At 44.6% G+C, this 230,686-nt stretch carries 215 protein-coding genes, 1 pseudogene and 1 other annotated feature (1 of these 217 cut by a window edge); of the genes and pseudogenes, 47 read left to right on the forward strand and 169 right to left on the reverse strand.

What is annotated here, in order from left to right; all coding sequences use genetic code 11:
* Window positions 1-195: 195 nt before the first annotated feature.
* Window positions 196-810: a replication initiator protein A gene (locus tag IAE45_RS06950; protein ID WP_200125577.1), complete on the reverse strand. Its 615-nt coding sequence runs from the start codon at window positions 808-810 to the stop codon at window positions 196-198.
* A gap of 538 nt (window positions 811-1,348) precedes the next feature.
* Between IAE45_RS06950 and IAE45_RS06955 the strand changes: the two genes are divergently transcribed.
* Both IAE45_RS06955 and IAE45_RS06960 read left to right on the forward strand, forming a co-directional pair.
* Complete coding sequence (locus IAE45_RS06955; RefSeq protein ID WP_200125579.1) at window positions 1,349-2,224, forward strand: glycosyltransferase family 8 protein; 876 nt, start codon at window positions 1,349-1,351, stop codon at window positions 2,222-2,224.
* 129 nt (window positions 2,225-2,353) lie between these two features.
* Window positions 2,354-3,196 carry a matrixin family metalloprotease gene (locus IAE45_RS06960; protein WP_233618978.1) on the forward strand — a complete coding sequence of 281 codons (843 nt, stop codon included), beginning with the start codon at window positions 2,354-2,356 and terminating at the stop codon, window positions 3,194-3,196.
* A 326-nt stretch (window positions 3,197-3,522) separates the two neighbouring features.
* Here the strand turns inward: IAE45_RS06960 and IAE45_RS06965 are convergent, their stop codons facing one another.
* The 4 genes from IAE45_RS06965 to IAE45_RS06980 form a co-directional block, all read right to left on the reverse strand.
* The gene (locus tag IAE45_RS06965; protein ID WP_200125581.1) at window positions 3,523-6,540 is read right to left on the reverse strand and encodes a polysaccharide lyase 8 family protein; all 3,018 of its coding nucleotides are present in this window, start codon (window positions 6,538-6,540) and stop codon (window positions 3,523-3,525) included.
* 204 nt (window positions 6,541-6,744) lie between these two features.
* The gene (locus IAE45_RS06970; RefSeq protein ID WP_005226799.1) at window positions 6,745-7,554 is read right to left on the reverse strand and encodes a PTS system mannose/fructose/sorbose family transporter subunit IID; all 810 of its coding nucleotides are present in this window, start codon (window positions 7,552-7,554) and stop codon (window positions 6,745-6,747) included.
* Entirely contained in the window at window positions 7,538-8,326 is a 789-nt protein-coding gene (locus IAE45_RS06975) for a PTS mannose/fructose/sorbose/N-acetylgalactosamine transporter subunit IIC (RefSeq protein WP_200125583.1), read from the reverse strand. The genes IAE45_RS06970 and IAE45_RS06975 overlap by 17 nt, the downstream gene beginning before the upstream one ends.
* 140 nt (window positions 8,327-8,466) lie before the next feature.
* Entirely contained in the window at window positions 8,467-9,429 is a 963-nt protein-coding gene (locus IAE45_RS06980) for a PTS mannose/fructose/sorbose transporter subunit IIAB (RefSeq protein WP_200125585.1), read from the reverse strand.
* A 190-nt stretch (window positions 9,430-9,619) separates the two neighbouring features.
* On the opposite strand from IAE45_RS06980, the gene IAE45_RS06985 reads away from it, so the two are divergent.
* Window positions 9,620-10,327 (forward strand): GntR family transcriptional regulator, encoded by a 708-nt coding sequence (locus tag IAE45_RS06985; protein ID WP_195265499.1) that lies wholly within the window; start codon window positions 9,620-9,622, stop codon window positions 10,325-10,327.
* Between the two features lie 24 nt (window positions 10,328-10,351).
* Here IAE45_RS06985 and IAE45_RS06990 read toward each other — a convergent pair whose 3' ends face one another.
* The 4 genes from IAE45_RS06990 to IAE45_RS07005 all read right to left on the reverse strand — a co-directional run bounded on the left by IAE45_RS06990 (window position 10,352) and on the right by IAE45_RS07005 (window position 16,024).
* Window positions 10,352-12,127, reverse strand: coding sequence for a glycoside hydrolase family 35 protein (locus IAE45_RS06990; RefSeq protein ID WP_200125587.1), 1,776 nt, complete (start codon window positions 12,125-12,127; stop codon window positions 10,352-10,354).
* 13 nt (window positions 12,128-12,140) lie between these two features.
* Window positions 12,141-13,304, reverse strand: coding sequence for a glycoside hydrolase family 88 protein (locus IAE45_RS06995; RefSeq protein ID WP_200125589.1), 1,164 nt, complete (start codon window positions 13,302-13,304; stop codon window positions 12,141-12,143).
* Window positions 13,305-13,455: 151 nt separating this feature from the next.
* A complete protein-coding gene (locus IAE45_RS07000; RefSeq protein WP_200125591.1) occupies window positions 13,456-14,283 on the reverse strand; it encodes a DUF7402 domain-containing protein in 828 nt (275 codons plus the stop codon).
* Window positions 14,258-16,024 carry a DUF2264 domain-containing protein gene (locus IAE45_RS07005; protein ID WP_200125593.1) on the reverse strand — a complete coding sequence of 589 codons (1,767 nt, stop codon included), beginning with the start codon at window positions 16,022-16,024 and terminating at the stop codon, window positions 14,258-14,260. Before IAE45_RS07005 ends, IAE45_RS07000 begins: the two co-directional genes overlap by 26 nt.
* A gap of 455 nt (window positions 16,025-16,479) precedes the next feature.
* Between IAE45_RS07005 and IAE45_RS07010 the strand changes: the two genes are divergently transcribed.
* Window positions 16,480-17,427, forward strand: coding sequence for an HNH endonuclease (locus tag IAE45_RS07010; RefSeq protein ID WP_200125595.1), 948 nt, complete (start codon window positions 16,480-16,482; stop codon window positions 17,425-17,427).
* Between the two features lie 170 nt (window positions 17,428-17,597).
* Here IAE45_RS07010 and IAE45_RS07015 read toward each other — a convergent pair whose 3' ends face one another.
* The 18 genes from IAE45_RS07015 to IAE45_RS07100 all read right to left on the reverse strand — a co-directional run bounded on the left by IAE45_RS07015 (window position 17,598) and on the right by IAE45_RS07100 (window position 34,184).
* Entirely contained in the window at window positions 17,598-18,086 is a 489-nt protein-coding gene (locus IAE45_RS07015; RefSeq protein ID WP_200125597.1) for a GNAT family N-acetyltransferase, read from the reverse strand.
* 276 nt (window positions 18,087-18,362) lie between these two features.
* Entirely contained in the window at window positions 18,363-19,358 is a 996-nt protein-coding gene (gene lacD, locus IAE45_RS07020; protein WP_325123415.1) for a tagatose-bisphosphate aldolase, read from the reverse strand.
* Window positions 19,359-19,537: 179 nt separating this feature from the next.
* On the reverse strand, window positions 19,538-20,713 hold the full coding sequence (locus tag IAE45_RS07025; protein ID WP_200125601.1) for an SIS domain-containing protein: 1,176 nt from the start codon (window positions 20,711-20,713) through the stop codon (window positions 19,538-19,540).
* Window positions 20,714-20,892: 179 nt separating this feature from the next.
* Window positions 20,893-21,627: a GntR family transcriptional regulator gene (locus IAE45_RS07030; protein WP_200125603.1), complete on the reverse strand. Its 735-nt coding sequence runs from the start codon at window positions 21,625-21,627 to the stop codon at window positions 20,893-20,895.
* A gap of 214 nt (window positions 21,628-21,841) precedes the next feature.
* Window positions 21,842-22,870 carry a PTS system mannose/fructose/sorbose family transporter subunit IID gene (locus IAE45_RS07035; protein ID WP_077453025.1) on the reverse strand — a complete coding sequence of 343 codons (1,029 nt, stop codon included), beginning with the start codon at window positions 22,868-22,870 and terminating at the stop codon, window positions 21,842-21,844.
* Window positions 22,860-23,666 carry a PTS mannose/fructose/sorbose/N-acetylgalactosamine transporter subunit IIC gene (locus tag IAE45_RS07040; protein ID WP_005226770.1) on the reverse strand — a complete coding sequence of 269 codons (807 nt, stop codon included), beginning with the start codon at window positions 23,664-23,666 and terminating at the stop codon, window positions 22,860-22,862. The genes IAE45_RS07035 and IAE45_RS07040 overlap by 11 nt, the downstream gene beginning before the upstream one ends.
* 26 nt (window positions 23,667-23,692) lie before the next feature.
* Complete coding sequence (gene agaV / locus IAE45_RS07045; protein ID WP_077453027.1) at window positions 23,693-24,175, reverse strand: PTS N-acetylgalactosamine transporter subunit IIB; 483 nt, start codon at window positions 24,173-24,175, stop codon at window positions 23,693-23,695.
* Between the two features lie 19 nt (window positions 24,176-24,194).
* Window positions 24,195-24,470: a preprotein translocase subunit YajC gene (gene yajC, locus IAE45_RS07050; RefSeq protein ID WP_200125606.1), complete on the reverse strand. Its 276-nt coding sequence runs from the start codon at window positions 24,468-24,470 to the stop codon at window positions 24,195-24,197.
* A 2-nt stretch (window positions 24,471-24,472) separates the two neighbouring features.
* Window positions 24,473-24,904 carry a PTS sugar transporter subunit IIA gene (locus tag IAE45_RS07055; protein WP_200125608.1) on the reverse strand — a complete coding sequence of 144 codons (432 nt, stop codon included), beginning with the start codon at window positions 24,902-24,904 and terminating at the stop codon, window positions 24,473-24,475.
* 644 nt (window positions 24,905-25,548) lie between these two features.
* A complete protein-coding gene (locus IAE45_RS07060) occupies window positions 25,549-26,145 on the reverse strand; it encodes an alpha/beta hydrolase (protein WP_140965180.1) in 597 nt (198 codons plus the stop codon).
* Between the two features lie 13 nt (window positions 26,146-26,158).
* On the reverse strand, window positions 26,159-26,767 hold the full coding sequence (locus IAE45_RS07065; RefSeq protein ID WP_200125610.1) for a flavin reductase family protein: 609 nt from the start codon (window positions 26,765-26,767) through the stop codon (window positions 26,159-26,161).
* A 17-nt stretch (window positions 26,768-26,784) separates the two neighbouring features.
* Window positions 26,785-27,678 carry a VOC family protein gene (locus tag IAE45_RS07070; protein WP_200125612.1) on the reverse strand — a complete coding sequence of 298 codons (894 nt, stop codon included), beginning with the start codon at window positions 27,676-27,678 and terminating at the stop codon, window positions 26,785-26,787.
* Between the two features lie 13 nt (window positions 27,679-27,691).
* Window positions 27,692-28,654, reverse strand: a complete 963-nt coding sequence (locus IAE45_RS07075; protein WP_074536639.1) for a ring-cleaving dioxygenase — start codon at window positions 28,652-28,654, stop codon at window positions 27,692-27,694.
* A 10-nt stretch (window positions 28,655-28,664) separates the two neighbouring features.
* Window positions 28,665-29,093: a MarR family winged helix-turn-helix transcriptional regulator gene (locus IAE45_RS07080; RefSeq protein WP_200125614.1), complete on the reverse strand. Its 429-nt coding sequence runs from the start codon at window positions 29,091-29,093 to the stop codon at window positions 28,665-28,667.
* A gap of 226 nt (window positions 29,094-29,319) precedes the next feature.
* A complete protein-coding gene (locus IAE45_RS07085; RefSeq protein WP_200125616.1) occupies window positions 29,320-30,573 on the reverse strand; it encodes a hypothetical protein in 1,254 nt (417 codons plus the stop codon).
* Window positions 30,566-31,807, reverse strand: a complete 1,242-nt coding sequence (locus IAE45_RS07090; RefSeq protein ID WP_140965185.1) for a neutral/alkaline non-lysosomal ceramidase N-terminal domain-containing protein — start codon at window positions 31,805-31,807, stop codon at window positions 30,566-30,568. Before IAE45_RS07090 ends, IAE45_RS07085 begins: the two co-directional genes overlap by 8 nt.
* A 57-nt stretch (window positions 31,808-31,864) precedes the next feature.
* A complete protein-coding gene (locus IAE45_RS07095; protein ID WP_123833531.1) occupies window positions 31,865-33,145 on the reverse strand; it encodes a PTS sugar transporter subunit IIC in 1,281 nt (426 codons plus the stop codon).
* A gap of 1 nt (window position 33,146) precedes the next feature.
* Window positions 33,147-34,184: an amidohydrolase family protein gene (locus tag IAE45_RS07100; protein WP_194193588.1), complete on the reverse strand. Its 1,038-nt coding sequence runs from the start codon at window positions 34,182-34,184 to the stop codon at window positions 33,147-33,149.
* A gap of 131 nt (window positions 34,185-34,315) precedes the next feature.
* Between IAE45_RS07100 and IAE45_RS07105 the strand changes: the two genes are divergently transcribed.
* On the forward strand, window positions 34,316-35,206 hold the full coding sequence (locus IAE45_RS07105) for a LysR family transcriptional regulator (RefSeq protein ID WP_200125617.1): 891 nt from the start codon (window positions 34,316-34,318) through the stop codon (window positions 35,204-35,206).
* Window positions 35,207-35,430: 224 nt separating this feature from the next.
* Here IAE45_RS07105 and IAE45_RS07110 read toward each other — a convergent pair whose 3' ends face one another.
* The 4 genes from IAE45_RS07110 to IAE45_RS07125 all read right to left on the reverse strand — a co-directional run bounded on the left by IAE45_RS07110 (window position 35,431) and on the right by IAE45_RS07125 (window position 39,921).
* The gene (locus IAE45_RS07110; protein ID WP_005226733.1) at window positions 35,431-36,495 is read right to left on the reverse strand and encodes a bifunctional transcriptional activator/DNA repair enzyme AdaA; all 1,065 of its coding nucleotides are present in this window, start codon (window positions 36,493-36,495) and stop codon (window positions 35,431-35,433) included.
* A gap of 295 nt (window positions 36,496-36,790) precedes the next feature.
* Window positions 36,791-37,303, reverse strand: coding sequence for a glycosyl-4,4'-diaponeurosporenoate acyltransferase (locus IAE45_RS07115; RefSeq protein ID WP_233618979.1), 513 nt, complete (start codon window positions 37,301-37,303; stop codon window positions 36,791-36,793).
* Window positions 37,304-37,315: 12 nt separating this feature from the next.
* Window positions 37,316-38,422, reverse strand: a complete 1,107-nt coding sequence (locus tag IAE45_RS07120; protein WP_200125621.1) for a glycosyltransferase — start codon at window positions 38,420-38,422, stop codon at window positions 37,316-37,318.
* Between the two features lie 11 nt (window positions 38,423-38,433).
* Window positions 38,434-39,921 (reverse strand): phytoene desaturase family protein, encoded by a 1,488-nt coding sequence (locus tag IAE45_RS07125; protein ID WP_081117704.1) that lies wholly within the window; start codon window positions 39,919-39,921, stop codon window positions 38,434-38,436.
* A gap of 310 nt (window positions 39,922-40,231) precedes the next feature.
* On the opposite strand from IAE45_RS07125, the gene IAE45_RS07130 reads away from it, so the two are divergent.
* The 5 genes from IAE45_RS07130 to IAE45_RS07150 all read left to right on the forward strand — a co-directional run bounded on the left by IAE45_RS07130 (window position 40,232) and on the right by IAE45_RS07150 (window position 45,019).
* Complete coding sequence (locus IAE45_RS07130) at window positions 40,232-41,638, forward strand: ABC transporter permease (protein WP_200125623.1); 1,407 nt, start codon at window positions 40,232-40,234, stop codon at window positions 41,636-41,638.
* An 83-nt stretch (window positions 41,639-41,721) separates the two neighbouring features.
* Entirely contained in the window at window positions 41,722-42,351 is a 630-nt protein-coding gene (locus IAE45_RS07135; RefSeq protein WP_185932300.1) for an ABC transporter ATP-binding protein, read from the forward strand.
* Between the two features lie 19 nt (window positions 42,352-42,370).
* Window positions 42,371-43,039 carry a response regulator transcription factor gene (locus IAE45_RS07140; RefSeq protein WP_081117700.1) on the forward strand — a complete coding sequence of 223 codons (669 nt, stop codon included), beginning with the start codon at window positions 42,371-42,373 and terminating at the stop codon, window positions 43,037-43,039.
* Window positions 43,020-44,345 (forward strand): sensor histidine kinase, encoded by a 1,326-nt coding sequence (locus tag IAE45_RS07145; RefSeq protein ID WP_200125625.1) that lies wholly within the window; start codon window positions 43,020-43,022, stop codon window positions 44,343-44,345. Before IAE45_RS07140 ends, IAE45_RS07145 begins: the two co-directional genes overlap by 20 nt.
* A gap of 296 nt (window positions 44,346-44,641) precedes the next feature.
* Complete coding sequence (locus IAE45_RS07150; protein WP_081117698.1) at window positions 44,642-45,019, forward strand: DUF7006 family protein; 378 nt, start codon at window positions 44,642-44,644, stop codon at window positions 45,017-45,019.
* A 234-nt stretch (window positions 45,020-45,253) separates the two neighbouring features.
* Here the strand turns inward: IAE45_RS07150 and IAE45_RS07155 are convergent, their stop codons facing one another.
* Complete coding sequence (locus tag IAE45_RS07155) at window positions 45,254-46,747, reverse strand: helix-turn-helix domain-containing protein (protein WP_142962308.1); 1,494 nt, start codon at window positions 46,745-46,747, stop codon at window positions 45,254-45,256.
* Between the two features lie 452 nt (window positions 46,748-47,199).
* Between IAE45_RS07155 and IAE45_RS07160 the strand changes: the two genes are divergently transcribed.
* A complete protein-coding gene (locus tag IAE45_RS07160) occupies window positions 47,200-48,687 on the forward strand; it encodes a helix-turn-helix domain-containing protein (protein ID WP_195265536.1) in 1,488 nt (495 codons plus the stop codon).
* Between the two features lie 143 nt (window positions 48,688-48,830).
* Here the strand turns inward: IAE45_RS07160 and budA are convergent, their stop codons facing one another.
* The 3 genes from budA to IAE45_RS07175 form a co-directional block, all read right to left on the reverse strand.
* On the reverse strand, window positions 48,831-49,547 hold the full coding sequence (budA, locus tag IAE45_RS07165; protein WP_200125627.1) for an acetolactate decarboxylase: 717 nt from the start codon (window positions 49,545-49,547) through the stop codon (window positions 48,831-48,833).
* Window positions 49,548-49,565: 18 nt separating this feature from the next.
* A complete protein-coding gene (gene alsS / locus IAE45_RS07170; protein ID WP_086293660.1) occupies window positions 49,566-51,218 on the reverse strand; it encodes an acetolactate synthase AlsS in 1,653 nt (550 codons plus the stop codon).
* 253 nt (window positions 51,219-51,471) lie between these two features.
* Window positions 51,472-52,431, reverse strand: coding sequence for an alpha/beta hydrolase (locus IAE45_RS07175; protein ID WP_086293658.1), 960 nt, complete (start codon window positions 52,429-52,431; stop codon window positions 51,472-51,474).
* A 218-nt stretch (window positions 52,432-52,649) separates the two neighbouring features.
* On the opposite strand from IAE45_RS07175, the gene IAE45_RS07180 reads away from it, so the two are divergent.
* A complete protein-coding gene (locus tag IAE45_RS07180) occupies window positions 52,650-53,579 on the forward strand; it encodes a methyl-accepting chemotaxis protein (RefSeq protein ID WP_200125629.1) in 930 nt (309 codons plus the stop codon).
* Window positions 53,580-53,661: 82 nt separating this feature from the next.
* On the opposite strand, the gene IAE45_RS07185 is transcribed toward IAE45_RS07180, so the two are convergent.
* Entirely contained in the window at window positions 53,662-54,414 is a 753-nt protein-coding gene (locus IAE45_RS07185; protein ID WP_185932298.1) for a hypothetical protein, read from the reverse strand.
* Window positions 54,415-54,439: 25 nt separating this feature from the next.
* Window positions 54,440-55,804, reverse strand: a complete 1,365-nt coding sequence (locus IAE45_RS07190; protein WP_142426425.1) for a hypothetical protein — start codon at window positions 55,802-55,804, stop codon at window positions 54,440-54,442.
* 422 nt (window positions 55,805-56,226) lie between these two features.
* Between IAE45_RS07190 and IAE45_RS07195 the strand changes: the two genes are divergently transcribed.
* Entirely contained in the window at window positions 56,227-57,363 is a 1,137-nt protein-coding gene (locus IAE45_RS07195; RefSeq protein WP_081117690.1) for a serine protease, read from the forward strand.
* Window positions 57,364-57,472: 109 nt separating this feature from the next.
* Here IAE45_RS07195 and IAE45_RS07200 read toward each other — a convergent pair whose 3' ends face one another.
* The 9 genes and pseudogenes from IAE45_RS07200 to IAE45_RS07240 form a co-directional block, all read right to left on the reverse strand.
* Window positions 57,473-57,973 carry a hypothetical protein gene (locus IAE45_RS07200; RefSeq protein ID WP_142426424.1) on the reverse strand — a complete coding sequence of 167 codons (501 nt, stop codon included), beginning with the start codon at window positions 57,971-57,973 and terminating at the stop codon, window positions 57,473-57,475.
* 243 nt (window positions 57,974-58,216) lie between these two features.
* Entirely contained in the window at window positions 58,217-58,645 is a 429-nt protein-coding gene (locus IAE45_RS07205; protein ID WP_142426423.1) for a DUF1761 domain-containing protein, read from the reverse strand.
* 107 nt (window positions 58,646-58,752) lie between these two features.
* On the reverse strand, window positions 58,753-60,099 hold the full coding sequence (locus tag IAE45_RS07210) for an amino acid permease (RefSeq protein WP_142426422.1): 1,347 nt from the start codon (window positions 60,097-60,099) through the stop codon (window positions 58,753-58,755).
* A 297-nt stretch (window positions 60,100-60,396) separates the two neighbouring features.
* Window positions 60,397-60,765 (reverse strand): YxeA family protein, encoded by a 369-nt coding sequence (locus IAE45_RS07215; protein WP_200125759.1) that lies wholly within the window; start codon window positions 60,763-60,765, stop codon window positions 60,397-60,399.
* A gap of 188 nt (window positions 60,766-60,953) precedes the next feature.
* A complete protein-coding gene (locus IAE45_RS07220) occupies window positions 60,954-61,670 on the reverse strand; it encodes a tyrosine-protein phosphatase (RefSeq protein ID WP_200125630.1) in 717 nt (238 codons plus the stop codon).
* 14 nt (window positions 61,671-61,684) lie between these two features.
* Window positions 61,685-62,470 carry a PhnE/PtxC family ABC transporter permease gene (locus IAE45_RS07225; protein WP_200125632.1) on the reverse strand — a complete coding sequence of 262 codons (786 nt, stop codon included), beginning with the start codon at window positions 62,468-62,470 and terminating at the stop codon, window positions 61,685-61,687.
* 15 nt (window positions 62,471-62,485) lie between these two features.
* Entirely contained in the window at window positions 62,486-63,280 is a 795-nt protein-coding gene (phnE, locus tag IAE45_RS07230; protein ID WP_086294369.1) for a phosphonate ABC transporter, permease protein PhnE, read from the reverse strand.
* Window positions 63,267-64,084, reverse strand: a pseudogene (phnC, locus tag IAE45_RS07235) (phosphonate ABC transporter ATP-binding protein). The gene phnE and the pseudogene phnC overlap by 14 nt, the downstream one beginning before the upstream one ends.
* Before the next feature lie 2 nt (window positions 64,085-64,086).
* Window positions 64,087-65,007 carry a phosphate/phosphite/phosphonate ABC transporter substrate-binding protein gene (locus IAE45_RS07240; RefSeq protein WP_200125634.1) on the reverse strand — a complete coding sequence of 307 codons (921 nt, stop codon included), beginning with the start codon at window positions 65,005-65,007 and terminating at the stop codon, window positions 64,087-64,089.
* Between the two features lie 142 nt (window positions 65,008-65,149).
* Here IAE45_RS07240 and IAE45_RS07245 point away from each other — a divergent pair, with 142 nt between their 5' ends.
* From IAE45_RS07245 to IAE45_RS07275, 7 genes are all read left to right on the forward strand, one after another.
* The gene (locus tag IAE45_RS07245) at window positions 65,150-65,803 is read left to right on the forward strand and encodes a GntR family transcriptional regulator (protein WP_200125636.1); all 654 of its coding nucleotides are present in this window, start codon (window positions 65,150-65,152) and stop codon (window positions 65,801-65,803) included.
* Between the two features lie 161 nt (window positions 65,804-65,964).
* On the forward strand, window positions 65,965-66,516 hold the full coding sequence (locus IAE45_RS07250; protein ID WP_195265556.1) for a GNAT family N-acetyltransferase: 552 nt from the start codon (window positions 65,965-65,967) through the stop codon (window positions 66,514-66,516).
* Between the two features lie 75 nt (window positions 66,517-66,591).
* Window positions 66,592-67,518, forward strand: a complete 927-nt coding sequence (locus IAE45_RS07255; protein ID WP_015508756.1) for an ROK family protein — start codon at window positions 66,592-66,594, stop codon at window positions 67,516-67,518.
* 57 nt (window positions 67,519-67,575) lie between these two features.
* On the forward strand, window positions 67,576-68,334 hold the full coding sequence (locus IAE45_RS07260; RefSeq protein WP_081117684.1) for a MurR/RpiR family transcriptional regulator: 759 nt from the start codon (window positions 67,576-67,578) through the stop codon (window positions 68,332-68,334).
* Between the two features lie 159 nt (window positions 68,335-68,493).
* Complete coding sequence (locus tag IAE45_RS07265; RefSeq protein WP_008376519.1) at window positions 68,494-69,804, forward strand: PTS sugar transporter subunit IIC; 1,311 nt, start codon at window positions 68,494-68,496, stop codon at window positions 69,802-69,804.
* A 32-nt stretch (window positions 69,805-69,836) separates the two neighbouring features.
* On the forward strand, window positions 69,837-71,276 hold the full coding sequence (locus IAE45_RS07270) for a 6-phospho-beta-glucosidase (protein ID WP_034878166.1): 1,440 nt from the start codon (window positions 69,837-69,839) through the stop codon (window positions 71,274-71,276).
* 214 nt (window positions 71,277-71,490) lie between these two features.
* A complete protein-coding gene (locus IAE45_RS07275; RefSeq protein ID WP_200125761.1) occupies window positions 71,491-72,039 on the forward strand; it encodes a GNAT family N-acetyltransferase in 549 nt (182 codons plus the stop codon).
* Here IAE45_RS07275 and IAE45_RS07280 read toward each other — a convergent pair.
* Window positions 71,965-72,987 (reverse strand): YeiH family protein, encoded by a 1,023-nt coding sequence (locus tag IAE45_RS07280; protein WP_060791641.1) that lies wholly within the window; start codon window positions 72,985-72,987, stop codon window positions 71,965-71,967. The two genes, IAE45_RS07275 and IAE45_RS07280, sit on opposite strands and share 75 nt — an antisense overlap.
* A gap of 65 nt (window positions 72,988-73,052) precedes the next feature.
* Here IAE45_RS07280 and IAE45_RS07285 point away from each other — a divergent pair, with 65 nt between their 5' ends.
* Window positions 73,053-73,904 carry a LysR family transcriptional regulator gene (locus IAE45_RS07285; protein ID WP_200125638.1) on the forward strand — a complete coding sequence of 284 codons (852 nt, stop codon included), beginning with the start codon at window positions 73,053-73,055 and terminating at the stop codon, window positions 73,902-73,904.
* Window positions 73,905-74,136: 232 nt separating this feature from the next.
* Window positions 74,137-75,927 (forward strand): excinuclease ABC subunit UvrC, encoded by a 1,791-nt coding sequence (uvrC, locus tag IAE45_RS07290; protein WP_005226686.1) that lies wholly within the window; start codon window positions 74,137-74,139, stop codon window positions 75,925-75,927.
* Between the two features lie 74 nt (window positions 75,928-76,001).
* Here uvrC and IAE45_RS07295 read toward each other — a convergent pair whose 3' ends face one another.
* The 3 genes from IAE45_RS07295 to IAE45_RS07305 form a co-directional block, all read right to left on the reverse strand.
* Entirely contained in the window at window positions 76,002-76,742 is a 741-nt protein-coding gene (locus tag IAE45_RS07295; RefSeq protein ID WP_008376546.1) for a GntR family transcriptional regulator, read from the reverse strand.
* Between the two features lie 191 nt (window positions 76,743-76,933).
* Window positions 76,934-78,214 (reverse strand): PTS sugar transporter subunit IIC, encoded by a 1,281-nt coding sequence (locus IAE45_RS07300; protein WP_061053571.1) that lies wholly within the window; start codon window positions 78,212-78,214, stop codon window positions 76,934-76,936.
* Between the two features lie 246 nt (window positions 78,215-78,460).
* Window positions 78,461-79,849: a glycoside hydrolase family 1 protein gene (locus IAE45_RS07305; RefSeq protein WP_411268833.1), complete on the reverse strand. Its 1,389-nt coding sequence runs from the start codon at window positions 79,847-79,849 to the stop codon at window positions 78,461-78,463.
* Window positions 79,850-80,008: 159 nt separating this feature from the next.
* Between IAE45_RS07305 and celB the strand changes: the two genes are divergently transcribed.
* Both celB and IAE45_RS07315 read left to right on the forward strand, forming a co-directional pair.
* The gene (gene celB, locus IAE45_RS07310; RefSeq protein ID WP_005226670.1) at window positions 80,009-81,280 is read left to right on the forward strand and encodes a PTS cellobiose transporter subunit IIC; all 1,272 of its coding nucleotides are present in this window, start codon (window positions 80,009-80,011) and stop codon (window positions 81,278-81,280) included.
* Between the two features lie 108 nt (window positions 81,281-81,388).
* A complete protein-coding gene (locus IAE45_RS07315) occupies window positions 81,389-82,105 on the forward strand; it encodes a GntR family transcriptional regulator (RefSeq protein WP_200125640.1) in 717 nt (238 codons plus the stop codon).
* 73 nt (window positions 82,106-82,178) lie between these two features.
* Here the strand turns inward: IAE45_RS07315 and IAE45_RS07320 are convergent, their stop codons facing one another.
* The 50 genes from IAE45_RS07320 to flgB form a co-directional block, all read right to left on the reverse strand.
* Window positions 82,179-84,641: a heavy metal translocating P-type ATPase gene (locus IAE45_RS07320; RefSeq protein WP_200125641.1), complete on the reverse strand. Its 2,463-nt coding sequence runs from the start codon at window positions 84,639-84,641 to the stop codon at window positions 82,179-82,181.
* A 262-nt stretch (window positions 84,642-84,903) separates the two neighbouring features.
* Window positions 84,904-86,340, reverse strand: coding sequence for a glycoside hydrolase family 1 protein (locus IAE45_RS07325; RefSeq protein ID WP_005226667.1), 1,437 nt, complete (start codon window positions 86,338-86,340; stop codon window positions 84,904-84,906).
* A gap of 167 nt (window positions 86,341-86,507) precedes the next feature.
* Complete coding sequence (locus IAE45_RS07330) at window positions 86,508-88,274, reverse strand: ABC transporter ATP-binding protein (RefSeq protein ID WP_200125643.1); 1,767 nt, start codon at window positions 88,272-88,274, stop codon at window positions 86,508-86,510.
* On the reverse strand, window positions 88,240-89,982 hold the full coding sequence (locus tag IAE45_RS07335; protein ID WP_200125645.1) for an ABC transporter ATP-binding protein: 1,743 nt from the start codon (window positions 89,980-89,982) through the stop codon (window positions 88,240-88,242). Before IAE45_RS07335 ends, IAE45_RS07330 begins: the two co-directional genes overlap by 35 nt.
* Entirely contained in the window at window positions 89,979-90,419 is a 441-nt protein-coding gene (locus IAE45_RS07340) for a MarR family winged helix-turn-helix transcriptional regulator (RefSeq protein WP_195265572.1), read from the reverse strand. The genes IAE45_RS07335 and IAE45_RS07340 overlap by 4 nt, the downstream gene beginning before the upstream one ends.
* Window positions 90,420-90,585: 166 nt before the next feature.
* Window positions 90,586-92,337 (reverse strand): hypothetical protein, encoded by a 1,752-nt coding sequence (locus tag IAE45_RS07345; protein WP_200125647.1) that lies wholly within the window; start codon window positions 92,335-92,337, stop codon window positions 90,586-90,588.
* A gap of 165 nt (window positions 92,338-92,502) precedes the next feature.
* Window positions 92,503-92,871, reverse strand: coding sequence for a flagellar export chaperone FliS (gene fliS / locus IAE45_RS07350; protein ID WP_200125649.1), 369 nt, complete (start codon window positions 92,869-92,871; stop codon window positions 92,503-92,505).
* 13 nt (window positions 92,872-92,884) lie between these two features.
* Window positions 92,885-93,214 carry a hypothetical protein gene (locus IAE45_RS07355; RefSeq protein WP_200125651.1) on the reverse strand — a complete coding sequence of 110 codons (330 nt, stop codon included), beginning with the start codon at window positions 93,212-93,214 and terminating at the stop codon, window positions 92,885-92,887.
* A gap of 75 nt (window positions 93,215-93,289) precedes the next feature.
* A complete protein-coding gene (gene fliD / locus IAE45_RS07360; RefSeq protein ID WP_005226644.1) occupies window positions 93,290-94,711 on the reverse strand; it encodes a flagellar filament capping protein FliD in 1,422 nt (473 codons plus the stop codon).
* Between the two features lie 4 nt (window positions 94,712-94,715).
* Window positions 94,716-95,129 (reverse strand): flagellar protein FlaG, encoded by a 414-nt coding sequence (locus tag IAE45_RS07365; protein WP_200125653.1) that lies wholly within the window; start codon window positions 95,127-95,129, stop codon window positions 94,716-94,718.
* 102 nt (window positions 95,130-95,231) lie between these two features.
* Window positions 95,232-96,314 carry a flagellin N-terminal helical domain-containing protein gene (locus tag IAE45_RS07370; protein ID WP_005226642.1) on the reverse strand — a complete coding sequence of 361 codons (1,083 nt, stop codon included), beginning with the start codon at window positions 96,312-96,314 and terminating at the stop codon, window positions 95,232-95,234.
* 136 nt (window positions 96,315-96,450) lie between these two features.
* Window positions 96,451-97,371 carry a flagellar hook-associated protein FlgL gene (gene flgL, locus IAE45_RS07375; RefSeq protein WP_005226641.1) on the reverse strand — a complete coding sequence of 307 codons (921 nt, stop codon included), beginning with the start codon at window positions 97,369-97,371 and terminating at the stop codon, window positions 96,451-96,453.
* Between the two features lie 3 nt (window positions 97,372-97,374).
* Window positions 97,375-98,898, reverse strand: coding sequence for a flagellar hook-associated protein FlgK (flgK, locus tag IAE45_RS07380; RefSeq protein ID WP_200125655.1), 1,524 nt, complete (start codon window positions 98,896-98,898; stop codon window positions 97,375-97,377).
* 11 nt (window positions 98,899-98,909) lie between these two features.
* Window positions 98,910-99,266, reverse strand: coding sequence for a hypothetical protein (locus IAE45_RS07385; RefSeq protein ID WP_005232752.1), 357 nt, complete (start codon window positions 99,264-99,266; stop codon window positions 98,910-98,912).
* A complete protein-coding gene (gene flgM / locus IAE45_RS07390; RefSeq protein ID WP_005232754.1) occupies window positions 99,267-99,542 on the reverse strand; it encodes a flagellar biosynthesis anti-sigma factor FlgM in 276 nt (91 codons plus the stop codon).
* Window positions 99,543-99,637: 95 nt separating this feature from the next.
* On the reverse strand, window positions 99,638-100,696 hold the full coding sequence (fliY, locus tag IAE45_RS07395; protein ID WP_081116145.1) for a flagellar motor switch phosphatase FliY: 1,059 nt from the start codon (window positions 100,694-100,696) through the stop codon (window positions 99,638-99,640).
* Window positions 100,693-101,703, reverse strand: a complete 1,011-nt coding sequence (gene fliM, locus IAE45_RS07400; RefSeq protein WP_008376586.1) for a flagellar motor switch protein FliM — start codon at window positions 101,701-101,703, stop codon at window positions 100,693-100,695. Before fliM ends, fliY begins: the two co-directional genes overlap by 4 nt.
* Before the next feature lie 17 nt (window positions 101,704-101,720).
* Window positions 101,721-102,110 carry a chemotaxis protein CheW gene (locus tag IAE45_RS07405; protein ID WP_005232757.1) on the reverse strand — a complete coding sequence of 130 codons (390 nt, stop codon included), beginning with the start codon at window positions 102,108-102,110 and terminating at the stop codon, window positions 101,721-101,723.
* 19 nt (window positions 102,111-102,129) lie between these two features.
* Entirely contained in the window at window positions 102,130-102,492 is a 363-nt protein-coding gene (locus IAE45_RS07410) for a response regulator (RefSeq protein WP_003129084.1), read from the reverse strand.
* Window positions 102,493-102,506: 14 nt separating this feature from the next.
* Window positions 102,507-103,094 (reverse strand): chemotaxis protein CheC, encoded by a 588-nt coding sequence (locus tag IAE45_RS07415; protein ID WP_200125657.1) that lies wholly within the window; start codon window positions 103,092-103,094, stop codon window positions 102,507-102,509.
* Window positions 103,091-105,142, reverse strand: coding sequence for a chemotaxis protein CheA (locus tag IAE45_RS07420; protein WP_200125659.1), 2,052 nt, complete (start codon window positions 105,140-105,142; stop codon window positions 103,091-103,093). Before IAE45_RS07420 ends, IAE45_RS07415 begins: the two co-directional genes overlap by 4 nt.
* Before the next feature lie 21 nt (window positions 105,143-105,163).
* Window positions 105,164-105,937 carry a CheR family methyltransferase gene (locus IAE45_RS07425; RefSeq protein WP_200125660.1) on the reverse strand — a complete coding sequence of 258 codons (774 nt, stop codon included), beginning with the start codon at window positions 105,935-105,937 and terminating at the stop codon, window positions 105,164-105,166.
* A gap of 5 nt (window positions 105,938-105,942) precedes the next feature.
* Window positions 105,943-106,953 (reverse strand): protein-glutamate methylesterase/protein-glutamine glutaminase, encoded by a 1,011-nt coding sequence (locus IAE45_RS07430; RefSeq protein ID WP_200125661.1) that lies wholly within the window; start codon window positions 106,951-106,953, stop codon window positions 105,943-105,945.
* 15 nt (window positions 106,954-106,968) lie between these two features.
* Window positions 106,969-107,478, reverse strand: coding sequence for a chemotaxis protein CheD (locus IAE45_RS07435; protein WP_200125663.1), 510 nt, complete (start codon window positions 107,476-107,478; stop codon window positions 106,969-106,971).
* Window positions 107,450-107,953 carry a chemotaxis protein CheW gene (locus tag IAE45_RS07440; RefSeq protein WP_200125665.1) on the reverse strand — a complete coding sequence of 168 codons (504 nt, stop codon included), beginning with the start codon at window positions 107,951-107,953 and terminating at the stop codon, window positions 107,450-107,452. Before IAE45_RS07440 ends, IAE45_RS07435 begins: the two co-directional genes overlap by 29 nt.
* Window positions 107,954-107,971: 18 nt before the next feature.
* The gene (locus tag IAE45_RS07445) at window positions 107,972-109,267 is read right to left on the reverse strand and encodes a methyl-accepting chemotaxis protein (protein WP_005226627.1); all 1,296 of its coding nucleotides are present in this window, start codon (window positions 109,265-109,267) and stop codon (window positions 107,972-107,974) included.
* Window positions 109,268-109,421: 154 nt separating this feature from the next.
* Window positions 109,422-110,132 carry a cell division ATP-binding protein FtsE gene (locus tag IAE45_RS07450; protein ID WP_005226626.1) on the reverse strand — a complete coding sequence of 237 codons (711 nt, stop codon included), beginning with the start codon at window positions 110,130-110,132 and terminating at the stop codon, window positions 109,422-109,424.
* A gap of 12 nt (window positions 110,133-110,144) precedes the next feature.
* Window positions 110,145-110,927: a flagellar hook-basal body protein gene (locus IAE45_RS19185; RefSeq protein ID WP_140965231.1), complete on the reverse strand. Its 783-nt coding sequence runs from the start codon at window positions 110,925-110,927 to the stop codon at window positions 110,145-110,147.
* A gap of 10 nt (window positions 110,928-110,937) precedes the next feature.
* Complete coding sequence (locus tag IAE45_RS07460; protein ID WP_200125667.1) at window positions 110,938-111,639, reverse strand: flagellar hook-basal body protein; 702 nt, start codon at window positions 111,637-111,639, stop codon at window positions 110,938-110,940.
* On the reverse strand, window positions 111,636-112,343 hold the full coding sequence (locus tag IAE45_RS07465; protein WP_200125669.1) for a sigma-70 family RNA polymerase sigma factor: 708 nt from the start codon (window positions 112,341-112,343) through the stop codon (window positions 111,636-111,638). Before IAE45_RS07465 ends, IAE45_RS07460 begins: the two co-directional genes overlap by 4 nt.
* A gap of 30 nt (window positions 112,344-112,373) precedes the next feature.
* Window positions 112,374-114,449, reverse strand: coding sequence for a flagellar biosynthesis protein FlhA (flhA, locus tag IAE45_RS07470; protein WP_200125671.1), 2,076 nt, complete (start codon window positions 114,447-114,449; stop codon window positions 112,374-112,376).
* Between the two features lie 19 nt (window positions 114,450-114,468).
* Entirely contained in the window at window positions 114,469-115,536 is a 1,068-nt protein-coding gene (locus tag IAE45_RS07475; RefSeq protein ID WP_200125673.1) for an EscU/YscU/HrcU family type III secretion system export apparatus switch protein, read from the reverse strand.
* A gap of 30 nt (window positions 115,537-115,566) precedes the next feature.
* On the reverse strand, window positions 115,567-116,316 hold the full coding sequence (gene fliR / locus IAE45_RS07480) for a flagellar biosynthetic protein FliR (protein ID WP_200125675.1): 750 nt from the start codon (window positions 116,314-116,316) through the stop codon (window positions 115,567-115,569).
* 12 nt (window positions 116,317-116,328) lie between these two features.
* A complete protein-coding gene (gene fliQ / locus IAE45_RS07485; protein WP_005226613.1) occupies window positions 116,329-116,592 on the reverse strand; it encodes a flagellar biosynthesis protein FliQ in 264 nt (87 codons plus the stop codon).
* 25 nt (window positions 116,593-116,617) lie between these two features.
* Window positions 116,618-117,382 carry a flagellar type III secretion system pore protein FliP gene (fliP, locus tag IAE45_RS07490; RefSeq protein WP_081117652.1) on the reverse strand — a complete coding sequence of 255 codons (765 nt, stop codon included), beginning with the start codon at window positions 117,380-117,382 and terminating at the stop codon, window positions 116,618-116,620.
* Window positions 117,379-117,744, reverse strand: coding sequence for a flagellar biosynthetic protein FliO (locus tag IAE45_RS07495; RefSeq protein WP_005231716.1), 366 nt, complete (start codon window positions 117,742-117,744; stop codon window positions 117,379-117,381). The genes fliP and IAE45_RS07495 overlap by 4 nt, the downstream gene beginning before the upstream one ends.
* A 14-nt stretch (window positions 117,745-117,758) precedes the next feature.
* Window positions 117,759-118,262: a flagellar basal body-associated FliL family protein gene (locus IAE45_RS07500; RefSeq protein ID WP_005472968.1), complete on the reverse strand. Its 504-nt coding sequence runs from the start codon at window positions 118,260-118,262 to the stop codon at window positions 117,759-117,761.
* Window positions 118,263-118,273: 11 nt separating this feature from the next.
* Window positions 118,274-118,471, reverse strand: coding sequence for a flagellar FlbD family protein (locus IAE45_RS07505; RefSeq protein WP_005226609.1), 198 nt, complete (start codon window positions 118,469-118,471; stop codon window positions 118,274-118,276).
* A gap of 35 nt (window positions 118,472-118,506) precedes the next feature.
* Window positions 118,507-119,403 (reverse strand): flagellar hook-basal body complex protein, encoded by an 897-nt coding sequence (locus IAE45_RS07510; RefSeq protein ID WP_194195022.1) that lies wholly within the window; start codon window positions 119,401-119,403, stop codon window positions 118,507-118,509.
* Between the two features lie 78 nt (window positions 119,404-119,481).
* Entirely contained in the window at window positions 119,482-119,844 is a 363-nt protein-coding gene (locus tag IAE45_RS07515; protein WP_015508733.1) for a flagellar protein, read from the reverse strand.
* Window positions 119,841-120,269 carry a flagellar hook capping FlgD N-terminal domain-containing protein gene (locus IAE45_RS07520; RefSeq protein WP_200125677.1) on the reverse strand — a complete coding sequence of 143 codons (429 nt, stop codon included), beginning with the start codon at window positions 120,267-120,269 and terminating at the stop codon, window positions 119,841-119,843. The genes IAE45_RS07515 and IAE45_RS07520 overlap by 4 nt, the downstream gene beginning before the upstream one ends.
* A 12-nt stretch (window positions 120,270-120,281) precedes the next feature.
* The gene (locus IAE45_RS07525; RefSeq protein WP_200125679.1) at window positions 120,282-121,619 is read right to left on the reverse strand and encodes a flagellar hook-length control protein FliK; all 1,338 of its coding nucleotides are present in this window, start codon (window positions 121,617-121,619) and stop codon (window positions 120,282-120,284) included.
* Window positions 121,620-121,683: 64 nt separating this feature from the next.
* Window positions 121,684-122,103 carry a flagellar export protein FliJ gene (fliJ, locus tag IAE45_RS07530; protein WP_005232789.1) on the reverse strand — a complete coding sequence of 140 codons (420 nt, stop codon included), beginning with the start codon at window positions 122,101-122,103 and terminating at the stop codon, window positions 121,684-121,686.
* Between the two features lie 22 nt (window positions 122,104-122,125).
* Window positions 122,126-123,478 carry a flagellar protein export ATPase FliI gene (gene fliI, locus IAE45_RS07535; RefSeq protein ID WP_077453131.1) on the reverse strand — a complete coding sequence of 451 codons (1,353 nt, stop codon included), beginning with the start codon at window positions 123,476-123,478 and terminating at the stop codon, window positions 122,126-122,128.
* Window positions 123,475-124,233 carry a FliH/SctL family protein gene (locus IAE45_RS07540; RefSeq protein WP_200125681.1) on the reverse strand — a complete coding sequence of 253 codons (759 nt, stop codon included), beginning with the start codon at window positions 124,231-124,233 and terminating at the stop codon, window positions 123,475-123,477. Before IAE45_RS07540 ends, fliI begins: the two co-directional genes overlap by 4 nt.
* Complete coding sequence (fliG, locus tag IAE45_RS07545) at window positions 124,217-125,221, reverse strand: flagellar motor switch protein FliG (protein ID WP_005226586.1); 1,005 nt, start codon at window positions 125,219-125,221, stop codon at window positions 124,217-124,219. Before fliG ends, IAE45_RS07540 begins: the two co-directional genes overlap by 17 nt.
* Window positions 125,222-125,231: 10 nt before the next feature.
* Entirely contained in the window at window positions 125,232-126,854 is a 1,623-nt protein-coding gene (gene fliF, locus IAE45_RS07550) for a flagellar basal-body MS-ring/collar protein FliF (protein WP_050790974.1), read from the reverse strand.
* A gap of 27 nt (window positions 126,855-126,881) precedes the next feature.
* Window positions 126,882-127,205, reverse strand: a complete 324-nt coding sequence (gene fliE, locus IAE45_RS07555) for a flagellar hook-basal body complex protein FliE (protein WP_081117647.1) — start codon at window positions 127,203-127,205, stop codon at window positions 126,882-126,884.
* 7 nt (window positions 127,206-127,212) lie between these two features.
* Entirely contained in the window at window positions 127,213-127,629 is a 417-nt protein-coding gene (gene flgC, locus IAE45_RS07560; protein WP_200125683.1) for a flagellar basal body rod protein FlgC, read from the reverse strand.
* Window positions 127,630-127,650: 21 nt separating this feature from the next.
* Window positions 127,651-127,998 (reverse strand): flagellar basal body rod protein FlgB, encoded by a 348-nt coding sequence (gene flgB, locus IAE45_RS07565; RefSeq protein ID WP_442784171.1) that lies wholly within the window; start codon window positions 127,996-127,998, stop codon window positions 127,651-127,653.
* Between the two features lie 620 nt (window positions 127,999-128,618).
* Here flgB and motA point away from each other — a divergent pair.
* Window positions 128,619-129,383: a flagellar motor stator protein MotA gene (gene motA, locus IAE45_RS07570; RefSeq protein ID WP_005232810.1), complete on the forward strand. Its 765-nt coding sequence runs from the start codon at window positions 128,619-128,621 to the stop codon at window positions 129,381-129,383.
* Between the two features lie 13 nt (window positions 129,384-129,396).
* Window positions 129,397-130,167 (forward strand): OmpA/MotB family protein, encoded by a 771-nt coding sequence (locus IAE45_RS07575; RefSeq protein ID WP_077453142.1) that lies wholly within the window; start codon window positions 129,397-129,399, stop codon window positions 130,165-130,167.
* A gap of 202 nt (window positions 130,168-130,369) precedes the next feature.
* Here IAE45_RS07575 and IAE45_RS07580 read toward each other — a convergent pair whose 3' ends face one another.
* From IAE45_RS07580 to IAE45_RS07595, 4 genes are all read right to left on the reverse strand, one after another.
* Window positions 130,370-130,963: a DUF1989 domain-containing protein gene (locus tag IAE45_RS07580; RefSeq protein ID WP_077453144.1), complete on the reverse strand. Its 594-nt coding sequence runs from the start codon at window positions 130,961-130,963 to the stop codon at window positions 130,370-130,372.
* Between the two features lie 78 nt (window positions 130,964-131,041).
* A complete protein-coding gene (locus tag IAE45_RS07585) occupies window positions 131,042-131,236 on the reverse strand; it encodes a hypothetical protein (protein ID WP_077453146.1) in 195 nt (64 codons plus the stop codon).
* 268 nt (window positions 131,237-131,504) lie between these two features.
* Complete coding sequence (locus IAE45_RS07590) at window positions 131,505-133,550, reverse strand: methyl-accepting chemotaxis protein (RefSeq protein ID WP_200125687.1); 2,046 nt, start codon at window positions 133,548-133,550, stop codon at window positions 131,505-131,507.
* A gap of 285 nt (window positions 133,551-133,835) precedes the next feature.
* Window positions 133,836-134,645 (reverse strand): aldo/keto reductase family protein, encoded by an 810-nt coding sequence (locus IAE45_RS07595; protein ID WP_200125689.1) that lies wholly within the window; start codon window positions 134,643-134,645, stop codon window positions 133,836-133,838.
* A 172-nt stretch (window positions 134,646-134,817) separates the two neighbouring features.
* Between IAE45_RS07595 and IAE45_RS07600 the strand changes: the two genes are divergently transcribed.
* Window positions 134,818-135,210: a YbaN family protein gene (locus tag IAE45_RS07600; protein ID WP_200125691.1), complete on the forward strand. Its 393-nt coding sequence runs from the start codon at window positions 134,818-134,820 to the stop codon at window positions 135,208-135,210.
* An 82-nt stretch (window positions 135,211-135,292) separates the two neighbouring features.
* On the opposite strand, the gene ppdK is transcribed toward IAE45_RS07600, so the two are convergent.
* On the reverse strand, window positions 135,293-137,926 hold the full coding sequence (ppdK, locus tag IAE45_RS07605) for a pyruvate, phosphate dikinase (RefSeq protein WP_200125693.1): 2,634 nt from the start codon (window positions 137,924-137,926) through the stop codon (window positions 135,293-135,295).
* A gap of 190 nt (window positions 137,927-138,116) precedes the next feature.
* Here ppdK and IAE45_RS07610 point away from each other — a divergent pair, with 190 nt between their 5' ends.
* The 3 genes from IAE45_RS07610 to IAE45_RS07620 are packed head-to-tail and all read left to right on the forward strand — an operon-like array spanning window position 138,117 to window position 141,444.
* Entirely contained in the window at window positions 138,117-138,752 is a 636-nt protein-coding gene (locus IAE45_RS07610) for a helix-turn-helix transcriptional regulator (RefSeq protein ID WP_077453152.1), read from the forward strand.
* A gap of 12 nt (window positions 138,753-138,764) precedes the next feature.
* Window positions 138,765-139,583, forward strand: coding sequence for a pyruvate, water dikinase regulatory protein (locus tag IAE45_RS07615; RefSeq protein WP_005226564.1), 819 nt, complete (start codon window positions 138,765-138,767; stop codon window positions 139,581-139,583).
* Window positions 139,573-141,444 carry a fructose-1,6-bisphosphatase gene (locus tag IAE45_RS07620; RefSeq protein WP_200125695.1) on the forward strand — a complete coding sequence of 624 codons (1,872 nt, stop codon included), beginning with the start codon at window positions 139,573-139,575 and terminating at the stop codon, window positions 141,442-141,444. The genes IAE45_RS07615 and IAE45_RS07620 overlap by 11 nt, the downstream gene beginning before the upstream one ends.
* 33 nt (window positions 141,445-141,477) lie before the next feature.
* On the opposite strand, the gene IAE45_RS07625 is transcribed toward IAE45_RS07620, so the two are convergent.
* The 7 genes from IAE45_RS07625 to IAE45_RS07655 all read right to left on the reverse strand — a co-directional run bounded on the left by IAE45_RS07625 (window position 141,478) and on the right by IAE45_RS07655 (window position 150,468).
* Window positions 141,478-141,891, reverse strand: a complete 414-nt coding sequence (locus IAE45_RS07625) for a phosphate-starvation-inducible PsiE family protein (RefSeq protein ID WP_005232820.1) — start codon at window positions 141,889-141,891, stop codon at window positions 141,478-141,480.
* Between the two features lie 298 nt (window positions 141,892-142,189).
* Complete coding sequence (locus IAE45_RS07630; RefSeq protein ID WP_086293544.1) at window positions 142,190-142,756, reverse strand: hypothetical protein; 567 nt, start codon at window positions 142,754-142,756, stop codon at window positions 142,190-142,192.
* A 266-nt stretch (window positions 142,757-143,022) separates the two neighbouring features.
* Entirely contained in the window at window positions 143,023-143,526 is a 504-nt protein-coding gene (locus IAE45_RS07635; protein ID WP_008376644.1) for a general stress protein, read from the reverse strand.
* 241 nt (window positions 143,527-143,767) lie between these two features.
* Window positions 143,768-145,876, reverse strand: coding sequence for an SH3 domain-containing protein (locus IAE45_RS07640; RefSeq protein WP_200125697.1), 2,109 nt, complete (start codon window positions 145,874-145,876; stop codon window positions 143,768-143,770).
* A 221-nt stretch (window positions 145,877-146,097) separates the two neighbouring features.
* Window positions 146,098-147,327, reverse strand: a complete 1,230-nt coding sequence (locus IAE45_RS07645; protein WP_200125699.1) for an L-lactate MFS transporter — start codon at window positions 147,325-147,327, stop codon at window positions 146,098-146,100.
* Between the two features lie 90 nt (window positions 147,328-147,417).
* Entirely contained in the window at window positions 147,418-149,844 is a 2,427-nt protein-coding gene (locus tag IAE45_RS07650; protein WP_077453163.1) for a flavocytochrome c, read from the reverse strand.
* An 18-nt stretch (window positions 149,845-149,862) separates the two neighbouring features.
* On the reverse strand, window positions 149,863-150,468 hold the full coding sequence (locus tag IAE45_RS07655; RefSeq protein ID WP_008376652.1) for an NADPH-dependent FMN reductase: 606 nt from the start codon (window positions 150,466-150,468) through the stop codon (window positions 149,863-149,865).
* Between the two features lie 263 nt (window positions 150,469-150,731).
* On the opposite strand from IAE45_RS07655, the gene IAE45_RS07660 reads away from it, so the two are divergent.
* Window positions 150,732-151,646, forward strand: a complete 915-nt coding sequence (locus tag IAE45_RS07660; protein WP_200125701.1) for a LysR family transcriptional regulator — start codon at window positions 150,732-150,734, stop codon at window positions 151,644-151,646.
* Between the two features lie 63 nt (window positions 151,647-151,709).
* On the opposite strand, the gene IAE45_RS07665 is transcribed toward IAE45_RS07660, so the two are convergent.
* The 3 genes from IAE45_RS07665 to IAE45_RS07675 form a co-directional block, all read right to left on the reverse strand.
* Window positions 151,710-152,651: an FAD:protein FMN transferase gene (locus IAE45_RS07665; RefSeq protein WP_200125703.1), complete on the reverse strand. Its 942-nt coding sequence runs from the start codon at window positions 152,649-152,651 to the stop codon at window positions 151,710-151,712.
* 135 nt (window positions 152,652-152,786) lie between these two features.
* A complete protein-coding gene (locus tag IAE45_RS07670; protein ID WP_081117634.1) occupies window positions 152,787-153,995 on the reverse strand; it encodes an NAD(P)/FAD-dependent oxidoreductase in 1,209 nt (402 codons plus the stop codon).
* A 31-nt stretch (window positions 153,996-154,026) separates the two neighbouring features.
* Window positions 154,027-154,929: a prenyltransferase gene (locus IAE45_RS07675; RefSeq protein WP_074535586.1), complete on the reverse strand. Its 903-nt coding sequence runs from the start codon at window positions 154,927-154,929 to the stop codon at window positions 154,027-154,029.
* A gap of 93 nt (window positions 154,930-155,022) precedes the next feature.
* Here IAE45_RS07675 and IAE45_RS07680 point away from each other — a divergent pair, with 93 nt between their 5' ends.
* Window positions 155,023-156,003, forward strand: a complete 981-nt coding sequence (locus IAE45_RS07680; protein WP_005226544.1) for a polyprenyl synthetase family protein — start codon at window positions 155,023-155,025, stop codon at window positions 156,001-156,003.
* A 54-nt stretch (window positions 156,004-156,057) separates the two neighbouring features.
* Here the strand turns inward: IAE45_RS07680 and cydC are convergent, their stop codons facing one another.
* From cydC to IAE45_RS07705, 5 genes are all read right to left on the reverse strand, one after another.
* Window positions 156,058-157,815: a thiol reductant ABC exporter subunit CydC gene (gene cydC / locus IAE45_RS07685; protein ID WP_010748518.1), complete on the reverse strand. Its 1,758-nt coding sequence runs from the start codon at window positions 157,813-157,815 to the stop codon at window positions 156,058-156,060.
* Entirely contained in the window at window positions 157,808-159,529 is a 1,722-nt protein-coding gene (gene cydD, locus IAE45_RS07690; protein WP_015508716.1) for a thiol reductant ABC exporter subunit CydD, read from the reverse strand. Before cydD ends, cydC begins: the two co-directional genes overlap by 8 nt.
* Window positions 159,526-160,545, reverse strand: coding sequence for a cytochrome d ubiquinol oxidase subunit II (gene cydB, locus IAE45_RS07695; RefSeq protein WP_005226530.1), 1,020 nt, complete (start codon window positions 160,543-160,545; stop codon window positions 159,526-159,528). The genes cydD and cydB overlap by 4 nt, the downstream gene beginning before the upstream one ends.
* Complete coding sequence (locus IAE45_RS07700) at window positions 160,542-161,972, reverse strand: cytochrome ubiquinol oxidase subunit I (RefSeq protein WP_005232838.1); 1,431 nt, start codon at window positions 161,970-161,972, stop codon at window positions 160,542-160,544. The genes cydB and IAE45_RS07700 overlap by 4 nt, the downstream gene beginning before the upstream one ends.
* A gap of 182 nt (window positions 161,973-162,154) precedes the next feature.
* Window positions 162,155-163,120 (reverse strand): Rgg/GadR/MutR family transcriptional regulator, encoded by a 966-nt coding sequence (locus tag IAE45_RS07705; RefSeq protein WP_200125705.1) that lies wholly within the window; start codon window positions 163,118-163,120, stop codon window positions 162,155-162,157.
* A 95-nt stretch (window positions 163,121-163,215) separates the two neighbouring features.
* Between IAE45_RS07705 and IAE45_RS07710 the strand changes: the two genes are divergently transcribed.
* The 3 genes from IAE45_RS07710 to IAE45_RS07720 are packed head-to-tail and all read left to right on the forward strand — an operon-like array spanning window position 163,216 to window position 165,323.
* Window positions 163,216-164,157: an ABC transporter ATP-binding protein gene (locus IAE45_RS07710; protein ID WP_200125707.1), complete on the forward strand. Its 942-nt coding sequence runs from the start codon at window positions 163,216-163,218 to the stop codon at window positions 164,155-164,157.
* On the forward strand, window positions 164,154-164,906 hold the full coding sequence (locus IAE45_RS07715; RefSeq protein WP_008376673.1) for an ABC transporter permease: 753 nt from the start codon (window positions 164,154-164,156) through the stop codon (window positions 164,904-164,906). Before IAE45_RS07710 ends, IAE45_RS07715 begins: the two co-directional genes overlap by 4 nt.
* Window positions 164,907-164,966: 60 nt before the next feature.
* Window positions 164,967-165,323 (forward strand): MmcQ/YjbR family DNA-binding protein, encoded by a 357-nt coding sequence (locus IAE45_RS07720; protein WP_140966439.1) that lies wholly within the window; start codon window positions 164,967-164,969, stop codon window positions 165,321-165,323.
* A 107-nt stretch (window positions 165,324-165,430) separates the two neighbouring features.
* Here the strand turns inward: IAE45_RS07720 and IAE45_RS07725 are convergent, their stop codons facing one another.
* The 12 genes from IAE45_RS07725 to IAE45_RS07780 all read right to left on the reverse strand — a co-directional run bounded on the left by IAE45_RS07725 (window position 165,431) and on the right by IAE45_RS07780 (window position 180,226).
* Entirely contained in the window at window positions 165,431-166,873 is a 1,443-nt protein-coding gene (locus IAE45_RS07725; RefSeq protein ID WP_005226517.1) for a glycoside hydrolase family 1 protein, read from the reverse strand.
* 426 nt (window positions 166,874-167,299) lie between these two features.
* The gene (locus IAE45_RS07730) at window positions 167,300-168,205 is read right to left on the reverse strand and encodes an ROK family protein (RefSeq protein ID WP_200125709.1); all 906 of its coding nucleotides are present in this window, start codon (window positions 168,203-168,205) and stop codon (window positions 167,300-167,302) included.
* Between the two features lie 36 nt (window positions 168,206-168,241).
* A complete protein-coding gene (locus IAE45_RS07735; protein ID WP_200125711.1) occupies window positions 168,242-169,432 on the reverse strand; it encodes an MFS transporter in 1,191 nt (396 codons plus the stop codon).
* An 18-nt stretch (window positions 169,433-169,450) separates the two neighbouring features.
* A complete protein-coding gene (locus IAE45_RS07740; protein WP_200125713.1) occupies window positions 169,451-170,911 on the reverse strand; it encodes a DUF1593 domain-containing protein in 1,461 nt (486 codons plus the stop codon).
* A gap of 110 nt (window positions 170,912-171,021) precedes the next feature.
* Window positions 171,022-172,470 carry an FGGY-family carbohydrate kinase gene (locus IAE45_RS07745; RefSeq protein WP_200125715.1) on the reverse strand — a complete coding sequence of 483 codons (1,449 nt, stop codon included), beginning with the start codon at window positions 172,468-172,470 and terminating at the stop codon, window positions 171,022-171,024.
* Between the two features lies 1 nt (window position 172,471).
* Window positions 172,472-173,413, reverse strand: a complete 942-nt coding sequence (locus tag IAE45_RS07750) for a transketolase family protein (RefSeq protein WP_123833481.1) — start codon at window positions 173,411-173,413, stop codon at window positions 172,472-172,474.
* Window positions 173,400-174,236 (reverse strand): transketolase, encoded by an 837-nt coding sequence (locus IAE45_RS07755; protein WP_005231740.1) that lies wholly within the window; start codon window positions 174,234-174,236, stop codon window positions 173,400-173,402. Before IAE45_RS07755 ends, IAE45_RS07750 begins: the two co-directional genes overlap by 14 nt.
* Window positions 174,227-175,645, reverse strand: coding sequence for an L-fucose/L-arabinose isomerase family protein (locus IAE45_RS07760; protein WP_200125717.1), 1,419 nt, complete (start codon window positions 175,643-175,645; stop codon window positions 174,227-174,229). The genes IAE45_RS07755 and IAE45_RS07760 overlap by 10 nt, the downstream gene beginning before the upstream one ends.
* A gap of 31 nt (window positions 175,646-175,676) precedes the next feature.
* The gene (locus tag IAE45_RS07765; RefSeq protein WP_195265630.1) at window positions 175,677-175,964 is read right to left on the reverse strand and encodes a PTS cellbiose transporter subunit IIB; all 288 of its coding nucleotides are present in this window, start codon (window positions 175,962-175,964) and stop codon (window positions 175,677-175,679) included.
* 155 nt (window positions 175,965-176,119) lie between these two features.
* Window positions 176,120-177,127: a LacI family DNA-binding transcriptional regulator gene (locus tag IAE45_RS07770; protein WP_200125719.1), complete on the reverse strand. Its 1,008-nt coding sequence runs from the start codon at window positions 177,125-177,127 to the stop codon at window positions 176,120-176,122.
* Window positions 177,128-177,244: 117 nt separating this feature from the next.
* Window positions 177,245-179,266, reverse strand: coding sequence for a type I pullulanase (pulA, locus tag IAE45_RS07775; protein WP_200125721.1), 2,022 nt, complete (start codon window positions 179,264-179,266; stop codon window positions 177,245-177,247).
* 345 nt (window positions 179,267-179,611) lie between these two features.
* Window positions 179,612-180,226: a TetR/AcrR family transcriptional regulator gene (locus IAE45_RS07780; protein ID WP_200125723.1), complete on the reverse strand. Its 615-nt coding sequence runs from the start codon at window positions 180,224-180,226 to the stop codon at window positions 179,612-179,614.
* 319 nt (window positions 180,227-180,545) lie between these two features.
* On the opposite strand from IAE45_RS07780, the gene IAE45_RS07785 reads away from it, so the two are divergent.
* From IAE45_RS07785 to IAE45_RS07795, 3 genes are read left to right on the forward strand one after another with little or no spacing between them, the layout of a single operon-like run.
* On the forward strand, window positions 180,546-180,872 hold the full coding sequence (locus IAE45_RS07785) for a PadR family transcriptional regulator (protein WP_005232883.1): 327 nt from the start codon (window positions 180,546-180,548) through the stop codon (window positions 180,870-180,872).
* Complete coding sequence (locus IAE45_RS07790) at window positions 180,859-181,449, forward strand: DUF1700 domain-containing protein (RefSeq protein ID WP_200125725.1); 591 nt, start codon at window positions 180,859-180,861, stop codon at window positions 181,447-181,449. Before IAE45_RS07785 ends, IAE45_RS07790 begins: the two co-directional genes overlap by 14 nt.
* Entirely contained in the window at window positions 181,446-181,610 is a 165-nt protein-coding gene (locus IAE45_RS07795; RefSeq protein WP_200125727.1) for a hypothetical protein, read from the forward strand. The genes IAE45_RS07790 and IAE45_RS07795 overlap by 4 nt, the downstream gene beginning before the upstream one ends.
* A gap of 292 nt (window positions 181,611-181,902) precedes the next feature.
* Here IAE45_RS07795 and IAE45_RS07800 read toward each other — a convergent pair whose 3' ends face one another.
* The gene (locus tag IAE45_RS07800) at window positions 181,903-182,388 is read right to left on the reverse strand and encodes a DUF2798 domain-containing protein (protein ID WP_200125729.1); all 486 of its coding nucleotides are present in this window, start codon (window positions 182,386-182,388) and stop codon (window positions 181,903-181,905) included.
* A gap of 258 nt (window positions 182,389-182,646) precedes the next feature.
* Between IAE45_RS07800 and IAE45_RS07805 the strand changes: the two genes are divergently transcribed.
* Window positions 182,647-184,020, forward strand: a complete 1,374-nt coding sequence (locus tag IAE45_RS07805) for an MFS transporter (RefSeq protein WP_200125731.1) — start codon at window positions 182,647-182,649, stop codon at window positions 184,018-184,020.
* 121 nt (window positions 184,021-184,141) lie between these two features.
* Here IAE45_RS07805 and treP read toward each other — a convergent pair whose 3' ends face one another.
* A complete protein-coding gene (gene treP / locus IAE45_RS07810) occupies window positions 184,142-186,142 on the reverse strand; it encodes a PTS system trehalose-specific EIIBC component (RefSeq protein ID WP_200125739.1) in 2,001 nt (666 codons plus the stop codon).
* Window positions 186,143-186,477: 335 nt separating this feature from the next.
* Here treP and IAE45_RS07815 point away from each other — a divergent pair, with 335 nt between their 5' ends.
* Genes IAE45_RS07815 through treR form a run of 3 tightly spaced genes read left to right on the forward strand, consistent with a single transcriptional unit; the run spans window position 186,478 to window position 190,541 of the window.
* The gene (locus IAE45_RS07815) at window positions 186,478-189,105 is read left to right on the forward strand and encodes a glycoside hydrolase family 65 protein (protein ID WP_200125741.1); all 2,628 of its coding nucleotides are present in this window, start codon (window positions 186,478-186,480) and stop codon (window positions 189,103-189,105) included.
* Between the two features lie 14 nt (window positions 189,106-189,119).
* On the forward strand, window positions 189,120-189,770 hold the full coding sequence (pgmB, locus tag IAE45_RS07820) for a beta-phosphoglucomutase (protein ID WP_005232889.1): 651 nt from the start codon (window positions 189,120-189,122) through the stop codon (window positions 189,768-189,770).
* A gap of 54 nt (window positions 189,771-189,824) precedes the next feature.
* Complete coding sequence (gene treR / locus IAE45_RS07825) at window positions 189,825-190,541, forward strand: trehalose operon repressor (protein ID WP_005226457.1); 717 nt, start codon at window positions 189,825-189,827, stop codon at window positions 190,539-190,541.
* Window positions 190,542-190,840: 299 nt separating this feature from the next.
* Here the strand turns inward: treR and rny are convergent, their stop codons facing one another.
* From rny to yfmF, 7 genes are all read right to left on the reverse strand, one after another.
* On the reverse strand, window positions 190,841-192,415 hold the full coding sequence (gene rny / locus IAE45_RS07830) for a ribonuclease Y (protein WP_005232891.1): 1,575 nt from the start codon (window positions 192,413-192,415) through the stop codon (window positions 190,841-190,843).
* 243 nt (window positions 192,416-192,658) lie between these two features.
* Window positions 192,659-193,702 (reverse strand): recombinase RecA, encoded by a 1,044-nt coding sequence (recA, locus tag IAE45_RS07835; protein WP_077453209.1) that lies wholly within the window; start codon window positions 193,700-193,702, stop codon window positions 192,659-192,661.
* A 102-nt stretch (window positions 193,703-193,804) separates the two neighbouring features.
* Window positions 193,805-195,043, reverse strand: a complete 1,239-nt coding sequence (locus tag IAE45_RS07840) for a competence/damage-inducible protein A (protein WP_200125743.1) — start codon at window positions 195,041-195,043, stop codon at window positions 193,805-193,807.
* 127 nt (window positions 195,044-195,170) lie between these two features.
* Window positions 195,171-195,752 carry a CDP-diacylglycerol--glycerol-3-phosphate 3-phosphatidyltransferase gene (pgsA, locus tag IAE45_RS07845; protein ID WP_005232894.1) on the reverse strand — a complete coding sequence of 194 codons (582 nt, stop codon included), beginning with the start codon at window positions 195,750-195,752 and terminating at the stop codon, window positions 195,171-195,173.
* Window positions 195,753-195,884: 132 nt separating this feature from the next.
* Entirely contained in the window at window positions 195,885-196,787 is a 903-nt protein-coding gene (locus tag IAE45_RS19280) for a helix-turn-helix domain-containing protein (protein ID WP_200125744.1), read from the reverse strand.
* Between the two features lie 464 nt (window positions 196,788-197,251).
* Window positions 197,252-198,550 carry an EF-P 5-aminopentanol modification-associated protein YfmH gene (gene yfmH / locus IAE45_RS07855; RefSeq protein ID WP_200125747.1) on the reverse strand — a complete coding sequence of 433 codons (1,299 nt, stop codon included), beginning with the start codon at window positions 198,548-198,550 and terminating at the stop codon, window positions 197,252-197,254.
* Window positions 198,543-199,811 carry an EF-P 5-aminopentanol modification-associated protein YfmF gene (gene yfmF, locus IAE45_RS07860; RefSeq protein ID WP_200125749.1) on the reverse strand — a complete coding sequence of 423 codons (1,269 nt, stop codon included), beginning with the start codon at window positions 199,809-199,811 and terminating at the stop codon, window positions 198,543-198,545. Before yfmF ends, yfmH begins: the two co-directional genes overlap by 8 nt.
* A 161-nt stretch (window positions 199,812-199,972) precedes the next feature.
* Between yfmF and mscL the strand changes: the two genes are divergently transcribed.
* On the forward strand, window positions 199,973-200,419 hold the full coding sequence (gene mscL / locus IAE45_RS07865) for a large conductance mechanosensitive channel protein MscL (protein ID WP_077453215.1): 447 nt from the start codon (window positions 199,973-199,975) through the stop codon (window positions 200,417-200,419).
* A gap of 95 nt (window positions 200,420-200,514) precedes the next feature.
* Here mscL and IAE45_RS07870 read toward each other — a convergent pair whose 3' ends face one another.
* From IAE45_RS07870 to IAE45_RS07925, 13 genes are all read right to left on the reverse strand, one after another.
* Entirely contained in the window at window positions 200,515-200,967 is a 453-nt protein-coding gene (locus IAE45_RS07870) for a GNAT family N-acetyltransferase (RefSeq protein ID WP_200125751.1), read from the reverse strand.
* Between the two features lie 61 nt (window positions 200,968-201,028).
* Window positions 201,029-201,274 carry a Veg family protein gene (locus IAE45_RS07875; protein WP_005226417.1) on the reverse strand — a complete coding sequence of 82 codons (246 nt, stop codon included), beginning with the start codon at window positions 201,272-201,274 and terminating at the stop codon, window positions 201,029-201,031.
* Between the two features lie 87 nt (window positions 201,275-201,361).
* Window positions 201,362-201,925, reverse strand: a complete 564-nt coding sequence (locus IAE45_RS07880; protein ID WP_140966354.1) for a sigma-70 family RNA polymerase sigma factor — start codon at window positions 201,923-201,925, stop codon at window positions 201,362-201,364.
* 94 nt (window positions 201,926-202,019) lie between these two features.
* Complete coding sequence (locus IAE45_RS07885) at window positions 202,020-202,538, reverse strand: NYN domain-containing protein (RefSeq protein ID WP_005226413.1); 519 nt, start codon at window positions 202,536-202,538, stop codon at window positions 202,020-202,022.
* Window positions 202,535-203,374, reverse strand: a complete 840-nt coding sequence (rlmB, locus tag IAE45_RS07890) for a 23S rRNA (guanosine(2251)-2'-O)-methyltransferase RlmB (protein WP_010748485.1) — start codon at window positions 203,372-203,374, stop codon at window positions 202,535-202,537. The genes IAE45_RS07885 and rlmB overlap by 4 nt, the downstream gene beginning before the upstream one ends.
* Window positions 203,340-203,762: a Mini-ribonuclease 3 gene (locus tag IAE45_RS07895; protein WP_015508687.1), complete on the reverse strand. Its 423-nt coding sequence runs from the start codon at window positions 203,760-203,762 to the stop codon at window positions 203,340-203,342. The genes rlmB and IAE45_RS07895 overlap by 35 nt, the downstream gene beginning before the upstream one ends.
* The gene (cysS, locus tag IAE45_RS07900) at window positions 203,759-205,171 is read right to left on the reverse strand and encodes a cysteine--tRNA ligase (RefSeq protein ID WP_016608947.1); all 1,413 of its coding nucleotides are present in this window, start codon (window positions 205,169-205,171) and stop codon (window positions 203,759-203,761) included. Before cysS ends, IAE45_RS07895 begins: the two co-directional genes overlap by 4 nt.
* A complete protein-coding gene (epsC, locus tag IAE45_RS07905; RefSeq protein WP_026008130.1) occupies window positions 205,164-205,700 on the reverse strand; it encodes a serine O-acetyltransferase EpsC in 537 nt (178 codons plus the stop codon). The genes cysS and epsC overlap by 8 nt, the downstream gene beginning before the upstream one ends.
* Window positions 205,701-205,765: 65 nt before the next feature.
* Window positions 205,766-205,964: a binding site (T-box leader), on the reverse strand.
* On the reverse strand, window positions 205,961-207,418 hold the full coding sequence (gene gltX / locus IAE45_RS07910) for a glutamate--tRNA ligase (RefSeq protein WP_195265652.1): 1,458 nt from the start codon (window positions 207,416-207,418) through the stop codon (window positions 205,961-205,963). It overlaps the preceding feature by 4 nt.
* A 169-nt stretch (window positions 207,419-207,587) precedes the next feature.
* Window positions 207,588-208,727, reverse strand: a complete 1,140-nt coding sequence (locus tag IAE45_RS07915) for a PIN/TRAM domain-containing protein (protein WP_005226396.1) — start codon at window positions 208,725-208,727, stop codon at window positions 207,588-207,590.
* A gap of 35 nt (window positions 208,728-208,762) precedes the next feature.
* Window positions 208,763-208,894 (reverse strand): hypothetical protein, encoded by a 132-nt coding sequence (locus IAE45_RS19200; protein WP_267907344.1) that lies wholly within the window; start codon window positions 208,892-208,894, stop codon window positions 208,763-208,765.
* 1 nt (window position 208,895) lies between these two features.
* The gene (gene radA, locus IAE45_RS07920; RefSeq protein WP_005226394.1) at window positions 208,896-210,266 is read right to left on the reverse strand and encodes a DNA repair protein RadA; all 1,371 of its coding nucleotides are present in this window, start codon (window positions 210,264-210,266) and stop codon (window positions 208,896-208,898) included.
* A 44-nt stretch (window positions 210,267-210,310) separates the two neighbouring features.
* Window positions 210,311-210,820, reverse strand: a complete 510-nt coding sequence (locus tag IAE45_RS07925) for a dUTP diphosphatase (RefSeq protein ID WP_005232909.1) — start codon at window positions 210,818-210,820, stop codon at window positions 210,311-210,313.
* Between the two features lie 189 nt (window positions 210,821-211,009).
* Here IAE45_RS07925 and proB point away from each other — a divergent pair, with 189 nt between their 5' ends.
* Together proB and IAE45_RS07935 are read left to right on the forward strand one after the other, a co-directional pair.
* Window positions 211,010-211,825 carry a glutamate 5-kinase gene (gene proB, locus IAE45_RS07930; RefSeq protein WP_060791699.1) on the forward strand — a complete coding sequence of 272 codons (816 nt, stop codon included), beginning with the start codon at window positions 211,010-211,012 and terminating at the stop codon, window positions 211,823-211,825.
* Complete coding sequence (locus IAE45_RS07935) at window positions 211,822-213,066, forward strand: glutamate-5-semialdehyde dehydrogenase (RefSeq protein WP_200125753.1); 1,245 nt, start codon at window positions 211,822-211,824, stop codon at window positions 213,064-213,066. Before proB ends, IAE45_RS07935 begins: the two co-directional genes overlap by 4 nt.
* A 103-nt stretch (window positions 213,067-213,169) precedes the next feature.
* On the opposite strand, the gene IAE45_RS07940 is transcribed toward IAE45_RS07935, so the two are convergent.
* Window positions 213,170-213,571, reverse strand: a complete 402-nt coding sequence (locus IAE45_RS07940) for a DUF4809 family protein (RefSeq protein ID WP_086293479.1) — start codon at window positions 213,569-213,571, stop codon at window positions 213,170-213,172.
* A gap of 151 nt (window positions 213,572-213,722) precedes the next feature.
* Between IAE45_RS07940 and IAE45_RS07945 the strand changes: the two genes are divergently transcribed.
* Entirely contained in the window at window positions 213,723-213,926 is a 204-nt protein-coding gene (locus IAE45_RS07945) for a hypothetical protein (protein WP_008376766.1), read from the forward strand.
* A 55-nt stretch (window positions 213,927-213,981) separates the two neighbouring features.
* Here the strand turns inward: IAE45_RS07945 and IAE45_RS07950 are convergent, their stop codons facing one another.
* Entirely contained in the window at window positions 213,982-214,800 is an 819-nt protein-coding gene (locus IAE45_RS07950; protein ID WP_005232914.1) for a ZIP family metal transporter, read from the reverse strand.
* Window positions 214,801-215,008: 208 nt separating this feature from the next.
* On the opposite strand from IAE45_RS07950, the gene IAE45_RS07955 reads away from it, so the two are divergent.
* The gene (locus tag IAE45_RS07955; protein WP_081117596.1) at window positions 215,009-216,631 is read left to right on the forward strand and encodes an ABC-F family ATP-binding cassette domain-containing protein; all 1,623 of its coding nucleotides are present in this window, start codon (window positions 215,009-215,011) and stop codon (window positions 216,629-216,631) included.
* A gap of 101 nt (window positions 216,632-216,732) precedes the next feature.
* Here the strand turns inward: IAE45_RS07955 and IAE45_RS07960 are convergent, their stop codons facing one another.
* The 13 genes from IAE45_RS07960 to dnaN all read right to left on the reverse strand — a co-directional run.
* On the reverse strand, window positions 216,733-217,608 hold the full coding sequence (locus tag IAE45_RS07960) for a DegV family protein (RefSeq protein ID WP_016611673.1): 876 nt from the start codon (window positions 217,606-217,608) through the stop codon (window positions 216,733-216,735).
* Window positions 217,609-217,748: 140 nt separating this feature from the next.
* On the reverse strand, window positions 217,749-219,041 hold the full coding sequence (locus IAE45_RS07965; RefSeq protein WP_005232916.1) for an adenylosuccinate synthase: 1,293 nt from the start codon (window positions 219,039-219,041) through the stop codon (window positions 217,749-217,751).
* A 247-nt stretch (window positions 219,042-219,288) separates the two neighbouring features.
* A complete protein-coding gene (dnaB, locus tag IAE45_RS07970; protein ID WP_005226374.1) occupies window positions 219,289-220,659 on the reverse strand; it encodes a replicative DNA helicase in 1,371 nt (456 codons plus the stop codon).
* Between the two features lie 108 nt (window positions 220,660-220,767).
* Window positions 220,768-221,220: a 50S ribosomal protein L9 gene (gene rplI, locus IAE45_RS07975; protein WP_005226371.1), complete on the reverse strand. Its 453-nt coding sequence runs from the start codon at window positions 221,218-221,220 to the stop codon at window positions 220,768-220,770.
* A gap of 15 nt (window positions 221,221-221,235) precedes the next feature.
* Window positions 221,236-222,684, reverse strand: a complete 1,449-nt coding sequence (locus IAE45_RS07980) for a DHH family phosphoesterase (RefSeq protein ID WP_005232918.1) — start codon at window positions 222,682-222,684, stop codon at window positions 221,236-221,238.
* Window positions 222,685-222,924: 240 nt separating this feature from the next.
* Complete coding sequence (rpsR, locus tag IAE45_RS07985; protein WP_005226367.1) at window positions 222,925-223,161, reverse strand: 30S ribosomal protein S18; 237 nt, start codon at window positions 223,159-223,161, stop codon at window positions 222,925-222,927.
* Window positions 223,162-223,184: 23 nt separating this feature from the next.
* Window positions 223,185-223,709 (reverse strand): single-stranded DNA-binding protein, encoded by a 525-nt coding sequence (gene ssb, locus IAE45_RS07990; RefSeq protein WP_005226365.1) that lies wholly within the window; start codon window positions 223,707-223,709, stop codon window positions 223,185-223,187.
* A 43-nt stretch (window positions 223,710-223,752) separates the two neighbouring features.
* Window positions 223,753-224,052: a 30S ribosomal protein S6 gene (rpsF, locus tag IAE45_RS07995; protein WP_005226363.1), complete on the reverse strand. Its 300-nt coding sequence runs from the start codon at window positions 224,050-224,052 to the stop codon at window positions 223,753-223,755.
* 263 nt (window positions 224,053-224,315) lie between these two features.
* Window positions 224,316-226,841: a DNA gyrase subunit A gene (gene gyrA, locus IAE45_RS08000; protein WP_081117594.1), complete on the reverse strand. Its 2,526-nt coding sequence runs from the start codon at window positions 226,839-226,841 to the stop codon at window positions 224,316-224,318.
* A 23-nt stretch (window positions 226,842-226,864) separates the two neighbouring features.
* Window positions 226,865-228,814, reverse strand: a complete 1,950-nt coding sequence (gene gyrB / locus IAE45_RS08005) for a DNA topoisomerase (ATP-hydrolyzing) subunit B (protein WP_005226359.1) — start codon at window positions 228,812-228,814, stop codon at window positions 226,865-226,867.
* Window positions 228,815-228,819: 5 nt separating this feature from the next.
* Complete coding sequence (recF, locus tag IAE45_RS08010) at window positions 228,820-229,932, reverse strand: DNA replication/repair protein RecF (protein WP_005226357.1); 1,113 nt, start codon at window positions 229,930-229,932, stop codon at window positions 228,820-228,822.
* Window positions 229,919-230,158 (reverse strand): S4 domain-containing protein YaaA, encoded by a 240-nt coding sequence (gene yaaA, locus IAE45_RS08015; RefSeq protein ID WP_077453248.1) that lies wholly within the window; start codon window positions 230,156-230,158, stop codon window positions 229,919-229,921. Before yaaA ends, recF begins: the two co-directional genes overlap by 14 nt.
* A gap of 222 nt (window positions 230,159-230,380) precedes the next feature.
* Window positions 230,381-230,686, reverse strand: partial view of a DNA polymerase III subunit beta gene (dnaN, locus tag IAE45_RS08020; RefSeq protein ID WP_005226354.1) — the 3' portion only. 825 nt of this gene lie beyond the right edge of the window; 306 of the gene's 1,131 nt are visible here — the last part of the coding sequence; its start codon lies off the right edge, out of view; it ends in the stop codon at window positions 230,381-230,383.

The following is a 230,686-nucleotide window of genomic DNA, read 5'->3' on the forward strand; positions in this document are numbered from 1 at the left end:
TCTAGTCTACACACCTTAATTTTTCTGTCTAGTTAATTGTAGCCTATCCAATATTACTTTTCCCTTTAATACCTTCCTCCTCTTTATTTATATTAGTTTCTCTTTTGTCAGTATCATTAGAGTCTGATATTTCGTCTTCTAGAAGTCGATTTTCTAGTATTCTGGAAGGCGGAATTTTAGAATTCCTTATTTTTTCTACTCTATTTTGGAAGTCATTTTTTCGACTTCCCGATGAACTAATACTTTTTGATGCTCCTTATAAATATCAAAAACTTTCAATTGATAATCTTTTAAAAACTTATCCACATATTGTGGATAAATATTAAAATGAGATACTAAATATTGTAAACAAGAGTTTTCCACTTCTGATTTATCTATCTCAGAAGAACTTAACTTTTGTTCGGCAATCCATAATTGAATTGCTGATAGTATCTTTTTCTTTGAAATAAACTTACGTATATTAGTTGCTGTATCTACCAAATGTAGATAGGTCTTATTCGCTTTATTTCTACCTTGTCGTATTTCGGATAAAAGTTGAAATCGAATTAATTCTCTTTTAACCTTAATAACTTTATCTTTCCCCCATCCCATAAAAAAACAGACCTCCGCAATAGCATAGATAAAATAAATATCACCATTCGTGTCTGTCCAATTATTTTGAATAGAAAGTTCCGCACGATCCTGATAGACTGCATATAACAATTTTGCATCAGAGCTCAAGTTTTTATACTTTTCACCTTGAACCAATACTTTGGGTACTCGATAAAAATTCCCTTGTTGGTAGATAGATATATTTAGTATTTGTGACATTTCTACCTCCTATTTAGGTGAGCTAACTTATTGAACTATAAAATCTAAAGAGGGCTTTCTCTAAATTTTAAGTATAATCACTGCAAATTCATTGCAATTTTCCTATCGAAAAAGAGGTATATCACCACGGTATTTTTATTTATACTCATTGATATTAAAGTATTCTTGATCATATTCCAATTCCAAAATACGGAGTGGGAATAATGTAGACACATCACTTGGTGGTAGAACGTTGATTTAACAGTTTTTAGTTCAATTGGAATGGATAACAATGACCTGTTTTACCTAGGTTCACCACCAAAATCCCGTCAGATTTCTCTGACGGGATTTTTGATTTAGGCTTAATCTGACAACCCTTTTGGGAAAATACGATAAGAAATTGTTGATTCTCGTTAACTATGTTAATCCCAATAGTGGGACTAACGCTCATATTGGAAATCAGATACGATAAAATAAGCTTAAATGCTTTTATTGCCTAAGTTTCTATAGAAGGTTTTTATTAAAAAATAAAAAACACTAAAAAGGGTGGACCTGAACTATGAAGAAGAAAGCTGTCGTTTATTGTGTTACGGGGTCACATATTCAATTAGCTGCAGTATCCATTGCGTCAGTAGTAAATACTTATGAAGGGAATGAACCTTTAGATATATTAGTAGTTGTAAATGAACTAGGTAACGAAGAAATACTGAAATTGAAGAGTATTTCTAGATTATATGGAGAAAAAAATGTAACTATTACTATTTGGTATCCACCTAAAATAATAAACGAAATAAAGAATTATAATAATTCGCGTTTTCCTGAAGTCACTCTGTGGAGATTATTTCTACCTTCATATTTTAGCAATTATGATTACATTCTCTATTTAGATAATGACACTATTGTATACGATGACGTATCCAATTTCTTTGATTTGATCCCTGATCAAAAATCAATTGCTGCAGTTAGAGACTTCTACTTCTCAGTTATAAGTGATACAGAGGACAGCTTTAAATATTTTGGAGTAAAAACTATGAAGAATTACTTCAATTCTGGAGTTATTTTATTTAATGTAGTTGTGTTCAATGAACAGATACGACCAGAAGCCATAGTACGTATGATAAATAAGAATGAATATTTGTATTTAGATCAAACCATTTTAAACATTCTTTGTGAGAGAAGTGTTGAGTTGTTGCCTTATGAATACAATTATCAGAAAGATGATCATTGGTTATTTGATTGGGCAAAAAATGTGAATCCACTCAAATTTTTGAAAATTGAAAAAGCCAGAAAAAATATAAAGATTCGACATTTCGTTGAATTCGAAAAAAATTCGATGCCTTGGGAGCATCTTTCCATACAAGATAGATGGGAAAAAGATTTTTGGAATTATCTGTATGAAATCAAGTCAACAAGTTTAAGAAGTGGAAAACAATGAAAAAAAATTTCAAGAATTCGTTCGTTATTTTTAATTGCATTAATTTACTCTATAGGAACAATTTCTGTAGATGCAAAGTCAGCCGACATAGCGAAGACGCCTATTGTTGATTATTACTATCCTGGAATATTGTATGGTACAGCTACTTGTGTTAACGAATACGGTACCATCATTTACGACTCAAACTCACTAGGAGAAGCCTACCAAGAGGCTGTCAATGAAGCTGCGCAATCATGGAATCAGTCGATTGGGAGATCGGTAATTGTTGAACAATCAAGTGTAAATGCAGCAGATAACCAAGTTGATTTAGTTTTACAATCAACGGATGGCGATTCCTATGCAGATATGGGGTACTCTGGATTTGGTTGGGGAAATAGTACGAACAGAATATTTTTGAATAATGCTGTTTTAAATGACGCATCATCTGGAAAAGGAACCTCCGGCTACGTACAGCTGGTTTCAACTATCAGACATGAAATGGGGCATACTTTAGGTCTCCAACATGACAATGGATCAGTAATGGCTGATTTGTATGATGCCCAGGTTAGCAACAATCAAGAGATGCTGGATGCAGCGCAAAAAACGGCGGACTCAATTTCTAAGGGGATACTTCCTGCTGTCCCATTATTCAACAAATATGCGATACTAAATATCCTTAATAATAGGGATAAAATCTATTATTTGAATAATCATCGTTCTAATCAAATTGCCTCAATCTTTTTAGATTCTCCTGCTGGAAAAATTTCTGGTGTTACTTTCATCGATCAAACAGTTGAAATAACAGGTAACTATAATTTGTATAAACTGTCCCTGTCCCCAAGAGATCCATATGTAGGAACAATTTCGAGTAATAATCTTATGAATAGAACTGTTTCAGTTACTGAAGATATAGTTTCTATTTATGGTCAACACTATTATCTTTTTGAAATTGATGGAGAAGAGTATATTGTTAATCGCCGCGCCTTCGGATAAATTCGCTACCAATTCTTACTTGAAAAGTTGCCACTGCAATCTTGGAAAAGTGTGTTTGCAATCTTAGATACATTCTTTCGTGGCAAACATACGTCTTTTAAGTAATAAGAAAATTAGCAAACATTTCATTCCAATGCGCAAGTTTTCAGCATTTTCTGTGAGGATTTTTTTGACAAAACCTCGGCACTTGAAAAGTAGTTAAAGGAATTAATAGTCAAAGAAAAAATCTATGTTTAGCCTTTCATCGTTTCATTTTCTAGATGACAAAAAACAGCTAGAGATTGATCCCTAGCTGCTGATGATGAGATAGATAGTATTGAACGACCTTACTCCACCACAATCACTTTATTTCCACCGTCTTTCTCCGCAAAGTTCACCGTAAATAGATCCGTCGAAGCATCATAACTGATTCCATCACTTTGAGAGACGATTTTTTGGTAGTCTTTTGGCAATTTTAAGGTCATGGTCGTCGTTGTTTGAGTTGGATCAGAAAAGGCATAGATGGTTTTGCCTTCTCTACTTGTTCTAATCAATGAAAGAGGCTTGTTAGTAGTAATATCGGCGACACTACCTCCATCATTCTGCCAAAAATTGATACCTAAATAGTCAGTTTGATCAAGTTTTACGGCTTGAACTTCCGAGGTATTGGCTAAAATCTCCAGCGGTTTTTCTTGGGCATAAGCAGTCAGTTCTGTTTCATTGATGCCTGGCAACATGACATACGCATAATGATCCTCCACGGGATTTTTGCCATGATTGATCAAGAATTTCCGATATTCTCCGGTATAAACCGCATTACTTGGAAATGCCTCATTGATTTCTGTATAGCTGCCTGTTCGTGTTTCACTTACCACGTTTACTGTCGTTTCTTCTGGAAAATAGTAACCGATATTGGCCTGAGAATGATTGGAGTCTAACAACAACCACTGCTTGCTGCTTGTCTCATTTGACTGATTAATGCTTCCTTGATCAGAAAGGATTTGATAAGTATACTCATCATTTAGTAAGCGATTATCCACGACCGTCTCAATAGAAGCTGTCGTATCACCAGTGATTCCCGCACCTAAAGCGACAATCTGCCCATCAATGATAAACCACGATTTTTTTGCCCGCACGTTCATAGGTAAAACATTCCCGTTATTTTTTGTACCCGTTTTGTTTAATGCCATTCCCACCGCAGCTGCACCATCATAAGCCACACCGCCTACCCACTTTTCTGGAGACGTTACCGTTGTAAAAGCTGAATTTTCATCCGCTAATTGTATGGTATCCACGGTTGTTCCTGGCAAGCGATATGGATCGACGGTCGGCCAATAACTAGAATTGAATTGAACTTGATCATCATTATAGAGGTAGAGCACCCCGTCTGCTGTATGCCACCCACGCTTGTTTTCCTTGTTGCCAGCTTCAAAGGAAGAAATACGACTGGAATATAGCCCTAAACCCACCATATAATCAGTTGTTCGTTGAACAAAGCGATCCATTGAAGCGTAAAGTTTTGTTCCCGTAAAAGGTAATGCATCCCCTGTAATCGATGGGTCTGCCAAGAGATTCATCGTCATTTGTAAATCATTAAAGTCTCTTGCATTCGTCAAATAATAGTCTGGATTTTCTTTGAGCCAATATTTGGCAGCTTCCCGGAATCTTTGCTGGTATTGAGTTGGTGCGAATTGAGATACGATCAACAAATTATAGACTGTTGATGAGCCATAGCCGACTTTGGTTTTGGCTGGAGCTCTTGAGATCGAACGACCATTGACCAACGGCAACATTTCTCCTTGATAGATCAACGGCAAGAATGCTTGATCAACATTTTTAACAAACGTTTGTACGAGATCAGCGTCCATCTCAAAACTTGATCCTTGCGTGATAGCTAGAATTTGTCCCACACCCTTGATCAGTACATTTCCATAAGAACCAGTATAAGGGATCGTATTATGCTGAATAAAGGAGCCATCTTTATAGAAACCATCGCCTTTTGTGACTAACTGAAATACTTCTTCGATACTTGCTGAAGCTTGTGTGATTTTCCCAGCGTCCCTTTGCAAAATGCCCAAGCCTAATACATTAAGCGCGAGATCTGTACGATTAGCACCCGAAGTCACAAAATTTGGAATAAAAGCAAGCTCAGTAAAACTGCCGTGTGTCTTCGTATACAATTGCTTGAAGGGATCTGGTACATAACTGCTGATAATGGCAGTGTATTGCTGTAATTTCTCGGACGGTAACTCAGCGCCTAAAATCATTAAAGTACTGATCAGTTTTTGCGGGACACCGATTTGCCAATCCCACCAGTTTCCATGGTACTTTTTCCCATCGTACCCTTTTCGAGTGACCATGAAATCTATCCCGTCAATAATCGTCGTCGCCACTGCTTTATCTTGATACAAAGAACTACCTTTCGTGCCATAGGCTAAAGCCATTTTCTGTAATTTTGTAAATTGAGTCGTTACATCCGCTGAAGCAGTATTCCCTTGTTCGAGGGGCCATAGGCTCGTTCGATCAGATGCTTTATTTATGGTTTGATATAACGCCTCAGCTTCTAAGGTGACCATCTGCACGTAATCAGCCATAGTCGGATTATTTGGATCATAGTGATCAGAAACCAGTTGATTTTGCCATTTTTCTTGCAGTTGCATAAATTCTGCTGTGTGATCTTCCACGGGCAAGCTGCCGATAGGACCGCTACGCATCGATAATACCTTCAGCTTAGATAAATTACCAAACAAACGGATACCCACATACCCGGACCAGTCCCCATCAATTGCCGTACCATTGGGATAGTTTACCTTTTGATTCTCATAAAATAGCTGATCATTTAAAAAGGCACGAAAACTCGAGCCCTCATACTGAAGCAAGAGTTTATATTTTTGTCCCGCAATCAAAGTAGGTCCAGAAATAGCTGTCAGCCATTTTCCACCTGGTTGACCAAGTTGCCACTGCCCATCACGATTATAAGCAAACGATTGCCACTGATCTGTCTTTTGTTCATCTGCGCGAAAGACCACCCCAATGTTCGCTTGGTCTTCATATAAAAAAGTAGTTTCAAAATCCCCTGAAGACCGCTTGGGAGCATCTTTGTTGAGCGTTACTGATTCCAGATTGGTGCCTTGTTTCGTATTACTGATCATTAAACCAGTAGCATTTTGTGCTACTTCGGCTTTCCCGACTAAATCTTGCCAAGACCCTTTCTGGTTAGAAAAATCCGAGTGATAGATCGATTCTGCTTCCGGCAATTCGGGTATTTGTTCCTCGGCATTTCCAGAAAGACGAGTGGCGCCAACTACCGAATACAGCAACAAGAAACACCCCATGATCAGCAGATATTTTTTCCCTTTTTCCATCCTTTACTCCTCCTATTTCCCCGCGCAAAAGATAGCGCTATCATTTCGTGGAATAGGAAAAGAGTGAAGAAATTCATTTCCGCACTCTTTTCCATTTAGTTCAACTATTCTAAAAAAGAAAACAGGTTGACTACCCTAACTGCTTATATGATTTACAAAACAATCACAGCAGCTGCCCATTTCCTTTTACACCATGATTCTTTCTTAACCCAAAATACCAAACGCACTCAAAACGATCGACAAGATCAAGATGATCCAAATCACTCGAGTGGAATTTAGTTTCTTTTGGCCTAGCATCCAGTAGGTCAGCAAGACGAGCAAGATAGGTACAAGGGAAGGCAAGATGGCATCCAACGTGTCTTGGATCACTAATTCGACACCGTCTTTTTTATAGACAAAGGGAACTGTTGCTTTGACCACAGAGGGAATCAAGGCACCAATCACTGTGACCCCTAAAACGGTTGCGGCATTGGTGAAGGCCGATAATTTGTCTTTCAAGGTCGTCACTAATTTGACCCCTTGTTTGTAACCTAGGGGAAGCAACGCTGCCCGACCAAAAAGTAACGCGATGTTGGCGATGATCCAGATGACACAACCAACGACGGAACCATTTTGCGCCAATGTGCCAGCAACAGAGCCAAAGATCGTTCCCCAAATCACGTGGAACAAGGAGTCACCGACACCGGCCAAGGAACCCATCAAGGCCGTTTTCAAGGCGATGATCGTTTCTTTGGCTTTGTGTCCGTCTTGTTCTTCAATCGCGACATCGATCCCCATGATTAAGTTCCCAAAGATCGCATTGGTATTGAAAAATTGATTATGGGTCCGCAGCATATCTTGCAGCTGGGTTTCATCATGGCCATAGAATTTTTTCAAGACGGGCAGGATGCCGTAAAGGTAGCCTGAACTCATCATTCGCTCATAGTTCCAGTTTAATTGGCTTGCCAAAATATAGCGCCAGCTAATGGTATTCAACTCTTTTTTTGTCAGTTTTTGATCACTCATCGCCATCATATCCTCCTTCAAAATCTCCAGCAGCTGCCGTTGCAACCGTGCCTTTTTCGCTATCACGTTTAAAGGCTAACATTGCTGCTACGAGCCCAATGATGGAAACGCCGAGCATTGGCACTTGCAGATACGCAGCTAAAAAGAAGCCTAATAACAAATAAGGAATGTAGTGCTTTGTTGGCAAGTAGCGCAATAAGATCGCTACCCCGACGACTGGCAAGACGCCACCAGCGGTTTTTAGTCCAGTCATTAGCCATTCTGGTGTGTTATCGGTAATCGTCGTAACGACTGCATCTCCAGCTAAAAGCATCAATAAAATCGGAATCGCCCGTGACAATCCCCACAAGAAAGAACCCGATAAAACTAACCGTGGGATTCGTTTAACTTGCATGTTGTCGATGGCTCTATCGATCCTGTGTAGTAGAAATACGTTACAAAAACGAGCCACGACATCCAGTTGCAGCATCAGCAAGGACACTGGAACTGCTAAGCCGATGCCATATTCCGCGCCGTTTCCTGAGATCACGGCAAACGCTGTTCCCAGTACTGCGCCGGTAAAATAATCCGGGACGGATGCACCACCAAATGCGGCGATCCCCAAACGCATCAACTGTAAGGTCCCACCGACCATCAAACCGGTCTTTAAGTCCCCCATGATCATTCCAGAAATCATTCCGGCGATCGCTGGTTGGGTCAACGTATTGGAAATAAGTGAATCATTAATAGCAATAAAAGCATAAACAGTAATAAGAATGATTTGATACGCTGCTAAATGCATGAATTTTCCTCCTAATTGTATGAACGAGTCTTAACTGGCTAATTATCGATCGTTATGTCGCCTCAGATAAATCGTGAAAAACACTCGTTTTTTGACAAATCTTCCGCTACATATTCTCCTCGATTCAATCCCTGCCTGGTTTATCCTCGTAATTTCTTCATAAAGTCGATCGATGGTTCATTGGGTACAAGCTGTGCCGTGACGGTGATGCCTTTTGCGGCGATCGCTTCAAAGATCGGCTCTTCTTCTGGCAGTACTTGAATGCTTTTGGTCACTTCCCGTGCGCCTTCTTTGTAGCTCATGTTGCCGACGTTGATCGCTTTGATCGGTCCATCTGCTTCAATATAACGCAAAACATCTTGGGGATTTTTGAAAAGCAAAAACAACCGTTGTTTTCCATAACGACCGGCGCGAATATTTTTGGCTGCCGTTGCCACCGGAAGGACCGAAAGTCGCATCGAAGTTGGCGCTGCCATTCGTAAAGAAGATTTTTGTAATGGGTCTACGGCGGCTTCATCATTGGCTACGATGATCCGTTGCGTGTTTAAACTGGTGGACCAGATACCGGCGACTTGTCCATGGATCAAGCGCTCATCGATTCGACTATTGATGATATTTTCTTGCCCAGCATACGCACTGTAATCCCCTAATTCCTCTTGCTTTTCTTCTAAAATCTCTTGTTCTGCTTGGTTCATCCCTGCTTTGACATCAACGATGTTTTCTTTGGCTAAGCAAAGCAGCTCTTTGATCGTCGCTCGTTGATTGACGACTGCCTCGATCACTACGGACAATGTCATTCCAGCTAAGATCGCCACTTCGTCATCCTCTAAATAATTCTTGACTGCAACGTTGCACGGGGTTCCTCCTAATAAATCCGCAATAATCAATGTTGAACCGTTAAGGGCTTTCATTTTCTCGTTCAATTCTTTCTCAAATTGCAGATTGTCACTATCTGGTCGTAATGAAACGGTGTGAACGTTTGCTTGCTGGCCTACGATCATCTCGAGACTACTTTTGACCCCTTCTGCCATGCCGCCATGACTGATCAATACAATGTTTTCCACTAATTTCCCTCCTACTCCGCAGGTCGCCCTACTTAACATGTTATGTTCCTTGTAAGCATACAATACCACATGGCAAGCCATTCGTAAACCTAATATCTTAACATATTGAATTTTATTTTTCAGACCTGTATAGACTGGAAAACAACGAATTTTCTACAATAATTAAGTGGCAGGAAAGGATTTAACATGTTATGCTTGATGTATTCATATGGAATGGAGGGAAACCACTGTGTTGCCAAAGTATGAGCAGATCAAGCAAGATCTTTTACAAGAAATCAAAGACCATAAATTCATACCTGGGGATAAGTTTTATTCAGAGGCGGATATCAAGCGGATGTATTCTGTTAGTTCGATCACGGCAGTCAAAGCGTTGAATGAATTGACGAGTGCTGGCTATCTGTATCGCATCCAAGGCAAAGGGACCTTTGTTTCAAAAGCAAAAGTATCTCAGAGTGTGAAGTTTTCCGACATTGAGCTGCATTCACTGGACCAAGAAAAGGTCAAGGTCCTTGCGGTGGAAGAAGGAAATGACCCAGAGATTTTGAAAGAATTAGGATTGGCTGCCAGTGCTTCCTACTACCGAATCAAACGGGTCCGCTATTTTAGCGATGTTCCTTTCTTGGTTCATATCACTCATCTGCCGAAGAAGCTGATGAAAGAACCGATCGCCAAAAACCTCAACCGATATGCCAGTGTTTATGAGCGGGTCCGAAAAGACTTTGCGATCGATCTTTTCTCATTGGCTTCTGTTGAAACCAACGAAATCGTCTTTCCTGATGACGCTGAATTGTTGAACTTATTGCAACTGAGCTTCCGAGAGCCTGCGGTCAAACAAGTCAAGCACTCCTATTTAGCAGATGGAAGTGTCGCTGAATACATCGTCAGCTACAAGCACTGGAAATATTTCAAAACAAAAATAGAAGTAGAGCCCGCGTAAATTTGGGTCTCTACTTCTATTTTTTTATTCTACGACAGGTTGATCACAGAAAACGAGTTCCTTGATCTCAACGCCATCGGTTTCAAATACCACGACTTCGTTGCTGCCTTTTTTCAAAAATTCTTTCGGACAGTATAAGGAATGCACGGGGCCACGTTGCCAATAGCGACCAAGATTGATGCCATTGACGATAACGACGCCTTTGCCATACCCACGGCAATCGATAAACGTATCTCCTACCTCTGTCAGCGTGAAGGTCGTTTGATAAAAGGAGGGGTGTGTCGGATTTTTTCCTGCTTGATAATCGATGGCTTGTAGCTGCTCTGCGGAAAGCGTCAATGGGTAATGACGATAGCCTTGGTGGAAATGAATATCTTGCATGATGCCCCCACGGATGCCTTTGGCTTGTGTAGGCCCATTCAATTTAAACCCATAATTCACGCGCCCTAAGTTTTCCACTAAGACATCTAGCTCGATGGTTTCTTTACCTGGTGCCCCTTGGATCAACAGCTCCTCGCCTAGCGTTTCTTGGTATTGAATCGCCTGTAATTGGCCGTCGGTAAAAACATGCAGCCGATCGCTAGCTTCTACCACTTTTAGTTTGTTTTCTCGATGATAGTTTTTTAACTGAACCGAATAGAGCAAATAGCCGTAGCCTGTGCTGGCAGCTTCCATTGTTAGAGGATACATGCTTTCTTGTGGTGCCATCAGTTGGTCTTTGATGGCCAGTAACGAGACACTGTTTTCGATGGGAAAGGTTCCTAATGCCGCTAATTGCTTGGTCCGTGGGTTGGCTTGCCACACTTCGGGACAGGCTTCTTTTATGGCTTTTTGTACCTGATAGTATTTGTCGGTAGGTTCTCCTGCTTCTGTCAGTAAAGCATCGTAATCATAGCTGGACACTTGTGGTAGATCCAGCGCTCCCCGAGCGGAACAGCCATTGTAAAAGCCAAAGTTCGTGCCTCCATGGAACATGTAGAGATTCAAGGAGCCGACCGCTAACATCTCTTTGACTTCATTAGCTAAGTCTTGACCGTCTCGCTTGATGATCGGCTCGCCCCAGCGGTTGAACCAGCCATCCCAATATTCCATGCACATGATGGGCCAATTTTTGCCATGTTTTGCCATAAACTCTTTCATCACAGCCGCATTTTCCTTGGAACGACTGCCGAAATTGCCTGTGACAAAGATGTCGTCTTCAATCAATGTCCCAGCGTCCAGTACTTCTTCCCATGCCCCATCTGAGGTAAACAAGGGTACATCGATGCCGTATTCTTCCATCAACTCCTTGGTCTGGCGCAAATACGCTTTTTCCATTCCATAAGAGCCGTACTCATTTTCCACCTGCATCATGATCACTGGTCCCCCATGAGTGATCTGCAACGGCACAAGTTTTGGCAGCAAGATCTGGAAATAGTTGCGCACCTTTGCCATGAAGCGTGGGTCGGTTGAGCGCAACCGCATCGGTTCGTTTAACAGCCAAGCCGGCAACCCGCCAAATTCCCATTCAGCACAAATGTAGACGGAAGGCCGTAAAATGACCATCAAGCCTAGCGCTTGGGCTTGCTTTACAAAAGCACAGATGTCTTTCATTCCCTGAAAGTCGTAGACTCCTTCACGAGGTTCGTGGAGATTCCAAGGAATGTAGGTCTCAACTGTGTTGGCTCCCAGTGCTTTTAGATTGTAGAGGCTATCTGTCCATTGCGCCGGTGTCATGCGGAAATAGTGGATCGCTCCGCTGATCAATTTGATTGGTTTTCCATCTAACAAAAAATCTTCTTTTATCTCAAACGTTCGCATGTCGTCTTCCCCTTTACCAGTATCTTTGCCAATCAGGCAATGCCAATCGGATCAATCCTTCTAAATAGAAATAATCCCCCCAAAGATTGGGTTCATCGATGCCTTTGCCTTCCGCATGAGCATACACACCATGCAGCAATAAGCCTTCATTTTCTGGTACTTGGCTCGCTGCATACTGCTCGCCTAATTGGTAAAGCATTCCTTTAGCGATTTTTTGGGCATCGGGATATGCACCCATTTCCTCTGCTTCCAACAAGCCACAAGCCGCAATCGCTAAAGCAGAGCTGTCTTTTTCAGCAGGATGTTGGTCGTTAAAATCAAAGTCCCAATACGGCACCAAATCTGCTGGCAAATGAGCCAAAAACACCTCCACGATCTGCGGATAATTTTCTGGAAAAGGCTGGCTATGCAGGTAGCTTTCATTCAAAGGAAGCCCTAAAATCGCCCAGCTCTGTCCTCTTGCCCAAATCGATTGGTCGCTGTTTCCTTGATGCGTCGCACCGTGACTTGGCTGCCCCGTCTCAGGATCGAAATAATACGTATGAAAGGTGGTAGCGTCATTCTTGATGACGGTCTTTCGGACTGTCTGATAATGCTTACTCGCGGCCTCTGCGGAACGAGGCTCTCCCGACAATTGAGTTGCTGCAAATAAAAGCGGCAAGTTCAGTAGCGAATCAATAATCAAGCGGTATTCTTGTGGGTCGCCATAAGTGCCCCATGCTTGAATAAATTCCCCCTTTTCTTGAAACCGTGCCAGCAAAACATCCGCTGCTTGAATGACTTCTTGCTTGCAGTGTTCATCGCCAGTGATCTTGTAGCCCGCACCGGCAGATAAGCTATATAAAAAACCAATATCATGATGATCTAATACAAAATGGTCGTCTAAACGCGTTTGAAAACTGTCGATATTTTCCATAGCTCGAGTCAAAAAGTTCTTTTCTTTGGTCCACTCATAGGCGAGCCACAACATCCCGGTCCAAAAGCCATTGGTCCAATCATCGTTGCCTTTCAGCCGATATTTGCCATTGGTGGCACAGGCTGAAGGAAATTGTGTGCCAAAGCGCTGACTATTTTTTTCGATCTGTTGGATGCACGCGGTGATTTTATCCGCTAACCACACATCGGTCACTTTTTCTCCTAACAGGATCAAGCGTTGTTTGTTCTCTTGCAGACGCATATTTACCCTCTCCTTAACTTGTTAACATATTAACTGAAATCATTATAACGTAAACGCACAAAAAAAGCGACCTTCCTTCCTTGATTCCTAAAAAAAAGAGCATGACAACTGCACACAAATGCAGACCTGTCATACTCTTGTCCTCTTTTTTTTAACAGTTCCAACCAAATACTTCGATTTGTGTAAGAGCTGGAAATGGGGAATCATCCTCTGCTTTTTGCAGCTCTTTATAGGTTAGCTTAGTCGTTTCTTTTTTCGGAAAACGAACTTCTTGAAATGACGCCGTATTTGTCGTTTCCACCACCAGCTCTTCTCCATCAGCAAAGACCAAGGTTCCTTTGGTCCAATAGCTATCATGGGGATAATCTGCCCGTAATAGGAAGCGAACCCGATCGATCAAGACAGGACGACCAAACTCAATGGTCAATGCAGCATCGGCTTGCTGATTGATGCCCCAAGAAGCAAACGGATACGAACCATGGGATCGGTTGCCATATTTTCCATCAATCGCATTCTTGGCAAAAAAGACGGAATCATCTCGCGTTTCCACATTCGCTGAAGCATGAGGATACGCCCCTGTCGCTGACTTTTGATCATGGGCATTGAAGGATAAATTTTGATAATTCATGATCTCAAATTCATGGGCTTTACGCACCATCAGGTGATGGCGCTGCGAGGCAAAGGCCGTTTCCACCGAGGACTTTCGAGCGGATTCCGTCCAAGGAATCTGATACGCCCAAGTGGATTGGGAAAGATAGATCAGTGATGGTGCTAAGGTTTCATCAAGCTGAAGGACATAATACGGATTTTCCCCCGTCACCTCAATAACGATCTTGTCTCCTTCCTCATAGGGATAGTTTTTAATGGCTAATACGGCCAAATCATCACCAGAAACTTGAAACGGCGCGGGTTCTTTTTCATGGTCGATGCGACCGACGATCACCTGGTCCTGCTTATTTTTTATTGCTAGCGTAATCATTTGGATCGATCCTTTCTTTTTCTACGATACCACCGACTAAACAAATCAAACGGTGCTTCCCTGGCGGAATATGTTGTGCTAAGTATGGAAAACTGGTTCTTGGAAAAAAGACGGAGGTATTGGCTTCTGGCTGAACAATACTGGCTTGTTGATAGCCTTCGATGTTGATGATTTGAGAACAAAAGCCTCCTTCACTGACTCGACTCCAGGTCGGTCCTGTTTGAGCCTGAGGCAACCGTCCAGTCAGCGGTACACTAAATCCTCCCTCACGAAGGTCCAACGAAATCGTCGTCGTCAACTCGTGCACGCGCACATGCCACTGACCAAATGGATAAATCTCAGTTTCAATCACTACCTCCTCAAAGGGCGCCCATTGGTAAAAGACGCCTTTTTCCGTCACTCGATAATCCCTGACTGCCCCCTTCGTGCGAAAATAGCTGCCATCTCGAGCAATAGCTAATGTGCTATCGAAGGCGCCTTCGGCATACGTGACGCCGGCTTTCGGCACACTGAAGCCAAATTTGCTCGAATAGACGAATTTGCTGTATTTTGCTTGAGCATGGGCTTGCTGCTCCAGCATCAAGCCCGCAGGATACCCTAATAGATGATGGCTTTTTTCATTGTGCACCAGCAACATATTGCCTTTTTCCATCCGTTTTTGCGGCTCTCTTTTGATTGGCTCAGGTTCAGCCCGCCAAAAAGGATGCGTTTCTGCGACCGCTAAAAGCAAAAAGGTCTTCAGCCCCCAGTAAGGCGAGCCTGGTGCATTGTACCCTTCTGCCATCACTTGATTTTCATAGTGATATCCGATGGACAAGCGACCATCGAAAGTGAAAATCTCCTGCGCCATCCAATTGCGCAAGTGTTTCGCCAGTAGTCCTCGCACCTGTCCCCATGGGATCGCTTCGACATCTGCGAAAACCAGCGCCGAGAAAAAAGCCCCTTGCGCAAACCGATAGGTCAGGCTGCGGCCATAGGGCAAGGCTTCGCCGTCTTCATCAAAATAATAGATGAAATCTTGGGCAAATCGGGTGGCTCGTTCTTTAAAACGCTGTGCCCATTCTGGGTCTTCGTCTTGCATAAATGTAGCGTAAATCAAGCCATAATAATGAAACGCAAAAGGAATATAGTAATCTCGCTGCGTCGTTTTCCCATCTACGTACCAACCATCGCCAATGTACATGGAATCGATCAATGCCAACTCTTGGGACAATGCTTCTTTTGCCAACGGTTCCCCACAGTGAAACAGGGCAACGCGAATCAACACTTTGAAGAATGTCCAGTTGTTCTTAGGAATCTTGCACTCAAGTGCTTGGGATAGCCAAGCCACTAGCTTTCGCTGGTTCTTCTGCGGCAACGCTGTCCAAAAAGCATCCTTTTGCAATAAAAGAGTCAATGACAATGCGGCTGCTTCCACGATGTATTGATCATAATCCGTGATCCTTCCCCAGTAAAACGCGTGTTCAGGATCTGTCCCTGCTATCACTTTTTCTACGTAAGCTGCTCGTAACGGATCATCTGGGCAAACCCTCCAATAAGGCGCCAGCCCCCACAAAGGACGCACAAGCGCTTCCATCTCAGCCCGTGTTCGGTCATACACGGCCCCACTGTTACCTAGATTCAGTCCTGGATAGTCATCTGCCAAGATCGCTGCTTGCAAAGGAGAGATCATGTCTTCCACTGCCCGCTGATAATCCAGACGCGTCAAAAACGGATTCTCTTTGATTGCCATTTGCTTCATACGCCATCTCCTTCTGTCAATTTACAGAACAGAATAGCAAGCCACGACTTTTTTATCAAGCGATCTTCTGCTGGCAATACTGCTGAAAAATGAGAAAAGATTTTTGGGGATTTTTGACTTAACCTGTTAACAAAAAAATAGGAATTGAAGCTATGGGAAAGTGACTGGAGAAATGGCGAAAGTTAACTTAGATAAAATGAGGAATTTATTATAAATCAACATTGATTTCGTGACTTTTTTTCATAAAAAATTTCCCTGAAATTATACTATAGATATCCATCACATGATAAACATTTCTTACATTTTTTCAGTTCGAATATTTCTGAGTATTGATAATATACTAAAGACAAAAAACTTTGATTCAAATAGACATGACGAAAGAAGAATGATTGTCTATAATAAAATAGAATTCGTTATTTGAATAAATACCCATAGTAGCAGAAAGGAGTGCGCAGATGGCCGTATATATTGAATTGTCTAATCCCATCCATGGAGGAGAAGGTTGGGAGCTAGGAGAGGTTTTATGGAGTCCCGTTGCTTCATCATGGAACACAATTATGAGGAAACCCAAAGAGGGGGATATGATTTTACATTCTATCAAAGACAAAAAACGAAATGTCAATCATAGATTATGGGGATGTTCTCAAGTTGCTGGTTCCTATAAAATCTTATCAAGTCCGCCACCGATCCCAGCTAATTGGGATGGATATGACGAATACTATCAAATCCCCTTAAAGTACTACACAGAATTTCAGGACAAAGTTTTTTTACAGGAAGTTATCGATCAGAACAAAGACGCATTAAAAGCGATAGCGCCTCAAAAATCTTTTTATACGGAAACAGGTGTGCGAATGCAACCCGCACAGAAATACTTGGCGCCTGTTAGTAATGAGCTATTAGAAATCTTAACTCCTTATATAAAAAAACCGGTCTACTATAACGAAAACAAGCAGAGATCAGAAAATATTGTACGTGAAGGTGATTCAGAAGAACTTCTTAGTGTGGGAAGTGGTGGGCAGGTTGCCCGGATTCAAACAACTATCGATAGGATTGTTAGGGACACGTCTCTTGTTAAAAAAATGAAGCAAAAATACAATAATCAATGCCAAATTTGCGGTAAATCCATTTCATTGTCCAAACAAAAATATTACTCCGAAGGACATCATTTAAAAAAACTTGGGGGTATTCATCAAGGGCCAGATATTGAGAGGAACATTATTATACTTTGTCCCAACCACCATGTTGAATTTGATTATGGGGCAATTGCAATAGACGTTCACTCACAAAAAATTATTCATACAGACCCGCACAATCCTTTTCATAATAAGGAATTAGCATATAAAAGAGGAGATTTAAATAAAGAATTTTTAACATACCATTTAAAAAATATATTTATAGGATAAGCCCCATAAACGGAGTGTTTAAAATAGGATTTTATTCCTTTGCTGAAAATCTAAATTCTTTTTTATAATTCAATTTAGTTAAGTATCTTTGATATAACGTTTAATAATTCTCTTTAGGGTAACTATTGGACGTTATTTACTTTTATCCTAGCTGCTTCTATTTTAGGTATCTATTTCATCTTTTTCTCAAAGCAGACCACACTTACCTCCTGATCACTGACTGTTGTCACGGCTTTTCGTGTCTCTTTAAATCCTTGACTCTCCCAGAAAGATCTACCGGCTGTATTTTCTTCAATAACAGCGAGAGATACGAGAGAAATCCCCTTTATGCGCCAGTCTTGTTCTACTTGCTGATAAATAGCTTGCCCGTGCCCCTTACGTCTTTCGCCAACCAGCAGCAAGCCAATATACGCAGTGCCCTCTTGCGGATAATCAACAAGATAATCCATAACAGCAATTGGTTTTTGATCATAATAAATGATAGAAAATACCTTTTGCTCTTGAACCACGGATGGCGGTAGAACAGTCATGTCTCGCATGAGTTGTTCAATGGAAGGTGTCTCTTTCGTTAAAGCAAAATAGGCCTGGTTTTTCTGATAAATGCTATAGGCAGCTTGTTGGTTTTCTGACGTGACGGAATGAAACGTATACTCGTTCATGAATGCTCCTTTATTGTAGGTTTATTGAACCTTATTTCGACCAAAAGTGAAGCAGGTGGATTTGATGGCTTTTACTGCTAGTTTATCCTATTCAATTCCCCTTGTAATTACTCTCGAAACCTCTTCCTATTTACGTTTCATTCCTACGATGATAACCGAACTTGTCAAGGTATAAAAAGACACCCTAAAGCCTTAAGTCAGAAGCCTGCCACTTCTTCTCAAAAGCCCTTAAGATGTCTGATTATTGGCTATTTCTCTTGTCAAACAGCGAAAAAACTATTCTTCGACCGTGACTTTGTCCCACCAAGAAGTGGCGGTCTTTTGGATCACTTCATTCAAGTCTTCGATGTGCTGTTTTCCGGTACTTGCTAGCCATTCTTTGGCTGCTTCTGTTCCTTGTTTTACAAAGGGTTCAACGCCATCTTTCCACGTTGCCCGGCCGCACAAGACGCCATTGAAGGTGGAACCGGCTTCTTTGGCAAAAACCAGTGTTTCTTGGAATAAGCTGGCTGATACGCCTGCACTGAGAAAAATAAACGGCAGATGCGTCGCATCGCTTTGCGCTTTGAAATACGCGGCAGCTTCTTCCTTGGTATGCACGGTTTCTTCCTTGGCAAAACCTGCCACATAATTCATGTTAACTGGTACTTCCACTTTTAACACATCGACTTTGTACTGTGGTTTTGAAAATTCCTTCATCAATCCGATGACTTTTTCTGGTTTGCGTTGCGCATATGCTTTTGAGTCGACTTCAGGTAGCTCCGCATCATAGGAAAGGACTTCTAAAAAGAAGGGCAGATCAGCGGCTTGGCATTCGCTGCCGAGTCGTTCCACAAAGACGTGTTTCAACTGATTGATCTGGGTAGCCTCATCTACATCATAATAAAGCAAAAATTTGATGGCATCGGCGCCTGCTGCTTTTAATCGCTCAACCGACCATTCCTCTAATAAATCAGGCAAACGTCCCGGCTTAGTCGCATCATAGCCGGTTTTTTCATACGCCAGCAAAAGCCCCGCCTCTGGATCACGACTTTGCGCAGCTGCCAACCCATATTCGGGATCTAATAAAATGGAAGACGCGTAAGGGGTCAATTCTTGTGAGACTAGCTTTTTAAACTGGCTGATTTTTTCTGCATCAGCCTCCACGCCAAGTGCTGCCATCATTTTTTTCAAGGCACCTCGTTGGTCGATTGCTAAAGCTGCGATCACTCCTTCTTTCGTTGACAGGCGATCCATCGCTGCTTTTTTGGCTTTCGTTACGGTTGCTTTCATTAAAATTCCTCCTTTTTTGTCCATGCCAAAGAATCAACCGCTTTCACTTTTTTCAGCGTTGGCGAAACGGTTGTCAGCACGTATAAAAATGTTTATTGATGAAGCCGTTCGACTGATTGGCCACCGCACGTATCGACTTCGTACACGAAAAGATACGTGCTCGTGGTGGGCTTTCTCAGTCATCTTTCGTTGTTATACGGATGAATCGTCACGCCTTTGACCACCCGATTGACGGTACGTGTTGGCGAAGGGGTGTCGGGTGTATTCCCGACTTTGATCGATGCCAACAGTGCGATCGTTTGCGCAAAAACAATGTCTGCTAAGGCAAGATAACCGTCTGGCAATGATGTGTCATCTGGAAAGAAAAAGTTTGTTCCTGAGAAATTCACAGCGGCCGGCTGTCCGATAGCAGTCACTGCGGCGGCGATGCCGTCACTTTTTAACTCTTCCAACATATCAAGATCATACTGCCGCGTGTAGGGCGTATTGCTGACAAAAACAAAGACGAGGGTTTGATCATCTATGAATGATTTCGGTCCATGACGGAAGCCCATCGAAGAATCGAACACGGTGGCGATTTTTCCCGCAGTCAGTTCCAATACTTTTAGCTGTGCTTCCCTGGTCAACCCCGACAACGTGCCTGAACCAAGGTAAACGATCCGCTTAAAGGAACGGTCCGTCAGCACTTGGAGTTCTGTTTCTCTGTCGATCACTTCTTGCCCCAATTGGCTAAGGGTTTCAACATAATGCACTTTTTCTGTCAGAGGCGTCTGGTCAAAAATCAGCAGTGCCGAAAGAGCCATGCAAGAAAAACTACCCGTCATCGCAAATCCGGCATCATTTGACCTCTCAGGCATCAATAACAGATAACTCGCTTCATCAGCGGCAGCTTGTTGTGCCAAAGATCCGTCGGCTGCACAAGTGATCGTCAAATGATAGCTGTCGGCAACGAATTGATCGACGATTTTGACCGCTGCTAAACTTTCTGGTGAATTGCCACTTCTAGCAAAAGAAACGAGCAGTGTTGGCTCATCTGCAAATAAAACTTGTTCTGGAGCAGCGACAATATCCGTCGTAGCAATACTTTCAAAAAGATAATCCGCCGTTGCACCGGTCTTATTCAAATAAGGAACGATCGTATCTCCGACATATTGCGACGTCCCCGCTCCCGTGAAGACCACCCGGATTCGTTTGTCCGTCTTTTGCTTGATGGTACGTAAGAAAGCCGCGATCGCCTCTTGCTTTTCTTGATAGATCGTTAAGGTTTCTTGCCAAAGTTCTGGCTGTTGTTTGATTTCTCTTGTTGTAATCTCCGCACCTAATTCTGCTAACTCCTTTGTTGACAGTTGAAACATCTTTTTTCCTCCTAGCTACTGTTTTTCCAGTATGTATTCCCAGTGACGGTACGAGAAGCGCTTGTCTTGGATGAAGGCTTAGCGATCACCCAAATGGCAAACTTCCTTGACTTCACTGGTTTTGAATACACGCCTTTTCTTTGCTCGAGTGGATCATTTCAGACTGTCTAGGAAATGCGCTACTCGTCGTTACGCAAGTGGCGGACTTTGTATCTAAATTGGTCTGCTCGAGCAACACTCAAGGTGTATTCGATCACTTCATTTTCAATATTGAACGTGCTGCGTACTAGGTTCAACACCGGCGCACCTTCGTGGATTTTTAGCAATGCCGCATCTTTTGCACTGGCAATACTGGCAAAAAATTCTTCGTCCGCGAGGCGGATCACTTGATAAAAGTCTTCATGAAAGATATCGTACAATGGTTTTTGCTCGATCATCTCACTCGTTAAATTCATGAAGCGTTTGACGGGCAGATAAGAACGCTCGATCATCATCGGTTGGCCATCAGCAAGACGCAATCGTTTTAACTTGTAGATCGGCTCGCCGATGGAAACTTGCAACTGAGTGGCAAAATATTTTGTCGCTTCCATTTTTTTGAATGCCAATACTCTAGTTTCTGGTTGTTTCCCTAGTGCTTTCATCTGTTCGGTAAAACTATAGGAACCTGATAAATTGGTTGCCTGCTTGCGGATATCTGAGACAAAGGTGCCCTTGCCATGTTGGCGATAAATATAGCCTAATTTTTCTAATTCCTGTAGTGCCAAGCGAACGGTGGTCCGACTTAATCCGTAGCGCTTTGACAGTTCTCTTTCTGAGGGAAGCATCGTGTCTGCTTCCATTTCATTTTCGATTTTTTCAATCAGTAAATTTAACAATTGATCGTATAATGGTTGTCGATTTTTATTGATATTCATAAGCCCCTCCAAACTGGTTACTACCACATAACGAGTGTACTATTTCCCGATAGGCGTGTCAAACAATCGTCTACAGGGGCTCTGTTTCCTGAATTTGCGTCTTTTCACGCAGGAAAATGAACCAATTGCCAGTACGAGCTAAGCTGAAAAGTCAGCTGTTGCTTGCTTAGCAAAACTCCTCCTGCGTGTTGCGCCGTTTCTTCTGCTAGCTTGCTTATTGCGGCCAAATGGATGGATACAGACCAAAGCCAGAACCGATCAAGCCGATCACTAGCAGCAAAGCGATACATTTCAACGGCGTCCAGCCGCGTTTTGATAAGAAGAAATACAGCATCAGCGTGATGGTCAATGGAATCACTTGCGGCAAGATCCCATCGAGGATTTTTTGAATATCGATCGTCACGGGCACTTCGTTGACTTTGTTAAACGTCAATTCATATTTGCCGTTAGCCAGTTCGTTGACCGCTGCATTTTCTTGCAGTGTGTCGGTCAATTGACCATTCTCATCCGTGGTATACAGCATATCTCCATAAGCGGCAATGGCTGCTTGATCATCCACGATCGTCGTCGCTTGCGTCACTTCATTGGTAGTGCCGTTAGGGATCTGAATATCCAAAGACGTCGCTCCATACACGCAGGTCAAGGAGCCAACAACAAAAATCCCTAAAATACTCGCTGCTCGGGTGAACTCTTTGGCATTTTCCGTTAAGATCCCAATCGCATCTGTCCCTAAACGATAAGACCAGTGCATCAAGAAGAACCGTAAGCCGAATTGGGCCGCATTGAATACCAGTAAGAAAATAAACGGTGCAGCGATGTTGCCGTTGATCGCCATATTTGCTGTGATACCAGCTGTTATCGGTACCAGAGTGAACCAGAATAACGCGTCACCGATCCCGCCTAGCGGTCCCATCGCGGCGACTCGCACTGCTCGAATCATGGGAATATCGGCTTTGTTTTGTTCCATCGATAGAATGATCCCCATCACAAAGTTCACGAGGAATGGATGAGTATTGAAAAACTCTAGGTTATGGCTCATTGAAGCAGCCAAGTCCTTTTCATTTTTGTGGATTTTTTTCAATCCCGGTAAAATACTGAATAACCAGCCTCCTGCTTGCATTCGCTCATAGTTGAAAGAGGCTTGTAGAAATAAGGAACGCCAGACCATATTGTTCAAGGTCTTTTTATCCAGTTGTTCTGCGGGCGCTTGTTCGCTATAAGAATCGGGAATATTATATGCCATCTTCGTCGCCTCCGAAATCATAGGTATTGGCTGCTGCTACTTTAAATTTGGACTGGATTTGATAATCCCAAAAGGCTAATGCAAAACCGATAAAGGCTAGAATGATCAAGGCTGGTCCTTGCAAAGAAGGTGCCGCCATTACGATCGTGGCTAAACCAAACCCCATAAAGAAGAAGCCCCACATTTCTTTGGAAACCATCACTTTTAGTAAAATCGCAAAACCGACATACCGCATCATGCCCCCAGCTGCGCCGAGCCCACCCATCAACCATTGAGGGATCGCTGCGACCGCCTGATTCCCGAAGGCAGCACCGCCGATAAAGAATAAGACCACGATCAAGCCAAAGATCGTTCCAAGACCCGCCATCGCTAAATAATTGATTCGATCAATGCCCTTCGTATTGGCATCATGGGCGTAGCTGTCGGCTTTTGACATTACTGGTGACATTAGTGAGAAGATAATCGTCACCCCATATTGCCCCAGCAAAGAAAACGGAATCGCCGTAGCAACCGCTACTGTTGGTTCTAGCTGCAGCGTGATCGCTAAGATTGCTGCCATAATTCCGCCAATCACCGCATTTGGCGGTTGCGCGCCGCCCACCGGCATATTGCCGATCGTCATTAACTGATACGTTCCGCCAACGATCAAGCCGGTTTGAAGATCTCCAAGAATAAGTCCGATAACCATCCCGGTAACAATGGGTTGGTACAATGATTCTAAAAAACTAAATTGATCGATCGCGGCAATGAATGTAACTATGAAGACTAAAATGATTTGAAAAATCGTGTAATCCATTTTCTTTCTCCTTCCTTACCTCTGCATTACTGAAATAATTTCTTTTCATCTTCAACAGGTGTCGTTGGAACCCGCTGAATCACTAATTGCACCCCCATTTCCTTCAGTTTTTTAAAGGCATTGACATCTGCTTCATCGACGGCAACTGTTGTAGCAACCTGTCTCTTCCCTTCTGACATATGCATATTCCCAATGTTCAGTTTCTTGATTGGCACCCCACCTTCAGCTAATTTCAACGCATCTTGCGGATTTTCAACCACCATGAAAATCTTTTGTTTTGGCGATGCTTTATGAATGATCTCGATGGTTTTTTGAAGCGAGAAATACCTCGTTTGGACGCCAGCTGGCGCCGCCATATCCATCAACCCTTGTCTGACTTTGTCTTTGGCGACCTTATCATTTGCCACTAAAATTAGATTTGCTCCCAACGTACCGTTCCATTGGGTGGCAACTTGCCCATGAATCAACCGATTGTCGATTCGCGTCAATAAAATATTTGGTTCTCCCATAAATATGTCCTCCTTCTATTTACTGCATGATTTCTGCAACCGCACTACGTTCTACTTCGATCACCGTTCCCGATTTCACCCTTAGATCCACTGTCTCTTTCCCAAGTGCTTGAATCTCCCCAATAATGCCGCCGTACAATTTGATTTTCTGTCCCTTTTTCAAGGACTGCTGCAATTCAGCGAAATAGCCTTTTTGCTTTTTCAGATGTTTCCCATTCAAGAAAGAAGAGACCGCCAAAAAGAGGGAGAGAAAAACAAGCACCACGATTGAGGCTGCTAAGATCATTTCCCACATGTTTAAATTCCTTCTTCCTCATTGATTTCCTCATGGCCTTTGATCTTTCCGTGAAAAATACCGCTCTTGCCAATCTCTGCCAGTCCTTGACAAAAACCCTCTGGATCAGTTGCCGTATATCTAGTCAACGAACCTTCCACTAGCATCAGTAGATTGATGCCGCCGATGACCTCGACTTGCGGGTCCTCATTGGTAGCGGTCATCGCAACATTAAAAGGGGTCCCGCCCACAAGGTCTGCACAAATCACGACCCCATCACAGGTTTCCTTTAATTGATCGATTGCTCCTTGCAATTCTTTTTCAAAGTCAGCTAACGGATTTTCCTCTAAAAACGGCACTGCTAGAAATTGTTCTTGGGGTCCTGCAATCATCGCAAGCGCATTTTCCATCCCTTGCGCAAATCCTCCATGACCTATTAAAACCAAACCAAGCATCTTATGTCCTCCCCTTACTCTCAACTGGTAGTAACCACATATCCAATATAAACGCTTTCATTTTGTCTGTCAATAAAATTTTTGTTTTTATATAAAAATGTCTTTGTTATCTTTAAATACGCAAAAGAGCGCCAAAACAATGATTATCAAACAAAAAACTAACTGCAAAAAGTATTGAAATCCATCAACAGAATGTGTACAACGTTATTTTAAACAAATAAACACATTCGTTTTCGATTTCTGGTATCTAAAGAACCACAAGTCACTCACTATTCACCGATACAACAATCAACGTTGTTAAATAAAGGAACTATCAATAAATTTGCTTCCTTACTAAAAAAACCAGCTAGGTATAATCCCTAACTGGTTTTGATAATCACCAGACTCATTTTCCATTATGCGTTTTATTAAATTGTATTACCATTTTTTAGGAATAATTCATGTTATTAACTTAAACAGGTTAGAGATAACAAGCTACCTTATAATCCAGAAGCTTTAATAATATAAAAACCACCCATACTAACAGAACTAATGTAAAGCATATCTTGATGGAGCTGATCTACTCTCTGTTCAATGTTTTCACGTGAAACAAAAAAAACCTAACCAACCAGCAGGATCACTGATTGATTAGGAAATAGACTGCTTTATTGTTCGGTCAACCACGTGCGCGAGTGTTCAACTTCTTCATACGTTAACTGATGACTCGGGGTCCAAACGGTTGAAAGGACTGCGCCCCGCGAGGTAAAGATCTCTTGGACGTAAGCACTGTCAGCTAGGGAAACGATCGGGTCGTTTCTGCCAAAACTCAGAAACACATGAGTGTCAGGCAAGGAATTCGTCGGTACATTCTCGACTGGATACATGGCGTGGTAGAGGATCGCTTTTTTGAAGTGGTCACTATCATTTAGTAATAAGCGAATGGCAATGTTGGCGCCATTGGAATAACCCACCAGTACCACTTGCGCTAACGAAAAGTTGTATTCTTTGGCGGCTTGCCGAATGAACTCGGCTAATTCGTCGCCGCGAAGTGCTAAGTCGGCTTCATCATACACCCCTTCAGCTAGGCGTTTGAAGTAACGGGGCATGCCGTTTTCTAAGACATTGCCGCGAATACCTAATAGTGACGCTTGGGGATCAAGGGCTTTGCCTACTTCTAGCAGCGACTGTTCGTCGCCACCGGTGCCGTGGAGCAGTACCAAAACTGGTGCGTCAGCTGCTCCTTGTTGGTAGATTGCTTTCATCGAAGTTCCTCCTTTAACTTGGTCGTTTGATATCGAAAATCTCCCCAATCGTTGCGTAAGAATTTCCCGCTAGCCGGCTGACTGCTTGTAAGGCACGGGGATCGATCTTGCCATCTTGATAGACATCCTCTGCAATCTGGTAGCCGACGACTTCCAACAATAAGAGATCGGCAGTGGTCTGCTGGTCTTTTTTGATGGGTACGTGTTGATGCAGAGTCGTTTCTAAGCGTACATTGGCTTCTTTCAAGCCAGGAACGGCAATTGTTTTCGATGTCGTTGTCGTAAATCCAGAAACCGTCAACTCGCTTTGGTCTGCGGGCAATAATGCCGCGGTTTTATTGGCCTCTTGGACATTTGTTTGATCCAAAATATGCACGACGGCTTCTTTCGTCGCCAACAGATTGCGGGCGGTGTCTTTCAGTTCCCCTTCTTTGCGCTGGATAGCCAACGAGAGGATCACGGGTTCTGAGCTGACGATGTTAAAAAAACTGAATGGGGCGATGTTGGCGATACCGTCGGCTGATTGCGTACTGACCACTGCCACTGGCCGTGGGATGATGGAGCCGATCAGTAGTTTATAATTTTCTCGTTGGGTCAAATCCTTGGGATCTAAATAGTGCATACAGCGTCTCCTTTTTTCTAAACCGATAAATCTGGCAAGCGATCCTCGATCTCTGCACGACGACTTTCAAATTGGGCTGGCAACATCAACTGCTGTCCTAACGTTTCCAACTGTTCATCAACTAAAAAGCCCGGGGTTTCTGTTGCGATCTCAAAGACGATATTGCCCCGCTCTTGGAAATAGACGGCTTTGAAATAGTTACGGTCCTTGATTTCAGTGACGCCGTATCTTTGATCGTACAAGTATTCTTGCCACTCTTTTTGCACTGCTTCCGTTGGCACGGACCACGCGATGTGATGGACGGTGCCGACACCCCAGCGCCCTGCTGGCATTGCTTCATGGGGCACGACGATCTCATGAGCGAGGGTGCCTGCGGTATGAAGATGGGTACTTTTCTCTGTTTTGTTAAAAATGTTCAGACCTAGATCATCTGCCAGCGTTTGAATGGTCGCTTCTGGTTGTGCCGAAAGCAAGACGGCCCCATGAAAGCCTACAATCGCTGGTGTTTCCGCCGATTCTTCGGCTTCGACTAACGCCAAAGACAGGTCATGCTGATCATGAAGTTCTAAAGTTGGCCGGTCAAACAATGTACTTTCTTGGACAGTTACTTGATGTTTCGCCAAATGTTCTTGCCAATAGGCACTGCTGCCTTTAGGAATACGAAAGGCGATCGTGCCGACTTGTCCGCTTCCTACTCGTCCAGGATGGGCATTTGCCCAAGGGAAGAAAGTGATGATGGTCCCATTTTCTAACGCTTGATTGCTGTAATAAAGATGATACGTGTAGGGATCATCAAAATTGACGGTTTGTTTGACGAGGCGCAACCCCAACACGTCACGGTAAAAGGCAACGTTCGTTTGGGGATCGCCTACGATGGCTGAAATATGGTGGATCTGTTGAATGGGTTGCATACTATGTGCCTCCTTAGGCGCGTTTTGTATTGAAGGGTTTGATGACTCCTTCGATGTATTCACGGCGATTTTCTAAAAATGGTGCCAATGATAAGGATTCACCCAATGTTTCGTATGGCTCATCCCCCATGAACCCTGGTTCATCTGTTGCTAGTTCAAAAAGAATATGGCCGATGCGCACATACAACGACTCAAAATAGTAGCGATCGACATAGCCGGAGTTGGCCAATCCCAAGTTATCAAAGACTTCTTGCCAGACTGCTAATGAGTCATGGTGGGCTAAGCGAAAAGCGACATGATGCACTTCGCCGTCCCCTTGTTGTGCTTGTGGGCTCGTGGTATCTTCCACTAAAACGATTTGGGCGCCATTGCCGCCTTCACCGACTTCTAGCAAATAGCGATTGTCTACTTGATCAATGGTTTTGAAATCAAAGACGGATTCCAGTAGTCCTTTGAAATCTGCCAAATAAGAAACAGACATTTCAACAGGACCTAAGCCGTAAATCGCAAATTCAGTAGGAACCGGTCCTTTTTTCCAAGGGATACCAGCTTTCACGCCAGTATTGTGTTCATCAGAGATCAGTTGATAGGCTTGCGTATCAAAATCCCAAAAGCGCAACACTTTTTTCCCAAATTCGGTGGTGATTGCCTCGTGTTTTACCTCAAATTCATCAAAGCGTGCGGCATAATAATCAAGGGCTGCGTCACTGGGCACTCGGAAACTGGTACGGGTGATCGAGTTGGTTCCTTTGCTACCACGAGCGGTATTGGGAAAATCAAAGAACGTCATGGTCGTTCCCGGTGTCCCTAAATCATCCGCAAAGTAGGTATGGTACGTATAAATGTCATCTTGATTGACGGTTTTTTTCACTAAACGCATCCCTAACACATCCGTAAAGAAATGGTAATTCCGTTCCACATCACTTGTCATGGCCGTCACATGGTGTACCCCTAATAATTGATCTTGTTTTCTCATTTTCTTTTCCTCATTTCTGATCGTAAGTTATTTTTCGTAAAATTGTTTTTAATTGTTGCAATTCTTCACTGCTGAGTTCGGAAAAACTCGCCGCAATCTTTTGTGCATGACTGGGAAAATTTTTCTCCATCAATGCCCTGCCTGCTTCCGTAATACTGACGTAAGTTACTCGTTGATCTTCTTGGCTAGGTTCCCGTTGCACGCAGCCTTTTTTGACTAATTGATCGACTACATAGGTTGTCGAGCTGCTGGCGATCAAGATTTTTTCCTTGATGGCTTGCGTCGTATGGGTGCCTTTATGGTAAAGCAATTCCAGTACGGAAAACTCCGTGATGTTTAAGCCATAACAACGGACATCTTTTTTTGCCACTTGTTCCAAACGACTCGCCGTGCGCAGCAAACCGATGTACGCTTTGAGCGCTTCTTCTTGATGCACCATTTTCCTCACCTCTTTATTTCGAATTCGAGATAATCATAACTTACTTTTTGTAAGTTGTAAAAGGATATGCTTTGGTTATCCCCCCTATGAACAAGAAATTCATTCTGCAACCTTGCAAACTGCTTGACTGCTCAAAAAAAAACGGCCACTCCTTGATTAGGAGTAGACCGTCGTTTTATAGGGAATATAGATGATGTATCATATAGTTAATGGCGATTTTGATTTTTTAGTTTATTTGCTTATCAACAGAAAGATTACTCTCTTTTAAAAATCTGCGTACTTCTTCCAAAAATTGTTTGCTGCTACCTCTACCTAACTGAGTGTTCATTGCCGCATAGGTGACTCGTTCAAAATCTTTTTCTTCAGGGAGGTATTTTATCGCTCCGTTTACCATCGATGCAATAAAGACTGTTTGAACATTTACAAGCTCACGCAGCTTCTCTCCAAACAAGCTATTCACCTCGGGTTGAATACCTAGTAAAACTATCGAACCCAATGATACGCCAGCTATTGTCAGCTCTTGTTGTCTTCCTGTTTTAGAAAAATCGAAGTGCTTTGTCGGTTTAAGTTCTTTTGTGGGAATCGGCATTACTTTTTCTTCCAAGAAAACTTTTTTTTCGTAAATAGAAATTGCCTTTATAGGAAGAAATATTGGATTGGGTTTTACTAATGAGCTGCAAATTTCTTCATAGAGTCTATCCCCTTGTGTTTCAACTAATTTAAAACCCGCTTCATGCAGATCGTTTCGCTTCAGACATTCTTCAGAAACAATATCCTCACAAGATTTTTCTAGGGGCCGCTGATCTCCAGCAGCACCCAAAATAAAAATTGCTGTCTGAGTCACTGTTTCCTCTAATTTTCGACAAGTATAACCGATAAGATCTGAACTGACAGCCTTACCTCCTTGCTCCAAATAGGAATCCGCCATTACGGAAGGAGGCAAATCACCATTGAAAAGAACACAAAGAAGATGATCGGTTTTTATCTCATAAATTTTCAATATTCGTATGTCATGATTCGAATATTCTAGATCGTTTCTACCTAACCACCAGCCAAAAGGAGTTTCGATATTGCGGGAACAGTTCAGGCTCGTCGTAACAGAATCCGTACTAATTGCAAGCTTTGTAACTCTTTCTAATGCTCTAGAAACACTCAATTGTACAGCTTCTTTTACTTTTTTGATAAAGATAGGATATGACTTATCAAGATGAGGTACCGAAAAAGTGTGCGTGACTGTAATCCATATATTCTCTATTGGAATATTAAATTCTTCATAAACGCTTGCTTTCAAGTCATAAACCATCGATTCAGTCAACGAGGTAAGATCAAGTGAAAGAAGCAAAAATTCTGTTTTTGCTTGTAAAAAAAGAGCTCGGATATAAAGTGGATCATGTTGGCAAACAAACTCTTTGATTGGAAAATCTTGTGTTCGTAGTTTAATTTGTGCCTTCCCAACTCCGCCATGCAAAGACTCATTCATTGCCTTGCTCCTCTAATAGTTGACTGTTAAGTAACAACGCACTTTGGATCATCTTTATAATAATTTTTTCTGGCTCACCTAACGGTACTGGATTACCAATTGTTTCAAATGACAGACCATACTCTTCTTTGGGTAAAAAATAGTAATGAAACCCATTGGTATATCCAGCCACGATCCCTAAGCAGCCGTGAGTAGCACTTGCTTTTTTTAGCTGAATGCCAAAAGCCGAACCTAACTCACCAGGAAAACTATATATTTGGAGCTCTCCTAAATGATAGACACCGAATTCAAGTTGCTGGTAAAAATGATCCACCTGTAAAATCTCTTGGCATTTATTGATTAACCCAGGATTTTTGAGCGGCGAATCACTGTCTAAAAAGTGTTGTACTTCTTGATGAGTATCTACCATATCATTATAAATCGTATGACTAAGAGTCTGATAAGCAATTCGATCAATGGATAAAGGATGAACTTGCCTGATCTGACTGATCCGATCAGCCAAAGCTTCTGCAACTCGTTCTAATTCTGTAAAATCATCCCCTTGTCGTTGATGCCGATTGCTGGAATCCGCGGCTGCTCCAATTAGCATCAATGGATAAATTCCCCACTCTTTTTCCAAGCGACTACAAATATTTCCTGCTAATTCACTAGTTAATAAATTATTTTTAGCACTTAATACAGTCGAATGAACCGCTATGTTTACGATAACACCGGCGGCTTTTCCCTCCGAATTATTAAATGTAATAACTGTCACTTCGTTATCTGCTAGCGCTCCTGGATGATTACGATTTCCATAAAAACCCACAATAATATCACTGCCATATGCCGCTGTTGCTGGTTGCAGAGACTCAAAACATTGCTGACATACTAGAAGCAACTGATTCATAACAAACTCATAATAATCAGGTTCAAAAATACCTGAGTGCCAGTGCTTATGGTAACTCATAATTGATGAATGATTATGAGTAGCACTCATCATAATCAGATCACGATCAATGCCGTATGCTTTTGAAAGTCGTGATTTTGCCTCCGCCACCATCTCGTCCTCAAGCTCCAAAAAATCAAGAGAGACTAGAAAAATCTTCTTATCGTCTGCTTCAATCAATAATCCATTACAAAAAATGTCATCATGAATCCCTTCTGCTGGAGAATTACGGAAAGGAGTCTTATAACCAATTAAATAAAACTCCTTATTATACGGGCTTAAACAGACACGCCCACGTCCAACTTTCATAGACTTCCCTCTCTTCAACTATAATTTTGACAAACGAATGTCTGTCTTTTACCCTATTTAAGCAGACGCAGTAACTTCTTTTGCCTCTAATTCTTTTTCTTTTTGAAGCAATTGATTGTCATAAACTTTAGCAAATGGATACAAAATCGCAATATTAATGAGAACTAGTACAATTTGAAGGATACCAATCTGCCAATTTCCTTGTAGAATCCCCCACAGACCACGAGGAACTTGTTGAGGTACTTGGACGCCAGTTAAAGCAGGAACAATTCCAACAACCATCGTAAAATATTGAATGCAGGCATTGAACAAGGGAATAATTACTGCAACTGGCAAAAACAATGTCACATTTAAAACAGTTGGTATCCCATAATTCACTGGCTCAGCAATGTTGAAAATAGCCGCTGGTAAAGCAATTTTTGAGACAGCCTTCAATTGCTTAGATTTGGCAAATAGTAAGAACGTCAAGGTTACTGCCAGTGCAGGCCCACCAATCGCAGTCATAAAGGCACTACCTACAAATGTCGTCACTTGTTCCCCGGCAGCAATCTGCTCTAATCGTTGAGCGTCTAATCCTAACCAAATCGGTAGCATAATAGCGCCAACAACGTTAAATCCATGAATCCCAAACCACCAAAGGATTTGAATCAGTACATAAGCAATCAAAAATGCACCAAATGAGCCACCCAATCCCAATAAAGGTCTTTGTAATGCCGTATAAATCAAACTATGGACATCTCCAAAAGAAGTACGGCTAAATACAAAAGCAACGATCAACATAATGAATGAAATCAAGATGGCAGGAATAAGGCTAGAGAAGCTTTTTTCAACAAACGGCGGCACCCCATCAGGCATACGTATAATCCAATTTTTCCGAACAATAAATCGATAAAGTCGAGTGACAGAAATAGCCACTAATATTGCTACAAACAAGCCTCGACTGCCTAAGTTAGTAAAATCATAAGATAAAGCACCTTCTGTTTCAGTCAATGGCGTCAAAATGAAGAAAGAAACCATCGAAAGAACGCCCACCGAAACGCCATCTAGTTTTTCGCTTTGTGCATAACTGTATGCAATAAAGAATGTCGTATAAATTGAAATAATAGCAAAAGTGATATTATAAGGAATCATCAACGTACTTTGAATGTTTATTTCTTGCAGAAACGCTTTATAGGATTCAATCGGAAAGTTCGCCAATAGAAAAAACAGAGATCCTAAAATTGTCAGCGGTGTGACCCGAGCTAGTCCTGCAGCTACGGCACTCAAATCTTTTTGACTAGATATTTTTCCAGATAATGGTTGTAAATATTTTTCTAGTAGTTCCGTAAACTTTTTCATGTTATTTTCCTCCAGTTAGATTTAGTTTGTACAAGCTGTTTGCAGTTTCAAATAGCAACTCTTTTTTCTCTTTTTCTGTGATCTCCAACCCACCAATAAAAGAAACACCTTCTGTAAACCAGCTGCTCTTGACGGGGTAAGAAGAACCATAAATAATTTTGTCCGCACCAATTTCTTTGACAGCAGCCTCAAGCTGTATTTTCCCCCAAGGTTGAGCATGAGACATTTCTAAAAAGATGTGTCTGCGGAAACGATTCTTAAACTGAGTCGCTCGATCATCAAAACGGCCATTGCCACTATCTTGAGGAAACAATGCATTTAAATAATTGCTGATCTGCCCCCCCATCATTGAATGAATAAATGTTAATTCAGGCAATTCCTCGAACATCCCGCTGAATATTTCTCTACCAATTGCAGTCAGCTGATCAATATTGCGGCCTAGCGTTCGTCTTAAATTGTCATATTGATAGATTGACTGGTAGTCCACTGGAACCGGAGTATGGTGGACATAAACTGGAATTTTCATCTCATTTATTTTTTTAAAAAAAGGCCTGAACTGTTGATCGTCTAAATAATAGTTCCCATAATGTGCAGATAGCTGAATACCGGTTAGTCCTAGCTCTACAATTGCTCGTTCCAACTCAAAAATTGTTTCCTCATCGGCATAGGGAGGAACCACTGCCAATCCTCTTAGTTTTCCACGACTTTGTTTGATATGGTCCGCCATTTCATCATTAATTAATTTACATAATTCTAACGGAAGCCACTCTTGGCATCCAGGTAATTTTAGCAGTCCGACATCAATTCCATGGTGACTCATATCAGATAATTGCTGCTCTAGTTTATAATCAGTATCGGTGTAGTTTAAGCTTGGATAGCCCATCGGTCGTTCAACGATCATACTCGTTCTTTCAGCTTGTTCTTCTACGTGAATGCTCGTTCCGAATTTTTGGGGTATAGAGCGAAGAAATTCATTTCGGATCTTTTTATCTGAAAAAATTTTTTGCGGAAGCCAGTACATATTTGCATCAATAATCATTTCTTTACCTGCTTTCTCATTTTATGTAACCGCTTATCTACTTGTTATTATGAAGTTTTTGCTATTGACAAGCAATTCCATTTAGGCTACTTTTATGACGAAACGGAATAAATAAAAGGAGTCCCTCATTGATGGATACCCAAATAATTCGTGATTTTATCACATTAACTAAATACAAAAACTATAGTCTTGCCGCAGAAGAATGCTACATATCTCAATCTACTTTATCCAAACGAATAAAACGCTTGGAACACCAGCTAGGTGTACCACTTTTTGAACGTACAACCAAAAGTGTTGAATTAAGTGAATACGGAGAAGTTTTTAAACCATACGCAGAAAAAATGCTTTCCCTAGAAAATGAGTGCCTCCAAGAACTTCATTCGATGTTACCAAAAAACCAAAATACTTTAATCATTGGTGCCATTCCGTCTTTAGCAAAATATCATCTAACAGATTTAATTACTAAGTTCATATTGCAGTCAAAAGTTGACGTGCATGTTATCACCGACCCCTCTGAAAAACTTGAGCTTTCGCTAAAAGAAGGTCGCTGTGATGCAGCATTTATTCGCGATGTGTATGATCCTACTCAAATCTTTAGTAAACAACAGATTACAACAGATCAATTGATGGCGGTCGTACCGAATAGTCATAGATATGCTAATAAAGCACAGATAACCATTAAGGAGCTTCAAAACGAACGCTTTGTCTTACTTCCGGAAGGGTCACGACCATATAATACTGTCATTGACCTATGTGCAGAAAATAACTTCTCTCCTAAAATCGTTTTTACAGATTCAAAGATATCAAACATTATTGATTTTGTTTCAAACGGCTTGGGAATTTCTTTATTGATGAATAAAAATATTACCGAAGGCTATAAAGAAACCGTCACTGTTATTCCACTTTCTCCTGCCATCTCTCAGTCAGTCGATCTTTGTATGGTAAAAAGCCAAGAGAAAAGCCTAGCACAACAAAAACTGCTTTCTTTTGTAAAAAAATCGGATTTTACTAATAGATCGTAAGCACTCGCAATGTTAGGACTTAATAAAACATAGTATATCGGTGTCCTCATGCAGCGTTGATAAAGCAAATTCACCTTATCTAGTACTATTAAAAAAGCCAGAAAAAAAGCAGAACTCATGAAAGGTTCCATAAGTTCCGCTAAATATATATTTCAATGAAAAGGACTCGATCCATTCCATGTACCGATCAATGAAGCGCTGATTCCGACGCATACTTGTCCTTTTTAGATCATTGTGGTCGGCTGCACCTGCTTTTCCAAAGCCAGCAGCCACTTTTTGCGTTCGATCCCGCCACCATAGCCGCCGATACTGCCATCGCTATTGATAACGCGGTGGCATGGAACGATCAACGCCAATTGATTTTTTCCGTTGGCATTGGCAACAGCTCGGGTAGCTTTTTCATTGCCGATTCGCTGTGCCAATTGTTTGTAAGAGTATGTTTCTCCGATCTTCATCGCCAACAGCTGCTGCCAGACGGCTTTCTGAAAATCAGAGCCGATCAATGCGATGGGTACCGTGAAGACAGTTCGATTCCCTGCAAAATATTCCGTCAGTTCTTGTTTGAGTTGCTGAATGATTGCTGTTTGCTGGGGAATGATCACTGCATTCAAGCGGCTTCTCAAAACAGCAATCTCCGTTTCTAGCCCTCTGCGATCCACGAATTCTAACAAGTAAAGCTGCTGCTGGTCGCTGATCGCCAACATCGACCCCAGCTTGGTCTCAAGCCAAGCAGAAGAAAGAATCGTTTTTTCGCGGCTGTTGGAAGGCAACTCCCCCATAATCCGAGAAAACGCATCTCGAAAGCCGTTGCCAGAATCGAAACCGGCTTCTAATTGCGCTTGGATCAGCGGTTCTCCTTCACGAATCTGCTTAAACGCTAATCCTAAGCGGCGTGCACGGGAGTATTCGATAAAGGTCATGCCAAAATATTTTTTGAATTGTCGGCGTGCGGTATTGGGATGGATCGCTAGTGCTTCAAAATCTTTGTCGGTCCACTTTTTCTCTGGGTTACTCTCCACGGCTTCCACCAGGCTTTTCACGTCAGGGGATAAGTGGCTAGGCGAGCTGAGCGGGCGACAGCGTTTGCAGGGACGATACGCCGCCAGCAGCGCTTCTTGTGCCGTCTGAAAAAACTCGCAATTTTTTTTGAGCGGTTTTTTCGCTGGGCAGGTGGGACGGCAAAAGACGCCGGTGGTTTTTACCCCAACGTAAAAAATCCCTTCATATTGGGAATTTTTTTCAATCAGCATGTCGTAATAGTGGTCCCGTTGTCGGCTATCTTCAATCATCTTGCGCATCCCTCCCTCTTTTCTACACTTACAAAAATACTTCGTGCCTGTCCAAACACACGATCAACCAATGCAGCAGTCTGCAATGGCAGTTCGAAAATTTGCCCACATCCTTCTGATGACATACGATCACCCTTTCCTCTGAATGACCTTAGTGTACAAAAAATGGACTTGGCACATCCCATAAAAATTAACACCAATTTTTTAAAAAGGATCGAAGGTAGTTATCCTCCGATCCTTTTGATTTCCCGTTTGCCTATTTTTCAGCGAATCTTAAAGCGACACCTACAGGAACCTAGACCGTCGCCTTTCGCTTGACTTGCAGGGCACTTTTTTTCCGCAAGACTCGCTCCAAACGGGGGCGATTGTAGCGTTGGATCATAATGAACGGGCAGTTGGCCAATAACGCATAGACGATCATCACCCAGCCCGCCCACGTAGGATTCCAGAGGAAAAAGAACGGTGCTGGAACCATCAGCAGCCAATGGGTCAGCTCTGCTCGGCGTGTCTCGATGACGAATTTTTCCAGATAGTGCTTTTGTTGCTGAGCCAAGCGAGATTTGTCAAAGCCTTTTTTGGCAATCACAGTGCCGTCGGGCAATTTGTCTTTCCACTGACGAATACGAAATACCTCCGACCAGATTCTGCCGCCTTTTTCAAAGGCAAAAGAACGGAACCAGTTGGCATGACGTTCAAAAAAGGCATCACTGACTTTGCGCAAGCCAAAGGAGATGCCTAGATGAAACAGCAGCCAAGCCAAGCTGTCTGTAATGAGCAAGAGCAGTGGAGATAAGGTGATCAGCGGCATGTGCATCGCCTCCTATAAATTGATTTTGCGTCCTTTCCAGGTCACGGATTTCAACAAATGGGTTTGGATCCATGACCAACCAAATAAGCCTAGGAAAAAAAGAAAGTAACATGGGAAAAAAAGCAGCAGGATTCGGTTGAAGTTGCCGACACGGCGGGCAAAGCACACGGTTTGTCCAAAATAACCAGCATAAAAAAGCAGGCCTAACCAAAGCGGTTTCATCAGAAACGGTGCCGCCAGTACCCCAATGCCGCCGCTGATCCACAAGATGACACCCGCCATAATCAAAGGGTGAGTGAATTGCGAAGCAGTGGCAAAGTCCTTCGTCCAGCCTTGAACAAGTTGACGAACACCAGCTGGATACATCCGAAAGGCCAACAGGTCTTTTCCACCATACAAGGCGATCGGCAAGCGCTTTTTCTTAAAACGTCTCGCTAGTGCTAGGTCATCTAAGATTCCTTCTGGCATGTCCTGATGCCCATTGGCTTGAAGGTACGCTGTTTTGCTGCACAAGATACACGGACCAAAGGCGCCGCCGGCTGAGAGTTTTTCGCCTACAATAGAAAAACGGTTCAACCCGACAGGTAAGACGACATTAAAGGCGGCAGATAGTTGTTCATACAAGCGCTTCGTTTGATGATAGGGCTGCACCGAGAGCAGTCCTTGTCCCAATCGCTCCTCAAACGCAACGAAAAGACGCTCTAAGCCATCTTCTGCTAGAAAGAAGGTATCGGCATCCAAAAATAATAGATACTTGCCCACCGCTTGTGAGGCGCCTAACCAGCAAGCCGCCGCTTTCCCAGCAGAATCAGCAGCGGTTTGCAAGACAGTCGCACCGAAGCGCTTGGCACAGGCGATCGTCTCATCTTCCGATCCGTCATCAACCACCAAAATCTCCACAGGATGGAGGGTTTGCTGCTGCAAGGATGCCAACAATTGCGGCAAGTTTTCTGCTTCATTGCGGGCGGGGATGATGATCGACAATTCTGCCCTCTCCTTCAAGTCTTTGGATGCGGCTGTCTCCTTGCGGGTGGGTATGGTCGGCAGGCGGAAAAAAATCAGCCAGCCTGCCAGCCAAGCAGCGCAAATACCAGCGAGCAGCAGATACACAGTCATCATCCTTTCTTGTCTTAGTGTTCTCTTTTGGTGATCATCTCACTGACTTGCTGGCCACTGAGGGTCACCATCGGCATGCCGGCACCGGGATTGACCGTACCGCCAACGAAGTATAGATTGTCGTAGCGTTCGCTGTGTTTCGGGTGTTTAAAGCCATGATTTTTCTTGCGATTAGAGACCGTGCCGTAGATGGCACCGCGATGTGACAAATAATTCTTTTGGATGTCTTCGGGTGTCCAGCGGTCTTCATACACGATGTGCTTACGTAGATCCGTTAAGCCCATGTTTTCCAGCTTGATCAAGATCCGTTCACGAAAAGCATCGTATTCCGCTTCCGTAAAGGGTTTATCCTGCAAATAAGGGATATGAGGCAAGATTTTGATGTTCTCATGCCCTGCCACTGTTTGCGAAGGATCGGTTTTGTTGGCATTGACCAAGTAGATCGTTGGGTCTTCCGGCAGCTGATGCTGATGGAAATTTTGATCAAAGTTTTCTTTTGAGGCATTGGAAAAGAAAAAGTTGTGGTGCGCCAGTTGCGGATAGGAGGTTTTGACCCCTAAGTGCAAGACAAAACCAGAACTTGCTGGTTCAAATTTTTCTTCCAGTTTTTGAGTAAAGGTCGGCGCTTCTTCTAACAGCTCTTCATAGGCCGGGATCACTTCCATGTTGGAAACAAAATAGTCGGCTTCGATCAGCGTACCATCATCCAAACGAGCGGCACGGATCTGTTCTTGTTCAACGATCAATTTTTCCACTTTGTGTCCCGTGTGGAAGGTCACACCGATCTCTTTTGCTAAGCGAACGATGCCCTCGGCTAAACGATGCATCCCGCCTGGCACGTACCAGACACCTTGGGCATGCTGCATATAGATCATCATGTTCAAGACGGCTGGGGCGTCATAAGGAGACGAGCCGACATACTTGATAAAATAGCTCAGCATGTCTTGCAGCTGCGGATTGCTGACACGTTTTTGAATAGCATCATGCATCGAAGAGAAATAATCAAAACCTTTCAACGCTTTGATCACGCCATGATACTTCAAGATTTCTTTCGTGGTATCTAAGCCTTTCTCGAAATAGCCTTTTTCCGTGATTGCATAAATCTTTTGCGCATAGTCCAAAAAGTCTTGGTACTCGGCCATGTCTTTTTCCGACAAGTGCGGGTTTTCCTTTGCCATGCGGGCAAGATCGCCATAGAGATCGATCTTGGTGCCGTCAGGAAAGAAGGAGCGCCATTCCAATGGCAATCGGCGAATCGCAACATAATCCGCCATATCGCGATTGCTGCCAGTAAATAATTTTTCGAAAATCTGCGGCATCGTCAAAATCGAAGGACCTAAGTCAAAGCCGAAGCCGTTTGTTTCCAGTCGGTTCAACTTGCCGCCTAAATGGTGATTTTTTTCATATAATGATACATCAAAGCCATTTTGGGCTAATGAGACCGCCGCTGATAGACCACCAAGTCCGCCGCCGATCACTACAACTGTTTTTTTCTCTTTCATTGAATTGCTCCTCGTTTGCTTTAATGAACGTCCCTATTTAGCCAAACCTTCTCGTCAAAACAGACGGTTGTGTCTCACTGCAACTGCGTGTCTTGACACTGTTTTGGTATTGGCGACTTAAATCAAAGGATCGTTTTTCTAGATAATTCTATAGTATCACACCTTTGAAAAAATGACGGGGATGAGCCTAGCGCCCATGGGATGACAGGAAAGCCTTCAAGCGTTCGCCAACTTCACACGAAACACATATTGGCCACATATTCGGCTAACCTTCTTCCTGTATACTTTCGCATATCAAAGGAGGAATTTTATGAACTTTTTTACTCGTATCATCAAAAGTATCATCAGTCTCAAAAAACGGACCGCAATCATTGGCGGGTTGTTTCTGGTCGTCTCAACGTTTTTGATCACGGCGAGGCTGACCCAATACGAACTGCAAAAAGTATTGGAAAATGTCCAAAAAGACTTGAATTCAATAGTAACCATCGAGCTGGATTATGAGAAGATCCTTCAGTCCATGTATTCCGGCGATCTGCAATCTGGTACCGATGTGTTGAATGAAGAATTGCTGGAGAAAATTGAAAAATCCAGTTATGTCGAAGATTTTTCCGTCAGCGCTGCGACCCAGCTATTCACCCAGTATGCTGACCGGACACCAAAACATGAAGACAAGGTGCCGGGAGGTATAATCGAACCTTCCAATGAAATCGAAATTTATGACAGCAACGATCCTGAATTAGCAAAATACAATCTGCAGATCATTGAGGGCGATCTTACTACCAATAACAAAGAGACTTATCCAATCATGGTCTCGAAAAAGTATGCGGAAAAACACAAACTAAGCATTGGTGACCCTTTAACGTTGGATTTCAATTCGGGTTTCGATGAAGAACAAGAAGCTTTGAAAAAAAGCGGAGTTATCACTGGTATTTATGAGTTAGCTGCCAATAGTCCTCGCCCCCACAAAGATAATGAAGAGCGGTTATTTTTTTCGACACGAAGGGTTCTCAAAGAAGTCAAAGAACTGCAATTTGGTGAAAACACTCCTTTGATGGCGGGTTATGACAAAATCAAAGTCAGCTTGAAAGATCCGATGGATACTCAAAAGTTCTTGAATGAATTAGATGCTGAAAACAGTAAATACCAGCAGGTCGCATTCAAAAGCTCCTACGAGCAATACAAAACGATCCAATCAATGATTACAGATTTTTCTTCGATCTTGAATTTCATTCAGCTTTTCTTGATCCTTTTTGCCTTGATCGTCATCGGGTTGATTATGATGCTCTCGTTACGAGAGCGTAAATACGAAGTCGGCTTGTTACTGTCATTGGGAGAAACAAAAATCAACATCCTTTTGCAGATGTTCTTAGAAGTCGCAATCGTTTTGGTCGTCAGCTTCGGTATCAGTTTCGCCTTATCCACCACAGTGATCGCACCTCAAGCAAGTGCAGTCGTCAATGAACAAATGCAAGCTTCTATGGGGGAACTTAGTGACAATAGCAGCTTGAGCATGCCGCGAGGAGACAATTATGTGGAAGATGAAAGCACCAAACTCAACACCGAGGTCTCTATCCAGCAAACTGATTTCAAAGAGTCGCTCATTTTTTCTTCAGTCATCTTTTCATTATTGTCAGTCATCACTTGTGTCACAACGATCCTGCCAACTATGAAGATCATTAAGAGAAGTCCCAAAGAGATCTTGTCCAATAACGAATAAGCAAAATGTTAAAAAAAGTTAAAAATACCTATTTTTTTAAAGAAACCTTCACAGATTTGATGAATACTAAAGGAGAAGATCAAATGCTCAAAATTACAGATATCAGTTACTCATACAAAGATGAGACTATTTTGCAAAATGTCAGTCAAGTGTTTGACGCTGGCAAGATCCACACGATTATTGGTCAATCTGGTGTCGGAAAAAGCACTTTTTTGTCTTTGATTTCCGGTCTTGAATTTTTGCAAAGCGGTTCAATCGAGTTCAATGGCCAGTCAATGACGAATTTAGTCTCCTACCGCCGGCAAATCAGTTACATTTTCCAGTCCCTCAACTTGATCCCTTATTTGTCACCGTTGGAAAACATCACGATCGCCACAAATATCCACAAAGTTAAAAACCCTCAGTCTCCCAGCAGCTATTTAAACAAAGTAGGGATTTGTGGCGATATACAGCACAAAAAATGTCACCAGTTGTCTGGGGGACAACAGCAGCGGGTGGCAATCGCCCGAGCTCTCGCCTTAGATTCTGATCTGATCATCGCCGACGAGCCGACTGGCAGCTTGGATCTGGCAAACAGTGAAAATGTCATGACGATCTTTAAAGACTTGCGGGATGCAGGCAAGTGTATCATCATCGTCAGCCATGACTTAACTTTTAAAGAAATCTCAGACTATGTATATACGATCAAAAACGGACGATTGACCCTTCTTTAGTAATAGAAAGGAGTAATCCATGGCCACAGAAATTCTTCTTATTGAAGATACCGATGAAATCAGAAGAGGCATCCAGTTGAGTTTACAAAAAGAAGGCTATCAAGTCACAGCCTTTGATGAAGCGGAGGCTGCTTTGAACGCCCTAGAGACAAAAACTTTCGCTTTGATTTTACTCGATTTGATGTTACCTAAAATGAGCGGAGAAACGTTTTTAAATGAGTTAGGCGAAAACAACCCGATCCCGGTGATCGTGATCAGCGCATTGAACGATGAATTCACTCAGATCAACCTTTACAGCAAGCGGATCGATGATTATGTAATCAAACCTTTTTCTACCAACATCCTCGCTTTAAAAATCGATGCGATTTTGCGCAGAGTCGGTCACAAAGAAAATGCGGCGGTCACGTATAACGACTTGACATTGGAGATCAATAACTATCAAGTTCACAGGCAAGGCCAGCCGATCGAATTGACTTCAAAAGAATTTGAGCTCTTGCAAATGATGCTCTTAAGTCAAGGAAAAGTCTTTTCCCGTGAAGAATTTTTAGACACAATTTGGGGCTATGACTCCTTTGTCGACTCTAGGGCGATCGATGTTCACATTAAAAACCTCCGTAGCAAATTAGGCAAAGACATCATCCAAACTGTTAAAGGGATCGGGTACCGAATTGAAAAAGAAACGAATTAAATGGAAAACGACTCGCATCATCTGCTTCTTTACATTGACAATGTCATTCGTGACTTTTGTGAGCGTGATAGGTTTTTTCTTACTAAATATCGGTCCTCGGATCGAAATGAAACAACAAGCGGTCTTTGACACTGTAGTCCGGGAAATTTTTGATATTGTCAATGACGATGAACTTTCTTTCCAACGTTTGGACAGTTATCGAATCGATGGCTATACCATAATCATTTTTGATGCCCAGCAAAATACCATCTATCCCATCCAGCAACCCATCACCGCGAAAAATGGTGAGATGATCCATCTCACCAATGGGTATCAATCGACGTTTGACACTAATGGCTACAAAGTTTACGTTAGTTACCCTGTCCAAATCAGTGCCGTCGATGTAAAAGAGATCATTTGGCTAGCAACGCCTTTTGTTTTGCTGCTAGTTAGCCTATTGACCTTGGCTGGAAGCGGCTTGTATACCTACTTATATCGAAACGAAAAGAGCAAACTGGCGTCTGTCTTCCACATGATGGAAAAAAATATTCCGTATGAGGAGATTCATGACGTAAATACCATGATCAAATTGCATGATTATCTAGTGATCGAAACTCAAGTAACTGCCCTATATCAACAACTCCAATGTGCCCAGCGGGCCGCCTTGGAACAAGTTCAGCAGATCAAACAGCTGGAGTTAGAGAAAAAAACATTGCTAGAAGGATTCACCCATGAGATGAAAACACCGATCATGGCAAGCCAACTGCTATTAGCGAATGTCAGAGATGACTCTTTATCTGAAGAACAGCAAGAGTCCCTTCTAGCCACAGAAAATGAATTGAAAAAGCTGCAGCAGTTGATCAAAGAAATCCTGTTCGTTTTTCACAACCAACAGGCCCATGACGACCAACCACTTTCTGTGCGGGAAATGATCGATCACTTGATCGAAGAATATGAAGTTTTATGGAGTGATAAAGGTTTGCGGATCGAAATTGATCAACAACAAGAGCTGACGTTTTTCTACCACCCGAAATTGGCAAAGAAAATTTTCTCAAACCTTTTGAGCAATGCGATTTTTCATTCCCCACCCAACAGCGTCGTCACGATCATTCTTACTAACAAACAATTAACGATCAAAAACCCTATCAAAAAAACTGGGCCGCTGAAACACTCAGATTTGGCCAAACCCTTCTTCTCTTATGGAGAAGAAGCTGGTACAGGTTTAGGTCTGTATATCGTCAAAACAATGCTAAAACACTCGCACTATGGTTTTACATTTGATTGTCAAAAAGATTTCACCGTATCCATATATAAAAAACAGGACTAAGCCGCTGTACATGTCCTCTTTTATTTTTTATAACAAGAGATATTGTATATTCTCGACTTTATTGACTGATTCATCAACGAAAAAAAGTTCTTCGTATGGATGCGAAAAAACGCGTTTGAGACTCCATGAGAAATCAAGTACATTGGATGTAACGAAAGTCCTCGTTGATACTGCGACTGCAAAACGCTCCTGTAAATACGAGTGCCTCCTGTCAGATACCCAGTTGCCGCAAATGCTTTCGATGATCGAATCAAATAGGTTTCACTACAAGTCAACTATAATGAAGGAGTATCGATATGAACTTAAAAACGATTCAATCAGCTGAAGAATATTTAAACTTTTTCGATGAAGAATTTATTCATTCTAGCTGTTCTAGCGAAGACCCTAAGATCTTTAACTTTTATTTATCCTTGCGCCAACGTTTTCTAAACATCTACAACGACTCCGATAATAGTTTTTTCCAAAAGATGTCGTTGTTGCTGGACATTGATGCTCAGTTGCAGATCTTAAAAGAGCTGTACAACTTAAAAAAAAGTGCTTTAAACGAATACACGCAAGAAGAGATCATTCAGCTGACTGTCAAAGACAAAACCTGTTTTTATCGGGAATTGACCGGAATTCAACTGAATCAAAAAGCTCCTTGGAGCTTGATTTATTTAAGCGAAGCACAGTAAATAGCTAAACTGGTTCTCCCTAACTCATTTGTTTTAAAAGGCTTGTACTCACTATCATTGACACTTCCCCATCCCCAAAATCGATGTTTTTTGTGTAAAAACAAGCCTTTAAAACCAAAGCCCAATTCCTTGACTGCTAGATAGTTTGAAGGAACTGGGCTTTGCTTATGCTATTCGTATATAATTGGAATAGACCTTTTCTAGCGACTCTTCATAATTGCAGATGAAGAGAAATTAGAAGAGGTCTTTTAGCGCGAACTGTCGCGTGACATCCGGGTTGATTCTTTCCAATAGCCGATTCCAATCAGAGGAAGAAGGAATCGTTTTGAAGACAATGCATTCGATGGTATCGCGAAAAGCGGACGCATGCTCTGCATAGTTCGTTACTATCAGGTCGATCTGATTTTGCTTCAAATAGTGGGGGGTGACTTCGCCAGAATCCGGATAAAATACTCGGTGAGAGCAGCTGAAATACCGATTGGACCACCCTTCAATGTACTGAACGATATGGTGATTGCCCTCGAAAATAAAGGCAATGTTTTTTCGGGGAAACCAATAGCGCTCACGAACAGACTCGATATAAATAACTAAATTCGCGCAAAAATCCGGCAAATATTGAGGAGAATACAACTCTTGATAAAAAGGATTGTTCTCTAAGAATCGTTGATAAAAAGCAAATTCTTTCGGAAATGTTTTACGAATAAAAGTATTGACGTCCCAAATATTGCGATTCGCTGAAGTCGATAAGCATTCCCTCAATTTAGCAGTAGTAAAAAAAGATTCAATCAAAATCAAATCATTTTTTTGGTTTGGACTGGTGACATTCAAGAGTTGATAAAAACTGTTGGTCAATTCGCGAATTTTTGGCCAGTGATTATACGAGAGACAGAATTTTTGCTCTACGATGACATTTTGCAATTTCCTTTTAGTGATAATACTCACAAACAAAAAGACCAACTCATCGTGAGGAAACTGAAACTCAAAATACTTGTCTATCACTTCATTGATCCGTTGAAAGTGCATCAGTTGGATACTATGTCTCAAAGCATGGTATAACTCTTCTTTTACCTGAATCCTTTGCCCTTGTAAAAATCGCTCGATCGAAATATGCAGCAGATAACTGTATTGAGAAAATGAGGCGGTATGATAGCTATTTTTTTCAAACATCCCACTGATTTCAGTGACTGCCTGTTGAACCGCTACCGTCGGAAAAACCGTGTGAGGGGTAATGTCTGTCTCGTAGAAAAAGGTACAGAAGAAATTCCGAATATCTGCTTCCTCGCCTACGATATTCACAGGATCCAGTGTTAAGGTCAAATCAAAATGAGTAAGCTGTTGATGGATACGCCGCAAATATTTCGATAAGGTGCTTTTAGATAGAAAAAGACAGTCGGTCCACTCATCAATAGATTTCAACTCACCCATAAAAATATTTTCCAGCATAAGAAACAAGGGCTCATTCGCTAGCAGGGATGCTTTTTTCTTTTCATAACTTGGGTAGTTGTTCAATTCAAATAAATACCCTTGATTCGTCGAAGAGATTTGCAATAAGCCAGCAAAGTACTCATTGATTCCGCCAATATCTTTTCCAATCGTTCTTGTAGTACTTTCTGTGACTTCTGCCAAGCTACTCGCACTGCAGATCTCACTTTTTTCAAAGGCATTGAGAATTTGGAACCATCTAGCCGTTGATTTATTTGTGACAAAACTTAACTGGAAATTCTTCAAAAATAAGCTCCTTACTGAAAAACATCGTTTTTACTGATTTGCGCAAGAAGGCGCCTAGGAGATGTCATTATACAGGGTTTTCTTTCAGCTAAAAAATTTGTTTTTTCATAGACGGGTGAAAAAAGTTGCTTTCCCCCATTCTGTTGTACAACAATAATTGTAACTATTGATTAAAATAGTGCAAGGAATTTGCGTTTATTTAAGAAAAATAGTAAATTTCAGGATGGTTCTTTGATTTGACAGTCAAAACTCTTTCAGTTGATACATATCTGACAACGAAGGAGGCATCTTTTGGCTATCATGGAAATTGCATGAAAGCTCCGTTTTAGCGTCAGATTGCTTCCAAGAGTCGCTTTGCGTTATTCTTGCTAAAAGGCCATCGATGACCGACACAAACCAAAGGATTGTACACCTTTTTTATAAATAGCTATTTTATATGATGGGAGACTACTATGAAAACATTTCAATTAAAATTCATGAAAAATCGTTCTCTTGTTCGTTGGTTACAATTATTAGATGAATTTGAAAAAAATCCCACTTGTACTCTTAACGACTTGGCTAAAATAACCAAAAGTAGTACGCGGACGGTTATCTCAGATATCGCCAGTATTCGGAACTATTTTAGTGACTCAATCGAAATCCATGCGGCTAAAGTCGGGTATTTCTTCGAAGAGCTTGATCACGAATCTTATCGCAGAAAAAAACAAGCCATGGTCAAGGATGAACCAATTTTTTTGATTTTCGAAAGTATCTTTTTTAATGAGGTCCAATCATTGATGGATTGGAGCCTTTCACTCAACCTTTCTGAGCAGTCATTGCTTAGTTATTTTAAAAAAATCGAAATTTACTTACATCCTTTTAACCTTCGTCTTAAGACTAATCCAGTGACATTTGCAGGATCTGAAATTGATATCCGTAAATTTTTTTGTCTTTTTTACTATGAGTCTGACATCAACATCAACACGATATTTCCTTCAATCAATGTACAAGAAGCGATCAAGGAGATCACTACTCTTCTGCAAGCAAAACAAATGCAGTCTTCTTCCTTCTCCTATTTTGCCTATGTTCTTTACATCAGCATCGAGCGCAGCAAACGAGGTCTTTTGGCAAAACCATCTTCTGAGCTCTATGAACTGATCAAGAAAAATAATTTGTTATCACAATATCAAGAGTTGCAAAAAATCATGCAACGACATTTTAATTATGAACTTCCTAAGGCGGAAGCTGTTTATATTTTCACTTGTATTATTTGCCGTCGTAAAATCAATAGTCCTTCTTGCGAAGAATTTTGTCGAACATATAACTATTGGCCTGAAATTAAACAGATCGTCAGCGATTTTTATGCAGAAAACCAAGGCAACAGTCTCGATGAACGAAAAGACTTCCTTTGGCTTGAGTCTTTTTTCATCGTAGTAAAGTTACGAGAGTTGCTCTCTTTGACTATGAACATAAACATTGATGATTTAAATCAATTTGTCAAAGAGAAGTTCGCAAAAGAGTATCAAAAAAATTATGATTTCCTCTTTACACACACCTTAGTGAAAAAGCTCTATTCTCAAAAATACTTAGATGACTTTTGTGCCAGTCTCACTATGTACATGGAATCCATCAAGGAAGCAAACTGGGGATCCCCACGGACGATTGCCGTGATTTTTGAAGGCAATGAATATGTCTGCGAGTATGCTGAAAATATTATTCGTCGCTACCTAGGTGCCTATCATACGATGTACTATCCTGATTCGAATGAACTGTCACACGAATATTTGAAGGAAAAAAATATTGAGCTTTTGATTACTAATTACTCTGAATATGCTACAGAGTATTTATTGGACGTCGAAAGCATCTTGCTAAAACCGATCCCCGATGCCTCCGACTGGAATCGATTATTGAATAAAATCAACACACGAATATTACGCTTAGTCGTATTAGATAACAATTGATTTGCGATTTCTGAATCAAAGGGGATCTCAAGGGAACACGGGTAGCTTGTCATGCTACAAAAAACCGTCCATAACAAAAAGCAAGCTAGAATGCGATTCTAGCTTGCTTTTTATCGTTTGTCTATTAAGAAATCTTCCTTTACTTATTCCGCTGATTCAATATCTTTGGCGATTTTTGCAACATCGATCTCCCGCTGCAAGTAATCTTGATTATCAATAGGAAAATGCTGACGAAATTCAGCTAGTTCCATCAATTCGACTTCGCCTGCCGCCACTTCAAAGTCCAAGACATGACCAGCAAATGTGCGGTCATCACTAATAAAATGCAGGTGGAAACCGGCGGCCGCAGCACCGTGGAACAACAACGGGGTAAAGAACCCGACGATCGTACCACTGATATCTTCTGCTTGAAATTCCGGCTGATGCTGGATGATCTCAATGAATTTTGGATACGGTTTTTCTTGCTTTGGGGCAACGCGGACGTGCATCTTGGCAAATACCCCATGGATTTTGACAGCGGAAAACAAATTCGGACTGACTTCTGTCAGGACGTGATTTTTCACTTCTTCATCGGTCATCTCTTGGCTGACCTGTAGGTGCTTCGTCGCAGAAAAATCAACGACTGCCGCATAAGGGGTTCCTTCATTTCCTTGGAGCACTTGCACCTTGCCCGATTCGTCTACATGGTAGATTTCACCATCTAAAATAATTACTTCCCCATTGGAACCAGCCAACGTACCGATCCCAAAATTACCATATTCAAGCATTTTGCCGATTTGCTCCGTGCCATCCATTAAATCCTGCATCAACCCACCTAGGGTACCATGCTGATATAAATAACTTTTGTTTTTCACTTTCATCTTGCTGCTCCTTTGGTCTTAATAAAATTGATCAGGTAGGATCGTTTTGCCCAGATCGGCATTATCTGAATAATCCACAGGGATGTCAATGATCACTGGACCATCCGTGGCAAAGCCTTCTTCGATGGCTGCCATCAATTCTTGTTTAGTGGTTGCCCGCAAACCTTTGGCACCAAATGCTTCGGCATATTTTACGAAATCAACTGGTCCAAAATCAACCCCAGAAGCACGATCATATTTCATTTCTTCTTGGAATTTCACCATATTGTAGGTACCGTCATTCCAAATCAAGTGAATGATGTTTTGTTTCAAACGGACGGCTGTTTCTAACTCTTGGGCAGAAAACAAGAAGCCACCATCGCCAGATACAGAGATCACTTGAGTATTTGGTCGCACGAGCGCTGCAGCGATCGCCCATGGCAAAGCGACTCCTAAGGTCTGCATGCCATTACTAAAGAGCAGGTGTCGTGGCTCATAGCTGCGGAAATGACGGGCCATCCAAATGTAGTGGCTGCCGACATCCACCGTCACCGTCATGTCATCGGTCACTTCTTGTTGCAAAGCATCGATGATTTCTAGGGGATGTAAGGTATTGTTGCTGCCTTCGACATCCGCTGGTTTTTCATTGAGTTTGGTTTGCAGCGTCGTTAAATAGTTGCGAGCGTCTTCGCTCAAGTGATACTGATCGATGGCTTTTGATAGCTGTTCAATAATTTTCGCGATACTGCCCATCAGTTCAACTTCGGGCTGCATAAATGGATCGATCTCCATCGGTACTTCATCGATGACGATCACGCGGGCATCTTTTTCCGCATTCCAGTTGCGAGCTTCGTATTCGATCGGGTCGTACCCCACAGCGATCACTAAGTCGCTGCGTTTCAACAGCATATCACCGGGCTGATTGCGGAACAAGCCGACGCGGCCAAAGAAATGCTCTTCTAATTCACGAGAAATGATCCCAGCGCCTTGGAAGGTCTCTACGACAGGCAACCCAGTTTTTGCAACTAAATGACGAATCGCTTGTGTTTCTTTGACGCCTGAAGCCCGCATCCCTAAGAGTAAGACGGGCAGTTTGGCTTCTTTGATCCGATCGACGAGTGCCTGGATATCTTCTGCATCGGCACTGCCTAATTTAGGCGAAGATAGTGGTTTGATCGCTGCCCCTTGGACAGTTCCGTCTGTCACATCTTGAGGAATGGATAAAAAGCTCGCCCCTTTTTTCGCTGTTTTTGCGATGCGAAAAGCGTTGGCAATACTTTCAGAAAGGGTTTCAGGATCTTGGACTTCACTGCTGAATTTCGTGATCGGCGCAAACAACGCCGCATTATTCATGCTTTGGTGGGTCAATTTTGAAAGGTCAGAACGCTTCACTTGGCCTGCTAGTGCCAAGACGGGATCGCCTTCGGCAGTTGCCGTGACCAACCCAGTCGCTAAATTACTGGCTCCTGGTCCACTTGTTGCAATGACGACTCCTGGCTCTCCTGTCAGGCGACCGATTGCCTGTGCCATAAATGCCGCGTTTTGTTCATGTCGTGCCAAAACCAACTCTGGTCCCCGTTCACTCAACACGTCAAAGACGCCATCGATTTTTGCACCAGGAATCCCAAAGATATAAGGCACCCGATGATTTTCTAAACTTTCAACAATGATTTCTGATCCTTTTGCACTCACTGTATTACCTCTTTTCAAAAACTGTATTAATCACAATACATATAATAGCACTTTTCATTTATTTATCAACGAAAAACACTTATTAATATCTGTACTATAAAAACGCGGTTTTTTAGAGAGCGTTTGCATTTGCTTCAGACTGCAGGTGTATGTCTTTCCATTTTTCCGACAAAAAAAGGAGTGGATCGCTCCACTCCATACATCCTTTTCTGTATCAGAACACCGCTTAAAAAGAAGTTCTTTCGTCGGTTTCTTATTCTGCGGGGACATTTTTTTCCGTCAACCAACCGACAGCCAGTATCATGGCAGCTCGTGCGGCTTGGGTCTGATCCATCGCATTGACCATCACAAAATCATGGATGATCCCTTGCATCCGTGCTTGGGTGACTTCCACGCCAGCTGCTCGTAAATGCTGCGCATAGGCTTCCCCTTCATCCCGCAAGACATCTGCTTCGCCTGTAATGATCAACGCTGGCGGCAGATCGGCTAACTCCTCTTTGGTCGCGCGTAGAGGAGAAGCGGTAATTTGATTCCGCTGTGTTTCATCCGTCGTGTATTGATCCCAGAACCATTGCATCCCTTCTTTGGTCAGAAAATAATTTTCACCGAATGCTTCATACGAAGGCGTATCAAAGCGGGCATCTGTCACAGGATAGAACAATAATTGTTGTGCGATCGGAATGCCACCACGGGCTTTCGTTAACAAGGTCATAACGGTCGCCATGTTCCCACCTACGGAATCGCCAGCCACGGTCAAACGGCTAAGGTCTAAGCCTTTGACATCGACAAATCCCGGTAATTGCTGCAAGACCGCATAATTTTGTTCGATCGCCGTTGGGTATTTTGCTTCTGGTGAACGACTATATTCAGGAAAAATGACGATCGAGTTGGTTCGTACCGCCAATTCACGGATCAATTTATCATGAGTCGCGGCACTGCCGAAGACCCAACCCGCGCCATGGAGATAATAAATGACAGGGAGAATCGCATGATTTCCTTCAGGACGAACAAAACGAACATTGATGGTCCCCCATTCGCCTGTATCAACGGTCTGATCTTCTATCTCAACCGCCAATTTATTGACGGGTGACTCTTGGACTTGTTCCAATAATGCGCGCCCTTCTTCTGGCGGTAATTCATAGATCCGTGGGTGCGGTGCATTTGCCTCACTAAATTCAACGGCTGCTTTTTCCAACGAAATTCTATCTGTCATACGATTCTCTCCTTTTGTTTGAAATCGTTCGTGTTGACCTTAAGGGTACCACCAAGTCATTCTGATGCAAAGAATCTTGCTTTCTTCTGTTTCCAAGCATTTTGTTCGACAAAAAAGGTGGTTTTTGCACTCTTAACTGCCTTACCTTCATGACCGATAACTGTAAGACACTCGCTGTGTAAACTTCCCAAAAAACTGAAAGGCGTAGGTAAGTACGTATGAAATTCACATTAGATGAAACACAAAATAACCGTCTGCTCGCTGCTATTTTTCAAGAACTCGCTGTCATAGTCTTTGATCCGCAAAAAGAAGTTGTTTTCGCCAATGCCAACATGACTGATATCCTAGGGTACAGCCAAGAAGAAATCATTGGCTTACCGCATCGGACCTTTTGTTTTGACCATTATGCTGTCAGTACGGATTACCAAGCTTTCTGGAATCAACTGCTTTACTCAAAGCAACGGTTTCAAGACAAAATCATTCGGAAAAACAAACAAGGAGAAAAACTGATTTTAGAAGGGATCTACTTCCCTGTCCTCGATGAGCAGCAAGAAGTCGTCAATGTCGTCAAAATCGCTTTTGACATTACCCAAAGAGAACAAGCCTTAGCGGTCACTATCAAAAAAGTGCAAGAAAGTGCTGCCTCCCTGACACGACTTTCTGCCAACGGGCACCAGCAAGTCGATCATTTGTCAGAGAACTTGGCGCAAGTCAAACGGCTGTCTGATCAAAATCAAGCAACGACCCATGCCTTAGAAATGGATAGCCAACAGGTGACAGCGGTGCTGCATGACATCGACCGCATTGCACAACAAACCAAACTGCTATCCTTCAACGCTTCCATCGAAACAGCACGCATCGGCGAACAGGCAGCTGGCTTTCGGGTAGTTGCCGATGAAATGCAAAAATTAGCCGAACAGACCAAGCAGTTGACCCAAACCATTGCCACAACCATGCAAGCCATCAACCAACAAGCCTTAGTCGTGTTAGATAGTACCGACTCGACGACCATGAAAATCAGTGATTCGCAAAAAAGTCTCGCTGCCGTTTTGCATTCTTACGACACGTTGCGAACGACGGCCAGTCTTTTAAACGATGAAGCCGAGTATTTAACAGAGACCAACGATGCTGAGTTGGAAACCACATGAAGTGAAAGAGCGCCGCTGTTTGCGACGCTCTTTTTTTTGACCAATAATTTGATCCCTTATTTGATTTTATTGATACTTAGTACTAGCCAGCCTCCATCTCTTGCAACAACTGCTGTAATTCTTGCAAAAATGATTGGGTCGCAAAGCCCAATGCTTGGAGAGGAATGCGGTATTCCTGTTGAATCACCAAAAAGCTACTAAACATTTTATGCTGGATCTCAAAGGCAAGGTTCGTCCAAACACTCCAGGAAAAACTGGCTATTCGTTTTTCTTTTTTTTCGTACGTGCACAAATACACTCGTTCAACGCCAAAAAGCAGCCCCGCATTCGCTTTCTTGCCCGTCATCTTTGCCGTTAGCAGTGCCAGAGGTGTCTCCGTTTCAGGCACTTGAAAACTAGCAAGGACTTGGCTTTGCCATTGCCGTGGCAGCACTTGTCTTTCTCCAGAGAAATAGAACAAAAAATTTTGTTTTTGAAAAAAGGCAGTCAAACGGTTTTGTCGCTGGTTGTGCTGATGGATGGGCGCCCTTTGAATCGGAGACGTCTGGTTTCTTGACGTTGGTTTTGGCTGCTCCCGTCCAACGAAAACGTCGGCTGATGGTGCGTTTTCCCTACGAGCAGCAGATGGCAGACTGATTTTCTTCAAGAGAGCCGCCAGCTGGGTTAGCGTAAGCTGTTTGTCCGTCAGGGAACTGGACTGGGCAATTTTGGCGTGGTCAAAGGGCAATTTGATGACCATTTTGCCGCGGCAATACAGACAGATTGCCGTACCAACACCCCAGTTTACTTCTAGTTCCCCTAAACAATGGGGACATTGAATGGGAATGATATCCATAGGATCATCCTTTCGTTTCGATGCATCAATCAGAGCTATTCGTTGTAAAAATACGGATCGTATTCCAGCTGACAAACGCCAGCAGCACTAGAAGCGATAAGCCATAAAAACCGAAATACCAAATCAGGAATGCTAAAAAAAGGATCAAGGCGAATTCATACGCCATATTTTCGAGACTGCTGTAAAATACTGTTTTCCGGACGAGTTTCTTCCTACGCGCTTCAAAAGCTTTCTTCACGGCAGCTGTTGATGCATCCGGCTGACTCAATGCTTGAGAAAGTTCCGCTTTGAATCTGCCGTATTCTGAGAAAAACTTGACCTCTGGTACGAGCAAGAAATACCAAGTCGCAAGACAAGCAAGCAACAGGACGATCGATGAGGTAAGCAGACTAAAGGCAACGGCCGGTAATAAAAACCCATCAAATAGAAGATTCGAAGTAATTCCAGAAAAAAATCCCACAAAAAAGAAGGTATAGCAGAACCGCCAAAGAACACTGCTGGTCCTAGAAAAACTTTTCTTGACTTGCACCAGCTGTTCACATTCAGGAAGCTCGGTTGGAAAGAGCCGTTCAGCATCGGTACCATCAGCCACGAAAGAATAGGTTTGGTTTCCGTACCTGAATTCGCCAAGATAATAAGGAAAATACAGTTTTTCCGTATCGCAATGCTTAGGAAAAAGGGTTAGTTGAAGCTCGCTTGGGGTTTCTGTTCCAATCAAATAGTCTCTCGCTCCCGCTTCAAAGGCTTCCAATAAATGGGGAGCAGCGAGTGCCGTTTCCCTAGAAATATCAAAAGGTAGCACTTGGACGTCTTGGTTATGTGCCGAAAACTGCTGCATCTCTGTGCAATAAGCGGCTTCTTTTTTAATATGCAGCGGCAGTTTGCCATTGATACTGTAATCAGCCTCTTTTTGGGCATCCGTCGGAAACACTTCACTGAAAACCGTGGTGTTGCCACTGCTATGTAAATGAATGCTGGCACTGATACGCCCCTGTCCCCTCTGCTGTTCCTGATGCACATAAGCCCCTCTTACTTGGGCTTCATAATCGATCTGAAAATAATACAGGGGGATAAATACACGTTTCAGCTGAACTAATTCGAGCTCAAAAAAGACACTTTCCGAAATGGTGTCCTGCCAAGCCAGCTGCTTTTTCAAGGCCTGGAGACACCCCTTTTCGTCATAGGCAAAGGGATAGAAGCCTTCTTTGACTGATCCTTGAATGTGCGCTAAATCTTTGAGTGTGGCATCAGGTTTCTTTTGTTCCGTTTTTTGAAGTTCCGGTTTGATCAGCAACTCGTTCAAACAATACTGACAGACAGCTTTTCCTGAGTCCCAATCAACTTCTAGACGTCCCAAACAGCTGGGACATTGAATTTGGGTGATTTTCATTTTTACTCCTTTTTTTGAATACATATTTTCTTGTTGATACCCTAGTTGATTTTTTTAGAGGGAAGAACCGTCTATTTTTATGGCGGCTTTGGGGGGAAGATACCACAGGAACCTGCTGATTTACAGATGTTTGCTCGTTTCATTACGTATGATCTTAACGTTTTTTTTCAGTGATGAAGCAAAAAAATGTACTGAAACTAAGTGCCCTTTCGAAAAAGACAATACAGATAAAACAGCCAGTTACGTATCATATTATAACAAAAAATTAAAGAAATCTATTTTTTATTGATAAAAATAGATATTGATTTGCGATTGCTACTCCCTTCTACTCTTATCAGCATTGATTACCGGTTATGAATGGCTTATAAGTTAGGAAAAATGTTATAATTAAAATATTCACAAGAAAGGAACTGAAGAAAGTTATGGGGATGTTTATTTTTGTTATTGGTTTTTTGACAATGGTTGTAAGCGGAATCTTTTTTGTTCTTAGTTTGATCAAGAAAAAGCCGCTTCGCAACAAGATCGTTATTTTTATGGGTGGTTTTCTCTTATTGATTGGCGGAGCACTAATGACTCCAGCAGCAACACCGGAGCTTCACGTAGATGAAGCAGAACTGGTTACCAACGAACAAGGCGAAGCGGCGATTACGGGACAAACCAACCCAGAAGCGCAACTGACGATCAACGGGGTGGAGGTTTCGCTGGCGGACGAAACATTTTCTTACACCGTGCAACTTCAAGATGAAGAGGAACAGGAATTTTCTCTCCAAGCCTCCATGGGTGGAAGCACCAAAGAAGAAGTCGTCACCGTCAAACCTTCTCGCGCATTTCTAGCGAGTTTGCAAGCTGAAAGACAAGAACAAGCAGCACTGGAAAAAGCTGAGACGGCACTGGCTCTTGCCGAATCCCAGCCAAACCAAAAGAATTACGACGAAGCCGTGACGCTGATTCATGCTTTAAGTAAAACCTACGAAGATCTCGCTACTCGGCTAGCTGTAGTTGAAGAACACCTTGCCATCGGCAAAGCCCTCGATACCGCTGAAGCTTCTCTTGAACGCAGTGATTTCGATCAGGCAAAAGAATTGGTCGCACAAGCGGTTTTGAACAAGGAAACATTTGAAGGTCGGTTATCCACTGTAGAAACTAAGATTTCTGAGAAAGAAGCAGAAGCACTCGTTGCAGAAGCTGTCCAAGCGGTGGAAGCGGCAGAGGCGGAGCCGACAAAAGATACCCTTGCTCGTGCAGAAGATGCTGTCGCTCGTCTCAAGACCCCCGATGAGGAATTAGCTACTCGAACAAAAACAGTGGCGCAAACAATCGCTGCCAACGAACAAGCAGCCGCTCAAGCCAAGGCGGAGGAAGAACGGCAGGCAGCCGCCGCTGTGCCAGAACAAAGTCAGCCAGCCGCTGCTAGCAATCAAGCCCAAACGTCGGTCCTCGTTACACCAACAGGTTCGAAATATCATACGAGAAAATGCGGCAACGGTACCTACACGCCTGCCACTTTAGCAGAAGCGCAAAGTCGCGGACTTACTCCTTGCGCAAAATGTTTTCCGTAATAGCCACTAATATTTTGCAACGAAAAAAAACAAACCTCATTTTTGTCTAAGGTTTGTCTACAGTCTGAAGCGGTTGTCTCGTCGGAGACAGCCGCTTTTTTATCACTTGCTATTTCTCATCGTAAGAAAACTCGTACTCGTTTTGTTCGTCATCTATCAGACGCTTGTCATTGTTGTCCGCCATTTTGAATACTTTCTCAAAATCATCACCAGTCATGCGCACTTCCTTTTTCTCTTGATCAATGATCACTTGGGCCTTTGTCACTTCAAAAGTGTGCATAGGACCAATGTCTGCCGCAGTCAGTGCTTTGCTTTTGGGAAACTCTGCTTGTAGATGTTCATTGATCTGCGCTAACTGTTCTTCTTGTTCCTCCGCGATATCCGCAGGTGATTGATTCGGATTGGTAAAAAAAGTCAGCGTTTTATTGACAGTGATCTTTCCATCTTCAAATAGATACAAAGCATATTGTTGATGACTGTTGCTATTGGTCAATACTTGATTCGCAGCTGCAGAGTCAACCCCTGAGCGGCTGCAGCTTGCCAAAAAAAATAACGCCGCTAAACAAACGGTAGCAAACATTCTTCTACCTAACTTGCTTTTCGTTTTCATTTTTCCCCTCCTCGTTGTCCCTAAGTTTCCTTCTTTCATGATTTTTCGCAAACCCGTGGGTTTGTATTTCCTGTCAAATTGAGTTATTTTCAGTATAGCATAAACAATTTGCTTTTATAGCTTTTTTTTATAATGAGATTAATTCCACGCGCAAAAAAACCAACCTTGTTGAGACAAGATCGGCTTTCTTTAGGATTGATTCGTTGAGATCTTTGAACGTTCTCGCTGGGATATGATCGCTGCCTATTGTCCAATTAGTCCGACAACAAGCCCTAAAACGATCACTCCTAGAAACCCATTCACAAGGTGCAGCCCAACTAATTTACGGGACTGTCCCGAGTAAACAGCCATCACGAAGGTGGCGACCCCATACACCCCTAGCCATAATAAGCAAGCGACTTGCAAGGAGGTCATCAGCCAGCCATCATGATCGAATGTGGCAAACCAATAGACGACTTGATAGGTCGCTGCCGATAAGAGAATCCCACCAACGATCGTTCCGCCAAAGGTAAAGAGCATGTCACCGGTCGTCATCTTCTGATCAGCCATCTTCTCTGCCATTCCTGATTCTTTCGCCCAAAATTTCCCCCACTTATGCATCGGATTGTAAAGCAGACTTTCCACCACGACCCAGCTGAGGGTGCCGAAAATCAATGTCCAAAAATTAACCATTTTCGTTTTCTCCTACACTTTATTTTATCGTCACATTCCTGAGAACCGAAGAAACAACCGAACGCGGGGTTCCTTCCCCATCAGTTTATGTCTTAAGGGACGTTTCTTCAACTTTTTTCACTGGTTTTCCCTATTTTTCGATGGTTCCAATAAAAACTAAGAAAAATGATCGTATACAATAGTGCGGTGAAGCCAGTGACCGCCAATGGGTTAGTGATCAAAATACCGACAAACAGCAAAAGCAACGCAAGGATCGCCCCACCCAAAAAAATCGTATAGCCCATTTTCTTCTGCTTGCGTACCAAAACAAACGCCGCCACACTGATCAACAACCAAATCAGTAATACAGTATACGACAGGGAGCCTGCCAGATAATTGAAGAGTTTGTCGCCTAAAAAGTAAGAAAGTACGACCCCAAGATATAAAGTACCGCTGCAAAACATGATCGCTCGTTGGGGCACACAGTTTTTATTCAGCATCGTGAAGCGGCTTTTTTTCTGGCCATTGTTGCTTAACCGGAAAAACAACGTTCTTGAAGAAGCATAGACCCCAGAATTGATGGAGGAAAACAAAGCCAAAATGATCACTAAATTAACGATGTCGGAAGCAAAAGGCACATGGATTTTTTGAAACACCATTACAAAGGGACTGACATTTGGATCTGCTAATTGATTCCACGGATAAATGATCAGTAAAAGAAACAAGGGAATGATGTAAAAAGCGGCAATCCGAGTCATTACTCCTTTGATTGCTTGAGGGATCGCTTTTTTGGGATTTTCTGCTTCACTGATCGTGATGGCTACTAACTCAGAACCGCCATAAGAATAGATTACGACCAATAAAGAATTGATAAATCCTTTGAGACCATGAGGGGCAAAACCGCCATAGTCTGTCATTTGTCTCATCGTCGGTAAAAAGCCCAGATCTAAAACTTGCGTGGCAACCAGATAGAGACCCACCAAGATCAGCGCGATCACCACACTGATTTTGGCCCACGAAAGCCAGTATTCCGTTTCTGCAAACAAGCGGACCGAAAACAAATTGATGATAGTCGTGAGTAGTGCCAAAATCAAAACAAAGATCCAAGCTGGAATATTGGGAAACCACAACTGCAAAAAGCTTGCGGCGGCAACTGCTTCGGCGATGATGTTGATCATCCACATCGACCAGTAGATCCAGTCGATGAAATCGGCTGTGTGCACGCCGAGATACGGCTGGACTAAGCCCGAAAGACCATGTTGTTTTTGGTCAGATAAGACCAACTGACCCAGCCCTGTCATAACGACAAATAAGATCAGCCCGCAAAAAATAAACGCCAGCAAGACCGCAGGCCCCGCTAACTGGATCGCTTCCCCACTGCCTTTGAATAGGCCGGCACCGATTGCACCACCTAGCGCCAACATAGTGATGTGTCTGGTTTTCATCTGTTTTTTTAATTGATTTTTTTCTGTCATAAGCTCCTCCTCGAAAACCGTTGATCCTTCATACATGGTGCTTCTCCCACCGTAATTATTTTTAATTATTATGAATGATTTTTTTTAACTACCTCATAGAGAATACCAGACGTTTCTGCTATTGCAACTAAGAATTGAAAAAATTATCTATTTTTTCTGAAAATTCTATCTTCCTCTAATCTTTTTCACCTAAATCAAATATTGGCGAGCTTTTCTTTAGGCGAAGGCACTAAAAAAAGCCATCTCCCGACTTGTGGGAAATGACTTTCTGTCCGTTTTTTCAAGCAGGCTCTATGATCAATGGGTCGTAAGCAACTCGTCTTTGATAGCGTCAGGGAGATCCTGCTCAGTCACCTCTTGATACGACTCCACATGTTTACCTTTTGCATCAAGCTCTAGGTAGGCATTTTCTTTTAATTTTTGTGGTGCCCAAAACGTGATTTTTATTTTGTGTCCATCTTCATTGATTCCTTCTTGCGTATATTCATAGGCATCGTGTTCTTGCGGCACGCCGTATTCGTCTGATGTTTTGACATAAACCTTTTTCTCCGGTACGAAAGGATTGAAACGATCCACCAGCTGAACCAGTTCGCCGGAATCATCTTTCGTAAAATAAGACCATGTAACCAATGTGACGGTCCCGATCGTTAACACGAGCAGGATTATACTAATTGCTTTCTTCAAGTGATTGTCCTCCGTTTTTTCTATCTACCTTCAGTATAAAAAAACAAGCGATAAATATAATCAAACTTAAGACGTATTTTTCCGTCGGTCATTGTGACTAAGACAAAAAGGGACCACTTTTTAAAAAGAAGCGGTGGTCCCTCACTTAGATGTTCCGTTTGTTCGTGACCTTAAACCGTCACTGCCACATCGATCAGCTTGCTTTGCAAATGAACGAGGGTCTCTTGCGCGACACCAATCGTCCGCAAATAATGATACGCATCCGTATAGGTTTCTTCAAGATGCGTTAAGACGGGCAACATGTACTCAGGTGCTGACAGCCACATCTCATTCGTGATCGTTTGGACTTGCTGAGCTACCAGCGGGTTAGCAGCTAAATAGGTGTGCGTCGTTTGATAGTTAGCAATGATATCGGCTTTTGCTACATCTGCCAGTTGAAGCAGCAGCATAGCGATCACACCCGTCCGATCTTTGCCCGCCGCACAATGAAACAGCACACAACCTTCGGCAGCCGCCATCGTTTCCATGATCTGTTTGATTTGCTCCTTACGGTCTTCAATCATCTGGATATACAGTTCCGCCATATTGAAAATCAGCGGCTGCTCCAGTCGGGTCACATCCCCCATCGTTTCTGAAATCAAGGAGATCGGCCAGTTCTCCACACCGTCGATCACAGGTGTTGGTTCCTTTTCGATCTCTAAGGTCGTCCGTAGATCAATGATGGTCGTCAGCTGGTACCTTTGTAAAAAAGCGATATCTTCTGGATGTAGATTGGCTAGGCTGTCGCTTCTTAAGAAACGCTTCCAGGCAGTTGCTCCGTCTTTTGCGGCATAACCGCCTAAATCTCTTGTATTATAGGTTCCTTTTAATGGCAATCGTGTGTACATTCTTGATCGTCTCCTTATCTCATTCGTTTTTTGACTTGTCCGATCCCTAATTCGACACTGATCATCGTGAAAAAGATCAGCAAAATCAACATCGAAATTTCACCATAATTGTATTGACCGATCGCCCGCGTCAAGAGCATGCCGATTCCACCGGCGCCTACCATTCCGAGTGAGATCGATTCAGCGATATTGCCTTCTAGACGAATCGACGTCCAGGCTAGAAAGCGGCTGCTCAAGTTAGGCAGCAGGCCTTCTGTAATCATTTGCAGCCAGCCGGCACCGGTGGCTTGCATCGTTTCAATGATTGCCGCGTCTTGTTCTTCGATCGAACTGATAAAGGATTTTGTTAAATACCCCACCGTCGGGAAAACCAGTCCTAAAACCCCCGAGGTATTCCCAAATCCTAAACTAGCCACCACGATCAAGATCCACACAAGGGCTGGAACGGCCCGTACTACCGCTACACTCCCTTTGATAAGCATTGAAAGGAAAAGATGCGGTGTGGTGTTGGCTGCTCCGAGAAAGCTTAATACCAGTGCAATGAGCCACCCGATGAATAAGCCGCAGATCGCCATACACAAGGACACAAACAATTGGCCCAACGCTGGAATGATTTTTGAAAAGTCGAGGGTCATAAATTTTGCCAAAATCGTCCCAGCATCTTGCCAACGGCTTATAAAGCGCGCGACCTCCAAGTCCAGCAAAGCCACACTTGTGATCAGCAACAAGACGAGGCCACAAATCGTGCCTATAGTCAGCAGTCGTTCTTTTTTCGTAGATAATGCAATTTTTGTTGTCATCGCTTCCTCCTTCAATCAGGCAATTCGCTTCCTAAGCTGATTGACTGCAAATTCAGTCAATAGCACCAGCAAAACTAAAAGAATAATCAGGGCAAACGCTTCGCGGTATTTAAATAAACGAATATTGGTCTGAATCATGATCCCCATTCCTCCTGCCCCCACCATTCCTAAAATGGAAGACGCACGAATATTAATTTCGAAAGAAAATAAGGTCCAATTGATCCAAGAAGGAATAAATTCAGGAATCAATCCATGAAAAAGAATCTGCCAATAAGAGGCGCCTGCTGCTCGTAGCGCTTCTAATTTACTGCTGCCGATCTCATCGATCGAATCCGCATAAGAACGAGCCAGAAAACCTAAGGTCGCAACGGTCAATGCCAATAGCCCCACCATATTCCCAATGCCGAAAATATAAACGAACAGCGATGCCCAAACCAGTACCGGGATATTTCTCAGAAAAGAGATCACCATGCGGACACTCGTCCGCACTAGCGGATACGGATTCGTCTGCTCTGACATCAGCAACCCGCAGACAAAAGCCAAAAAAGCCGAGAGATAAGTGCCAACGATCGCAAACAAGACGGTCTCTGCCACCAAGGGCAAGTAACTACGGATGTTTGTAAAATTTGCTGGGAAAAAGTTTTGCACAAAAAATCCCACAAATGCTGGAAGTGACCGAAAGGCTTCCACCAGATTGATTTGCAAATAGGCAAACGACAATAGAACAGCTACTACTACCAACAAGCCGTTCAAGATTCGTCCTTTGTTTGATTCAACCCTCAACGGAATCACGAATCTAGGCTTCTCCATAGGTCAACTGCTCCTTTCCTACGGGAATCGTTGCTTGCGTTAACCTCTGCTGTTCTTCTTTTCCTTGATAGATATGTGTAATCATCGCTTCTGTCAATTCTTGGGGCTTTCCGTCAAAGACGATTTTTCCTTCTTTGACGCCGACGATCCGAGTGGCATACGCCTTGGCAAAATCGACTTGATGCAGATTGACGATGCAGGTGATCTGGCGTTCTTGGGTGATCTCTTGCAACTGTTTCATAACGACTTTCGCAGCGTTAGGGTCTAAAGAAGCGATCGGTTCATCCGCCAAGATCAGCTTCGGCTGCTGCATGATGGCGCGGCATATACCAACTCGTTGCATCTGTCCCCCAGACAACGCATTGGCTCGCTGGTACATCTGCTCTTGTAGACCGACTTTTTTTAACAGTTGGACCGCCTCTTGTTTGTCTTTTTCAGGATACAGCCCGAAAGCCGTTTTGCGAAAAGGAATTTTCCCTAAACGCCCATGCAGGACATTCTTAAGCACATTGGTACGGCCAATCAGATTGTAATGTTGAAAAATCATGCCGATTTCTGAACGAATCTGTCGCAGCTGCTTTTTCTTCGCACGGGTGATGTCCGTCCCCGCAAAGATCACTTGCCCCTCAGAAGGGTCGATCATGCGGTTGATTGAGCGAATAAAGGTCGATTTCCCAGCACCCGATGGCCCGATCACGACGATAAATTCCCCTTCTGCCACCGTCAGATCAATTGCGACAACGCATATTTTTTCCCATCATAGGTTTTACTCAACTGCTTGATTTCTAATAAGTTATTCGCCATGACTATTCCTCCTCTAAGTTAAGGATCTCGACCATTTCTTGTACCACTTCATAATCTTCATCTTTTGCTTCGGTAAAACGAACCTCTTTGCTGCCATAGAAGGTCTCAAAATACTCTTCGTTTTCATAGGTAAGGTAAAATTCTTTCAATGCCGCTTTGGTTTCTGCTGGCAAATCGGAGCGAACGACGAAGAGGGCATTCGGGATCGTCTCTGTTTCTCCAATCACTCGGATATCGTCTTCTTGGATCATCCCAGCATCTACTAATGAAGTGATAACCTGTCCAGCCACTGCGGCGGCATCGTAATCTCCTTTGGCTACCCCCATCAAACTGGAATCGTGCTTGCCTGAATAGGCAACAGTATCAAAAAAGTAGCCGGGATTTTCTAATTGATTCGGATCTAATGACAACTCTTTGACTAATTTCGCCTTAGGGTACATATAGCCGGAAGAAGAAGCAGGATCAACAAAGGCAAAGCTTTTTCCTTTTAAATCAGCTAATGACTGCGTCGTGGTATCGTCTTTTCCAACAACGAAAAGCGTTTTGTATTCTTCTTGGCCCATTGAAGTCGTTGTCACTAGTGGTTCTGCACCTGCGATTTTTTTGGCTTGATAATAACTCATTGGACTAACTAGTAAGACATCCAGCTTCCCTGCTTTCAATGCTTCGATCCCGACTGAATAGTCAGCACCTTCTAATTCTTCCACTTCAATTCCTAACGCCTCTGACATGTCTGAACGGAACTGCTCATTTTTCTGACCAGAGTCTGGATTTGTTTCATCTTGTATTTGAACGATCGTCAGTTTATCAACTGACTGTCCATCCTTAGCATCCGCCGATGCTGCTGATTTCCCGCAGCCTCCCAGCATGCCTAGTGCAAAAATGTGAATGAGACCAACCAAAGCCCACTGTTTTTTATTCATAATAAAAAATCCTCACTTTTCGTTTTGTTTAGTAGTATACTACTAACAATATGTAGTATACTTTGATTGAAACAAAGGCGTCATCAAGAACGGGTAAAAACTACGTAAAGGTCTTGTAAACCCACAAATGGAGGAAACGACGTTGGAAGAAACCATCGAAACCATTGTCTATAAAAAAATAAAAAGTGAGATCCTCACAGGAAATATCAAAGTCGGCGAAGCATTTTCGGAAGCTTCTTTGTCCAAATCGACCGGCTATAGCCGCAGCCCGATCCGCTCTGCTTTAAAACAGCTGGAACACGAAAAATTGGTCACTTATAAGAAAAACCGCGGGGTCGTTTTGCGGGAAGCTTCAATCAAAGAACTAGCCGATATCACGCAAATCTGTGTCAATTGGCTGATTTTAACCACTGAGCAGGTTGCTGCTGGCTTGGGGAGTTTTGCTATGGACGACATTCAACAGCTGCTGAATGAAGCCAAAACGTACCGACAGCAGATGGATTACGTCAATTATATGAACAAGATGCCAGAAGTCTACATGGCGATCATGGCAGCCAGCCCCAACGATCTGCTGGTCAGCACCTACCAATGGTTGAGCAGCCGTGTCATTAGTGCCTCAATCTATAAAAAAATGGCGAATCCTAAAAATTCGCCTAAAAAAACACTGTCGACGGTTCAATTTTTCCAAACCTACATCGACCATCTCCGAGCAGAAGATTATAGCCAAGCCATTGGCTGCTTGAAAGACTACCAGCAATATGCCAATCATCAGATTCTTTATTATGGGTATTTGTAAAATCGAAACGCCTATACCTTAACGATATCGATTGAAATCTGCTTTGAAATTGCTAACAAGTACATGGGAATGTTCCCCTAGTAGCGAAACATTGACATATACACTGCTCACAACCGCATCAAACCAAACAACTGCTTTTATAAAAGATAACGAGGTGCCTCATGCTAGAAATCAAACTGATCGATCAAGAACACCAAGCTGACATTCGCTTGAAAAACGAACCCTTCTCCTTATGGGGGAAAATGCTGCCGACTTATAATGAGGGCAACTGGCAGTACACAATCTGTAAATTTGCACCTGAAGACATTCAGACGATGCGTTTCCCAGATGAAAATTATTGCTATGATGAAATGAGCCGAAACAGTCTGTTTATCGGTGCTTATGATGATGGAAAATGCATCGGCTTAGCAATCGTTCAAGACGCTTTTTTCAAGTATCTGTACCTCTATGACTTAAAAGTCAACACAGACTACCGCCAGCAAGGAGTCGGTCAACTGCTGATCCAACAGGCACTGAAAGCGGCCCTTGCCAAAGGCTATCGCGGCATCTATACACAAGCGCAGGACAACAATCCTTCTGCTTGTCTGTTCTACTTGCGGGCAGGCTTTCGCATCGGAGGTCTGGATACGGAGGTATACAAAGGCACCAATCAGGAAGGCAAAAGTGACATTTTGTTTTATTTGGATGCAGCGGAAACGGCAGGCAAAAAATAGCTGAAAAAAGAAAAAAATTCCTCCTGCCAGATGGTACACTTAAGGCAACAATGTTTTAGAAGGTGAGGAAGAAGGATGTACGTAGGATTTGATATTGGCGGAACAAGTATTAAATATGGGGTTTTAGATGAAACCGGAGCGATCCTTGAAAAATCAGCGATCCCTACTAGCTATGAGCCAGCCCAGTTTTATCAGGATCTACTCACGATCATCGAAGATGCCCAGAGCCGCCACACGATTGATGGCATTGGGATCAGTGCCCCAGGGATCGTTCAAAAAGACGGGTTTATGTTAACGGCGGGCGCTATCAAATCGTTGTATGGTGAAAATTTTAAAGCAGTCTTGGAAGCGCGTACAGGATTGCCTGTGGCGGTGGAAAATGATGCCAATGCAGCAGCGATTGCTGAAAAATGGATCGGGAATGCGCAAGAGGCTGCCAACTATTTGTGTCTTGTCCTAGGCACTGGTGTAGGCGGTGGGATCGTGATCAATAACCAAGTCTACCGAGGTGCTCATGGCATGGCTGGTGAATTTGGCTGGATGGTGATCGATCAGCTGCCAGAAGAAGGCAATATCGAGGAAAGTTCCATCAATAAAAAAACTGCTGTCGTAGGCGGTTTGATTCGCCTCTACAATTTAGCTGGCGCAGCAGTTCCTGGCTTTGAACCCACCCAAGACGCCAAAGAGATTTTTGACCGCGCGCAGCAAGGCGAAGCGTTGGCGCTGAAGCTGACGGACCAATTTCTAACGGATTTATCTGTAGGACTGATCAATTTGATTAGCTGTTTTGACCCAGAATTGGTATTGATCGGCGGCGGCATCAGTGCCAATCCTTATTTCTGGGAACGCCTGCAGGCTCGCTTAACGATCACGGAAACACGGCATGAAGCGATCAATTATTTGCGCGGACAAACTATCGCGCCTGTTCGTCCAGCGAAGCTAAAAAACGATGCCGGCTTGATCGGCGCAGTCTATCAGATCCACCAACAGCTGCACCGTTAAAAGTTCGGATATGCTATACTGGTGTAAATTGATTATCTAGGACAGCGAGGAACCAGCATGGCGCTTTTTGAACAATTAAACTTGAACAAGCTCTCTGCGGTAGAACAAGAAATCTACCGTTTTATCGTCAATCACTTAGAAAAGATCCCGTATATGCGCGTACGCGACATTGCCGATGATGCTCATGTCTCTTCGACTTCGGTCTTTCGTTTTATTCAAAAAGTCGGCTTTCAGTCGTTTCCAGAATTTCGCTTCTATATCAAAAATCATTTAGAAAAAGCCCATTTTGACGCACATCCTGAACACTTAGGTTTAGAAGCGCGCATCAAAGGCTTGAATATGCAGATCTTCCACCCTGATGCGGAATACCAAATACGAAAACTCGCCGAAGCGATGCGGGATGCCGATTTGATCTTATTTATGGGGATGGGGGCATCCGGTGCGATCGCGCAATACGTTGCCCGCAAACTAGCCAGCCTCGGTTACTTTAGCATCAGCATTGATGAACTGACCTACCCAATCAAAAGCTTTTTGCGAAAAGATCAAAAGAATGTTTTGGTTTTTTTGAGTGTCTCTGGTGAAACCAAAGAACTGATCGAAGTCATTACTGGCTTAGAGAATCAGGCAATCGTGCAAAAATATTGCATTACCCCCAATCGGGAAAGTACGTTGGCACGCCTGTGCGATTATTCGATCGAGTATGCGATCAAAGAGGAACGCAAAGACATCTTTCTTGATTTGACTAGTCAATTGCCTTCAGTAGCGATTTTAGAAACACTGATCGGCTATTTGCAAGATTATCGTTCCAACCCTTGATGGTTCAGTTTACTGAACCATCTTTTTTTGTAACACTGTGTTCCGGCTGCGGAATTTTTTTCATTTCTTGAGAGATATGTACGGAATCCGTATCCGCTTACTTTTAGCCGCTTTCATTCGCTATAATGATGGCATCAATTAAGGAAAGGTGTTATTATTATGCAAAAATTCAATGACCTGTTAGACCGCTCGTTGGTACCAATCGCAACAAAGCTGAACAATCAACGCCACGTAGCAGCGATCCGGGATGCGTTCATGCTGATTTTCCCACTGACCATCGCTTCTTCTCTCGTTATTTTGGTCAACAATATTTTATTTTCCAATGAGAGTTTCATCGTGCAATTATTTCAACTGAATCGGCTTTTTCCTAATCTGGAAAGTGCTCAGCAAGTCCTAGCTTCCGTGGCGAACGGGACCATCAACATCATGAGTTTATTCATTGCGTTTCTTGTTGCCCAACTTTTAGCTAAACATTTTCAAGCAGATGCTACGCTAGTTGGTTTGACAAGTGTCGCTGCCTTTATGATCTTGTACCCGACCTCCTTTGCAGTAGATGATGTCAATGTGATCTCCACACAATATTTAGGCGCCCAAGGGTTGTTCGTAGCTATGATCGTGGCTTGTTTGGTCGGTGAATTCTTGCCGAAGCTTTTCAAAGTCAAACGACTGCAGATCAAAATGCCTGAAATGGTACCACCAGCAGTTTCTCGTTCCTTTTCTGGCATGATTCCGATCGTGATCATCGTGGCAGTCACTGCTTTGATCAATTTCTTAGTTTTGATGATCGCACCAGAAGGCATCAATGAACTGATTTATAATGGGATCCAAAGTCCATTGCGGGATCTGGGGGGCAATGTCGTCGGTGTCTTGATCTTGGCGTTCTTACAAACTACGTTGTTTGCGATCGGGATCCATGGACCAAATACTTTGAATGCGGTTCGTTCAGCGATTTTTACCGAACAGGACCTAGCTAACCTAGACTTTATCAACCAAGGCGGCTCCTTGTGGGACGTTCCTTACAAAGAAACTTGGGGCGTTTTAAATGATATGTTCGCAAATATGGGCGGAACTGGTATGACATTGGGCTTGATCATTGCGATTTTCATCGCCTCAAAACGTCCCGAACAACGTGAGATCGCTAAGATGTCCTTAGTTCCAGGAATTTTCCAAATCAATGAGCCGATGATCTTCGGTCTACCGATCGTCTTGAACCCAATCATGATCATTCCGTTTATTTTAACGCCAATGGTCAATATTTTAGTGGGCTATTTTGTCACTGTTGTCTGGCCGATCATGCCGACCCCAGCGATTGGGGTACCATGGACGACCCCCGGAATCATTAATCTCTTTTTAGGAACTGGAGGAAATGCGATCGCTGCGGTTGTCGGTGTCGTTTGTCTTGCGATTTCGGTCTTGATCTATTTGCCATTCGTGATCGCCTCTAACCGTTCCCAAAAAGTAGAATTATAAGCAAACGAATGAGTCGAGGAGGAATGAAATTTATGTCCGCAAAAATGCCAAAAGATTTTTTATGGGGCGGCGCGATCGCTGCCCATCAAGCGGAAGGCGCTTGGAATGTTGCTGGCCGTGGAATGAGTACCGCTGATGTTATGACGGCCGGTGGCAACGGTATTCCCCGTAAAATCACCAAAGGCGTCATTGAAGGAGAGTATTACCCGAACCATGAAGCCATTGACTTTTATCACCGTTACAAAGAAGATATCCAGTTATTCAAAGAGCTGGGCTTGAAATGTCTACGGACATCGATTTCTTGGAGTCGGATCTATCCAACTGGAACAGAAGAAGAACCAAATGAAGCCGGTCTCCAATACTACGATGATCTTTTCGACGAATTGCAGGCAAACGGCATCGAACCCGTGATCACTTTGTCCCACTTTGAAATGCCTTATGCCCTCTATGAAGAATTTGGTGGGTTTGCTAACAAAGAAGTGATTCCCCTCTTTGTCAAATTCGCCAAGACTGTTTTTCAACGGTATCGTGACAAAGTAACGTATTGGATGACCTTCAATGAGATCAATAATCAAGCAGATGGGCAAGAGCCGCTACACGTTTGGACCAATTCTGCCATGATCATCGAGGATGACAGTCAAAAAGAAGCACTTGTATTTCAAGCGGGCGTCAATGAGTTGATTGCCAGTGCGGCAGCCGTGATCGAAGGCAAAAAAATCAATCCAGAGTTTCAGATTGGCTGTATGATGGCCTATGTCCCAGTCTACCCCTACTCTTGCGCACCCGCTGATTTGATGGCATCCGTCAAAGCCAATGAACGGCGCTATTTTTACAGTGACGTCCACGTACGAGGCAAGATCCCAACCTATGTGCAAAAATATTGGGCGAAAAAAGGCATCACGATTGAGATCACGCCCGAGGAACAAGCGCTATTAAAAGCGGGAACCGTTGATTATATTGGGTTCAGCTATTACATGTCAGGAACGATCTCAACCCTTGATGAAGTGGCTGGCACACCAACTGAGGATATCCCGGGAGCAAAAATCGTGAGTAATCCTTATATCAGTGCTTCTGATTGGGGCTGGCCTATCGATCCAGTCGGGTTGCGCTATGTGTTAAATACGATCTATCAACGCTATGACTTGCCGCTATTTATCGTAGAAAATGGCTTTGGTGCTTACGATCAATTAACCAATGAACAGCAAGTTCATGATGACTACCGCATCACTTACCTGAAAGAGCATATCGAACAGATGGAAAAAGCGGTGGTTGAAGATGGTGTACCGCTATTAGGTTATACGCCTTGGGGGATCATTGATATCGTCAGCTTCGGCAGCGGCGAAATGGAGAAACGCTATGGCATGATCTATGTCGACAAAGACAATACCGGCAAAGGAACCTTGAATCGTTTGAAAAAAGATTCCTTTGCGTGGTACCAGCAAGTGATCGCCTCTAATGGTGAAACGCTCTAATTACTGCTTCCATGACGAACACAAAAACCGCCCCCTCGTTGCGCCATCCTCCTTTTCACATTAGGAGCCTGGCAACGAGGGGGCGGTTTTCTTATTAAAGAGGGGCGCCATTGCGAGGATGGCTTTTCTTATCATCACTAAACACTACCTCGATGCTGTGGTACACTATAGCTATTCATTTACTTTTACATTAAGGAGGAACTGCACGAAGCCGATATTTCGTCCGATCCAATCTCAAGATGATGCCCCATTAGCTGCTATCATTCGCAAAAGCTTGACCGACCACCAGTTGGCGGTTCCAGGAACTGCCTATTTTGATCCCGAGTTAGACCACTTAAGTGAATTTTATGCAGCAGATCCTGCTAGCCGCCATTATTTTGTCGTCACCGATGAATCAGGGACCCTTTTAGGTGGCGGTGGTCTTGCCGCTTATGATTCAGAAGGGCAAATCGCCGAGCTGCAAAAATTTTATCTCAGTGATGCTGCCAAAGGGCAGCGTCTCAGCTATCCTCTGCTGGCGAAAATCGAGGCCAAAGCTTTTGAACTAGGCTATCGGCAACTCTATTTAGAATCCCATCATTCTTTAGAAGCAGCCTTGCATGTCTATCAAAAAGCCGGCTATCGCGCATTGCCCCAGCCACTATTGGCGGCACAGCATACCACGATGGATCGCTTTTATGTGAAAACATTAGAGCCGCAGCAACCAAATCAATGCAACAGCACCCACGGTTTGGACGGCGCCAACGGAAAGGCCATAGAATAAAAAGCGCGGGCCTTCTTTTAAAAACTTGCGGAAATCCAGCCGCAAACCGATGGCTGCCAACGCCGTCGTTTCAAACCACGTACTGATAAAATGAGCGCCCTCATTCAACCAGCTAGGCAGCGGCAAGAAGCTGTTCAAGATACAGATGGTCAAGAAGCCCAACACATACCAAGGGATCGGCAGCCGCAGCTTGCCTTTGGCTTTGGTTTTGGTGGGGGTCTTTGTCGTCATTCGTTCAAAAACAATGACGACGACTGCCAACATGATGATGCGCGCGATTTTAAAGAGCATCGCGTATTTGACGGTGTCGGCATCAATCAAACTAGCCCCCGCCACGACTTGTCCGACGGATTGCAGCGTGCCACCAAGTAAGGCGCTTTTTTGCAACAGATCATCGCCGTATAAGGCCAAGCCTAAAAACGGCAGCGTCAGCATCATCACTGTTCCTAAAAGATTGACCAAGGTGATGATCTGCCCTTTTTCTTCATCATCGGCATCAATGGCTGGTGCGATCGCCGCAATCGCAGAGGACCCGCAGACAGCGTTGCCGCCTGCCATCATCAGGCTCATCTTTTGATTAAAGCCCATTTTTTTCCCTATCAAATAAGCAGCGGTAATGACCAAACTCATCATCAGCAAAATAAAGAGAAAGCCCCGAAGGCCCATTTCACTGATGGTCTGGAAAGTGACGGTAAAGCCCAGCAAAACCACCGAATATTCTAAGAGACGACTTTCCGCAACCTTCGTCCCGACTTGATAGCGTTCTTGCTTGAACAGTGTATTTCCTAAAATGATTCCTAATAAAATAGCAAGGGTTGCTCCCCCTAATTTTGGCACAGCCAAAGCCATGATTCGGGCGATGACGGCTACCGAAAAGGACAGGAACAAACCGGGAAGTATCAAAGCTGTTTGTCGTTGCTTCATTGCTTTCATCCTTTCATATAACATCCATTATACACAGATTGACCGATCAGTAGGATTTATTGGTATAATAGTTATGATTGAATTTTCTAATGGAAGGGATTGCAATGCTAAAATTACTGGAGACCTTTAAGATGGTCTATGAAACGAAAAATTTTTCGAAAGCTGCCGAACTGCTGTTTATTTCGCAGCCCACGGTTTCTGCTCAAATCAAGCAGTTGGAACAAGACCTGGATACACCGCTTTTTTTACGCAATGGTCGCAAAAACGTGATCGCCACGCCCCAAGCAGAGTACCTTTACGAAAAGGCACTGAATTTATTGGATGAGTGGTCGACAATCGCCAGCGAGATCCATACCAACACACAGCATCAAAGCCACTGTGCCCTAGGCATCTCTCATACCTATGCGATGGCGTTGATGCCTGACTTGATGATTGCTTTATACAACGCCTTTCCCACGGTGCGTTTTCGGGTATTGATGATGAACTCCGCTGAAGTCTTAACAGCGCTTGAGCAACATCAACTAGATTTAGGGATCATTGAAAAACCCTTATCCGCACCGAGTATTTTACGTTTTCCGATTTTGAAAGATCAGCTCGTCTTAGCTGGTGATCCCCAAGTCGGTCCTTGGCTCGTCCGAGAAGCGAGTTCTGGTGTCTACTATTACACTAAGCGCTATCTAGAGGAACAAAATATTCAAGGACCGATCATTGAGATCGCCAGCAATGAATTGATCGTCGCTTTACTGAAACAAGACTTCGGCTGTTCGATCCTTTCCAAGCGAGCCGCCCACGGCATTGGCTATCAACTGCTGGATAAAAATTTTGAGCGCCAATTTTACCTCATCCAGCGCAAAGCCGTCACAGAACCAGCCATCGAGGGATTGCGGACCTTCATTCAGGAGTGGTCGCAAGAGGATTCCTCACAAGCAGAAAGCAAATAAATTCACTTGTTTTTAAGGGAGGAAACCACCGCCTCGTGGGATTTCTTAACCTTTTCTTACGATTACGCTTCCTCGCTGCCGATCTGGCCCGTTTGATTGTTTCTTAAGAAATTTGTGCTAAAATGAAGAGTACTGGCTATGGGCTCTAATGTTCCCCTTTTTGAGGAGAGCTTAGACCACCCTTTGACTACTTTTGCAGTTCGTGAGCAAACCAGTAAGAAAGGATCTTGAAATGAACGAACAAATCAAGAACAAATTAGCGCTGCTTCCTGACCAACCAGGTTGTTATTTAATGAAAGATAAAAATAACAAAATCATCTATGTTGGGAAAGCCAAAATTTTAAAAAATCGTGTCCGTTCGTACTTTACCGGCAGTCACGATACGAAAACCGAACGGCTTGTTCAAGAAATCAATGATTTTGAGTACGTCGTTACCGAATCAAATACGGAAGCCTTATTGCTGGAAATTAATTTGATTCAAAAAAACAAACCAAAATACAATATCATGTTAAAGGACGACAAGTCGTATCCTTTTATTAAAGTGACCAAAGAGCGCTATCCGCGTCTGATCATCACTCGTAAAGTTTTAAAAGACGGAGCTTTATATTTTGGCCCTTATCCTGATGCACGAGCAGCCAATGAAACCAAACGGGTGCTGGATCGCCTCTTTCCTTTACGAAAATGCGGTCCTTCTCAAAAGCGGCCTTGTCTTTATTATCATTTGGGTCAATGCGTCTGTCCTTATGTCAACAATGTAGATCCCAAGGATTATCAGAAGATCGTGGATCAAGTCAAACACTTTTTCCACGGCGGTCACGTCGATATTTTGAAAGACCTGAAAGAGAAGATGGGCGAAGCCATTGAAACGTTAGAGTTTGAACGAGCGGCTGAGCTGCGGGATCAGATCCAAGCAATCGATACCGTCATGACGCGACAAAAAATGACTCTGACAGATCTGATGGACCGTGATGTCTTTGGCTACAGTGTCGACAAAGGCTGGATGTGTGTCCAAGTCTTCTTTATCCGTCAAGGAAAGCTGATCGAACGAGAAGTCTCTTTGTTTCCTTTCTACAATGAAGCGGATGAGGATTTCTTGACCTTCGTCGGCCAGTTTTACCAAAAGAATGAACACTTCATTCCCAAAGAAGTCTTTGTTCCGCAAAATGTCGATGCCGCACCGTTAGAAGCGCTGCTGGAAACCAAAGTCCTGCAGCCCCAACGAGGCGACAAAAAGAAATTGGTCGATTTGGCCAATAAAAATGCCCGCATTGCCTTGGCACAAAAATTTGCGTTGATCGAGCGTACTGAAGAACGGACGATCGGTGCAGTGGATCGTCTAGGCGAAGCCATGGGGATCGCGACACCTTATCGGATCGAAGCCTTCGATAACTCCCACATCATGGGGACCGACCCAGTGTCTGCAATGGTGGTTTTTGTCGACGGGAAGCCGTTTAAAGATGATTATCGGAAATATAAGATCCGTACCGCACAAGGCGGCGACGATTATGGCTCTATGCAAGAAGTCATCTACCGCCGATACTCTCGTGTCCTAAAAGAAAACCTGCCTTTTCCTGATCTGATCATCATCGATGGTGGGAAAGCCCAAGTCGGTGCCGCCCAAGAAGTGCTGTATAACCAGCTAGGTTTAGATATTCCCGTTGCGGGTTTAGTGAAGAACAACAAACACAAAACCAGCGAGTTGATTTTCGGGGAATTTTTAGATCCGATCCAGCTGGAACGCAATTCTGTGGAATTCTTTTTGCTGCAACGGATCCAAGATGAGGTCCATCGTTTTGCGATCACCTTCCATCGCCAACTGCGCAGTAAAAACAGCTTTTCTTCCAAACTGGATGAAATTCCTGGCTTAGGACCAAAACGCAAGCAACAGCTGATGAAAACCTTCAAGTCGTTAAAAAACATCCAAGCAGCTTCCGTGGAAGAGATCCAGCAAGCTGGCATCCCCAAAGCCGTTGCGGAAACTATCTTAGCCAAACTAGGTGATCAAAACCAACCCACTTCTTAAGTCAAAACAAAAACGCTCCATAGCCAACAGTAGCTATGAAGCGTTTTTTCGTTGAAGAAGCAGTTTGTAAGCCGTTACTTTTTGCGGTGCTGTAACAGGTCAGGCTTCATGTCTAACATGGAATAGCCACGAACATCATACCGATTGCGGCTGCAGGAATAGTCCACTGGACGTCCCGATTCTAAATAGATGATCTGTTCTAATTCCAATACTGGGTCATCTGCTTGGCACGCTAAATAGGTTTGATCGTATTCATCGCTTTTGGCAGCCTGAAAGGTCCGATAAGCACCAGCAAATTTGTAGCCTAAATCTTGCAGTAGATAGTCATAGACGGATTCTTCCAAGATCTCTTTCGTCAAACCGCTGACCAGATCCAACGGCATATAGGAATGCTCGAGTATGTATGGATTGCCTTCTAAGATCCGCAAACGGATCACATGATAGATTGGTTGTTCGGCAGTGATCTGAAGCATCTCTTGAATTCTTGTTGTAGGAAAACAGACTTCAAAGGTGATGACTTGGCTAGTCAACGTCCGTTTTTCTTGTTTCATCTGATAGCTCAGGCCTTTGTATTCTGTCACCGATGAGGTATCTTTTCCCCAAAAGGAATGATTCAAAACTTTGGTCCCTAAGCCGCGCTTTGTCAGCAGCAAGCCTTCCATAATCAGGATATTCACCGCATTTTTAATCGTCATTCGGCTGACGCCAAACTCTTCCACTAACTCTGTTTGATAAGGTAAAAGACTGTCTTTCGGATAAGTTCCATCCTTGATTCTTTTACGCAGAACATCTGCGATCTCCATATATTTGGGCATTTTGCCACCTCCAAAACGTGTGTTGTATTGTATTGATTGAAAAACGAGAAAAGAACCGGCCAAACGAAAAGAGTGTCATCACACCACTGCACCTTCCAATGAAGCAGTGTGATAAGGGGTATTGCACTCTGATCGCGGCCGGATAAGGTCTATTACGTTTGGCGCTTGTTTCTAATCGACTCGATCAGACATTACGCATTTTTTAAACGGCGTGTTTCTTGAATTTGCGCCATTTTCACGAACGGCAAGTAGATAACGACCGACAAGATCAAGTTAACAGCTGCCAAGATTCCGCCAGCAATACTTTGTGTCGACAAAATACCGCCGATGATTGGTGGCGTCGTCCATGGTGCGATGACGGTACTTGCAGGAACTAAGCCAGTTGCGGTTGCAAAATAAGCAGTCGTTACTAAAACAAGTGGGGTCAACACATATGGGATGAACAAGATTGGGTTCAAGACAACTGGTAACCCAAACATCACTGGTTCATTGATCATGAACACACCTGGTGCAACGGATAGTTTTGCGACAGTCATATACGCTTTATGATGACGAGCAACTAAAAAGATCGCAATCAAAAGACCTAGTGTCGCACCTGTTCCGCCGATGTTCACGAAAGAATCAAAGAATGGTTTGTTCACGATATAAGGCAAATCTGTTCCTGCTTCTAATGCTCGTGCATTTGCTTCGATCGCTGGCACATTGATCGTTTGCATGAACGGGTCGATGATGTTGGCACCATGCAAACCAAAGAACCATAAGAATGCAGAGATAAAACCTAATAGCAAAGCAGCTGGGTAAGAGTTTGCCAAGCCCATGAATGGTTGTTGCACCAATTCATAGAAGGACAATACGATACTTGTCACACCAAATGCTTGGAAAATTGCTGTAAACAAAGCAAAGATCGATACGGTGATCATTGCTGGGAATAATGCAGCAAATGAACGTGAGACTGCTGGTGGTACGCCATCAGGCATGTTGATGACTAAGCGTGGGTTGCCAGCTAGACGACGGAAGATCTCAGTAGAAATGATCGATACGATTAATGCTAAAAATAATCCTTGAGAACCAAGTCCGGCAGCTGTTAACAAACCATCTGGGCCTGTCGCCATTGCACCTAATGCGAAGAAACTTGCAACTGAGATCGCCCCAGCACCTAATGCGTCTTGATTGTAGCTTTTAGCTAAATTATACGCTACTGTGAAAGCGATTAACAGACCAAGTATTGAAAAAGTACCTGCTGACAAGTTGTTCCCAAAGGCTTGCCATGTCCCTTCACCAAAAATGCCATTCATAAAATCAATATAGGCAGGAATTGGTAAGTTGTTGATCAATACCCCAAAAGAGCCTAAGATCATCAACGGCATCGTTACGATAAATCCGTCACGAATGGCCACTAGATGTCTTTGAGAGCCTATTTTAGAAGCGATCGGAATAAAGTGCTTCTCCATAAATCCAATAAATTTATCCATTGTTTTTTCTCCTTTCAAACCCTAAACAAAATAATGAAACCGATTTCTACTAAAGAATACCACGAGAACGTTTCCATGTCTAGTCTTTTCTTTATCAAAACTGTGCTTTTGTTTAACCCAGCTTATCATTTGCAAAAACAGGTGGTTTTTTAATAGAGAATGCCCTTCGGAACAAGACAGAAAAATCCGCGATTTTACACAAAAAAAGCAATGCTGATCCCTACAGCATTGCTTTTTCCATTGTTATTAAAAGCCGTTATTATCTGAAACTTCTTTAAACCAACGACCTGATTTTTTCACCGTTCGTTTAGCATCATTTGCTAAGTCAACGGAGATAAATCCGTAACGGTTCTTGTAAGCATTGGTCCAGGACCAGTTGTCCATGCAGGTCCACATATGGTAGCCAACACAATTGGTTCCTTCTTGGATCGCTTGGTGGACATACTTCAAGTGGTCAGAGACAAACTCGATGCGGTAATCATCTTCGATCACGCCATCAGCATTGACGAAACGTTCTTCTCCTTCGACACCCATGCCATTTTCAGAAATGTAGCACTTGATATTGCCATAGTTTTCTCGCGTGTTTGTCAAAATATCATAGATCCCTTTTTCATAGATTTCCCATCCACGATACGGGTTCATTTTCTTGTTCGGCATATCATAGTTATCAAAGTAATCATCTGGCATTGGACTTTTCGCTTGATCGATCGGTGATTCTTTCTTCATGATACGACGAGGTTGGTAATAATTGATCCCCAACAAGTCGATCGTATTTTCGCGAATCGTTTGTAAATCATCGGCTTCCATCGCTGGTACCATATCCAATTCCTTGACGATGGTCACTAGTTCTTCTGGAAACGTCCCTTTGACCGCTGGGTCTAAGAAAGAACGATTAAAGAAGGCATCCGCGATTTGCGCTGCTTTGACATCCTCTGGATCGTTCTCATCTCTTGGGTAGCTTGGCGTCAAGTTCAAGATGATGCCGATCTCCCCATCAAGGTTCATCTCATGATAGACTTTGATGGCTTTGGCACTCGCCAACGTTTCGTGGAACCCAACTTGGACTGCATGTTTCATGTTGATCTCATTCGGATAATGGAATTGGTAAAGATAGCCGCCTTCAACAGGGACGATTGGTTCATTATGAGTGAACCATTTCTTGACACGATCACCAAATAACGTAAAGCAGGTTTGCGCAAACGCGACATAGGCATCCACGGTCTCTCGGTTCAACCAGCCGCCTTTTTCTTGCAGCGCCATTGGCATATCGAAGTGGTATAAATTCATGAAAGGTTCGATCCCGTTGGCAATCAGCTCATCAATGTAGGCATTGTAAAAATCAACGGCTTTTTGATTGACTTCTCCTTTGCCTTGCGGGAAGAGACGACTCCATTGGATCGACGTCCGAAACGTCGTATGGCCGGTTTCTTTCATGAGTTGAATATCTTCTTGATAGCGTGTGTAGACTTGCGAGGTTTTTTCAGGACCTACCCCATTGAAAAATTTCTCTGGTTCTTGCTGATACCAGTAATCCCAGATGCTTGCCCCTTTGCCATCACCTTCAAATACACCTTCTGTTTGTGGGCCACTAGCGGCTGACCCCCACCAAAAGCCTGCTGGAAATTGATAATCCATCTTCATTCACTCCTCATTTTTTCTTTGCTGCCCTAATCATAAAGGAAGCAGTTACAAAAATCAATCTTTTTTAAAATAAATGTATAGACATTTAAAATAAAACATGATACATTATCAATGTAATCGATTGCAAAAAGAAATTTAAGGAGTGAACTAATAATGAATGGTTTTATGGACAAGTTATCTGAAAAGATTTTGCCTTTGGCGAATGCCTTAGGACAAAATCGCTACCTGACCGTCTTGCGGGACGCGTTTATGCTTTCGTTCCCAATCACTATGTTTGGATCGATCGTGGTCGTTTTAAACAACCTGCCCTTCTTCAGTGATGCCACTAAAGGAACATTAGGAACACTGTTTGGTAATGGGCAAAATGCAACAATGAGTATCATGACTGTTTTCGTTACTTTCGGTATTGGCTATTATTTATCAAAATCATATGATGTGGAAGGGATTTTTGGCGGTGCCGTTTCTTTTGCCAGCTTTTTGATCTTGACTCCTTTCTTTATGACTACTGAATCTGGCGAAACGATCTCCGGTGTGCTGTCTCTTGATCGTCTTGGCGCAAAAGGGATGTTTATCGGGATGATCGCAGCATTTTTGGCAGCTGAAATCTATTGCCGCATCACAAAACGCGGCTGGCAGATCAAAATGCCTGATGGGGTGCCACCAGCAGTTTCTAAATCTTTTGCCGCTTTGATTCCAGCAATTATCACCTTAACGGTATTCTTAGTGATCAATGCCATCATGACGGGTGTCTTCAATGCCAACTTGCATGACTTGGTTTATGAATTGATCCAAAAACCATTGACTGGACTAGGCAGCAGCTTGCCAGCAACTCTACTGGCTTTGTTCTTTGTTCAATTCCTTTGGTTCTTCGGTCTACATGGTCAAATCATCGTCAACTCTGTGATGGACCCGATTTGGAATACATTGATGTTAGACAACTTAGAAGCGTATCAAAATGGGGATGCACTGCCGCATATCGTCACAAAACCATTTATGGAAACCTTTACCGTTGGATTAGGCGGTTCTGGTATGACGTTAGCCGTTGTTATCTTGATGGCTTTCGTATTGAAGAAAAAACAATACCGCGATGTGGGTCGTTTGGCTTTAGCACCAGGGATCTTTAACGTTAACGAACCAGCCATCTTCGGTATGCCGATCGTCTTGAATGCGACGATCCTGATTCCTTGGGTCGTGGCACCTCTTGTGGTAACGACCTTCAACTACTTAGTGATGGCGGCTGGACTTGTTCCTGCACCAACTGGTGTATCTGTCCCTTGGACCGTTCCAGTGGTCTTCAGTGGTGTCTTAGCAACCAACTCTTGGTTAGGTGGTTTGCTACAAGTCATTGACGTGGTGATCGTCGGCTTGATCTGGTATCCATTCTTACGTGTTTTAGATCGTCAAGCAGAACCATCGATCGATTAAGCGCAACGGCTGGCTGAATTTTTTCAGTCAGCCGTTCTTTTTATAAAAAAACCAAGGTTTGATTGTCGAAACCGCTTTTTTCAGCTATACTTCTTGCGAGGTGATCAGATGCCAAAATACCAAGAAATTGCCAATATTTTACGCACACGCATCAAAAACAAAACGTATCCGCCTGACAGCTTACTGCCGAATCAAACTGATTTAGTCGAAGAATTCGGAGTCAGCCGGATGACCATCAAAAAAGCCATCGGTATTTTAGCCATGGAAGGACTGGTTTATTCTCAGCGGGGCGCTGGAACAAAAATATTGAACCACCCATTCTTAAAAAAAGACACCACTGCTTTAACGGTCTATGAAGGCTTGTCAACGGAAATGGGCAAAGCTGGCCGCAAGCTAGTCAGTCAAGTCATCGATTTTCAAGTCGAATTTCCTGACCAAACGATCCAAGAAAAGTTGATGTTGACGGAAGAACAGCCGATCTATAGTATTGTCCGCTTGCGGATTCTTGAAGACCAGCCGTTTATTTTAGAATATACCTATATGCCGGTCCATTTGGTGCCCAATTTAACTCGTGGCCATTTAGAAAGTTCTATCTACCGTTATGTCAAAGAGGAACTAGGGGTCCAGTTTGCTGGCGCCTACCGCACCATCGCCGCTGATAAAAGTGCCGCGTACGATCAACAGTATTTGGACTGTAAAGTCGATGATCCGGTCTTAGAGATCGAACAGATCGTCTATCAGAAAAATGGCTCACCTATCGAATTTTCCCGTAGTCGCAACCGTTATGACGTGCGGGCCTACTCTTATTTAGATGTCCAGCACTAAAAAGACCTGCCCACGGTTTCTGAAGGAAGAAAACCGTGGGCAGGTCTTTTTGTTGTTTCATTCGTTACTTCGTTTATTTTTCCGCTGAGGGTTGGAATCGTTTCAGCCGCAAGGCATTTAATAAAACGGATACCGAGCTGAAGCTCATGGCCGCCCCAGCGATCATTGGATTGAGCAAGGGGCCCCCGAAAAGATGCAGCACACCCATTGCAACAGGGATGCCTAAGACGTTATAAGCAAAAGCCCAGAAAAGATTTTCTTTGATGTTTTTGATGGTTGCCCGACTTAACTCGATCGCTGATGGGACGTCCATTAGATCGCTGCGCATCAGTACGATGTCTGCCGATTCGATGGCGACATCGGTACCAGAGCCAATCGCGATCCCTACATCGGCTTGGGCTAACGCCGGCGCATCATTGATCCCATCACCTACCATCGCAACCTTTTGGCCTTTGGCTTGCAGGCCAGCTACTTTGGCGGCTTTATCTTCTGGCAAGACGTCACTGATCACTTCATCGATACCGACTTGTTTGGCGATGGCTTGGGCCGTTCGGGCATTGTCGCCCGTGATCATTGCTACGTACAAGCCCATTTGATGCAGACGTTCAATGGCTTTTCGACTGCTTTCTTTGATAGTATCTGCCACAGCGATGATCCCGATTGCTTCGCCGTCTTTGGCAACATACATCGGTGTTTTCCCTTCGTGAGCCAATTGTTGGGCTTGCTCGATCAGGCCATCGATGGCAACGTTTTGTTTTTCCAACCATTTCTGGTTGCCTAATAGGACTGGACTGCCAGCGATCGTTCCTTGAATCCCATGCCCTGGAATCGCTTCAAACCCGTCAACTTCTTGTAGGGCGAGGGCTTGCGTGCGGGCTTCGATCACAATGGCTTCGCCTAATGGATGTTCTGAGCCTTTTTCAACAGAAGCCGCCAGCTGCAGCAATTCCGTCGGCGTGTGGTTGCCGGCAGGCAGGAGATCGGTTACGACTGGTTTGCCTTCTGTGATCGTGCCGGTTTTATCAAAAACGATCGTCGTCACGTTTCTAGCTGTTTCTAACGCATCGCCGCTTTTGATCAAGACGCCATTTTCTGCCCCTTTGCCCGCACCCACCATAATGGCGGTCGGTGTCGCTAATCCTAAGGCACACGGACAAGCAATCACTAATACAGAGATCGTAATGGTCAATGAGAAGATCCAGGTTTCTTGTCCTAAGAAAAACCAGGCAAGTCCTGCAAAAACCGCCAAGACCATCACGATCGGGACAAACACACCCGAAACTTTGTCAGCCATGCGGGCAATCGGCGCTTTGGAGCCTTGGGCATTTTCTACTAACTGAATGATTTGCGCTAACGTTGAATCTTCTCCCACATTGGTGGCTTCATATTGAAACGAGCCATTTTTGTTGATACTGGCGCCGATCACCCGATCACCGACTTGTTTTTCGATAGGTAAGCTTTCTCCGGTGATCATTGATTCATCGATGGCAGAGCGTCCTTGGGTAACGATCCCATCCACAGGAATCTTTTCACCAGGTCGTACGACTAAGATATCGCCAGCTGCGACTTCTTCAATATCCACTTCGACTTCTTCGACTTGATGCCCGCTGCCGCGAAGCACACGGGCTTTTTTCGGTGCGAGATCCAACAACTTCTTGATGGCTTCGGAGGTTTTGCCCTTCGAGACCGACTCAAGGTATTTTCCTAAGGTTACTAATGCCAAAATAACGGCGGCCGTTTCATAGTACAAGTGCATCGCATAGTGGGTCGTGCCCAGGTAGACCATCACGGTCCCATAAATACTATAAAAGAAGGCAGCACTGGTTCCCAATGCGACGAGGGAATCCATGTTGGGATGGCCTTTCCAAAGCGCTTTGAAACCAGCAATGTAAAAGGCGCGACCGAGGACCATCACCGGTAAGACCAAAAGCAATTGAGTGGTAACGAAATTGACTGGATAGGCCATCGGATCTAAAAAGCCAGGGATCGGCAAACCGATCATTTCCCCCATCGTCAAATAGAACAAGGGGATCGTAAAGAGCGCTGAAAGCCAAAACCGTTGCCATAGAGCACGAATCTCTGCCTGTTTTGAATCCGCCTTGTCAGCAGAAGCGGTCGGCAGCTGTGCATCATAGCCCGCCTCTTTCACGGCAGCTGCGATCTTCGCGGCGGTCACTTGATCTTGTTGATAGCTGACCGTCAGTTTTTCTGTTGCCAGATTGACGGAGGCTTGCTCCACACCCGCTAATTTTTGGACAGCTTTTTCTACTGTTTGGGCACAAGACGCACAGGTCATGCCCGAGATGGCAAAGGTCTCTTGTCTTTGAGAGCCGATCAGTTGATAGCCCGCTGCTTTGATGGCCGCAGCGAGTGTTTCTTCGGTGAGCTGCTGCTCATCATAACGAATATGTAATTTTTCAGTAGCCAAATTGACCGCTGCTTGGTCGACCCCCGCCAGCTTGCTGACTGTTTTTTCGACGGTCTGGGAACAAGACGCACAGGTCATCCCTTTTACCCCATAATTCTTTTCGATCATTGTTTCCTTCCTCCTTGCTTGCTAGGCAAACTCATTAACCTTTTATGTTTACAGTTGTAATCTCCTTCTACTTTACAATTATCGTTTACACTTGTCAACGATAATACTCAAAAAAAGGACGTTCTCCTTCGAAGCGGCCCAAAAAGCGAGACTTTTGGTCTACCTTTGGGCGGTCGCTACAGGTGGAACGTACTTTTTTCTAAGAAACGATTACTGCCGTTGCAGGGGTCGTTTCGCTTATTCAGGTATTGGTTTTAGAAGGCTAGCACTCTTGCCCGTTGGTTTTGATCAGCTCTTGGTACCAGTAGAAGCTGTCTTTCTTGTAGCGTGCCAAAGATCCTTCTTGCGTTTCATCTTGGTCGACATAGACAAAGCCATAGCGTTTTTGGTAGCCGTTCAACCAGCTTAGCAAATCAGTGAAGGACCAGGTGCAATAGCCAAGAACTTCCGCGCCGTCGCTGATCGCTTCTTTGATAGCATGGACATGCCCTGCTAAATAATCGATGCGGTATTGGTCATGGATTTGATGATCGTCGGTTAATTTGTCGTATTCACCAAGTCCGTTTTCCGTAATGATCACAGGCACCCGATAACGGCTAGTGATTCGGCGTAAAGCGATCCGCAGCCCTTGAGGATCAATCTCCCAATCCCAATTCGTCCGTTCCACAAATGGATTTTCAGCTTTTTTGAACATTCCTGGTGTCCCGGTTTCTTCGGAGCTGCCTTTTTTCCCAGTGGTGTTCATTTTCCCCGCACCGACACCATCTAATGGATTGTAGGCATTTGTTGCTGTTTGGTAATAGTTGATCCCTAAGAAATCTGGTTTTGCTGAACGCAGCAAGTCCATATCACCTGGTTCGATCGTTGGTGCGATCCCTTGCTCTTTCAAGTAATTCATTGCAGCAATCGGGTATTCGCCCCAAAGATAGACATCTAACCAATAATGCGCCATCAAGTCTTCCGCGTTTTCAGCTGCCAAAATATTTTTCGGGTCGCTGTTGATTGGGTAGTTTGGTGAATAGGCGAAACTTGGTCCGATTTTCCCTGGGATTTTCATCTCATGGAACTTGTTGATCACCGACGCATTTGCCAAGTTAGCGATATGATTGACTTCATACATCCGTTTAGGATCGGTCACTCCTGGTGGATGGGCAGCTAAAAGATAGCCTAAAGAAGTAAAGATATTTTGTTCATTCAAGCTGACCCAATAGTGGACTTTGCCGCGAAAGGCTTCAAACAATACGGCCGCATAGTTGGTGAAATCTTCAATGATTTTGCGAGATTCCCAGCCACCGTATTCTTCTTGCAAAGCTCGTGGCAGATCCCAATGGTACAAGGTCACCATCGGTTCGATCCCTGCTTTTATCAGTTCATCGATCAAGGCTAAATAAAAGTCTAACCCTGCTTGATTGACTTCTCCTCGTCCTTCTGGAAAAATCCGTGTCCAAGCAATAGAAAAACGATAGGTTTTCAATCCTTGTTCTTTCATCAAGGCAACATCTTCTTTGAAGCGGTGGTAATGGTCGACCGCGACATCTCCGTTCGTTGCTTTAAAGGTTTTGCCTGGAATGCGGACAAAATCGTCCCAAACTGAAGCGCCTTTGCCGTCTTCTTGCCATGCGCCCTCTACTTGATAGGCTGCTGATGCTGAACCCCATAAAAAATCATTGGGGAATTCTTTTAGTTGTTTATGATCCAATTGTTTCCCTTCTTTCTGTTTGATGATACCCCTTTCTTAAGTATACCGATAATTGCCTGATTTGTCATAAGAAGATTTTGTACCTATGCCAAGAAAGCCGATGGCACGAAAAAAACATCCGTGCAAGCAGTGGGTTACTCCTTGTACGGATGCGGACTAGCTATGGATCATGCGTCAAATTGTGCCTGATAAAGTGCGGCATAACGCCCCTCTTTGGCTACTAACTCTTCGTGGGTCCCTTGCTCTACGATATTGCCCTGTTCCACCACGAGGATCGTGTCGGCATGTCGAATCGTGGACAAGCGATGGGCGATCACAAAGGAGGTTTTGCCTTTCATCAATTTGGTCATCGCTGCTTGGATCAGCAGCTCCGTTTGCGTGTCGACATTCGATGTGGCTTCATCAAGAATCAGCAGATCGGCATCCAACAGCATCGCTCGTGCAATCGTCAATAGTTGTTTTTGTCCTTGTGAGATACCGGTTCCGTCTTCAGAAATCAAAGTATCATAGCCTTTTGGCAGGCTCATAATAAAGTCATGGATATGGGCGGCTTGTGCAGCAGCTTGGACTTCTGCCATCGTCGCATTCACCTTGCCGTAGGCCAAATTGTCGAAAATCGTTCCCGTGAACAGCCAGGTGTCTTGCAGCACCATCGCATAGCTTTGCCGTAAGCTGTGGCGTGTCGCTTGGCGGATATTTTTGCCGTCTAAACGAATCGCTCCTTGGTCAGGGTCATAAAACCGCATCAAGAGGTTCACGATGGTGGTTTTCCCGGCTCCGGTTGGTCCGACGATCGCAACCAAGCTGCCAGCCGGTACTTCCAGCGAAAGGTCTTTGATGATGGGCTGCTGTGCTTGATAGCCGAAGGTCACGTGGTCAAAGGCGACATCACCAGACACCTCATGGTATTCGTAGGCTCCAGGAACATCAGAAACTTCCGGTTCTTCATCCAGCAAACGGAAGATCCGTTCTGCCGCCGCCAACGCCGATTGCAAATCGCTGAAGATATTGGCTAACTCATTGATTGGTCCTGAGAATTTTCTGGAGTATAAGACAAAAGAAGAAACGTTCCCGAGTGTCAGATGACCGAACAAAAACAGCAAGGCGCCAAACATACTGATCAAGGACAAGGACAGATTGTTGATAAAGTTGATGGAAGGACCAGTCATACTACCGTAGTACTCGGCATTGTAATAGGCATCCACCGCTTCTTGGTTTTTTTCGTCAAAACGGCTGATGATCGCTTCTTCTTGGTTATACAGCTTGATCGTTTGCTGACCAGAAATAATCTCTTCCACAAAACCGTTCAGTTCGCCTAATTTGCGGGAACGACGGCGAAACAATGGTTGAAATTTGCTCATCAAAAAGCGGGTCAAAAAGATCGAAGCGGGAACCGTTCCGACAAAAATCAGCACCAGCAGCGGCGAAATCAAAACCATCATCACAAACGAACCAATGATCGTCACAAGACTGCTGAGGACTTGAATGGCATCGCTGGCCAATGACGTATTGATGGTATCGACGTCATAACTGATGCGGCTGATGATATCCCCAGTGGCGACCCGGTCAAAATACCCCACTGGCAATTCGGTGATTTTATCAAAAATCGCCTTGCGCATCGCTGCCACCACCCGCTGACTCAAGCGGATCATCATGAGCGAAATCAGATAACTAAGAAGGGAAGACGCAAGATAAAACAGCAGCATCAGCCCACAATAAAAGAAGACTCGTTCAAAAATGACCTTGCCGGGACCCGGTTGAATGGCATCAATGGCGTACCCGGAAAGCAACGGTCCCACCAAGGCGAAGATGTTGCTGACCATCATTAAAATAGCGGCTGCCAACAGGAGTCCTTTGTACTCGTAGAGATAGCCCCACAAACGCCGGAGTGTTTTCTTGCTATCCTTTGGTTTTTCCGTTTTTTTCTTCGGCATCGTCGGCACCTCCTGTCTGACCTTGATAAATGGCTTGGTAGATCGCATTTTCTGCTAGTAATTCTTGGTGACTGCCAAAGCCGTTCATTTGACCGTTTTCCAGTACCAAAATTTTGTCGGCATGCTGGATCGAGCTGATCCGCTGCGCGATCAAGACCGTCGTCGTCTGTTGAAACTGCTGTTTCAGGACCTTGCGCAATTGAGCGTCGGTCCGATAATCCAGCGCACTAGCAGAATCATCCAAAATCAAAATTTCCGGATCCCCCGCCAATGCCCGCGATAACAAGACCCGCTGCTTTTGACCGCCGCTTAAATTGCTGCCTTTGGCATGCAGTGGATGAGCTAAGCGCTTGGGCAGTTGATTGATAAACTCCTTGGCTTGGGCGCGAGCCGCCGCTTCTTCGATCTGCTCTTTGGAAAACCGCCGGCCAAAAGCGATATTTTCTTCGATCGTTTCCGCAAAAAGCACGTCTTTTTGTAAGACGACACCGAATAACTGATGCAACTCCGTCGGATCGATGGAGCGAATGTCGCGACCAGCGATGCGGATCATACCCTTCGTTGGGTCATAGAGCCGCAGCAGTAGTTTGACGATTGTTGATTTTCCACTACCAGTCGCCCCGATGATCCCTAAGGTTTCTCCCGGCTGCAAGGAAAAATCGATGTCTTTCAGCACCTGGGTACCGTTAGGATAGGTGAAGGAAACTTTTTCAAAAACGATATGCGCAGACTCTTCTTTGACAGGCGCCTCAATGACTTGCATATTTTGCGGCAGGCGCAAGACGGATTGGATCCGATCGGCAGAAGCCAGCCCCTTCGACACGATCACAAAGATGCGCGTGATACTGAGCATGGCATTCAAAATGATCGTAAAATAGGTCAAAAAGGCGATGATGACGCCTGGTTGGGTCAACCCTTGATTGACGCGAAAGGCACTGACGACGATCACTAGTGTCAGTCCGATATTCAAAAATAGGTCCATCAGGGGCGGTGTTGCAGCCATCGTTCGATTAGCGGTGGTTTCCGCAGCTACTACGTCTTGATTGACGTGGTCAAAGCGCTTTTTCTCGTAATCTGCTTTGGACAAGGCCTTGATCACCCGAGCCCCAGTCACATTTTCACGGACAGTTCGCACTAACACATCCACTTGCTTTTGTAATGAAGCAAACAAGGGGATCCCCCGTTTCGAGATGGTGACTGCTGCCACTAAAGTGAAGGGCAAGACGCCTACTAAGACCAGTGTCAAAACGGGATCTAATGTAGCAGTGATCATGATTCCCCCTAATAACAGAATCGGGGCACGAATCCCCATCCGTTGGATCATCCCTACCGTTTGATGGATGTTGTAAGTGTCTGTCGTCAAGCGAGACACCAAGGAAGGAATCCCGACTTCTTCGACTTGCGGAATCGACAGATAGGAAACTTTTTCAAATAAGTCATGGCGTATACTACCAGTGGTATCGCGAGCAACACTAGAGGCCATCCGATTGGCGATGATATTGGTGACAACTGCGATGATGGAGCAGACCACCATCGCCCCACCCCAAGCAAAAATCGCAGATACTTGCTTCGCGGGAATCACAGAATCGATGATATACGCCAAAATCCAAGGCAATAGCAAGTCCATCAATGACCCGAAGAATTTGATGCTGACGCCAAGGGAGATGCGGCCGATATAGGGTTTTAAATATTGAGTCAAAAGATTCATTCCATCGCCTCATCTTTCGCTAAAAGCCGCTGGGAATTTTCTTTGACGATTTCCAGATCAGCGATCAGCTGCTGCTGTTGGGCAGCAGAAAAACCTGCTACGACTTGTTCATTCCAGCTTTGAAGCAGCTGTTGGATCTTTGGTTGGACGACAAGTGCTTTTTCGGTTGGATAAACCAGTAATTGTCGTTTGTCGGTGGGACTGCTGGTTCTAGTGATAAATCCTCGTTCTTCTAGGATCGCTAGTTGACGGGCAACATTGCTTTTATTCACAAAAATCTTCTTGGCTAAGGCTTCTTGACTGATCCCCGGTTGGCGGCAAATGTTTAAGATATAGGTATGATGCATCCCGCCTAAACCAAATTTTTTCAGTTCTTTTTCCCGATAAAGGGTAGCGAGACGGGCAATATGATTGATTGAGCGGATAATGGCTTCCATGAGCACTCCTGCCTTTCTTGGTTCTTCAAAGTGTCTTATCTATTATAAGGAATAATCGTTGCGTGCGCAACGATTATTGTTTCTCTCGGAAAAAAATAGGTACACTGTTGCTGATCAACAAAAAAAGAACTTCAGCCCTCTCGCTGAAGTTCTTTTTTGATTCATTTTATTCAGATTCTTTCAATAAAGCTTGTACGACCTTACGACGACGATACAGCTGTCTGGTTTTCCAGCTGATAAAGCCGATGAGCAAAGCGAGCCAAGAAATGATCGTCAGCCATAAAGCTCCGTCGAAAAACCAAGGTGCGTCGTAATCAACGACTAAGACATTCTCCCCTGCTTGCTGTTGGACAGAAACGGCACCAATGGCACTCAAAGAGACATCTTTCTCAGTTAGTGGCTGCTGATTGAGGGTCAATTCAGTATATCGGTAATTGATGATCGGTAACGCCTTCCACGTCTCTTGATCACCTTGCCAACGTAAAGTAAGCTTCCCGTTTTCTACGGTTTTTGCCACGGTATCATTTTTTTCAATGATTTCTTCCCCGTACAAATTGTACTTGTTCTTCTTGGTCTCTTGATAGAGGGGCAGATAATCTGGGGTAGAACGTTGATACAGCGCTAATGCTAAGGACTTGTCTTTACTAAAATAGGCTTCCTTCAATTGCGCTTCAGATTCCGCCGACAGATAGGTGTGGTTTCGCAGTGAAACCGCCGCTTCATCAGAGTGCCAATCCTGCATTTTGACCGTGTTTTGGATCAGGATTTGACCAACACTCAAGACTAAAACGAGGACGAACCAACGCGGATTTGCCAATGGCTTGCCCCGATAATAAGGAACCAGCAGGCACAAACCGACTAAGATCAAAATCGTGGCCGGAACAAAGAACCGAAAAGGAAATTGCAGTAAATTGATTACACCATTGTCCAGACTGCCTAGCCATTGCCAAGGAATAGCGTTCGATGATAAAACGAAAAAGACTGCTGCAGCTGCCGTCATTAATTTGAAACCGCCAGATAGACGCGGCCAGACACGGATCGCACCGCAAAAGAACAAAGCACATAAGATGGGCAGCAGGTACGGAGTCGTCCACCAATAGCTACTGGTTCCAGTAATGGTATTGTTCTGCATGTTGCGATTCACAAAAGGCGCGATCAACGTGTTACTCGTATAAAGATCCAACATCCCTAACCAAATATTGGCGGTCAGCAGCAAGAAGATCCCGATCGCTCCTGCTAAGCGCAGCACCAATTGTCGTTTTTCTTCGCCAGAAGTCCCAACAAAAAAGGCGCGTAAGAAAAAGGGTACGTATAAGAACACTAACAAGATGCTTGAAAACACATGGATTTGAAATAAGACCGCCACGGAAACCCCTACCGCAAAAGGCCGTAACCGTTTATGTTCCCCTAGTGCGATCAGTGGGATCAGGCACAGTGGCAGCACAGCCGCCCCCCAAGCAGAAAAGCCCTGCCGCTCAATCCAATACTGGACAGAATAGGTCGCCATAAACAGGACGCTCATCCCCACTGACAGCCAACCATTGACTCGTAATTTCTTTAATAAGCCAAACATCGAAAACCCTGCTAACAAATAGAGCAGCCCGTTGGCGAGCAACTGGTAGGAAAACCACGAAGGACTCAGCAAGACCAGCAGTCCTTGGAAATAAGCAAAAAAGGGCCCATATAATGCATTGACGATACGAGCAGATTGCTGAAACCCGTAGATAGAAAGAAAATATTGAAAATTGCCCTCTTTGATCTGCTGGCTAGTCTCATAAAAACGATTGAAGTGAAAGACCACATCAGAGCCCAAAATCATGCCTTGGCCTAGGATCTGCGGTAATAAAAAAACACCACTCATTGCAATCAGAATCACCACTTGCCAGAAAAGCGGCTTTTGTACTATTTTTTGTTTCAAAAAAAAACCTCCTTGCACCTTTTCGGTACGCTCATAAAAAGAGTACCAGATAGGGACGAGGAGGGGAAAAAGAAAGCTTAGTGAAAAGGGATACATGGTAAAAATTTAACCAATTACTAAACTTTTCTAGGTTTTAGGTGGTCGTTTCTTTGCTTTTTCTCAAATTTATTGGGTGATCGTTTGCCAGCTTTCCAGTAGTTCGCTTAAAAGCGGGACGACCGTCTCTGCAGGGGCTGCCTCTTTTTGGATATTGGCACTGACCAGCTGATCGTACATATAGCCATACAGCTGATCGAGATCTTCAGCAATAGCGCCGCCTTGCTCACGGTCTAAAGAGACCCGTAATTCCAATAAAATATTCTGCGCCTTGACAAATTGCTGATGGGCTTGGCTCAACTCTTCTTTTTCCAATGCAATCACTGCTAATTTGATATTTTTGATGGCTGCTTGCAACAGCATTTCAATTAGTTTGTTGGGGGAGGCACTCATTACTTGGTTCTGCAGATAGTTGTTTTGCATTTTTTGATAATTCATCTTTTTTTCCTCACTATAAATCAAATTCGACGAAGGCGGCACTGTCTTCTTGCTGCAAATACGTTTTGACAAGATTGTTTTTGCGGTTCAAACGCCCCAATTCTTGTTTGATTTCTTGCTGCTGGGCTTTGACCTGGTCTAAGAACGCTTGATACGCTTGGATCACTTGTTGCGCCAACGCACTGGTTTGTGGACTATGGCTCTGTTCTTCTGCTTGCATGGCTGCTATGACCGCTGCATTGGCTGCCATCAAACGACTGGCTTCCTCGCTGTCGCCGCGCCATTGGGCAAAACCAGTTAAGATCTGATTCAAACGTTCATCTAATGATACCTGTGGCTCCATAGGTTGTTTCCTTTCATGTTGACGAGGGTTTCTTATGCGAATGAAAAAAATGACTGCTTTAATCGGCTATCCTGCCTAGTTTGACGTATTGGCAAACTGATTGCTTAGGTAGCTCAGCTGATTTTCAGCCTCCATCATCACGGAGTCTAATTTGGTGAACATTGTGATGTAACGTTCTTTTTTCATTGCTAAAATATCATCAAACCGTGTGATCTGCTTGTTCAAATCCTTGATGGTACTGTCATAGGTCGCAGATTTGGTGGCAATGATCCCTTTATTGGCTGAAGTATTGACGACATAGCTGTTGGCTAATTCTTTTAGCGCTAATGTATAGCCGGTCTCTTTCGTACTCGCAGTGCCATCAGCTTCTTTGGTTTTCGTACTTGCATAAAAGAAGGACTTCACAGCAGCGGGATCTTCCGCTAAGGCTTCTTTTAACTTTGTCGTATCCAGTCCCAATGTACCATCATTATCGACGGTGGAGATGCCTAGCTTATTAGCGGTCAGCTTTGAGCCGCTGACGGCTGGAATGGTGATCAAATTTCGCAATTGAGTCTGTAGACGGGTCAACGCACTGTCTCCCACCAAGGTCCCCGTCTTGTTGTTTTCACTACTAGGATCTCCCACGGTCAAATTGTCGCCGATAAAACTCATCAAGCTATTGTATTGATCGACTAATCCTTGCACTGCATCAACGACTTTCGAGGTATCATTGGCTAAAGAAAGCGTCACATGCTCCTCGCTTTTTTTCGCTAACGTGAGCGTGACACCATCGATAACATCCGTCACACTGTTGCTGTCGCGAGTGATCTTCATGCCGTCTAGCTCAAAAATAGCCGGTTGGCCTTGCGTCGTTGTCGCAGTTGAACCGATCCCTAATCCTTCGGCGGCATTGCCGTCGATCAAAAAGTTCTTGTCGCCCATTTTGGTATTCGTTAAAATCAAACGGTTATCCACGATACTCGCTGCGACGAAGGTCGTCTTGCTTTGGCTATTGATCTTAGCTGCCACATCTTTTAAGCTGTCTTCGGCAGTGATCTCGATCGAAGCGGTGATCGGTTTGCCATCTTCATCGACTTCCGAACTGGTCAATGACAGCTGACCACTGACATTTAGGGCCGTTTTGCTGCTTTGAGCTACTTGACTCCCCGTCACCTTCGTGGCGGTTGCTAGTTGGTTGACTTTTAGATCATAGGTGCCTTCTGGAGCTTCCGTTGTTCCTGCAATTGAAGCGATGCTGCTATTGGTGGTCGTCGCTTTTTTCGTTTGATAAGCATCATCTTTTTGTAATGCATCGACTTTTGACAAAAAGTTAGTCAAGCGAGTGCTGATATCACTCCATGCCGTTTTTTGTGCTTTAAGCGACGTAATTTTATTCTCAGCGCGGGTCTTATTGATCGCATCTGCCGCCAATAATTTTTCAATATCTTCTGAAGTCACGCCAGAATAACTCCCTAGCGTTGTACTGATTCCTGAACTGCTGGTTACACTTGCCATGTTTTCATCCCTTTCGATCGACCGCGATGCCCATGTCATCCCATATTTTTCCAATCACATCTAGCATGTTGGCGGGCGGGATCTCTTTGATCACTTCGTTGGTCTGCATATCCACTAAACGCACCATCGTACGCCCCGTGCGCTCATGTACTTCATAAGCCAATTTCATATCTTTGCCAAGTAGTCGCTGATTCACTTCCGCCACGGAGGCTGCGATCTTGTGCTGATCGGCTACTGAAAAATAGTGGATCGGCGGTTCAGCGGCCACTGTCTGTTCCTTTTTCTCCGCCAGTTTCCCCTCTTGGTGTTGCGGCTGAAGGTTGGCGGTCTCTTGATCTAGGGATTCGATCGGACGTGCTTTAGCGACCGACGCAACGGCTTCGATCGGGTGTATTCCTGACATTGGCTGAATATCCATCAGAGCTTCCTCATTTCTAAGCGTTTTTGTGCTGCTATGTAAAACACAAGAACTGCGCTTCCCCTAGGCAGTCCTTGTGTCAGTGGTTCACTTGATCAAAAATTATCCTTGTAACAAGCTCAATACGCTGTTAGGCATTGAGTTTGCTTGTGCCAACATTGAAGTTGCTGCTTGAGAAAGGATGTTGCTCTTCGTAAAGCTCATCATTTCTTGCGCCATATCAACGTCACGGATACGTGAGTTTGCTTCAGATAGGTTTTCTTGTGTTGTACCTAAGTTGTTGATTGTGTGTTCTAGACGGTTTTGCGCCGCACCAAGATCCGCACGTTGTGCAGAAACTGCTTTGATCGCTTCATCGATTTTTGTGATTGGGTTGTTTTCAACGCTGACAGTTGCCGCTGCTGCTTTGCCTTCATCAGAAGCGGTAAATGTTGCTAAAGCATCATCGTATGTTTTTTGAGCTGTTGCTTTTGCTGTATCATCCGCTGCTGTATCGATGGCTGTTTGTAATTCAGCAACTGTTTTACCAGCTGCCGCATCAACTGTGCCGTCCGCTGCATATTTTGTTGTAGCATCTGCTTTGAAGGCAGTCGCTACTGCTTTATCTTTTGCTGCAGCAACAGCTTTAGCATCGCTTGTATCAATGGCTTGTGTTAAATCTAAGCCTTTTACTTTCAATGCAGATGAGCTCATGTTGTTGATTGAAACGCTCATTGTTTGGTTTGCGTTGGCACCGATTTGGAAAGTGAATGATTTCGCATCATCGCCTTCACCAGTTAACAAGCTTTTTGTATTGAATTCAGTGGTATTGCTGATACGGTCGATTTCATCAGACAATGCGGTGTATTCTTTGTTGATCGCACTGCGGTCGTCATCACTTAACGTACCATTTGAACTTTGAACCGCAAGATCACGCATACGGCCTAAGATGCTGTGGGTTTCATTTAATGCACCTTCTGCTGTTTGGATCAATGAAATACCATCTTGTGCGTTGCTTTTTGCTTGTGACAAACCGCCGATTTGGCCTTTCATTTTTTCAGAAATTGCTAAGCCAGCTGCGTCGTCCCCAGCTTTGTTGATGCGTAAGCCTGAAGATAATTTAGACAAAGAATTGCTTTTAGAAGCATTTGCTGCCGTTAGGCGTGAGTAAGTATTCAATGCTGAAACGTTTGTATTGATTCTCATGTGTAGTTCCTCCTAATTTTTATTCGCTAAGGTTTCCCTCTGCTACTATTTATCGGAAGAAACCGTTCAGGGTTAAGCCTTTTTTCTAAAAAAAATAAAAAACTTTTGCTCTCAGCAAAGAACAAAAGTTTTTGGGTTAATTTAAATAATCTAGAATGGACATCTGCATGATCTTTGTTCCCATCGCTAATGTTGAACGGTAGGCAGTCATTTGATTTTGATATTCCATATACTTTTCCGCAATATCGACGTCTTGTTTGTTGGACAGTGTTTCGGTCAAGTTCAGCTTTTCCGTCTCATTTCGATCAGCTGCCGCCTCCAAGCGATTGTAGAGGGTGCCGATCTGCGCCCGTACATTCACCACATTAGTGGCATGCTGGTCATGAGCGGTTAAAAGCTCGCCCCCTAAGGCATCTTTATCATCACTGCGCAACGCAGACAACAAATCATTGAAATAGGTGCTTAAATTTTGGGGATCCGCAGCTGTGCCCGTCTCGTTCATCAGACGATCACCGCTGGCTAACAGATCCACCGAGACCCCATTTGCGATTTCTCGCGGCAAGTCTTCGCTGGTGCCATTGTATTTGATACCGACGATGGCGTCATTTTCTTTGACGATCTCAAAAGGCGCCGTCGTCGTATTCGTTCCGCTAAATAGATAGCGGCCATCAAAGTTGGTGTTTAATGATTCAACGATGCCTTCGATCTCTTGCTCGATCTCTGAACGATTTGCCCCTAATTCCTCACTGCCAGCTGTCGCATTGGCAGAAGATTGAACCAACGAGCGAATCCGCAGCATCGAAGTACTGACGCTTTCTAAAGCAGAATCTTGGGCTTTTGTCCAAGAAATACTGTCTTTGATCGTATTGTTGTAAGTTTTGTTTTGATTTAACGACACATTGAGATCCATGATTTTTGAAACCAGCAGCGGATTATCCGAGGACTTGCTGACTTCTTTTAAGCTCGATAGCTGATTCAACGTGGATTGGACTTTGGAGGCGTTGGTTCCTAGATTTCGTAAAAAATCATTGTAGGTGATTGAATTGGAAATACGCATGGTCTACACTCCTGTTCGATTGATCAATGTGTCTAACATTTCAGAAACGACCGATAATATGCGGGCATTGGCCTGAAATCCTTGTTGGAAACGAATCACATCGGACATTTCTTCATTTAATGAAACCCCAGACACCGATTGATTTTTGTATTCTAGTTGATTCAGCAGCGACAATTGGGCACTGACTGTATTGTCGGCTTGCTGTTTTGAGATCCCGTTTTTGGTGACGATGCTGTTAAAATAGCTGCTGACACTCATGCCAGATGCTGCATTGGCAAACGTCAATGTCTCAGAATCAAAAGAAGCGATCGTCTTTTCTGACAACGGGAAGTCCAATTTGGCACTGCTGAGTTTCGCCATTGCAGCAGCTCTTGAACCATCTCCTGCTGCATTGCTCGTTCCGCCGGTCACCAGACTTGGGTTATCTAACAGTGCTTGGCTGACCCGAATCGTCGTCGCTGTACCAGTATCATCTTGGCCGATCTCAAATAGACCGCTAGTAGGAGAAGCGCCGCCGGTAAAGACCATGTTCATGGCTTGCGCGATTGTCGTCGTAAAGTTGTTCAATTCCGTCAGGCGACTGCCAATCTCCCCAGATGATGCTTGCATGCCTCCGATCGCGCCTTCTTTGATTGGCAATTCTGTATAGGCGGTTTCGCCATTGTCGGTGGTTTTCGTCAACAAGACGGTTCCAGCTGGATAAGACCTTGTAATGGTTTCGGCAGGATTCAAGGCGTTGCCGTCTTTGGAAACCAAGGCGCCTGTGTCGCTTTGTCCCACCACCACACTAAGGGTATTGCGTTCCTCCGCACTTAAAATCGTCTGTCCGCTCATGGATACAAACCCACGGCCATACTGATCGGTCTTGGTTTCGATCCCTGCTAGACCCGAGAGATCTTTCAACAGACTGTCTCGACGATCTAAAAGATCATTGGGTGTCTCACCACTTGTCGTCAACCCATAGATCTGTTCATTCAAGGATTGTAGCTGTTTGACCTTCTCATTGAAGTCCAGCGCGGATTTTTCGATGGTATCCAGCGTATCGCTTTGCAACTGCGTCATTTGTTTGCCCATTTGGTTGATGGTATCGGCAAACGTACTGCTGTTTTCCAGCACAAGGGTCTTAGACGTATCCAGTTCAGGATTGTTGGCTAATGCGGTCCAAGAATCAAACATCGTTGCCAGCTGTTTGGACAGTCCATTGTCAGAAGGTTCATTCATTAAACTTTCCAGCTGTCCTAATATGTCTGCTTTTTGTTCATAATATGTATAGGTAGAATTGGCATTGCGTACTTGTCCAATGACAAAATCATCGACGATCCGTTCGACACTGCCGACTTTCACACCCATACCGATACTGCCGACACCCGCTAAATGATAAGACGCTTCGGCTTGCAAGTTGACTCGTTGTCTTGAGTAGCCGTCTGTATTGGTATTTGCAATGTTATGGCTGCTGGTTTGCAACGCTGCTTGATTGGCGGTCATGCCCCGGGTTGCGGTGCCTAATGAACCAAATAGTCCTGTCATAGAAGTACTCCTTACATTTTTTGATCGATGATCGCTGTTGAGACAGCTTGTTTTTCTTGGTATTTCGAATACGTATTTGCCGGTGTCTTGATATTTTCTTTGACTGCATCCATCAAAACAGTTTGGAAACTAATGGCTTGCTCCGTCAGCAGGAGATTTTCGGCTTGCTGCACTTGGATCTGGCGGATGAGTTCTTTGATCGTCACTGAAAGAGTTCCTTCATACGTGGAAAAAACGGGTACGAAGGCAGTTTTTTTCTCGACGAGTTCTGGTAATTTTTCTGCTTGATTTTTGATCAAGCAGGTCTTTTCTTTTTGCAGCAACCGCAAGAACTGCTGAAGCTGACGCTCAAATTCCCGTTCTGTCATCTAGTCGACCTGCTTTTCATCTTGTTGCAGCATTTTATCTGCGATCGTTTCGGCAGATACTTGGTAGGTGCCTTCTTTGATCGCTCGTTTCAATTCTGCCACTCGCTCACTACGACTGGCTGTTTGATTGGCACTCTTTTGAATGGCTTGAGCTGTTTCGGATAATTGAACATCGACGGTTTTTTCTGTCTGAGCAGCAGTTGGCTTTTCTTGTTTGACCGCTTCACGTTTGATGGCCTTGTCGCTGTATTCTGCGTAACCTCTTTCGATTTTCATAGGTTCTCCTCCGTTCTCATTCTTCTACCCTCTACTATCGGTCAAATCACAAAAAAGTTAAACCCATATGTTTAACTTTTTGCGATTTCTTCAAATTAATGCAAATTGTGGATGCGTTGTTTTTGCGAAAGAATGTTGGTGATCCGCACACCGAAGTTTTCATTGATGACCACGACTTCCCCAGTGGCGATCAGCTTGCCGTTCAACAAAATCTCTAGCGGTTCATCCGTCAGTTTTTCCAGCTCGATGACGGACCCCGTATTGAAAGATAAAATGTCCTTAATAGTTTTTTTGCTGCGGCCTAACACGACACTTAGATCCAATGGCACATCAAGAATCAAGTCCAAATTATCCCCATCGCTCACTCCGCTGGAGGCTAATGTTTGAAACGCAGGTTTGCTGACTTCCACGGGCTTTGATGCAGCCGCTGGTTCTGGCGTAGGCGCAGCAACGGGTGCTGTTGGCTGCGGTGTTGGTGTTTCCCGAGTAACGACAGTCGCTTCATCGGACAGCATCGCACTGGCGATATCGTTGACCACCGGATCCGTAAAGATCTGCATGATTTTGCTTTCGATCAGACCTTCGACGCGCAAAGAAAATGAGATACAATAAATCTCTTCCTCTGCCTCGATCCCGCTATACTCAATGTTTTCTGGCGTCTCCCATAGTTTGACGATCGGCGGTAAGATATCCACTTTGCGGCTGATCATCGTTGCCATCGAAGTCGAGGCCGTCCCAATCATTTGGTTCATGGCTTCGGCCACAGCACTTAGCTCTAATTCTGTAAATTGAGTGTTGCTGGTTTCACCGGTTCCACCCATCATTAAATCAGCGATCACGATGGCATCCTTGACTTCTAACAGCATCAAATTACTGCCTAAAAGGCCTTCTTTAAATTCAACTGTCGTCGCTACTTTTGGTGCAACGAGGTCGTTTAAGATCTCACCAAATTTGATTTTAGACACCCGGGGAGTCGTGATGCTGACCCGACGATCAAGAATGGAAGACAACGTCGTCGCCGCTTGCGACATGGAGATATTGCCAACTTCGCCGATAATGTCGACTTTGACTTGCTCTTCTAATCCTTGCGGCTGGGTTGGGGCACTTTGATTCAACAATGCATCGATTTCTGCTTGGGATAAACGTTCACTCATAGTTCTTGCTCCTCTTCTAACTTGTCTAATAATTCAATGGCTAAATGGTCCTCTTGCTTCCCAGGTTTTGCTCGGAAGTAAGGTTTTCCATCGATGAAGGTCTCTAATGGTTCAGTAATTTTTTTGTCTAGTTTGATGACATCGCCTTCTTCTAAGTGGAGAAACTCAGAAAGACTCATTTGAGCATGACCCAGCAGAACTTCTAGATTCAATCCGACGCCATTCAAACTTTTTTGCAACTCGCGGCTATCGTCTTGGTTGACTGGCTGATTGCTATCAAACCAATTGCGGAAACTTAATTTATCAATGATCCCTTCAAAGAAGACATAGGGGATACATAGATTGATAAAATGTTTCACTTCAAAAATTTTGATAGTAAAGGTCACTAACACGACGGGTTCGTTGGGCGACATGTTTTGCATCAATTGCGGATTCGTATCGATTCCATCCAAAACTGAATCCAAGGCAACGATGTCCTTCCAAACATTTTGGTAGACCCGTACAAATTGTGCTACTACTTCTTCCAAGATCGCTGTTTCAATATCAGTAAAACTTTTTTTCTCGCTAAAATCCATTTCGATTGGCTTGTTTTGATAGACATCCAAGCCGCCGCACAACAACTCCACCAACATCATACACAGTTGTGGGTTCATCTCGATCATCTGGATCCCGCTCAAAGGCTGAGAATGAAAGAGCCCCAACAAAGTAAATTTTGGTATCGAATGGATAAATTCGTCATAACTGACTTGTTCGATAGCTGCCAACTGCAAAGAAACATTGGTTCGCAGTTGGGTAGAAAGCATGCTGCTGCTCATCTTCGAGAAATCCTCGAAGATCATGTGCAGGGTATTGACGTATTCTTTCGACAGCTTTGTTGGTCGGCGAAAATCGTAGGCTTTCACTTTGGCTTGTTTGTCTTCTATCTCAATAATTTCTTGATCGATCTCTCCGCTGCTCATCGCATTCAACAATAAATCAATCTCTTGCTGCGTCAATACCTGATCCACACTAATCCCCCATTTTTTTAAAAAATCATGTGATCGATTTGAATCACACTGGCTACTTTTTCACCGATCGTCACGACCCCAACGGCATGTTCTGTCTCTTGATTGCCCAGTTGGATATCGTCTTCAGTGATATCAAGTACTTCAATTACTTCTTCTACGAGGACCCCTTTGGTCTCCTCTTGCTTCTTCATGATCAATATGTTTTTTTCGTAGGCTGGTTCCATGATGGGAATCAATTTTGCCAAACGAATCACCGTTACGACAGACCCCCGCAGATTGATCAACCCTTCCACCCACTCCGGTGCTAAGGGCACCTTCGTAAAGGAAGGGGCATCAATGACCTCGTCCACCGAGTCCGCCGAGATCAAATAGTACTGCTGGGCCATTTTGAAAAGAATCATCTGCATGTCGCTATCCTCCTAGGCATTAGGCAAAGGCTTTGTCGATGGCAGTGATTACGCGGTCCGTGTCAAAGGGCTTCACGATAAAGTCCACCGCACCGGCGCGAATCGCATCCATCACCATTCCTTGTTGCCCCATCGCACTGCACATCACGACTTTCGCCTGCGCATCAAACGTGCGGATCATTTTTAATGCCTCTAAACCGTCCACTTCTGGCATCGTGATATCCATAGTCACTAAGTCTGGTGTCGTTGCTTGGTATTTTTCAAAAGCCTCTTGGCCATTTTGGGCTTCCCCCACGACTTCATAGCCGTTTTTTTCTAAAATATCCTTTAATTTCATGCGCATAAATACCGCATCATCCACGATCAATACTTTTTTTGACATTGTATTTGCCCCTTTCAAATTCCTAATGAATCAAATATGTTTTCTAGTACACCGATTTCTGGAATCAAAAATAACGATGCCTCTAATGTTTCTTTGGCGTAGACGAACTCATTACGAATCACCATCACCTGCTCATCATACTGGGACATCGCCAAATAGATGGAGCTGATCGCTGCGCCAAAGAAATCATAGCTGGCGCTTGGTAAAGACGCACTCAGCTGGGTTTCCAACAGTTGCCCGATCGCGATCAAAAAAGAATTGGTAAGGATGTTGGTCAACTCATTGATGACCGATTGCTTCAACTCTTCTGACGGATCGCTTTCTTGGATCATCAACTGACGCAATTTTGCGGCGGATTCATCCGTTAAGACAAACAAGAAGATCCCCCGAAACGCCCCTTCGATCTGGCTCATCACCACATGAACTTCTTTGTCTTCCGCCATGATCTGCTGATACAGGTCCTCATACGCTAGAATCTCGACTTCCGGTACCCGCATGTCGATCGGTTGTTGGACGAGCTTTGATAAACTCGTCGCAGCGTGACCACCGCCGATATTGATCAGTTCTTTTAGGCCATCGATCTGCAGCGCTGTATAGCTCATAAGCGGTCATCCTTTTTTTCCTGACAGATGGCATGAATGTCTAGGATCAGTGCGATCGAGCCGTTGCCCATAATCGTTGCTCCTTGATAGCGATTCAGCTTTTGCAGCAATGGATCGATTTTCTTGATGACGATTTCTTGTTGACCGATCAGCTCATCTGCCAAAATGCCGTGAAACTGCTGGTCATTGTTGACAATGATGGCGAATTTTTTCTCAGATGGATCGCCTTCGATCGCTAAGAGTTGATCGGTCCGAACCAAGGGAATCAACTCCTCTTGAAAACGATAGACTTCATCTGAGACCGTCTGGATGATCTCTTCTTCTTTGACCATCACCACGCGTTCGACGAGATTTAATGGGATCGCAAAGGTTTCTGCTCCGACGCGAACCATCAACGCTTGAATGATCGACAGAGTCAATGGCAATTTGATCACAAACTGCGTGCCTTTATTTGGCTGACTCTTCATTTCGATCGTGCCCCCTAATTGGGTGATCTTCGATTGCACAGCATCCATCCCGACACCGCGCCCAGAAATATTGGTCACTTCTTGCGCCGTTGAAAAACCAGGATGGAAAATCAGCTGCTGCAACGCTTCATCGGAAAGGCCTTCCGTTGCTAAGCCTTTCTTTTCAGCACTTGCTTTGATTACTTGCGGATCAAGGCCTTTGCCATCATCCTCTAAAGTAATGATCACGCGATTGCCTTCTTGGTAGGCCGCCAAGCGAATCGTGCCCTTGCGCGGTTTGCCCAGTTTTTCCCGAACATCGGGTGCTTCGATGCCGTGATCGACAGAATTACGCAATAGATGGACCAGAGGTTCACTCAACTCAGAAACCACTGTTTTATCCAATTCCGTTTCTTCCCCAAAAATGACAAGTTCCATTTCCTTTTGCAGTTCATTGGATAAGTCCCGAACCATTCGCGGAAAGCGACTAAAGACGACATTGACTTGCTGCATGCGGATCCGCAAGACCAAATCTTGCAGCTCAGAGGTCAATCGCGAAACTTGCTCTAAGGGGTCTTTGACTGCTTCGATGTTTTCCCGCTCACTGACATCTTCCAATTGATTGCGATAGACCACCAATTCGGACACGAGATCCAAGAATGAATCTAAGCGATTCAAGTCGACTCGGATCGATTGATTTTGGGCGGACGCATGATGCGCGGGCGCCGGCGATTTTTCTTTCGTTTCTGTTGTCGCTTGCTGAAGAGCAGAAGTCTCTGACTCTTGGGTCGGCACTGGTTGAAGCAGCTCTTCTGCCTCCTCCAACACAGCAGCTGAAGGATCAAACGGTGCCACCACGAAGGCTTCGATCTCACTATTGCTAGCGATGTTTTGCTCGACATCAGCCAGTGTTTGCTGCGTCAAATACAGCAGTGAAAAATCTGATTCAAAGGTGCCTTCTTCGAGTGTTTGGGCATCTGGTTCTGTATAAAGAACATCCCCTGCTTGGCCCAGCTTTTCCATGATCAAGAAGGCACGAGCACCTTTTAACATGGATTGGGCATCTAAGCGAACAGCAATTTGGACCGCTTGATAGCCATCTCCAGCCGCTTGCTCGATCACATACAGATCAGAAGGATCGATCTGTTGAAGCTGTGGGGTTAACGCGCCCACTGCGGTGGGTTTTTGGCTTGCTTCTGTCTCGGTTGGTAGGCCGCCAGAATGTTCCGTTTGGTCAAGTTCGGCCAATAAATCGGCAATTTGAGCTGGCTGCAGGTCACGTTCTTCCCGCAAGTCCTCTACAAGTTCTGACAGGCGATCCAGACATTTGAAAATCAATGAGATCGATTGCTGGGTCACTTGCAAGGTCCCAGTTTTAAATAACTCAAAAATATTTTCCATTTTATGGGTCAGCTGCGTCATGACGTCATAGCCCATCGTTGCCGCCATCCCTTTAAGGGTATGGGCAGAACGGAAAATATCATTTAGCAAGGCGCTATCTTGTGGATCGTTTTCCAATTGCAAGACATGATCATTCAACTGCGCTAAATGATCGTCTGTTTCTTCAAAGAAAAGGGTACGATAGACACTATTGTCATCCAAATGGGTCCCTCCTTTACAAAATTATACTTTTTGATAGATAAACGAATCGATTTTCTTGAGGCCGAATTGTTCCGCGAAATTGATCGTTTCTGTCGCTCCCGTAAACAAAATGCCCCCTGGAACCAATGCATCGCTGAATTTTTGATGGACGGCATCCCGAGCATCACTTTTGAAATAAATCGTCACATTACGGCAAACGATCACATCAAAAGGCCCATTGTACGGGTCTTTCAAAAGATCGTGTTGCTTAAAATGAACCCGCCGTTTGATTTCTGGTTTGATCTGAAACTGGTTCTTTTCTTTTGCATCAAAAAAACGGGTACGTTCTGCCGCTGATACATTCCGCAATTCGTGGTCTCGATAGAGTCCTTGCTTGGCTTTTGCCAAAATTTGCGTATCGATATCGGTAGCCAAGACATTGGCTGTGGCAATTTGGTTTTTTTCTAGCAGCATCGCGATCGTATAGGGTTCTGCCCCAATCGAACATGCGGCACTCCAGATTTTGGGCAGCGTGGTTTTCGGGAGAACAATGGTTTTCAAGACGCGTTCAAAGGCGTCAAACAGTTCTTTGTTGCGATAAAATTCCGTTACGTTAATGGTGATATGGGCTAAAAAAGCCGCCCGCACCCCTTCATCGCCTTCGATCAATTGCTGGTATTCCCTCAACGTCTTTGCCCCGCTGTTTTCCATGATCGTAAGGATGCGGCGCTGCATTTGATTTTCTTTGTATGCGGCTAAGGGAATCCCTAATCGGCGATCCACCCACGCATTAAATAAGGCAAATTCTTCTTCCATCTTCTTCACCTGACCATCTGTGCAATTTTTGCTTCAATGCCCTGCAATGGCAGGACTTCATCCACGACTCCTTGTTCAATGGCATACCGCGGCATCCCAAAGACTGTACACGTTTCTTTGTCTTGAACGATCGTATAGCCCCCAGCCGCTTGGATCTGTCGTAAGCCAGCGGTGCCGTCTTTTCCCATCCCCGTCAAAACCACTGCCGCTAGTTGCGGGCCATAGTAGTCAGCTGCTGAGGAAAAAAGATAATCGACGGTTGGCCGCGTCCCATGCCGTTTTTCTCGCTGGTCCAGCTGCAGGTGCCCTTGTTGGACCGTCATGTGGTAATCCCCTGGACAAAGATACACTTGATTTTCGATCCGCATGCCGTCGACTGCTTCTTGTACTCGGACAGTTGTCTCTGTGTCTAAGCGCTTTGCAAAGGAAGCCGTGAAGCCCGCCGGCATATGCTGAACGATCAAAATCGGGCAACGCAAACGTGCAGGCAGACGGCGAATAATTCCCAGCAAAGCACGTGGTCCGCCTGTTGAAGCACCAATGACTAGCGCATCAAGTGATACCGGCAAGCTGTTTTGTGTCAGCTTAGTGGGCTGGGCAATCGTTGGTACTGGCGGGTGAACCGTACCGACTTCATGATCCATCGCCAAAATCTTTTGATGAAATTCAGCGATCCATTCTTTTTCGATCATCGATAGACTGACGGGTTTTTCCACAAAATCTCGGGCGCCAAGCGCCAAAGCCTCAATCGTGGTTTCTTGATTGGTTAATGAACTAAGCATGATGACGGGAATGGCTGATTGCTGTTTCATCCTCCGCAAGGTCTCTAATCCGTTCATCACTGGCATCTCCACATCCATTACTACCAAATCGATCGCTTCTTTGGTCAGATAGTCCAATGCTTGTTTGCCATTGCGGGCAGAGACGGTCACCTCGATATCAGGCAGCTGATTCAATAAATCTGTCACTACTTTCCGCATGAATGCCGAATCATCGACGATCATTACTTTTTTCATGTCCCTGTACTCCTTTTACAAATAAACGATTTCTTGTTTGACTTGCCGAACCATGGTCTTGAAATCCTGAAGATCTACGACCATCGTTCGACCAGCGCTGCCGCCAACATGTTTGGCTACGATCGGAATGTTTAGCCGAGCCAAGACTTCCTCGACGGCTTCAATATTGCGCTGACCAATATTGCTGGCAGCGTTAAGCGTCTGGAACTGAAACATATTGGCGCCGCCAACGATTTTCGCTTGAAAGCGAGGCCGACGGATCTTTTGTTCCAGCTCAGCCACCATCGCTGGCAATGCCAAATCCGCAAACTTCTCGGGCTTGATTTCCCGCTTGTGCAAAAAAGGCTGACTATCTGGCAGCATAATATGACTCAAGCCGCCGATATGACTGGCTTCATCGTAAATGATCGTGCCGATGCAAGAACCTAAACCCACCGTGATCAAACGCGTTGGCGCTTGGGCGATCTTATACTCCGAGATCCCCACATGCAGTTCCTCATTCACGGTCATCATTGTCATCGTCATTGGCGGCTGCCAATTCCTCTGTCTGATAGGCGTCTAACTCCGACGTCATCTCAGCGGCTTGTTCATAGCTAAAGAGAAACGGCAGCTCCAATGCCAGCACAAGTTCATCGTCTTTTTTCAGAAAGGCTTCGATATAGTTTTGCTTGAGTCCTGATGTATTTAGTTCCGCATTGCTAGGACTTTCAACGAGCGGTAAAATACCGACGATCTCTTCCACGTAAAGGCCGATCGCCTGCTCTTGCCAGTGACACAACAAGACCACATTTTGCCCAGTTTCCGGTGTAAATTCATCAAACAGCTTTTTACGGATGTCAATGATCGGCACCATCGCCTCTTCAAAAGGCTGGATCCCCAGCACGAAATCCGCCACTTCTGGCAGCTGTGTAAAAGAAGCAGCCTCAATGACCCGTACCACATAGTCGATACGCAAGGCAAAGAGTTGTTGATGACTTTTAAATACAACGTATTGTTCCATTGGCGTCACTGCTCCTTTTTAGAATTTGAAACTATCCACTTGGAATTTAAGGATAGTGGCGATCGTTTCGATCTCTTGCACATTCCGTTCAAAGTCTTCGATGACTAAGTAGAAGTCTTCTAAGTTTGCCGTTACTTCTTGGGTGCCGGCGGAGGTTTCCGAAACAGCAGCCGAAATGTTGCTGACGGAAACTTGAACCATGTCTTTTTTCTCAACGATCCCCGTAATATGGGCTTCCACGGCTTGAATACTTGAAACCAATTTTTCGACAATATCAGAGATCTCATTGGCTGACTCGATCGCTTTGTTGATATTGTTGGTTTGTTTTTCGCCGCTTTCAAAGGAATCCGTCACTGCAGAGACCACTTTTTCCGATTTTTTGCGGATCGTTTCAATGATCGAACGAATGCTTTTCGTTGATTGACTGCTTTGTTCCGCCAAGCTGCGGACTTCTTCCGCAACGATGGCAAACCCTCGGCCCGCTTCTCCAGCTCGAGCTGCTTCGATGGATGCATTCAATGCCAGTAAGTTGGTCTGATCAGAAATGTCATTGATCAGCTGAACGATCTTACCGATGCTTTGGACATCTTCGTTCATGTCGTTCATGCTTTCCACTAATTCCGCTTGGTTTTGCCGTTCGATCTCCCAGCTTTCAAATACATGGAACATCATTTCTGAATTGTGGACATTGCTGCTTTGGGATTGACCGACATAGCCATTCATCAATTCGATCTCTTTGTGGATCTCTTCGATACTTAAGGCTAGCTCGTCCATATCAAAGGAGGTTTGTTCCGCTTCGGAGGCTTGTGAACTAGTGGCATCTGCGATGGCATTCATCGTCTGACGCACATTTTCAATTGAATTTTTGGCATTTTTTGAGGTTGTCGTTAGGCCGCCTACCATTTTTTCCATTCGGCTGCTTTCTTCGTGCATGCCAACGATCACCGCTTTGAAGGTGTTTAAAACCCCTTGAAAACGATTTTGAACTTGCCCAAAAAGAGAGGTCTGGTCGCTGCTGCCGATCTCATCGATATGCGACAGATCGCCAGAACCGACTGCTTCTAGTTCTGTCAATAACGTATCCATGCCCGAATGGGTCTCTTTTTTTACCAAATAGGTCATTCCTACTAACACTGCGATTTCTAGCAGCAGTACGATCACTGAAAAAATAAAGAAACTTTTTGCTGCTTGTCCGTCTCCGTGGGTGCGGATCACGAAGAAATAGCATCCTAATAATACGATCAGGGTAAATCCTAGCGGAATCAACGCCGCCAAGCGGATTTTTTTGATGATAGCTTGTACCTTCTTCTTCATAACAGTATCCTTTCCTATGCAAAATGATCAGTCGTGCTATTTATCAAGATTCGCTCTTCACTTGATAATCGTTGGGTCACTCCTTCTTTATCCGATTATGAAAACAATCTTCTAGTTCTTTAATCGGATCTTTTGCTAGAAAAGTTAAGCATCTTCACCAGACATATGTATCTTTTGGATCAGCAAAGCGCGTATAGCCGCCTTGGTATTCATCCCGAACCAAACGACCGTTTTGCAGTTCGACTACCCGATTACGGACCGTATTGACCATCGTGCTGTCGTGGGTCGCCAAGAGGATCGTGGCACCCACTTGATTGATCCGCAAGAGCAGTTTCATGACTTCGACGGCTGATTTGGCATCCAGATTGGCGGTGGGCTCATCGGCGATCAAGACTGCTGGCTCTGTGACGATCGCCCGCGCGATCGCTACTTTTTTGCGCTGTCCCACGGAAAGCTCTTCAGGATAGTGATCCTTTTGAGGAAACATGCCCACCAGTTGCAGCGCTTTGGCGGTTTTTTCCTGACGCAGCTTACGGGGAGTGCCTAGTACTTGCAGCGCATAGTCAACGTTTTTGGCAACCGTCAGATAAGGAAGCAAAAGGTCTTCTTGTCCGACGATACCGACTTGTCGTCGAACCATATAGAGATGACGGTCTTTGAGTTGTTCCAACAAGACATTGCCGACTTGGATAGAACCGGCCGAAAGCTCTTCTTCTTTCAAGAGTAATTTGAATAAGGTCGATTTGCCCGCACCGCTGGGACCCACCACATAGATAAATTCTCCTTGAGGGATCGCAACAGAAATATCGGCCAATGCCAACGTGCCATTGCTGAATTTTTTACTGACCTTGGTTAAGCGAATCATGTTCTTTCTCCTCTAATCTGTAAAACGATTGATCACGGACCACATCTCATCGGCTGTCTGCATGGCTTTCGTGTTCAATCCATACGCACGCTGGGTCGTTAACAAGTCTGTCATGGACGTCGCTAGATCCACCGTCGACTGTTCTAACTGTCCTTGCAAGACGCTGCCAAAGGCTGCTGGATTGGTTTGCGAAGTAAGCAACGCTTGATCACCAGCACGGTACAGTTGGTTGCCCACTGGCGTGATGTTTTCTATATTCGTCGGCTGATAAAGGGTCAGCTGTCCCAACACGCGAGTCTGACCATTTTCTTCCGTCGTCAACTGACCGCTGGCATCTATTGCGATTTGCTGCGCATCTGGCCACTGCGCGGTCGGTACGTTTGTGGTCATTGCCACAGGGTACCCTTCACTATTGACTAATTGCTTGTTCTCACTTAAATGAAAATTGCCTGCTCGACTCAGCAGTAATTGACCGGTTTGGTCCCGAACCCCGAAAAAGCCATTGCCTTGGATCGCGAGATCTAATGGCTGAGCAGTGCCCGCCAGATTGCCTTGGGCAAAACTGGTGGTCGTAGTCGCTTTTGCCCCCATTGACGCACCATATTGGGCGGCGTTGCCATTAAATAGCGTTTCTTCTGCACCGATGGCGTTTTCCATCAATGCTTGAAAGTGCGTCGTTTGTGCTTGGTAGCCATTGGTATTGACGTTGGCAATATTGTTGGCTGTCGTGTCTAAGTTTGTCTGCAAATGATTCAACCCAGAACGGCTGATTCCTAATAATCCACTGATATTCATTGACTCATCCTCAAATCTTTCCTAATTCGTTGACCGCTTTTTGCAATGTCTGATTCGTTGAACTCAAGGCTTTCTGATTGGCTTCAAATTCGCGAGAAGTCTGGATCATCGCCACCATTTCATCGGCAACCGCTACATTGGCTTGTTCTAAGGCACCTTGCTGGATCACGGGTGCATTCACCGTGGTTCCTGCTGCGTTGCTAGTCACGTAGTTTTGACCAGCTGTAGTCAATGCTTCTTGGGGGAATGTTTGGATCTGAAAGTTCGCTGGTCCTAAGGCGCTGACTGCTTGTCCATTGGCACCTAAGACAAGATAGCCTTCTTGTGTTACGTATTGATTCTGCTGATTGACGGTAAAGTCGCCATTTCTCGTATACAACCGCTGCCCCGCATTGTTTTGAACGACAAAGTAGCCTTCGGAAAGCAGTGCAAAATCGCTGGCTTGTCCCGTCTGTTTGACGGCGCCTTGATCTTGACTGATGGTACTGCCTGCCAATTGGGTCCCTAAAGACAATCCACCGATATCACGGCGGTTATCCGCATTGGGCCCGCTTTGGTAATTATGCAATGCCACTTCATCTAGCGCCGACTGGAATAAGGTTTTTGCTTGATATCCTGTTGTATTGACATTAGCAATATTGCCGCTCGTCGTCTCTTGTCGCTTTTGTAATAATGAAATGTTCCGTGATAAGACATCCAATCCTCGAATCATGCCAGTTCCTCCTCAATCAATGTGCGCAATTTGGCAATCGTTTTGCCATGAATTTGTGAAACTCGCGGAATCGAGACTTCTAAGATTTCAGCGATTTCTTTTAACGTCAGTTCTTCGGTATAGTACAAACTTAAAATCAATTGTTCCCGTTCCCCTAATTTTTTGATGCACGCCACCAAGGCGGTGCGTTTTTCTTCAGCGACCAAGGTCTCTTCGACATTCTCGGCAGGATCTCGAACCATATCTTTTAAGGTCATGCCTTCTTCTTGGTAAGCAACCAAGGTATCTTCCAAAGAGACGCTGGCTAAGTAGTGCAGACTCTCATAAATATCCGCTAGTTGACTTTGGTTGATTCCCAGCTGTTTGCAGATCTCGGTGTCGGTCGCTTCTCTTTTGAGGCTTTGCTCCAACTCTTGCCGTGCTTGATAAAACTGATTGACTGCCGCCATTTTGTATCGGGAGATTTTGGCGTGCTTGCGTACTTCATCAATAATTGCCCCTTTGATACGAATCGCTGCATAGCTTTCAAAAGGAACTTTTTTTGAGGGATCGAATTTCCGCAAGGCATCCATCAACCCAATCACCCCAATATTGTAGAGATCGCCTGATTCATAATCGGCGGTTTTGATAGACAGGCGCTGAACCACCCGTTCCACTAGCGGCAGATACTTGATGATCTCCGCTTCTCGATCGACTTCATACATCGGCGATGCCCCTTCCTAAGAAAATTCTGCTTAAATATCAATACTGCCCACCGTTTCGATCGCAATTTCATTGGGAATCTCATTTAGAGAAAGAACGGCGATATCTGGAAAATTAAAAACGATCATTTTTTTGAATGCTAACCGAATCTTAGGCGATGCCAAAATGACGAAATTGATATTTTGAGCGATCGCCGCATGTTGGATCCCACTGATGGCATCCAACAGCTTGGTCACGGTATCTGGTTTTAAGACCGGGTAAGAGCCAGTTGCGGTTTTTTGGATACTTTGAGCGATGATTTCTTCTAGTTTCGGCTGGATCACCGCCACTTGTAGCTCGTGGTTCTCATTGGCATACTTGGCAGCGATCGTCCGTTTCAGTGCTTGGCGAACATATTCTGTCAAAACTTCTACGTCTTTCGTGACAACGCCGTAATCGGCTAAGGTTTCTAAGATCGTTGCTAAGTCATTGATGGGAATTTGCTCATCCAATAAATTTTGTAAAACTTTTTGGACCTCGCCGAGCCGCAAGATATCGGGGATCAATTCATCGATCACGACATTGTACTGCTCTTTGATGCCCTCCAATAATTTCTTGACTTCTTGGCGACCTAACAGCTCTGGTGCATGGGCATAGATGATTTCTTTTAAGTGTGTTGCGATCACGGTCAACGGCTCGATAATCGTAAACCCTTGCAGATCCGCCATCTCCTTATCGGATTCATCGATCCACATAGCATCCAGATGAAAGGCTGGTTCTTTTGTTGCGATTCCTTGAAAAGGAAACGGCTCTTCATTCGGGCTGATCACCATGACTTTATTCGGGTAAATATCGCCGCGGCCGACTTCGTTGCCGCGGATCTTGATCACATAATCATTGGCATCCAAGTAGAGGTTGTCGCGAATACGAACGGGACTGACTAAGATCCCTAATTCTCTAGCACTCTGTTTTCGAATCGCCACGATGCGGTTCATCAAGCTGTTGTCGATCGAACGATCCACGATAGGGATCAGACCATAACCGATTTCCACTGAGATTGGTTCCACTTGGAAGGAAGCCACGGAATCGTCTTCTTCCTGTGCTTCTTTTTTGCGTTCCAGTGCCAATTTTTGTTCCCATTGTTTTTGTTCCACTCGCTGCTTTTCTTCTTTTTGCGTCACCAGAAAACTGGCTACGAAAAGGCCTAAGCCAATCAACACAAAAGGCACAAAAGGAAACCCAGGAACTAAGGCTAAGACGAAGAGAATCGCCCCCACGATCCGAAACAGTTGGGGATTACGCATCACATCTGCCGCAATATCCAAACCAAAGGAACTATCGTTATCGGAACGAGTCACGATCACCCCAGAAGCAATCGAAATCAATAAAGAGGGAATCGAGCTGACCAAGCCATCCCCGATCGCCAGTTTCCCGAATTGGGCGAAGGCTTCCATGACGGTCATTTGTCCGCCCATGGAGAAAATGATCGCCCCACCGACTAAATTGATGACAGTGATCAAGATCCCTGCGATCGCATCCCCTTTGACAAACTTGCTGGCACCATCCATCGAACCAAAGAAATCAGCTTCTCGCTGCAGATCTTTTCGTCGTTTGCGGGCATCCGCTTCCGTGATCAATCCGGCATTTAGGTCGGAATCGATCGCCATTTGCTTGCCGGGCATCGCATCTAATGTGAAGCGAGCAGTTACCTCGGAGACACGCCCTGCACCATTGGTCACGACGACTAGCTGAACCACCATGATGATCACGAACAAAATGATCCCCACGATGTAATTGCTGCCGGCAACGACATTGGCGAAGGCATCGATCACGTGTCCGCCATTTCCTTGGGTCAAGATCAACCGAGTGGAAGATAGATTCAAACCTAAACGAAACATCGTTGTGATCAGCAGCAAGGTTGGAAACGTAGTGAATTCCAACACTGATTTTGTAAACAGGGTGATCAGTAAAATGTTGATCGCAATCGTCAAATTGATAATGATCAGAATATCTAATAGTGCACTCGGTAATGGAATAATAATTAGACCAATAATAGCTAGGACGATCACCGAGATTAAGATATCCGCCAGACCAATGCCTTTTTTCGGTTTTGAGGCAGCCTCATTCATTTTTGTTCCTCCTGTTTCCTTAAATCTTGCCGCGTTGGCTTTCTTCTAACTGATAGACCAAAGCGATGATTTCGGCAATGGCTTCATACATTTCAACAGGGATCAGATCCCCGGGTTCTACTTGGCGATAAAGGGCCCGTGCCACTTCACGATTTTCGATCTGTGGAATATTTTCTTTCAGTGCTTCTGCTTTCATCCGCTGCGCCAGCTGATCTGCCCCTTTGGCCAAGACCCGCGGCACCCCTTCACTGCTGGCATCGTACCGAATCGCAATGGCGAAATGGGTCGGATTGGTGATCAAAACCGTCGCTTCTTTGACGTTGGCGATGGCATTTTGGGTCATCGCACGGTATTTCGCTTTGCGCTGTGCTTTGACTTGCGGATCACCTTCCATTTGCTTGAACTCTTCTTTGACTTCCTGCTTGCTCATCATCAAGTTCTTGCGATGGCTATAGCGTTGGTAGCCGTAGTCGACTACTGCCAAAATGATCAAAAAAATCGAGATCTGTAAAAACAATTCTTTGGCCCGCAGCAGCATGAACAAAATCGTTTTTTCCAACCGCACTTCACTCAAACCCAGTAAAACAGGGACGGCAGCTAAAAATTGTTGATAGCACAAGTAGACGATCACGCCGAATTTCGCCAATGTTTTGCCTAAATTCATCAACGAGCGCAAACTGAATTGCTGCTTGATCCCGCTGATAGGGTTCAGCTTTTTAAAATCTGGTTTGACGGCCTTGCCAGAAAACAACAGACCGACTTGGGCATAATTCGTGAGAAGCCCGACTCCGAGCGCGACCAAAAAGACGGGCGCACACAACAAAAGCAGCAGCAAGATACTCTGCACCCCTAGTTTCGGCAGATCCGCCAAACTGGTTTGATAATCAGCCAGCTGCGCCAAACTTCGGGAAAAATAAGGCAAAAAAGAAGCGGCGAAAAACTGCCATAAAGACAGGATCAAAAACGAGAAGACCAATAGCGAAACAGCTGCTGCTAATTCCTGGGTCTTAGGGACCTCCCCGCGTTTGCGGGCATCCCGCAGCCGCTTGGCACTAGGTAGTTCGGTTTTGCCATCTTTTTCTGCCATCTTCTCACCTCCTGCTGGCTACCTGTTACTTTATTGAAAGGACTCGATAAACTCCTGCAAATAGCGGACCGTATCTGGCAAGTGTTTGCCTAAGTACGAAAGAACATTGGGTAGTAGCAAGAGAAACACCACAAAACTGATGGCGGTTTTCATCGAAAGACTCATCATCAAAATATTGATCTGGGGAATCGACCGAGAAATCACACCTAGCACCAGGTCCACCAACAGCAGCGCAATGATCATTGGTGCCGCAAGATTGACTGCCATCACCATCATTTGGCTGAAAAGTTTGACGATGCCTTCAACCGTCGTGCCTTGGATCACCACAGAGCCTAAGGGCACGATCCGAAAAGACAACAGCAATGCTGTGATCAGTCGATGATGCAGATCAAGTCCAAAAAACACAGCGATCGTCAGCCAATAGTACGTTTTGCCATACTGGGAAGAGGCGATTTGCAACGTCGGATCATAGGCTTGCGCCATCGAAAAGCCTACTTGAAAGTCGATCAGTTGACCCGCAATTTCCACACCAGTAAAGACCAGCTGACTCAAATAGCCCATCGCCATCCCAAACAGTACTTCCTTGATGACGAAAACCGTCAGCATAAAGAGGGAAAGCTCGGGAATCGCAGGTGTCGTCGGCAGACATAGGACCGTCAACGCCATGCCGATCACGATTTTTGCCAGTGACGGAAAATCTTGCTGTGAGAAGATCGGACAAAGGACGACAAACGCCAATATTCGACAAAAAATCAACACCGTCGCTTGAATCGGCGCCATCAGGTTTCCTCCTTACATTGCCGCAATCATCTTGAAAATCATTTTGGTAAAATTCAACAAGAGATTCAGCATAAAATTCCCCGCCAAGATCAAGGTCAAAAAAATCGCTAATAGTTTCGGCACAAAGCTCAACGTTTGTTCTTGGATTTGGGTAGTGGCTTGAAAAATACTGATCACCAATCCAACGAGCATGCCAACCAATAAGGCAGGGCCAGATATCGCTAAAATTCGAAGAAAGGCTTCCCTTAGCACATCAAGTACCATTTCTACTGTCATTTCCTCTTGGCTCCTTTCTTAGCGGCTATTGAAAGCTCTTGATCAGCGACTCCACGATCAGATACCAGCCATCCACTAAAACAAATAGTAAGATCTTGAAGGGCAGTGAGATCATGATCGGCGACAGCATCATCATCCCCATCGACATCAAGATACTGGAGACGACCAGATCAATGATCAAAAAGGGGATAAAAATCAAAAAGCCGATACTGAAAGCCGTTCGTAACTCACTGATAATAAACGCCGGTACCATAACGGTCAGAGGAACATCGTCAGAAGAATGATACTTTTCGGTCTCCCCATCAGCTTCCGCAAACAAGGCAATGTCTTTTTCCCGTGTCTGTACCATCATAAAGGCCTTGATCCGTTTTTCTGAGCGGTCAAAGGCTTCGGCTTGGCTGATCTCTTGTCGATCAAACGGTTCGATCGCTTGCTGGTAGACGTCGGTATACACAGGTTTCATAATAAAAAATGTCAAGAATAAGGCCAACCCGATCAACACTTGATTGGGCGGGTTTTGCTGTGTACCTAACGAACTGCGCACAAAGGACAAGACCATGATGATACGAGTAAAAGAAGTCATCATGATCAGCAAGACTGGTAAAAGGGAAAGCAGCGTCAGCAACAAGAAGGTATTGATCGTATCACTTGAGCCATTCCCATTCGACAATAAATTGTTGATGGTGGAACTGACGTCTTCCGTGTCTAGCGCAAATGCCGTCTGCGGAAGCATCAGACTGCTGAAAAGGACCGCAGCCATGATCTTGATATCTCTGCCTTTGCTCTTCATTTTTGCTTGCCTCGTTTTCCAGCAATTTCCGCCTTGGCTTTGTTGAGCCATTCAGAAAAGTCTTTGCCAGCTTGCACTTGGGTGCTTTCTAGGCTTTGCTGTAAAAAAGCGGCCGTTTCTTCTGGCGTCAACTCTTTGATGATTTGGTTTTGCTGTTCAGAAAAGCTCATGACATAACATTTGTCCATGATTTGGACGATCCCGATCGAAGACGACTTGCTGACGGCGATTTTTTGCAAAATACGCAGCTGGTGATTGTGCTGGTTCGTGTAACGATTCAAGTATTTCAAACTGATGTTGATCAAATAAAGAATAAGCAGCAAAAACCCAATCATTTTGACCAGCGATAAAAATGTTTCCATCAACATGCCTCTTTCTATTGGATCACTAAATCCGTCACATAAACATCCTTGGCGATTTCTGATCCGTATTCCTGATTAATTGTTTCTTTCAATGCTTTTTTTAAATTCGGTACACTTTCGGCGGAGCTCAAAATACCGCTGGCCTTTTGTTGGCGCAATAAATTCACGACGCTGTCACGAATGACCGCCACATTTTTCGTGGCTTCCGCGCTTTTTTCCTCATCCGCCACTAAAATCGATAAATTGACCTTCATGTATTGCTGCTCTTGGTTGTCTTCTTTGGCCAGATTGACTAAAAATTCATCCAAAGCCACGATCGCTTCGTCTGAGGAGATTTTGCTGCTGTCTTTTGCTGTTTCAGCAGCTGCTGTTTTTTCCCCCGTCAAAAAGTGATTCGTCACTAAGGTCCCGCCGATACTGCCGCCGACTACCACGATCAAGAGGATCGGCAGTAAAACAACCATACTCAAGCCTTTTTTCTCTTTTTCTGCTTTTGGTGCTTTTTCTTCTTTTGCCATCTTTCCCACCCTTACGTTTTCACTTGGTTCGAATGGATCACCGTATGATACTCGATCACCCGCTGCGCAACTTCTTGCGCAGCTTCCGTCACCACTAATGTTTTACCGTCTGTCAGTGTGATCAATGTATCCGGCATTTCTTCGATCCGATAAATCAATGTTGGATTTAAATAGAATGGCTTGCCATTCAATGCGGTCACTAGAATCATGGTCAAACTCCTCTCAATGATGAAGCGTCACGTTCTTAACGTTTTAGATTCAATAATTCTTGCAGCATTTCATCAGAAGTCGTAATGCTTCTTGAATTTGCTTGATAGGCACGGCTCGCAATGATCATTTCGGTAAATTCTGTCGAAAGATCGACATTGGACATTTCCAAGGCACCTGCTTGCAGCGTTCCTGCGCCATTGTTGCCAGGGCCTGCAACGATCGCATTTCCTGAGTTGCTGGTTTGGATATAGTTGTTGCCGCCGACTTTTTCTAAGCCTTCTGGGTTATTGAAGGTTGCGACACCGACTTTTCCCATCACAAAGGTTTGATTGCCGTATTTTGCCAACACTAAGCCATTGGCATCGATCGCCATGGAGTTATAGGTCAAGGTTTCCCCATTGACGGTCAGTGTGCTTGGGATCGACAAGGGAGCTACCGCACCTTGTCCGCTCAATGCCGTGTTTTCATCAAAGTTGTCATCATAGACAACTGGTTGACCGCCATTGACTGAACGACCTAAGACTTGCATCCCATCACTATTGGTCAAGGTTCCGTTGCTGTCGCGCACGAATGCGCCATCTCGTGTGTAATAGGTTTCGCCATTTGCTCCTGGTCCTTGTACCATAAAGTAGCCCTGTCCGCTGATATAAAAATCCATGCTGCGACCTGTCGATTGCGGGGCACCGACTGTATTGATAGTATCGATGGAGCCCGTCTGAACCCCTAAACCGATCTGCGTTGCGTTGATCCCGCCTAAGCCATTGCCTGGCGCAGTTGCGTTAGACATCGTTTGGCTCATCATGTCTTGGAAAAGTACTCGACTTGATTTGAATCCAACCGTATTGACGTTGGCGATATTATTGGAAACCACGTCCATTTTCGTTTGAAGATTTTTCATTCCACTGACACCTGAATATAATGATCGTAACATGCTTGTTTTCCTCCTTATGGTTGGCGTATTTTCCTCTGTCATTCAGAAAATACTTGCAGCCCCTTTTCAGTCCAGCTGCTATTTGATAAATGTGGCGCTGTCAATATTGGTGACGGTGTGAAGCTCATTCATCCCCATCGCCGTAATGATGGTTCGTGAATGGACATCGGCGATCAAGCCCATATCTTTGTACACGAGCAGTGATTCTTTGCTGCCTTTTTCCGCGAGCTCACTAAGCGCCGTTGAAAGGGATTGATAATCATCGTCTTGTAAGGTCAATTCTCTTGCGGTCAAACGCTTTTGCGCATGATGGGAGACTTTGATGTCGCTTTGTTTTTGTTCAAGCATTGCAGAAAAGGCTTGTTTGTCCACGCCTTTGCGGGGATGTTGATAAGGCTCCCCGGCAACTTTTTGCAGCCCCTGTTGAATCGTCAAACTCATTTTGCTTCGCCACCAATCTCTTGGATCGCACTCATACTGTATTCTTTGCCATTTACGACGATTGTGGCGTAGCCATTGGCAAAGCGGACCTTTTCGATGGTTCCTGACAATGTTTCTGTGCCGTCCATCAGAGTGACTTGTTTATTGATCAAGCTAAAGGCTTGCTGCTGTTGCTGTAAAATCACCGAGGTCGTCAACGTTTCGCTCAATTCATTCAAGCTCTCTAAGGTCGTAAATTGAACCAGTTGCGAGATATAGTCGGTGCTACCACCAGAAGAATCGCTGCCTCCCATCGATGGGTTGCTCATAGATGCGGCTAAGATCTTCAAAAAATCATCCATGGAGATATCTGAAGATTTTTTTGTTTGCGTTAATGCTGATGTATTGGCAATACCGGCCGCAGCTGCTGTAATTTCATCTACCATAGGTCTCCTCCTTTACACTAAAATACTGATCGCATGATCGATCGGTGCTAATTGCGGCTCTTCTTCAGCCGTATTGCTTTGATGAAACGGCTTTTTACTTTGTCCTTTTTGGGCCTGTAAAAAACGTTGTTGGCTTAACTGACTGTCACTTGCCATCATATTGCTGGCAAAGGATTGATTTGCCAGCGAACTAGCCTGCTGGACAGAAGCTAACGTAGGTTCTTTGATCGCTAGGATCGGCTGCTCTTGCTTTTGCAAAACTTGCTCTAGCTCATGCTTGATGGACAGCAATAATTCTTTGGCTTGTGGCTGCTGAACGGTCAGTTCTAAGCGGCTGCCTTGGGCATTCGTTTCTAGGGAAAGCTGGATCGTGCCTAATTTTTCGGGAACGAATTGCAGCGTGATTTTTTTCTCGCTTGCCGTGCTGCTCGTTTGGACGAGTTGGGTAGTCGCTTTTGCTAAGGGTAGGACCGCTTGTTCCATATTCGCTTTTGTTGGCGTTGGTCCTTGCTTGGTCAAAAGGGGAGAAACATCAAGCAGCTGCAGTGCTGGTGCCGCCATTTCATTGTCAGTTACTGCTGAAGAAGCAATGGCTTGTGCAGAAACAGCTTCCGCTTTTTTGGCGACTGTTTCATTCGTGCGTTGCAAGGTGCTAGTCGTATCCGTCGCTTGGTGGGTCACTGGCAACACTTGATCCAATGGTCCCGTTTGGCCCAATTGAGCGGTCCCTTCGGTGGACTGTTTCAGCTGTGCTTCTGTCGTCTGCGCAATCGCGGCTTTTGTTACTGAATCGATTTCCTTGAAAGTCGCGATCCCTTTTGCCGTGGACTGCTCTTCGCCTACTAAGTCTTCTGGCAAAGGCGTTTCAAGCGTTGGTGCTGCGGCTTCACTTCTGTCATTTGTCATCAAATCCAGACCTTCAAGCGTAGACTCGGAGGGGTCGATGACTGTGGTGGCTACGTCTATTGGTGCTAAAGCTGCTGTGGCGCTTGTTTGGTTCTGCTCCGTCGTTACCATTGATGCCTGTGCCGCTTCCTGAACCAAGCCTGCAAAAGGTGTCTGGCTGATCTGGCTCATTTCTGGCGCTTGCGTCGTTGCAGATTGTTCAGCTGCTGAAGTGATTTCTGACTCCTGCGGCAGATGTTCCATACTGCTGGCCGTACCCATTTCTGGTGCGGCGGCGATTTGCTCCGTCATCCCTGATGTTTCGATAGGGGCTGGCAGGTTGCTGCCTGCTTGAACTGTCAGCTGTCGCATCATCAAACTGAAGACCTCTGGTGACGCCTCCATCTTTTTTGATTTGCTACCGACAGGTACAGCGGTTGCGGCACTTGTTGTGATCTCTTTCATTGTTCACCTCCTCTCAGCTGATGCTTTGAACCCAAGGTCATCTCATCACTAAAACATTAGTGCTTTAAGAAAATAAGGCGCGATTGCCGAACTCATCCAATTGTTTTTGCTCTTCCAATTGCTGTTCATAGGTGTATTCAGCAAATTGTTTTTCTCGCAGCTTTTCCACGATCTTGCGTTCCTGCTGCGCTTCTACCACCACCGATAAAGACTCTGCCAATTCTTGCTTCACGTGAAACATTTTGTTCTGAACCTCATCGATGGTGGCATTCAAAGCAAGCAAATAGCGTTGCTGCACTTGCATCCGCCCGATGGTCATCTCATTGACATCAAAAAGCTGGGCTTTTTCCTGTGCCAGCGTATTCAGGTGCTGTTCTTGCTGAATCAACAATTGTTGTTTTTGGGCGTACGCTCGTTTGGCTTCTTGCTCAATGGTTTTTCGGTGATCCAATACTTTTTCTAAGGAAAAGTGAAATGCTTGCATGGTTGCTCCTTTATGATCTGTTTTACATGGTCGAACGCTGGCGCTCGATCAGCGCTTCTTCACTGAACAAATGCGCCAATTCAAAAATCGTTTGTTCAAATGGGATCCGCTCATCCACTTTTTGCTGTAAAAACCGTAGGATGGGGTGATGCAACGCGATCGCTTGGTCGGTCAACGCATTACTGCCACTCTTGTAAGCACCAATATCGATCAAATCCTTGGCCTCTGCATAAACGGCCATGTTTTCTTTTAGTTCCCCCGCATGTTCATGCTGTTCCTCAGAAACGAGGGTCTTCATCAAACGGCTGAGGCTGTTTTGAATATCGATGGCAGGATAATGATTTTGAGCGGCGATTTTTCGGGACAACAGAATATGACCGTCAAGAATCCCCCGCACCGCATCAGCGATCGGTTCATTCATGTCATCCCCTTCTACCAAGACGGTATAAAAGGCCGTGATCGAACCTTTGTCCGACATCCCACTGCGTTCTAACAACTTCGGTAAAGCTGTAAACACAGAAGGGGTATAACCTTTGGTCGTCGGTGGTTCACCTGTCGATAGACCGATCTCCCGCTGCGCCATCGCAAAACGGGTCACCGAATCCATCATCAATACGACTTTCTTACCTTGATCGCGGTAATACTCAGCGATCGCTGTTGCCACATGAGCCCCTTTTAATCGTACGAGAGGCGGCATATCGGAAGTAGCACAGACAACGACCGACTTGCGGTAACCTTCTGGGCCTAGATCATTTTCAATAAATTCTTTGACTTCTCGTCCCCGCTCGCCGATCAAGCCGATCACGATGACATCGGCTTCGCAATAACGAGCCAACATCCCCAATAAGGTACTTTTACCGACCCCGCTGCCGGCAAAAATGCCGATCCGTTGGCCAAGGCCGACGGTCAAGAGACCATCGATCGCCCGGACACCTGTCGGCATGATCTCAGCGATTTTCTGACGGCGAAAGGGGTCAGGAGAATCTTGACTAACTGGATATTCTGGCGCACTTTCCAGCTCCAGCGCCATATCTAACGGTCGCCCTAGTCCATCTAAGGTGTGCCCTAGCAGCGTATCATCGATTTTTACCGTTAACGATTTGCCAGTTGGCCGCACCAAACAGCCCGGTCCGATGCCTTCTAGCTGATCAAGGGGCATCAGGAGCACGGTTTTTTTCACAAAGCCTACGACTTCGGCTAAGGCTGTATGTGTCTTGTTTTGCAATGCGACTTCACAGATTTCCCCTATGAAAACCGCCAGCCCTTCGACTTTGATCAGCAGACCTACGACTTCGCTGACTTTGCCGTAGGTGGTAAAAAACGGCTGTGCTTGCGCCGTTTTGCGCAGCGCTGTGATCGGTAATTCAAACGTCATTCCTTCACACTGCTTTCTAGAAATTGGCTCAAAAAGCGAGCGATTTCTTTCCTCAGTTCAAAAACCACCAAGGCATTTTCAGATTCGATACAAAAATCGTGTTCCGCCAAGCTGTCATCTGCCATGAGTAAATAGCGAAACCCGCTGATCGTCTGCTTTTTGGTTTCCAACAATTCTCGCAACCCTGCAAGATGCTGCTCTTGGCTGCGAACAGTCACAAATTGATCGGGTTGTTCAAATTGCCATAGCACAGACTCCACAAAAGGCAGGAAGCCTGCTTGCTCATCTGTAAAACGTTGATTGATCAAGGCTTCAGCGATTGCCATGCCGTAAGCGATCATTTCTTGCTTTTTCTCTGAGCGAAAGGTGTTGATCTCAGAAACGGCTTCAGCGACATTGGCTTGGGCTTGGGCCATCAATGCTTGCGCGGCTTCTTTGCTGGCATTGAGTCCTTCTTGATAGCCTTGTTGAAAGCCGTCTGCTTGTCCTGCTTGAAAGCCTTCCGTTCTCGCTTCTGCTAGAATTTGCGCCGCTTGTTCTTGTGCATCGGTCAAAATCTGCTGCTTCAAGGCTTCCATTTGCTGCAGATGCCGTTCCTGCTCCAACTGGCGTGCACGTCTAGCCGCTTGCAGTTCTGGGTCTAAGCTTGGTTTCTCAATCGGCGCTTTGATGGTCGTATCCGTCAAAATACTGCGCGCAGCTTCGGTCGTTTTGACCGCCTGCTGCTTCAATAAACTGCTATTTGACCACTGCATCTTGGTCGCCCCTTCCGATGTAGATCTCACCGGTTTCATCTAGCCGTCGAATCACAGCCACCACACTTTGTTGGGCTTCTTCTACAGCAGACAAGCGGGTAGGACCCATAAATTGAATTTCTTCTTGCAGATTTTCCACCGCCCGTGATGAGAGGTTGGAGAAAATAAAGTTCTTGATGTCATCGGTCGTGCCTTTAAGCGCTAAGACTAACACATCGTTTTGAACATCTCGCAAGACTTTTTGAACATCCAAGCGATCGAGGGTCACGATATCCTCGAAAGTAAACAAGCTGGATTTCACTTCGTTGGATAGTTCCGGTTGCCGCTTTTCTAAGTCGTTCAAAATGTTCTTTTCGGTGCTGCGGCTGACTGAGTTCAAGATTTCTACCAGTGTGTGCACACCACCGACATTTTCCGTATCGTTCTCAATGTAATTCGAGAATTTGTTCTCGATCACTTTTTCGATCCGTTCGATCACCAAAGGCGACGTACTGGAGATCGTCCCGATCCGTTCAGCGATCTCCACTTGCAAATGATCGGGAAACTGTGACAAGACGCTGGCCGCTTTGTCCGGCTGCATGTAGCACAAAATCAACGCTACCGTTTGTGGATGTTCGCCGATCAACAGATTGGTCAACTGTTGAACATCGGCTTTGCGAGCGATATTAAAGGGCCGTTCCCGCAGCTGAATCTGAGTCAATACGTCAATGACTTCTTTGGCTTTTTGAGGGCCTAATGCTTGGTTCAGCAAATTTTTGGCATAATCGATCCCGCCGTCTAAGACATATTTGCGGGCCGTTGCGGTATGAGAAAATTCCTCCAACACTTGATCCCGCTCTTCGGGACTGACAAAGTCGATGTTGGCGATCTCATAGCTCACTTTTTGTATAAATGATTCTGGCAGCAGCTTCATGATCTTTGCAGAGGTATCTGATCCTAGAGAAATCAGAAGAATCGCTGCTTTTTTTACCCCGTCTATTGTATCCATGGCTGCCCCCTTATTTTTCTTTCATCCAAGCTTTGATCAATTCCGCCGCTACTTCAGGATTGCTTTCGGCATAATTTCTAGCCGTTTGATCCAATGTTGGTTCTCCTGTATGTTCTGCTGTGGCTTCTTGTGTGGATGCTTCTGGCACCGCTGGTTTCGTTTCAGCAGACCGGTTACCGACACCGCCAAAAACGACTTCTTGTGCAACCGGGTTACTCGCTCCGATACTAGCAGCGGATGGTTGTGCAAAAGTGACCATTTCATCCGTCACATCCACTTCCAACTCGTCTTCTTTGCGTCGGCGTCGGATCACGCCAACGATCATTAAGATCACCAAGAACAAGGTCAACACGATACCGCCGATGATGGCATACTTGACATAACCTTTGGCAGCTGCAATCTGTTCATTCCCTTGAGGATCAGCGGCTGGATCAACCTCTGCTTGGGCAAAGTCAAACCCTTGGATCGCAATTTGATCGCCACGATCATTGTCATAGCCGACGGCGCTAGCAATCAACTGCTGCAATTCTGCTTGATCCGCTTGCGAAAGGTTCGCATTGATCACGATTGAGCTGGTCATTCGTTCGATCATGCCAGGAGCCGTAATGGTCGTAGTGGTCTCGGTATCCAATTCATTTTCAACGGAGCGACTGTAGGAATTGTTCCCCTCTCCGTCCGTGCCCGTCACATTGGAGACATTGTCATCCACAGTCCCTGTTTGGGCTTCTTGGACGGTCCCTTGCGAACCAGCTGCCTGCACTGTTTCACTCTTGATCTCTGGGTCATCATAAGTGACTTTCTTCCGCTCGATCGAGTCAAAATTCAAGTCTAAATTGATCGACACTTGGAATTTGTCTGCACCATAGATCGGTGTCAGCAACTTCGCTACTTTTTCTTCTAGCGTTTTTTCATAGGAATCTTTGATGGCAATGTATTTATTGTTTAAGCCACTTAATTGACTGGCTTCATCTTCGGTTCTAGTCAACGTATTGCCCGCGCTATCAACGACTTTTACATTTTCAGGCTTCAGCTTTTCCACTGCGCCGGAAGTCAAGGTAACGATCCCTTGCACGGACTCGTCTGAGATTTGCTGATTTTTCAAGGACAACACGATAGAGGCCGTCGGCGCACTTTCCTCCGAAGAAAAGACACTTTCTTCTGGCATCACGAGTAAAACTTTGGCGGATTTGACCGCATCGATCGACTCGATTGCTCGCTGTAGTTCGCCCGTTACTGCCCGCTGATACATGATTTTGCGGTCTTCATCCGTTGTCATCATGTTGGCATCATCAAATAATTCAAAGCCTGTACTGGTATTTGGTAACTTATTGTCCACGGCAAGATTGATGCGGTATTCATCGACTTGGTCCTTATCGATCAAAATAGTCGTCCCATTGTCGGCTAATTTGTAGGCGATCTGCTGTTCATCCAAATCCTTGCTGATCGTTCCCGCATCGGCATCGCTTAGATCCGTAAACAAGATACCGTATTCAATTCGCGTATTTAAATAATAAACAGCTGCTGTGATTCCGAGAACGCTGATAACGGAAAGAACAACGATCATTTTCTTTAAAGAGCTTTGCATTTGCCAACGGTCTTTGAGTTGTTCTGTCCATTCTTTCACTTTATCCATCATTTATCCTTATTCCCTCACCCACTGCTAAAACTGCATATTTTTCACGTCATTGTAAGCTTCTAAACACTTGTTTCGTACTTGAACGGCTGTTTGTAGCGCCAGTTGCGCCTCCGTCATGCGAATCATCACATTGCCTAGATCGCTTTCATCGCCGGTGATCAAATTTACAGTATCTTGATCCATGACCGCCGTTTTTTGATTCAACTGATCGACCGCATGGGTCAAGTAAGAAGAAAACTGATTTTCCTTGGCGCCTGCAACACTGGTCTCGTTTGAAGCAGCCCCCGTGCCTAGTGTCCGCAAAACGTTTTGGTAGTCTGTTAATCCTGTCGTTAAAAGTCCATCCATTTTCTCGTTACCCCTTTGATATTTCTAATGCTTTTTTCAAGATCGTTTTATTCATTTCTGAAGCAGAAACATTGGCTTCGTACGTTCGAACCGCTTGCAACATTGCCACCATTTCATCGGCAATATCCACATTTGATTGACCGACATATCCCTCGTCGTTGGCAGCGGGATTGGTAGGATCATAGGTCAGCTTTTCTGTCTCATCGGCAGCGATCCCCGTCACTTTGACACCGTATGTAGTCGGTGTACCTTCACGGCTATTTTTTAAATTTTCTGAAAAAAGAATACTCTTTTTTTGATAAGCCGCGGTTGTTTGTGTTTGATTCGTATTTACATTTGCGATATTGCTGGAGATCGTATCTAGTTTTAACCGTTCCAATGCTAGACCGCTCGCGTTGATCGTTAGTCCGTTAAACATACCCATTTATTTTTCCTGCGCTTTCTATCAATTACTCAATACAAGGTTCATCATTTGCAAGCGTCCGTTGACTTGTGCGGTCAATGCACTGTAATATAACCCATTGGCTGCTTGATCCAACATCTCCACTTCAAGATCCACGTTATTGCCGTTGTCTTTGATGCTGGTAGTTGCATTTTCAGTGATTTTCGGTTTTACTTGAGAAACTGCAGCGTCGGTCCCTGACGAAGCGAGTGCCTGCTTTAATTCGCTTTCAAACACGATGCGTTTTGCTTTGTACCCATCCGTGTTGACATTGGCGATATTAGACGAAATCAATTCTGCGCGTTGTGCAGAAACGTTCATGGCTGTTTTTAATAAATCATAGGTATCCAACAATAATTGCTCCTTCCACCTTCTGTACCAAACGTTTTTTTCACCGATGGAACAGAAACAAATATATTTATTGATTTTTTTGTTATAGATTAAAAAAACAAGAAGACGTGATGTCATTATAGTAGAATTGTTTTTATTTTACAATTTGATTTTTGCAACTTTACGGATATGACATTTAAGTTACAGGTATGTTATGTTATTTGTTAAACACTGTTTCATCGCAATTTCGTCCCCAGTTATAAAAAGTAAACGATCGATATAAAGCGTTTTACAAGCATATCTATACTTTTTGATCAAAATCATTTTTTTGATAAAAAAACAAGCATTATTCGAAAAATTGATTAAAACATTTTCATTTGTGTTTGATGGTATGACAAACCCTGAGAAATACTTCACGAAAAAAAACGGTACCATCTATAAATATTCACAAAAATTGCAAGCTGTACCATTTCAAAAATTTGACGAAACTTGTCAAAAAAAGAACAAAAAAAAGAGAAGCAGAAAATTTATTTTAGTTATTTTTTGGATTATTTTTTTTTGCTATTAAGAATGATTTTAATTCACCGATAAAATAAATGAGGGTTTAAAACCTGGAAATAGAATTTAGGAGGACGCAACAAATGGATTTTTTCTTGCTGATCGGTATTATTTTAGGATTGATATCTGTGGTGGTTGGGATGATTGTAAAAGGTGCCAATGTGGCCGTTTTGATTAATCCGGCAGCCGCGATCATCATTTTCGTCGGTGTGATCGCAGCCGTTATCAATTCATTTCCCAGCAGTGATATCAAAAAAATCCCGAAGATCTTCGGCGTTCTGCTGAAAAATAAAGAATACGACTTAAAAACAACCATCAATACCATCGTTGAATTAGCCAACCAAGCTCGGCGCGATGGCCTACTATCTCTTGAAGGTGCTATCCAAAACTTAGAAGATCCTTTTTTAAAAAAGGGCTTGGAAATGGTGGTGGATGGCATCGCTGCCGAACAGATCCAAGAAATCATGGAAAATGAGATCTATGGGATCGAAGAACGGCATCGCATCGGCTCGGCTATTTTTAAAACCGCCGGCACGAGTTCCCCGACCTTAGGGGTGTTAGGAGCCGTGATCGGACTGATTGGGGCGCTAGGCAATTTAGAGGATGTAGAAGCACTGGGTCATATGATCTCGGCGGCTTTCGTGGCGACCCTTTACGGTATTTTCTTCGGTTATGTGCTGTTCATTCCCTTTAGTTCACGACTGACCTTAAAATCGGAGCAAGAGGTCCAAATGATGTCGATCATCGTGGAAGGGGTCTTAGCGATCCAAGCCGGACAATCACCGAAAAGCATTGAGAAAAAATTATACAGCTTGATCGATCCAAAAAAACGGCAAGAACAATTATAAAGGGTGAAGCGACATGAAACGAAAAAAGAAACATGAAGAACATGTAGACGAAGCGTGGCTTTTGCCTTACTCGGATATGTTGACCTTACTGCTGGCTTTGTTCATCGTCATGTTTGCCATGGCGAAAGTCGATGATGAGAAGTTCCAAGAAATCCGAAGCGAATTCGGCACCATCCTTTCCAGCCACCACAGCAATGCCTCCGTCATCGGGTCAGTGATCGATATGGGCGAGACCACGCCGCGAAAAAAAGCCGCCACTTCTGCCGAAGCACAAGCGCAAGAAGCAGCAGTTCGGACCCAACTGGAAAATCAACAGCTAGAAAAAATCAGCGACCAGCTGTCACAAGAACTCGCCGCTTCTGGATTAAAAGACCAGACAGAAGTTCGCTTGGAATCTGATGGCTTGCATATCACGTTAGCTAGCAGTATTTTGTTTGCCTCTGGCAGCGCCGAGATCACGGACACCACTCGTCAGTCACTGGATCTACTCTCGGACTCACTGAAAAAACTAAAAGCTAACAAAATCGTGATCGCCGGGCATACCGATAACGTACCGGAAAAAGGCAATGGCCGCTACCAATCTAACTGGGATCTTAGTTCCGCTCGTGCCATTACCGTTATGGAATACTTCATCAGCAAAGGCGCTGTTTTAGAAAAAAATGCTGCCATTCAAGCCTTTGCCGATACCGAACCGAAAGCCGATAACAACACCCCCCAAGGCCGCTCGGAAAACCGCCGCGTGGAGATGATCATCCAACGAACCGAAGCGGCAGTTACTCAATGAATGGACTTATTTAAACAAAAAAACGATCCCTTATAAATAATAGGGGATCGTTTTTCCTGAGGTAGCTGGTGCAGCAATCAAACCAAGAACCATTCAGTCCCGACATCCTGCCAATCACTCTAAGAGAATGTCGGCTCTCTTAGAAATATAGCAAAAAGTATACTATTAGCGTAGGCGCTGCACACTCATTACCTATGACCAATCATTCTTCAATGACCAGTTTAATCGGGGTACATTCTCCCCCATTGCAACTACTTTCAGAAACACTGCAAGCGGCGACTGCAAGTAACACATCCATTTCTGCTACTAAGACGATTTTATCTCCCGCTTTTGACAAAGGTGTCTCGACGGAAAGTTTGCCATTAGGTAATATTTTTGTATACATAAAAATATTAAACGGCGTGATTTCATCTCGTTGGTGTCCTAAAACATCCATCAGTGATCGATTGATATTTGCCAAGCAGCTAGGGTGATTTTTCCCAGTATCATAAAAAAAGTCATACATCTCTGGACGGCAACATGGGTGCAACAAGTCATGTTCCTTCACATCATCTTCAACGATCGTAAACATTTTCTTGTACTGATTGGTATAGAGACGATCCCCTGTGCTGACCTTCAAACTTTCATTACAATCAATAGTGACTCCAGCAGACAAGTATTCTTTAGGATCTGTTGGATTAACCGCAAAAAAATCAACTACTTGTTGTCCTTCTACATCGATAATCTCAATCTTACTACCACTCTTAACCAATACTGCAGCACCACTTTGTGCTTCAATCATATATTCTTCCGCCATTTTTTCCCCTCCTAAACAATGAAAATCCCTTTTCTCTACTTTTCTTAATAGGAACAGTAGTTGTTTCCTAGCCAAATACTACTCCTTGAAAAACAAATTGCAATATCCATAAAAAATGAGGACAATGCCCACCAATGTGGAATGGTCAATAAAAGGAATGTCAAAAACCATTGAAAGCAACCCATTTAAGCCTAAAATGATGATACCCATAACCAATATCAACCAAGAAGCGAGACGAATCAATTGGTATTCTTTTCCAAAGATCTTCAGCAACTATCTCCCCCCTTTTCTCCTCTATCTTTTATGCGCTTTCATAATGATCAACCATACGTCACCTTTTAAAGTTTTTATTTGGCAAAAGATCCCCACTGGTTGCTGCTTTTTTCATTATAACAGATGTTTCACGCCTTGCCCCGCGGTTTTCTGACAAACCTTTTTAGCCCATTTGACGGCTTTTTTTGACTATCTCCATCGAAAAACCCCCATTACCAACGAATTTATTGGTAATGGGGGGGTTAATCAGCTTTCGCTAGACAATCAATTATTTCTCCACTTCAAAACGATTGGTCAATCGCTTCAACTCTTCTGCAATGTCTCTGAGGTCTGCCACATGGTTGGTAAATTCATCCATGGTTGCCAAGACTTCTTCTGCATTTGCGGAAACTTCTTGTGTACCAGCGGCATTTTCTTCCGTTGATGCGGAAATGTTTTCTAAGTTTTCCAGTACACTGTTTTGAATATTTTCGATACGGGCACTGGCTGCTTCAATATGATGGATGCCTTCGATCATATAGCTGCTGCGTTGGAAAACTTCTTTTGAAGACGAGATCGCTTCTTTGATCAAGTTGGTTTGGCGAACGCCACCTTTGACAGACGCCGACGTTTGTTTAACCATTTGACTAGATTGCTCACGAATTTCTTCAATGATCGCTTCGATCTCTTTGGTAGAGGCTTTGCTTTGTTCCGCCAATTTACGGATTTCAGCAGCCACGACGGCAAAGCCTTTGCCCGACTCACCTGCACTTGCGGCCTCGATCGATGCATTCAAGGCTAGCAAGTTGGTTTGGTAAGAAATATCGTTGATGACCCTAATGATCGAGTTGATGTTTTGGATACTATCATTCATTCCCGTCATGTTCGACATCAAGCGCTCCATCTGTGCCAACTCTTGTCGCCAACTGTCATCGACTTGATCCATGATCGTTAAGTTTTCTTGATTGATCTTCGTAGATTCTTGCGATTTGCTGCTCATGCCGCCAACATTTTCTCGTAATTCTTTCACGACTTGCGAGAGGTTTTGCATTTGGGACACGCTGTATTCTGTTTCTTGGGCTTGAGCACCGGTCACTTCAGCAATACCTGTAATGGTTTGAGAGACTTCTTCTGTCGCAATATTGGTTTGTTTTGACAATTCTAATAAAGAATCCGACATTCCTGCGACACTGTTGCTTTCTTTTTGGACTTTTTGGATCAATGCACCCGTGCCTTCGATCATCACATTGTAATTGTCCGCCATTTGCTGGATCTCATTGCCTGCTTTGTCTGGATAAACAACTCGGCGTGCCAATTGCGCCCATGTCCATTTTTCGCCTTTGGCTCTTTTGGTTTTGCTCATCTTCTCTAGTTTGCCTTCACCAACTTTTCTAAAGTAACGATTGAAGCAATCGATGATTGCTGCGACTACTTTGATCGCGGCATAAGAAACCAGTCCTACAAAGAGCAACATCAAGATCGTAACGATAATGGTGGTGCGGACTAACGCTCCTAATTCTTTGTCTAGATCACTAGCTTTGACTTCGGAGTACGCCCAAACATTGGAATCAGCAGACTTGTCATACAACACATCGTTGACTTTATTCGAGTCGCCTAAGCCAACCATGCCTGTCGGATCTTTAGCTTCTTTGATTTTTTGGAATACTTCTTCTTCTTTGATATTCTTACCGATTTGTTTGGTGTTTTTTGAGGTCACGATGACCCCAGATTCTGAAACTAAGGTGACATTCCCAGTCCGCCCTACGGTAAAGGAAGACAAGATGTTTTGAATGCTTTCATAGGAAACATCGACGCTTAAAACCCCCACTTGATTATGGGAATTTTTGACCCTGATTGAAGCCGACGTCACAAATTGATTCGACACCGTATCTAAATAAGGTGCTGTCCAATACACTTCTCCTTCGGCTTTCACGGCCCCTTTGTACCACGGACGAATCGTAGGCTTATAATCATCCGGTAAGGGATTGAAGGTCACATACTCATCATCTTCTGTCCCAAAAGTCACTGCTAAGAAGCTGTTGCTTCCAGCAATCGCTAAAGAAAGATCTGAACGGATACGCCCCATACTGAATTCTGTTTTCATCGCTGGCAGTTCAGCCATTGATTTCAATTTGCTTTCCGTCGATCGGCGCAAACTCTTTTCTTCCGCCAAGATCAAATTGACGGCACTTTCTTTGTTCAAATCATTTCGTTCAATCAATAAGTTCTTGGTGGTTAAATAGGAACTTGTCAGCATGACAATGATCGGGATCCCCGCAACCAGCATCAAGGTGATCATCACATAAATTCCTATCGTCTTTTTTCTTTTTTTCACAACTGTGCCACTCCTTCATTTCCAATTTCACACGATCCAATGAAGACTCGTCCATAGACGACCCTTAGTAAGGATAATCGGTTATTTCTTTGAATGATTAAGAGGGTTCATTGGCAGAAACGGCTGCAAGCGCATTTTCTTTTTTGCTAAGGCTTACGGTTGCTGTTGTAACGAATAGAAAAGCTCCTCAGTCATCAAGGAGCGTTGCGACTGCATAAAAATAGCCAGCACGGAAGTTTCCGCACTGGCTGTAGGGTCCCATTTAATGGGACTGCTTTTTATTATCTATAACTCTTTGATGACAGCTTTTTCTTCCGCCGTCAAAGCGAAATCAAAGAGCGCTAAATTTTCGGCTTGATGTTTTTCTGAATGGGATTTCGGAATCACGATCACCCCACGCTCGATTTGGTAACGCAAGACCACTTGGCTCCAGGTTTTTTGATACGCTTCACCGATTTGGGCCAAGGTTTCCCGAGCCGCTTCTGAAATCCGGGAAAGTGGCCCCCAGGCTTCTGGCACTACCTGATTGGCTAAGGAATACGCGATGATCGCATCATTCCACTTGCCCGGATGCGATTCGATCTGATTGACCGCTGGTTTGATCCGACTGTTTGCCAATAAATAGCTAAGTTCTTCTTCTTGGAAATTGGACACCCCGATCGCTTTTAAGACTCCTTTATCGACATAAGCCTCAAGAACCGCCCAGACAGCGGCAATCTCTGCCAAGTTGTCCCACGGATGATGGATCAAATAAAGATCGATCGATTCCGTCTGCAAGGCTGCTAAACTCGCTTCAACAGACGCTTTCACGGCAGCTGCATCTTGCGTGTACTCCGGTTTGCCAGGAATCTTAGAAGTCAGGAAAAATTCGCTGCGGTCGATCCCGCTTTCCTTGATGGCTTTGCCTACCACGGCTTCGTTGCGATAAGAAATCGCCGTATCAAAATGCCGATACCCAAGCTTGATGGCAGTCAATAGCTCTGTCGTATCATCATTGATCGCACCTTGGTATTCTCGGTTTTCTTTTCCAAATGTATTCGTCCCACTGCCGATCACTGGAATCTGAATGCCGGTATTCAATTCAATCGTTTCCATGCTGCTTCCCCCTTTGTGTTGTTTCTAGTCTATCAAAAAAGCAGGAGTATGGGGAAGAAAAACTCTTATTGCCGCTAAAAAACGGGGAAAAGCACAAAACGCATGTTCAAGCTGCCCCTCCTCCGTTATACTGAGGGTAAGACACGAAACACCCAAATAAGGAGGGTTACTTTTGAAAAAAACACTGTTTTTTCTTTGTGGATCACTGACATTCGGTTTAGGTACGTTAGGAATCTTTTTGCCTTTCTTACCTACAACGGTCTTTTACTTGCTGACGGCTTATTTCTGGCTGCGGAGTTCCGATACCTATTATCAACGCTTGGTTCAATCAGAAAATTATCAAAAATACATTGAAAAACCACTCGTACAAAAACAGCTGAGCACTAAGGGAATGGTTCGGATGTTTGCCATGATGCTGGTAGTCTTTGCAATTCCTGCACTATTGATCCCTAATCTGCTGGTACGTTTCGTCCTCGTTGCCATCTACCTCGCCCATGTCATTGGGATCACTTGGTATTTAAAAGGACGCAAACCTGCGATCCAAAAAACGGATCAGCCCCTGTAAGAACGACGCTGCACGAACACACCGTAATCCACCAAGCAAGTGAACCTTGCTAGTGGACTGCGGTGTATTTTTTTCTCCTATTTTAGCGGGAGCCCACTGACGCCTCTTCGATGATGGGGGCCGATTGGGCGATCGCTAACCAGGCAGCAGGAATTCGGTATGGGGAGCAAGAAACATAGTCGATGCCGATCTCTCGCAAAAATGCAATGGAATAGGGATCGCTGCCGACTTCGCCACAAACACCGATCGAGTGCTCTGGCTGACGATCTCTTACGCCAGCGATCGCTTGACGCATCAATGTGCCAACGCCCGCCTGATCTAAGTGCTGGTAAGGATCTTCTTGTAAGATCCCCGACTGCAAATAGGCTTGAATAAAGCTACCGGCATCATCCCGCGAAAAGCCAAAGGTCATTTGGGTCAAGTCATTGGTACCAAAACTAAAGAACGCCGCCTCTTCAGCACACTCCCCAGCAATCAAGCACGCTCTAGGTGTCTCGATCATCATGCCGATCTCGATGTGCAACGGTTGCTGCAGGGTTGCTTCTGCTTGAGCGATCACCTGTGTCAACGTCTCTTTCAACACCTGCAGCTCTGCAGGCAAACTGATCAGGGGCAATAAGATCGCCGCCTCTACCTCGACTCCTTGCTGCCGCAACTCCACAGCCGCTTCACAAATCGCCGCTGTTTGCATTTCATAAATTTCTGGATAGCTCAGTCCTAAGCGGCTGCCGCGATGCCCCATCATGGGATTGACCTCTTGCAGTTCGTCAATTCGCCGCTCGATCACTGCCAATGATTTTTGACTACGGCGAGCCATTTCAAGGCGTTCATGCTCATGGGGCAAGAATTCATGGAGTGGCGGATCTAATAAACGAATCGTGCACTTCTTTCCTTGCGCGGCCTGCAGCATTTCTTGGAAATCGGCTTTTTGATATGCCTTGATCTCAGCCAACGCCGCCAATCGTTCCGCCTTTGTTTCTGCCAAGATGACTTCCCGCATTTTCCACAAACGCGCTTCCCCAAAAAACATATGCTCCGTCCGTGCTAAGCCGATGCCCGCTGCACCAAAGGCCAGCGCAGCCTCAATGTCATTTTTCGTTTCCGCATTTGCGTAAACCTTTAGATCTGCCTGGGCTTGTGCCCACGTCAAAAGCTGATCCAATAAGACTCGCTCCTGGACACTGGTCATAGGCAGCTTCCCTTGATACAGTTTGCCAGTACTGCCGTCTACCGAAAGCACGTCACCTTCTTCAATCAGCAACTCACCACAGCGAGCCTGCTTCAAAAATACATCGACACTTAATGCCTCGCACCCTACCACACAGCAGACCCCCAGACCACGGGCGACCACCGCCGCATGCGAAGTCATCCCCCCACGAGCGGTAATGATCGCTTCACTCACCACCATACCTTCAATATCTTCAGGTGAGGTTTCCTGCCGCAGCAGCAGGACTTTTTCTCCTGTGCGGCTGGCTTTTTCCGCTGCCTCTGCAGTGAAATAGACATGTCCTGAAGCTGCCCCTGGACTAGCCGGCAAGCCCTGCGCAAAGGCTTCGGCTTGCTGTAAGGCTTCGGGGGCAAATAACGGGTGCAGCAATTGATCGATCATTTCTGGTGTGATGCGATCTAGTGCCTGCCTGATAGTGATCCGACCTTCTGCGACCATATCCGTTGCAATTTGTGCTGCCGCAGCGGCGGTTCGTTTGCCGTTTCTTGTTTGCAAGACAAACAACTGGCCGTCATCGATGGTAAATTCAATGTCTTGCATGTCTTGATAGTGATCCTCCAAACCCTCAGCCAGTTGCTTTAGTTCCTGATAGATCATGGGATGCTGCTGTGCCAACGCTTGGATCGGTTGTGGTGTACGAATGCCAGCAACCACATCTTCCCCTTGGGCACACACTAGGAATTCGCCGAAAAGTCCCGGTTCCCCGGTTGCTGGATTGCGGGTAAAGGCGACACCCGTCCCACTATTTATCCCACTGTTGCCAAAAACCATTTCTTGAATCGTTACGGCAGTCCCTAGATCGTCAGGGATCCGATGGAGGGAACGGTAGGTCTTGGCCCGTGGGTTGTTCCATGAGCGAAAAACTGCCGTGATGGCTGCCAATAATTGCTGAAACGGGTCTTGGGGAAACGCTTCTTGAGTATGTTCCATATAAATACTTTGAAACACGCGGCAGATCATTTGCCAATCATTGCCGGTCATCATTTGGTCTGACACATAATTCTGCCGTTTCTTATAATCTGTCAAATAGGCTTCAAAGTGTTCTTTTGCTACACCTTTCACCACATCCCCATACATCTGGATCAAACGGCGGTAACAATCATAAGCAAAGACGGGGTCCCCCGTCTGCTGAGCCAACCCTTGGACGGTTTCATCATTCAACCCAAGGTTTAAGATCGTATCCATCATCCCTGGCATGGAAAACTTGGCACCACTGCGGACAGAAACCAATAACGGCGACTGCAGTCCGCCAAATGTTTTGTTCCTGCGGACTGCCAATTCTTCGATGGCAGCTTTGACTTGCTTGATGATCGCCTCAGGAAGAACCTGTTCTTCTAAATAGGTCAGGCAAATGGTGGCCGGGACGATAAATCCTTGAGGAACAGGCAAACCCAAATTGGTCATCTCCGCAAGATTTGCCCCTTTCCCGCCTAATAGTGCTTTTTGCTCTTTCGTGCCTTCTGAAAACCATACGACTGCTTTTTCCATCATGTTCCTCCCTTTAAATGTTATATACTATTTCGATTAATTAGCAGTATATAGTATGACACATTTAATCGTCAAGCCAAAAAAAGAAAACTTTTAAGGGATTTATCCTTTTTAAAAGAGAAGGATTGCCTTTTCATTCGGAAAATCATATAATCAATAGCATAGCACATAAAAGAAAGAAGGTGACACATTGGAATTAAGCCAAAGACAAATGAAAATCATTGAGATCGTCAAAGAGCATCAGCCCATCAGTGGGGAGACCATTGCGAAGCAGTTGGGTTTGAGCCGCGCAACCTTGCGGAATGACTTATCGATTTTAACCATGACCGGTTTATTAGACGCCCGACCGAAAGTCGGCTATTTCTACACAGGACAAACCGTTGAGCCTTTGCTTTTCGAAAAACTCTACCATACCAAAGTTGCAGAAGTCATGATCCCACCGTTGCTGATCTCACAAACGGTCTCCGTTTATGAAGCAGTCACGACTTTGTTTATGTACGATGTCGGTTCCCTCTATGTCAAAAATGACCAAGACGAACTGATCGGGGTACTCTCCCGCAAAGATCTGCTGCGCTTTGCGATCAGCAATGCCGCACCGGAAAAAACACCCGTAGCGATGATCATGACTCGCATGCCAAACATCGTGACCATCACACCGGCAGAAACGATCTTGACGGCTGGTACGTTGTTAGGACGACATGAAGTCGATACCTTGCCTGTGGTCGATCCGCAGGAACCAAAAAAAGTCATCGGCAAAATCACGAAGACACGTCTGATGAATTACTTTATTCAAGCAGGCAATGACAGTGACAACACACACTTTTAGGGGGCAAAAACAATGAAGAACGTTCGAATATATTTGATTTCAGATTCCGTAGGCGAAACGGCACAAAAGCTGATCGCCGCCGTTTCCGCGCAGTTTCCCACGATCGACCTTTCAGATATCCAGCTCTTTCCCTTTACTAATGATGAAGAGAGCTTAGGCGAGATCCTCAAAGATGCCTTGCTAGACAAATCGATCGTCGTTACCACCTTAGTTAATAAAGAATTAGTCGCTTTTGTTGATGCCTTTGCCAAACGGACTGGTTTGCAGTATGTCGATTTTATGTCGCCTTTGACCACGATGCTAGAAAAAACATTCGGTGTAGAAGCCGTCCAAGAGCCTGGTGCCTTGCATCGCTTGAACCAAGCATATTTCAGCCGGGTGGCAGCGATGGAATTTGCCGTAAAATACGACGACGGCAAAGACCCACGGGGATTTCTCGATGCTGACTTTGTCCTCTTAGGGGTTTCGCGAACCTCAAAGACCCCATTGAGCCTATACATGGCAAATCGTGGCTACAAAGTGGCGAATCTGCCTTTGATTCCTGAAGTCGCTTTGCCAGCCGAAGTGCACCAAGTAGACCCACGGAAAATGGTCGGTTTGACTACGAATCCAGAATCCCTTACGGAAATCCGGCGGTCCCGGATGCATTCATTGGGCTTGAAAGAAGAGACCCATTACACCAATTGTGAACGAATCGAAGCAGAATTAGCCTACGCGAATGAATGGTTCAAAAAGCTTAACATTCCGGTGATCGATGTCAGCAAACGCTCCATTGAAGAAAGCGCGATGCTGATTGAAGAACAAGCCAAAGAACAGGCCCATGTTCAATAAAGACGCCTTGGCAAACCTGACCGAGATCATCAACTTGGAAGCCATCCAGCAGCTGCCGAAAGCCACCGAGCACTTTGTCAGCGATCTGCATGGCGAATACGATGCCTTTGACCATATTTTGCGGAATGGTTCTGGCAGTATCCGAGAAAAAGTCGAGATTTTGTTTACTGGCGTCTTGACGAAAGAAGAACAGACCGAACTTTGTTTTGTCATTTATTATCCAGAGGAGCTATTACAAGAACAGGCCTGGACCCCTGCCGATTGGCGCTTGAAGATGGCACAGCTAGTGAAAGTTGCCCGCTTTACTTCCAGTAAATACACACGCTCCAAGGTACGCAAAGCATTACCGACTTCTTTTGCTTACATCTTAGAAGAACTGTTGTACCAATATGATGCCGACTTCAATAAAGAAGCTTACTATCAGGCGATTTTTGATAAGATCATCGAATTAGAGGCAGCCTCGCTTTTTTGCCAAGAGTTGGCGTACTTGATTCAACGCTTCGTAGTGGACCATCTCCATGTCTTAGGCGATATCTATGATCGAGGACCGGCGCCAGACAAAATCGTCGATCGCTTGATGACTTTGCCTTCACTGGATATTCAGCTAGGCAACCATGATATCTTGTGGATCGGTAGCTTTTGCGGCTCGCTGCCCTGTTTGGCCAATACGATTCGCATCGCTGCTCGCTACGGCAATCTGGCATTATTACAAGATGGTTATGGGATCGATCTATCAAAAGCACTGGCTTTTAGCCAAAAATATTACACAGAAAATGAAGGCTTTTATCCGCAAAAAACAGTGGATCCTTTATCAAGCCAACAAAAAAAAGCCGCCATGCTTTTGCAGCAGGCATTTGCCATCATCCAATTCAAAGTCGAAGCAGCCGTGATCCAGCGGCGTCCAGCATTTGCGATGGCAGAGCGCTGCTTGTTGCATCGCTTGTCTCAAGATCGGCAACAAATCCAGCTAGACCAGACCTATCCTTTGATCAACGGCTGTTTTCAACTAGTAGATCCCGATGATCCTTACCGTTTGACAGCCGAAGAACATGAGGTACTGCAAGATTTGCTGAGCCAATTTCAATGCTCGCCCCGCTTAGCTGCGCATATGCGCTTTTTGGTCGAGCATGGCACATTGTACCAGCGCTTCAACGACAACCTGCTGTATCACGGCTGCCTGCCTTGTCGGGAAAACGGCGATTTCCTGGCCTTTACTTTCCAGCAGCAGCCCTTAGCAGGCAAAGCATTGATGGACTTTTTTCAGCAATGTTTGCAGGAAAGCTTTGCCCAACCAGAAAACCAAACAGACCTTGCCACCGATATGATCTGGTATCTTTGGTGTGGCGAAGGCTCTTCCCTCTTCGGCAAAAAAGCCATGAAAACCTTTGAGCGCTACTTTATAGCAGATCGCAACACCCATAAAGAACAAAAAAATGCCTATTATTCTTTAAGGGAAAACGAAGATTTCTGCTGCCGTGTCCTAGCTGCCTTCGGTCTGCCGCCGACAGGTCACATCATCAATGGCCACACCCCTGTCAAAGTGCGTAAAGGTGAGACGCCCATCAAGGCAAATGGTCGTTTATTGGTAATTGATGGCGGACTTTCCCGCTCCTACCAATCCGTCACAGGCATTGCCGGTTACACGCTGTTGTCAAATTCCTTTGGTATGACCTTAGCAGCCCATCAACCCTTTACAGATCGCCAGCAAGCCATCCAGCAGCGACGTGACATCGTCACTCAGAAAAAAATCGTCGTGCGGCAAACGGAAAGAACAACGGTAGGGCAAACAGATATCGGCAAGCGGCTACAGCAAGAAAGCCGCGTGCTTTTTGAAGAATTAAAAAATCATCCGATCCCTTGACGAGTCATTCGTCAACCAATCGGATGATTTTTTTTACAGTCCTTTGGAACTATGAAAGGCTTTGAGTTTTTCCAACGCCTGCAGCACAATGATCAAGACCAAGATCGCTAAGGCTAAAAAGAGCGTTTCTAACCCTTTTCCTTGCGCTAAAAGCAGCTCCCTTAAAATCGCTGTGATACTGATCAAAATCAAGTAGCGCACCGGAATATGGTGACCTTCTTTTACGTAACGCAATAACATCAAAATAATTTCCAGTAAAATAAACAATGTTGCGATCTCTTCGATCAATAAAGAAAGATCGCTAACTTCATGCAGTGGGATCACATGGACAACGATTTTGTAGATCGCTTCCGCCATCACCACCAAAACCAACAGAACCAACAGTCCTAACATAATATCAACCACAACACTAATCAATTTTTCGAAGTGCTTAAAATACTTTCCCATAACACCCCTCCTCGCACTTATTATAGCGAAACTACTCAGAATCACTTTATGATATGCTTGCAAGTCCAGCTTTTTTTATGGAGGCAGTGAATAAAAACGTAAGACGGCTCTTTTCTGTTCCAGCAATCCGCCAACAAAACCTTCCTCTTTGCTATTTTTTGATGTCTCAGAGTGAGAAATCGCGCATCTTTCGTTCACTTGGTGTGTTCATGGCTCTGAACATAAGCAAATAAAAAAGCTAGGCACAAGGCCTAGCTGAAATGGTCCCTTTAGATGAGATTGATTTTTACAGTCAGGCTCAGTGAGCCCCTTCGACTGTTAGATCAACATTTTCACTCGTATCTTCCGCGGCTTCCTCGTCGCTATTGGAGGTTTCTGAAGACGGCTCAGTCGTTTCACTGCTGGAGCTGCTTGTTGTAGTACTGGTCGAACTCGTACTGGAAGAGCTTGAAGAACTGCTACTAGCGCTACTGCTAGAAGTATCGCTGGTGGTGGTTGATCCGCCACTGGGCGCGGTACTCGAACTGCTTTCGCTACTTGCTGAAGTGCTGACGCTAGGCTCTGTCTCTGCTTCACTTACGGAAACAGACGTGCCTTCATTTGTCGACGCTTCGATCGAGCGACTAGTCGTTGAAGACGGTGTGTAAGAACTAACACTGGCTTCATAAAAAATCTGACTGGAATCAGAGGTTTCTTCGATACTGCTGCTTGCTGTCTGGTAAGGTGGCTCAGAGGAACTACTGGAAGAATCTCGTACAAAGGGCGCGGCAACAAAGGCATTGGCGTCTTGATTGATCGCCACACTCAAAAAAACCGCAACAAAACAACTGACTAATGCCGACTGCATATTGAACTTGAATTTCATCGCACTCCCCATCCTTTCCCCAAAAAAGTGGTTGGACCTTCCGACAACGATCTATCTCATTCTTATATTATACAAAAAAAAGCAACCGTCAACAAATTAAGTTTTATTTTCAAAGATGACAAAGACATGATTGTCCGTTGCACAAAAAAAGCCCGAGGACAACTGCCGATCACCTGCGGGCCCATCCCTTCACTAAGGGTTGGCAGATACGACGGATGCTCGTTCCTCTGGCTTTAATGGTTCCTTTACTTAAGAAGTCCTTCTACTTATAAGTTACGCAGATGATTCGGGTCATGAATCGGAGCTTCAATATCACTGTCTCCCATGCGCGGCGTTGGATGAACGGACTCATCAGGCATCGCTGTTTCGCCTGGTAACGGTTGATCGATGATCGGACCAGTATCTGCATCACGATCGGTTATTTTGTCCATCGGCTGATAATCGTAGACGCCGACAACGAGTTTGTCTCGTTCAAGGTCATCACGATAACCATATAACGGATCATGCTCATCATGCCTATGATCGGAATCGCCGAAAGAAAAAGCATCTTTGATTTTTTCCCAAAGCGAACGATCTTCATCCTCACTAGCTGCCTGCTCCACTTCCACATCATCGATGGATTCTAACCCAAATTGATCGATGACTGTTTGATTCGCAAACAGCACGATATCCTCTTTGCCATAGCCTTCGTTTGTCAATTGCTCAATAACCGGTAATACTTCTGTTCGAGTGTCGTAACTGCCAATAATCGTTAGGTTTCTGTTGTGCATGTGAAATCCTCCTTATTTTGTGTACGCTTCGATTGTTCTGGTTCTGAAGCAATTCTTTTAAGACTAGCAATTTCTATTGCTTCTTTCATTCTAACGCAGGGTTCTATGATTGACCAAATAGTTTGATTGCGCTTACGAAAAACAAGTAGTTTCTTGATAAACCGCTAGCAGCTTAGTGAACGCTTGATCCAGCATAAAAAAAACGCGTGAGCCAATGGCTTGCACGCGGTTTTTTTGCTTGTTACTTGGAAACGATCAGTTTTTGTCCGACAAAGATCGTATAGCTGCTGTTGATGTTGTTCCATGATGCGAGTTGACTGATACTGGTGTTGTATTTTTGTGCCAGTGACCATAAGCTGTCACCTGATTTCACCGTATGCGTCTTCGTTGAACTACTGCTGCTGGTATTCGTATTAGAAGCCCCACTGCTAGCAGCTGTTAAGTAGGCACCGCTGACCCAACCTTTCCCAGAAACATAATACCATTTGTTCGTGCCATTGACGGTCGTCCCGGTTTTTGTTGCGGTAACCGTGACGGTTGCCCCTTTGCTTAAAGAACCAGTAATACTGCTGCTGGTAGAAGCATCGGAACGAACATTTAAAATCTCGGTGGTTTTCATTTGCTGATTTGTGGTTGTTGAACCGTTATTATTGGAAGAGCTGCTGGTTGTTGTCAAGTAGGCACCACTGACCCAACCTTTGCCAGAAACGTAGTACCACGTTTTATTGCCTTCCACTGAAGTGCCGTTCTTTTTCGCTGTCACGGTAACGGTCACCCCTTGACCAAGCGTTGTCACGACACGGCTGCTAGTAGAAGCATCGGAGCGAACATTCAATGCGGCCGTCGTTTTCATTTGTTGATTGATGCTTGAACCATTGTCTTCTTTTTCCGCTTCAGAAGCATTATTGTTGGTCACTTCAGTAAGGTAGGCGCCGCTGACCCAACCTTTGCCAGAGACATAGTACCAATTTTTATTGCCGTTGACTGATGTACCGGTTTTCATAGAAGTGGCAGTAAAGGTCGTGCCTTTGCTAAGCGAGCCCACCACTGATCCGCTAGTGGACGCGCTAGAACGAATATTCATCGCTTCCGTCGTCTTCATTTGCTTATTGATCGTCGTACCAGAATTGCTATTGTCAGAACCGGTGTTGCCTGATCCGCTATTGTTGTTTGAAGAGTCGGTCGAAACCTTCGTCAAATACGCGCCGCTGACCCAACCTTTGCCAGAAATCTTATACCACGTGGTGTTGCCATTGACGCTGGTGCCGGTTTTGGTCGCCGTTGCCGTAAACGTCGTATTAGCTGCTAACGAACCAGTAATAGAGGCACTCGTGGAAGCATCGGAACGAATATTCATAGAGGCCGTGGTTTTCATCTGCTGATTGATCGCTGTTTCATCACTGACGATCGTTTCATTGCTATTGCCGCCACCTGTGTTTGAGCTGCCAGTATCATATTGCGTTAAATTATACGTACTGATCAAATTGTTTAATTTGCTGGCATAAGAAGTATCGGTTGCATACCGCCCTTGTAGCCAAGCGGTTGCTTGCGTGTAAGAGGTCGTATTGCTTTTCCATGCACCGCTGTAATAGTAGTTGCCGCTAGAAAAACTCGTGTTGCGCAACACATATGCATTGTCTTCAAAAGACTCTTTTAATGATGGGTATTTCCGAAACTTAGCGCTGATCAAATAATAATTGCCGGAACCATCATCTTCATACGTATCCATTGTTACATATTGGCCATTGTAGCTGCCTTTGATCCCAAACATATTGTTGGCCGTGGTCGTCAAAGTCGAGGCGCCCCAACCAGATTCCAAAATCGCTTGTGCCATCATAACAGAGGCATACAGATCGTTTGCTGCCGCCACTTCCGTTGCATAGCCGCAAATCTGACTGATAAAGGCAGCCGGATCGATCGTTGCCCGTGAAAATAATGCCCGACTAGTCAAATCAGAAAGGGCTGATGGTACTTCATCTGCTTCTAAGACTTCATCACTAGCGACTGTTGTGCTTTCTGTCGTCGCTGTTTCTGATCCCTCAGTAACTGCTTCCGTCCCTGACTCCTCCGTCGTTTCCGAAGTTTCTTCGGTCACAACAGGTGCTGGCGTCGATTCTGTGGTTTCCTCAACTGGCGTGCTGTCGGTTTCAGGTGTACTGCTGATTGTTGTTTGTTCAACGACTTTAAGGTCGTTGCTAGTTTCTGCCGTTGCCGTTTCAGCCGCATGCCCTAAGGTCGGGATAAACGTTGATCCCGCTACTAAAGTAGTAGCCATCGTAATACTTTTTTGGGTATATTGCGTGCGCTTCAAGCGCTTTTCTAAGCGGCGTCGTTCTTTACGAATTGTCATTTAATCCCTCCGTCGTATTAGCCTTTTTTTATTGTAACACGATTTATTAAAAAATGGGGGGTTAAGATGAAAAAACAGTGAAATCAACGAGATAAATTCTTGCTATGAAACAGTTTTCTCTTTTGCTTCATGTGCCAATACTCTGTTCTAAAAAAAGAAAAAAGAGTGGTTTTGGCACCAAAAAAGCAGCCTTTATCAAAAAGACTGCTTTTGGTGAATTGTTATTTAATAACAGGTGCGGGATTTTGGGCTTTTTTTAGCATCGCATAGCCTATGTTGAGAACAAGCCCAAAAACGGCCAAGAAAATTGCCGTATAGAAGGCTTTTGTATAATCTCCTTGGTTACTTTCTGCGATTGCTGCTGCCACTCTAGGACCAAAGAATGCCGCCGTAGAATAACCAACAAAGACGATTCCATAGTTGACCCCTTGATTGATCGGTCCGTAATTTTCCATAACGATCGATGGGAAAACCCCCATCACGCCCCCGAAGCACAGTCCTAAACCGATGATCCCGACAGTGAAGATCACAGTTGTTTGACCAAGCGTCAATAGGAATAAGGACAATGCCACCACACCATAGATGATCATCAACGTATTCGTCCGACCAATTTTATCAGAAACGGTGCCCCAAAGGACACGACCAAAACAGTTGCTCAATGAGTACAAGCTGACATAAAAAGCAGCGGCAGCCGCCGTCAAACCAAACATACTTTGCCCGATCACTGAGGCGTTAGAAGCAATCATCAAACCTGAAAAAGCCCCTACCCCTAACATAACAATAATCAAGTAAAAAGTTGGTGTCTTCAGCATGTCCAGCCAATTTAGATTGATTTGAGGACCATTTTTTCCTTGATCCGCTGGTTGCCAACCTGCTGGACGGTAATTTTCTGGTGCTTTACGAATAAATAGACTAGCCACCAAGACGATCACGATATAGGCAATTCCTAAAATCCGAAAGGCTGCTAAGACATCTTGTGATTCGATCAAACGATTCGCAATTGGTGCGGCAATAATCGCTGCTCCACCCATGCCTGCTGTGATCAAGCCCGAAGCCAGTCCCCGTTTATCCGGAAATAACCGAATCGTATTGCTTAAACAAGCCGAATAGGCAAAGCCTTGTCCTAAACCAGCAAAAACTCCATAAGTCAGGTACAGCATGGCGGGTGAGTTGACCAAACCCGTCAGGAAGAAGCCCGCTCCGAACAAAGCGCCTCCACCAGCGATGACCCATCTAGCGGCTCCTCGGTCTGTCAGCAAACCACCCAAAATCATGGTAATCGGGCCAACTGCGGCATTGATGGTAAAGGCTAGCATGATCTCTTCCATGGACCAACCTTTTAATTGACTAAGAGGTCCTGCAAAAACACTAAAGGCGTATACAGCGCCCGTACACAGTAATACAGCGGTCGAAGCGATCAGAATCAGCCAACGATTGATTTTTGTTTCCATTTTTTCTCTCCTTTGTTTTAAGCATGTTACTTTATTCACATGTTTTTTCAAAAGCTAGCGCGCGTGACGAGTCACAACGCGCAAGGCTTTTTATTCGAGATGTTCTGCGACTGCTGTCTTTCCAGCAATCCGGCCAAAAGTGAAGATGTCTGTCAACGAATTGCCGCCTAAGCGATTGCCGGCATGGATCCCCCCAGCAACTTCTCCTGCTGCATACAGCCCTTCAATGATTTGATCTTCCTTCGTCAACACGTGGGTTTGCGGATCGATCTTCAATCCCCCCATCGTGTGGTGAACCGCTGGTTTTCTTGGTGTGGCATAGAAAGGCGCTTTTTCCACTTTCAAGTCGAAAACATCTTTGCCAAACTCTGGGTCTTTCCCAGCATCCACATAGCTGTTGTATTTCGCAACGGTCGCCTCTAAGACGGCTGGATCAACATTGATCTGCTCTGCTAGGCCAGCCAAGGTCTCACTGCGGAACAGCGTACCAGCAGCTACTTGCTTATCGATTTTTTCTTGGCTCGTGTTATAAGCGGTTTTCTTGATTTCTTCATCCGCGATCAAATAGAACAATCCGCCATTATCGATCGCCGCTTGGGTCAATACATCGCGGCTTTCGTACTCATTGACAAAGCGCTCACCCTTTTGATTGACCATCACAAAGTTAGCTGGTGGCACTTGCAGCCCACTGAATAAAGCCCCTGTGTTTGGATCAGATACGGGCATCATTTGCGAAAAGCCCATGCCAACAAGGTCCGCCCCAGCACTTTCTCCTAGCTTGATCCCGTCACCAGTGATCGCTGGTGAATTTGACGTTTTGATATCGTCTTCGATCTCTGTCCAATAGGTATTGTATTGTTTCAACATTTTGGTGTTCGCTCCGAACCCGCCGGAAGCTAAAATCACTGCTTTGGCATGGATCGTGACTTTTTGACCATTACGGCCTTCCCCGATGATTCCAGTAACCTTGCCATCTTCGATCAATAATTCTTTGACAGGCGTATCAGTTAAGATCGTTCCCCCATGCTCTTTCACGAATTGATGCAAAGCAGAGACAAAGGCATACCCTTCGTTTTTGACTGGTTTATGTCCTCGGCGCCATTTCGCTCCTACTGGCATATCGACATTGTTCATATCAAATTCTACGCCGATTTCTTCTAGCCATTTCACTGAATCCAATGCTTGATCCGTTAAGATCTTCACTAGCTCGTATTTCCCATAGATCGGTTGCCCATTCAAATCTTTGCGTTTTCCGCCTAAATAGGTTTGAATTCGATGCCACAAAGCAGAATCAAACAAGTATTCTTTTTCTGGCGTCGTTTCTGAAAGATACGCAGTGATTTGTGCCTTCAAAGCTTTGAAGTCTGGCAAGTATTCTGCATCGATCTCTTGTTCATCGATCGTCAGCACTTCTTCTAAAGCACTGCGTTCGCCAGGCAATGCGGAGAAGCCGTTTTGCCATTTTGGATCCGCGGCATTCATCGGTCCGCCAGTACGTACGGTATTGCCGCCGATCGCTGGGAATTTTTCTACTAAGATCACGTCTTTATTGGCTTGCAGCACACTGGCAGCTGCACTCAGACCCGCGCCGCCACCACCTACGACAACGACATCGGTGGTATACGTTTCATCTTCTGTTTGCAAAGCACTGGCGGCTTTTGGACGTTTGCGCAAGATATCGGGGTTCGCACCAGCCATTTTCACGGCTTTTGCTACCCCATCGACGACACCGTTACTCGTAACGGAAGCACCAGAGATCGCATCGACATTCAAGGTTTGCCCTTCAATAATTTCTTGAGGGATCCGTACGAAAACGACATCAGCGATCCCTTCGGATTCACCAGACGTATCGATATCGATAGCTTCGATCCGTTCTTCGCTCAATTTGACGACCATTGGTAGATCCCCGTTATGTCCTGGTGCTGTGACGGTGTATTCGCCAGGCTCATAAACGACTTCTTCTGGTACGTTCAACAAATTAGCGACTTCCGTAAACCGAACGAACTTGCGGAAACAGCTTTCCAAAAAGTCGATCGTTCGTTGATCTTTTAAATTGCCTTGTTCATCAAAGGCTTGATGCGCACGTCCCAACAAGAACTCATTTCCTGGCATAACTGTTGCATTGACACCCGGTGCATCAAGGATTTGGCGCAAATGCAGCTGTGCTCGCGAGGAACCTTGTACATCGTAGGATGCACCGACGATCATCACCGGTTTGCCATCAAAGGGATGGAGATTGAAGGAGAGCCATTCCAAGACGCTTTTCAATGCGGAAGGAATCGAATGGTTATGCTCTGGTGTCGCAATGATCACCCCATCGGCTGCTAAAATCTTGCTATTTAACCGTTGGATCACTTCACTATTGGTTTGATCTTGTGTTTCATTGAACATTGGGACATCCTTGATTTCCAGCAGTTCAATTTCTGCTAGGGCAGCAAATTCCCGCTGCATAAACGCCACTAATTGGCGATTGGTGGATTTTTTGGCGTTCGTTCCGATTAGACCGACAAATTTCATGACTAGTTCCTCTCTTTCTTATGCTTGTTCCCACGAAAATTTCTTTGCTCGTTCTTTAGCCGTTGAATATTCACTGACCAGACGGTTCGTGATTTCGACAAACAAGACAAATTCATTGAAACAATCTTCTAGTTCGGCAACTTTTTCGTTATCGATCAAGTTTCCTTGTTCATCGAAGGCTTGCATGGAATGCCCTAACAAAAATTCCGCACTCGGCATGATTCGGGCTTTGACTTCAGGCGCATCTAAGATCTGACGCAAGTGGGCTTGGGCTCTCGATGAACCTAATGCACCAAGAGAAGCACCCGTGATCATCACTGGTTTATCGATCAAAGGGCGCGTCGTATAAGAAAGCCATTCAATCATGCTTTTTAGCACCGCTGGGATCGAGTGATCGTATTCTGGTGTACTGATGATCACCCCATCCGCTGCTTCGATCTTCTCTGACAAGGCTTGGACTGCCGCTGGTGCCGTCCGATCTTCTGGTTCATTAAATGCCGGCAGATCACTGATTTCGCAGAGCTCGATCTCCGCTTGGTCACTAAAATGGCTTTGAATAAATTGCAGTAAGCGACGGTTGGTCGAACGCGTCGAGTTGGTTCCTACGATTCCAATCAATTTCATTATCATCTCTCCTAATTGTGAATAATTTAACATTTACCCATAAATAAAAAGTTTTTGACCATTGGCTTTGATTTCTTTTTTCAATCGTTTCTCAAGTTGGTTTTTACGACCTACTGAGATGAAAGGCTTCTTCCTAAACAAAAAAATCTTCCCCAAGTACCCATTTAGTGTACGACTGAATTCTTCATTTGTGAAATATTTATTTAATTATTCATCGATAACAAATTTGTTATAATGAAAAAAATGATTAGGAGGACCACGCAATGGTACTTAAAGATTCCCATCTGATGTTGCAATACCTCGATACCTTGCTAAAGCATAGCAACTACACCAAAGCCGCCAAAGATCTCTACATTTCACAGCCTTACTTGACGCAAACCGTGAAACGTGCCGAACAAGAACTGGGGACCCCCATCATCAATCGGCTGCCGGGACATTTTCAACTGACGGAAGCTGGTAAAATCTATTATCAATATCTGGAAACCTTGGAAACAGAGTCTGCCAAATTGAAAAGTCGGCTGTCTTGGTATACCGCGACCGAGAAGCGTTCTTTGCGCTTAGGCATTTTGCCCAGCCTTGGTTCCTATCTGCTGCCGCTCTTTTTGCCTGCATATTATGAACACTACCCCAACGTGCACTTTTTCTTGCGGGAAGACCTGCCGAAGCACAATGAAAAACGACTGCTGAATGGGCAGCTGGACTTTTTTATCGGACAAAATCCTGAGACGATCGCACCGAATCTAACGGTCCACAGCACCAATCAAGAACGGTATCTAGCGATCATTCCGCCTTGTTCTCCCCTGTATCAACCAGAGAAGCGGTATTTAGCACCTGATTCATTGTCCGTCAAAGACTTGCTGCAAAGTCCGTTGATTTTGACCGCCAGCGGCTCGGCGATTCGGCGCCAAATCGATCAATTGCTGCAAAAATACAAAGTAGAGGCGAACGTTCTCATAGAAAGCAGCAATATTTATACAGCAGCGGCATTGGCAGAAAACAACCTTGGGATTGCGATCGTACCAGAAAGCGTGCTACAAGCTGCTACTGCGACCCCTTTTAATCTTTATCCAATGCCAGAGGAACTCTTGTCCCTCACCTATTTTATTGCCCATCAAGCCGAACGGGCATTGTCAAACAGCGAAGCTGACTTGATCGAAACCTTTTTGCAACACGTCTAGCTTTCCTTTTTTACCAAAAACAAGCAGCGACCATCTATTTTCCTAGGTAGTCGCTGCTTGTTTTCATTCTGCTGTTGGCGTTTCGATCGAACGGGCTAATTCTTGCGGATAGATCAGTTCTCCTTGTTTGGTAATGACTAATCCAGTAATCCCTTCTAACGGCGCCAGCTCCTGCAAGATGGCTTGTGGCTCTTTGCCGAATAAGCGGGTCGTCCAAATCTCTCCATCAACCGATCTGTCGGAGAGAATCGTGACACTGGCAATGGCTGACTCTAACGGATAGCCCGTTTCTCGATCAAAAATATGATGATAGGTCTTGCCCGCTACCTGATAGGTTCGTTCATAGATCCCTGATGTAACAACTGATTGATTGCGCACCTTCAACGCGGCGACAAAATTCCCTCTCGGTAAGAAAGGGTTTTGGATCCCGATCCGCCAATAGCCATCAGCATGGCTCGGGGCATCGCCGTAAGTCACCACATTGCCCCCAAGATCGATCAAAGCGGCTGTGACACCGACCTGCTTGAAATGCGCCATCAACAAATCAGCAAAATATCCTTTTGCCACAGCCCCTAGATCAAGCTTCATGCCGGCAGCTAACCCGACGGTTTGCAACGTTTCATCCAAAACAATTTTGGCAGGATCAGTTTTTGGCAGCAGCTCCGCAATTTTCTCAGGCGTTGGTAGATGGGCATCTTGGAACCCGATCCGCCATTCCTGCACCAAAGGACCGATGGCAATATTTAAGTAGCTATCTTTTGGCAAGCTATGGGTTTTCCCTAGTGCGATCAATTCAAACAATTCCGGTGCGGTGGCGATCGCTCCTTGTCCTGCCTGCTGATTGATCTGCATCAACTCAGACGTCGGGTCATTGGCACTAAATCGCTGTTCAAAGGCCGCAGCTCTTTGAGCAGCTTCCTCTAAGATCACTTCTGGGGTTTCATGCTGCACCCAAATCGTGATCACCGTTCCCATTCCCTGTAACACTCGTTGGCCTTCTGGCATTGTCCTTGCTCCTTTGTCCTCTTCTTTTGGCTATCATAGCAGTTTCTGGGAGAAAAAAGTAGTCTGCGGGATACCCCTGCTGCTTTTTTTGAAAAAAACTGCGAGGTCTCCCTCGCAGTCTGCTGTTTCTATTGCTCAATGATAAAAGTCAAAGCGGCCTTTCGCCAATACTTCTTTGACCCCACCAGTTTGGTACAAGGAACGGTCCATAATGGCTTTTTTCACCACGGAAGCGGGATAGCCTTTGATGCCCATTTTCCCTACTAAGCCAAAGGCATGGGTATTGCCGATAGACGCCACTGAACCTAATGATTCAAAGTGGAAATCTGTTGGTTTTTCCCCATTCATTTGACGTAAGATATTTTTACCCGCATGCTGCCCCATCTTCAAAGCGATTTGAGCCGTTGTTGGATACGGGCGATTGGTCGCTGGGTCCATGACTGCTGAAACATCACCGACAACATAGACGTTACTATGGTCAGGGTCAGTTAGGTCTTGATTGACCATCACGCGACCCCGACGAGCAGAAAAGTCTGATTCAGCCATCACATGGCTACCGCTGACGCCTGTGGTCCAAACGATGGTTTTGGCTGATAATTCAGCTGTTGCTCCTGTATCGGCATCATCTTGATAGACAACGACACCCGGTTTGATTGCTTTGATGGGTTTACCAGTCAGGAAGTTTACGCCCCATTTAACGAGATTTTTGATCCCGTAATCCGATAGTTTTTCATCAAACATCGGTAATAAACGAGTCACTGCTTCGACACAATACAGTTTGATGTCTTCTGGTTTGACGCCTGCTGCTTTCGCAAAGGTTTTACGGTTTTCCACCAATGAACCTAGCAATTCGATTCCGGTGAAACCAGCACCGCAGACAACGATTTTTAGGTAGTCAGGATTTTGTGTTTCTTTGTATGCCTTCATTTGTTTCAACAAATGATGATAGATGTTTTCTGCGGAGTCGACATCCACCATTTCCAACGCATGCTCCTCGACACCAGGGATCCCAAATGATTCTGATTCAAAGCCTAACGCCACGATCAAATAATCATACGTGCACGTGGATTGATCTTTAAAAACGATCACTTGCTGGTTACGATCGATCGACGCCACTTCCTTTTGAACAAAGGTGGTCTTTTGAGGACGAACGACATCATTGATGGGATAGCAAATGCGGTCTCTTGGTTGCGTACCAGCCGCAACTTCATGAAGATCGGTTGCCTCATAATGATAATCGTTTTTGTCGATCAATGTGATGTGAAACGCTTCTTTTGCTCCTTGCAGTACGTGCAATGCTCGCAATCCAGCATACCCTGCTCCTAAAATAACAACTTCCTTCATGTTTCCTTACTTCCTTTCTTTGCTGTAAAAATTATAAAATCAAACCAATCGCAAAACTCAGCACTTGTACGCATGCTCCGACCGCAAGGATCCGAACGGCACAAATGAAGGTCTCTCTTTTGATTTGTTTTTGCATAAATCGTTTTGTCTGTTGCCAGACAAAGGGCGCCGCGAAAAAGGTCAGAACCAGTGACCAAGGCGCAATGTTGAGGGCAACTGAGGCAATGATCGCAACAAACGCCAAGACGTTCATCGCGATAAATAATTTCAACGCACGGGCTTTACCAAGGTAATGCACCAGCGTATAGCGCTCATTTTTTTCATCCTCTTCCAGATCACAAATGTTGTTTGCCAGCATCAAGTTGGCGATCCATAATGTGTTGGGCAATGAGATCAAGAAAATACTGCCAATCGTGGCAATGTTCCATTCAAAGGTTTGATAGGCATTGAGATAGACACAGATCAATGAGATCATAAAGCCCATCGTAAAGCCAGAAAAGAACTCGCCTAAAGGCAAACTAGAAAGCGGCCGTGGACCAGAGGAATAAAAGATCCCGACTAGGTAACAATACAGTCCCATCCAAAAGAGCGGCCAACCAACCACCATTGCCAAGGCGATTCCCATGGCGGCGGAAACGATGATCATGGAGACCATCAACCAAAAAACCAATTTGACAGACAACTGCTCCCGACCAATGATATTGGTCTTTTCTTTGTAATCATGCCCTTCTGTGGCATGATGGTAATCGTTGTAGTTATCTAAAATATCCACCGCCATATTGAAGATCAGCATGGCAATGAAATACAATAGGACATAGCCAAGATGAATCGTTTGATAATTGTACCAGCTGTAGCAGACACCAATGAAAAATGGCAAAATACTGGCGGTTTTTGCTTTAAATTCGACAAGTTCTAAAAATACAGGTAGCGTCACAACTTCACCTCCTTTAGTGAGTGCATTAAACTAGTCAATCACGCCCCTTTACGCTAGAATAAGGGCTGAATGACTGTTAGAAAGGGTTATACTATGTTTGACTTTTGGATCGATTATCCGACGATCGAACAACGATTGAAAACCGTATGTTCCATCATTGAAGAACACGTTACTGTTCGTAACAAAGAGATACAAGATGTTTTGATCGACTTTACTTATTCAGGTGGAAAAATGCTGCGGCCAGCGCTCTTTTTTTTGTTTGCTGACTTAGGCGATCCCCATTATAAAAAAACCGACCAATTAACAAAAATTGCTGCTTCTCTAGAAATTTTACACATGGCCACTTTGATCCACGACGACATCATTGACGATTCGCCGCTGCGGCGCAGTCAAGTCACTGTTCAAGCCAAATACGGCAAGGATATCGCGGTCTACACGGGTGATCTTTTGTTCACCCAATTTTTTGAGCTTTTGATCGAAAGTATGAATGGCTCCCCGTTTTTAAAAACCAACGCACAAGCCATGAAACGACTCCTTTTAGGTGAACTTGATCAAATGCACACTCGCTACAACATCCATGAATCGATTGACGACTATCTGCAAAGCATCAACGGCAAAACCGCTGAACTGTTTTGGCTCGCTTGTCTCGAAGGCGCTCATTTTGGCGGCCTCGACACAGAAAACCAAGAGCGGGCGGGTGAGATCGGTCGCAACATCGGGATCGCCTTTCAAGTATTCGACGATATTCTCGACTACACCTCTGATAGTGGCACCTTGAAAAAACCGATTCTAGAAGATTTGGCACAAGGAGTCTATACCTTACCGCTGCTATTTGCCAAAGAACAGGCACCTGCAGCATTCGCTCCTTATTTGAATAAAAAAGCAGCACTCTCCTTGGCAGAAGCCCAAGAAGTTGCGGATCTTGTCGTCCGTTACGGTGGTGTCGAAAAAGCGCGTGCTTTCGCGGTCACCTACACGCAAAAAGCCTTAGACGACATCGATCTACTGCCAGAAGCACCTAGCAAAGCCAAAATTCGTTCATTAACTGAACTGCTCTTGCAGCGCAATTACTGAGCCATACAGCAATGAGAAGAAAAGCGTCCATCACTGATTGATGGACGCTCTTTTTTATCGTCGTCCTTGGTCAATGGCCAATAAGTGTTGAAAATGTTTATTTTCTGCTGCCAATTCGGCAGGTGTTCCGCTCATGGTCAACTGTCCATCTTCAATAAAGAGCACACGGTCCATCATCGAAATTCCTTGCAAGTGGTGGGTGATCCAAATGATCGTTTTGTTCTCCAACACTTGGAAAAAAGTTTCGAGCACGCCTTGTTCCGTGATTGGGTCTAAGCCGACGGTTGGCTCATCCAATAAGATGATCGGGGTGTCTTTTAGCAAGATCCGCGCCAATGCCAAACGATGCCGTTCTCCACCAGAAAAACGCAAGCCGGCTTCATCCACCATCGTCGCCAAACCATTAGGCAAAGCTGCCACCATTTCTTTCAACCCGACTTGCTCCAGTACGCGCCAGACTTCTTCTTCCGAAGCCGACTCATTGCCTAGCCGAATATTATTCAAGACGGTCGTATGGAAAAGATAGGGACTTTGATTGATGACACCGATCAAGTCACTGATCGACTCACTCAATGCCGTCACAGGCACGTCGTTTAAGGTGATCGACCCTTGCGTCGGTTGCAGATCCCCTCGCAACAAGGAGGCAAAGGTACTTTTCCCAGAACCGCTGCGGCCAAGGATCGCTAGTTTTTGATGTGCAGGAATCGTTAGATCTAGCCCATGAAGCACTTCTTTGCCTTCAGGATACTGAAAATGCAAGTCCTTGACTGTGATCGACACGAGACCCGTCACTTCAGGTACTGACGGTTGCTCCATGGAGACTTGGCGATTTTCTTCTGGCAATGCATTGAAGCGATCGATGGAGTCTTTGTAGCGATTGGTTTCTTGAGCAGCTGACGGTAATGGCGCAAATGCATCAACTAAAGGAAAGACACACAGGACAAAGGCAGCGATCCAGTTGGCTGCTCCTCCGTGGTTACCTGGAAAGCGAATGCTGGTCCAAAGCAGCAATGCGACAGCGATCACTCCAAAGATGCTTTGTAAAAGAAAATCACGCCGACGATCAAAGGACAGCATCTGTTCATCCACCGCCCGCAACTGCGTTTCCAGTTCCTTATGGGCAGCCACGTACTCGCTCCCTCTTTGAGAGAAGACCCAATCAGAAACCCCTAATACATTATCCGTCAGTGTCGTATACAAGTTGTTTTTCATGTGTTTTTGCTTTTCTTGCCGCGCGCCGTTGATAATCACCGACCAAAGAGGCAAGACAAAGACGATGATTCCTAATAGCAGCAGCATCACCAAAGCAAACCACCAAGAAAAATAGCCGAGTCCAATGATCAAGAACGCATACAAGATCCAAGCGATCACAGTAGGAAAGATCGTCCGCAAATACAGGTTTTGAATATGGTTGATATCTTCTGCCAATAAGCCCAAGATATCCCCCGTGCGATGCGCTTGCTTAAAGAAGATCGCATCTTTTTCTACTACGTTGTACAGTTTCAATCGTAAATTAGAGGTCATGCGCAAGACCCAGCTATGGCTGGTCAACCGTTCCAAATAGCGAAAGACTGGACGGCCGATCCCAAACGCTCGGGTCAGTACGATCGGGATATAAACCAATAAGATGTTTTCCGGGATCGACGCCGAGCGGCTGATCAGGTACCCCGAATTAAACATCAGTGCACCGCCACAGAAAAAGGTCAAGAAGCCTAAGAATAAGGCCAACGCCAAAACGTTTTTGTATTTTGACAAGAAAGGCTTGACCCAGGTATCGGTTTTCAATGAGCGCAATAAGCCGATTTTATTCAAGCTGTTCCCTCCTCATTCCATTGACTAGTTCTGTAAAAGCACCTTGCTTTTGCTGCAGTTGTGCCAAGGTTCCTTGTTCCACGATTCTTCCTTGATCCATCACGATGATTTCATCCATTTCTTCCATCCAGTGCAAGCGATGGGTTGCAAAAAAGACTAACCGGTTTTCCATCAGCGGCAGCATCCGTTCCTTTAAGGCCACTTCGGTTTCAATATCCAAATGAGCCGTTGGTTCATCAAACAAAAGAATCTTTCGTTGCTGGTCTAAAAAGGCACGGGCTAACGCGATCCGTTGGGCTTGTCCGCCACTTAGATGCCGTTCCCCTTCTCCTAACATCGTGTCCAACCCTTGTGGCAGCTCCGCCAAAAGCTCAGTCAAGCCTGCCACTTCAATGGCTTTCAGTACGGCTTCTTTGGTAGCTGTCGGCTGATAAAACGCGACATTTTCCTGCAAGGTCAACCGATAGATATAAGGATTTTGCGGAATATAGATCAGCTGTTCTTGCCAGCTTGCTTGGCGAAAGGCCGTGGTTTTGGCCCCTCCAAGAGAGATCTCGCCACTGTCTGGCACGAGAAAGCCACTCAAGGTATTGATCAAGGTAGACTTGCCAGAACCGCTCAGACCGATGATCCCGATCTTTTTGAAGCCAGTCACGTTCAAGTTGATATCCGTCAAAGCCGCTTTTTCCTCGTAGGAAAACGCCAGCTGATCGATCGTTAACTGGGCGTCTTCTTGCCAACGAGGCACCGTTACTGCCGGTACTTGGGCTTCCGGCTGATGCAAGATCTCCGTCACCGCAGTCATCGCATTTTTCCCGTCTAAGGTTGCATGGTAATCACTGGAAAAGTCGCGGATCGGCAAGAAATATTCTGGTGCTAAAATCAAGATAGTTAACGCTGGAAACAGCAAGATTCCTTCATTGATCAGCCGCAAGCCTAGCAAGACTGCCACGACGGCAATCGATAAGGTCGTGAAAAAGTCTAAGGCGAAGGTCGATAAAATACCGACTTTTAATGAAGCCATCGTCGCTTTCCGAAACCGTTCGCTGGAAGCAAAGATACTCTTGCCATATTTTTTACTGACCCCAAACAATTTCAGCGTGTCGATCCCTCGCAGGGAGTCGATGAAATGATTGGACAGTAATTGAAACGTTCGGTATTGTTTTTCCGCTTTGCTTTGCGCGGCATAGCCCAAGATGATCATAAAAATGATGATCAAGGGGAACACCAACAGCAAGACCAAGCCGGATTCCCAATCCAGATAAAAAACGAGTGCCAAAATGACCCAAGGAATGATCGACATATTCATGATTTTGGCAAGAATCAATTTCAAGTAGTTTTCGACTTGATTGATCCCTTCCAAGACCATCGTTGTTACATTCCCCGTCCCTTGCTGTTGTGCGATCTGAGGACCGACCCGAAACAATTTCTCCAACAATTGATCCCGCAAATCGGCGGCTTGCTGGTAACTGTAATCATCGAGTCTTTTGGAACGGAAATAGATAACGGCTTGTCGGGCGATAAACGAACAAAAGAACAGCAGAATCCAGCCCCACTGTTCCTCTAATGGTCGTCCTTCCCATAAGCCAGTGATGGCACGTGCCAATCCATACGCCTGCCCAATAATGAAGAGCGCCTGCAGGAACGAAAGTCCCGCAAGCAGCCCTAAAAGTTGTTTCATTCCTGGGAGCTTCATGATTTGTTTATCAATCATTTATACCCCTCCAACGCCTCCGTATGACTGATCCGTTTACGGAAGATATAGTAACTCCAAGCCGTATAGGCCAAGACGAAAGGTAAGATCGTCAGTGAAAGATAACTCATGATCTTCAATGTGTAGCGGCTTGAAGACGCATCAGCGATCAACAGGTCATAGCTTGAATCGATCGAACTGATCAAGACTCTTGGGAATAACCCTGTGAAGATCAATGCCACCAAAGCGATCAACGTCAAGCCGCTCGCAATGAAAGCCATCATTTCTTTGCCTTTAAAGACGCCGATATTTGCAATCAGTGTCAGGACAACGATCACCAGCAACAAACCAAGCGTTGTCGCAAAATGATTCTCAAAGAAATCCGTTTGGAAGTAAAGCATCACAGCAAAGACGACTAAGCCTGCATATAAGATGCCATAAAAAATACTTGCATAGTTGCGTGCCCGTGCCCGAATCGGACCTTCCGTTTTCAATGCGATATAGTTTAATCCGTGCAAGTAGCACAACAAAGTCAACGCGATCCCGCCAACGATTGAAAAGGGATTGACGTAATCCGTAAAGGTTGCCGTCATGTTGCCATCTTCACCCAAAGGCATTCCTTGGATCATGCTGACAAACATCAGACCGAAGAAAAACGGTACGATCGTACTGCCGATCGTCAACGTCCAGTTCCAAATGTTTTTGTGTTCTTTCGGGAAGTTCGCTCGAAACTCAAAGGACACACCGCGAATGATCAACCCGACTAAGATCAATAACAAAATCAAATAAAAACCGCTGAACAAAGAAGCATACCAGTATGGAAACGAGGCGAACATCGCTCCGCCAGCGGTCAATAGCCACACTTCATTGCCATCCCAGACAGGCCCGATCGTTTTAACGATCTGGTCTTTTTCCTCTTCATTGTGAGCCAATGTCTGCACAGACATCCCCACACCAAAGTCAAACCCTTCTAAGAAGAAGAATCCGGAAAATAAAAGCCCAATCAACGTGAACCATAGTAATTGCAGACCGGTCATCCTTCAAACGCCTCCTTATCAAATGGGTCTTCGTACCCATCTTGGTTGTCTCCTTGGCTGATTTCACCAAAGGCTTCTTTTTCAGGTCCATGATCCATTTCCCGTTTCACAAGATAGACCATCGTTCCGCCTAAGCCAGAGAACAAGAGGAAGTAAACGATGTTTGAGATCAAGAGTGAGGTCACGGAAACGTTTGGTGACACACTATCTTCGATCGTAAACAAGCCGTAAACCGTCCATGGGTAACGTCCTAACTCCGTGATCAACCAACCAGCTGTATTGGCAATAAATGGGGTGAACAAAGTGATCGCCACTACCCAAAGCAGCCAGCGTTTTTCAAAGAGCCACGGTTTCTTCTTACGCGTAAAATACAACCCCAGACCAGAAACCAACAGCATCAAGGCACCAAAACCAGCCATGATCCGGAAGCTCCAAAAGAGTGTGTTGACCGGCGGGTAGTAATTACGGTCGCCGTAGGTTTCAATCAATTGCTGATTGACCGTATCCATCCCATCGATTGATCCGAAGGGTTCATTGAAGGCTAAGATACTCAACATATATGGAATCGAAATACCGAAGACTTGGTGATGTTCCGCTTCATTCGCCCAAGCAACGACAGTCCAAGCCGCAGGACTCCCGGTATCTTCATAAGTGCCTTCCATTGCAGCAAATTTCATTGGTTGTTCTTCAACCAAGTATTTCATTTGTTCATCCCCGGCTAGCAAGACGGTGAATGAACCGAACAATGCCACCGCAAAACCGATCCGCATTGATTTTTTGAAGAAGTCGCGGTCAATGTCTTTGTCTTTCTTCAATAGACGAAAGGCTGATAAGCCAGCAACAATGATTCCGCCCATCGTGATGGCTGCGGTGATCACGTGTAAAAACTCATACCACACTTGTGGATTTGCCAATAATGCACCGAAGTCAGTCATTTCTGCCCGGCCATTGTTCAAGGTATACCCCACTGGATGCTGCATAAAACTATTGGCAGCTAAGATCCAAAACGCCGATAGCATCGAACCCAGCGTCACCAACCAGAAAAAGGTGGCGTGCAGCTTGGGACTGACCCGATCCCATGTAAAGATCCACAATCCTAAGAACGTCGATTCTAAGAAGAACGCCAACAAAGCCTCCAAAGCCAAGGGCGCACCAAAAATATCCCCGACAAAACGAGAATAGTCTGACCAGTTCATCCCAAATTGAAATTCTTGAATGATCCCTGTCACGACCCCGACAGCAAAACTCAATAGAAAAATATTTCCCCAAAACTTCGTCATCCGGCGATATTTTTCATCTTTTTTGATCACATAAAGTGTCTCCATAATTGCAACGACGACACCAGTTCCGATCGAAAACGGTACAAAGAAAAAGTGAAAAATCGTCGTCATCGCAAACTGGATTCGCGCTAGTGTCACAATATCCATCCTACATCCTCCTATTTCATAAAAAAGTGCATTAAAATAATTCTAAAGAAAGAAAAATTCCAACTTCGAATATACTCCTCTAATCAGTAAAAAAGAAGCAAATTGCTTGCATTTACTGATTTTTAATCACTTCCTCTCCGATTCTTAAACATAAGGCGCTTTCATCAGCGGAATATAGCTTTTTAGGGCTCTTCCCAACCGTAGCGCGTTCCCTCAGAAAGCAAAGGATCACTCAATAAAATTCCCGGAAACTCTTCTTTCAATACCGATGTGCTTAATGATTGATACATAGCAAACGTGTTCTTCATCCCTAATCTTTCAAGCTGATCTAACGTTTGCTGCATCAAGTCCGCCGCTTGTGCCTTATTTTGTTTTAATAGACATGTCCAGCCTTCAAAAAACGGCATAAAGAGTGCTTGTTCAATGTGTTCTTTTTCATAAACATGATCTCGCCATAAATGAAAGGTCTTTTCCGCATAGTCCACCTCATCAAAAACAGCAAAGACGGAAAACACCGTCTCAAAGGTGTTGTATAGAATATCTTTGTTGCCGGGGATTTTTGCAAAGCGCTGACTCTTTTTGATGGCGATCGTCAAACAGCGCCAAAGCAAAGCTGGCTCCATCGAAACTGCTACGCGGGCAAATAGCCGCAGCTCATAAACACCCCATGTATCGGTATTCAGCAAGTAATGTTTCGCAGAGTCCAGACAATAATTGTGTTTCGGGTACGCCTCCTGGATGGGCACCCCTTTAAAAAGCTCCTCTTTCATCAAGTAGTCAAAACGGATCAGTTGTAAGAAGTGGTCCAGCTCCAAGGAGTAATGTCGTTGAAAGTAGGCGGTCAGCTTTTGAGAATTCTGTTTCAGTTTTGGCACTTCATCAATGGATTCGATCCCCATCGAACGGATGTAGTCAACCATTAGCTTTTGAGCCTCCGAATGATGCTCCCCCGTATGCAGCAGCTGAAATTCGGCAAAACTCACTTCTAGTTTATCTAGCAAACGATGAAATCGTTCGCAGGAAATCGTCGTTTTGCCATTTTCAAATTGCGATAACAAAGACATCGACAATTGTTCATCCACTAATTCCTTCAACAGCAAGCCTTTGCTTTTGCGAAGCTCTTTCACTGTCGCACCATAATTGTTCATTTTTTCACCTTCTTTTTCAATATATTGAAATAAGCAGTTGCTTTTCCCGAAGAGCCTTTATAGTTGAATTATCTTATAGAAACGAGGGAAAAGCTATGGATACCCATATAAAAAAGAAAATGCTTCACGTGAAACATTTACAAAAAAGCTTCAAAGACAAAACCGTTTTGAAAGAGGTCACTTTTGACGTCACTCCTGGCGAAGTATTTGTCTTACTAGGATCAAACGGCGCTGGAAAAACCACTTTAGTCAAAATTTTGTCCACTATCCTGCCTTTTGACCAAGGAACCGCGCGGATCGATGGGATCGACTTGACCAAAGATCCAGCAGCGATTCGCGAGAAAATCAGTCTGACGGGGCAATTTTCCGCCGTCGATCAAGAACTGACCGGACGAGAAAACTTGCTGATGATTGCTGCCTTGCGCCATGTCAAAAACAAACAGTTGATCGTCCAACAGTTGTTAGAGCGTTTTGATTTGGTGGATGCCAGCAACCGACTAGTCAAAAATTATTCTGGTGGCATGCGACGGCGCTTAGACATCGCCATGAGTTTTATCGGCGAACCTGACCTGCTCTTTTTGGATGAACCGACGACCGGCTTAGACCCACAAAATCGCTTAGCCACATGGCACATGATCAAAGAGATCGCCGCACAAGGAAGAACGATTTTCCTGACGACCCAATACCTAGAAGAAGCTGAATTTTTAGCAGATCAAGTCGCCATCTTGCATGAAGGGAAAATCATCTTGCAAGGAACACCAACGGAAGTCAAAGCACTGCACCCTTCGCAAACAATGGAAATCAGCGTATTGACGAAAGAACACTTGCAGACCGTGCGACAGCATCTGTCTGATTTTCCGCTGCAAGTCAATGAGTCCAGTCTCTCTCTGGCATTTCCCGTCAGTCAAGACTTCCAGCATTCCTTCACGCTGTTGCAGGAACTCAATCAACTACCGATCACCATCACCAGTTTTAATCAAAAGAATGCTTCTTTAGAGGATATTTTTCTAACACTTGTCCAAGGAGGAAACCAATGAAAGCAATTATAGAAACCAACACCTTATTCAAGCGCAATCTCTTGCTATCGATTCGCAGTATGGAGACTTTACTAAGTGGAATTTTGACCCCAGCGATTTTAATGATCCTCTTTGTCTATGTTTTTGGGGGAGCCATGAACGTCGGCGATACTTCTTATGTCGATTTTGTCGTTCCCGGTGTTCTCGTCCAATGTATCGCCCAAAGCGCCTCCTCCGTTGGGGTAACGGTGACGGAAGATTTGAAATCCGGCATGGTGGAACGGCTGATGACCTTGAATATTTCTAACTCAGCCTTTTTAAACGGCCATGTCTTCGCCGCGACCCTTCGGAGCTTGATCAGTACCTTGGTCGTGTTGATCGTTGCCATGGTCATCGGTTTTCGCCCTCAAGCCACAGTTGCTGGCTGGGGGCTCGCCTTCCTATTGATCTTTTGCTTCACCTTCGCCTTTACTTGGGTCTCAGTTCTGGTTGGTCTCATCGCCAAAAGCCCCGAGACAGCGACCTTGTTTACTGTCTTGATCACTCTGTTGCCCTACTTAAGCTCTGGTTTCGTCCCTACGGAAACCATGCCGCGCCCGTTAGCCATTTTTGCTGAATACCAACCAATGTCGCCGATCATCCATTCTTTGCGCGGGCTTTTGTTAAACTTAAAAGATACCACCTTGATCAGTGCCTTTAGCTGGTGCGGCGGTATCGTAGTGGTGAGCTGGTTCTTGGCACGGATGCTTTATCAGAAACGGTTACGCTAGGTAAAAGGAATCAGTGGTATAATATAAGTAGTTTTCTATTATAAAAAGGCAGGGATACCCATGGATCTTAAAAACCGTCTGATCGCATTCGCTCAGACCTTCAATGATGTTCAGGTCGACCATCCGTTTGCAAAGTTTCCCGAGTACCAAGTCTTGCGACACCGCAAAAACGGCAAATGGTTTGGCTTGCTGATGACTGTAGAAAAGCAGAAATTAGGCCTGGAAGGAACGGGAATGATCGAGATTTTAGATGTCAAAGCAGCGCCCGAAATGGTTTCGATCATCAATCAAAGTCGCGGTTATTTACCCGCTTATCACATGAATAAAAACCATTGGCTCACCGCATTACTAGATGGCTCTGTATCAGAAAAACAACTCCAATCTTTATTACGAGACAGCTATGAACATACCCGTTAAACCCAAATATCACAAAAAACCGATCAACGATGCGCCAGTATAGGAGCACCGTTGATCGGTTTTCTTTTATAACGGATCCTGTGTCATCCGTGAGTCTAACGAAACACTTAGGCCAACTCTTCTCCGTTTGTTGCAATGACTTGTTTGTACCAATCAAAGGATTTTTTCTTGGAACGATCCATCGTGCCGTTGCCTTCGTCATCGAAGTCAACATAGATAAAGCCATAGCGTTTGCTCATTTCGCCTGTTGAAGCACTGACAAGATCGATACAGCCCCATGGCGTGTAACCGATCAAGTCTACGCCATCAGCGATCGCTTCCCCCATTGCTTCAATGTGGCGGCGCAAGTAATCGATACGATAGTCATCTTCGATCTTACCTTCTTCGTTAAAGGTATCAATGGCTCCTAAGCCGTTTTCCACGATAAACAACGGTTTTTGGTAACGATCATACAATTCATTCAACGCAATGCGCAGCCCTTCTGGGTCGATTTGCCAGCCCCATTCACTTGCTTCTAAGAATGGATTGCGGACGCCGCCCAACAAGTTTCCTTGCACTTCATCGGCTTCTTCTGTGGTGATATCCACGGCAGAAGACATGTAGTAGCTGAAGCCAACATAGTCAACAGTATGTTCAGCGATCAAGGCTAAGTCTTCTTCGGTAATCTCAAGATCCTCTTTATTGACGCCGTGTTCTTTGTACAAACGATCCGTAAAAGATGGGTATTTTCCACGTACTTGCACGTCGGCACAGTAGTAGTTGAAGGCTTGATTATGGATCATCGTCGCCACTTGGTTGACCGGGTTCGCATCAATGCTGTAAGTCGTTGCATAAATGATCATACAACCGATCTGTAACTCTGGGTTTAATTCATGGCCGATTTTGACTGCTTTACTGCTGGCAACAAATTGGTTGTGCCACGCTTGAATCACGTTTGTAAAGTCGCTGGCACCCGTGCTATTGACCATTCCTTGACTCAATGCGGAGAAATGGAAAGCAGAGTTAATCTCATTGAAGGTCATCCAGTATTTGACTTTGCTGTGGAACCGTTCCAAGACAACTTTTGCAAAACGTTCATAGAAATCGATCAATGCTCGATTTTTCCAGCCACCGTATTCTTTGGCTAAATGCAAAGGCATTTCATAGTGAGAGATCGTAACCACTGGCTCGATCCCGTACTTCAAACATTCATCGATCAGCGCATCGTAAAATGCCAGTCCAGCTTCGTTTGGTGTCGTTTCATCGCCTTTTGGAAAAATACGTGTCCAAGCGATGGAAAAACGATAGCTCTTGAAGCCCATCTCTGCAAACAACGCAATGTCTTCTTTGAAACGGTCATAATGGTCGATCCCGCGATGATTTGGGTAGGTGTATTTGTCCTCATCGATCGTCCAATCAAACGTATCACTGCCTAAAATCGCTAAACGCTGTTTGCCGCCAGGCATTGCATCCGCCACTGACAAGCCTTTGCCATCGCGATCGAACGCCCCTTCTAATTGATTCGCTGCGGTCGCGCCGCCCCATAAGAAATTTTCTGGAAATTTTGCCATTTGCTCGTTCTCCTTTTGTTTTCTTTTGATAAACCTACCTAGCTGATTACTGAAAAATCCCCGATAAAAAACAAAAAACCTAAATAAGAGCCGCTGCTAAAACGAGAAGAGCGCTTTCTTATTTAGGTCTTGCCTGATCGAGTCAGTAACAATCCACGTGGGTTTTCTTTCTTTAACTATAGCACTAACTCATTGGCTTGTCATCATAAAATCGGTTTCTTTTAAACCGTTTCCCCCGTTGCAGGTACTTATATTCGTTTAACCCTTGAACCAACGGTGTATGAATAAACATAATCACCCTAATCGAATTCACAGTTATCTCAATCGTTGTTTCTATATTTTGTAAGGCTCTTCTATCCTAGATGTAAGGACATAAGTCGTTGTTTTTCTGGTATGTCAAATACAATTGCTTTGTCTGCTCTTTTTTCAAAGAGCCTCCTTCCCCCTCCTGAGAAATGGCGTGATTGCACCCAGAAGATTCGCTTCACTTTGAAACTTACATCCTTGGATCTTTAATGGGGCTAACATCAAATCGATCAAATCCACTCGGTCACGCAACTCTTGATACTTCGATTGAACTTGATCAATCAAAATACTTTGTCGACTGATCCCTCCCCCAATCACGACGATTTCCATATCGATAACTGCTTGCAGATTGATGATCAGCGTCGCGATTCGTTCACAATAGTTTTCAAAAAGCTGCGTTAATTCAAGACTAGCTTCCTGTTGGATTGCCTCAAAAACAGCGAGTCCATCATTTTCATCTTCAAGCCCTAAAAATGCGGCACCTTGCTTCACAAATTCAACCGCCGAATGCGTAAAACCAGTCACATCTGAGACATTCATCAATGAAGGAGCCTGGATCATGAAGCTTAATTCACCGGCTTGAAAATGGCTACCTTCGAATAATGTATGATTTAAAATCAACCCCCCGCCAACACCAGTCCCTAAAATGATCGCTGCACCATTTTTTACACCATGCAAATTTCCCAGCCACTGCTCAGCAAGCGCAGCTGCTTTCCCATCATTTGTTAGCTCACACTGAACGCCGCAAGCTTCTTCGATCAGTGCTTTTACCGGAACCTCATGGAGATAACCCAAGGAACCCCCAAAATAGACGATTCCTTTTTCTGCATCCACTTTTCCTGGTAGACTAAGACCTACACCTGCAATTTCGGTTTTGAATCGCTGAACAATCGTTCGGACTACTTCAAGAAAATCCTGCAAGCTTTGAGGCGTTTTTTGTTTGTCACAGGCAGATAAGCGTCCAGAATCATCTACAACACCATATTTAAAAAGCGTGCCCCCGACATCTATACTTAAATATTTCATTACGTTCCTCTAATTTCTATTTTTATTTGCGACTCATTAATCCAATGTCAACCGTTTGCCAATCAACAAATAAATCACCGCAAAAATCAGCATGACAATTCCAGAAAAGATAAAAGCAAAAGCAGCACGCTCATTGCCAAACATGATCGCCGGTAACGAACCGAAGTATGGGGCTAGAAAAGAACCCAGATTTGTGCCGACCATTGCTATTGAAATCGCCAAATTGATCGATCCTTTTGGTGCTTTACTCATGATCAATCCCCATGAATAAGGCAGTAGCAAGGATCCGCCAAAGCCTAAGAAAACAACGATCAGAGTAAATGTAACAAAATTCGTGGTCTGACTCAGAAAGATAAACCCAAGTCCCAGAAATAGATAGCTAATTGGTAAAGAAAAATGTTTTGTATGTTTAACGAGTTTACTGTAAAACAGATTGGCAATGATTGAAACAAACGTGTAGATCGACATGACGATACCAATGAATGAGGGATTGGCAAAGTTTTCTTCTGCGACGAAGATACTTGATTTTAGGAAAAAGACCATCAAAAACGCAAAACTGATTAGTAATGCGATCGCTTGCAAAATAACTGGTAAATTGACGGATTGCTTTGTTTTGTTCCCTATTTCTTCCTCTGATGCGTCGATATCAGTAAATTTTGGTTCATCATCTCGAGGTCCCCAGATAAAATAAAGTACTAAAGGAATGATTCCGACAAAATTAGCAGCAAAGGCAATTTGCCAACCGCTAAACATCAGGATACCAATCAAAAAGGTAACGGCTGTTTGTCCAGCACTCTGAACGGCACTTTGTAAGCCGATAAGGCGCGCTTTTTCTTCGCCTTCATAATACTCGCCAATCAAACTGACGGCTAAGGAATTGAACAAACCAAAGCCCGCACCTAGGACCAAACGGGAGACATAGATCAATGAATAGCTGCTGGAAAAGACAGGAAATATTCCTGCAAGAAAAGATAAAATCAATCCCAATAATACTGTTTTTCGTGTCCCAATCATTCGAACAAAAAAGGAACTAAGTAACACGAAAATCATTACTGTGAAGTTGGAGGCAGTTACTAATGCCTCTACCGCCGTTGCACTTTGATCGACAAACGATTCTTGCATCAAGCTAACAGTTGCTGCAATTGCGCCACTCGTTGTCAGCATCAATGATAAGGAAAGAAGGGCTACTTTGAACATGAAGTGTTCAGATTTTCTATTTGTTTGCATAATTATCACTCCATCATTTTATTTTGCGATTAAAATAACTCGCTGATACGTTGTCAAAGTGCCATTCGTTACCTCTAAAATCAAATGAATTGTTTGACCAGATTGGATATTTTCTGGAATTTTCACTTCGACGGTTTCTGTGTTTTCTCGAACAAGCTTGATTGGATCAACGGGTGGTTTAGCAAGTTTTTCAGATACCTTACCAAACAATAAGCCCATTGATTCAAATTCAGCACCTGTGGGAACAGGTGCCGTTTGATAGGTTGATGCCTCAAAGTAATGCCACCATTTAAACGCTAAATCTCGCTGATTTGGATCAGATGCTTTTGCTTGAATCTGGACGGTTTCTCCGGGAGTAACTTGTTGATCGTTCCCCTTTTTAATAGATACAACCGGATAATGGGCCGCTTCATCATACGTTTTGGCAACACACCAGGCTGCCCGACCTTTAAAATCATCTTGAATGTCATCGAACCATCTCGTTAAGGTATATTGTGCTTCATACCTTTGGTTATAAGGATTATAGTCCATTGCACTATTGATGTACTTGCGGGCACCAGCCACTTTTTCAAAACGGCCGCCCCAACCGCCATAGCTGGGATCATCACTATTTCGTAGCCCATTGTTTAAGAAATAGAAGTAAGAAGGGGAATCTCCTTCTGAGATAAAATCAAAGCGCGCATAGTCAGGATTTTTCTCTAAATATTGATCAATCCCTCGCTGTTCTTCTTCAAGTTCGCCTTCTAAAACATTGCCATCACCAATCAATGCATATTTTTTTAATAAGGGGCCGTAATTGTCTCTTAGACTTAACTGCCATTTGGGCTGTAATCGTGTAGCTAGCTGAGACTCAACCATTTTCCAGGCATAGGCAAAATACCAGAAATTGAAACGATCGTTGATCACTTCAATCGACCAATTTTTCTCGATATATTCGCTATAAGTGACATCTTGGTCAAGAATGATATAAATAATCACCTTCTTTTCAATTCGTTCTTTGATTGCCGGCCAATTTGGCTGATGGGCATACTTTTCCTCAATCGATTTCAACGCCCTTGCCGTTGTGTTCGTTCCCCCCCATGTTTGAATGTATAGTTTTCGTGGATCAGTATCATTGATCAAGTAGTCCTCAAGAAATTTGGACCCCTTGGTTTCTTTGGTCATTTCTCCCGGAGAATCAATGTTGCCAATATAGTAAATACTTTTCAAGTATTCGGGAGAAGGATAGTCCTCAGCGTGTATTTTCAAGTTTGGATATACCTGAGCATAAAGATCGATGAAGTCATTAATCCACTCAGATCCTGTCCAACGATACGGTTCAATGCCTTTAGCTGGATCCCCAGCATAATGATAAACTGAACTTGTCAAGACAATCCCCTCGGTATCAAAACAGTCGCTATAAAGTAAATAGCGTAAAAATGAATTCATATCATCGACTTCACCATCGGTCGTTATAATTGTTCTGGCTTTATTATTCATTGTTATCATCTCCTTTTCTTACAAAAATAGCGTCTTGCTTTATTAAAAATTCAGCCATCCTGTTCATCTCGAAAAAGCAAAACGAGGCATCCTGTTCCTATGATTTTCCTCTATCCTTCACTAAAAGCAGCTGCCTTCTCAATGAACCGTTTCCATTTTTCATATTTCAAACGGATCACGGCCTGTTCGGCTTGCGGAACGATCGTGGTTTGCTGAATAGCTGGTTCATTCATGGTTGGATTGGCAACAAGCATCGTGCCGATGGCTGAAAATTCTTCGACTTCGCTGACGATGACGGGTTTATTGATCAAAGTCGCTAATAAGCTCATCAAGGCGCGGTTTTTCGAAACACCGCCATCGATCATTACCTGATTGATCAGTCGTTCAGCGACTTCTTCCATCACATCGATCACTGCTTTGATTTGAAAAATGATGCTTTCTAAAACGGCTTTCAACAGCTCATGAGTCGTCGTCGTGCGTTTCATGCCGACAAAGCTGGCGGTCATCGTATTATCCCAAAATGGGGCACCCATTCCTTGCAATGCTGGGATAAAATAGATGTCTTCTTGACTGTCACTGGTCAGCACTTCTTGACAGATCTCAGCTACATCTGGCAGCGGAGCCACTTGCTCACTGAACCAGTTGATGGCGTCACCACAGGAACGGATGATGCCTTCTAGCGCAAACGCTGTTTCCTGGCTAGTTTGCCAGCCGACCGTCGTCAAAATGCGGCGATCCCGCAACGTCTGCTCCTGCTGCACTTGCATCATGATCGAACAACCGGTGCCCATCGTGATTTTTACATCCCCAAGGCTTTGACAACCTTCCCCGAATAATGCCGCTTGTGAATCGGCTAAGATTCCTTTGATAGGGATTCCGTGATAGTTACCGAAAACCGTATCAGCAGGTTGGATCGCTGGCAAGTCTGCTAAATGGATGCCAAAAAGTTTGACGAGCTCTGCATCCCAACGGCCCTCTTCAATATTGTAAAACAATGTTCGGCAAGCGTTGCTGGCTTCTGTCGCAAATACTGTCCCTTGCGTTAAATTCCACAGGAGCCAACTGTCCATCGTACCGATCGCCAATTCGCCAGTCCCCGACTTTTCCTTGATGGCCGATAATTCTTGGGCCAACCATTTCACTTTGGTGCCAGAAAAATACGGGTCTAAGCGCAAACCGGTCTTTTGATTGATCGTCCTTTCCCAGCCTTGTGCCGTCAATTCTTCACAAATCGCGGCGCTGCGGTTGCATTGCCACACGATCGCATTGTACAGGGGATTGCCAGTCAATCGATCCCAAGCAACGATCGTTTCTCGCTGATTGGTCAATGACAAGGAAACGATTTGATCTGCAGTGATCGCTTGGTCTTGAAACACTTGTGCCAGCAATTCTTGGACATTTTGCCAAATCTCGAGGGGATCATGTTCGACCCACCCGACTTTTGGATAAATTTGGCGATGTTTTTTATCGTAACGCTTCAGGATTTTCCCTTCTTGAAACAGTAAGAGCTTGGTACCGGATGTACTCTGATCTAAAACAAGCTGATAGGTCTTGTCCATCTTAAGCTCCTAGAAACGCAACCGCTGTTTTCGCTATGGAGGCACCGTCTAAGCCATAATGGGCAAACAGTTCTGACGAAGAACCAGTAATCAAGGCTTCATCCGGAAAAGCAATGATTTTTTGTCGAATGTCCGTTTCTTCTGTCAGTGTTTCCGCCACGGCAGCTCCTAAGCCGTTGTATTGGCTGTGTTCTTCCACAGTAATCACGGTGCCTGTTTCTTTCGCCACTCTTTTGACCGTTTCTGAATCAAAGGGCTTCAAGGAATGAACATTTAAAACGGTAGCAGTGATGCCTTGTTTTTCCAATAGCTCAGCAGCATCCAACGCTTGGCGCACGGTTTCGCCGGTGGCGATCAATGCGACATCTTGGCCGCTTCTCAACTCAATGGCTTTGCCGATCTCAAAAGGATAATCTGCAGAATCATAACAATCTTCAACAGGATTGCGACCGAGACGGATATAGGCTGGTTCATTTGATGCCGCTAAGGCTTTAAACATTTGGATCGTTTCAAAGCGATCTGCTGGCAACAGCACTTGCAAATTAGGGATCGCTCGTGCCACTGCGATGTCTTGCAAGGAATGATGACTCATGCCTAATGCCCCATAACTGACACCGCCGCTGATACCTACGAGTTTGACATTTTTATTCGAATACGCGACATCGACTTTGATCTGCTCGATACTGCGCATGCTGAGAAAACAAGCTGGAGAGGCAACGAAAGGGCGTTTGCCCATATGGGCTAAGCCAGCCGCAATACTGACGATGTTTTGCTCTGCGATCCCTACTTCCACCAATTGGGTCGGTAATTCCTTGGCAAAAGGTGCTAACGAAGCGGAACCACGAGAATCACTGGTCAACACCGTGATCGCAGGATTCTTTTTTCCTTCTTCAATCAATACATCGCACATCGCTTGGCGATTGGCAATATTATTTTTTCCCATGAGTCAAAACCTCCATTTGCTGATCAAGTTCGGCAATGGCTTGTGCAAGCTCTTCTGCCGTTGGCACTTTATGATGCCATTGCGCTTGATTTTCGGCTGCAGAATAGCCTTTGCCTTTGATGGTTTTGGCAATGATCAGCTTCGGTTGATTGGGCTGATGCGGTTTTTCTAATGCAGCCACCAAGGCAGCCATATCATTGCCATCAACGATATGCACATCCCAACCAAAGGCACGCCATTTTTCATCTAGCGGCTCCACTGCCATCACATCTTCCGAGGCTCCCGTGATCTGCAAGCCGTTGCGATCAATGATGGCGGTCAAATTGTCCAGCTGGTAGTTGGCAGCCGCCATGGCTCCTTCCCATACCGAGCCTTCTGCTAATTCGCCATCTCCCAACAATGTATAGGTTTGATACGTGCGGTGATCCAGTTTGCCTGCCAAGGCGATCCCTACTGCGACGGGTAAGCCGTGGCCTAGCGAACCAGTATTCATCTCAACACCAGCTACTTTATTGTTTGGATGACCGATCAGTCGTGAACCAAATTGCGAAAAGGTGGCTAATTCTTCTTTTGGCAAAAAACCTTTGTCCGCTAAAACGGCCCATAGTACTTCTGCCGCATGTCCTTTACTTTGGATATACTGGTCACGATCTTGCTTTTGGGGGTCTTTCGCATCGACATTCATTATCCGATAATACAAGGCCACTAAAATATCGGTACAAGAAAGATCCGAACCAGTATGACCCGTTTTTGCTTGATAGATCAGCTCTAACACGGATTTTCGAATCGTTAAAGCCTTCATCTCCAGCTCGTTTATTTCCATGATTGATCCCCTCTCAAGTATGCTTTGACGTCTTCTTCGATTGGATCATAAAAATCTGGCTGCACGCCGATGTATTTGCACGCTTCGTACAAAATCGGCACCACATTTTTTCTGACCGCCGCAACGTGATGAATATAAGGGCCCTCAACAAGTTTGAATTCCAAGCGATTCAAATTCGCAAATTCCAGATAGAGATAGGTCCCTTGATTGTATGGTCCATCGATCCCTTTACCAGTGCCCATCAGTAGTGAGTACTCGCCGTTGTCCCCATCAAAGCGACACAGCGTATACTCGTCTTTGATTGCCCGAAAAGCGACTGATCCTGGATAGTCAAAAACAAAATGTCGTTGCGGCAAGATCGGTTTGGTCTCTGCGGTGGAATAAGCAAAAACTCCTAAGTGCTGCAGCAATTCGCCATTCTCATTTTCTGGATGGCGGCAGTTGACATCCGCAAAGATCGCACGGTGTTCCCCCAACGAAGCGGCTTCGACCAACAGTTCCGAGATCGCCCCATGGACATCCGTCTCACAGACAAAAGGCAAGCCTTCTTCTTGTAACAGCGACAGGGAGGCATACGGTAAAATACCGATTTCGTCTTGTAAGGCCGTCCAACACTGGATGACTCCTGCATTGCAGCCGTAGCTTTCACATAAGTTTTGCAAAGCCACTTTAAGGGCTGCCACCATCTCCAAATCTCTCGCCGAAATTTGGACTTCCGTATTGGTTTCGAAATAATCAATGACTGCTTGCAATTTATCTGGCTGCTGTTCTTTGACTTTCTTGATTTCTTGCACCACTTCTTGGATCGGTACTGGTGATAGCGAAATATTGAAACGCTCCAATAGTTCGCCTTCGTTGCAGATCACGGTCCAAAAATCAAAGGGACGTGGGCCTACTTGCAAGATTCGTGTTTGTTTGAAGGTCTTGACGACATTGCAGACTTTGATAAAGTCTTGCAAGCCGCGGGCAAATTCTGGTGAATCAATATCAGAATTTTTGACATAGGTGAAAGGTACCTTGAAACGGCGCAAGACTTTCCCGATAGCAAAAAGACCGCATTGCGTATCCCGCAAACGTGAACCGTCGGCGGCTGGCGTCTCGTCTTTGGGTCCCCATAGTAAGACGGGAACATCTAGTTTTTTGGCTAAACGAGCACAGGCATATTCCGTACCAAAGTTTTCATTGGCTAGAAAAAGACCGTCGATCTTTGCTGCTTTGAATTTTTCGGCGATTTTTTCAACCCCTTCATCATCGTATAGCAAGCCGTCTTCATTGATATCTAAAATATCTACATAATCAATGGCGAGTTCGTCCATTTTTTGTCGTGTCAGATTGGCGTACTCAATGGCTGCTTCTGCACTAAACAAATTTCTTCTAGTCGGGGCGAACCCGATTGTTACTCTATCCATAAAACCACCCTTTTCGTTTTAGTATATTTAGCTAAATTTTTATTTCTTCGACGATTCGTGCTACATTTCTGCTCAGAAATTCCTCATCCGTCAGTAAAACGATTTTTTTATCAGGAAAGGCTGCGGCGACTTTCGCTTGATTGAAGCGGGTTTGAGGAGCTAAAATCAAAAAATCATAGTCATTCCCCACCATAAATATTTCTGAAAAAGGCGCGGAATTCACTTGGTAATGCTGATCATCCGCTAGTTGTTCTTTGAGCGCTTTGACGAGCAGTGCGCTGGAGAGCCCAGTGGCACAAAAGAGACCGATCTGTGTCATCTATTCACTTCCTTAAAATGTAATCCCTTACTTTTTACACCTTAAATATAGCACAAGCTAAATATTTTGCAATAGTTTTAGATAAATATTTTTGTTAAATAACTAAAAAGGACAAAACGCTTGCTAAACGTTTTGTCCTTCTTCTTATTTTTTTCTTATTTGATGCTTTCGCGTTCGACGATCGTCGTGGCGACCAGCATTTTCAGATGGTTTTCATCTTCACTGGTGATTTTCTCAATCAAGCGTCGCACGGCTTGGCGACCAAGGTACACTTTATCTACTTTGACGGTGGTCAGCGGTGGGTTGCAAAATTCCGCCAAAGGAATATCATCGAACCCAACGATGGTCAACGGATGATCGGGAAACACTTCGCGAATGGCTTTCATGGCACCGATGGCGATATTGTCATTGACCGCAAAAAAGGCGCTTGGTAACGGTCGCTGATCGGCACGCAGGGATTCCAAATAGACCTTCATATCTTGGTATGAGCCCTCCAGGGTAGGTTCTACTAAGGCTTCCGTCTCTTCATAATGGATCAGATCATGCTCTTGGATCGCTTGAATAAACCCTTGCTTGCGTTCACGGAAATTGTTGATTTGAAAGGTTGAGTTGATGATGCCAATGTCTCGGTGGCCTTTTTCGATCATCTTTTCAACGATCTCATAGGCGCTGTCACGATTATTGATAGCGACAAAATCAAAGTCCTGCGAATTAAATACCGTATCTAAAATCACTAACGGTACTTCCAAATGGCGAAAGACTGCTAAATCTTGTTTTTCCAATTCCGTTCCTAACAATAGCAAACCATCTACTAGTTCTGGGCGGATCTTTTCGATCGGGTCTTCCTCTGGTGCCAGTGTGATATGGGAAATGACCAGTTCATAGCCTAACGTACTGCACTCCATTTCGATTCCTCGGATCAATTCAGAAAAGAAAGGCGTATCTCCTACGACATTTCCTTGTTTGTTCATTACGACAAATTTGATTTTTTGGCTTTCCGTTTTTTTAATTTCTCGCTGATCAAAATACCCCATCTCACGAGCGATCTTCAAGATCGCTTGCCGTTTTTGTTCACTGATCCCCTTACGATTGTTGATCGCATTAGAGACAGTTCCGCTGGAAACACCAGCTTTTCGGGCAATATCAGAGATCACAACTTTCATTTGCTCACCGCTTTCTGCTTCTCATTCTGTTAAAAGTATAGCAAAAGAATTGTTTTTTTACTACCAAAAAAGCTAAAACAAACTAAAATTTTTAGTTTGTTTTAGCTTCTACTTTGATTAGTTACTTTGTTCCGCCAAAATGCAGAAGGACAATGGGTCGAGGGTTATCCCTGACGCTGCTACGCCGCGAGAAGCGATCCCAGCTCCTTTGGGGTCAGCAATGATGTGCCAAGAAGCATTTTCTGTTGTCGTCGGTAAGTCAAAGGACCAGCTTTCTTCCGTGCTGTTGAGTAAAACGAACAAGGAACGCCATGGATGCTGTTTGTCACGATTGGGTACTTGATACGCCAAGCGATTTTCATCCTTTGTCTCATAAAAGACCATGCTTTCAGCCGTTTGGGTCGTGGCATCTCTCAATGGTGCATAGGACTGCCGCAATGCCCACAAGCCCCGATAAAGCTCGCGCAACTCTTTGAAGGTTTTGGCACGTGACCAATCCAGCTGATTGACTGCCAGTGGCGAACGGAAGGAATTTTCATCGCCTTCTTTGGTACGGCCAAATTCTTCCCCTGCTTGGGTCAGCACTGCTCCTTGGCTGGTAAACAAAATGGCTGCTGCTAGTTTGTTGCGGGCTAAAAGCTCAGGATCAAACTCATAATTTCTTTCCTTCGCTGAAGCCTGCATGGTTGCCACCAGTTTGTCCCATAGAGTCAAATTATCATGGACTGACGCATAGGCGATCACTTGGCGGGGCGATTTTGCCCAGCGCTCGGCGCCTTCTTGCCCAGCAACTTTCGTATTTCCTTGAATCGCCGTTGCTAAATTTGCCGCATAAAAGGTTTGCTTGACTTGCGGTTGACCATTCATTCCTTGAATAAACGCGCCGTCTGTTTCTTCAAAGACATCGCCTTTGATACTGTCTCTTAAATCATTGCTAAAAACCGCAACGCCTTCTGACAGTGCCCAAACATTGCTTTTATTGGCTGGGATATTCGGCTGAATGATTTGATTGCTGCCGGCATCCCATGGCTCGCCGTATAAAATCACATGGCTGAAGCCAGCATCATCTAGGCGTTGCCGCAACTGGTTCATGGTTTCCACATCGATCAAGCCCATCAAATCAAAACGAAAGCCGTCGATTTTGTATTCTTGCGCCCAATATAAAACTGAATCAATGATAAATTTGCGCATCATTTTCCGTTCAGAAGCCACTTCATTGCCGCAAGCAGAACCGTCCGCAAAATTCCCCGCATCATCTTGGCGGTAGTAATAATCAGGCACCGTCAAATTAAACCATGATTCTTCTGTGATCGCAGTGTGATTAAAGACCACATCCATCACAACGCCGATGGCTTCTTCGTGCAGCGATTGGATCATTTGCTTGCATTCACGAATCCGTGTCTTGGGATCACTAGGATCAGAAGCGTATCGTCCTTCAGGGACATTGTAATTTTTCGGATCATAGCCCCAGTTGTAGGCAGACGAAGTTTCATCATTGTCAAAATCGAAGATCGGCAGTAGATGAACATAATTGATCCCCAGCTCTTTTAAATAAGCCATACCAGTTGGTTGACTTTCATCCCCTATCAGATGGGTCTTTTTTTCAGTAAAGGCTAAATATTTCCCGCGATTTTCTGGTGAAATCCCGCTGTTTTCGGCACCACTGAAATCTTCGACATGTAATTCCCAAATATAGGCATCTGTGATCGACTGCTGACCGACGCCGTGACTTTCCTGCCAACCTTCAGGATCTGTTTCCTTTAAATCAATGATCGCACCGCGGTTTCCGTTGATCCCTACTGCCTTGGCATAAAGATCCACCGCTTCGATTTTCTGCCCATCTCGTTGAAACTCAAAGGTATAAAACAGCTCCTTGACGTTTTCTTCCGTCGTGATTTGCCAACAGTTGTCTTCTTGAACCATTGGCAGTGTCAGCAGACGATCGTCAGACCCAGCGACACCGCTTTGATAAAGCAATACTGAAACGGCCTCTGCCTCTGGTGACCAGCATTTGAACGTGGTTTGCTGTCCTTGAAAAGTCACACCAAGATCATTCCCGTGATACGTATGTTCTTCTAAAAAACCGATCCTGCGATCGATCGCAATCTTTTTTTCTCCATACTGCGTGTTTTGTCCCATCAAAATTCCTCCATTCAACGTTGCTAACTATAAAACCCAGTTACTTTTCTGCTATTTCTACCTTCTCATATTTCTTGAAAATTGCCAACAATAAGCCGCCTCTTCTTCGGCCTAAAAAATAAGCCTTAACACTACAGACAAGACCTTTTCTTATTTTGCTGAACGACTCCCGCCTATTTTTATCAAAAGAAAAACCCCCACTCGTTGAACGGCTCTTAAAGAGTAGCTATTGCTTCTAATCTTTAAGATCACTGCTCCGATGGGGATTTTTGAAAAATAGGAAATCAATAATGGCAACGATAGCTGTCACAATATTCAGAAATCTTTTCCTCTCTTTCACGCTATCTATTGATCACTTACAGCTAGACCTGATTCAAGTAATGTTTTAGGTAGATCATCTTGATAAAAACCAACTGGTTCATGAAGGACTCGCTGCCAATAATTTTGTGTCTCTTTCAAAAAATCAGCGTTATCTTGAGTATTTCCTTCACGAATAAACAGCAATACCAACCCACTAAAAAAAATCAAGGCTTCTTCATGGTATTTCCTCAGATCGTTTTCTTGCGCACATTGAAAAACAGCTGATTCAGCAATTGCTTCTTGAAAATATGCAAAAGAACGCTCTTTTATGTAAGGACCACAACCAATATCATTTAAAAATAATGCAAAAAAGAGGGCCCGATTGCGACTGGCGAACACGTAATAGTCATGCCAAAAACTGTATAAAGGATCTAAAGTCGCCACTGACTCTTTTTTTGCTTCATGAATATCGCGAAACACATCATCGACCATCGCCTGTTTATAATTTTGCATGTTTGAAAAATTCAAATAGATCGGTTGAGTCGATGTTCGTGCGTAATTAGCAATGTCGCGGACAGTGAGTGGTCGATAAAGATACTCCACCAGATATTTTTTTAAGCAATTGATCAAATATTTTTTCGTAATCGTTGCTTTTCTCATAATACCCCTTCCTTTCTGGACGTCACCAATTCTTGCTGACGTTCGTCTCATTCATTTTGACTACTTGCAGCTTTTAGAAACACAACCAACGCCCATTTTCTTACTGAAAGTAATCTTTATACTTCTACTTTAACAAAAAAGAGCACGTTAACCTATACTTTCTGCCGATTTTCTTAATTTTATTTTTTATTTTTGACCATTTTGTCAAAGAAGCTCTTGTTGTCTTATGGTGCTCAGACTTAAGGCTGATTTTGACTGGTGCTGCTTGTGGAATAATACTATGTAATGTATAGTATGAGTATGAACAGGAGGAGAGCCTTTGGATGCCCAATTAAAAAAAGGATTATTGGAAATTTGTGTTTTGGCCTATTTGCAGCATGGTGACTCTTATGGCTATGAATTAGTCAAAAACATATCTCCTTTACTGCCAATCTCAGAATCAACGCTCTATCCTATCTTGAAGCGCTTAGAGGCCAGCCGAGCGGTTGAGACTTATAATAAAAGCCATCAAGGGCGGACCCGAAAATACTACCGCTTGACCAAACTTGGCAAACAGCGGATCGACGATTTTTTAACCAACGACTGGCCCCAATTGACATTGATCCAGCGATTTATTAAAGGAGGAACATTAGATGAACAGAGTTGATTTTATCAAGGCATTGGCTGCAGAATTATCTGAAAAAGTCAGACCTAGCGAGATTCATCAGCTGATCAACTATTATGACGAGATGATCGAAGATTTGATGGAAGAAGGATACACCGAAGAAGAAGCCGTGGCACGCCTTGGCTCCCCAAAAGAACTGATCCAAGCAGTCACCGAAACGGAAGAGGTCGTAGTAGAGATTCCTCGCCGCTTTCATCCCTTTTTGCTTTTGATCTTATTGCTAGGCTTCCCATTGTGGGGCAGCTTATTGTTAAGTGCCGCATTGCTGATCCTAAGCTTTTTAATAATCATCTGGTGTGTGCCTTTCACAACTGGCATGATTGGTGTCACTACGTTTATTGGTGGGATCGCCAGCGTTGTCTTAAGTCCCATGCTGATGGCGGATGGTTTCTATCTCTTTTTAAGTCAGTTAGGTGTGGGGATTTTCTTATTTGGTTTAGGGCTGCTTTGCCTGATCGCCACTTTTAGTATGAGCCGACCTTTTTCACGCCTTACCCACTCCCTTGTCGTTTGGCCGAAATCATTTGTTCAAAACTATCGAAAGAAGGCAGTCCTATGATCAAAATCAATAAGCGCTTTTTCGTTTTTCTCAGTCTGTTGTTTATTATTATCGGACTGGTCATCACCTTTATCGGTTTTTCAATGTCAGGGTACTCACCTGATGCGTACCATATTGAGCATCGCCGCTGGTATCAACTCGTTGGTTTCTATACGGACTAACAGACGGAAAATAATTATAAGTTGATTTTTTCGTCATAAAAACAATCGATTTTCAACAATTTCATGTTTTGATGAAAAAATTGAACTTTCCTTTTTGATCTCACCATATTACTATATAGGTACATCCTGTATCCTATTTCATAGGGTAACCAGAAAAACCCATACCATCCTATGGGTTTTTTTGCTGTCTATAAAAGCAAAAAAACGTGCCGCAAGTCCAGTTATCGCCAAGCCAGCTATTTTAGCTAACCTTGGCAGAGCCTGTCTGCAGCACGTTTTTTCTAATGATCGATTATTCCCCTAGTGCTGGCTGTTCTTGCACAGTGCCAATAGGAAACAAGGCGCGAAACACCCGGCGAACGATTGGGCCTGCAATAAACAATTGCAATGGCAATGCGACGATCACATTTTTCCCAATGTTGCTTAGCCAATTGACGAACACCGAGTGATCAGGGTTTGGGTGCATCAACGCACCAAAAAGTGACATACAGATCACCATGCCGGCGATCATCAATGAAGAAATCAAACCGATTTTTTTCCAAGTAGCTGATTGATGGTCCAAAAATCGAAACGCCAAACCTTTTGCCGGACCAGAAACAATGAACCAATCCAAAATAAAGGCGACACAAAGGGCTAATGGCAATTCATTCCACGCCAATTGGAATGCCAATGCAGAAACACCGACTTGAAACATGAGGTTATAAACACTCATAAAATACACCATGAAAATACACATAAGTATCGTATAGATCAAACTTTCTTTTTTGTTGATGGGCATGTAACAACTTCCTTTCTCTTTTTCGTACTCGACTATTCTAGCAGAAGAAAATTTTTCGTGTAAGTAAAAGTTTGAAAACTTTCAAAAAAGTTTTTTGCTATTTTTTTATCCACTTCTCTTGACACTTTCTTATGAAGTCAGTAGAATAGCGATAGATTAAATCGTACAGATAACAAGCGGGTTCGCTTGTCGAGAGAGAGGCGGTTTCTATGAGAATAGAAACGGTCTCTTTTTTTGCGAATTTTTAGAGGTGAGAATATGGAAAACAACAAAAAACTCGTGGGGGCGATCCTCGCAACCGGATTGATGTCATTTGCAGGCGTGCTGATTGAAACAGCTATGAATGTAACGTTTCCGACATTGATCGATCAATTTACGCTTTCAACATCCGATGTGCAATGGGTGACGACCATCTACTTACTGGTCATCTCCATCATTGTCCCAATATCGACCTACCTTTTGAAACGCTTCTCATTGAGAACCTTGTTTCTAGCTGCCAACGCCTTCTTCCTTGTTGGCTTGGTGATCGACTTTTTATCGCCGACGTTTGCCATTTTGCTGATTGGCCGCTTTTTCCAAGGTGCCAGCACAGGGATCGCACTGCCTTTGATGTTCCACATCATTTTGACTTACTCCCCCTTTGAAAAACGGGGAGCGGCAATCGGCTTAGGGAATTTGACCACTTCCATCGCTCCAGCGATCGGACCGACATATGGGGGCTTATTGACCGCCCATTGGTCTTGGAATGCGATCTTTCTTTTCTTGATCCCAGTCTTACTGATCTCCCTAGTGCTCGGCCTTTACTCGATCCCTAAGACGGCTGGGGAAAAAGACACTTCCCTTGATTTACTGAGTGTATTAGGAATCGTCTTGATGTTCAGCGGCTTCTTATTGTTCTTGAATCAAGTAGGCACCTTAGCGAGTCTACTGCCGCTGCTTTTCGGTTTCATTGGTGCTGGCTTGTTTTATCAACGCTCAAAAGGCTCGAACCCATTGATTCGTTTGGCTGTTTTGAAAAACCGCAGCTTTAGTTTGTTTCTGTTTGGCTTTCTTGTTTGTCAATTCCTTTTACTGGGCATTTCCTTTGTCTTGCCGAACTTTGTCCAACTCGTCTTGGGAAAAGATGCTTTTACTGCAGGATTAGTTATGCTTCCTGGGGCGGCGATCGGTGCGATCCTTGCGCCGATCTCTGGTCGGTTGCTGGATAAAGTTGGACCGAAAAAACCGATCCTGTCTGGTTTGACATTGATTGCCATCGGTTGGCTTGCCTTAGCCCTCGTTTTGCGTTCGCCTTTCATTTGGAGCCTAGTTGCTGGACATGTCTTTTACATGATCGGGATCGGCTTAGCCTACAGCAATATGATGACCACCGGCTTAAACAAGCTGACTCCTGCGATGTACGCGGACGGTAATGCGATCTTTAATACGCTGCAGCAATTTTCTGGTGCAGTGGCGACGGCTGTGGTGGCGACCATTATCAATTTGGCACAAAATGCGGCGACCGATTACACCCAAGGGACGGTCATCGGCTCTCAAATCGCCTTATTCTTTTTGTGGGCCTTAGTCTTACTGACTTTCCTATTAACGATCAACTACTTCCGCAAAAGCACCGACAAAAAAGCCGTCAGCTAACTGCGGCTTTATCCATTGAAAACCAAGAAAAAAGCCGCTCTCCCTTGAGGGCGGCCATAAAAAAATCCGCTTCCGATCCCCCTTCTTAGTCAAAGGGCGCTCTCGGAAACGGATTATTTTTTTAGTTTAATTCAGCGGAACCAACCGCTGTTTTGGCTGTCACTGTGCCTGTAGTCGTCAATGAAAGCTGACGCACTTTTTCGGCATTCGTGATGACCGTCAAGACATCGGTCTGTTTGCCAGCTGCGGTAACGGCATCTAGATCCATCACTGCAAGCTTCGTTTCTGGTGTGACCGTATCACCTTCAGAAACAAGGACCTCAAATGGCGCACCTTTTAATTCCACAGTATCTAAGCCCATATGAACAAGAACTTCCGCGCCACCAGGCGTTAAAATCCCGATTGCATGCTTTGTTTCAAAAATGCTAGAGATCGTACCTGCAACAGGAGCATAAACCGTTCCGTTCGTTGGCTGAACAGCAAAGCCGTCACCCATCATTTTTTGAGAAAAGACAGGATCAGAAACTTCAGTGATGGCAACTACTTTCCCATCAGCTGGGGCATAAAGGGTTTCTTCTGTCGCAGTTGCAGTAGTTCCAGTTGAAGTCATTGGTTCAACCGATGCAGCAGCTCCATTAGCTCCAGCACCAGCTGTTGCTAACCCAGATGCGTACCCAGCGTCCGTTGCTGGCGTTGCTGGATCGATCTTATTAAAGATCCCTTGACGGCGGAATACAATCGTCAAGATGAAAGGAACCACGATCGCAATCAGCATCGCGATACCAAAGGCTAACCAACCGCCACCTTCTGTTCCGTTGATCGCTAAAATTCCTGGCAGACCACCCACACCAATGGCATTGGCACGTACGCCCATCAAGTTATTGAACATCCCCGCTAGACCTGAACCCACCATTGCAGCAACAAATGGATAGACATATTTCAAGTTGATCCCGAACATAGCAGGTTCTGTAACCCCTAAGTAACAAGAGATCGTTGCTGGAATAGAAACTTGCTCTTCTTTTTCGTTCCCGCGATGCAAGAAGATTACAGCTAAAACAGCTGAACCTTGCGCGATGTTTGATAGAGCGATCATCGGCCATAGATTGGTCGTACCGAAAGAAGAAATCAACTGCATATCGATCGCATTAGTCATATGATGCAAGCCGGTGATTACTAATGGTGCATAAAAGGCTCCAAAGAGAAGACTGAATAACCAGCTAACAGAAGAAGTCAATCCTGTATTTACAAAGTTTGAAATAATATCCCCTAACCACCAACCGATTGGCCCTAAAATCACATGGGCTGCAAAAATCGTTGGCAACAGTGAGAATAGCGGCACAAAAATCATTGACACAGCTTCTGGAATATATTTTCTAAAGAAGATCTCCAGATACGCCAACATAAATCCGGCTAACATGGCAGGAATGACTTGCGCTTGGTAACCGATCTTATCGATTTGGGCAAACCCGAAATCCCAGAATGGAATATCGCCAGGTGCCGTTGTTGCAACCGCATAGGCATTCAGTAGCTGAGGAGAAACCAATGTGATCCCTAAAATGATTCCTAAGATTTGTGTCGTTCCCATCTTACGCGTGATACTCCAAGTGATTCCCACTGGTAGGAAGTGGAAAATCGCTTCTCCCGGCAACCATAAGAAATCGTTGACGCCATTCCAAAAAACAGAATTTGAAACGATCGTTCCATTACCAAAATCAATTTCACCTAATACATTTCGGAACCCTAAAATAAGTCCCCCTACAATAATTGCTGGAATAATCGGTGTGAAGATCTCGGCCAAAACAGCGATCGCCCGTTGGAACGGATTTTGATTTTTCTTCGCTATCGCTTTTCCTTCATCCTTTGAAACCCCTTCAATTCCTGAGACTGCACTGAAGTCATTGTAAAACGTTGAGACATCATTGCCGATAATGACTTGGAATTGTCCCGCATTGGTAAACATCCCTTTGACACTTGGAATTTCTTCAATTGCCTTTTCGTTTGCTTTTGACTGATCGTTCAAAACAAAACGCATCCGTGTCGCGCAATGTGTTACTGCGGCGATATTTTCTTTGCCGCCAACATATTCCAGCAGCTTCTCAGCATCATCACGATACTTTCCCATAATTAATAAACCCCTTTCATATCCACTTGTATATATATGTTTTAATTACGCACTAATCATAACTTGATAGTTTTGATATTGCAAGCGTTTCAAACCAATTTTTTCACTTTTTCTACAAACAATACAAGTAATTAAAAAAGGAACCGTATTAAAACCTTGATAAATAAACGTTTTTCAAAATATTTGATTAATATAAAATAATATTGCCAATAACTTTATTTACTGTTTATTTGACAAAAAAGAATAAAAAAACAGGTGAGATAAATTGAAATAGCTTACAACTTACGTTATAATCATCTTGCATGTATAGACAAGTTTAAAGGAGGACAACTACTGTGAATACGATTATATTGTCTAAGGAAGAATGGCTATTAACGGATCAAACCGGTACGACCTATCCGTTTTCTGGGACAGACAGTGAACGAGTTGCCGCACTGACCGCGCAGCTGCAGCAAATGGAAGGTGGCGGGATCGTCTCTGAATCGCTGGTGTTTACGAATGAAGAAGGGACTTTTTCACTGGACCAATGGTTGACAGAAAAATTGAATCGTCCCTTTGTTTGCACCACGAAAGAACAGTATGAAGAAAAAAGTGCTGAAATTCCTTGGAGCCTCGAATACTATGGCTACACCCCTGGTAAAGATGAATACTCGGTGGAGTCACTTTTAACCGTCGGCAACGGCTATCTAGGGCTGCGAGGTACAACGCCTGAGATGACCATTTGTGAAGCGAACTATCCAGGGCTGTATTTAGCAAGTCTTTACAATACGGTAGAATCGGATGTTTCGGGTCATACCATCAGCAATGAAGACTTCGTCAATGCACCGAATCTGCAAAAAATGTACGTGAAGATCGATGATGAAGTGATCGACATCGCCAACAATCAGCTCCTTTCCTTTAAACGGACATTGGATCTGAAGACCGGCTTGTTCCAATCAGTGGCAGAAATTGAAACCAAAAAACAAAAGCGTCTGCGAATCGAAACGAAGAAAATCGCCAATATGCAAGATGTTCACCAATACAGCTTGGTCTATCAGTTTACCCCACTGAACTTTTCTGGCACCGTTACCTTCGTCAGTGAAGCCGACGGATCGGTTTATAACTATAACGTCGCTCGTTACCGTAGCTTAACCAACCAGCATTTGACCGTGAAAGAGGCAGCAGCTGAACAAAACAAAGCGCATTTAGTGGTCACCACTAACCAATCACAGATTACCGTTGTCCAATCCTCTGAACTGTTTTCACAGGACCTGCCATTGGCTGAGCTGCACGCTGAAACAAACGACCAGCTCGTCCGTCAGCAAGTAGCCCTTGAGGTGACGGAAGGCCAAACTTATCGGGTCGAAAAATCAGTCACTGTTGCCGCTTATCGCCAAGAAGAGCCGCAACCGGCATTTACATTTTCTTCCTTAGCATTACCTGATTTTGCGACGATGTATACCGCCTCAAAACAAGCCTGGGCTGAATTATGGGCGAAAGCGGCCATCGAAGTCACTGGTGACTTGATGTCACAAAAAATGCTGAATCTGCATACGTATCATCTGCTGGTCTCCGCAGCACCGAATGCTTATCAGGAGTCCCTAGATGCCAGTATCACTGCCCGTGGCCTACATGGTGAAGCCTATCGCGGTCATATTTTCTGGGATGAACTGTTTATCTTACCGTTTTACATTCTACATTTTCCTGACACCGCCAAAGAAATTTTGCTGTATCGCTACCGCCGCTTAGCTGCTGCCAAAAAAGACGCCCAAAAAGCCGGCTACCAAGGCGCCATGTTCCCATGGCAATCCGGATTGGATGGCAGTGAGCAATCCCAAGAACTGCATTTGAACCCTATCAGCGGCGAATGGAAAGAAGACCACAGTCGCTTGCAGCGCCACGTCTCCTTAGCGATCGCTTATAACATTTGGCAATACTGGCACAACACGCAAGATCGGGTCTTCATGGAACAATATGGGTTAGAATTGATGTTAGAAGTCGCCCATTTCTGGCAAAGTGCTGCCACCTGGGATGATGCTACTCAACGTTACTTTATCGATAAAGTCATGGGACCAGATGAATTTCATGAAAGCTACCCAAATAGTGAACAAGGTGGCTTGAAAAACAACGCCTATACCAATATGATGGTAGTATGGTTGTTTGAAGAGATCGAGAACCTCCAACAACAACTATCAGCAGAGAGCTTCCAAGCAGTATTGGAGAAAACGGCTTTAACCCCAGCGGATATTGCTGCTATGGCAGATATTCGTACCAAATTAGGCTTAGAGATCGATCAAGAAGGTATCATCGCACAGTTTGAAGGGTACTTCCAGTTGGAAGATCTGGATTGGGCCCATTACAAAGAAAAATATGGCAACATCTATCGGATGGACCGCATCTTGAACGCTGAAGGTAAGAGTGCTGACAGCTACAAAGTCGCGAAACAAGCCGATAGTCTGATGATTTTCTACAATTTCTCAAAAGAGCAAGTCAATCAAATTTTGGCGGATCTTTCTTACCAACTGCCAACAGACTATATTGAAAAAAATCTCCATTATTATTTGGCTCGCACCTCCCACGGCTCGACTTTGTCGCGGATCGTTCATGCTCAGTTAGCGGCAATGGTGGATGATCAGGAATTGGCTTGGTCGTTATACCAAGAAGCCCTCTCTTCTGATTACCGTGATATCCAAGGCGGTACTACGGCAGAAGGCATTCACGCCGGTGTCATGGCCGCTACGTTGTTTATTCCGTTAACCACTTTTGCTGGGATCGATATTCGAGAAGAGCAGTTGCAGATCACACCGAACTTGCCAAAAGCCTGGGACAGCTTAGCCTTCCAGCTAGAAGTTCGCGGCACCCACTTTGCAATGAATGTTACACATGAAACATTGACGATCACTGCTGATCAGCCAGTCACGATCTTAGTGAATGGGCAACAAGTTTCGTTAGAAGCAAACAAAGAAGCAATGATTACTTACTAAAAGGAGTGTTACACATGAAAAAAGGTTTTGTTTTTGATTTAGACGGCGTTATCACAGATACAGCTAAATACCACTACATTGCATGGAAAGAATTAGCTGCGGAGATCGGGATCGAGATCGATTTGAAATTCAACGAGCAGTTAAAAGGCATTAGCCGCATGGACTCTTTAGAGCGAATCTTAACACTAGGCAATAAAAATGATGCCTACACAGAAGTCGAAAAAGAAGCCTTAGCGACGAAGAAAAATACCCACTATGTACAATTATTACAAAGCTTGACTCCTGATGATCTATTGCCGGGGGTAAAGACGTTCCTTGATGAAGCCAAAGCAAAAAATATTCCTTGTGCCATCGCTTCGGCGTCCAAGAATGCGCCGTTTATTTTAGACAAACTAGGTGTCATGCAAGACTTTGATACGATCGTTGACCCAGCAACCTTGAAAAAAGGCAAACCAGATCCAGAAATCTTTATCCAAGCAGCGCTGGCACTAGGCATTGAACCGGCAGAAGCAGTTGGCTTTGAAGATGCTCAAGCAGGGATCGACGGCATCAAAGCTGCTGGTATGTATGCGGTAGGCGTTTATTCAGGAGAAGAACTACACGGTGCAGATGTGATCGTTGAAAAATTGACGGACCTAAACATTGACGAGCTTTTGGCGAAATAGCCGATTGCATTTCCAAATTGGCCTCGCTATAATAGCCAAAGAGGGGGCAATCCGATGAACAAGTTCAAAGAGATATTTTTAGATTTAGAACAAAAAATTCTAGCAAACGAATACCCTCCGCATTCTTTGCTGCCTAGCGAAAACCAATTGATCAAAACTTATGGTGTCTCCCGCGAGACTGTCCGTAAGGCATTGAATTTATTGCGGGATGCTGGTTATATCCAAAAGAAACAAGGGAAAGGTTCGATCGTTTTAGACTTGAATCGCTTTGATTTCCCGATTTCCGGCTTGACGAGTTTTCGTGAGCTGCAAGATACCCAACGTATTCCTAGTGAAACAAAGGTTGTCGAGATCCGTAAGATCGCCGTGTCGCCAAAGCTGCACGAGACCACTGGTTGGCCTGTCGCTTCTGAGGCATGGAAACTGATCCGTCAGCGGAGAATCGATGGAGAAGTGGTGATTTTGGACAAAGACTACCTTGATGCTTCTATCATCGAAGAGTTGCCAGAAAACCGAGCGAAAGTATCGATTTTTGATTACTTTGAAAATGATCTTGGCCTTGAGATCGCTTATGCACAAAAAGAAATCACTGTTGACCCCGTCAACAAAGAATTGCGGGATCTAATGGATCTGCGTCCTGAAGATCAGCATGTCGTTACGGTTCGCAGCCTCGTGTACCTAGAAGACACGCGCTGTTTTGAATATACCGAATCGATCCACCGACTGGATAAATTCCGCTTTGTGGACTTCGCCCGTCGGCGCAAGATTTGATGGACGTATAGACGTGAAAAAGATGAAACAGACCTAGACTTCACCAAGAAGTCTGGGTCTGTTTTGTCTTTCAATAGCCCCCCACTCGATGATGCTGGGATCGATCCTCCCTCTTTTCGCCTCTGTCGCTAACGATTCATCCTTTTACTTGCTCGTTGTTCTGTTGCCGACGAATAAAAAAGGCGCGATCATTTATGGGACTGATGAAGCACAGTTGATTTTTAACAACTCAGTCGTCCTTATTGACAATCAGCCACACAAAAAAGCAGTATCCTCTGAGAGGATACTGCTTTTGCTTGCTATTTGGCGTAATCCGTTGCGCGGGTCTCGCGAATAACGGTTACTTTGATATGACCTGGGTAATCCAAATCATCTTCGATCTTCTTGCGGATGTCGCGAACCAATCGTACAGCATCCAAATCAGAAATCTCTTCTGGTTTGACCATTACACGGACTTCACGTCCGGCTTGGACGGCAAAACTGGAATCGACCCCTTTGAAGCCGTTGGCGATATTTTCTAGGTTTTGCAAGCGGCGAATATAATTTTCCAATGATTCGCTGCGGGCACCTGGACGGGCTGCTGACAAGGCATCTGCGGCTGCAACTAAAACAGAGATAACCGATGTTGCTTCAACATCTCCATGGTGAGAAGCGATCGCATTGATCACCACACCATTTTCTTTGTATTTGGCAGCTAACTCAGCCCCGATCTCAACGTGAGAGCCTTCGATTTCATGGTCAAGGGCTTTCCCGATATCATGCAAGAGTCCGGCACGTTTGGCTAACTGAATATCTTCGCCTAATTCTGCGGCAAGAACACCGGTTAGTTTTGCGACTTCGATCGAGTGGTTCAAGACGTTTTGTCCGTAGCTGGTACGGAAACGCAAACGACCTAAAATCTTGATCAAGTCTGGATGAAGGGTGTGAGCACCGACTTCAAAGGCTGCTTGTTCCCCATATTCACGAATATGCTCATCCATTTCTTTCCGAGATTTTTCGACCATTTCTTCAATTCGAGCTGGATGGATCCGGCCGTCTTGAATCAGTTTTTCAAGGGTCATACGAGCAATTTCACGGCGAATCGGATCAAATCCTGATAAGACGACTGCTTCTGGCGTGTCATCGATGATCAAATCGATCCCTGTCAAGGTTTCAAGGGTCCGAATGTTCCGACCTTCTCTTCCGATGATTCGACCTTTCATCTCATCATTTGGTAATGATACGACCGATACCGTGGTTTCAGACACTTGGTCTGCGGCACAACGTTGGATTGCTAGGGACAAGAGATTTTTTGCTTTTCGATCTGCTTCTTCCTTCGCACGCTGCTCAGATTCTTTGACCATGATCGTTAATTCATGGTTCAATTCCTCTTCCGTTGATTTCATGATCAACTCTTTTGCTTCATCTCTAGACAGCGCGGCGATGCGCTCTAATTCTTTCTGTTGTCCATCGATTAAGTTTTCTACTTCTTTTTCTCGCTCGTCAATTAATTGTTGTTTCTCACTAAGTCTGCCTTCTTTATCTTCAAGTGAGCGTTCTCGTTTTTCCAAAGAATCGTCCTTACGATCAAGTACTTGTTCTCTTTGGAGTAAACGATTTTCTTGTGATTTTAAATCAAGTTTGCTTTCTTTCAACTCACTTTCAATCTCTGACCGATACTTCTGATTTTCTTCCTTAGCTTCTAACAATGCTTCTTTTTTAAGAGTTTCTGCTTCTTTCTTAGCGCTTTCGATAATTCCAGCTGCAGAATTTTGGGCGCCGTTGATTTCTTTCTCATGACGAGATTTCGTCACATAAACTCCTAATCCAAGACCGACAATTAAACCGATGATAGCGAGGAGAATGTAAAGTAGTTCCAATGAATCCACCTCCATACTATCTTTTTAAATATTTTGTAATTTTGATTAACAAAGGATAACAAAATTATCAATTCGCTACTTCTTATGTGGAAATCCACATACGTTTATTCTAATGTTTGAACACAAGAGTGTCAACTTTAAATAATAAAGTAAACTTTCGCAACCCTTCCTTTTTACGGATGTTTTTTCAACAATGGACGAATCTAGCAAAAAGCCACAAAAAAGCCAAACAACGAGGTTGTTTGGCTTTTTCAAGACTTATTCGTCTAATGGTAATTCTTCTTGCGCTTCCTCAAGAGTTACGGTCTCTCCTGTTCCAATCCCGTAAGCATCGCGGACGCGAGCAGAAACTTCTAGCATCATTTCTTGGTGTTCACGCATGTAGTTTTTGGCGTTTTCACGACCTTGACCGATACGATCCCCTTTATAGGCATACCACGCACCGCTTTTATCGACGATATCTTGTTCCACGGCCATATCCAGCAGTTCGCCTTCTTGGGAAATCCCTTGACCATACATCATGTCGACTTCTGCTACTTTAAATGGTGGCGCTACTTTGTTTTTGACTACTTTGATCTTCGTGCGGTTCCCGATGATATCTGTACCGGATTTCAATTGCTCAGCACGACGTACTTCCAAACGGATGGTTGAATAGAATTTCAACGCACGTCCACCAGGTGTCGTTTCTGGATTCCCAAACATGATCCCAACTTTTTCGCGAATTTGGTTGATAAAGATCGCGATCGTTTTCGTTTTGTTGATGGAACCAGAAAGTTTCCGTAATGCTTGTGACATCAAACGAGCTTGCAAACCAACGTGGGTATCACCCATTTCACCATCGATCTCCGCCCGTGGGACTAAAGCTGCTACCGAGTCAATAACCACGATATCAACTGCACCACTTGAAACTAAGGCGTCAGCGATCTCTAATCCTTGTTCCCCTGTATCTGGTTGTGATAACAAAAGATCATCGATATTTACGCCTAATTTTTGCGCATACTGAGGATCTAACGCATGTTCGGCATCGATAAATGCTGCTGTTCCGCCATTTTTTTGGACTTCCGCAATGGCATGTAAAGCAACTGTCGTTTTACCAGAACTTTCTGGGCCGTAAACTTCTACGATCCGTCCTCGTGGGTAACCACCTACACCTAATGCAACATCCAAGGCCAATGAACCACTTGGGATCGTTGAAATTTGTTGATCAACTTTTTCGCCAAGCTTCATGATGGCACCTTTACCATAGTTCTTTTCAATCTTCTTTAGTGCAGCATCTAAGGCTGCTTTACGATCATCTGCCAAACGGATAATCCTCCTTATATTCATCACTTTCGTGTGTCGTTCATAAGATAATAATAGTCCTTCTGAAGGGAAATTGCAAGAAAAAACGAACAAACATTCGCATTAATTTAATAATTCCTTACGTATTTGATTTAAGCCTGCCATGACAGCACTATGCCGAATATAGGCGCGGTCGCGGTTGAAATGATACAGCTGGCTCGAGACGCCTTTGTCAGAAGCTAAGGCGATCCAAACAGTGCCTTTGGGCTGGCCTTCTAGTTCGTCTGGACCAGCAACACCAGTAAACGCCACCGCATAATCGGTCTCTGCTTGTTTGCGGGCATAGACGGCCATTGCTTCCGCACATTCCTGACTAACAGTCCCATAGCTTTCTAAAAGCGCTGGATCGATGCCTAAGAGCTTGCTTTTTGTTCCAGCAGAATATGTCACGAACCCACCGGGAAACACCTCAGAGACGCCAGGAATCCCTCCTAGGGTCGCTTGGAACAAACCAGCGGTCAAACTTTCCGATGCGGTGACGGTTTTCTTTTTCTCGATCAGTAGCTCGACGACTGTTTCTGCCAGCGAATTTTGTTCCCCATATCCATAGAAATACGCACCGACCCGTGCTTGGACGGTTTCTTCTAATGCATCCAATTGTTTGATCCCTTGCGCCTCGTCTGCGGTTTTGACCGTCAGACGCAACGTGACCTCATTGGGTTTGGCATAAGGGGCGATGGTGGGATTGACTTGATTCTCGATCAAATCGGCCAATTCTGTGACCAACGCCGATTCCCCGATCCCGTAATAGCGCAAAACGCGAGAAAGCAAGACTTCTTCTTGGGGAAACTGCTCTAAGAGAAGTGGTTTTGCGTGGGTAAGAAACATCGCCTGCAGTTCACTTGGTGGTCCTGGCAGCAGCAAATAACTGGTAGCAGCTGTCTGATAAAAGATCCCGATCGCTAGTCCATTGGGATTTGGCAAAGACACACCGTCTTTGAAGACTAAGGTCTGCCGCAAATTGTTTTCCGTCATCCTCCGTTGACTGTTTTCAAAGAAGGCTTTCAATTGGTGATAACCTGGTTCATCTCGAACTAATTCCTGTCCCACATGGCGGGCAGTGACTTGTTTCGTCAAGTCATCGTCGGTGGGCCCTAAGCCGCCGCACAGCACGATCAAGTCGCTGCGTTTGTCGGCGATCGTCAGCAATTCCTCTAAGCGATTGGGGTTGTCCCCGACAACACTATGATAAAAAACATCGATCCCTAGACTTGCCAGTTCTTCTGACAAGAAGGTCGCGTTCGTATTCACCACCTGTCCTAAAAGTAATTCGGTCCCGACTGCAATAATTTCTGCTTTCATTCTTTTACTCCTTCATTTATCAGATACGTAAAAGTCTTTCATATTGACAAAAAAAGTCCAGAAAACTTCTGAACTTTCGTGACTTGTATCCTTGTTTTTATCGCTTCTTTATCTAGATCTAGAACTTTTACATAGAATCTTTAAAAACATTCGTATTTTTTATGAAATAATCGACCCCGGAATAGATCGTGAAGATCAAGCATAGATACAACATGATTTGATCGACAGGTAAACCGATCATTGAAAAGGGAATGTTGTTCAAGAACAAGAAAATGATCGCAACCATTTGTGTCGCGGTTTTGATTTTCCCCGGCCACGCAGCAGCCATGACTTCCCCGCTTTGTTCCACTAACAACAAGCGTAAACCTGTCACTGCCAACTCACGGCAAACGATGATCGAAACTACCCAGCCTGGGGCTTTGTCTAATTCGACCAGCATGATAAAAGCCGTCATGACGAGCATTTTATCTGCTAACGGGTCAGCAAACTTCCCGAAGTTGGTAACAAGGCCTCTGGAACGAGCGATCTTGCCATCTAGCCAGTCTGTAATGCTGGCTGCCGCAAAAAGGATCGCTGCAATAAGGTGCGTGTTTTCTAATTGTGTCGTACCAACGGTCATCGTGCCAAGATCGATCGGCAAAACCAAGACCAAAATAAAGATGGGGATCATAATGATCCGTAATACAGTTAATTGATTGGGTAAATTCACGAAATAGACTCCTCTCTGCCGACTATTGTACGAAATAACGGCAAATCATGCCACTACTTCTGCTTTTCAATGGTCGGATGCAACAAATAACTTTTTAGCTAATGATACCTCAATAAAGCGCATTTGTCAGATTTATGCCGCATCGTCTTGGTATTCAATCACGAGACGGACCGTCTTTTGTAACAATTCAAATTGTGGATCAGAAAAGTCCACTTCCTGTCCATTGGCCTTGATGGAGATATTTTGGCTTGCTCCCAGGGTCAAAGTTGCATTCGTGGCGCCTTCTGGCAGCGTCATCGATTGCGTTTCCCCCGCTTGAACAGTGTATTGGTACACATAAGCGTTGTCGACTTGTACACCGACCCAACAAGAAGCATCTAGCCCAGTAAATGCCAATTCAATAGGGTTTTCCGCATCTTTCATCGTGATCGTGATCGACGATTGCGTCGAATCACTGGCAGTCATCGTCATTTTCGCTTCGCTGGATTCCGTCGTACTTGAGGACTCTGTCGCTTCACTCGAAGTACTGGTTTCTTCCGTACTTGACGTAGTGGAAGCTGTAGACGCTGAATTTTCTACCACGAGAGAAGAACTCCCTTGGATCATCGGCGTCGTGTTCCGGTCTTGCCAAGCCATGTAGCCTACGATACTCACGATCGTAATGGCAACCAGACCTAATAAAATCATCGGCAAATAGCGGACGACAAAGGAGCCGCTTTTTTCTTCTACGTGCTGTGCTTTTCGCGAGCCGCTGACGGTTTCAGGCTGCGGTCTTTTTGGTAAGGGGGCATCTAACGTCTCTTTGCCATCAAAAACGGCCACCAATTTGTCGCCGTCTTCTCCAACTGCTGCTGCATATTGGCGAATAAACGCGCGAACATAAAAAGTACCTGGCAATTGATCAAAACGCTCCGCTTCAATTGCTTCTAAATAGCGTTTTTGGATCTTTGTCATTTGTTGTAATTCAATCAATGAAATGTTTTTATCTAAACGGGCTTGCCGTAATTTTGCTCCAATCGTTGTTTCGTTGGCCACTCGATCATCTACTCCAGTCTTTTATTCATCTTTAAAAAAAGCCCTAAAATCGCTGCGCTGCTTGTCGTAAGGTCAGCAAAGCTGCTCTATCATTTTAAAACAGGGGTTCCCTGTATACGTCAATAAAAAAGTTCCGTCGCGCCGATTTCCACTTGGACACGCCGTCTACTAAATATAACATTTTTTCCGTGATTTTTTGCAAAAAAACAAAAAAAGATTTTGCTCCAATAATTAAAGAATACCATAAAAGAAAAAGTCTGAGGATAGCCTAACGACAACTCGCAAACAAATTTTAATACTTTTCGCCAAATTGGCATCAAAATGCAAGGAAAAACCGTCCTTTGACGCAAAAAAGAAAACACTGAATGACCAAAGAGTTGGCCAGCCCTTGATCTGTTGGGCTTTCCTCCTTGAATCATTCAGTGTTGCTTAGATGACAGTTAGTTAACAAAATGCATCTTCGTTTAGGCTTTTTCCGTTGGATACATGTAAAAACGGCTAAACGCTTTAGGATCGATAAAGGAACGAGCCGCTTGCTGAACATCTTCTAAAGTGATGGATTGGATCACCTCCGGTAGATCAAAGAGCGTCGTTTCTCCGAATAAGCTTTGGGTAAACTGGTTTGCAATAAACTCCAATGAGTTCAGTGATTGGAAATATTTCCCTAGCATTTTCTTCTTCAATAACGTCAAGTTTTCTTCATTAATTTCTGGGTCGTGCTGGAAATTCATTAAGATCGCTTCGATCTCCGCCAACATTTCTTTTGGCTCTTCAGAATCCCCCGAGAAATCGGCAAAGTAAAAGCCGCGATCCAAGTTCACTTCAAACCCAAACGTGTCATCGATGATGCCTTGATCATACAGACGCAAATAATTGGCGGACGTATTGCCTAAAACCAATTGGCAGAAAAGATTCAACGCATTTTTGAAGCGCAAAAGCTCTCTTCCTGATTCCGGCAGTTTGTTCAAGTCCCCTTTGATCCCTAACACGCCTTTGGCACGTGTCACTGGCATGGTAAGACTTGATTCTGCTTGAATATCGGCAAAGGTTTCTTCAGGAAACTGGCGAATGATCGCTTGCGTTTCTGGAAAGGTCTTGGCCGCTTGATTGGTCCGAATCCACGCCATCGTTTCTTCCGGATCGATATTCCCTACCACAAAAAGTGTCATATTGCTTGGGTGATAGAAGGTATTGTAGCAAAAATACAAGTCTTCTGCGGTGATCTGCGCAATACTTTCCACCGTACCAGCGATATCGATATGCAAGGGATGCTTTGGATACAGATTTTTGATAATACCGAAAAACTGCTGCCAGTTCGGATCGTCATCATACATTTGGATTTCTTGACCAATGATCCCTTTTTCTTTTTCGACGGTTTCTTCTGTAAAATACGGGGCTTGAACGAAATCGATCAACGTTTCAAGATTCAGCTTGATTTGATCGGTTGCCGAAAAAAGGTAGCTGGTTTTCGTGAAACTGGTAAAGGCATTGGCAGAAGCCCCCTGCTGACCAAAGGTTTGAAAGACATCGCCGTCTTCTTTTTCAAACAGTTTGTGCTCTAGAAAATGGGCAATGCCATCTGGAACTTGATGCAATGCTTCGGGTGAAAACCCGAAATGATTGTCGACAGAGCCATAGTTCGTACTGAAAAGTCCGTAAGTTTTATGGAAATCGGCTTTTGGCAGCAAATAAACTTTCAAGCCGTTTGGCAATACTTCTTCATAAAGGGTCTCATTGATTTGCTGATAGACTTTTTTATTCATGGGTCGTCTCCTTATCCAGGAAGAATACAGCTTGCAAGGACACGCTTTTGGCCAATGCTTGGACATCTGCCACGGTCACTTGAGCCAATTTCTGCATAAATTCATCTTCCGTCATTTTCGTATTCGGTACCCACTGATTCAGATAGGCTGTTTCGATCAGTGCTTGTGGGTTATCCAACGAAAGCAAGTACTGGTTTTTCAACATCGCTTTTGTTTGTGCCAGTTCTTCCGCTGTGACTTCGCCACGCTGCAAGCTTTGCAGCTGTTGTTCGATCAATTTGAAGACCTTGTCCCGGTTTTTGCCGTCGATCCCTGTTTGGACCGACAAGTACCCGCGAAACGTATCGATACTGCTGGACGCATAATAAGCCAAACTTTCTTTCTCACGGACATTCATAAACAATTTGGAATGGGGGAAACCGCCAAACAACCCGTTGAAGACCATAAAGGCGATCCGCTCAGCTTGGTCATAATACACGCCAGTATGATAGCCTAAGTTCAATTTGGCTTGAATGATTGGTTCCCGCAAGATTTTCTCGCGAATGATGTTTTCCGCCGCTTGCTGATAAAAGACCGGCATTGCTTGGTCTGGCCGATCGGTAAAGGCCATGTTCTGGAAAATCTCCGCGACTTCTGCTTCAACCACATCGCCGATCACGAAAAGATCGATTTGGTCATTGTCCATCATTGAGCGATAGGTTTGGTAAAGCTCTTTTGCGGTCACAGCTTCTAAGTCTTGGGGACGACCAAAGCTTGGATACTTCTGATTCTGATCGTTTTCGAAATACAACTCTTGCAGCCCTAAAGAAGCCAATGCTTGCTTGTCTTCGGCCACGCTGTTCATATAGGCGATCAAGTTGTGCTTTTCGATGGTGAAGTTCTTTTCTTCAAATTGCTCCTCGTGAACATTCGGATGGAACAAAACTTCTGCTAAAAAAGCGGCTGCTTGCGGCAAGACGGCTTCATCTGACACATACTTCCCGTTGACAAAGGACATCGCTGCATTGATTTGATGCAGATTGCCCCGTTTGTTGACATTCATACCAAAGCTGGCACCGTAAAGCTCCGCCAGTTGACTGCTAAATGCGGTCTGTGTCGGATAAGCCAAACTAGTCGTTTCTAATAAACTGGTTAATAAAGTCCGTTTGGCGGTCATTTCAGCCTGCAATGGTGCAGTGAACCGAACGAAAAAACGGATCGTTTTATACTTTTTGGTCGGCAGCACCGTTAACCGAACACCTTTTTTTAATTCAATAGACATGTGACACCCCTTCTAGAAGCAAAATTATCTCTTCAATTATAGCATAGCTGACAAACTTTCTCCTTGGCTCATTGATTAAACCTGCTGCAGCGAGCGTTTTTTTTTATAAATCTTGCATTTTTCGCTATACTGTCAGTAAGATTTAGAAGGGAGGATACAGGATGATTAAAGAATTTAAAGAATTTATTTTACGAGGAAACGTCATTGACTTGGCGATCGGGGTCGTGATCGGGAGTGCCTTCACCGCAATCGTCACGAGTTTAGTTGAAGGATTGCTGACGCCATTGGTTTCATGGATCTTATCACTCTTCGGTAACGCCGATGCCTTTTCTGGCTTGGTCTTTGAACCCGCCAAAAATGTGGTCTTTGATTTCGGCCGCGTAATCACTGCCATTATTACGTTCTTGATTACCGCATTTGTTTTGTTCTTGATTGTCAAAGCAGTCAACAAATTACGCAATCTGAAACAACAACCTGAAGAAGAAGAAGTACCAGAAGTCACTGCAGAGGATTATTTAGAAGAGATTCGTGATCTTTTAAAAGCACAAACACCTACTGCAAACACCGTTGATCCACGCCCAACATCATTGGACGATACGATCAGATAAAAAGACGGCTCTTTGTCAATAAGGACAAAAGAAACCATTCGGATTCATCAGATTCATCAATCTTAGCGCTAAAAGAAGCAAGCACGCGAACCTTTCTAGAGAGCCGCTGTGCTTGCTTCTTTTTTCATCCCGACATGCAGGATCCCGTCTTCATAAAAAGGCGGTGTAATGGTTTTAAAGCCATACTGGCCGTAGAATTTTTCTAAGTGGGCTTGCGCTTCGATCTCAATAGGCAAAGCCGGATAACACTGCTCAATGCGTTGCAAAACTTCTTTGATCAGACGATGACCTTCGTTTTGCCCCCGGTATGCTGGTGCCACAATGACCCGACCAAAATGCACCGTTTGTTCCTGCTGGAAAATACGAGCGTAGGAAACGATCTGCCCGTCCTCATCGAGGGCCCATAAATGTTTGGCCTGTTCATCGATTGCATCGATCTCTTGATACGCACACGCTTGTTCCACCACAAAAACTGCTGTACGCAAACGGGCAAGTTGATAAAACTCCACCCCAGTCATTTCCCCTAACTCTTTTAGAAAAAACGCCATCCCATCACTCCTTATCTTATTGAACCAAAAAAGAGTCAACAAAGTGTCAACTCTTCTTGTTTCAAACAGCTTCTGATAAAAATTCAATCTCAACAGTTCTGGTTAAAATATCTGAATAACTATAAGAAACCCGCTCGAATGAATTCTCATTTGGATCCAAATCTACAACAAAAACTGAAGGATAAGTTTCTGTCAAAACGCCGCGACGTTCAGTTTGACGCTTACGTCCAGTCTGAGCAACTAGCATAATCTCACTACCGATACGGCCTTCTAAATCTTTCTTGATCGTAGCTAAAGTTGTTGGCATCGCATTCACCTCGAGCATCATCATACCACGAAAAGCAGAAAATTTCAAGTTTACCATAAAATAATTCTACTTTCAATAAGATTTTTGTTAAACACCCTTGATAAGCGCTATCAACTTTGTCCGTCCGCGACTGAAAGCGCTTTTTATTTTTTCGTAAGGCAGCTTTTCTTGCGCGGCAATCTGATCAAGTTCTAATCCTTTTAAATAATTCATTATAACCATTCGTTCTAAAGACGATAAATTTTTCGGATACGCTGCCAACGATTCATTAACGAACAAATAGGTCTCTGCAGTTTCCGCACAGCGATTATGATCGGTCAAAAACCGATTGCCTTCTTGTGAAAGCTTTTCTTCCAGCGAGCAGGCATCGACTTGAGCTTTGCGTTTTTGGGCATGCTGCGCCCGCAACAAGCTACAGATACGGTTTTCAAAGGATCGCTTAAACAAGATACCCAGCGTCGTTCCCTTGTCCTGATCGTAAGTCTTTAGACACTTATTAAAAACGATCCGACCTTCTTGCAGCCAATCATCTAAGTCATAATCCCGCAGATAATATTTTTTATGCAAAATCTCAACGATCGGTCGATATTTTCTGAACAACTCTTCAAATCTATCTGAACGGTGCGATACTTGTCTTTCCTTTGTGCGCATCGAGATCACTCCTTTTGTTTTGCTTCATTTGCTACAAAAGGAGCGTATCATAAATGGCTCGGACATCTTCTAATTTACCAGACCAACTTTGTCCCTAACTAAGGTCCCGCAATTTCTTTTCAAGTTCGGCTAATTGCTCCGGTGACCAGGGGGAATTGCGCCGGAAATTTTCAAACCGCAAGTCGGTTTGATGCTCGTGGATGTCTTTTTCCGTTTTTTCCACGCTTTTGTACAATTCCCGTGCCGAAGTCCGCAAGGCACCTTGAGAGAAGATCACCCACTGTTCGGCTAAATCGCTGGTAGCGACGGTGACTTGCGTCAATCGATTGTTTAATTCACCAGCGATTCGTTCGATGTAGCTGTCGGCGGTCTCTCCTTCTTCGGTAAAAATAACTTCCAGCTGATATTTGGTGTAACTTTGTGTCACACCAGGCACCAGTTGGGCATCAAAAACAACGATGATTTTCAACCCTTCATATTTTGCATAATTTGACAGCCGGTTCAGTAAGGCTTCTCGGGCATCTTCTAAACGGTCCTGATTTTTCAAAAGAACCAGCTCCGGCCAAGCGCCAATCATATTGTAGCCATCCACGATCAGCAAAGGGGTTTTCATTGGGACGCCCCATTTCGGCTAGTAAAGGCCTGATACATTAACAAGCCCGCCGCCACACTGGCATTCAAGCTCTGCACGTGACCGGTCATTGGGATCGTCAGCATTTGGTCCACTTCTTTTTTCAAGCCTTCTCCCATGCCGCGACCTTCGTTACCGATGATCAAACCGACCGCCCCTTGAGCATTCCATGTGCGGTAATCACTGCCGCTCATATCAGTACCAAAGATCCAAAAACCAGCTTTTTTCAGCTGCTGGACTGCTTGGGTCAAATTAGTCACGCGGGCCACAGGAATATGTTCCACTGCGCCAGTCGATGTTTTCACCACGATCGGCGTGATCCCCACCGCACGGTGTTTCGGAATGATGATCCCGTCTACGCCGCTGGCATCAGCGGTTCGCATGATGGAGCCGAAATTATGGGGATCTTCTAGATTATCCAAAATCAGATACAGCGGCTGTTCTTTCGTTTGGGCCAACAATTCATCCAAGGTCAAATACTGGTAAGGGGTGATCGCCAAGATCATGCCTTGATGGACCCCTTGGTCACTCATCGTATCCAGCTTTTGTTTTGGCACCCATTTGACCGGAACTGCCTGTTCCCGCGCCATTTCTTTCAAACGATCGATTTTTTCTCCCCGTGCTTCTTCGGAAAGAAACAGCTTGTTGCCTCGCCCTTCTTTCAAGGCTTCAGCAACCGCATGATAGCCAAAGACAAAATTATCTTCGATGGCTTCTCCAGCGGCTTCTTTGCGGCGATCCGGTCTATTTTCTTGTCTGGCTTCTGATCGGCCAGCTGTTTTTTTATTTGGACGCTTTCTTTGCGGTTTTTCTCGCATCTTCTTCTCCTACTTTCTTTATACACCAGTCTATTAGCTCGTCTAAGCGTTCTTTTTGCTGCGTGAGGTGCAAATACCCGATCAGCGATTCAAAGCCAGTAGCGATACGATACGTCGTGACATCGGCATTTTTGGCACCCGTATGGCTTTTACTATTACGGCCGCGGCGGTAAAAATCATGTTCTTCTTCGGTCAGGATCTCTTCGTCCAACATCTTTTGGATCAACGCTGCTTGGGCTTTGGCCGATACATAGTGGGTCGCCATATGGTGCAGTTGGTTTGGTCGGGTTTGGCCTTGGGCGACTAAATAATCGCGAATATAGACTTCATAGACCGCATCCCCCACATAGGCCAATGCCAAACCATTCAATTGTTTATAATCTCTCATGCTTCTCGTCTCCATCGGGTTCCTTGCGGGGTATCTTCTAAGATGATCCCTTGTTCTTTCAACTCATCACGGATTTGGTCGCTGCGGGCAAAATCTTTGGCTTTGCGGGCGGCAATCCGTTCATTGATCAGCTGTTCGATTTCTTCATCCAGCAATTCTTCTGATACAAAATAAATCCCGAAAATCGTCAGCCATTCGCTGAATTTGGCTAATCCAGCGGCTAATAAAGCCAAGTCTGTTTCTGGGTCTTCGCTAGCTAAGTTCAGCCACTTCGCCAATTCATAGACCACAGTGATCCCGTTAGCCGCGTTGAAATCGTCGTCCATTTCTTTGACGAAACGTTCTTCAAATTCTTCCAGAACCGCTGCATGGATTTCCTCATCGCTGGCTTGATAATGACTGCTATTCAAGCGGAATTTGGCATTTTCATAGGTCGTCCGCAATTTTTGCAGATTGGTTTGTGCTTCATGCAAGGTAGTCTCGCTGTATTTGATTGGTCGGCGGTACTGAGTCGTTGCCAAAAAGAAACGCAGCACCTGTGGATCAACTTTTTTGACCATCTCATGCACCGTGACGAAGTTGCCCAGCGACTTACTCATTTTTTCTTCGTCTTCACCGATCGTCACATAGCCATTATGCATCCAATAGTTGGCAAAGGTCTTGCCGGTTTTTGCCTCGCTTTGGGCGATCTCATTTTCATGATGCGGGAAGGTCAAGTCTTGTCCGCCTCCATGAATATCGATGGTCTCGCCTAGGTGTTTGGTCGCCATCACCGAGCATTCGATATGCCAGCCGGGACGTCCGGCTCCCCAAGGAGATTCCCAAGCGATCTCATCGCCTTTTGCCGCTTTCCACAAAGCAAAATCCAACGGATCTTCCTTGATTTTTTGTTCTTCACCGGTCCGCTGGCTTGCGCCGACTTCCAGCTCATCGATGGATTGGTCGCTTAATTGCCCATAGTGAGCAAATTTACGGGTACGGTAATAAACATCGCCATTGACTGGATAGGCATAGCCTTTTTCTACAAGAGCAGCAATAAAGGCAATGATGTCTTCGATATGATCCATCACACGAGGATTCATCGTAGCAGGTTTGACATTCAGCGCTGCAGTATCTTCATTGAAGGCGTTGATAAAACGCTCTGCCACTTCTGGGGCCGTCGTACCTAATTCTTTTGCTGCACGAATGATTTTATCATCGACATCGGTAAAATTCATCAAATAGTCCACTGTATAGCCGCGGTATTCGAAATAACGACGTACGGTATCAAATGAAACGGTACTGCGGCCATTCCCGATATGGATATAGTTATAGACGGTGGGTCCGCAAACATACATTTTTACTTTCTTTTCTTCTAATGGCTGAAACACTTCTTTTTCCCGTGTCAGCGTATTATAGATTTTAATCATCGTGGGTAACCTTCTTTCCTTTGATTCGAACGATCTTTGCTGGGATGCCGACAGCAGTTGCTTCTGCGGGGATATCCTTCAAAACCACTGCATTGGCGCCGATCTTTGCACGCTCACCAATCGTGACAGGGCCTAAGATCTGCGCATGGGCTGAGAGAAACGCACCGGTTTTAACCGTGGGATGACGCTTGCCCCGCTCTTTACCGGTTCCCCCTAAGGTGACCCCGTGAAACAAGACGACATCATCTTCAATGATCGCCGTTTCCCCGATCACGACCCCCATCCCATGATCGATAAAGACCCCTTGGCCGATCTGGGCACCAGGATGAATCTCGATCCCAGTCAAGAAACGCCAAAACTGGGCCGTCAGTTTTGCCAAAAAATACCAGCGATGCTGAAACAAAAAATGCGACCAACGATGCCAAAACAAGGCATGAAATCCTGGGTACGTGATGATGATCTCCAACGTTGATCGTACCGATGGATCGTGTTTTTTTGTTGCCGCAATTGCTTTTTTGAACCAAGTCATCTTCTCACCTACTTTATCCAAACTTCTTGATACGAAAAAAGCGTCTTTCAAATAAGTTTCCTTATTCAAAAGACGCTTTTTTGCGTGGTCCCACTTTTGTTCGCAGTTCGGCACTGCCTTCAAGCGGGTAACGTCCGCTGCTTCGTCTTTGACTTGCGCCAAAGCCACTCCTAGGTGCATTTCCTAGCCTTTTTTGACCACTCTCACCTTCCGTGGTCTCTCTGAAAAAAATCGGCTAGTACTTCGTCTATTCGCTGTGTTTATAACACGTTATTCAAATGATCAAGGGCTTTTTCTTTCCCTAATAATTCAACGGTATCTGGTAGTTCTGGTCCGTGGGTTTGGCCTGAGACCGCCACGCGGATCGGCATGAATAAATTCTTGCCTTTGATGCCTGTTTCTTTTTGGATCTCTTTGATGGCTGCTTTGACTGCCGCAGCCTCAACGACTGGCATCGCCTGTAATTTTTCTTTAAAGGCTGTCAAAACCGTCGGTACAGTTTCTCCTGCTAAGACTTCTTTGGCTGCATCATCTAATTCAGGGTGTTCCTCGAAGAACAATTCCGAAAGATCGACGATTTGTGCCGCAAAACTCATTTGTGGTTGATACAAGGACACGATTTTTTTCAACCAAGCAGCTTTTTCTTCGGTCAATGTTTCCTCGATGCGGCCAGCTTTTACCAAGTAAGGAACGCACATTGCCGTCAATTCATCCAAATCCATTTGTTTCATGTATTGGTTATTGACCCATTCCAATTTCTTGGCATCGAAGGCAGCTGGTGATTTGCTCAACCGTTCAGGATCAAAGATTTTGATCAATTCTTCTTGAGAGAAGATTTCTTCTTCCCCAACTGGTGACCAGCCTAAAAGTGCAATAAAATTGAACATAGCATCTGGCAAATAGCCCAATTCACGGTATTGCTCGATGAATTGCAGAATCGATTCGTCCCGTTTGCTTAATTTTTTCCCAGTTTCGCTATTGATGATCAACGTCATGTGACCGAATTCCGGTGCTTGCCAGCCAAATGCTTCATAGATCATCAACTGTTTTGGTGTGTTGGCGATGTGGTCATCTCCACGCAACACATGGGTGATTTTCATATGATGGTCATCCACTGCTACTGCAAAGTTGTAGGTCGGCATGCCATCACGTTTTTGGATGACAAAATCGCCACCGACATTATCTGATTCAAAAACGATCTCGCCTTTGACCATGTCATGGAATTTGTATTCAGTATTGCGAGAGACACGGAAACGAATCACTGGTTTCAAGCCTTGTGCTTCTTTTTCGGCTTGCTCTTCCGGTGTTAAGTTGGCACATTTCCCTGCATAATGAGGCATTTCGCCACGCGTTCTTTGGCCTTCGCGTTCGGCTTCCAACTCTTCTTCCGTACAATAACACTTATACGCACGATTGCTTGCAAGCAATTGATCGATCAGTGGTTGGTAGATATCGCCGCGTTCTGATTGACGATACGGCCCATATTCCCCTGGATTTTCAGGTGATTCGTCCCAATCCATCCCTAACCATTGCAAGTTTTCAAGCTGACTTTTTTCACCATCTTCAATGTTTCTTTTTTGATCGGTGTCTTCGATTCGGATAATAAATTCACCGTCATTATGACGAGCAAACAAATAATTGAATAAAGCCGTCCGAGCATTCCCGATGTGTAAATGTCCTGTTGGACTTGGCGCGTAACGTACACGTACTTTTGTCATTGTTTTCCTCTTCCTTCATCTGATTTCCAAGCCAGCCAAGCTGCTTGGGGCTTATTGTTCAGTTTAGTGGGAAAGACCCGCGTAAAAAACAGAACCCTCAAGTTGAATTGTACAATCAATAACCCAATTAGTAAAGGCAGCTGACATATTTTACGCCAGCTGCCGAGGATTATTTCTCTGATTTTGATCCTTCTTTGTTGTCAATGCCGCGACCAGAATGGGCTGGTTTGGCAAAAATCATCCGCCCAGCTGCCGTTTGCAAAGCGCTGGTGACGATCACTTCGATGTGTTCATTCATGTAATGCTGGCCATCTTCCACCACGACCATCGTCCCGTCATCTAGATAAGCGACCCCTTGCTGGCGCTCCGTGCCAGCTTTCACTACTAAGACGTGCATGCTTTCTCCTGGAATCACCACTGGTTTGACCGCATTGGCCAACGCATTGATATTCAAGACCGGCACATTTTGAAATTCAGAAACTTTGTTTAGATTGTAATCATTGGTCACGACGACACCATCCAGCATCTTCGCTAACTTGATCAGCTTGCTATCGACTTCGGAAATGTCTTCAAAATCGCCTTCATACATCTCAACTGCAATGCCTTCTTCTTTTTGCAAAGCATTCAAAATATCCAAGCCGCGGCGGCCCCGAACCCGTTTCAAACTATCGCCAGAATCTGCGATGTATTGCAATTCGTACAAGACAAAATTGGGAATCAGCAAGACGCCTTCTAAAAAGCCTGTTTTAGCAATGTCATAGATCCGACCATCAATGATCACGCTGGTATCCAAAATTTTGTATTTGTGGAAGTGATCCGCGATCTTTCTTTCCAGCATCTGTTGTTCATCTTGCTCTTGGGGCTCTGCCTTTTTGTTTTTCGGGGCAAAGACTTTTTTCCATTCATCGATCCGTGTCGTCCCGATCTGAAAACCGAGATACCCTAACAGGACCATCACTAAGATTGGGGCGATCCCGTTGATAAAAGGAATATCCCAATTGTAAAAAGGAATCGACACAATCACACCGATCATCAGACCGATGATCGAACCAATTGCACCAAACAAGAGATACGTTAAGCTCAATTCACTTAGTTTTTCTTCAATTTTGCGAATACCGGCTGCAATATATTTCGCTAATAGTAAAGATAATAAAAAGAAAATAAGGGCTCCAAGCAAACTATTAGTGATGTTATTATTCAGCCATTCGTTTTGGGTTTGCCCAATGGCTTGCCATGCGATAGGCATCAGTGAGATCCCTAGACTTGCTCCGGCAAGTACCATTAGTGCCGTAATGACTCGTTTCTGCATACATGTTCCTCCATACTCCAGTAGGTTTCTTTTGTTCAAAAATCCGTGCTGCCAAACAGGCTCTTTCCGCCAGTCAGCGGTTGTCGATCGGTTGGTTCAACCAAATGAACCAGCGGCATCAGGGCAAGAGGAAGGGAGATTGCCCCTTGCTCTTGCGTTGACTCCACTTTAACGGAAGACTTTCCGTAAGGTTTCGGCTAAGGTAGACACGCCTTCGACTTCGATGCCTTTTGGCGGCTGCCAACCAGTCAGATTATTTTTCGGCAAATAAACTTTTGTAAAGCCCAGTTTTTGCACCTCTTTGACCCGTTGCTCGATCGCATTGACTCGGCGAATCTCACCTGTCAAGCCAATTTCACCGATAAAACACTCCGTCGGGCTGGTGCCTTTTTCTTTATAGCTAGACGCGATACTAACAGCGATCGCTAGATCGATCGCGGGTTCATTTAATTTGACCCCGCCGGCTGCTTTTAAGTAGGCATCTTGATTTTGCAGCAGTAAGCCTGCCCGTTTTTCTAAAACCGCCATGATCAGCGAGACGCGGTTGAAGTCTAGCCCCGTCGTCGTGCGTTTGGCATTGCCGAACATCGTTGGCGTGACCAAAGCTTGGATCTCCACCAAGATTGGCCGACTGCCTTCCATTGCCACTACGATCGCCGATCCAGTTGCGCCTTCTAAGCGTTCTTCCAAAAAGACTTGTGACGGATTGGCGACTTCTTTCAACCCGCCTTCTTCCATTTCAAAAATCCCGATCTCATTGGTGGACCCAAAGCGGTTTTTGACGGCCCGCAAAATCCGAAAGCTGTGGTGCTTTTCGCCTTCGAAATACAAGACGGTATCCACCATGTGCTCCAGCATCCGCGGTCCTGCGATCGAGCCTTCCTTCGTCACGTGGCCAACGATAAAGATGGCGATGCCATTGGTTTTAGCGATTTTCAGCAATTCTGCGGTCGTTTCTCGCACTTGGCTGACACTGCCTGCCACGCTGGTGATATCCGGTTGGGTCATGGTTTGGATCGAATCGATGATCACATAATCTGGGCGGATGTTTTCGATCGCTTTACTGATCTCTGACATGTCCGTTTCCCCATAGAGATAAAATTCCGTGTCGATGGCGCCTAAGCGCTGCGCCCGCATTTTGATCTGCTCGGCACTTTCTTCTCCTGACACATACAAGACCGTTCCGCCGATCGCTGCTAATTGCTGGGAAACTTGCAAGAGCAGCGTCGATTTTCCGATCCCGGGATCCCCACCGATCAAAATCAAGGAACCTGGGACCACGCCGCCGCCTAAGACGCGATTCAATTCAGCGAGTTTCGTTTGGACCCGCGGTTCTTTTTTCGGTACGACATCGGCGATTTTCGTCGGCTGCATCTTTTGCCCCGTCAATGTCGTACGTACACGACGATCAGCAGTTTCTTGGATCACTTCTTCTACCATTGAATTCCAGCTGCCGCAATTGGGGCATTTTCCTAAATACTTAGGGGAACTATACCCGCAGTTTTGACAGACAAATTGACTTTTTGCTTTTTTTGCCATTGATCTCCTCCACTACTTCTATCAAACAGACCCCCAGGCAGGATTTACTGATTCGAGGAGCCAAAGCCGCCGGTTCGGCTGGCAGTGGTTGTATCTTGATCAGCTTTTAAGAACGGCAAGAAAATTCCTTGACCGATCCGCTCGCCTTTTTTAATGACGACATCTGTGGGGCCGAAATTGGTAAACTGAAACATGATATGCCCTTCATTATCTGGATTGTCATAGTAATCGCTGTCGATGACGCCGACACCATTCGTCAAGACTAAGAAACGTTTCAAAGGATTGCTGGAACGATTTGTCAGCTGCAAATACTCGTCTTCCCCCATATAGGCTTTGATCCCCGTGGGAATCAAGGTTGGCTTCAACTGTTTTGCGGTCTCTTTCGCAAAAAGCGCTTTGACCCCGTCGATCACGCCCGCTTTCCAAATGCTTGGCACCACGATTTCTTCCGCTGCTTCAAAGTCGTAACCAGCCGCATGATGGGTGGCACGTTGAGGCAAGGTGATGCTTTTTTCTTTATATGATGTAATAATTTCAAATCCTCGTAATTTCATGGGTTCCTCCAATAATAAAACATATAGCTATTTTAGCATAGGAAGAACTATTTTCTTCATGGAAAACACAATTATCGAAAAGTCTTTACAATTTCTTCGTTTAAAAATAGCTCAAAAAGAAAAAAGAGCATGACGAAACGCCCATTTGCGAGTACAATAGAAAAAATATCAAAAAATAGGCGGTGGCATATGCGCGCAGATCTTTCAAACAAAAACCGAATCGTTGTAAAAATCGGCACCAGCTCGTTGATTTATCCCAATGGTGCCATCAATCTAGCTGGTATCGATGAATTAGCCTTTGTCTTAGCAGCTTTACAAAACCAAGGCAAAGAAATCATCTTAGTTTCCTCTGGTGCGATCGGTGTTGGCATGAACAAGTTGAATTTGAAAGAACGACCCGTGGAGATCCCGCAGCAGCAAGCCGTGGCCGCCGTTGGCCAATCGGAACTGATGACGATCTACAACCAGCGTTTTCAAAGCTATAGCCAGCAGACTGCACAGATCCTGCTGACCAGAGACATCATCGAATTTCCCCAAAGCCGTCAAAATGTTAGCAACACCTTAGAGCAGTTACTTGCGATGGGGATCATCCCGATCATTAATGAAAACGACACGGTAGCAGTGGATGAATTGGATCATCTCACCAAATTCGGCGACAATGACCAGCTGTCAGCGATCGTCGCTCAGTTGACGAAAGCCGAGCTTTTGATCATGCTTTCTGATATCGACGGCTTTTATTCCGCCAATCCGCTAAATGATCCTGATGCCGTCTTGTATTCCGAGATCAATGAAATCACCCCAGAACTTTTAGAACAAGCTACGGGAAAAGGCAGTCCTTATGGAACCGGCGGTATGACCAGTAAACTAAAAGCCGCCCAACGTATCTTAGACTTGAACAGTCACATGCTGCTGGCTAACGGCAAGCAGCCGAAAATTATTTTTGACTTGCTCGCAGGGGAACCTGTCGGCACCCACTTTTATCAACGAACGGAGGATGAGCAATGAGCAATTTACAAACGATCGGTCAACAAGCACAAGCAAGCGCCCAGGCATTAAGCTTACTGAGTGCCAGTGAAAAAAACCACCTACTGGCAGCGATGGCCGATGCTTTAGAAAAAGCTACCGAGAAGATTTTAGCTGCTAATCAACAAGATCTAACCGCCGCAAAAGCCAAAGGAACCAGCCAAACGATGCTAGATCGTCTGTTGCTGACAGAACAACGGATCACCGAGATGGCTAACGGCATCCGAGAAGTCGCCCAATTGCCCGATCCAATCGGTGCCGTGGATAAAATGTGGCGCAATGCTGACGATCTTTTGATTGGTCAACAGCGGGTGCCTTTAGGGGTCATCGGCATCATCTATGAAGCCCGCCCTAATGTCACTACTGACGCGGCTAGTCTGTGTTTCAAATCAGGAAATGCCGTGATTTTGCGTGGTGGAAAAGAAGCCTTCCACTCCAATCAAGTCCTCGTGACTATTTTACAAGAGGCATTAGCTGCCAACGGACACTCCCGCCATGCGATCCAGTTTATCGAAGACACGAGCCACGAAACAGCGGCTGAGCTGATGCGGCTGACGGAATACTTGGATGTTTTGATCCCCCGTGGGGGCGCCGGCTTGATTCGACGTGTCAAAGAGACCGCCACAGTACCAGTGATCGAAACCGGCACCGGCAACAACCATATCTACATCGACCAAGCAGCCCAGCTGCCGATGGCTCTGGCGATCGTCACGAATGCAAAGACGCAACGTCCTTCTGTCTGCAATGCCATCGAAACGATCCTCGTCCATGAAGCAGTGGCGGCAGAATTTTTGCCTATGGTAGAACAGCAATTTGCCGATCAAGTCGAATTGCGAGGAGATCAAAAAGCGTTGGCGCTTTTGAACAATGCACAGCTTGCCACTGAAGAGGACTGGGCAACCGAGTTTTTAGACTATATCTTAGCGATCAAAGTGGTGGCTTCGCTAGAAGAAGCCATTGCCCACATCAATCGCTACAATACGAAGCACTCCGAAGCGATCATCACTGATGATTATTTCGCTTCCCAACGCTTCTTGAAAGAAGTTGATGCGGCGGCGGTTTACGTCAATGCCTCGACCCGTTTCACCGATGGCTTTATGTTTGGCTTTGGTGCCGAGATCGGCATCTCGACGCAAAAACTACATGCCCGTGGGCCAATGGGGTTAGAAGCACTGACTTCCACCAAATACATTATTTATGGCGAAGGCCAGATCCGTAAGTAACGATACGCAAAAACAGCCACTTGCTGTAATGCCCCCCAATAGTTAGACTAAAAAGCTAACTTCAGGAGGTCGCTACATGCGCAAGCGGCTTTTTTTCGTCCTCTTATGCTTGTGCAGCCCGCAGAACGAAGGAAAGCGGTTCGATGCCGAACAATTCTGTCAGCACTCGATTGGTTGTGGCAAAAACGTCAGCTTCGCAACTCTTTTTCGGACAAGCAATCGTCTGTCCTTTGCTGGAAAACGTATCCTGACGGCTGCCCTCTACGAAAATTACTTCTTGCGTTCCTTTTTGATAAATCAGTCCTTCGTCTTCTTCTAATAATAAGCGAGTCTGCCACTGATTGATCTGGGCAATGGGCATCACCAAGGAAGCAGCATCCAAGTTTTCTAGCGAAAAACAACGACCATCTGGCAGCTGCAGCGTGAAGGTATTGAGTTCATAAGGCAAACAGGCATTGCACCCTCCTTCCGTGATGACTTGGCTCGTGAGGATTTCTACGTTCATTCTTTTTGACTCCTTTCATGAATGATTCATGTTTAGTTTATCACAAACCTATGGCCCACGGCGGAGCAATTATTCCGCCTTAAGTTGGATGTGTTTCTTTTTCTTTCTTGCTATGCTAAGGATAAGAAAAAAAAGTCTAGGAGGAGTCACTATGAATACAGAAAGTTTATTAGGAAGAATCGTTACTGTCGTGGCAGTTTTAATCGCAGCATCTCTTGTTTTATCCGTCGTATTAGGCATTGTTGGTGGGTTGATTGGATTGATTTTCCGTTTCGGGATTCCTTTGTTGCTAGCCGTTTTGATCGTTCGCTGGTTAACCTCGATTCGCCAAAAGCCAAGAAAATATTATCGTTAATTGCAGGAAAACCAAAAACACCTGACTTTCCAACAGTCAGGTGTTTTTTTATCGATCAGCCTAATGCGACATCTAAAACCATCATTAAGATAAAGCCTAGCATGACGCCAAAGACCGCAAAATGGCGGCGACTCGTTAAGGTTTGCTGCGCTTCTGGAATCAATTCTTCCACCACTACATAGATCATAGCACCCGCTGCAAAAGCCAACGCATACGGCAAGACAGCGGACATACTCGTTACCAACAAAGCCCCGATCACACCGGCGATCGGTTCTACGATCCCGGACGCTTGCCCATACATAAAGGCTTTGGTTCGGCTTAATCCTTCTTGACGCAAGGGGATCGAAACGGCTGCGCCTTCTGGAAAATTCTGAATCCCGATCCCGATCGCTACCGAAAGCGCCGCTAAGATCGCTGCTCGCGGATCATCGGCACTAGCCGCCGCCCCAAACGCTACCCCTACCGCCAAGCCTTCTGGGATATTATGCAGCGTGATGGAAAAGACCAGCAAGATCGTTCGCTTCAAATGACTGGGCAAACCTTCTGTTTCATGATTTGGACCAAAATGCATATGCGGGAGCGTCTTATCTGCTGCATATAGAAACAAACCGCCCAAACCAAACCCGATGCTGACCACAAGCCACGGAATGTCGCCATTTTCTTCGGCTCGTGCGATCGCAGGATCTAATAACGACCAGAAACTAGCAGCGATCATCACGCCAGAAGCAAACCCCAGCATCGTATTCAGGACATTTTTATTGATTTCTTTGAAGAAAAAGACTAGCGCTGCCCCAAGCGCCGTCATACCATACGTAAAGATCGTCCCCGCCAACGCTTGCTGCCATGGCGACAATCCAACCAACCAATCCACCATTCGTCTGCTCCTTTGTCTAACTATTCTACCAATACTCTAGCATAGGAAGCCGTCAGGTTCTACTAGGAAGGCAGCAGCAACCATAATTTTTCTTTCACCAGGCCTATGCCTTTCCTGACGAAATCCTCGGCTTTACTTGAAAGTTTCAACATTCATCGCTATAATGCTAGGAGACTCCATGTCAATTTATATAAAGTGAGGAAAAGAATTGATTACAGTAAGTGATGTAAGTTTGCATTTTTCAGACCGCAAACTGTTTGATGATGTTAATATTAAGTTTACGCCTGGTAATTGTTATGGTTTGATTGGTGCAAATGGTGCTGGTAAATCAACTTTTTTAAAAATTTTATCTGGTGAGATCCAACCTTCGACCGGGAATGTTTCTTTAGGTCCTGATGAACGGATGGCTGTCTTGAAACAGAACCACTATGATTACGAAGAGTTTCCCGTGATCGAAACGGTTATCATGGGCCATAAACGTCTCTACGAAGTGATGAAAGAAAAAGACGCGATCTACATGAAGGAAGACTTTTCTGATGAAGATGGGATTCGTGCCGCCGAACTAGAAGGCGAATTTGCGGAACTTGATGGCTGGGAAGCAGAGCCCGAAGCAGCTGTTCTTTTGCAAGGCTTGAACATTCCCGATGAATTGCATCATGTCTTGATGAAAGATCTAACTGCTGGTCAACGGGTGAAAGTCTTACTGGCACAAGCCCTTTTCGGTAAGCCAGACGTCTTGCTCCTAGATGAGCCTACCAATGGATTGGATATCCAATCTATCAACTGGTTAGAAGAGTTTCTGATCAACTTTGACAACACCGTTATCGTTGTTTCCCATGACCGTCACTTCTTAAATAAAGTTTGTACCCATATGGCCGATCTAGACTTCGGCAAAATCAAATTGTTTGTCGGCAACTATGATTTCTGGTTGGAATCAAGCCAATTAGCGGCGAAATTACAATCCCAATCAAATGCAAAAAAAGAAGAGCAGATCAAAGAACTGCAAGACTTTATCGCACGCTTTAGTGCCAATGCATCAAAATCCAAACAAGCAACGTCTCGGAAAAAAATGTTGGATAAAATCACCCTTGATGATATTCAACCTTCGTCCCGCCGCTATCCGTTTGTTGGTTTTAAACCAGAACGTGAAATCGGGAATGACTTGCTACAAGTCGACAATGTCAGTGTGACGATCGACGGCAAAAAGATTTTAGACAATATCTCTTTCACCTTGAACAAAGACGACAAAGTCGCTTTTGTTGCCAATAGCGATATCACCACCACGACGCTATTCAAAGTCATCATGGGGGAAATCACTCCTGATACAGGTAGTGTTCGTTGGGGCGTCACCACGCAGCATGCCTACTTGCCAAAAGATACGACCAGCGAATTCGATACGGATACCCCGATCGTTGATTGGCTGCGTCAATACGCAAGCAAAGAAGAAGACGACAATACCTTCTTGCGCAGCTTCCTCGGTCGCATGTTATTCTCTGGTGATGAAGTATTAAAACCCGTCAACGTTCTTTCCGGGGGCGAAAAAGTTCGCTGTATGTTGTCGAAAATGATGCTTTCAAAAGCCAACGTATTGGTGTTGGATGATCCAACCAATCACTTGGACTTAGAATCGATCACCGCATTAAACGATGGTTTGATGGCCTTCACCGGCTCATTGTTGTTTGCTTCTCATGACCACCAATTTATTCAAACCCTTGCGAACCGTATCATTGCGGTCTCTAGCAAAGGCGTGGTGGATCGTGCCGAAACGACCTACGATGAATTCTTAGAAAACAAAGATGTCCAAAAACGCGTAGCAGAATTGAATCAATAAGCTGCTTTTGAAAAAAAGAACGCTCCAGTTGCCCGCCACCAAGGCTGCAACTGGAGCGTTTCTTTTATTTTGCCTAGGTGCTTCGGGCGCTTTTTGGCAGGTTACGCTTGTTCTAAACGGGCTTTGCCGAATGAAAACAGCGCCAAGCAGCCATAGCCGGTATGACTGGAGATCGTTGGACCTAATGGATAATGATGAATAATAATGTCAGGAACTTTTTCGGTCAAACGCTTGATGACTTTCTCCGCTGCTTCGGCATCGCCAGCATTGGCAAAATAAACCGTATTGGTTTTTGATTCGTGAAGATTGGCAATGGTTTGATCCACGATTTTTTGGATCGCTTTGTTGCGTCCCCGCACTCGATCAACGCTGCGTAATTTTCCCGCGGTATCGACGGTAATGATTGGTTTCACATTCAACAATCCGCCGATCGCTGCGGCCGTTTTAGAGATTCTGCCGCCGCGTTCCAACTGTTTTAAATCATCGACGGTGACCCATGAATCTAAACGCAGTTTGTTTTCTTCTACCCATTGGCTGACTTCCAGCAACGAACGTCCTTGGGCTTTTTGTTGGGCTGCTTCAGCCACTAAGAAGCCTTCCCCTAAACTAGCAGAGCGCGTATCGATCAAGGTGATCGCAACTTCTTTGTATTCTTCTTTTAGTAAGGCTACGGCTTGGACGGCACTTTGGAATGAGCCGCTCATTCCTGAAGAAAAACCTAAATAAAGGACCGGTGTGCCCGCTTCGACATATGGCCGAAAATATTCCATATAACGTCCGACATTGATTTGAGAAGTCGTCGGTTGCGCATGCTCTTTTAGTTTTCCTAAAAACCATTCCGTATCAAATTCTTTGCCCATATCATCGATATATTCTTTGCCGTCTAATTCAATCAGCATTGGAATATAGGCGACATCTAGCTCCGCTAATCTTGCTGCTGGTAAATCACAGCAGGAATCTGTCATGATTTGAAACATGGTTTCACCCCTCTCGTTACCCCCTATTATAGCAAAAAAAGAACAAGACAGAAGAAATTCTCATCAAAAGCAGCCAAACTTATCGTTGACTGCTTTTGACGTAGGAGTTCTTTGTCTTGTTCTGATGCTTTCGCGTCAGATTAAATTTGCGCCCAAACACTTTCTAAGATGTTGGTTTGGCTGCGGTCTGGTCCTACCGAGAAGGTCGAAATGCGGACACCGACTAATTCAGAGATGCGATGCACGTAATTGCGTGCATTTTCTGGCAGATCCGCTAATGTTTTGCAGCCAGTAATGTCTTCAGACCAGCCAGGAAGTTCTTCGTAGACTGGTTTGCAGCGGTTCAACTCTTTCAAGCTTGCTGGATAATGATAGATCAATTCGCCGTCTAGTTCATAAGCGGTACAGATTTTCACGGTTTCTAAACCGCTCAAGACATCGATCGAGTTAAGGGATAGGTTCGTGATCCCTGAGACCCGTTTTGAATGGCGCATCACGACGGTATCAAACCAGCCCACACGGCGAGGACGTCCTGTCGTTGTTCCGTATTCACGACCGATCTTACGAATTTGTTCACCTGTTTCATCAAACAGTTCCGTTGGGAATGGACCATCGCCTACCCGAGAGGTGTAAGCTTTGCAGACACCAACGACTTTGTTGATTTTTGAAGGACCTACACCACTACCAATAGTGACTCCTCCAGCAACAGGGTTGGATGACGTTACGAAAGGATAGGTTCCTTGGTCGATATCCAGCATCACGCCTTGTGCCCCTTCAAATAAAACTCGTTTGCCTTCATCTAAGGCATCGTTAAGGATCACCGAAGTATCCGTCACATATTTTTTGATTTGTTGGCCATATTCGTAATACTCTTCAAAAATGTCTTCAAAGGCAATTGGTTCTGCATCAAACATTTTCACGAATTGACGATTTTTTTCTTCTAAGTTGATGCGTAGACGTTCTTCAAAAATTTCCTTGTCTAAAAGATCAGCGATCCGAATGCCGACTCTGGCCGCTTTATCCATGTAGGCTGGTCCGATCCCTTTGATCGTCGTACCGATTTTGTTGTCACCTTTGGCATCTTCTTGCAGCTGATCCAAATGGATATGGTAAGGTAAAATAACATGTGCACGATCAGAGATCTTCAAGTTTTCTGTTATTATATTGTTTTCTTTCAAGTATGCTAATTCTTTAACTAATGATTTCGGGTTCACAACGACCCCGTTTCCAATGACACTGATTTTATCTGCATAAAAGATCCCTGAAGGAATCAAATGCAGTTTATAGGTCACACCGTCAAATTTAATCGTATGGCCGGCATTGTCTCCACCTTGATAACGTGCAATGACTTCCGCGTTTTCACTCAAAAAGTCCGTAATCTTTCCTTTACCTTCATCGCCCCATTGTGTACCTACTACTACTACAGATGACATATAATGACCTCTTTCTTTAATTAGTGCATTCCTTAAGTATTGTAACAAGATTCGCAAGCTCTTTCAATCTAAAATCGAATAATCGTTTTAAATTCTCATTTTTCAGGGGTAAAAAACGAACTATTTTCTTTGGAATAATTATTTATACACGTAAAAACGAATAAAGTCGACACATAAAAAAAGCCCTACTACCATCAGCGCGATGCGGACGGCAGCAGGAGCCATTGTTTTTCAAATAATTGGTGTCTTACCCGAACTCTTCTCGTGGCGAGACCGAGGAGAACTTATTGTATTCTTTGATGAATAGAAGTTCGACGGTCCCTCGGGCACCACTCCGGTTTTTCTCGATAATGACTTCGATCACATTGTTGTTTTGTTGTTCTTCTGGTTCATCGTCATCGTCGCCTTCACTGCGGTAGTAGTCATCCCGATACAAGAAAGCAACGATATCGGCATCCTGCTCGATCGACCCTGATTCCCGGATATCACTTAAAACAGGACGTTTGTCTTGTCGCTGTTCCACACCCCGAGAAAGCTGAGACAGTGCAATCACCGGCACTTTTAATTCCTTCGCCAGTTTCTTTAATTGGCGAGAGATCTCAGAAACTTCTTGTTGGCGGTTTTCGCGACCCGTTCCTTCAATCAACTGCAAATAGTCGATCAAAATCAAGCCGAGATTGCCTTTTTCTTGCGCGAGTTTCCGACAACGCGCCCGGATCTCAGAGATCTTGATCCCAGGGGTATCATCGATATAGATATTGGCGTTAGAAAGACTGCCCATGGCAACGATCAAATTCCGCCACTCTTCTTCTGAGAGCTGCCCCGTCCGCAAGTGACTGGCCTCAATCGAGCCTTCCGCACAAAGCATCCGGTTGACCAATGATTCAGCCCCCATTTCCAGACTAAAGATCGCCACGGAACGATCGGTTTTCGTTCCGACATTTTGTGCGATATTCAAGGCAAATGCGGTTTTCCCTACCGCGGGGCGGGCAGCCAGAATAATCAGCTCTTCTTTTTGCAGCCCCGCCGTCATTTTGTCTAAAGCCGCATAACCCGTAGGTAATCCGGTGATTTCTTCATTGTTTTGCGCCAATTGATCGATCGTTTCGATCGTCCGATTCAAGACTTCCGCTATCGATTGGAAGCCATTACTGTTGCGCTTTTCGGATACTTCTAAAATACTTTTTTCTGCTTGATCAATGATCGACTGCACATCTTCATCTTGTTCAAAGCCTTTGGTTACGATACGGCTCGCTGTTTGGATTAGATTGCGCAGCGTGGCTTTGTCGTCAACGATCTTCGCATAATAAGCAATACTTGCTGCTGATGGTGAAGCTTGACTCAATTCAGTCAGATACGTCAGACCGCCAACATCTTCAAGACTATTGCTTTTTTCAATTTCTGCTTTCAACGTGATCAAGTCGATCGATTCACTACGGTCGTTCAACTGGATCATTGCTTGAAAAATTATTTGATGGCTGCGGCGATAAAAATCTTCTGGGGCGATTACTTCCATTGCATCGATGATCGCATCGGCATCTAAAAAGACTGCCCCTAGGACCGCTTGTTCCGCTTCAATATCTTGTGGGGGAACTTGATTTTGCCAAACTTCATTCATGCCATTCGCTCCTTCGTCCATTCATTCTACAAGATTCCCATCCAAAGTACAAGATTGCTTGGACGTTTGCCGAAAAAAACCCCAACATGTGACTGTTGGGAGTAATACTTATTCTTGAATGGTATGAACATTGATCGTTGCTGTTACTTGTGGGTGCAATTTTACAGGTACTTGCGTAAACCCTAATGCACGAATCGGCTGATCCAATTCGATTTTGCGTTTATCGATTTTGATTTTGTATTGCTTGTTCAAAGCATCGGCAATTTGTTTTGATGGGATCGAACCGAACAAGCGGCCATCTTCCCCTGCTTTGGCATTGATCTTCACGACGGTTTCTTCTTTTTCAAGAAGTGCTTTTAACTCTTTCGCTTCTGCTAAGACTTCCGCATCTTGTTTTTCTTTGGCTTTTTGTTTGCCTTTTAATTCTGCCATGCTTTCATTGTTGGCAGGTTTGGCTAAGTTGTTTTTGATCAGGAAGTTTTGTGCGTAGCCATTAGGGACTTCCTTGATATCGCCTTTTTTGCCTTTGCCTTTGACATCTTGTAAGAAAATAACTTTCATCTTGGTCACTCCTTGTTATTGTTCATTTTTCGTTAATTCTGCTCGCAACTGGTTTTCTACATCGCCAATGCTGCTGTTTTTTATTTGCGTGGCTGCGTTGGTAAAATGTCCGCCGCCGCCTAATGCCTCCATCAAGGTTTGTACATTGACTTTTCCGGTACTTCTAGCACTAATACCGATCAAATCTCCTGGCTGTTTCGTAATGACAAACGCGGCATGGATCCCATTGATCGATAGCAGAGTATCGGCCGCTTTTGCAACGGTGACACTATCGTACACCCGATCTTCATCCGCTGCAGCAATCACGATATCTTCTCGGAAATGCTGGCTGCGAGAAACCAGTTCACTGATCATCAAATAGGAATCTAAATCCGTACTCAACATGTATTGAACCAATGACGTATCTGCGCCTTGATTTTTCAAATAGCCAGCAATATCAAAGGTCCGACCAGTGGTTCGCACCGTGAAGTTCTTCGTATCCACGTAGATTCCCGCTAATAAAGAAGTCGTAATAAATTTAGGGACTTGCGATCTGCGAGAAGCGCGATACTGGATCAATTCTGCTACCAGTTCCGATGCTGAAGACGCGGAAGATTCAATATACGTCAATAATGGCTTATCGGGAAACTCATCCCCGCGACGATGGTGATCGATCACTGCGATTTTGTCAAATTCATCATAGACCGCTTGCGATATCGACATCGACGGCTTATGGTAATCTACCATCACTAAGACACTTTCTTCATTTGATAAATTGACTGCTTCTTCCCCAGTGATCACAAATCGTTCCAGCTCGGGGTATTTTTTCAATTCTTCCAATGCCCGCTGAATGTCGGCGGTGATCTCTTTCGGATTTAAAATGATGTAGCATTCTTTGTCGCTCATCATCGCCATGTAAGCCACCCCAAAAGCCGAACCTAAAGCATCCATGTCCGGGTAACGATGTCCCATGATAAAGATCCGCTGGTTTTCAGCAAAAATCTTTCTCAACGCCGTACTCATGGCACGAGAACGAACACGCGTTCTCTTCGGCGTACCATCCGTATTACCGCCAAAGAATTGCGGTTTTGCTTCTTCTTTGGCTTCTTTTAAAACGACTTGATCGCCGCCACGAACTAACGCAATGTCGAGATTGTTTTGTGCCACTTCACCAATCTCTTCAAAAGACTCTTCCCCATAGGAGATTCCCATACTGATCGTTAATGCCAGATCATTTTTTTCCGCAACTTGCCGTACTCTAGTCAAAAATTGGAATTTTTCTTCCTTCATCCGCTCAATATCTGAATACTTCGCGACGAAAAGAAACCGCTCGGAATTGATTCGTTTGTAAAAAACATGATTCTCACTTGCCCAATCAGAAATCAGTGTCGTGATCAGCGAGTTCAAATAAGAAACTTGTTTGTCGTCTTTTTTCTCAATCAAATCATCGTAATTATCAATTGAAATCAACCCAATTGCTGCCATCTTTTTTACCCCTCAATGTATCATCCCATTTTTTTGAAGCTTTGTTCCTTATTTTACCATAAAACAATCAAATAGGCGATTGATGCAAAAAAGTTCCACGTGAAACTTTTTTGGTGAAACAACCAGGAAAAAATTTTTGTCATTCGTTATTCTATCTACATATAAAATAACAAGTTTCTCTTCGATGGATAAAAAAATTGACAAGCTTCAAAAGAAACTTGTCAATGAAAATCATTCGATTTATTCTTCGCCTACGAATGGAAGTAATCCCATGATACGCGCACGTTTGATTGCAATGGTAAGTTTGCGTTGGTTTTTCGCACCAGTACCAGTTACACGACGTGGTAAGATTTTACCGCGTTCTGAAATGAAACGTTTTAGTAATTCAATATCTTTATAATCGATATGTTCAATATGGTTTGCAGCAATGTAGTCTACTTTACGACGTTTGCGTCCGCCTCTTCTTTGTTGTGCCATCCTATTTCCCTCCTATCAATTTCTTAGAATGGTAAATCATCGTCTGAAATGTCGATTGATGAGTTTCCGAATGGATCGGAGTTGTCTCGATCAAAATTAGGCATTCCTGATGGTTGAGAGGATTGAGTTTGATTTGAGTTATTGTTACCAAATCCAGAAGAACTGTTTGAGTTATACGTATTGTTACTGCCAGATCCGCTATCAGTTGTGCGTCTTTGCTCGGAAGCATTCCGCGACTCTAATAATTGGAAGTTGTCAGCAACGACTTCTGTTACATAAACACGTTGGCCTTGTTGGTTGTCGTATGAACGGGTTTGAATACGTCCAGTAACCCCTAATAAAGTTCCTTTGCGTGCATAGTTTGCTAATGTTTCCGCTGGTTTTCTCCAAATAACACAGTTGATGAAATCAGCTTCGCGCTCTCCACTTTGGTTGGTAAAATTGCGGTTTACCGCCAAGGTAAAGGTTGCGACACCAGTGCCATTAGAAGTGTAACGTAAATCAGGATCTTTGGTTAGTCTTCCTACTAGTACAACATTATTAATCAAAGTTCATCATCTCCTCATCGCTTTTGTTTCATGTGAAACAATATTATGCTTCTTCTTTGACAATCATGTGACGGATAATGTCATCATTGATTTTCGCAAGACGGTCAAACTCGTTGATTGCACTTGCAGTTGTTGAAGAAGAAACTTTAACGATGTGATAGATACCCTCACGGAATCCATCCATTTCATACGCTAGACGGCGTTTTTGCCAATCTTTTGATTCGATAACTTCAGCGCCGTTATCAGTTAAGATTGAGTCAAAACGAGCGATCAATGCGGCTTTTGCTTCTTCATCAATGTTTGGACGAATGATGTATAAGATCTCATATTTCGTGTTTTCCATTGATTTTTCACCTCCCTGTGGACTTTGGCCCCTAGTTTTCTAGGAGCAGAGAGAGTGGTCTAATTAGACTACTCACAAATAATTATTATACACTTTTTTCGTCCCTACTGCAAGCTGTTTTTTTGCGTCCCTGCATCTACCCATCACCGCAAACAATCGCTTACACTGATAAATACGTCAGCTGCTGCCGATTTTTTGAAAAAGAGTAAAAAGACAGCAAGCTGCAGGTTCGCAGGTTGCTGTCTTCCTAGAAAATGTATTGCTTATTCTTGTGTATCCGTGGTGTCTTCCGTTGTTTCTTCCACAACTGGCACGTCTTGTACCGTTGTTTCTTCGGCAGTCGCTAGTTCTTCTTCGACTTCCGGTTCAACCGTTGCCATCGTCACTACTTTGGCATTGTTTTCCATCTTCATCAAACGAACCCCTAAGGTTGCCCGACCAGTTTGGGAAACAGTCGCTACATTGAAACGGATCAAGACGCCTTTATCGGTGATCACCATGATGTCTTCCTCACCGCTGACCGTCGTCAAGCCGGCTAATGGACCGTTTTTCGCCGTAATGTTGGCTGTTTTGATCCCTTTTCCGCCCCGACCTTTGATTGGGTATTCAGAGCCTTTGGTACGCTTGCCATAGCCGTTCTCAGTGATGACCAAGACTTCACTGTCTTCTGTGATCACAGCGGCACCTACGACGTAGTCTCCGTCTCTTAGACGAATGCCTCGCACACCAGCAGCTGTCCGGCCCATATCCCGCACAAGGGCTTCTTTGAAGGTCACCGAGTAACCATCGTGGGTTCCGATGATCACGACATCTTCGCCATGGGTTTCGATCACGTTGACCAACTCATCATTTTCCCGAAGACCGATCGCAATCAGACCATTGGCACGGATATTTGAAAAGGCCGTCACTGAGGTCCGTTTGACCACACCTAGACGCGTCGTGAAGAACAAGTAGCGTCCTTCTTGAGGCCCACCAGAAGCCGAAATGATCGCTTCGATCCGTTCGCTAGAATCGATCCCGAGCAGATTGATCACAGGGATCCCTTTGGCTGCCCGACCATACTCAGGAATTTCATAGCCTTTGGCTTTGTAAACTTTCCCTTTATTGGTGAAGAACAGTAATGTGTCATGAGTCGAACAAGAAACCAACGTCTTCACGAAGTCTTCATCGTGGATCCCCATTCCTTGAACGCCACGTCCGCCGCGGCGTTGTGCACGGAATTCAGATTTAGCTACTCGTTTGATGTACCCATTGTTCGTCAAGGTAATGACGATTTCTTCTTCTTCGATCAAATCTTCATCTTCAAGACTTAAGACTTCCCCAACCAATAATTCAGTCCGCCGATCATCGCCAAAGCGTTGCCCTAATTCCTGCAACTCCGTTTGGATGATCTCTAGGACCCGTTGTGGATTTGCTAAAATGTCTGTCAAATCAGCGATAAATTCTAACAAGCCTTGGTACTCGTTTTCGATCTTGTCGCGTTCCAAACCGGTCAAGCGACGCAAACGCATATCTAAAATCGCTTGCGCTTGGCGATCGGACAATTTGAAGCGCTCCATCATGCTATTTTTTGCTTCATCATCAGAATTTGATGCTCGGATCAAAGCAATGATCTCATCGATATGATCCAATGCGATCCGTAATCCTTCCAAGATGTGGGCACGAGCTTCTGCTTTGTTTTTATCAAACTGTGTTCGTCGAGTCACCACTTCTTGTTGGTGCTCGATGTAGTTTTCTAAAATTCGTTTCAAGCTCAAAATCTTCGGCACGCCTTTTTCAATGGCTAACATATTAAAGCCAAAAGAAGATTGCAGTGCAGTCATTTTGTAGAGATTGTTTAAGATCACCGATGCACTGACGTCGCGACGAACGTCGATCACGATCCGCATGCCTTCACGAGATGATTCATCCCGCAGATCGGTGATTCCTTCGATCCGTTTGTCACGGTGCAGCTCAGAGATCCGTTCGATCAATTTGGCTTTATTGACCATATATGGCAATTCAGTCACTAAGATCCGTTCTTTGCCGTTGGGCATTTCAGTCACTTCGACTTTCCCGCGAACAGTGATCGAACCTTTCCCTGTTTCATAAGCACGGCGAATACCAGATTTCCCCATCACGATCCCACCAGTTGGGAAATCTGGTCCTGGTAGGACTTCCATCAATTCACTCGTTGTGACTTCTGGATTTTCCATCAATAGATCGATGGCTGCAATGACTTCATTCAAGTTATGAGGCGGGATATTGGTCGCCATCCCAACAGCGATCCCCGTCGTCCCGTTGACCAAAAGGTTCGGGAAGCGCGCAGGTAATACCGCTGGTTCTCGTTCTGTATCATCATAGTTGCTTTGGAAATCAACGGTATCTTTGTTGATGTCCCGCAGCATCTCCATCGCCAGTTTACTCATGCGGGCTTCGGTATACCGCATCGCAGCGGCACCGTCACCATCGACTGAACCAAAGTTTCCGTGGCCATCGACTAGCATGTAGCGATAGCTAAAGGGCTGTGCCATCCGCACCATTGATTCATAGATCGCACTGTCACCATGGGGATGGTATTTCCCCATGACATCGCCGACGATCCGGGCTGATTTTTTATGGGGTTTGTCTGGTGTCACCCCTAATTCATTCATTCCATATAAAATTCGGCGGTGAACCGGCTTTAAGCCATCCCGCACATCTGGTAAAGCCCTAGCAACAATTACACTCATTGCATAATCGATAAAGGACTCGCGCATTTCACTGGTCAGATTGACGTCATGAATATTTTGTTTTGCTTCTTCACTCAAGCTGTTTCCTCCTCTACGATTGGCTAGATGTCAAGATTTTTCACGTAGTGCGCGTTTTCTTCGATAAAGGCCCGTCTTGGTTCGACGCGATCCCCCATCAGCATTTCAAAAATTTGATCGGCTTCTATGGCATCATCTACGCTGACCCGCAGCATCATCCGGTTTTCAGGATCCATCGTGGTTTCCCATAACTGGTGGTCATCCATTTCCCCTAGACCTTTGTAGCGTTGAACCGTTGGTTTTGGTGTCGCAGGTAGTGATTCAATCGTATTTTTCAAATCTTGTTCGGCATTCTTTCCGGGTTGGATATAGTGGATATTTTTCCCTTGTTTGACACCGTACAATGGCGGTTGTGCGATATAGACATAACCAGCTTCAACGATTGGACGCATATAACGATAGAACAGCGTCAAAAGTAGGGTCCGGATATGGGCACCATCGACATCGGCATCGGTCATGATAACTAGCTTGTGGTAACGGGCTTTTGCTACATCAAAATCAGCACCAAACCCAGTTCCCATGGCTGTAAACAATGAACGGATCTCTTCGTTTGCTAAGATTTTGTCCATGCTGGCTTTTTCGACATTTAAAATCTTCCCGCGGATCGGTAAGATCGCTTGGAATTCGCGACTGCGGCCTTGTTTTGCTGAACCGCCGGCAGAATCTCCTTCGACGATAAACAATTCGCATTTTTCTGGATCATTACTGGAACAGTCGGCTAATTTCCCAGGTAAGTTACTGATTTCTAACGCACCTTTTCGGCGAGTCATTTCCCGGGCACGTTTGGCTGCTTGACGGGCTTTTGATGCCAAAAGTCCTTTTTCCACGACTTGACGACCCACATTCGGGTTTTCCATCAAGAATTTCGTGAAGTGTTCCGAAAAGAGACGATCGGTGACTGTCCGCACTTCGGAGTTTCCTAATTTGGTTTTCGTTTGTCCCTCAAACTGAGGATCTGGATGCTTGATGGAGATAACCGCCGTCAACCCTTCCCGAACATCTTCTCCGGTTAGGTTTTCGTCGTTTTCTTTCATCAATTTTGACTTGCGGGCGTAATCATTGATCACCCGGGTCAAGGCAGTCTTAAACCCGAATTCATGGGTTCCGCCTTCATAGGTATGGATATTGTTGGCAAAACTTAGCAGATTGCTGTGGTAACTATCGGTATATTGCATGGAAACTTCAACCGTGATTCCTTGTTGCTCTCCTTCTAAATAGATCGGATCTGGGAAAATCACTGTTTTACTCGCATTCAAATGCTCCACATAGCTCTTGATCCCGCCGTCGTAATGATATTCTTTCAAGACGGGTTTTTCTTCCCGTTTGTCTTCGATCGAGATTTTTAAACCTCGGTTCAAGAAGGCTAATTCCCGAACCCGCGTCGCTAATTTGTCAAAATTGAATACAGTTGTTTCCGTAAAGATCTCTGGATCTGGAACAAAGTGGACGGTCGTTCCGTGGCGGTCGGTTTCATCGATCACTTTTAAGTCATCAACGACTGCCCCACGATGGTATTCTTGATAATACACTTTACCTTCCTTGTAGACTTTTACATCTAAAGTCGTGGATAGCGCATTAACGACGGAGGAACCTACCCCGTGCAGTCCACCAGATACTTTGTAGCCGCCGCCGCCGAATTTCCCGCCGGCATGCAGGATCGTAAAGACGGTTTCTACCGCTGGACGGCCTGTCTTGGCTTGGATATCAACGGGGATCCCCCGACCGTCATCGACGACCGTAATACTATTATCTGGTTCAATGATCACTTGAATACTTGAGGCAAAGCCTGCTAGTGCTTCATCGATCGAGTTATCGACGATTTCCCATACTAAGTGGTGCAAACCTTCTGAACTGGTAGAACCAATGTACATCCCAGGTCGTTTGCGGACGGCTTCTAGACCTTCCAGCACTTGGATCTGACTGGCATCATAGGCTTTCGCACGTTCAACTAAGCTTTTTTCTTCTTCTGTCATTCAGTCTATTCTCCTTTAATATGTCCTTGCTCTACATAAAAAATCTCTGCTTCCACAGACATTTTGTCTTTCACATGTTCTAATGTCGTCGTTGTCAGAAAGGTCTGAACTTTTCCTTCAATGGTTTCCAATAAATGCAGTTGTCGGGAATCATCCAGCTCACTCATGACGTCATCTAATAAAAGGACGGGATATTCTCCCGTTTCTTCTTTCATCAAATCAATTTCTGCCAATTTGACACTTAGGGCCGTTGTTCGCTGCTGTCCTTGCGAACCAAAGGTCTGAACATTTTTCTCATTGATCAAAAAATCCAGATCGTCTCGATGGGGGCCTGCCAACGTGACTTGCCGAAATCGTTCACGGTCTTTGACTTGTGCCAAGGCTTTGACAAATTGCTGTTGGATCTCCTCCAGCGTACTCGCCTCACCAGGCACATTCGATAAGTAGTCGATCTGCAAGGTTTCTTTTCCTTGGCTGATCTTTTGGTGCAGCTGATTTGCCCAATACGCCAAGCGCTGAACAAACCGTTGTCTGGCTAAAATGATTTTACTGCCGAAAGCCACCAGCTGTTCCGTCAAAACATCTAAATAGATCTCATCGGTCTGTTTTTTTTCATTCAGCTGTTTTAAGTATTGATTGCGCTGTTTCAAAACGGATTGGTATTGAACGAGATCATAGAGATAGATTGGATCGATCTGCCCAATTTCCATATCGAGAAATTTGCGGCGGACTTGGGGACTTCCTTTTACAAGGGAGAGGTCTTCTGGAGCAAATAAAATGACATTCAACTGCCCTATGTAACTACTGAGCTTTTTTTGCTCAATGTGGTTTACTTTCGTTTTTCGTCCTTTTTTTGACAAAAACAGTTCTAACGGGATCGTTGAGCGTCCCCGACTGACACTGCCAGAGATCCGCGCACCTTCTGTGTCCCAGCGGATAAGTTCTTGCTCGCTGGAGGTGCGGTGGCTTTTGGTCATCGCCAATACATAGATGCTTTCTAAAATATTGGTTTTTCCTTGCGCGTTTTCGCCTAAAAAAATGACCAGACCTTTCTCAAAAGTCAGTGTCAGCGAATCATAGTTCCGATAATTGCTTAAATGCAACTCATTCAGCCGCATCGGCGTCTTCCTTCTTCACCATAAAAAAAGTACCTTCATCAGGTAGCTCAATACGCATTCCCGCATACAATTTGCGCCCTCGTCGATTTTCCGGCTCGCCGTCGACAAAAACGGTGTGCTCTGCAAGGTACCATTTCGCTTGGCCGCCGCTGCTGATCACACTGACTTCTTTGAGCATTTGTCCAAGTGTCATATATTCCGTTTCTAACGGTATTTGCATTTTCATAATTCCCCTCAATTCTATCAAAGAGCGTTTAGCTCTATTATACTCTTTTTTTGCCAAGAAAACAAATTCATCGGCATATTTTTCATTCTCAGAAGACTTACTGCTTTTAGACAAAAAAGAAGCCAAAATAGAAAAAAGGGCTTAAAAACGATTTTAAGCCCTTTTAACTCATTTATTCATTTTCAGATGATTGTTTCAACTTTTTTCAAAAGACATGAAAAACTAGTTGGTGCGTACCGGTGTGATCAGCTGAATAAAGCTGCCTTTGCTCTCTGTTGGCTCCAACGTAAAGGGCCGGATCGCTGAAATAAAGCGGATTACGATGCTGGTGTCACCAAATGCTCGTAGTGCAGCTTTCATATAGTCAGGATTAAAAGAGATCTCTAATGGGTCGCCGGTCACTTTTTCAAAAGAAAGGTCTTCTTCCACTTTCCCGATTTCTGGTGAGTTTCCATATAAGACAACGGCTTCCTCGGAGATCGCCAAACGAACGATGTTGTTACGGCCTTCATGAGAAAGCAATGACGC

Origin of the sequence: Enterococcus sp. S53, from assembly GCF_016516865.1 — a bacterium.
In the GTDB taxonomy this organism is placed as follows: domain Bacteria; phylum Bacillota; class Bacilli; order Lactobacillales; family Enterococcaceae; genus Enterococcus_D; species Enterococcus_D innesii.

What these genes read in the sequence shown, in the direction of transcription:
- IAE45_RS06950 (WP_200125577.1), bottom strand. Translation starts at nt 810, where the DNA reads ATGTCACAAATACTAAATATATCTATCTACCAACAAGGGAATTTTTAT.
- IAE45_RS06955 (WP_200125579.1), top strand. Translation starts at nt 1,349, where the DNA reads ATGAAGAAGAAAGCTGTCGTTTATTGTGTTACGGGGTCACATATTCAA.
- IAE45_RS06965 (WP_200125581.1), bottom strand. Translation starts at nt 6,540, where the DNA reads ATGGAAAAAGGGAAAAAATATCTGCTGATCATGGGGTGTTTCTTGTTG.
- IAE45_RS06970 (WP_005226799.1), bottom strand. Translation starts at nt 7,554, where the DNA reads ATGATGGCGATGAGTGATCAAAAACTGACAAAAAAAGAGTTGAATACC.
- IAE45_RS06975 (WP_200125583.1), bottom strand. Translation starts at nt 8,326, where the DNA reads ATGCATTTAGCAGCGTATCAAATCATTCTTATTACTGTTTATGCTTTT.
- IAE45_RS06980 (WP_200125585.1), bottom strand. Translation starts at nt 9,429, where the DNA reads ATGTTAAGTAGGGCGACCTGCGGAGTAGGAGGGAAATTAGTGGAAAAC.
- IAE45_RS06990 (WP_200125587.1), bottom strand. Translation starts at nt 12,127, where the DNA reads ATGCGAACGTTTGAGATAAAAGAAGATTTTTTGTTAGATGGAAAACCA.
- IAE45_RS06995 (WP_200125589.1), bottom strand. Translation starts at nt 13,304, where the DNA reads ATGCGTCTGCAAGAGAACAAACAACGCTTGATCCTGTTAGGAGAAAAA.
- IAE45_RS07000 (WP_200125591.1), bottom strand. Translation starts at nt 14,283, where the DNA reads ATGATTACGCTAGCAATAAAAAATAAGCAGGACCAGGTGATCGTCGGT.
- IAE45_RS07005 (WP_200125593.1), bottom strand. Translation starts at nt 16,024, where the DNA reads ATGAAGCAAATGGCAATCAAAGAGAATCCGTTTTTGACGCGTCTGGAT.
- IAE45_RS07010 (WP_200125595.1), top strand. Translation starts at nt 16,480, where the DNA reads ATGGCCGTATATATTGAATTGTCTAATCCCATCCATGGAGGAGAAGGT.
- IAE45_RS07015 (WP_200125597.1), bottom strand. Translation starts at nt 18,086, where the DNA reads ATGAACGAGTATACGTTTCATTCCGTCACGTCAGAAAACCAACAAGCT.
- lacD (WP_325123415.1), bottom strand. Translation starts at nt 19,358, where the DNA reads ATGAAAGCAACCGTAACGAAAGCCAAAAAAGCAGCGATGGATCGCCTG.
- IAE45_RS07025 (WP_200125601.1), bottom strand. Translation starts at nt 20,713, where the DNA reads ATGTTTCAACTGTCAACAAAGGAGTTAGCAGAATTAGGTGCGGAGATT.
- IAE45_RS07030 (WP_200125603.1), bottom strand. Translation starts at nt 21,627, where the DNA reads ATGAATATCAATAAAAATCGACAACCATTATACGATCAATTGTTAAAT.
- IAE45_RS07035 (WP_077453025.1), bottom strand. Translation starts at nt 22,870, where the DNA reads ATGGCATATAATATTCCCGATTCTTATAGCGAACAAGCGCCCGCAGAA.
- IAE45_RS07040 (WP_005226770.1), bottom strand. Translation starts at nt 23,666, where the DNA reads ATGGATTACACGATTTTTCAAATCATTTTAGTCTTCATAGTTACATTC.
- agaV (WP_077453027.1), bottom strand. Translation starts at nt 24,175, where the DNA reads ATGGGAGAACCAAATATTTTATTGACGCGAATCGACAATCGGTTGATT.
- yajC (WP_200125606.1), bottom strand. Translation starts at nt 24,470, where the DNA reads ATGTGGGAAATGATCTTAGCAGCCTCAATCGTGGTGCTTGTTTTTCTC.
- IAE45_RS07055 (WP_200125608.1), bottom strand. Translation starts at nt 24,904, where the DNA reads ATGCTTGGTTTGGTTTTAATAGGTCATGGAGGATTTGCGCAAGGGATG.
- IAE45_RS07060 (WP_140965180.1), bottom strand. Translation starts at nt 26,145, where the DNA reads ATGAAAGCAATCTACCAACAAGGAGCAGCTGACGCACCAGTTTTGGTA.
- IAE45_RS07065 (WP_200125610.1), bottom strand. Translation starts at nt 26,767, where the DNA reads ATGCACTATTTAGATCCCAAGGATTTGACCCAACGAGAAAATTATAAA.
- IAE45_RS07070 (WP_200125612.1), bottom strand. Translation starts at nt 27,678, where the DNA reads ATGCAACCCATTCAACAGATCCACCATATTTCAGCCATCGTAGGCGAT.
- IAE45_RS07075 (WP_074536639.1), bottom strand. Translation starts at nt 28,654, where the DNA reads ATGAGAAAACAAGATCAATTATTAGGGGTACACCATGTGACGGCCATG.
- IAE45_RS07080 (WP_200125614.1), bottom strand. Translation starts at nt 29,093, where the DNA reads ATGGTGCATCAAGAAGAAGCGCTCAAAGCGTACATCGGTTTGCTGCGC.
- IAE45_RS07085 (WP_200125616.1), bottom strand. Translation starts at nt 30,573, where the DNA reads ATGAATGAGTCTTTGCATGGCGGAGTTGGGAAGGCACAAATTAAACTA.
- IAE45_RS07090 (WP_140965185.1), bottom strand. Translation starts at nt 31,807, where the DNA reads ATGAAAGTTGGACGTGGGCGTGTCTGTTTAAGCCCGTATAATAAGGAG.
- IAE45_RS07095 (WP_123833531.1), bottom strand. Translation starts at nt 33,145, where the DNA reads ATGAAAAAGTTTACGGAACTACTAGAAAAATATTTACAACCATTATCT.
- IAE45_RS07100 (WP_194193588.1), bottom strand. Translation starts at nt 34,184, where the DNA reads ATGATTATTGATGCAAATATGTACTGGCTTCCGCAAAAAATTTTTTCA.
- IAE45_RS07105 (WP_200125617.1), top strand. Translation starts at nt 34,316, where the DNA reads ATGGATACCCAAATAATTCGTGATTTTATCACATTAACTAAATACAAA.
- IAE45_RS07110 (WP_005226733.1), bottom strand. Translation starts at nt 36,495, where the DNA reads ATGATTGAAGATAGCCGACAACGGGACCACTATTACGACATGCTGATT.
- IAE45_RS07115 (WP_233618979.1), bottom strand. Translation starts at nt 37,303, where the DNA reads ATGCCGCTGATCACCTTATCTCCACTGCTCTTGCTCATTACAGACAGC.
- IAE45_RS07120 (WP_200125621.1), bottom strand. Translation starts at nt 38,422, where the DNA reads ATGATGACTGTGTATCTGCTGCTCGCTGGTATTTGCGCTGCTTGGCTG.
- IAE45_RS07125 (WP_081117704.1), bottom strand. Translation starts at nt 39,921, where the DNA reads ATGAAAGAGAAAAAAACAGTTGTAGTGATCGGCGGCGGACTTGGTGGT.
- IAE45_RS07130 (WP_200125623.1), top strand. Translation starts at nt 40,232, where the DNA reads ATGAACTTTTTTACTCGTATCATCAAAAGTATCATCAGTCTCAAAAAA.
- IAE45_RS07135 (WP_185932300.1), top strand. Translation starts at nt 41,722, where the DNA reads ATGCTCAAAATTACAGATATCAGTTACTCATACAAAGATGAGACTATT.
- IAE45_RS07140 (WP_081117700.1), top strand. Translation starts at nt 42,371, where the DNA reads ATGGCCACAGAAATTCTTCTTATTGAAGATACCGATGAAATCAGAAGA.
- IAE45_RS07150 (WP_081117698.1), top strand. Translation starts at nt 44,642, where the DNA reads ATGAACTTAAAAACGATTCAATCAGCTGAAGAATATTTAAACTTTTTC.
- IAE45_RS07160 (WP_195265536.1), top strand. Translation starts at nt 47,200, where the DNA reads ATGAAAACATTTCAATTAAAATTCATGAAAAATCGTTCTCTTGTTCGT.
- budA (WP_200125627.1), bottom strand. Translation starts at nt 49,547, where the DNA reads ATGAAAGTGAAAAACAAAAGTTATTTATATCAGCATGGTACCCTAGGT.
- IAE45_RS07175 (WP_086293658.1), bottom strand. Translation starts at nt 52,431, where the DNA reads ATGACAGATAGAATTTCGTTGGAAAAAGCAGCCGTTGAATTTAGTGAG.
- IAE45_RS07180 (WP_200125629.1), top strand. Translation starts at nt 52,650, where the DNA reads ATGAAATTCACATTAGATGAAACACAAAATAACCGTCTGCTCGCTGCT.
- IAE45_RS07185 (WP_185932298.1), bottom strand. Translation starts at nt 54,414, where the DNA reads ATGGATATCATTCCCATTCAATGTCCCCATTGTTTAGGGGAACTAGAA.
- IAE45_RS07190 (WP_142426425.1), bottom strand. Translation starts at nt 55,804, where the DNA reads ATGAAAATCACCCAAATTCAATGTCCCAGCTGTTTGGGACGTCTAGAA.
- IAE45_RS07195 (WP_081117690.1), top strand. Translation starts at nt 56,227, where the DNA reads ATGGGGATGTTTATTTTTGTTATTGGTTTTTTGACAATGGTTGTAAGC.
- IAE45_RS07200 (WP_142426424.1), bottom strand. Translation starts at nt 57,973, where the DNA reads ATGAAAACGAAAAGCAAGTTAGGTAGAAGAATGTTTGCTACCGTTTGT.
- IAE45_RS07205 (WP_142426423.1), bottom strand. Translation starts at nt 58,645, where the DNA reads ATGGTTAATTTTTGGACATTGATTTTCGGCACCCTCAGCTGGGTCGTG.
- IAE45_RS07210 (WP_142426422.1), bottom strand. Translation starts at nt 60,099, where the DNA reads ATGACAGAAAAAAATCAATTAAAAAAACAGATGAAAACCAGACACATC.
- IAE45_RS07220 (WP_200125630.1), bottom strand. Translation starts at nt 61,670, where the DNA reads ATGTACACACGATTGCCATTAAAAGGAACCTATAATACAAGAGATTTA.
- IAE45_RS07225 (WP_200125632.1), bottom strand. Translation starts at nt 62,470, where the DNA reads ATGACAACAAAAATTGCATTATCTACGAAAAAAGAACGACTGCTGACT.
- phnE (WP_086294369.1), bottom strand. Translation starts at nt 63,280, where the DNA reads ATGGAGAAGCCTAGATTCGTGATTCCGTTGAGGGTTGAATCAAACAAA.
- IAE45_RS07240 (WP_200125634.1), bottom strand. Translation starts at nt 65,007, where the DNA reads ATGAATAAAAAACAGTGGGCTTTGGTTGGTCTCATTCACATTTTTGCA.
- IAE45_RS07250 (WP_195265556.1), top strand. Translation starts at nt 65,965, where the DNA reads ATGCTAGAAATCAAACTGATCGATCAAGAACACCAAGCTGACATTCGC.
- IAE45_RS07255 (WP_015508756.1), top strand. Translation starts at nt 66,592, where the DNA reads ATGTACGTAGGATTTGATATTGGCGGAACAAGTATTAAATATGGGGTT.
- IAE45_RS07260 (WP_081117684.1), top strand. Translation starts at nt 67,576, where the DNA reads ATGGCGCTTTTTGAACAATTAAACTTGAACAAGCTCTCTGCGGTAGAA.
- IAE45_RS07265 (WP_008376519.1), top strand. Translation starts at nt 68,494, where the DNA reads ATGCAAAAATTCAATGACCTGTTAGACCGCTCGTTGGTACCAATCGCA.
- IAE45_RS07270 (WP_034878166.1), top strand. Translation starts at nt 69,837, where the DNA reads ATGTCCGCAAAAATGCCAAAAGATTTTTTATGGGGCGGCGCGATCGCT.
- IAE45_RS07280 (WP_060791641.1), bottom strand. Translation starts at nt 72,987, where the DNA reads ATGTTATATGAAAGGATGAAAGCAATGAAGCAACGACAAACAGCTTTG.
- IAE45_RS07285 (WP_200125638.1), top strand. Translation starts at nt 73,053, where the DNA reads ATGGAAGGGATTGCAATGCTAAAATTACTGGAGACCTTTAAGATGGTC.
- uvrC (WP_005226686.1), top strand. Translation starts at nt 74,137, where the DNA reads ATGAACGAACAAATCAAGAACAAATTAGCGCTGCTTCCTGACCAACCA.
- IAE45_RS07295 (WP_008376546.1), bottom strand. Translation starts at nt 76,742, where the DNA reads ATGCCCAAATATATGGAGATCGCAGATGTTCTGCGTAAAAGAATCAAG.
- IAE45_RS07300 (WP_061053571.1), bottom strand. Translation starts at nt 78,214, where the DNA reads ATGGATAAATTTATTGGATTTATGGAGAAGCACTTTATTCCGATCGCT.
- IAE45_RS07305 (WP_411268833.1), bottom strand. Translation starts at nt 79,849, where the DNA reads ATGGATTATCAATTTCCAGCAGGCTTTTGGTGGGGGTCAGCCGCTAGT.
- celB (WP_005226670.1), top strand. Translation starts at nt 80,009, where the DNA reads ATGAATGGTTTTATGGACAAGTTATCTGAAAAGATTTTGCCTTTGGCG.
- IAE45_RS07315 (WP_200125640.1), top strand. Translation starts at nt 81,389, where the DNA reads ATGCCAAAATACCAAGAAATTGCCAATATTTTACGCACACGCATCAAA.
- IAE45_RS07320 (WP_200125641.1), bottom strand. Translation starts at nt 84,641, where the DNA reads ATGATCGAAAAGAATTATGGGGTAAAAGGGATGACCTGTGCGTCTTGT.
- IAE45_RS07330 (WP_200125643.1), bottom strand. Translation starts at nt 88,274, where the DNA reads ATGCCGAAGAAAAAAACGGAAAAACCAAAGGATAGCAAGAAAACACTC.
- IAE45_RS07335 (WP_200125645.1), bottom strand. Translation starts at nt 89,982, where the DNA reads ATGAATCTTTTGACTCAATATTTAAAACCCTATATCGGCCGCATCTCC.
- IAE45_RS07340 (WP_195265572.1), bottom strand. Translation starts at nt 90,419, where the DNA reads ATGGAAGCCATTATCCGCTCAATCAATCATATTGCCCGTCTCGCTACC.
- fliS (WP_200125649.1), bottom strand. Translation starts at nt 92,871, where the DNA reads ATGAATTATCAAAAAATGCAAAACAACTATCTGCAGAACCAAGTAATG.
- IAE45_RS07355 (WP_200125651.1), bottom strand. Translation starts at nt 93,214, where the DNA reads ATGGAGCCACAGGTATCATTAGATGAACGTTTGAATCAGATCTTAACT.
- fliD (WP_005226644.1), bottom strand. Translation starts at nt 94,711, where the DNA reads ATGGCAAGTGTAACCAGCAGTTCAGGAATCAGTACAACGCTAGGGAGT.
- IAE45_RS07365 (WP_200125653.1), bottom strand. Translation starts at nt 95,129, where the DNA reads ATGGATATTCAGCCAATGTCAGGAATACACCCGATCGAAGCCGTTGCG.
- IAE45_RS07370 (WP_005226642.1), bottom strand. Translation starts at nt 96,314, where the DNA reads ATGAGAATCAATACAAACGTTTCAGCATTGAATACTTACTCACGCCTA.
- flgL (WP_005226641.1), bottom strand. Translation starts at nt 97,371, where the DNA reads ATGCGTATTTCCAATTCAATCACCTACAATGATTTTTTACGAAATCTA.
- flgK (WP_200125655.1), bottom strand. Translation starts at nt 98,898, where the DNA reads ATGACAGGACTATTTGGTTCATTAGGCACCGCAACCCGGGGCATGACC.
- IAE45_RS07385 (WP_005232752.1), bottom strand. Translation starts at nt 99,266, where the DNA reads ATGACAGAACGGGAATTTGAGCGTCAGCTTCAGCAGTTCTTGCGGTTG.
- flgM (WP_005232754.1), bottom strand. Translation starts at nt 99,542, where the DNA reads ATGAAAATCGAAAGAGGTTACGCAGAATACAGCGACAAGGCCATCAAA.
- fliY (WP_081116145.1), bottom strand. Translation starts at nt 100,696, where the DNA reads ATGAGTGAACGTTTATCCCAAGCAGAAATCGATGCATTGTTGAATCAA.
- IAE45_RS07405 (WP_005232757.1), bottom strand. Translation starts at nt 102,110, where the DNA reads ATGCAGATGATTCTTTTCAAAATGGCCCAGCAGTACTATTTGATCTCG.
- IAE45_RS07410 (WP_003129084.1), bottom strand. Translation starts at nt 102,492, where the DNA reads ATGTCAAAAAAAGTATTGATCGTGGATGATGCGGTATTTATGCGCATG.
- IAE45_RS07415 (WP_200125657.1), bottom strand. Translation starts at nt 103,094, where the DNA reads ATGAGCTATACAGCGCTGCAGATCGATGGCCTAAAAGAACTGATCAAT.
- IAE45_RS07425 (WP_200125660.1), bottom strand. Translation starts at nt 105,937, where the DNA reads ATGGAAGAAGAATTTGCCTTATTTAATGCGTGGGTGGATCGCCGATTA.
- IAE45_RS07430 (WP_200125661.1), bottom strand. Translation starts at nt 106,953, where the DNA reads ATGAAAAAAGTAATGATCGTCGATGATTCGGCATTCATGCGGAAAGTA.
- IAE45_RS07435 (WP_200125663.1), bottom strand. Translation starts at nt 107,478, where the DNA reads ATGACGATGACAATGATGACCGTGAATGAGGAACTGCATGTGGGGATC.
- IAE45_RS07440 (WP_200125665.1), bottom strand. Translation starts at nt 107,953, where the DNA reads ATGGAACAATACGTTGTATTTAAAAGTCATCAACAACTCTTTGCCTTG.
- IAE45_RS07445 (WP_005226627.1), bottom strand. Translation starts at nt 109,267, where the DNA reads ATGAAGAAGAAGGTACAAGCTATCATCAAAAAAATCCGCTTGGCGGCG.
- IAE45_RS07450 (WP_005226626.1), bottom strand. Translation starts at nt 110,132, where the DNA reads ATGATTCGCTTAACCAAGGTCAGTAAAAAATTCAGCAATGGCACGTTG.
- IAE45_RS19185 (WP_140965231.1), bottom strand. Translation starts at nt 110,927, where the DNA reads ATGAATATCAGTGGATTATTAGGAATCAGCCGTTCTGGGTTGAATCAT.
- IAE45_RS07460 (WP_200125667.1), bottom strand. Translation starts at nt 111,639, where the DNA reads ATGATTCGAGGATTGGATGTCTTATCACGGAACATTTCATTATTACAA.
- IAE45_RS07465 (WP_200125669.1), bottom strand. Translation starts at nt 112,343, where the DNA reads ATGTATGAAGTCGATCGAGAAGCGGAGATCATCAAGTATCTGCCGCTA.
- flhA (WP_200125671.1), bottom strand. Translation starts at nt 114,449, where the DNA reads ATGAATGAGGCTGCCTCAAAACCGAAAAAAGGCATTGGTCTGGCGGAT.
- IAE45_RS07475 (WP_200125673.1), bottom strand. Translation starts at nt 115,536, where the DNA reads ATGGCAGAAAAAGATGGCAAAACCGAACTACCTAGTGCCAAGCGGCTG.
- fliR (WP_200125675.1), bottom strand. Translation starts at nt 116,316, where the DNA reads ATGGCGCCGATTCAAGCGACGGTGTTGATTTTTTGTCGAATATTGGCG.
- fliQ (WP_005226613.1), bottom strand. Translation starts at nt 116,592, where the DNA reads ATGACAGTAGAAATGGTACTTGATGTGCTAAGGGAAGCCTTTCTTCGA.
- fliP (WP_081117652.1), bottom strand. Translation starts at nt 117,382, where the DNA reads ATGAAGAGCAAAGGCAGAGATATCAAGATCATGGCTGCGGTCCTTTTC.
- IAE45_RS07495 (WP_005231716.1), bottom strand. Translation starts at nt 117,744, where the DNA reads ATGGAAACATTTTTATCGCTGGTCAAAATGATTGGGTTTTTGCTGCTT.
- IAE45_RS07500 (WP_005472968.1), bottom strand. Translation starts at nt 118,262, where the DNA reads ATGGCAAAAGAAGAAAAAGCACCAAAAGCAGAAAAAGAGAAAAAAGGC.
- IAE45_RS07505 (WP_005226609.1), bottom strand. Translation starts at nt 118,471, where the DNA reads ATGATTCTAGTGACCGCATTGAATGGCAAGCCATTCTATTTAAATCCA.
- IAE45_RS07510 (WP_194195022.1), bottom strand. Translation starts at nt 119,403, where the DNA reads ATGTTACGATCATTATATTCAGGTGTCAGTGGAATGAAAAATCTTCAA.
- IAE45_RS07515 (WP_015508733.1), bottom strand. Translation starts at nt 119,844, where the DNA reads ATGAGTTTGACGATTCAACAGGGGCTGCAAAAAGTTGCCGGGGAGCCT.
- IAE45_RS07520 (WP_200125677.1), bottom strand. Translation starts at nt 120,269, where the DNA reads ATGGTAGATGAAATTACAGCAGCTGCGGCCGGTATTGCCAATACATCA.
- IAE45_RS07525 (WP_200125679.1), bottom strand. Translation starts at nt 121,619, where the DNA reads ATGAAAGAGATCACAACAAGTGCCGCAACCGCTGTACCTGTCGGTAGC.
- fliJ (WP_005232789.1), bottom strand. Translation starts at nt 122,103, where the DNA reads ATGCAAGCATTTCACTTTTCCTTAGAAAAAGTATTGGATCACCGAAAA.
- fliI (WP_077453131.1), bottom strand. Translation starts at nt 123,478, where the DNA reads ATGACGTTTGAATTACCGATCACAGCGCTGCGCAAAACGGCGCAAGCA.
- IAE45_RS07540 (WP_200125681.1), bottom strand. Translation starts at nt 124,233, where the DNA reads ATGCAGTGGTCAAATAGCAGTTTATTGAAGCAGCAGGCGGTCAAAACG.
- fliG (WP_005226586.1), bottom strand. Translation starts at nt 125,221, where the DNA reads ATGGATACAATAGACGGGGTAAAAAAAGCAGCGATTCTTCTGATTTCT.
- fliF (WP_050790974.1), bottom strand. Translation starts at nt 126,854, where the DNA reads ATGGATAAAGTGAAAGAATGGACAGAACAACTCAAAGACCGTTGGCAA.
- fliE (WP_081117647.1), bottom strand. Translation starts at nt 127,205, where the DNA reads ATGGATGGACTTTTAACGACAGGATTAACAGACTACCAAAACGTTTTG.
- flgC (WP_200125683.1), bottom strand. Translation starts at nt 127,629, where the DNA reads ATGGGTATGTTTAACGGACTAACGATCAACGCGAGCGGTCTAGCATTG.
- motA (WP_005232810.1), top strand. Translation starts at nt 128,619, where the DNA reads ATGGATTTTTTCTTGCTGATCGGTATTATTTTAGGATTGATATCTGTG.
- IAE45_RS07575 (WP_077453142.1), top strand. Translation starts at nt 129,397, where the DNA reads ATGAAACGAAAAAAGAAACATGAAGAACATGTAGACGAAGCGTGGCTT.
- IAE45_RS07580 (WP_077453144.1), bottom strand. Translation starts at nt 130,963, where the DNA reads ATGGCGGAAGAATATATGATTGAAGCACAAAGTGGTGCTGCAGTATTG.
- IAE45_RS07595 (WP_200125689.1), bottom strand. Translation starts at nt 134,645, where the DNA reads ATGGAAACGATTGAATTGAATACCGGCATTCAGATTCCAGTGATCGGC.
- ppdK (WP_200125693.1), bottom strand. Translation starts at nt 137,926, where the DNA reads ATGGAAAAAGCAGTCGTATGGTTTTCAGAAGGCACGAAAGAGCAAAAA.
- IAE45_RS07615 (WP_005226564.1), top strand. Translation starts at nt 138,765, where the DNA reads ATGAAGAACGTTCGAATATATTTGATTTCAGATTCCGTAGGCGAAACG.
- IAE45_RS07620 (WP_200125695.1), top strand. Translation starts at nt 139,573, where the DNA reads ATGTTCAATAAAGACGCCTTGGCAAACCTGACCGAGATCATCAACTTG.
- IAE45_RS07625 (WP_005232820.1), bottom strand. Translation starts at nt 141,891, where the DNA reads ATGGGAAAGTATTTTAAGCACTTCGAAAAATTGATTAGTGTTGTGGTT.
- IAE45_RS07630 (WP_086293544.1), bottom strand. Translation starts at nt 142,756, where the DNA reads ATGAAATTCAAGTTCAATATGCAGTCGGCATTAGTCAGTTGTTTTGTT.
- IAE45_RS07635 (WP_008376644.1), bottom strand. Translation starts at nt 143,526, where the DNA reads ATGCACAACAGAAACCTAACGATTATTGGCAGTTACGACACTCGAACA.
- IAE45_RS07640 (WP_200125697.1), bottom strand. Translation starts at nt 145,876, where the DNA reads ATGACAATTCGTAAAGAACGACGCCGCTTAGAAAAGCGCTTGAAGCGC.
- IAE45_RS07645 (WP_200125699.1), bottom strand. Translation starts at nt 147,327, where the DNA reads ATGGAAACAAAAATCAATCGTTGGCTGATTCTGATCGCTTCGACCGCT.
- IAE45_RS07650 (WP_077453163.1), bottom strand. Translation starts at nt 149,844, where the DNA reads ATGAAATTTGTCGGTCTAATCGGAACGAACGCCAAAAAATCCACCAAT.
- IAE45_RS07655 (WP_008376652.1), bottom strand. Translation starts at nt 150,468, where the DNA reads ATGAAATTGATTGGAATCGTAGGAACCAACTCGACGCGTTCGACCAAC.
- IAE45_RS07660 (WP_200125701.1), top strand. Translation starts at nt 150,732, where the DNA reads ATGGTACTTAAAGATTCCCATCTGATGTTGCAATACCTCGATACCTTG.
- IAE45_RS07665 (WP_200125703.1), bottom strand. Translation starts at nt 152,651, where the DNA reads ATGCCAGAAGGCCAACGAGTGTTACAGGGAATGGGAACGGTGATCACG.
- IAE45_RS07670 (WP_081117634.1), bottom strand. Translation starts at nt 153,995, where the DNA reads ATGAAGGAAGTTGTTATTTTAGGAGCAGGGTATGCTGGATTGCGAGCA.
- IAE45_RS07680 (WP_005226544.1), top strand. Translation starts at nt 155,023, where the DNA reads ATGTTTGACTTTTGGATCGATTATCCGACGATCGAACAACGATTGAAA.
- cydD (WP_015508716.1), bottom strand. Translation starts at nt 159,529, where the DNA reads ATGATTGATAAACAAATCATGAAGCTCCCAGGAATGAAACAACTTTTA.
- cydB (WP_005226530.1), bottom strand. Translation starts at nt 160,545, where the DNA reads ATGACCGGTCTGCAATTACTATGGTTCACGTTGATTGGGCTTTTATTT.
- IAE45_RS07700 (WP_005232838.1), bottom strand. Translation starts at nt 161,972, where the DNA reads ATGGATATTGTGACACTAGCGCGAATCCAGTTTGCGATGACGACGATT.
- IAE45_RS07705 (WP_200125705.1), bottom strand. Translation starts at nt 163,120, where the DNA reads ATGAACAATTATGGTGCGACAGTGAAAGAGCTTCGCAAAAGCAAAGGC.
- IAE45_RS07710 (WP_200125707.1), top strand. Translation starts at nt 163,216, where the DNA reads ATGGATACCCATATAAAAAAGAAAATGCTTCACGTGAAACATTTACAA.
- IAE45_RS07715 (WP_008376673.1), top strand. Translation starts at nt 164,154, where the DNA reads ATGAAAGCAATTATAGAAACCAACACCTTATTCAAGCGCAATCTCTTG.
- IAE45_RS07720 (WP_140966439.1), top strand. Translation starts at nt 164,967, where the DNA reads ATGGATCTTAAAAACCGTCTGATCGCATTCGCTCAGACCTTCAATGAT.
- IAE45_RS07725 (WP_005226517.1), bottom strand. Translation starts at nt 166,873, where the DNA reads ATGGCAAAATTTCCAGAAAATTTCTTATGGGGCGGCGCGACCGCAGCG.
- IAE45_RS07730 (WP_200125709.1), bottom strand. Translation starts at nt 168,205, where the DNA reads ATGAAATATTTAAGTATAGATGTCGGGGGCACGCTTTTTAAATATGGT.
- IAE45_RS07735 (WP_200125711.1), bottom strand. Translation starts at nt 169,432, where the DNA reads ATGCAAACAAATAGAAAATCTGAACACTTCATGTTCAAAGTAGCCCTT.
- IAE45_RS07740 (WP_200125713.1), bottom strand. Translation starts at nt 170,911, where the DNA reads ATGAATAATAAAGCCAGAACAATTATAACGACCGATGGTGAAGTCGAT.
- IAE45_RS07745 (WP_200125715.1), bottom strand. Translation starts at nt 172,470, where the DNA reads ATGGACAAGACCTATCAGCTTGTTTTAGATCAGAGTACATCCGGTACC.
- IAE45_RS07750 (WP_123833481.1), bottom strand. Translation starts at nt 173,413, where the DNA reads ATGGGAAAAAATAATATTGCCAATCGCCAAGCGATGTGCGATGTATTG.
- IAE45_RS07755 (WP_005231740.1), bottom strand. Translation starts at nt 174,236, where the DNA reads ATGGAAATAAACGAGCTGGAGATGAAGGCTTTAACGATTCGAAAATCC.
- IAE45_RS07760 (WP_200125717.1), bottom strand. Translation starts at nt 175,645, where the DNA reads ATGGATAGAGTAACAATCGGGTTCGCCCCGACTAGAAGAAATTTGTTT.
- IAE45_RS07765 (WP_195265630.1), bottom strand. Translation starts at nt 175,964, where the DNA reads ATGACACAGATCGGTCTCTTTTGTGCCACTGGGCTCTCCAGCGCACTG.
- IAE45_RS07770 (WP_200125719.1), bottom strand. Translation starts at nt 177,127, where the DNA reads ATGAAAGTTGTGATCTCTGATATTGCCCGAAAAGCTGGTGTTTCCAGC.
- pulA (WP_200125721.1), bottom strand. Translation starts at nt 179,266, where the DNA reads ATGGGACAAAACACGCAGTATGGAGAAAAAAAGATTGCGATCGATCGC.
- IAE45_RS07780 (WP_200125723.1), bottom strand. Translation starts at nt 180,226, where the DNA reads ATGAGAAAAGCAACGATTACGAAAAAATATTTGATCAATTGCTTAAAA.
- IAE45_RS07790 (WP_200125725.1), top strand. Translation starts at nt 180,859, where the DNA reads ATGAACAGAGTTGATTTTATCAAGGCATTGGCTGCAGAATTATCTGAA.
- IAE45_RS07795 (WP_200125727.1), top strand. Translation starts at nt 181,446, where the DNA reads ATGATCAAAATCAATAAGCGCTTTTTCGTTTTTCTCAGTCTGTTGTTT.
- IAE45_RS07800 (WP_200125729.1), bottom strand. Translation starts at nt 182,388, where the DNA reads ATGCCCATCAACAAAAAAGAAAGTTTGATCTATACGATACTTATGTGT.
- IAE45_RS07805 (WP_200125731.1), top strand. Translation starts at nt 182,647, where the DNA reads ATGGAAAACAACAAAAAACTCGTGGGGGCGATCCTCGCAACCGGATTG.
- treP (WP_200125739.1), bottom strand. Translation starts at nt 186,142, where the DNA reads ATGGGAAAGTATCGTGATGATGCTGAGAAGCTGCTGGAATATGTTGGC.
- pgmB (WP_005232889.1), top strand. Translation starts at nt 189,120, where the DNA reads ATGAAAAAAGGTTTTGTTTTTGATTTAGACGGCGTTATCACAGATACA.
- treR (WP_005226457.1), top strand. Translation starts at nt 189,825, where the DNA reads ATGAACAAGTTCAAAGAGATATTTTTAGATTTAGAACAAAAAATTCTA.
- rny (WP_005232891.1), bottom strand. Translation starts at nt 192,415, where the DNA reads ATGGAGGTGGATTCATTGGAACTACTTTACATTCTCCTCGCTATCATC.
- IAE45_RS07840 (WP_200125743.1), bottom strand. Translation starts at nt 195,043, where the DNA reads ATGAAAGCAGAAATTATTGCAGTCGGGACCGAATTACTTTTAGGACAG.
- yfmH (WP_200125747.1), bottom strand. Translation starts at nt 198,550, where the DNA reads ATGAATAAAAAAGTCTATCAGCAAATCAATGAGACCCTTTATGAAGAA.
- yfmF (WP_200125749.1), bottom strand. Translation starts at nt 199,811, where the DNA reads ATGTCTATTGAATTAAAAAAAGGTGTTCGGTTAACGGTGCTGCCGACC.
- mscL (WP_077453215.1), top strand. Translation starts at nt 199,973, where the DNA reads ATGATTAAAGAATTTAAAGAATTTATTTTACGAGGAAACGTCATTGAC.
- IAE45_RS07870 (WP_200125751.1), bottom strand. Translation starts at nt 200,967, where the DNA reads ATGGCGTTTTTTCTAAAAGAGTTAGGGGAAATGACTGGGGTGGAGTTT.
- IAE45_RS07875 (WP_005226417.1), bottom strand. Translation starts at nt 201,274, where the DNA reads ATGCCAACAACTTTAGCTACGATCAAGAAAGATTTAGAAGGCCGTATC.
- IAE45_RS07880 (WP_140966354.1), bottom strand. Translation starts at nt 201,925, where the DNA reads ATGCGCACAAAGGAAAGACAAGTATCGCACCGTTCAGATAGATTTGAA.
- IAE45_RS07885 (WP_005226413.1), bottom strand. Translation starts at nt 202,538, where the DNA reads ATGAAAACCCCTTTGCTGATCGTGGATGGCTACAATATGATTGGCGCT.
- rlmB (WP_010748485.1), bottom strand. Translation starts at nt 203,374, where the DNA reads ATGCGAGAAAAACCGCAAAGAAAGCGTCCAAATAAAAAAACAGCTGGC.
- IAE45_RS07895 (WP_015508687.1), bottom strand. Translation starts at nt 203,762, where the DNA reads ATGAGAGATTATAAACAATTGAATGGTTTGGCATTGGCCTATGTGGGG.
- cysS (WP_016608947.1), bottom strand. Translation starts at nt 205,171, where the DNA reads ATGATTAAAATCTATAATACGCTGACACGGGAAAAAGAAGTGTTTCAG.
- epsC (WP_026008130.1), bottom strand. Translation starts at nt 205,700, where the DNA reads ATGACTTGGTTCAAAAAAGCAATTGCGGCAACAAAAAAACACGATCCA.
- gltX (WP_195265652.1), bottom strand. Translation starts at nt 207,418, where the DNA reads ATGACAAAAGTACGTGTACGTTACGCGCCAAGTCCAACAGGACATTTA.
- IAE45_RS07915 (WP_005226396.1), bottom strand. Translation starts at nt 208,727, where the DNA reads ATGCAGAAACGAGTCATTACGGCACTAATGGTACTTGCCGGAGCAAGT.
- radA (WP_005226394.1), bottom strand. Translation starts at nt 210,266, where the DNA reads ATGGCAAAAAAAGCAAAAAGTCAATTTGTCTGTCAAAACTGCGGGTAT.
- IAE45_RS07925 (WP_005232909.1), bottom strand. Translation starts at nt 210,820, where the DNA reads ATGAAATTACGAGGATTTGAAATTATTACATCATATAAAGAAAAAAGC.
- proB (WP_060791699.1), top strand. Translation starts at nt 211,010, where the DNA reads ATGCGCGCAGATCTTTCAAACAAAAACCGAATCGTTGTAAAAATCGGC.
- IAE45_RS07935 (WP_200125753.1), top strand. Translation starts at nt 211,822, where the DNA reads ATGAGCAATTTACAAACGATCGGTCAACAAGCACAAGCAAGCGCCCAG.
- IAE45_RS07940 (WP_086293479.1), bottom strand. Translation starts at nt 213,571, where the DNA reads ATGAACGTAGAAATCCTCACGAGCCAAGTCATCACGGAAGGAGGGTGC.
- IAE45_RS07945 (WP_008376766.1), top strand. Translation starts at nt 213,723, where the DNA reads ATGAATACAGAAAGTTTATTAGGAAGAATCGTTACTGTCGTGGCAGTT.
- IAE45_RS07950 (WP_005232914.1), bottom strand. Translation starts at nt 214,800, where the DNA reads ATGGTGGATTGGTTGGTTGGATTGTCGCCATGGCAGCAAGCGTTGGCG.
- IAE45_RS07960 (WP_016611673.1), bottom strand. Translation starts at nt 217,608, where the DNA reads ATGTTTCAAATCATGACAGATTCCTGCTGTGATTTACCAGCAGCAAGA.
- IAE45_RS07965 (WP_005232916.1), bottom strand. Translation starts at nt 219,041, where the DNA reads ATGTCATCTGTAGTAGTAGTAGGTACACAATGGGGCGATGAAGGTAAA.
- dnaB (WP_005226374.1), bottom strand. Translation starts at nt 220,659, where the DNA reads ATGAATGAAGTTTGGCAAAATCAAGTTCCCCCACAAGATATTGAAGCG.
- rplI (WP_005226371.1), bottom strand. Translation starts at nt 221,220, where the DNA reads ATGAAAGTTATTTTCTTACAAGATGTCAAAGGCAAAGGCAAAAAAGGC.
- IAE45_RS07980 (WP_005232918.1), bottom strand. Translation starts at nt 222,684, where the DNA reads ATGGCAGCAATTGGGTTGATTTCAATTGATAATTACGATGATTTGATT.
- rpsR (WP_005226367.1), bottom strand. Translation starts at nt 223,161, where the DNA reads ATGGCACAACAAAGAAGAGGCGGACGCAAACGTCGTAAAGTAGACTAC.
- rpsF (WP_005226363.1), bottom strand. Translation starts at nt 224,052, where the DNA reads ATGGAAAACACGAAATATGAGATCTTATACATCATTCGTCCAAACATT.
- gyrB (WP_005226359.1), bottom strand. Translation starts at nt 228,814, where the DNA reads ATGACAGAAGAAGAAAAAAGCTTAGTTGAACGTGCGAAAGCCTATGAT.
- recF (WP_005226357.1), bottom strand. Translation starts at nt 229,932, where the DNA reads ATGCGGCTGAATGAGTTGCATTTAAGCAATTATCGGAACTATGATTCG.
- yaaA (WP_077453248.1), bottom strand. Translation starts at nt 230,158, where the DNA reads ATGAAAATGCAAATACCGTTAGAAACGGAATATATGACACTTGGACAA.